Here is a 230,686-nt window from a genome sequence, read left to right as displayed (position 1 = left end):
CGGGCCCACGCTCACCGCCGTCGTCTACGCCTGCCTGCGCATCGGAGCGGTCGTCGTCGTGGCCGACGCGGGCCTGGGCGTCGCCGGCCTCACCCGGGCCGTGCGCGGGGCGAGCCCCGACGTGCTGATCGGCGAGACGGTCGCGCTCGCCGCGGCCCGCACCCTCGGGTGGCCGGGTACGAAGATCTCCGTGGATCGTCTGCCGTCCCTGACCGCGAGGGCGCTCGGCGTCGCCCGGAGCCTCGCGGAGGTGGCCGAGCTCGGCTCCGACGGCGATGCTCTGCCGGAACCCGGCCCCGACGACGTGGCAGCGGTGCTGTTCACGTCGGGATCGACCGGTCCGGCCAAGGGGGTCGTCTACACCCACGGTCAGCTCGCCGCCCTGCGAGACGTGCTCGGTGCGCACTTCGACGTGACCGATCAGGCGGGCCTGGTCACCGGCTTCGCGCCGTTCGCCCTGCTGGGGCCCGCCCTCGGAACCCGTTCGGTGACACCCGATATGGATGTCTCCGCCCCGCGAACCCTCACCGCACGAGCCGTGGCCGCCGCCGTCGAAGCCGCGCACGCGAGCATCGTCTTCCTGTCGCCCGCGGCGATCCTCAATGTCGTCGCCACCGCCGGTGACCTCACCGCCGACGACCGGGCGGCGCTCGCCGGAGTCGAGACCTTCCTGTCCACCGGCGCACCGATCGGCGCCGAGCTGCTCTGGGCGGCCCAGCGGGTCTTCCCGAACGCGCAGCCGCACACCCCATACGGCATGACCGAGTGCCTGCTGGTCACCGACATCACGCTCGCCGGCATCCGAGAAGCCGCCGAGGCCCCGGACGACGGGGTGTGTGTCGGAACGCCGATCGACGGTGTGCGCGTGCGCGTGAGCGCGCTCGACGCCGCCGGTCGCGCGAGTGGTGCGCCCGGGCACACCCCGGGTCTGCTCGGCGAGATCATCGTCGCCGCGCCGCACCTGAAGTCCCGCTACGACCGTCTCGCGCTGACCGACGCCGACGCGGTGCGCGACACCGCCGACGACGACGAGCAGGGCCTGCGGTGGCACCGGACCGGCGATGTCGGGCACCTCGATGAGCGGGGGAGGCTGTGGGTCGAGGGACGGCTCCCGCACGTGCTGACCACAGAGCACGGGCCGCTCGCCCCGGTCGGCGGTGAACAGCAGGTCGAACGGGTCGCCGGTGTGCGCCGCGCGGCGGTCGTGGGGGTCGGTCCCTCGGGTCTGCAGCGCCCGGTCGCCGTCGTGGAGACGACCGACCCGGCGACGCGCGCCGGGCTCGCCGATCCGGAGCTGACGGCACGCGTCCGCGCGGGCGTCGATCTGCCGCTCGCGGCGGTGCTCGTCGTTCCGGAGCTGCCCACCGACATCCGGCACAACTCCAAGATCGATCGCTCTCGGCTGTCGGTGTGGGCGGATGCGGTGTGCGCCGGGCGGAAGCCGGTGGCGCCGTGAGCGTGCTCGTCACGGGAGCATCCGGATACCTCGGCGGCGCCGTCGCGACGGCTCTGGTCGCGCGCGGTGACGAGGTGCGGACGCTGCAGCGGCGCCCCTCGCGTGTTCCCGGAGCCCAGGATCACCTCGGGTCGATCGAGGATCCCGCGCTCGTCTCGCGTGCCCTCGAGGGCGTGGACACGGTGGTGCACCTGGCGGCGAAGGTGTCGCTGGCGGGGCAGACCCGCGACTTCGCCCGCGTGAACGTCGACGGCACGCGCGCGCTGCTCGCCGCGGCGAAGAGTTCCGGCGTGAACCGGTTCGTGCAGGTGTCCTCGCCGTCGGTGGCGCACGCGGGCGCCGCGCTCACCGGAGTCGGCACCGAGCCGGCCTCACCCGACCACGCTCGCGGCGACTATGCCCGCACGAAGGCGCGGGGGGAACTCCTCGCACTGGCAGCCGACGACGACCGTCTGCGTGTGGTCGCCATCCGACCTCACCTCGTGTGGGGGCCGGGCGACCCTCAGCTGGTCGCTCGGATCGTCGCCCGCGCCCGGGCGGGACGGCTGCCGCTCATCGACGGCGGGACGGCGCTGATCGACTCGACCTACATCGACAACGCCGTCACCTCGATCATCGCCGGTGCCGATCGTGCCGATGTCGCTCACGGACGTGCCTTCGTCGTGACCAACGGCGAGCCGCGGCCGGTCGGCGAGCTCATCGCGGGGATGTGCCGTGCGGCGGGGGTCGCCCCGCCGTCGTGGAGCGTGCCGGGGTGGCTCGCCCGCGGAGCGGGGAGCGTGGTGGAGCGCGTCTGGGCGGTGCGACCCGGTGCCGACGAACCGCCCATGACCCGTTTCCTGGCCGAGCAGCTCTCCACCGCGCACTGGTTCGACCTGCGTGAGACGCGCGCCGCGCTGGACTGGTCTCCCGCGGTCTCGCTCGACGAGGGATTCGCGCGCCTCGCGGCCTCATTCGCGTGAGATCGCGCAATCGACCCCCGGGGGTGCCCGGTGCGGTGAGGATGAGGTCATGGCCAGATTCCTCCTCATCGCCGCATCCAGCGCCATCGGCGCCGCGACCGTCGACGTCCTGACCGAGGCCGGTCACGAGGTCGTCACCACGGCGCGCTCGCCCGGCGCGGACATCGCCCTCGACGCGACGGACTTCGACGCCGTCGACCGGGCGGTCGAGCAGGCTGGTCCCCTCGATGGCGTCGCGTGCTTCGCCGGGTCGATGCTGCTGAAGCCCGCGCACCTCACGTCGCGCGAGCAGTACGACGGGGTGGTCGCGGCGTCGCTGACGACGGCCTTCGCGACGGTGCGCGCCGCCGGGCGCCACTTGCGGAACGGCGGGTCGGTCCTGCTGGTCTCATCGGCCGCCGCGATGGCGGGCCTGTCCCACCACGAGGCCATCGCCGCGGCGAAGGCCGGGGTGATGGGACTGACGCTGTCGGCTGCGGCGACCTACGCGTCGTCGGGCCTGCGGGTGAACGCGGTCGCGCCGGGACTGACCCAGACGCCGCTGACGGCATCCCTCACCGCCAACGAGGGGTCGCGCAAGGTCTCCGAGGCGATGCACGCGCTCGGCCGTCTCGGGGAGCCGGCCGATGTCGCCCGCGCCGTCGCGTTCCTCCTCGATCCGGCGAACTCGTGGATCACCGGGCAGGTGCTCGGCGTCGACGGCGGCCTCGGCTCGCTCCGCCCTCGCCCGCGCGCCTGAGCCGCAGCAGAGGAGATTCCGCCCCAGGAGGACGGCCACCGAGGTGAGTTCAGGGGGTCAGTGCAACACCTCGAGTGAGAGGGGTTGTCGGGTGGTGGTGTTGCGGGTGGTGAGGCGGCGGTTCTGGTGTGGGATCGCGGCGGGGTTGTCGACGAAGGATGCGGCGGTTGCTGCGGGTGCGTCGCGGCAGGGTGCGGAGAGGTGGTTCCGGGATGCTGGCGGGATGGCGCCGCTGTCTCTTTCTGAACCATCGGGTCGATTCCTCTCGATCCTTGATCGTGAGCGGATTGCGGTAGGGGTAGCGCGTGGGGAGTCGATACGGGAGATCGCTCGCGTGATCGGCCGTGCCCCATCGACGGTGATGCGGGAGCTGAACCGGAACCGGGGCAAGACGCCCCGCTATCGACCTCGCTGGACCACACGTCCCGCGTTGCGGGCGCCGTCGTATTCACCGTCGACCGCGCAGTTCCGAGCGGACAAGCGGATGGTGCGCCCGAAGCCCTCCAAACTCGCGCTGGATGACCGGTTGCGGGTCGAGGTGGAGCGGCGCCTGAGGCTGGGGTGTTCACCGGAGCAGGTCAGTCACCGGCTGAGGGTGGACTTCCCCGATGATGAAGGCATGCGCATTTCGCATGAGGCGATCTACCGGTCTCTGTTCGTGCAGGGCCGGGGCGAGCTCCGCAACGAACTGACCCGCCACCTGCGTTCCGGACGCACGACCCGCAAGCCCCGCGCCCGCACGCAACGGCAGGCTGCTGCAGCTTCGGGGAAAAAGATCCCCGGGATGGTGATGATCAGCGACCGGCCAGCAGAAGTCGATGACCGTGCCGTTCCCGGCCACTGGGAAGGCGACCTGATCATCGGGAAGGACGGTCTATCCCAGATCGGCACCCTGGTCGAACGCGCCACCCGGTTCGTAATCCTGCTGCACCTGCCCCACCGTCGTGACGCTGAGACAGTCGCCGACCAGATGATCACCCAGATGACACTGCTCCCCGAGCATCTGCGCCGCTCGATCACCTGGGACCAAGGAAGCGAAATGGCCGCCCATGAACGCGTAACAGCCAGCCTGGACTTGCGCGACGGGGTGTTCTTCTGCGACCCCCACTCACCCTGGCAACGCGGCAGCAACGAGAACACCAACGGCCTCCTCAGACAGTACTTCCCCAAGGGCACCGACCTCGCTGGCTACACCGCCGACTACCTCGACTACGTCGCCGCGCAACTCAACGCCAGACCCCGAAAGACCCTGAACTGGGCCACACCCGCCGAAGCCCTCCAGAAGCTACTCTCGAACCCAACAAGCAACGGTGTTGCACTGACCGGCTGAATCCGCCCGATAGTGCCGTCCTCCTGGACGAGGAACTCCTCTCGAAGGGTGCAAACGACCGTGCGCCCGTCCGGTGAAGACGGGCGCACGGAACGAGAGATCAGGCGCGGGCGGCCTCGGAGACGCGGCGGGCGGCCGCGAGAGCCTGGTCGAGGTCGGCCTTGAGGTCCGCGACGTTCTCGATCCCGACCGAGAGCCGCACCAGACCCGGGGTGACACCCGCGGTGAGCTGCTGCTCCGGGGAGAGCTGGGAGTGCGTGGTCGAGGCCGGGTGGATGACGAGCGAGCGCACGTCGCCGATGTTGGCGAGGTGGCTGAACAGCTCCAGCGAGTTGACGAACTCGCGTCCCGCATCGACGCCGCCCTTGAGCTCGAAGGACAGCACCGCGCCGACGCCCTTCGGGGCGTAGCGGTTCGCGGCGGCGTACCACGGCGAGCTCGGCAGACCCGAGTAGTTCACCGAGGCGACGTCGTCGTGGGCATCCAGCCACTCCGCGATCTCCTGGGCGTTCTGCACGTGACGCTCGATGCGCAGCGACAGGGTCTCGATCCCCTGGATGAGCTGCCACGCGCTCTGCGGCGAGATCGACGCTCCGAGGTCGCGCAGCAGCTGCACCCGCGCCTTGATGATGTAGGCGAGGCCGTCGCCCACCGCCTGCGTGAAGACCGCGCCGTGGTAGGACGGGTCGGGCGTTGTCAGCCCCGGGAACTTCTCGGCGTGGTCGGTCCAGGAGAAGCTGCCCCCGTCGACGATCGTGCCGCCGATGACGGTGCCGTGGCCGCCGAGGAACTTCGTGGCCGAGTGCACGACGATGTCGGCGCCGTGCTCGAGCGGACGGATGAGATAGGGCGTCGCGATCGTGTTGTCGACGATCAGCGGCACCCCGGCCTCGTGGGCGGCGTCGGCGACGCCGCGGATGTCCAGCACGTTGATCTGGGGGTTGCCGATGGTCTCGGCGAAGAAGAGCTTCGTGTTCGGGCGCACCGCGCGGCGCCACTCCTCGATGTCGTCCTGGTTCTCGACGAAGGTGACCTCGATGCCGAGCTTGGCGAGGCTGTACTTGAAGAGGTTGTAGGTGCCGCCGTAGATCGAGCTGGAGGCGACGAAGTGATCCCCGGCCTGGGCGATGTTGAGCACGGCGAAGGTCGACGCGGCCTGACCCGAGGCGAGCAGAAGCCCGCCGGTGCCGCCCTCGAGAGCGGCGATGCGCTGCTCGACGACGTCCTGCGTCGGGTTCATGATGCGCGTGTAGATGTTGCCGAACTCGGCCAGCGAGAAGAGGTTCGCCGCGTGATCGGTGTTATCGAACACGTACGACGTGGTCTGGTAGATCGGGGTCGCGCGCGCCTTCGTCGTGGGGTCGGGCTGTGCTCCGGAGTGGACCTGCTTGGTCTCGAAGCGCCAATTCTCGGGTGCGGACATCACTCGCTCCTGTGGTCGTGAGGGGCTCGCCGCGGGCGTCGCGGGCCGATTGCGAGACTACGGACAGCCGTGCCCCGTGACAACGGTCGGGAAATGTGACGTAACCTTCCGGCTGGCCGCGGGCGCCCTCCCGGCGGCGATACGGTGGGGACATGACCAGGCGTGCAGTGGTGACCGGTGCCAGCTCGGGGATCGGGGAGGCGACAGCCCGGGCGCTGCGCTCGGCGGGCTGGGACGTCGTCGCCGTGGCCCGCCGCGCCGAGCGGCTGGAGGCGCTCGAGGCGGAGATCGGCGCCACGGCGTTCGCGGCCGACCTCACCCGCGAGACCGACGTCGCGGCGCTCGCGTCGTTCCTGGCCACCTCCGGGCACGTGCACGCCCTCGTGCACGTGGCGGGTGGCGCGCGCGGCACCGACCGCGTCGAAGACGGCTCACCCGACGACTGGCGATGGATGTTCGAGGCGAACGTCATGTCGGCGCAGCGTCTGATCGCGCGGCTGCTTCCCCTCCTGCGGGAGGCTGCCGACACCTCCGGTCACGCGGACACCCTGTTCGTCACGTCGACCGCCGCGCAGACCGCGTATGCGGGCGGTGGCGGGTACAACGCCGCGAAGGCAGGAGAGTCGATGCTCGTGCACGCCCTCCGGCTGGAGCTGAACGGAGAGCCGATCCGCGTCGTGGAGGTCGCACCCGGCATGGTCTACACCGAGGAGTTCACGCTGAACCGGCTCGGCGGCGACCAGCTGGCGACCGACCGCGTCTACGAGGGTGTCGAAGCCCCGCTGGTGGCCGATGACGTCGCCGACGTCATCGCCTACGCGCTCGGCACGCCCGGGAACGTGAACCTGGACCTGATCACCATGCGACCGGTGGCGCAGTCCGCGCAGCACCTGCTGGCGCGCGGCCCGCTCCGGGTGCGTCCGCCCGCCGACGCCTGATCAGATGATCTGCGACTCGCCCGCGACCGCGTCGGCGGACTCGGGCACTTCGTCGGCGAAGGCGACCTTGGGCACGAAGAACAGCAGCACCGCGGCCAGGAGGCCGCCACCGGCGCAGATCCCCCACACCGTCATGTAACCGCCGAGCGAGGCCGCGGTGGAGCTCGCAGCCGCCCCGACCCCCGCGGCGAGCACGACGCCGAAGACGGCCGAGGCGAAGGTGCCGCCGATGGTCTTGGTGGTGTTGGTCAGGGCGGATGCGACGCCGGTCTGACCTCGGGGAGCTGCCGCGGCGGCTGCGGCGGGCATCGCGGCGACGAGGGCGCCCGATCCGATGCCGGCGATCACCATGTTCATCAGCACCTGCCACAGCTCGACGTGGAGCGGGATGAACAGCAGGTACCCGACGCCCACGAGCGCGGATGCGCCGATGAGGACGATCCGGGGGCTCGCACGCCGGGAGGTGACAGCGAAGAGCACTGCGCCGACGATCAGCGAGACGAGATACACCCCGATGAGGTTCGAGCGCGCGGTGGCGTCGAGTCCGAGTCCGTACCCGAGCGCGCTGTCCGTGCCGGCGTACGTTGAGAGCGGACCCTGGGCGCCGAGCAGACTGATGCCGATCAGGAAGGCCGTGACCTGCACGGGCCACATCTCCGGGCGGCGGAAGACGCGGATGTCGATGGCGGGATCGCTCTGGCGCAGTTCGAAGCGCACGAAGAGCACGAGTGCGGCGACGCCCGCGGCCAGCAGCACCCAGGTCCAGACGAAGGACGGGCCGCTGAGGCGGAGGAACGTGAGCGAACCGGTGACGAGCAGCAGTCCGATGGTGAGGATGACGAAGCCGAGCGTGTCGAGTCGGCGTCCGGGAAGCGGCTCGGACTCGGGTACGCCGAACAGGATCACGAAGAAGCATGCGGTGACCGCCACGGCCGGGATCATGAGGGTGACGGTGAGGTTCTCGGCGGTGGCGGCGAAGATGCGCCCGGCGGCCAGGGCACCGAGGATCGCGCCGGCCTGCAGGCCCACGACGAGCAGGCCGGCGGCGCGGCGGGTCGCGGAGACGCCGTGTCGCGCGCGGCGGCCGCGTTCGAAGATCAGGGCCACTTCCAGGGGCAGCCAGACCACATAGAAGCCCTGGAGGGCCCAGGCGATCAGGAAGACCCAGAAGTTGTCGGCGAAGGCGACCCACCACGTCGCGCCCGCGGTGAGCACGGTCGCGATCAGGAGCACCTTCTTGTGCCCGTACATGTCGCCGAGCTTGGCGAGCACGGGCACGACGATCGACGACAGCAGCAGCTGGGCCGCCTCGAACCAGTTGACGTCGGCGTCGGTGATGCCCAGGTGCAGGACGATGTCGCTGAAGAGGGGCACGTAGTACCCCTGCAGGATGCCGCTGGTGATCTCGACGAGGATCAACCAGCCGATGAGGCCGGCCGTGATGCCGAGCGCTGATCGGCGGAGCACGGGAGTCGGGTCGGGCACGGGGCGAGACTACACCTCGCTCCAGCCGCGCGACGGCGGGCCATAGGCTGGAGACTCCAGGAAGGGAGAACCGTTGGAGATCGAGCGCGAGACGTTGTCGTGGGACGGATTCGGAGAGGCGTGCCGGGACCTCAGTCGTCGCATCGTCGCGGACGGCTTCGTGCCGGAGGTCGTCGTCGCCATCGCACGCGGCGGGCTGCTGCCCGCCGGGGCGATCGCCTATGGGCTCGGGGTGAAGAACTGCGGGGCGATCAACGTCGAGTTCTACACCGGCATCGGCACCGTTCTGGATGCACCCGAGGTGCTGCCTCCGGAACTGGACATGGCCTATCTCGCGGAACGCCGCGTGCTGCTGGTCGACGACGTCGCCGACAGCGGCCGCACGCTCGCGCTCGCGGTCGACCTGCTCGCGACGCAGGGTGCCGACGTGCGGTCGGTGACGATCTACACCAAGCCCTCCACCGTCATCCAGCCCGACTATGCGTGGAAGGACACCGCGCTGTGGATCGACTTCCCGTGGTCGGCCCAGGGTTCGGTGATCGAGGAAGACGCGGCTTGACGTGCCACGGACGCTCGACGAACTCGCCGCCGACGGCCTGATCGACGAGGGTTGGGCGCAGGCCCTGGCTCCCGTCGCCGCCGACATCGCCCGACTCGGCGACCGGCTGCGCGCCGAGACCGCGGCGGGGCGCTCGTACCTGCCGGCCGGGGATCACGTGCTCCGCGCGTTCTCCCGGCCGCTCCAGGACGTGAAGGTGCTGATCGTCGGGCAGGACCCGTACCCGACGCCGGGTCACCCGATCGGACTGTCGTTCGCCGTGGACGCGCACGTGCGCCCGCTGCCGCGAAGCCTCGCCAACATCTACCGCGAGCGGCACGACGACCTCGGCATCCCGCCCAGCGAGCACGGTGATCTCACGGCGTGGAGCGACCAGGGCGTGATACTGCTGAATCGCGTGCTGACCGTCGCGCCCGGGGCGCCGGGTTCCCACCGCGGCTGGGGATGGGAGAAGGTCACCGAGCATGCCATCCGCGCCCTCGTCGACCGGCATGCGCCGCTGGTGGCGATCCTGTGGGGGCGCGATGCGGCCACCGTGCGGCCGCTGCTCGGCGACACACCCGTGGTGGCCTCTGCGCATCCCTCTCCGCTGTCGGCCAGCCGGGGATTCTTCGGATCGCGACCGTTCTCCCGCACGAACGAGCTCCTGCGGGAGGTCGGTGCCGATCCAATCGACTGGCGCCTGGCCGAACGCGCGTAGGCTGGCCGCATGCTGGAGGAGGAATACGACAAGAGCCGTCGTTCGCTGCCGCGCCACCTGCGGCGCCGCGCCGACCGCGAGCGTCCCTTCAGCTTCGAGATCCGGCCCGCGCGCGAGGCCGACATCCCCGACATCCGCGAGATCTACAACTACTACGTCACGAACTCCGTGGTCACCTTCGACGAGAAGCGGTGGACGCTCGGCCAGTGGCGGGAGAAGTACGACCACCTGACCAAACTCGGTCTTCCGTTCCTCGTGGCCGAGTCGCCGTCGGGGCAGGTGCTCGGATACGCGCTGGTCGCGCCCTGGTCGGGCAAGTCCTCCTTCCGCTACACCGTCGAGAACTCCATCTACCTCGGCCAGGCCGCAGCCGGGAAGGGTCTCGGACGCGCGCTGCTGGAAGCCCTGATCGCCGCGTGCGAGGAGCAGGGCATCCGAGAGATCGTCGCCGTCATCAGCGACAAGGGGGCGGAGGCCTCGATCGCGCTGCACGAGAAGCTCGGCTTCGAAGAGGTGGGGCGCATGGGGCGCGTCGGTTTCAAGTTCGGCCGCTGGCTCGGCACGGTCTACCTGCAGAAATCGCTCAAGCCCCGCAAGAAGGCCAAGCGCGGCCTGTTCTCACGCTGACCGCGCTCACGCGCTGCCGCCGGCGTTCCTCACGGCCTCGATGAGGTCGCGCCACGGTCCGAGGACCGCTCGGTCGGGCAGCGCGGCATGCCGCTCGTCGTCGGTATCCCACCGAACGGTGACCTGCCAGGCGAAGCGATCGGCACCCGACGGCTCCTCGGGGGGAACCTCGTGCCACGGACACCGGGCGACGAGATCGGTCAGGCGTCCGTCGTCGGGTGCGGGATGCGCGGCCCACTGGCGCGGAACGCCCGCGATTCCGCCGGTTCGTCGCACCACGACGGCGACGAGATGCGGCGCGGTCGCATCGCTTGCCGTTTCGGGCTCATCCGGTGCTGCCATCGATCACACCGACGCCGGACCAGGCCGAACGCACGGCATCGGTTTCCTCCGAGACCTCACCGTACACCGCGGCGGCGGTGGCGATCGTGGCGCGTGCGAAGGTGACGAAATCGCACGTTCGGGGGAGGACGCGGGAGACGAGGGTGTCGTACCAGATGCGGCCCGCGCGCTCCCACGCCCATCCGCCGAGTGCGGTCGCGACGAGGTGGAACGCCTTGTTGGGGATGCCGGAGTTGATGTGCACGCCGCCGTTGTCGTCGGCGGTGACGACGAAGTCGCGCATGTGCGCGGGCTGGGGATCGCGACCGAGCACATCGTCGTCGTAGGCGGTGCCGGGCTGCGCGAGCGAGCGCAGCGCCATCCCCTGCACCTGCTCGGTGAAGATCTCGGCGCCGATGAGCCAGCTCGCCTCCCGCGCGGTCTGGCCGCGGGCGTGCTGCTCGGTGAGCACCCCGAACACGTCGGAGAGGGACTCGTTGAGAGCACCCGACTGACCGACGTAGTCCAGCCCGCCCTCGTCTTCGGTGACGCCGTGCGCGAGTTCGTGGGCGATGACGGACAGGGAGCCCGTGAAGCCTCGGAACACCTCGCCGTCGCCGTCACCGAAGACCATGCGCTCGCCGTTCCAGAACGCGTTGTCGTAGGCACGGCCGTAGTGCACGCTCGCCAGGAGCCTGCCGCCCCCGGCATCGATGCCGGCTCGGCCGTAGACGTCGCGGAAGAACGACGCCGTGGCGCCCAGCCCGTCGTAGGCCTCGTCGACGACGGCGTCGGCCGTCGGCGGTTCGCCCTCCCGTCGCACCACGACGCCGGGGAGCTCCTCGCGGTGCTGCGCGTCGGCGATCTCGCGTGCGGCCGCCGGAGTCGACGAGACAGCTGAGCGGATGTGCGGGTCAGCCGCGGGAGCCGGCCGGTACTCCCGGTGCACCTCGAGGGTCACGCGTGCGGCGTGGGCTGCCCGCTCCCATCGCGTCTCGGGCACGGCGGCGATGCGGGCGAGGAGATACGGCGGGACGATCCCCGGCGCGGACGGGACACGGCGATCTGCGGGCATGTCCCGAGGTTAGGGCGATGCTCCGACACGCGGAAGCGATCAGGATCGCGGTGGCTCGATCGTGGGGATGGAAGCCAGCAGCCGCCGTGTGTACGCCACCTGCGGTTGAAGAAGCACCTTCTCGGTGGGTCCCTCTTCGACGACCCGGCCGTCCTTCATCACGATCACGTCGGTGCAGAGGTTCTGCACGACGCCGATGTCGTGGGAGACCATCACGAGGGTGAATCCCTCGTCGCGACGGAGGTCGTCGATCAGGCGCAGGATCTGCGCGCGTACCGTGACGTCGAGGGCGCTCATCGGCTCGTCGCCCACGAGCACGCGGGGTCGGTGCACGATCGCACGCGCCAGCGCGATCCGCTGGCGCTGTCCGCCGGAGAACTCGTGGGGATATCGCGCGGCCATGGCCGGGTCGAGCCCCACCCGTTCCAGCGTCTGGCGCACCCGCGCACGCCGGTCGCCGTCGATCCCGAGAGCGAACAGCGGTTCGGCGACGATCCGCCCGACGCTCATCCGCGGGTCGAGGGAGCCATAGGGATCCTGGAACACGATGCCGGTCTGCCGGCGCAGCCAATGCAGCTGCCGCGCGCGCTCTCGGGCGTCGACCCGGCGGCCGTCGAACTCGACGGTTCCCGCGGTGGGGGCGTCGAGGCCGAGAAGCACGCGCACCAGGGTGGATTTCCCCGAGCCCGACTCGCCGATGATGCCCACGCGAGCTCCGGCGTCGATGTCGATGTCGACGTCGTCGAGGGCGGTCGTCCAGGTGGGCGCGGCGAAGGGTGCCGGGCGCGGTCCGCGAAAGCGGCGCACGAGCCCGCGGGCACGGAAGGTCGGAGCGGTCATGCGCCCGCTCCCGGGCGCCACAGGGTGGCGGTGGCATCGCGCAGCAGGCCCTGCGTGACCGCCGAGACCGGGCGGGAGAGCAGGTCGGCCACCGGTGCCGATTCGACGACGCGCCCGCGCTCGAGAACGACGCCGTAGCTCGCGATCTGCGCGAGGACAGCGAGGTCGTGGGTGATGAACACGAGCGACATGCCGTCGTGATCCACGAGAGAGAGCAGCAGGTCGAGGATCTCGGCCTGGATGGTGACATCCAGCGCCGTCGTGGGTTCGTCGGCGATGAGCAGTGCGGGACGGCCGGCGAGGGCCATGGCGATCGCGGCGCGCTGCCGCTGGCCGCCGGACAGCTGGTGCGGGTACCGGGAGACGATGCCCTCCGGATCCGCCAACGACACGCGTCGTGCTTCGTCCACCGCGCGCGCGGCCGCGGCGCGTCGAGAGAGGCCTTCATGGATGCGCGCGGGCTCGCCGATCTGTCGCCCGATCGTGCGGATCGGATTCAGCGCCGTGCGCGGCTCCTGGAACACGATGCCGATCTCGTCGCCCCGCAGGCGCGCGAGCTCGCGATCGGGCATCCCGAGGATCTCTTCGCCCTTCCACCGCACGCTGCCGCTCGCGACGGCCCCCTCCGGCAGCAGCCCGAGGATCGCCAGTGCCGTGAGGGACTTGCCGGACCCGGACTCGCCGATCAGCCCCAGCCGCGCCCCGGCGGGCACGTCGAAGCTCACGTCGTCGACGACGCGGTGCCCGTCGATCTCGATCTGCAGGCCGGTGACCTCGAGGCTCATGCGACCACCTCCGGCACATGGGAGCGCGCTTCGCGCGCAGCGCCGCCGCGTCGGGCGAGCGTCGGGTCGGTGGCCTCGCGCAGGGCGTCGCCGAGCAGATTGAGCCCGAGCACCGTGATCGTGATCGCCAGCCCCGGCCACACGACCGAGAGCGGATACACCGTGATGTAGCTCTGCAGCTCGGCCAGGAGCAGGCCCCAACTGGGTTCGGTGACCGGCGCACCGAACCCGAGGTACGACAGGCCCGCCTCGGCGAGCACCGCCACCGCCATCGCCCACGACAGCTGCACGATGAACACGGGGGCGACGTTGGGGAGCAGATGGATGCCGAGGTTCTGCAGCGGTGTGAGCCCTGCGGCACGGCCGGCGAGCACGAAGTCGCTGTGCAGCACGCGACGCAGTTCCGGACGGGTGACCCGGGCGACGTTGACGCCGAATCCGATCCCGACAGACCACACGACCACCGCGAGCGACCCGCCCCAGACCGAGGAGATCATCATCGCGATCAGCAGCACCGGGAAGGCGATCATGACGTCGACGAGAACCGCGGTGGACTCGCGGATCCACCGGGCGGTGAGGGCCCCGAGCGCCGCGAGGGCGATGCCGATCACGGTCGCGATCACGCCCGCCCCGACCGCGACGACGACGGTGGTGCGTGCTCCGGCCATGATGAGGCTCAGGATGTCGCGGCCGGAAGCGTCGGTGCCGAGCACGTGGGGCCATCCCGGAGCTGCCCAACGCCCGGGGATGTCGACCTGCTGCGGATCGAACGGGGTCCAGAACAGCGATACCGCGGCCGTCGCGACGACCGCGGCCGCCACGACCAGCCCGAAGCGTCCGGTCGACAGTGCCCACAGGCGGGCGAGCGCGCCGCGTCGGGTCGGGGAGGTCACGCCGCCTCCCGCTGTCGCGGGTCGATCGACCGATGCAGCAGGTCGACGAGGAACCCGACGATGAGCACGAACCCGGTGAGGGCGAGCAGCTCGCCCTGCACCATCGGCAGATTGCGATTCTGCACGTCGTCGACGAGCATCCGGCCGATGCCCGGCAGCGAGAACAGCTCCTCGATGACGACCGCGCCGACGATGATGCCGGCGACCTGGAGGCCGAGGACCGAGATCACCGACAGGCCCACGTTGGGCAGACCGTGCCGGAGGAGAGCGTGCGTGCGGGTGAGCCCTTTCGCCGCGGCGGTGCGGACGTAGTCCTGTCCGACCGCCTGCAGCGTCGCCGAGCGCACGAATCGCATCAGCATGGCGCCCTCGACGGCGCCGATCGTCAGTGCCGGCAGCAGGAGCGCGCGCAGCGCGGCGGCCGGGTCGGCCCACCCCGCGCGAGGGAAGCCCTGGGCCGGCAGCCATCCGAGCCAGACGGCGAAGACGACGACCAGCATCATTCCCGCCCACACGACGGGGACCGCAGCGATGGTCTGGGCGCCCACGGTCAGGCCCGTGCCGAGGGCGCGACCGCGCTGCAGCGCCGACAGCACGCCCAGGGGAGCGCTGATGAGCAGGGCGAAGGCCATGGCCAGGATCCCGAGCGGGACCGTGACGCGCGCCTTCTCCGCCAGTTCCGTGACGACCGGCGTGCCGGTCAGCAGCGACGAGCCGAGGTCGCCGCGGAACACGCCGCCGATCCAGTCCAGGTACTGGGCGGGAAGCGGGGCATCCAGGCCGAGGCTCGCGCGGATGGCGGTGACCTGTTCGGGGGTCGCGTTCTGCCCGGCGATCACCTGCGCGATGTCACCGGGCAGCACGCGCAGCGTGAGGAAGATCACCACGCTGGCCACGAACAGCCCGAGCAGCAGCAGGGCCAGCCGTGTCAGCGCGTAGCGGATCACCCGTCGCTCTTGGTGATCTCTGCGAGTCCCAGGCGCTCGTTGACGTTCGTCGAGGGCATGTTCGAGATGTTAGTCCCCACCGCGAGCACCGAGGCGCCGTTGTACAGCCAGTCCGCCGCCGCATCCTCCGACACGATGCGCGCCGCCTCGGCGAGCAGCGCCTCGGCTTCGGCGGGGTCCGTTGCTGCGACCGACTGCGCGTACAGGTCCTGCACCTCGGGGTTGTCGTAGGTGAAGTAGTAGTCGGGGTTCGCCCAGTTCTCGAAGTCGTGCGCCTCGGTGTGCAGCACGAAGCTGAGCTCGTAGTCCTTGTTCGTGTACACGTCGTTGAGCCAGGTCGGGAAATCGACCGACTCGACCTCGAGCGTGATGCCGACCTCGTTGAGGTTCGACACGAGGATCTGCGGGATCGTCGTCGGGTAGAAGTTCGGAATGGTGAGGGTCAGTTCGAGATCCTCCGCGTCGGCCTCGGCGAGCAGCTCCCGAGCCGCCTCGGGGTCGTACGGCGCCACGTCGGACAGGTCTTCGTGGCCGGGGTCGAGCGGCGGGATGGGACCGTACAGCGTCTGGCCGGACTGGGCCGCCTCGATGAACGCCTCGTGGTCGATCGCCTGGCGGATCGCCTGGCGCACGCGCTGGTCGGCCAAGGGGCTGCCCTCGGTCTGGTTGAACGCGAGCGTGCCCTTGTCGGTCGACTCGCCGAGCACCAGCTCGAAGTCGCCTCCCTCTTCGACCTGATCGCCGAGGGTGGCGTCGAACCCGGTGAGCACGTCGACCTCGCCGGCGAGAGCGGCGTTGAGCGCGGCCTGATTGTCGGGGATGTAGTCGAACACGACCTCTGCGACGCCCGCGGGTTCTCCCCAGTAGGTCTCGTTGCGCACGAAGGTGATGCTGTCGCCCTGCAGCCAGTCGTCGAGGACGAACGGGCCGGTGCCGTTGGCGTCGGTCTGGTAGTCGACCTCGTCGCCCTCCTTCAGCACGATCCCGGCGCGTCCGGTGAGATTCCACAGCAGCGTCGAGTCCGGCTCGGACAGTGTGAGGGTGATCGTCTGGCCGTCGGCAGTGATGGATTCGACGTTCGCCAGGCGCGATGAGTCGCGCCACTCCGGGGTGTCGCGACGGGTCTCGAGAGACCAGACGACGTCGTCGGGCGTCAGCTCCTGTCCATCGTGGAAGGTGACACCCTCCCGCAGCTCGAACGTGTACGTCAGACCGTCCTCGGAGACCTCGTAGTCGCTGGCGAGGGACGGCACGATCTCCTGGTCGGCGGTTCGGGCGACCAGGCCCTGGTAGACGTTGTCGATCAGGATCTGGTCGAGAGCGGCCCCCGCGGTCTGGCGGATGTCGAGATTCCCCGGCTCCAGCACGAGGCGGATGACGACGGAGGCGTCGGGGTCGGCAGCGGCCGAGCTCGTCGGAGCCGGCTCATCGGAGCCGCCGGTGCAGGCGGTGAGCACGAGGGCGCCGGCGACGAGCAGCGCACCGGCAGCGCGCAGGGGACGACGGGGCATGGTGGTCCTTTCGGGGGCATCCGCGGCGAGGTCGCCGGTTGCGAGCGACCGCGGTGGACACGAGGATCCTCGTGCGACACAACAGCCTAGGCAACCGTCGCGCCCGGTGCACACTCGTCGCCTCGCACCGCAACAGAGTTGTTAGACGCGGTGTTGTTATGCGAGTCGCTGTGGGGCGGCGCGTCGTCCGAAGCCGCGGTTCATTCTTTGAGGTGCGCGCGCACGAGTGCGGCCAGGTCCAGCGGCGCGTCCTCCTGCACATTGTGGCCGGCGTTCAGCCGGATGACCTCCGCCGCGGGCAGCCGGGTGCGGAAGAGGTCGGCGTCGGCGTCCGTGACGAATCCTCGGCTCGCCTGGATGAGCGTGATCGGGGCGGTCACCGCGCCGAGATCCTCCCATCCCGACGCGCCCAGCACCGCGCTCAGGGCATCCTGGCGGGCGGCGATCTCCCGCGCAGCCTCGGGATCTGAGGCGGCGGCGGACGCGAGGTGCGCGAAGTGGTGCTTCCACTCCACACGCCCGTCCTCACGCACCCGGGAATTGAAGAACACGCCCCGCGCGACCTTCTCACGGGATCCGCCCCCGAGGCCGAACGACAGCGCGCGGTCGACGAGCTCGTCCCGGGAGGCCCAGTCGGTCGGCCCGGCGAAGAACGCGCGCAGCTCCGACGGGCCGCCGTCCGGATCCACACCCGGCGTGATGTCGACGATGAGCAGGTCGCGCACCAGGTCGGGGTGCGAGGCCGCCAGCGCCGCGGCGGTCAGACCGCCGAGCGAATGGCCCACCACCAGCTGCGGCCGGTCGGTCCAGCGCTCGAGAGCCGTCGCCACGTCGGGGGCGAGTACGCGGGCGACATACGCGGCGTCATCTCGCCAGGATGAGTCGCCGTGCCCGGGCAGGTCGATCGCCAGCGCCGGGATGCCGGCCGCGAGCACCACCGTGTCCCACGTGTGGGCGTTCAGGCCCGCGCCGTGCAGGAAGGTCACGGCCGGCCCCGGCTCGGCGTCCTCCCATCCGAAGGCCAGCGCCGACAGCGTCCGGCCGTCGGCGAGGTCAAGCCGCACGCGCTCACCGTGGGGAAGCGGGCCGGAGATCCCGGCTTCGGCGGACTGGGCGGGCAGGAACGAGAACTCGTCGGCGGGGTCGCTCACGCGCTCCATCATGCACCCCGGGATACCCTGGGCGCATGAGCGAAGAGCGCCGCGTGCACCTGTCCCGATCGGCGCCGCAGGCGTATCAGAAGCTCGCGGCGTTCTCGAAGTCGGTGGGCGAGCTCACGCGCGAGTCGGGGGTCGACGCGCGCCTGGCCGAGATCGTGCAGATCCATGTGTCGCAGCGCAACGGATGCGCCTACTGCGTGCGTGTCCACGTGGACAGGGCGCTGGGGGTCGGGATCGATGCGGACACGATCGCTCAGATCGCCACGTGGCGGGAGTCGGGGGTGTTCTCGGAGCGGGAGCGGGCGGCGCTCGAGCTCGCCGAGTCGCACGTGTACATCCACGACGGCGGCGTCTCCGACGCGGTGTACGACCGCGTGGGCGGGGTGCTCTCCGAAGAGGAGTACGTCGCGCTCAGCTGGCTGCTGGTGTCGATCAACGCTTTCAACCGCGTCGCCATCGCCGGGCGCTACCCGGTGCCGCCGCGAGGTGACGAGGGGTGAGCGGCGCATCCGCCGGCCCCGGTGCATCCGGGGTCCCCGCACTGCCGGATGTTCCCGGCGCCGTCAACCTGCGCGATGTCGGCGGCCTGCGCGCCGGCGACGGGGTGACGCGATCCGGCGTGCTCTTCCGCTCGGGCAACCTGGCCCGAATCGACGGTGCCGGGGTGACGGCGTTCGGAGCCCTCGGCATTCGACGGATCATCGACCTGCGCGATGACGACGAGGTCGCCCAGGCGCCGAGTCCCGTCGGCTCGCCGGACGTTCACACGCTGCGCGTGCCGCTGTTCCTCGGCTCGGTCGAGTCCTTCTTCGCCCGCGACGTCTCGCTCGCCGAGCTGTACCGACTGCTGGTCGAGGACTCGGCGGACCGGGTCGTCGAGGTCGTGCGCGGCATCGTCACGCAGCAGCCCGTTCTCGTCCACTGCACCGTGGGCAAGGACCGCACCGGCGTGACGGTCGCGCTCGCGCTCGCCGCCGCGGATGTCGAGCGCGACGACGTCGTCGCCGACTACGCGCGCACCGAGGCGCTGCTGCCGGAGTGGCGCAGCACGTCGGTGGTCGCGCACCTGCGGCGGCTGCATCCGCACGCGCGCCACCTCGAGGATCTCGCCGCGAAGTCGCCGGCGTCGGTCATGGCGGACCTCCTCGCCGACATCGACCGCCGCTACGGATCGGCGGGGGACTACCTGCGTGCTCACGGCATGACCGATGACGAGGTGCGCGAGGTGAAGCGCGTCCTGGTCACGGCGCGATGAAGACGATCTCCGTCGAACCGGTTAGGCAAGCCTTGCCTCGGGGTATACTGGTGTCACCATGACCGCCCGCATCGCCTCCACCGAGCACGGCGCCGCCGCGTGCCGTACGCCCCGGCACTCCCGCGTGCAGCACCTCATCGCCGCCGATGAGGCGTCGCTGACCGAACTCGAGGTCGTCCTGGCCGGGCTTCCGATCTGTTCGACGGGTCGCGTGTTCATCGAGGTTCCGGACGAATCGTGGATCGGCACGGTGAGCGCCCCCGCCCGCATGACGGTCACGTGGCTGGCGCGGGCGCGCAGATCCGGGGAACCCGGCACCGGGCGTTCCTGCGCTCCCGGCGCCGCAGTGCACCGCGCCGTGGTCGCGTGGGCCGACGAGATGCTCTGCGCCGACGCCGACGACACCCGCATCATCCTTCTGGGCGGTTACCTCGGCACCGCCGACATCGTGGACCACCTCACCGAGGTGCGCGGCATCCCGGCCGCGTCCATCCGCACCCCCGAGCGCTTCGGCCTCGCCACCGCTCGCTGAGTCGTCACCGACGGCGGCGCCGCACGTATCGTCCGTCGGCGAGGCCGGCATCGATCTCGAATCGATTGCGGAGCGGGTCGCGACCTTCGAGGATGTACAGCACGGGCATCAGGAAGCCGAATCGACGCCACTGCCTCGCGTGCACGCTCTCGTGCCGCACGATGCCGGCATCCACCGGCAGGGACCCGGTCAGGTAGCAGGCGCCCATGCACACTCCACCGCGCGGAAACGTCCACGTGGGCATCCCCCGGAAGACCCACAGCTCGCCCCGACGCTCGATCGGGCCGGTGCTCCAGAGGAAGCCCCACAGCATCCCGACGGCGGTGCCGTACGCGTACCCGACCGCGCTCACGGGCGAATCGAGCAGGAACGACGGCAGACGCCGCTCGATGCGGCGCGAGATCTGCTCGCTCACGCGAGGGCTCCGATGATGCGCAGGATCGCCCCGAGATCGTCCACGGCGGCCTCCGGCGACACCGGCGAGAATCCGGTGAGCGTCGCCCCCGCGCAGGGGAGCACCTCCCGCACCGCACGAATGGCGGCCACGACCTCCGCGACCGACGGTCCGAACGGCACGGGCTGTGAGACACCGCTCATCGCCGCGGGGTCCAGCACGTCGAGGTCGACGTGGATGTGCACGCGCGTCGCGCCCGTCGCCGCGACGGCCTCGCCGAAGCGGGCGGGCTCGGCGAACGCGTCCGGAGCCAGTGTGCGGATGGCCGAGCCCGCGAGGAAGTCGACCTCGGCGGGGTCGAGATCGCGCGAGCCGGCGAGGACGACGCGATCGGTCGTGATCGTGCCTGTCGGGAGGGCCAGCCGCGAGGGAGCGTCGCCCAGGAGGGCGCGCAGCACCATGCCGCCGAAGGCGCCGCTCGGCGACGACTCGGGCGTGTTGAGGTCAGCGTGGGCGTCGAACCAGACCAGCGCGAGGTCGGGGGAGGCGATGGCCGAGACGGCGCCGAGGGCGACGCCGCAGTCGCCGCCGACCACGATCGCCGGCTCGGAGCCGTCGGCGAGTTCGCGTTCGAGCGCTTCGCGCACGCGGACCAGCGAGCTGAGTCGGCGTACGCCGCTTCCGAGCGATTCGCCGGCCTCCAGCGGCACCTCCAGCGGTGTGCAGGAGGCCCGCGGCAGGTCACCGGCGATCGCCGCGGCCCCATCGACCAGCTGCATCGCGCGCGACGAACCAGACCCCTGCCACTGCGGCACCACCACGAAACGGCTCATCGCCACATCCTCTCGCACGTGAGATCGTCGCCGCATCCACCGCCGCAGCCGGGTCCCCGCGTGCACCGCCTCCCGATCGAACGCCACGGCCGTGCCCGAACTCTGTCGCCGTGCCGCACTCAGGCTGTGCCCGAACTCAGGCTGAGCGGGCGCGGGTGGCGGGATTCCGGCGTCTCCGGCGGGGTGGATGGACAGCCAGCCTGAGTTGGTGTCCAGCGCGGCGGCGGCACCTGCCGGCGCGGCGTCGGGGCGGCGGCGCGGCGTCGGGGCGGTGGGCGCGATTGAGTACCCGGTGTGCCCGAACTCAGGCTGAGCGTGCGCGGGTGGCGGGATTCCGGCGTCCCCGGCAGGGTGGATGGGCGGCCAGCCTGAGTTGGTGTCCAGCTCGGCGGCGGCACCTGCCGGTGTGCCGCGGTGCAGGAACCTGCCGGCGGGGCGGCGGTCCCGCCGGCATACCGAAGGCGCCCGGCCGCAGCCGAGCGCCTTCGAATGCTCAGGAGCCGATCGCGCCTTGTGACGAGCCGCCGGTCTTCAGCGCGGCCAGGCGCGCCTCGACCTCGGTGAGCTGCCCGACGTCTTCGAGCGCTTCGAACTGCGCGTCGATGCTCGAGGCGGCCAGTTCCTGCTTGCCGGCGGCGAGGGCCTCCTGGCGGCGCACCTTGTCCTCGAAGCGTCCCAGCTCGCTCGTCGGATCCAGCACATCGATGGACCGGACCGCGTCGTGGACCTTCACCTGCGCCTCGGCCGTCTTCGCGCGGGCGAGCAGCTCGCTGCGCTTGGCCTTCAGCTGCTCGAGCTTCTGCTTCATGCCGTTCAGACCGTCTTTGAGCTTGTCGACGACCTCGGTCTGCGTGGCGATGGTCGGCGCGATCGCCTTCGCCTCGTTCTCCTCGCTGATCTGGCGCTGCAGCGCGATCTTGGCGAGGTTGTCGAACTTGTCGGCATCCGCCGTGTGGCCGGACTGGCGCAGCTCGTCGGCCTTCTTGCTCGCCGCGAGGGCCTTGTTGCCCCACTCCGCGGCCGCCTGCACGTCCTCCTGGTGGTCGCGCTCCAGCAGGCGCAGGTTGCCGATGGTCTCGGCGATGGCCGACTCGGCGTCGGCGATGCTGTTCGTGTAGTCGCGCACGAGCTGGTCGAGCATCTTCTGCGGGTCTTCGGCCGAGTCGATCAGGGCGTTGACGTTCGCCTTGATGAGGGTGGAGATGCGGCCGAAGATGGACTGCTTTGCCATCACGAGGTTCCTTCCTGTCGATGGTTCTGGTCGGGATGCGGAGGGGACGGGAGTCGAGGGGCGGCGTCGGGGTCGGATCAGAAGCGGCCTCCGCCCCGTCGGCCGCGCGTGCCTCCACCGCCGAAGCTGGCGGGGCGGAAGCCGCCGCGTGAGGACCGCCCGCGTGAGCCGCCGCCGCGCGGGAAGCCGAAGCCGCCGCCGCGGCGACCGCCTGAGCCACCGCCGAGGAGCGAGTTGATGACGATACCGCCGAGCACGGCGCCCATCATGTCACCGCCACCCGAACGTGTGCTCTGCATCGAGCCGGAGAACGATCCGACGTCGGCCTGCGCGGAGCGAATCGCCTGGGCGGCCAGCTGATCCGCCCGCTGCGTGTGCGTGAGGGCCTGCGCCGGATCACTCGCCCGAAGCTGCTGCGCGCGAACGAGGGATGCGCCGGCCTCGGCGACCCGCGTGCGCGCCTGCGCGCCGACCGCGCCGCGCCGCGCCGTGATGAAATCCTCAGCGGCGGACATCTGCGCCTGCGCCTGCAGGATCTGCTGATCGAGCAGCTGTGCGGCGCGTCGCGCCCGCTCCTGCTCGTCGCGAACGGCCCGCACGGTGTCGTCGATCTGCGTGTTCGCGGCTTCGAGCGCCTGCAGCGTCATCAGCGGGCGCCTGTCGGTGCCGGTGAGCATGCCTCTGCCTCGGTCGATCTCGCCGCGCGTGGCGGCGATCACCGCGGCGATCCGGCCGTCGGGATCCGGGAGCGCGCTCGCGGTGGCGATGTCGTTCTCGAGGTCGGCGATCAGGTGGGATGCGCCGCGCTCGGCCTCGGCGAAATCGGCGGTGAGCTTGTGCACCGCCTGTTCGAGCAGCTCGGCCTGCCCGACGGCGTCTTCGGCCGCGCGGATCGACACCGCGGCGTCACCGCGCTCGCCGTCGGCGATGGCGGCGTCGGCGGCGGTGAGCTGCTCGTCGGCGAAGCTCAGCCGCTCGCGGGCCTGTGCGGGGTTGTCTGCGATCGTCGCGAGGGCGTCGGGGGCGTAGGAGGCCGTGAGCGATGTCAGCCGTGCGTCGGCCTCCTCGAGGGCGTCGGCGGCGCGCCGATGCGCATCGCGCGCTCGGGCGAGCGCCTCCGGCGCATCCTGCTCCAGGCGCCGCAGTTCGTCGAAGGCCTCGGCCTTGTCGTCGAGGCCGGCATCGGCCTGCGCGCACAGCTGGATGATCTGCTGGTTCCAGGCGCGCTTCTGCTCGTCGGAATCCGGCGTCTCGTCGTCGAGGCGCTGCCGGAGGGTGAAGGCCTTCTCGAGCAGGCGCCGGGCGGTCGAGAGCGCCTCGACGAATTCCGTGGTCGCCTTGTCACCGAACTGGGCACGCGCGAACCCGAGCTCCTGTTCGCTCGTCTTCAGGGCGTCGTCGGTCTGCACGAGGGCCGACGACGCCTCCCGCTCGAGATCGGCGAGGGGCACCACCGGGGGAGTCTTCGGGCGCCCGGCGGCGCTGTTCGCACGACGGTTCCGCACCACGAGCCAGATGAGCACCACGATCGACACCGCTGTGGCGACCAGGAGCACGATGACCCAGGGCGATATGCCGGAGTCCAGCTCCTCCTGCATGCCGTCGGCGGCGGTGACGACCGCGCCGGCGTAGTCGCCGTCGCGGAGGTCGGGAACGATGGACTCCTCGATGGCCGCGACCTGTTCGTCGGTGAGGGGGCCGGTGGTGTCGGCGGAGATGTAGTACTGCCGGCCGTCGACCGCGACGGCCAGCAGGTACTGCTGTGGTCCCAGGCCGTTGCCGGAAGCGACCTCGTCCGCCCAGGACTGCGCGTCGGCGGGATTGGTGAACTCGTCGACGAAGACGGCGTACAGGTCCACGCCGGTCGTGTCGTACAGCTCGCTCAGGCGGTCGAACAGGGCGGCTTCCTCGTCGTCGGAGAGCACGTCGACGGCGTCGACGATGTATCCCGAACCGAGCTCGACGGGGTCGGTGGCCGACGCGACCGAGGCGGTGCCGCCCAGAGCGAGGGCGGCGGCGAGCGCGAGCGCCCACGCTGATCGAGCACGCATCCGGCTTCCCCTCTCGGCCAGTCCCGGACCGAGTCTATGCAGGCGGCGACATGCGGCGGTAGATCGTGGGAGCCATCGGCCGCGCCGAGCGTGCCGCTGACCGGCGGGCGCGCATCGCGACGGTATTCTGACGCGCTGGTGAGGAGGACCGATGAACGGGGACGCCATCGACGATCGGTACGGGTCGGATGTGCTCGCTGACGGCTGGCGGGCGCGCACAGCGCCGAAGATCGCGCAGGTCGCGGCGGAGCTCGGCGTCGTCGTCGAAGTCGCCGGCGACGGCTTCTGCGGCGCGGTGACCGACGTCGCGCGGGGTCTCGTCGAACTCGAGGACCGCCACGGCCGACGTCGGCTGTTCCCACTCGGGGCGGGATTCCTCCTCGACGGCGTCGACGTGGTGCTCACCGTTCCGGCGCCGTCGCCCGAGCGGTCTCGCGCCCGCACCGCGTCCGGATCCTTCGCGGCGGCCGATCAGCGCGCCCGGGTGGCGCGCGCGAGTCGGATCCTCGTCGAGGGGCGACACGACGCCGAACTGGTCGAGAAGGTGTGGGGCGACGATCTTCGAGCCGAGGGCGTCGTGGTCGAGTACCTGCAGGGGGTGGATGTGCTGGCCGACGTCCTCGACGAGGAGCCGCCGTCGGACGGTCGCCGCTACGGCGTGCTGGTGGACCATCTCGTTCCCGGGTCGAAGGAGTCCCGTATCGCCGAGGCGGTCTCGCGCGGCTCGCACGGTGCGAACGTGCTGATCGTCGGGCATCCCTACGTCGATGTCTGGGAGTGCGTCACGCCGAAGGCGATGGGCATCCAGCAGTGGCCCCGGATCCCGCGCGGCGTCGACTACAAGGTGGGGATCTGCCGCGCGTTCGGCTGGCCGGCGCGTGATCAGGCCGATCTCGCCCGGGCGTGGCAGCGGATCCTCGGCCGCGTGCACACCTATCGCGACCTCGAACCGTCGCTGCTCGGCCGCGTCGAGGAGCTCATCGACTTCGTCACCGCCGATCGCGCCTCGTAGGCTGAGGGGATGACGGAACCCTCCCGCGGCTTCCGCGAACGTCCGGTGTCGTTCGTGCGGCGCAGCGGCCGCATGTCCGAGGCGCAGGAGCGCGCGTGGCGCGAGCTCTCCCCGCGCTTCGTGATCCCCGTCGCGCGCGACGTCGCGGCGACGAGCATCCTGCCCGGTTCGGCGATCGACCCCGGCGCCACGTTCGGCCGTTCGGCACGGCTCGTGGTCGAGATCGGTTCGGGTCAGGGTCACGCGATCGTCCACGCCGCCGCATCCGACCCCGCCACCGACTTTCTCGCCGTGGAGGTGTTCCGCGCGGGCCTGGCCCGCACCATGCTCGATGCCGACCGTGCCGGCATCGGCAACCTGCGTCTCGTCGAGGCGAACGCCCCCGAGGTCCTGCAGCACCTGCTTCCCGCCGGCTCGGTCGATGAGATCTGGATCTTCTTCCCCGACCCGTGGCACAAGAAGCGGCACACCAAGCGGCGCCTGCTCGCACCGGAGTTCCCGCCGGTGCTGGCAGCGGCGCTGCGTCCGGGCGGGGTGGTGCGGCTGGCGACCGACTGGGAGGACTACGCGCGGCAGATGCGCGAGGTGATGGATGCGGCGTCCGGTTTCGTCCGCGACTTCCCGGGGGAGTGGGCGGAGCGCTACGACGGTCGCGTGCTCACCGCCTTCGAGCGCAAGGGCACGCGCGTGGGTCGTGAGATCCGCGATCTCGCCTACCGTCGCGACGGCATCGGCGGCTGAGACGGCCATGCCGAACGCCGCCAGGTCCGCGATCGTGCGGGACCACCCGACCTCCACGTGGCATCTCGTCCCCGCACTGCTGGTGTGCCTGGCGGCCCCGGCGTTCTTCGTTCTCCTGCTGCCGTGGCTCGGCTGGGCGCTCCTGGCCGCCGGGCTCGCGTCCGGCTGGATGCTCACTCGGAAGACCGCCCGCCTCACGGAGCCGGATCGCCGCATCCCGTCGCTGGTGCGCGACCTCTCGCTCATCGCCGTCGGACTGCTGATCGTCAGCGCCATCCCGCTGAAGGCCGAACTCGACAACGCCGGCATGCTGCGTTTCACCGTCGCGCTCGGCGGCGCGGTGGTCGTGCCGTACCTCGTGTCGCGCTTCGTCTACCGCGACCGCGCGATCCGCTTCCCCTGGCGCGGCGGCGGCCGGTGGACGTGGTTCCAGTGGTCCTGGCTCGTGCTGGTGCTCGCGCTGGGCTGGCTCATCCTGCCCTTCTACTTCATCACCTCCGGTGTCTATCTCAACTGGCCGGTCGTCGACACCCCCGACCTCATCGCCCGTCTGTTCGTCGGCGTCGGCGCGGTCGGCATCTGGGACGAGCTGTTCTTCATCTGCACGTGCTTCGCGCTGCTGCTGCGTCACTTCCCGTTCTGGCAGGCGAACATGCTTCAGACGATCGTGTTCGTGTCGTTCCTGTGGGAGCTCGGCTATCAGGCATGGGGCCCCGTACTGACGATCCCGTTCGCGCTGCTGCAGGGATTCATCTTCGTCAAGACACGGTCGCTCGCCTACGTGGTCACCGTGCACCTGCTCTTCGACGCGGTGGTGTTCGGCGTGCTCGTGCACGCGCACAATCCGGGCCTGCTCGACGGGGTCTTCCTGGTCTGAGTCGGTCGGCTATCTTCTCAACAGAACTGACGCGAGACTGGGGAGCGCGATGTCGACGGTGCAGGATGTGACGCGACGCGAGATGATCGCGTCCTACGGCGTGGTCGGTGCACCGCCCGAGCCCGATCTCGAGGGGCTCGTGCAGCTCGCCGCGACCGTGTGCGGTGTCTCGACGGCTGTCATCAACATCATCGACGACCGCTTCCAGCATCAGATCGCGGCCGTCGGGTTCACCCCCGCCGTGTGCGCGCGAGAGGACTCCATGTGCGCGGTGGTGTTCCAGCATCCCGGTCATGTCGTGGTCCCCGACGCTCGCGAAGACGATCGCTTCCGCGACAATCCCTTCGTCACCGGCGAAATCGCCGACGTGCGCTTCTACGCCTCGAGCCCGCTCATCACCCCGCAGGGGATTCCGATCGGCACCCTGTGCGTTTTCGACGAGGAGGTGGGAGAGCTCGCGCCGGAGGACAGTCGGGCGCTGGCCCTTCTCGCCCACCAGGTGGTGGATGTGCTCGAGCTTCGTCGACTCACGCACGAACTCGGTCAGTCCAACGAACAGCTCGAGCGATTCGCCGGTCAGATCAGCCACGATCTGCGCAACCCGCTGATGGCGCTCGCCGGCTTCATCGAGCTCGCCGCCGACAGTCCCGAACTCGCCGGAGCCCCGCAGGCCGCGCGCGCCCTCTCGCGCGCGGAGTCCGCTGCCGAGCGCATGGGAGCGATGATCGGCGACCTGTACGCCTACGCTCGCCTGGGCGGTTCCCGACCGCGCCGCGAGCCGGTCGGTCTGGGCGACCTCATCGCCTCGGTCGGGGACGACCTCGACACGGCCCTCGCCGAGACGGGCGCACGTATCGAGGCGCACGTCGACGCATCACTGCACGGCGACCCGACGCTGCTCCGGGCGCTCCTGCAGAACCTCATCGCCAACGCGGTGAAATTCACCGCCGCGACCGGGATCACGCCGCGGGTGGTCATCCGCTCGCATCGGCTCACGGGCGGGTGGCGGCTCACCGTCGACGACAACGGTCCCGGTGTTCCCGCCGAGCGTCGCGAGGCGGTCTTCGAGCTCATGGACCGCGGCGGCGTCGACGACGTGCCGGGGCTCGGGATCGGGCTGTCGACGTGTCGTCGGATCGTCGAGGCCCACGGGGGCCGGATCGGGATCGACGAGGCCGAGACCGGCGGCGCGAGTGTCTGGATCGTGATCCCCGACACTGCGGAGTGATCCCGGCGTGGATCATCGCCGTGGGTGGAAGTGGTGCCCCCGACAGGAATCGAACCTGCGACCTTTGGTACCGGAAACCAACGCTCTATCCCCTGAGCTACGGAGGCGTGCCGATCGAGACTACCACCCTCCGAGGGGCGCCTCCGCCGACACCTCCGGCAGGGTGGACAGCGCCGCGAGGGAGGCGGCGAGCCGTTCGGCGAGGTAGGCGTGACCGGCGGTGGAAGGATGGTCGTTGCCCGCACCGGTGTCGATGACATCGAAGTAGTTCGCCGGCTGGATCCAGCCCTCCGCGATCGGGGAGACGTACCACCAGCCGCGCACGGATGCGAGGTCGGCCAGGTCGGCGTCGATCGCGGCCGTGGCCTCTTCGACGGGAAGCACCTGCGGGGCCGGCCCGAGCACGACCACGGAAGCCGCCGGGTAGGTGCTCGCCAGCGTCTCCCATGCCGCCGTGACCGCATCGCGGTATCCGTCAGGGTAGAGGCGGCGATCGTTGATCGACCCCTCGACGATGATCAGATCGGGGTCGAGAGCAGGATCCAGGTCCGCGATGCGCGTGCCGTAGTCAGGCCCGTCGATCCCCGCCTTGAGGTAGCCGCTGCCGCGCACGCCGTCGACGGTCGCCTGCCAGCCGAGGGCGTCGGAGACGACGTAGGCGAAGCCGAGCGTCGGCACCTCGGCGGCGGAGCCGTAGACCCACGAATCGCCGAAGATCAGCACGGTGGGGGAGTCCGGGATCGTCAGGGGCGCGACCGCGGTGGCGGCGCCGACGGCCCCTTCCTCCGACGCCTCGACCGAGGAGGCGGTGCCCCACGGGCGCCACGCGGCGACGAGCGAGACGAGCATCACCGCCAGCGCGACCGCGAGCACCGTCAGGGGAAGACGGCGCTGGGGCGTCGGGTCGCTCGCGCGCATACATAGAGGGTAAACGGGTCCGCGTCCAATCCGCTTCTTCAGCCGAAAACGCGCTCCGATCTCGCTAACGTGGCTGGCACACAGCGTCGATGCGGCCGCCGGGTCGCGTGCGCACGACCCGGGAGACCGATCGATATGACCAGTCCGACGAACAACGGCAGCCACGACGATCCGCCCGCACGCGGCACGTCGAAAGGGGGCAGGGTCGACGGCGTGAAGCGCGTCATCGACGAGGTGACGACCCCCGGCCTCGTGCACCCCGCCCTCATTCCGGGCATCGGCGTCGAGAAGACGGGGCGCGTGTTCCCCATGAACTGGGGCGTCTTCATCTTCGCCGCTGTCGTCGCCGTCGGCGTGATCACCTGGGCCTTCGCCGCGCCCGACAGCATCAGCACGGTCGGCGGCGCCGCGCTCGGCTGGGTGAGCACCAACTTCGGATGGCTCTTCTCCGCCCTGGCGATCGTCGTCATCCTCTACATGCTCGTCGTGGGCTACGGCCGCAGCGGCGGCGTGCGACTCGGATCCGACGACGAGCAGCCGGAGTTCTCCACGACCTCGTGGATCGCGATGCTCTTCTCCGCCGGCATCGGGATCGGGCTGCTGTTCTACGGGCCGTACGAGCCGCTCCTGTTCTTCCTCGACCCGCCCAGCGGGTTCGACGTGGCCCCCGAGTCGGCTGCGGCGATGAAGACGGCGATGGCGCAGGCGATGCTCCATTGGGGTCCGATCGCGTGGGCGTTCTACGCCCTCGTCGGCGGCGCGATCGCCTACAGCGCCTACCGGCGTGGCCGCGCGCCCCTCATCTCCGCGATCTTCGAGCCCATCTTCGGCAAGCGCACGGCGGGCCCCCTCGGGGCGACCATCGACGTCTTCGCGATCATCGTGACGCTGTTCGGCACGGCCATCTCCCTCGGCATCGGGGTGCTCCAGATCGGCCGCGGATTCGAGGTCGTCACCGGCATCGGCCCGGTGGGAAACACGTTCCTCATCAGCGCCATCGCGATCCTCGCGGCACTGTTCATCATCTCTGCCGTCTCGGGCATCAAGCGCGGCATCCGGCTGCTGTCGAACATCAACATGGTGCTTGCCGGCCTGCTCGCGGTGTTCGTCTTCATCGTGGGGCCAACGGTGTTCCTGTTGAACTTCCTGCCGGCCGCCGCCGTCGAGTTCTTCGACGAACTCGGCGTGATGCTCTCGCGCAGCGCCAATGACGGCGAGGACGCCGCCGCCTTCATGTCGAGCTGGACCACTTACTACTGGGCGTGGTGGGTCTCGTGGACGCCCTTCGTCGGGATGTTCATCGCGAAGATCTCCCGCGGCCGCACCCTTCGTGAGTTCGTGACCGTCGTGATCATCGTGCCGTCGGCGGTCTGCCTCACGTGGTTCGTCATCTTCGGCGGCACGTCGATGTTCCAGCAAGCCTCGGGCGTGCCGCTCGGCGACGCCGCCGGTGGCGAAGAGGTGCTCTTCGGCGTGCTGAACGAACTGCCGTTCGGCCTGATCACCAGCGTTCTCGCGATGGTCTCGATCGTGATCTTCTTCGTGACCTCCGCCGACTCCGCCTCGATCGTCATGGGGTCGATGTCGCAGCACGGCCGTCCCGAGCCGTCGTCGTGGGTCACCATCCTGTGGGGTTCCCTTCTCGCGCTCGTGGCGGCGTCGCTGCTGCTCGCGGGCGGTCAGGATGCCCTGTCGGGCCTGCAGTCGATCATGGTCGTCTCGGCGCTCCCGTTCTCGTTCGTCGTGATCGGCATCATGATCGCGTGGGCGAAGGACCTGCGCACCGATCCCTACGTCCTGCGAGGGAAGTACGCGCGGGCGGCGATCCAGGAGGGTGTGCGGAAGGGCATCGCCGACCACGGCGACGACTTCGTGTTCGGCACCAGCGAGGTGCCCGCCGGAGACGGCGCGGGCGCGTGGCTCGACTCCGAGGATCCGGCGCTGACGGAGTGGTACGTCGAGGCGGCGACCGGTCCGATCGGCACCGTGACCGCTGAGGACGTCCGGCGCACGCTCGATCCCGGCCACATCCAGCACAAGGGCCCCGACCGGCCCGATCACGCCGCGTCGGGGGACAACGCGCTGACGGTGAATGAGGATCGCCGTGCGCACCGCCGTGCGCGCGAGGAGGCGTCCGAGGACTGAGTCGCCCGGATCGCACCGGGGTGTCTTCGCGACGTGCGAGGATACTCCGGTGCAACGCCAGGTGACCGCCGAACTCGACCTCGAACTCGGGTCCTCCGTCGACCTGATCCTGCAGATCACCGCCGCTCAGGGCGTGCCCGTGATCAGCGAGGATCTGACCTTCACGCAGGGCGATCGGGTGTACACGCCGACCGAGATCGTCGACCACGTCGGCAGCCGACTGCATCGGCTCACCGGCGAGGCGGGACGCCTCGAGGTGCGCTACGACGCGACGATCGATGCGGGTGTCTCGTCGCGCTCGACGAGCGACATCGAGACCATCAGCTACCTGCGTCCGAGCCGCTACTGCCAGTCTGACGAGGTCTTCTCCCAGGCACGACGGCAGTTCCGCGGGCTGGCGGGGCTCGAGCTCATCGGCGCCGTCGCCGATTTCGTCGCCGCCAGCACCACCTACACGCCGGGACTCAGCCAGGGCACCGACTCCGCCGTCACGACCCTCATGACCGGCCAGGGCGTCTGCCGCGACTACGCGCACGTCGTCATCGCCCTCCTGCGCGCGATGGACATGCCCGCCCGCTATGCGGCCTGCTTCGCGCCGGGGCTGGAGCCGATGGATTTCCACGCCGTCGCCGAGGCGTACCACGACGGTCTCTGGTACGTCGTCGACGCGACTCGCCTCGCGGACCGGCGCTCCCTGGTGCGCATCGCCACCGGGCGGGATGCCGCCGACTGCGCATTCCTCAGCTTCCACGGCGGCAACGTCGGGCTCTCGCGCCTTCACGTCGACGCCTGGAACCTCGACCCGGTCCCCGCGCTGGGTGCGCCGGACGACTTCCTGACGCCGGTGCATCTGGGCTGACACCGGTCTCGCGACGGCGGAATCGTAGGATGGAGACCCTATGGATCCCGAAGCCCTCTCCGCCGCACTGCTGTCCGTCGTCGTTCCCCTCGCGCAGGAGCGACGGGGCGGCGATGTCGAGGGCCTGGACCTCGCCGACTTTCCGCTCGAGCGCCCGCGCAACCGCGACCACGGCGACTGGGCGTCCAACGCCGCGCTGAAGCTCGCGAAGAGATTCGGGATGCCGCCGCGCGACCTCGCCGCGGCGATCGCGGAGCGGCTGCGCGAGGTCGACGGGATCGCGAGCGTCGACGTGGCCGGCCCCGGCTTCATCAACATCCGGCTGGACGCCGCGGCCGCGGGCGCCCTCGCCAAGACGATCGTCGATGCGGGTGCCGCGTTCGGGTCGAACGACACCCAGCGCGGCAACACCATCAACCTCGAGTTCGTCAGTGCGAACCCCACGGGCCCGATGCACATCGGGCACACGCGATGGGCGGCACTCGGTGACGCGATCGCCCGCCTGCTGCTGGCCAGCGGCGCCACCCTCGCCCGCGAGTTCTACATCAACGACGCCGGCGCCCAGATGGACCGCTTCGGGCGGTCGGTGCTGGCCGCGGCGAAGGGCGAACCGACACCCGAAGACGGATACGCCGGGGCGTACATCGCGGAACTGGCACGTCGCGTGCTCGTTGAGCATCCCGACCTGCTCGAAGCCGACGACGCCGAGCGCATCGCCCGCGACACCGCGTACCGCTTCCAGCTGGGCGAGCTGCAGTCGTCGCTGGAGAAGTTCAACGTGCACTTCGACGTGTGGTTCTCCGAGCGCGTCCTGCACGCCCGCGGCGTCGACGGGGCGCCGAGCCTCGTCGACGAAGCCGTCGACCGGCTGCGCGAACAGGGCCACGTGTTCGACGAGGATGACGCCGTCTGGGTGCGCACCACGGACTTCGGTGACGACAAGGACCGCGTCATCCGGCGATCCAACGGCGAGTACACCTACTTCGCGGCCGACGCGGCCTACTACCTGAACAAGGGCGACCGCGGCTTCGCGCACAAGATCTATCTGCTCGGAGCAGATCACCACGGCTACGTCCATCGCCTCAAGGCGCTCGCGGGCGCGGCGGGCGACGATCCGGAGACGGACATCGAGGTGCTGATCGGACAGCTGGTGTCGGTCAACGGTGCCAAGCTCAGCAAGCGCGCGGGCAACATCATCGAGCTCGACGACCTGCGCGACTGGCTCGGCACCGACGCCCTGCGGTACTCGCTGGCCAGATACCCCGCCGACTCGCCGCTGACGCTCGATCCCGAGATCCTGCAGCGGCGCACCAACGACAACCCGGTCTTCTACGTGCAGTATGCGCACGCCCGCACCCACAACGTCTCCCGGAATGCGCACGCGTCGGGCGTGGACCGGTCCGCGTTCGCGCCGGAGCTTCTCGGCCACGAGACCGAGAGCGCGCTCCTGGGGGCCCTGCAGGAGTTCCCGCGCCTGGTCGCGTTCGCCGCCGAGGTGCGCGAGCCGCACCGCATCGCCCGATACCTCGAAGAGCTCGCCGGCCTGTACCACCGGTGGTACGACACGTGCCGCGTGATCCCGCTCGGCGACGATCCCGTCGGCGACCTGCACCGCACCCGACTGTGGCTGAACGACGCGACCGGCCAGGTGCTGCGAAACGGCCTCGACCTCCTCGGCGTGAGCGCGCCGGAACGGATGTGACGACATGGCCTCCGGCGACACCCAGCCCACCGAGCCGCTGCCGGAGGGGATGATCACGGGCGAGCCGCCCGTCCGCCGCCGTCGCCGGGTCTGGCCGTGGATCGTCGCGCTCGCCGTGGTCCTCGTGCTCGCGGTCGCCGCCGCCATCGCGGGGGAGTGGATCGCTCGCGAGGCGGTGACCCGCACCGTTCGCGCTCAGGTCGCCGAGGCGCTGGATGTGCCCGCCGATCAGGCGATCGAGGTCGGGGTCGCGGGCCTCGTGCTGCCGCAGCTGATCTCCGGCACGCTCGATGAGCTCACGATCTCCGGCGACGACCTCCCCTTGGGGCCGCTGTCGGGGGATGTCGTGGTGGTCGCTGAAGACGTGCCCGTGCGCGGCGACGATCCGGCCGGAGCGATCGACGCGGAGCTGGTGCTCGACGGGGCGCAGGTCGCCGGTCTGCTGAGCGGTCTCGAAGGCTTCCCGGATGCGGAGGTGACCCTCGACGAGCCGAACGTGCGCCTGGACACCGTGTTCGACGTGTTCGGTCTCGAGATCCCCGTCGCGGTCAGCCTGACGCCCTCCGCGGAGCAGGGTGCGATCGTGCTCGCGCCGGCGGGGATCGAGGTCGCCGGGGCCGAGCTCACCGCCGACCAGGTGCGGAACCAGTTCGGCCTCATCGCCTCGGCGGTGCTGCAGGACTGGACGATCTGCGTCGCCGAGTACCTGCCGGCGGGCGTCGCACTCGAGGAGATCGCCGTCGTCGGAGACCGGATCGTCGCCGACGCCGCTGTCGACGGCGCCATCATCTCCGACGCGACGCTGCAGGAGCCGGGTACCTGCAGCTGAGCGCCCTCACGCGGCGCGTCTGACGGCCAGGTACAGATCGACCATGTCGTCACCGTGCGCAGCGCGCATCGTCGCACTCGCGTCGAGCAGATCCAGCGCTCCGGCCAACGTCTTCGGCAGGGTGTCGAGTCCGATGGCGTCACGGTCCCCTTGCGTGAGCGTCGACGAGCGCACCCGGGGAGGGCGCGTCGTCCGGCCATCGGACGTCGGCGGGCATCCACACCCACCCGTCACCGATGTCGGCGGCGCCGGCCGCGTCGGGGCGTAGCCGCACATCGCCCACCACCGGATCCCGGCCCACGGCGGCCATTGCCCCGTCGCGACGCGATCGCGTCCACCGTGCTGAGCATCCGAGAAACACCTTTCGCCCCGACAAACACCGCAATGCGTGCTTTCTCGCGCCGTCACGTGTTTCTCGCTGCATTGGGCACGCGAGCGGGTGGGCGCGCGGCGGATCGTCACACGACGGGGCGAGGCCGGGCCGTGCCCTAAACTGCAAGCATCGACGTCGCCCTGGCCGCCCGATCCGGCGCCGGCGCATTCCCCGAACCACCGATTGGCTCTTCACCCGTGTCCGCCACGCCTGACCCGACCACCGCACCCGTCGTCCCGGCCGACGTGAACGCGCTGTCCGAGAAGGTGTGGCCGCCGGACGCCCGGCGAGCCGAAGACGGCTCCCTCACCCTCGGTGGCGTTCCGGTCGCCGATCTTCGACACCGCTTCGGCACGCCGCTGTACGTGATCGACGAGATCGCCGTGCGCAACCGCGCCCGCGAGGTGCGGGAGGCGTTCGATGCGGCCGCCGTGCGCCACGGCACGCGCGCCACGGTGTACTACGCGGGCAAGGCCTTCCTGTGCACCGAGGCGGTGCGCTGGGTGACGGCCGAGGGGCTGAACGTCGACGTCGCCACCGGCGGAGAGCTCGCCGTCGCGCTGGCGGCCGGCACCGACCCGGCACGGCTGGGACTGCACGGCAACAACAAGTCCGAGATCGAACTCACCCGCGCCGTGACCGCGGGCGTCGGAACCGTCGTCGTCGACAGCGGAATCGAGATCGAGCGCCTCGCGTCGATCGCGGCGGGGCATGGCGTCGTGCAGAACGTGGCCGTGCGCGTCAACAGCGGCGTTCACGCCGAGACGCATGACTTCCTCGCCACCGCGCACGAGGACCAGAAGTTCGGTTTCACCCTGTCCGCCGCCGAAGCCGCCGTCGGGCGCATCCGTGAGCTGCCGTCCCTTCGCTTCACGGGGCTTCACTGCCATATCGGCTCGCAGATCTTCGGAGCCGCCGGTTTCGCAGAGTCCGCCTCCCGCGTCATCGGCCTGCACGCACGACTGCTGCGCGACGGCGAGGAGCTCACCGTGAACCTCGGCGGCGGATTCGGCATCGCCTACACCGACGCCGACGAGCCCACGCCCATCGCGGATCTCGCGGACGAGATCATCGCGGCCGTCGCCGAGCAGTGCGCCGACCGGGGCATCCCCGTCCCGCCCCTCGCCTTCGAACCGGGCCGCGCGATCGTCGGCCGCGCCGGCGTCACCCTGTACGAGGTGGGAACCGTCAAGCCGGTGGCGGTCGGTGACGACCTGGAGCGGGTCTACGTGAGCGTCGACGGCGGCATGAGCGACAACGCCCGTCCGGCCCTGTACGGCGCCGCCTACTCCGCACGCCTCGCCTCGCGTCGCAGCGACGCCGCCCCGGCGCTCGCGCGTGTGGTCGGCAAGCACTGCGAAGCGGGCGACATCGTCGTCGACGCCGAGTGGCTGCCCGGGGACGTGACCGCCGGAGACCTGCTCGCCGTGCCCGCCACCGGCGCCTACTGCTTCTCGCTGTCGAGCACCTACAACTACGTTCCGCGCCCTCCCGTGATCGCCGTCGGCGACGGCGCTGCGCGAGTGATCGTGCGCGGCGAGACCATCGACGACCTCCTCGCCCGAGACGCCGGCATGCCGGTGGCCACTACGGAAGGGAACGAATGACCGATTACCGCCGATTGAGGGTGGCGCTGCTGGGCGCCGGAGCCGTCGGATCGCAGGTCGCCGCGCTGCTGCGTCAGCACGGCGACGAGCTCGCCGACCGCGCCGGTGCACGCATCGAGCTGGTCGGGATCGCCGTGCGCGACCCCGACGCCCCGCGCGACACCGAGCTGCCCCGTGAGCTGCTGACGACCGATCCGGAGCCCCTGCTGGTCGGATCCGACATCGTCATCGAGCTGATGGGCGGCATCGAGCCGGCGCGCACGCAGCTGCTGGCCGCGATCAATGCCGGCGCAGACGTCGTCACGGCGAACAAGGCGCTGCTGGCCACCCACGGTCCCGAGCTGTTCGACGCAGCCGATCAGGTGGGAGCCTCGGTCTACTACGAAGCCGCCGCGGCGGGGGCGATCCCCATCATCCGGCCGCTGCGCGACTCCCTCGCCGGTGACCGCGTGCAGCGCATCATGGGCATCGTCAACGGCACGACGAACTACATCCTCGACCGGATGGACCGCGAGGGCGCCGACTTCGCCGATGTGCTCGCCGACGCTCAGCGGCTGGGCTACGCCGAGGCGGATCCGACCGCCGACGTCGAGGGCTACGACGCCGCACAGAAGGCCGCGATCCTCGCGAGCCTGGCCTTCCACACCGCCGTCCCGCTGGACGCTGTGCACCGCGAGGGCATCACCCACATCGACAAGCAGATGATGGATGCCGCGCGCAGCGCCGGCTTCGTGATCAAGCTGCTGGCGGTGTGCGAGCGGCTCGTCGGCGGCGCCGAGGACGGCGGCGACGCCATCTCGGTGCGCGTGTATCCGGCCCTCGTCGACCGGGAGCACCCGCTGGCGAGCGTGCACGGAGCCAACAACGCTGTCTTCGTGCAGGCCGAAGCCGCCGGGAACCTCATGTTCTACGGCGCCGGGGCCGGCGGCGTGCAGACCGCGTCCGCGGTGCTCGGCGACGTCGTCTCCGCGGCGCGGCGCCACATCGCCGGGGGCGTCGGCGTCGGCGAGTCCACCCGTGCGAACCTGCCGGTGGTGCCCATCGGCCAGATGACCACCCGCTACCAGATCACCCTCGAGGTGAACGACCAGCCCGGCGTGCTCGCCACGGTCGCGGGCCTGCTCAGCGACGGGCGCGTGTCGATCGCGACGGTCGAGCAGACGCCGGCCGGCGACGGCGACACCGCCGTGGTCCCCACCGGTGAGGCGGCGTACCGCGAGACCGGCACGGCGCGGCTGGTCATCGGCACGCACACGGCACGAGAACAAGACCTCAGCGAGACCGTCGAGCGTCTCGCCTCGAGCGGGGTCGTCGAACGCGTGGTCTCGGTGCTGCGCGTGGAAGGAGACTGAGATGGCACACGTCTGGCGCGGAGTCCTCCGCGAGTATGCCGACCGGCTCGGCGTCACCGACGCCTCGACCGTGGTCACCCTCGGCGAGGGCGGAACGCCGCTGCTGCCCGCCCCGGCGCTGTCGCGCCGCACCGGCACCGACGTCTGGGTGAAGTACGAGGGCATGAACCCGACCGGCTCCTTCAAGGACCGCGGGATGACCGTCGCGCTCTCGCGCGCCGTCGAGCACGGCGCGAAGGCCGTCATCTGCGCGTCCACCGGCAACACGTCGGCGTCCGCGGCCGCGTACGCCGCGCACGCCGGCATCACCGCGGCGGTGCTGGTGCCCGAGGGCAAGATCGCCATGGGCAAGCTCAGCCAGGCCGTCGCGCACAACGGCCGCCTCATCCAGATCCGCGGCAACTTCGACGACTGCCTCGAGATCGCGCGGGAGCTCGCCGACCACTACCCGGTGCACCTGGTCAACAGCGTCAATCCCGATCGCATCGAGGGTCAGAAGACCGCGGCCTACGAGATCGTCGAGACGCTCGGCGACGCGCCCGACTTCCACTTCATCCCCGTCGGCAACGCCGGCAACTACACCGCCTACTCCCGCGGCTACCGCGAAGAGGCCGAGCGCGGCGCCGCCACACGCGTGCCGCGCATGTTCGGCTTCCAGGCGGCCGGCAGCGCGCCCCTCGTCCGCGGCGAGGTCGTGAAGAACCCCGATACGATCGCCAGCGCCATCCGCATCGGCAACCCCGCGTCGTGGGATCTCGCCCTCGAGGCGCGGGAGGCGACCGACGGCTGGTTCGGCGCGATCGACGACGACCGCATCCTCGCCGCACAGAAGCTGCTGGCGGGCGAGGTGGGCATCTTCGTCGAGCCGGCCTCGGCGATCAGCGTGGCCGGGCTGCTGGACCGTGTCGACCAGGGTGTCGTACCCGCGGGGTCGCGCGTCGTGCTCACGGTCACCGGCCACGGCCTGAAGGACCCGCAGTGGGCCCTCCGCAACGCCGACGGCACGCAGGTGGAGCCCACCGTCGTCGACGCGACCACGTCCGAGGTCGCCTCGGTGCTGGATCTCGTGCCGGAGGCCTCGGCGTGACCACACCCGACGGGTCGCGCTCCGTCGTGGTGCGCGTGCCGGCGACCAGTGCCAACCTGGGTCCCGGCTTCGACACGCTCGGCCTCGCGCTGAGCGTGTACGACGAACTCGTGGTGGACCAGCTCGACACCGACGCGATCGAGATCGAGGTCGAGGGCGAGGGTGGAGCCGAAGTGCCCCGCGACGAGTCCCACCTCGTCATCCGCTCGATGCGCTACGCGTACGAGGCCATGGGGCGACGGATGCCCGGCGTGCGCCTGCGGGCCCGGAACGTCATCCCGCACGGCCGGGGGATGGGATCCTCCGGTGCCGCCGTCGTCGCGGGGCTGCTGGCGGCGAAGGGCCTTCTCACCGGAGACGTCGAGATCGGCGAGAACACGCTGCTGCGCCTCGCGACCGAGCTGGAGGGGCACCCCGACAACGTCGCCCCCGCGCTCTTCGGCGGCCTCACCATCGCGTGGATGGACGAGGGGGTCCCCGAGCACAAGAAGCTCCTCGTGCACCGCGGGGTCGCACCTCTCGTGCTCGTGCCGGAATTCACGATGTCCACGAGCGTGGCCAGGAGTCTGCAGCCCCTGCAGGTGCCGCGCGAGGACGCCGTCTTCAACGTCTCGCGCTCCGCCCTCCTCATCGCCGCGCTCACGCAGAGCCCCGAACTGCTGCTGGCGGCCACCGAGGACAAGCTGCACCAGAACTACCGTGCCCAGGCGATGCCCGAGACCGATCGACTGGTGCGCGCGCTCCGCGCGGACGGCTTCGCCGCCGTCGTGTCGGGAGCCGGGCCCAGCGTGCTCGTGCTCGCCGACGGTCCGGGCCGGCGGCTCGAGGCGGCGGCCCTGGCAGCCGACGCGGTCGACACCCCGTGGGATGCGCGGATGCTCGCCGTGGATTTCAAGGGTGGTACAGTGAGGAACAACGCGGAGGGTTCCACGTCATCGTGAATCTGGCCTCCGTCGCATTTCTGCGAAATCACCGCACAGCCCCCGGTACGTTGCCGGCTCTCTGAATCGGCACGCGGCACCCGATCCTTCGGGGGAAGCCGGGGAACTTCTCTGCGCGCGTGCGGTCGCGCATTCCAATCGTTCACAAGGGAGAACTCGTGGAGTCCATCTCCGAGATCCACACCGACGCCGCAGCGGCGTCAGCCGACACCTCGTCGGCATCCACCGCGTCGGCTCCGGCCGATACTGCTCCGGCTGCGGCCGAGAAGGCTGCGGCGTCAGAGACCGCGGGGGAGCAGGCCGGCGACGCGCCGGCCGAGAAGCCCGTCCGGGCACCGCGCAAGCGCACTCCGCGTCGCGCGAAGAGCACCGACGCTCCGGCCTCCGACGACTCCGCGGCTGCCGAGGCCGCCCCGGACGCAGCACCGACGCCGTCCGACGATGCGGCTCCGGCCTCGACGGAGGGCTCGCCTGCCACCGGAGACGCGGATGCCTCGTCCGACACCACGGAGAAGCCGGCCAAGAAGCCGGCACGCGCCCGCAAGGGACGCGGCAAGGCGGCGGCCTCGGCCGACGCCGAAGCGTCCGGGTCGTCCGAGGGCTCCGAGTCAACAGGCTCGCAGCCGAAGGGCGACGACGCGCAGGCCGATGACGCGGGGAAGGGCGGCTCAGCGCCCACCGAGGCAGCCCAGAAGTCCGCCGCCGCCGAGAGCGATGGCGACACGGGCGGCAAGAGCGACGCGACGACGAACGACGACGCCGGCGCCGGTCAGGGCAAGAGCGACAACGAGGGCGGGAACGGGCAGGACGGCTCGGACGGCGAGTCCTCGGGCCGCGGTCGCAGCCGGAGCCGCAACCGCAACCGGAACCGGAACGCGAACCAGGGACAGAATCAGAACTCCGGCTCGCAGAACAACGGCCAGAACGCGCAGAACGACGGCGACGACGACGGCCAGGGCTCCGGTCGTGGCCGGCAGCGCAACAAGCGCCGAGGCCAGAACGGCGGCGACGAGTTCGAGACCGAGATCAGCGAGGACGACGTCCTCATCCCGGTCGCGGGCATCCTCGATGTGCTCGACAACTACGCGTTCGTCCGCACCACCGGCTACCTCCCCGGCTCGAGCGACGTCTACGTCTCGCTCGGCCAGGTCAAGAAGTACAACCTGCGCAAGGGCGACGCCGTCGTGGGCGCCATCAAGCAGCCGCGCGAGGGCGAGCAGTCGAGCCGGCAGAAGTACAACGCGCTGGTGAAGGTCGACGCGGTCAACGGTCTGTCGGTCGACGACGCCGCCGACCGGGTCGAGTTCGGCAAGCTCACGCCGCTCTACCCGCAGGAGCGTCTGCGCCTGGAGACGGCCCCGGAGAAGCTGACCCAGCGCATCATCGACCTCGTCGCGCCCATCGGCAAGGGGCAGCGCGGCCTCATCGTCGCGCCGCCCAAGGCCGGCAAGACGATCGTGCTGCAGCAGATCGCGAACGCGATCGCGCACAACAACCCCGAGGTCCACCTCATGGTCGTGCTGGTCGACGAGCGCCCCGAAGAGGTCACCGACATGCAGCGCACGGTCAAGGGCGAGGTCATCGCCTCGACCTTCGACCGTCCCGCCGAGGACCACACCACCGTGGCCGAGCTCGCCATCGAGCGCGCGAAGCGCCTTGTCGAGCTGGGGCGCGACGTCGTCGTGCTGCTGGACTCGATCACGCGTCTCGGCCGCGCGTACAACATCTCGGCGCCGACGTCGGGCCGGGTGCTCACCGGCGGAGTGGACGCCTCGGCGCTCTACCCGCCCAAGCGCTTCTTCGGCGCGGCGCGCAACATCGAGAACGGCGGATCGCTCACGATCCTCGCGACGGCCCTCGTCGAGACCGGCTCCAAGATGGACGACGTCATCTTCGAGGAGTTCAAGGGAACCGGAAACAGCGAGCTGCGCCTGAACCGTCAGCTCGCCGACAAGCGGATCTTCCCCGCCGTCGACGTCAACGCGTCGAGCACGCGCCGCGAGGAGATGCTCCTGTCGAACGACGAGGTCAAGATCACCTGGAAGCTGCGGCGGGCCCTCGCGGGCCTGGAGCCGCAGCAGGCGCTCGAGGTCGTCCTGGGCAAGCTCAAGGAGACCCAGTCCAACGTCGAGTTCCTCGTGCAGATGCAGAAGTCGATCCCCGCACCCGCCCACGGGGGCAACGGCGCGCACGGATCCGACAACAGCATCCGCTGACCCGCGGAGGTCGGCGTGTTCGAGTCCGTCCAGGGGCTGATCGAGGAGTACCGCGACGTCGAGCGAGAGCTGTCGGATCCGGCGGTGCACGCGGATGCGGCGCGCGCGAAGCGCGTGAACCGTCGGTATGCCGAGTTGTCGCGCATCGTGCGCGCCTACGAGGCGTGGACGGCCTCGGGCGACGACCTCGAAGCCGCGCGCGAACTCGCGAGGGAGGACGATGCCTTCGCCGCGGAGGTGCCGGCCCTCGAGGAGGAGCGCGCCCGGCTGCAGGAGAAGCTGCGGCGCCTGCTGATCCCTCGCGACCCCGACGATGCCCGTGACGTGATCATGGAGATCAAGGCGGGGGAGGGCGGCGCCGAGAGTGCCCTGTTCGCCGCGGACCTGCTGCGCATGTACCTGCAGTACGCCGCATCGAAGGGCTGGAAGACCGAGCTGCTGGAGCGGGACGAATCCGACCTCGGTGGCTACAAGAACGTGCAGGTCGCGATCAAGGGGGCGTCTTCCGACCCGGCGCAGGGTGTGTGGGCGCACCTGAAGTACGAGGGCGGAGTGCACCGCGTGCAGCGTGTCCCGGCGACGGAGTCGCAGGGGCGCATCCACACCTCGACGACCGGCGTGCTGGTGTTCCCCGAAGTCGACGAGCCCGACGAGGTCGAGATCAACCCGAACGATCTCAAGATCGACGTCTACCGGTCGTCGGGTCCGGGCGGACAGTCGGTGAACACGACGGACTCCGCCGTGCGGATCACGCACGTGCCGACCGGGATCGTCGTGTCGATGCAGAACGAGAAGTCGCAGCTGCAGAACCGCGAGGCGGGGATGCGCGTGCTGCGGGCACGGCTGCTCGCCCGTCAGCAGGAGGAGCGCGATGCTCAGGCGGCCGACGCGCGCAAGTCGCAGATCCGCGGGATGGACCGTTCCGAGCGCATCCGCACCTACAACTTCCCCGAGAACCGCATCGCCGACCACCGCACGGGGTACAAGGCCTACAACCTCGACCACGTCATGGACGGTGCCCTCGAGCCGGTGATCGAATCCGCGATCACGGCCGACGAGGAGGCGCGTCTGGCGTCACTCGCCGGCGACTCCTGAGACACGCCTGACGGCCGGACCTGCCGGCCGGGAGCCGGTCCACAACTCCTCAGGGCCCGGACCTGCCGCCCGGATGCGGTTCACAACTCCTCGAATCCGGGCGTGACGGCGCCGTGCGGCGTCGCGCGCCCGGCGTGTCGGCCCGGAAGTGAGGAGTTGTGAACGCCGGGGAGACGGCACCGGAAGCGACGGAGGCTCAGATCACGTATTCGGGAGCGGCGAGGAGAGCGCGGGTGTCGACGTCGGCCGTCCTCGGGCGGGGCTTGGCGGGCACGCCCACGAGGATGCTGTCGGCCGGTGCGCTCTTGGTGACCACCGCGTTGGCTCCGACGACGCTTCCCGCGCCGATGGTGATGGGGCCGAGGATCTTCGCGCCGGCACCGACGGCGACGCCGTCTTCCAGGGTCGGATGGCGCTTGCCGCCGTTGCGCTGACGTCCACCCAGCGTGACGCCGTGGTAGAGCATGACGTCATCGCCGACCTCGGCCGTCTCGCCCACCACGACCCCCATGCCGTGGTCGATGAAGAACCGGCGTCCGATGTTCGCGCCGGGGTGGATCTCGATGCCGGTGAGCCACCGGGTCAGCTGCGATCCCGCGCGCGCGACGAAGCGGAAACGTCGCTCCCACAGGGCATGCCAGACCCGGTGGCCCCACACGGCGTGGAGTCCGGGGTACAGCAGCGCGATCTCGACCGCCGAGCGCGCGGCCGGGTCGCGCAGCTTCGCGGCGGCGAGGTCGTCGCGAACGTCGGACCACAGGCCCATCCGCTCAGTCCTCCACGAGATCGGCGTACAGCGGGGTCGACAGGTACCGCTCGCCGAACGAGGGGATGATCACGACGATGTTCTTGCCCGCCGCCTCAGGGCGTGCGGCGACCTGCAGGGCTGCCCAGATCGCGGCGCCGCTGGACATGCCCACGAGGATGCCGTCCTTCGCCGCGGTCTCGCGCGCCAGTCGCAGCGCGTCGTCGAGCTCGACGTCGATGACCTCGTCGATGACGTCGCGGTCGAGGATGGCCGGAACGAAGTTCGGGCCGATGCCCTGGATCTTGTGCGGTCCCGGGTGACCCTCGGTCAGCAGCGGCGAGTCCTTGGGCTCGACGGCGATGACCTTCGCGCCGGGAACCTTCTCCTTGAGCACCTGGCCGACGCCGGTGATGGTGCCGCCGGTGCCGATGCCTGCGACGAAGTAGTCCACCGCGCCGTCGGTGTCGCGCAGGATCTCCTCCGCCGTGGTCTTGCGGTGGATCGCCGGGTTCGCCTCGTTGGCGAACTGCTTGGCGAGGATGGCGCCGGGGGTCTTCGCCGCGACCGCCTCGGCCTCCTCGACAGCGCCCTTCATGCCCTTGGCCGGGTCGGTGAGCACGAGCTCGGCGCCGAAGGCCTTCAGCAGCATGCGGCGCTCCTTGGACATCGAGGCGGGCATCGTGAGCACCACCTTGTAGCCGCGCGCCGCGCCGACCATCGCCAGGGCGATCCCGGTGTTGCCGCTGGTGGCCTCGACGATCGTGCCGCCGGCGGTCAGGTCGCCCGAGGCCTCGGCGGCGTCGACGATGGCGACACCGAGGCGGTCCTTGACGCTGGAGGCGGGGTTGTAGAACTCGAGCTTGGCCAGGATGTTGGCCTCGGTGCCCTCGGCCACCCGGTTCAGCCGGACGAGAGGGGTGTCACCGAAGGCGGAGGTGATGTCGGAGTGGATGCCGGGCATTGCGTGCCTTTCGCTGTCGACGGGTTCGAGGGGAACAGTCCGAGCCTAGGCGAGGCGAAACCCGACGGCGCGATTATGTCGCAACCGCGCCCGCCGACGCCGCGCCTGCATCGCGGGCCCGCCTAAGCTGTACAGGTCATGCCCTCCTCCGACGCATCCGCCCCGGTGTCCGAGGCGCTCCGCCTCGCCTCCTCGCGACTGGAGCGCGCCGGTATCGTCGACGCGATCGTCGACGCTGAGCTGCTCCTCGGTCACGTGCTCGCGCTCTCTCGCGGGGGAGTGCAGGCGGCCGCGTTCCGCGGTGACGGGCTCACGAGCGCGCAGGCGGACGACTTCGCGGACCTCGTCGAACGGCGCGCGACCCGCGTTCCCCTGCAGCATCTCACCGGCATCGCCCCGTTCCGCTCCCTCGAGCTGAGCGTCGGACCCGGGGTCTTCGTGCCGCGGCCCGAGACGGAGATCGTCGCGCAGCTCGCCATCGACGCCCTCCGGGCGGCCGCCGCCCCCGAGCCCGTCGCGGTCGATCTCGGCACCGGCAGCGGCGCCCTCGCGCTCGCCATGGCGACGGAGGTGCCGCACGCCCGGGTGCACGCCGCGGAGAACTCCGTCGACGCGTTCGTGTGGGCGAAGGAGAACTTCGCGCGGTGGGGAGGCGACAACGCGCGCGTGGCGTTCATCGATCTCGCCGACGCCTTCCTTGAGCTCGACGGCACCGTGTCCGTGGTCGCCTCCAACCCGCCGTACGTGCCCGACGACGCGATCCCGCGAGACCCGGAGGTGCGCCATCACGATCCCGCCGCGGCGCTGTACGGAGGTCCCGACGGACTCGACGTCATCCGGGTGATCAGCCGGGTCGGCCTGCGGCTGGCGCACCCGGGCGGCACGATCGTCCTCGAGCACGGTGAATGGCAGGGGGAGGCGATCCGCGCCGTCTTGGAAAACGATGGCTGGCGTGCGGCCGCGACCCACCCGGACCTGACCATGCGCGACCGCGCCACCACTGCCGTCCGACCCTGATCGGTGGATGCCCCCGGCCGTGGGGAGTGCGCAGGAGTTGCGCCTAGAATCATGTCGTCATGTCCTCCCTCTTCGACTGCCGGAACGAGTCCGAGCTCCTGGCCGGCATGCGCCGGGCGCGCCAGGCCATCGGCCGAGGCGATCTGATCGTCGTCCCCACCGACACCGTGTACGGCATCGCCGCCGACGCGTTCTCGGCGTCCGCCGTGCAGCGTCTGCTGGAGGCGAAGGGCCGCGGGCGGCAGTCGCCGCCGCCGGTGCTGGTCGGGGGAGTGGACACGCTCCGCGCGCTCGTGTCGGAGGTCCCGGAGGCCGTCGAACGGCTCGTGGCGGAGTTCTGGCCGGGCGGGCTGACCATCGTGCTTCCCGCGCAGCCGTCGCTGTCGTGGGACCTCGGCGACACCCACGGCACCGTGGCGGTCCGGATGCCCGATCATCGGCTCACCCTCGAGCTGCTCGAGGAGACGGGACCGCTGGCGGTCTCCAGCGCCAACCTCACCGGCAGGCCGGCCGCGGTGGCGGTGCTCGACGCCATGGCGATGCTCGGCGACAGCGTCTCGACGTACCTCGACGACGGCCCGAGCGCGACCGGGGTCGCCTCCACGATCGTCGACGCGACCTCGCTGGTCGTCGGTCCCGAGCCCGTGGTGCGCGTGCTGCGGGAGGGGGCGATCTCCCGGGAGCGTCTGCGCGACGTGCTCGGCGACCTCCTCGAGCCCGACGAGTCTCAGGTCGAGGAGGCGCCCGGACCCGTTTCCGGCGGCGACTCGTGAAGCAGTACCTGTTCACGGTCCTGCTCACCGCCGCCGTCACCCTCGCCCTGTCGTGGGCGGTGTGGCGACTCAGCCTCCGCTTCAAGCTGTACCCCGGCATCCGCGAGCGCGACGTCCACAAGACTCCCACGCCGCGCCTCGGGGGCATCGCGATGTTCCTCGGTGTCGTCACGGCGTTCCTCGTGTCGTCGCAGCATCCGTTCTTCCAGATCTTCTGGGCCGATCCGCGCCCGGTCTACGCGATCCTGGCCGCGACCGCCCTCATCGTGCTCGTGGGCGTCGCCGACGACCTGTGGGATCTCGACTGGATGATCAAGCTCGGCGCGCAGTTCGTCGCCGCCGGAATCATCGCGTGGTTCGGCGAGCTGCAGATCTATGCGCTCCCCATCGGCGGGATCTCCCTCTGGTCGGGGTGGGTGAGCTTCACCATCACCGTGTTCGCGATCGTCGTCGTCATGAACGCCGTGAACTTCATCGACGGGCTCGACGGGCTCGTGGCCGGAGTGTGCCTCATCGCCAACGGCGTGTTCTTCGCGTACTCCTACCTGCTCGTGCGCGACACCGGCGCCAGCAGCTACTTCAACCTCGCCTCGTTCATCGCGGCCGTCCTGGTGGGCGCCTGCATCGGCTTCCTCCCCCTGAATTGGAATCCCGCGAAGATGTTCATGGGCGATTCCGGCGCGCTCATGCTCGGTCTGCTGATGGCGACCTCGGCGATCGCGATCACGGGACAGCTGGATCCGGCGATCATCGGCGACAACGACGTGTTCGGCCGCTCGCAGCTGCTCGGTGCATTCATCCCGATCCTGCTGCCGATCGTCGTGGTGATCCTGCCTCTGCTCGATTTCGGCCTGGCGGTGATCCGCCGCATGGGGGCGGGCAAGAGCCCGTTCTCTCCCGATCGCAAGCACCTCCATCACCGCATGCTCGACATGGGTCACAGCGATCGCGACGCCGTCCTGATCTTCTACGCGTGGACGGCGGTCGTGAGCCTCGCCTTCCTCCTGATGTACATCGGCACCGCGCAGGAGTGGCCGGGAGACTACCTGCTCGGCGTCGTGTTCGGCGCCGTCGGCGTCGTCGCGTGCCTCGTCGTCACCCTCCTGCCCTCCCGTCGCTCCGCCATCAGCCCGAAGGAAGCCGTATGAGCCCTCATCCCGTCTCGAGCACTCCGATCCTGCGCACGGCGCTGGTGTGGTCCGGAGCCGTCACCGCCGTTCTGGCGATCGCAGCCGCCGTGATCGGCTTCCTGGTGGCCGGAACCGAAGGCCTCTGGAGCGGGCTGGCCGGTGTGCTGATCGCCGCGGTCTTCCTCGGCATCACCGCCGCGAGCATCCTCATCGCCAACCGGTGGTACGGCGACCCGCTCTACGTGCCGGTCTTCTTCGGCATCGTGCTCGGCGGATGGCTCCTCAAGCTCGTCCTGTTCATCGTGGCGCTGCTCGTGCTGCGCGATCAGGCATGGGTCGCGCCCGCGGTGTTCTTCGTCGCTCTCGTCGTGAGCGTCATGGCCTCTCTCGCCGTCGACGTCGTGGTTCTCCTGAAGATGCGCATCCCGCACGTGAGCGACGTGTCGTTGCCGGGTGCGGACGACCGCGGCGGGCCCGATTCGGACGCGGACTCGGGGGCGCCCCGAGTTTGATAGTGTTGTTCCGCGCCCGCGCTCTCTTCGTGAGTAGCTCGCGGATGACTCTCACCGACCATCGTCGCTACGGTACCCACCGTCGCCCCGAAGCTGGAGCCAGCGCTGATCACTCAAGCTGCGACACTGATCGCCACCGCCACGTCCACTGACGACGAATTCCACCCGCCGTCGATCGCGGACTTCTTCCCTCCGGCGATCTTCTTCGAGGGCACCGCCTTCGAGATCACCCGCATCAACCTGGCGCAGTTCCTCGCGACCGCCGTCCTGGTGATCCTGTTCCTCGTCGGAACCCGGCGGCTGAAGCTCGTCCCCGGCCGCTTCCAGAGCGTCATCGAGATGGCGCTGGACTTCGTCCGCGTCAACATCGCCGAGGACCTACTGGGCAAGAAGGACGGCCAGCGCTTCCTGCCGATCCTCACGACGATGTTCTTCATGATCCTGTTCATGAACCTGACGGGCATCATCCCCGGCATCAACATCGCCGGCACGAGCGTCATCGCCGTTCCGCTCCTGCTCGCCGTCATCGCCTACGTGACCTTCATCTACGCCGGCATCCGCAAGAGCCCGGGCAACTTCTTCAAGAACTCCCTCATGCCCTCCGGCGTGCCGTGGCCGCTGTACATCATCATCATCCCGCTCGAGTTCCTCTCGACGTTCATCATCCGCCCGGTCACGCTCACCCTGCGTCTGCTGATGAACATGATCGTCGGGCACCTGATGCTGGTGCTGTTCTTCTCCGCCACGCAGTACTTCGTCTTCACCCTCGGAGGCCTGTGGACCGTGCTCGGCGCGGGCACGCTCGCCTTCGGCTTCGTCTTCACCCTGTTCGAACTCCTGGTGGCTTTCCTCCAGGCGTACGTCTTCACCATCCTCACCGCGGTCTACATCCAGCTCGCGGTTGCGGAAGAGCACTGAGCGGGCCGGCACACGCCGTCCCACCCAACCGAAAGGAAACACCCCCGTGGACGCAACTACGGTTCTCGCCCAGGTGACGGGCTCCATCGCGAGCGTCGGTTACGGCCTGGCCGCCATCGGTCCCGCCATTGGCGTGGGCATCGTCGTCGGCAAGACCATCGAGGGCGTGGCTCGTCAGCCCGAGCTCGCCGGTCGCCTGCAGGTCCTGATGTTCATCGGTATCGCCTTCACCGAGGCGCTCGCCTTCATCGGTATCGCCACCGGCTTCATCTTCGGCTTCTAAGCAGACCCCGCACACGTAAGGAGACAGGATGCAAGAGCTTCTTGTCACACTCGCCGCGGAAGAAGGCGAGACGCCGAGCCCGCTGATCCCCGCGATCTACGACATCACCTGGTCGGCGGTGTGCTTCGTCGTCATCCTCTTCATCTTCTGGCGCGTCGTGCTGCCGCGGATGAACAAGCTGCTCGACGAGCGCTCGACCGCGATCGAGGGCAACATCGCCAAGGCCGACGAGGCGCAGCGCAAGGCCGAGGCCGCGCTGCAGGAGTACACCGCTGCACTCGCCGACGCCCGCAAGGAAGCCGGTGAGATCCGCGACGCCGCCCGTGAGGACGGCAAGAAGATCGTCGCCGAGGCGAAGGACTCCGCAGCGAGCGAGGCGGCGCGCATCACCGCGTCGGCGCACTCGCAGATCGAGGCGGAGCGCCAGGCGGCGCTCGTGTCGCTGCGCGGAGAGGTCGGCACGCTCGCGCTCGATCTCGCCGGTGGCGTGATCGGAGAGACGCTGTCCGACGACGCGAAGGCTCAGGCCGTCGTCGACCGCTTCCTCGCCGACCTCGAGGCCGAGAAGGCGGCGCAGTAATGGGCAGCGCGACCACTCAGGCGCTCGCGGGCACCACCGCGGCGCTCGGCTCCGCGTCCGGCGTCGACATCGACGTCGCGCGCGAGCTGTTCGCCGCGGCTCGGTCGGTCGGTGACACCTCCGCACTGAGCGGCGCGCTGGCCGACTCTGCAGCGGCACCGGCCGCGCGGGCGAAGGTCGTCGCCGACGTGTTCGGCGCGGCTCTCCGCCCGGTCTCGGTGTCGCTGCTGACCGCAGCGGTCTCCGAGCGCTGGTCGTCGGCCTCCGACATGGTCGACGGGCTCGAAGAGCTCGCAATCCGTGCCGCAGCCGTCGCAGAGCCGGCCGCGCCGGTCGAAGACGAGCTCTTCCGCTTCACGCGGACGGTGGCGGAGAACCCGGAGCTCGAACTGGCGCTCGGCAGCCGACTCGGCGACGCATCGGCCAAGGGTGCCCTCGTCGACACGCTGCTGACCGGACGCTCGAGCGAGGCAGCACGGCTGATCGTCTCCTCGCTCGTGCAGCAGCCGCGGGAGCGCCGCGTGCGACAGATCGTGGCCAACGCGATGCGCGTGGTCGCCGACCAGCGCGGCCGCACGGTCGCGACGGTCTCCTCGGCCGCGCCGCTCAGCGACGCCCAGGTCCAGCGCCTGTCGGCGACGCTGTCGAAGCGGTACGGCACCGAGGTCGCGATCAACACCGTCGTGGACCCCGCGGTCATCGGCGGCGTGCGGGTGCAGATCGCGAACGACGTCATCGACGCCAGCGTGTCCACGCGCCTGGCCGAACTCCGGCAGCGACTGGCCGGCTAACAGACTTCCCGCCGCAAGGCGGAGGCTTCGGGCCACGGCCCCACACAGAAGTAGTGAGTACAAAGGGAAGACAATGGCAGAACTCTCTATCAGCCCCGACGTCATCCGTGACGCGCTGAAGGACTTCGTCGCCGCCTACGAGCCCACCGGGGCCGCGGCGACGGAGGTCGGCACCGTCGTGGACGCCGCGGACGGCATCGCCCACGTCGAGGGCCTGCCCGGCGTCATGGCCAACGAACTGGTCGTGTTCGAGGACGGCACGCAGGGTCTCGCCCTGAACCTCGACGAGCACGAGATCGGTGTCGTCGTGCTCGGCGACTTCGCCGGCATCGAAGCCGGCCAGCAGGTCACGCGCACCGGCGAGGTGCTCTCGGTGCCCGTCGGCGACGGCTACCTCGGCCGCGTGGTCGACCCGCTCGGCAACGCGATCGACGGACTCGGCGACATCGCCTCGATCGGGCGCCGCGCGCTCGAGCTGCAGGCTCCCGGCGTCATGCAGCGCAAGAGCGTGCACGAGCCGATGCAGACCGGCATCAAGGCGATCGACGCGATGATCCCGATCGGCCGCGGCCAGCGCCAGCTGATCATCGGCGACCGCCAGACCGGCAAGACGGCCATCGCGATCGACACGATCATCAACCAGAAGGCCAACTGGGAGTCGGGCGACCCGACCAAGCAGGTGCGCTGCATCTACGTCGCCATCGGCCAGAAGGGCTCGACCATCGCTTCGGTGAAGGGCGCTCTCGAAGACGCCGGTGCGATGGAGTACACCACCATCGTCGCCGCACCCGCGTCGGACCCCGCCGGCTTCAAGTACCTCGCTCCGTACACCGGCTCGGCCATCGGTCAGCACTGGATGTACGACGGCAAGCACGTCCTCATCATCTTCGACGACCTGTCGAAGCAGGCCGAGGCGTACCGCGCCGTGTCGCTGCTGCTGCGGCGTCCGCCGGGTCGTGAGGCCTACCCGGGTGACGTGTTCTACCTGCACTCGCGTCTGCTGGAGCGCTGCGCGAAGCTGTCGGACGAGCTCGGCGCCGGTTCGATGACCGGTCTGCCGATCATCGAGACGAAGGCCAACGACGTCTCGGCCTACATCCCGACGAACGTCATCTCGATCACCGACGGTCAGATCTTCCTGCAGTCCGACCTGTTCAACGCGAACCAGCGCCCCGCCGTCGACGTCGGCATCTCGGTGTCGCGCGTCGGTGGCGATGCCCAGGTGAAGTCGATCAAGAAGGTCTCGGGAACGCTCAAGCTCGAGCTCGCCCAGTACCGTTCGCTCGAAGCGTTCGCGATGTTCGCGAGCGACCTCGACGCCGCGTCGCGCCGCCAGCTGGCTCGCGGTGCCCGCCTCACCGAGCTGCTGAAGCAGCCCCAGTACTCGCCGTACCCGGTGGAGGAGCAGGTCGTGTCGATCTGGGCCGGCACCAACGGCAAGCTCGACACCATCGAAGTCGAGGACGTGCTGTCCTTCGAGCGCGAGCTGCTGGACTACCTGCGTCGCAACACCTCGGTGCTCGACGACCTGCGCGAGAAGAACGTGCTCACCGACGAGATCCTCAGCGAGCTCGAGGCGAAGACCGACGCGTTCGTGCTGGAGTTCCAGGCCGGCAAGGGCCAGGCCATCAACCAGCCCGGCCACGAAGAGGTCTCCGCCGCCGCGGCCGAGGACGTCAACCAGGAGAAGATCGTCAAGGGTCGCCGCTAAGGCGCTCCGGGACAGGAACCATGGGCGCACAACTGCGGGTCTACAAGCAGAAGATCAACTCTGCTCAGACCACCAAGAAGATCACGAAGGCGATGGAACTCATCGCGGCATCGCGCATCCAGAAGGCGATGGGGCGTGTGCGCGCCTCCTCGCCCTTCGCGCGGGCCGTGACGCGGGCCGTCTCCGCCGTGGCCACGCACTCGAACGTCGATCACCCGCTGACCGTGGAGCGCGACGTCATCCGCCGCTCCGCCGTGGTGATCTTCGCCTCGGACCGGGGACTGGCGGGCGCGTTCAACTCGCAGATCCTCCGCGAGGGTCTGCGGCTGGCCGAGCTCCTGCGTTCGGAAGGACGCGAGCCGGTGTTCTATCTCATCGGCCGCAAGGCCGTGGGGTACTTCCAGTTCCGTCGCATGGACAGCGCGGCGCAGTGGACGGGTGACACCGACACGCCGCACTTCCACACCGCCGAGGAGATCGCGGCGACGCTTCTGGATGCATACGACCGCGGCGGCGAAGACGGCGGAGTGGACGAGATCCACCTCGTGTACAACCGTTTCGTCAGCATGATGACGCAGTCGCCCGAGACCGTGCGCCTGCTGCCACTCGAGGTCGTCGAGGCCGAGGAGAGCACCGACTCGCAGGTATATCCGCTCTACGAGTTCGAGCCCGACGCCGAGACGGTTCTCGACGCTCTGCTGCCGGTGTACATCCAGAGCCGCGTGTTCAACGCCCTCCTGCAGTCGTCTGCGGCCAAGCACGCTGCGACGCAGAAGGCGATGAAGTCCGCGAGCGACAACGCCGACAAGCTGATCACCGATTACACGCGACTGCGCAACAACGCACGCCAGGCCGAGATCACCCAGCAGATCGCCGAGATCGTCGGCGGCGCCGACGCCCTCGCGTCGGGCAAGTGACCGGCACGGCGCAACAGACCATCACGAAAGAGAAGAAGCCATGAGCCTCACCGCTGAGAAGACGGACGTGCAGGTCGTCGGGCGTGTCGCCCGGGTGACCGGACCCGTCGTCGACATCGAGTTCCCGCACGACGCGATCCCCGACATCTACAACGCGCTGAAGACGACGATCACCATCGGCGAGGAGTCGACCGAGATCACTCTCGAGGTCGCGCAGCACCTCGGCGACGACCTGGTGCGTGCGATCGCCCTGAAGCCGACGGACGGCATCGTCCGCGGCCAGGAGGTGCGCGACACCGGAGACCAGATCACCGTGCCCGTCGGCGACGTGACCAAGGGTCGCGTGTTCGACGTCACGGGAGAGATCCTCAACGCCGAGCCGGGCGAGCAGGTCGAGATCACGGAGCGCTGGGGCATCCACCGCCAGGCGCCCAGCTTCGACCAGCTCGAGTCGAAGACCACGATGTTCGAGACGGGCATCAAGGTCATCGACCTGCTGACCCCGTACGTGCAGGGTGGAAAGATCGGCCTCTTCGGCGGTGCGGGCGTCGGCAAGACCGTCCTCATCCAGGAGATGATCCAGCGCGTCGCTCAGGACCACGGTGGTGTGTCGGTGTTCGCCGGTGTCGGCGAGCGCACGCGTGAGGGCAACGACCTCATCGGCGAGATGGACGAGGCCGGCGTCTTCGACAAGACCGCCCTTGTCTTCGGTCAGATGGACGAGCCGCCGGGGACGCGACTTCGCGTCGCGCTGTCTGCCCTGACGATGGCGGAGTACTTCCGCGACGTGCAGAAGCAGGACGTGCTGCTGTTCATCGACAACATCTTCCGCTTCACGCAGGCGGGTTCCGAGGTGTCGACGCTGCTGGGTCGCATGCCCTCGGCCGTGGGCTACCAGCCGAACCTCGCCGACGAGATGGGTGTGCTCCAGGAGCGCATCACGTCCACGCGCGGCCACTCGATCACCTCGCTGCAGGCGATCTACGTTCCCGCCGACGACTACACCGACCCGGCGCCGGCGACGACCTTCGCGCACCTCGACGCGACGACCGAGCTCTCGCGTGAGATCGCGTCGAAGGGTCTGTACCCCGCGGTCGACCCGCTGACCTCGAGCAGCCGGATCCTCGACCCGCGCTACATCGGCGAGGACCACTACCGCGTGGCCACGGCGGTGAAGCAGATCCTGCAGAAGAACAAGGAACTGCAGGAGATCATCGCCATCCTCGGTGTCGACGAGCTCTCCGAAGAGGACAAGATCGTCGTGTCGCGTGCGCGTCGCATCCAGCAGTTCCTGTCGCAGAACACCTACATGGCGAAGAAGTTCACCGGCGTGGAGGGTTCGACCGTTCCGATCAAGGAGACGATCGAGTCGTTCGACGCGATCGTGAAGGGCGACTTCGACCACGTGGCCGAGCAGGCGTTCTTCAACGTCGGCGGCATCTCCGACGTCGAAGAGAACTGGGCCCGCATCCAGAAGGAGAACGGCTGATCATGCTCGTACTGAGCGACTGGAGGGAGTCGACGTGCCGCTGAAAGTGAGTCTCGTCTCCGCCGACGCCGAGGTCTGGACGGGGGAGGCCTCGCTCGTTGTCGCCAAGACCGTCGAGGGCGAGATCGGCTTCATGCCCGGTCACGAGCCGGTGCTGGCGATCCTCGCGGAAGGCCAGGTGCGCATCACCGAGACCTCCGGCCAGAAGGTCGTCGCCAACGCGCAAGACGGTTTCCTGTCGATGGCCGGCGACGAGCTCACGATCGTGGCCGGCAACGCCGCCGTCGTGGCCTGACGACACACACGCAGTCCGAGAGGGCGCGAGCATCCGGGGTATCCGGAGCTCGTGCCCTCTCGCCTTCCCCGGAGAGATACGTGCTCGTTCTGCTGCCCCCGTCCGAGACCAAACGACGCGGGGGAGAAGGCCCGCCGCTCGCCCTGGATCGCCTCGCCCATCCGACCCTCACCACCCTCCGGTCCCGCGTGGTCGATGCGCTCGTCGACCTCAGCGGCGACGAGGAGGAGAGCGCTCGCACGCTCAGGCTCGGGAAGACGCAGCTCGCCGACATCGGGCTGAACGCCGTCGCGCGCGTCTCTCCGACGATGGCGGCCGTCGACCGCTACACCGGGGTGCTCTTCGACGCGCTCGACGCACGTGGCCTGGACGATGACTCACGCGCATGGCTGGCCGCGCACGTGCAGATCCACTCCGCACCGTTCGGTCCGGTCGGCGCCATGGATGGCATTCCGGCGTACCGCATGTCGGCGGCGGTCACGCTGCCGACGCTCGGATCGTCGAAGCGGCTGTGGTCTGGCGCGGTGTCGGATGCGCTGGCCGAAGCGGCGCCGGACTTCGTCCTGGATCTGCGCTCCGAAGCCTATGTGGCGCTCGGCCCCGTTCCGGGAAACCTGCCCTCGTCGTACGTGCGGGTGGTCGCATCGGGGCCGGACGGCACTGTGCGGGCGCTGAACCACTTCAACAAGCACGCCAAGGGTGAGCTCGTCCGCCGCTTGGCGACGTCGGCGGCGACCATAGCCGGGTCCGACGACCTGCTCTCGTGGGCGGCCGCCAGCGACGTCGATCTCCGCCGCGGCGAGGGCGGTGACCTGCTGCTGTTCTCCGATTGAGCGTCAGGTGACCAAGCCCCCGGCAACGAACGTTCACGAGAAAGTCTGGGAGGTTCCTGACAGAACGCGTCCGCTCTCGCTACCATGTCTCACGACCCGCCGCACGGCGGGCCGAATCTGGGAGAGGTACCCGTGGAAACGTTCAGTAGCGTCGACTACTCCTACAGCGGCAGCGATGTCGCGTTCTTCTTCATCTTCGCCGTGTTCTGGTTCATCTTCGCCATCGCCGGCTACGTCCTGACCGCGTTCTTCTTCATGAAGATCTTCGACAAGGCGGGCGTGCAGGGCAAGTGGCGGGCGTGGGTGCCGATCTACAACACGCTGATCTTCGTCAAGCTCGGCGACCTGAATCCCTGGTGGCTCCTCGGCCTGTGGGGCGCGAGCATCGTGCTGGGCTGGATCCCGGTGATCGGATGGCTCTTCCCGCTCGCCGCGGGCGTCTACACCGTGCTCGCCGCATGGCGGGTGGGGCTCAAGCTCCAGAAGGAAGTCGTCTGGATCATCCTCTACATCTTCCTGGCCATCGTCTGGCTGGGCATCAACGGCTTCGACCGGTCGCGCTGGAACACCGCGATCCCTGCGGCCCCGTGGGCTGGGAACTTCCTCGCCGACAAGACGACCTGGTCCGGCATTCCGTCGCAGGTTCCCGCGGCGGGCTACCCGGCCAACCCGGTCACCCAGCCGGGGTACCCCGCGGGCTACCAGCCCCCGGCCGGGTACCAGCCGCCGCCCGCACCCGGCGCTCAGCCGCCGGCCCCGCCGGCCTCCACGCAGCCGCCGGCGCCGACCCAGCCGCCGGCTCCGACCCAGCCGCCGGCCCCGCCGACCCAGCCGCCGTCGACCGAGCCGCCGGCAGCACCGGAGCCGCCGAAGCAGTCCTGACGCGAGCGACGTGCCCCTCACCACCGAGTGGGGGGCACGTCGTCGCGTGGCGCCGGGACCTGCGAGCGACGCTAGCGTGGAGGCCATGAGTTCATCGGTTCCCCTCCGTCGCGTCGGCACGTCCGGCCTCCTCGTCTCCGCCGTCGGCCTCGGGTGCAACAACTTCGGTCGCCCGGGCACGAAGACGGAGACCATCGAGGGCACACGGGCGGTGATCGACGCGGCGGTCGACGCCGGGGTGACCTTCCTCGACACGGCCGACATGTACGGCGGCGAGCCGGGCTTGTCGGAATCGCTCATGGGCGAGGCCCTCCGCGGCCGACGCGACGAGGTGATCATCGCCACCAAGTTTGGGCACTTCGGTCGCGACATGGGATATCCGCCCGCGGGTGCGAAGGCCTCGCGCTCCTACATCCGCAGGGCCGTCGAGGGGTCCCTCTCGCGCCTGCAGACCGATCACATCGACCTGTATCAGCTGCACACCCCCGATCCCCACACGCCCATCGAAGAGACCCTGGATGTGCTGACGGACCTCGTGCGCGAGGGGAAGGTGCGCTACCTCGGGCATTCGAACCTCGCGGGCTGGCAGATCGCGGAAGCCGATTTCATCGCCGCGACCTCCCATCGCGTGCCTTTCGTGTCGGCTCAGAACCACTACAGCCTGCTCGCGCGAGCGGCCGAGCGCGAGGTCCTTCCGGCCGTTCGCCGATTCGGGCTCGGATTCCTTCCGTACTTCCCCCTGCACAACGGACTCCTCACCGGGAAGTTCACGCGCTCCCACGCCCCGGAGGACACGCGGATCTCTCGCCAGCGCTCCCACGTGTGGGAGCAGGCCCCGTGGGATGCGCTGGAGCAGTTCTCCGCCTTCTGCGGCGATCGCGGCATCACGATGCTGCAGGCGACGATCGGATGGCTGCTCTCGCACGACGAGCTCTCCAGCGTGATCGCCGGCGCCACCAGCGGTGACCAGGTGCGGGCGAACGCCGACGCGGCCACCGCCTGGACGCCCGACGCCCACGAGGTCGCGGAGATCGACGCCCTGTTCCCGCTGCCCGAGGATCCCGGCGCCAAGGTCTGACGCGCCGAGCCGAGCCGGGAGGCGGCCGGGGCCACGTCCATTAGGCTGTGAGCACGCGGCAGCACCTCGGTGCTGCCGACAAGACCGTTCGAGGGAGAGTCAGGGCGTGCCCGACGTATCGACCCACACGCGTTCCGTCGCAACGGCGGCGGGAACGTGGTCGTTGGCGTGGGCGGCGACCACCCACACGGGCCGCCGACGAGAGATCAATCAGGATGCGGTGCTCGCCTCGTATCCGCTCTTCGTCGTCGCCGACGGAATGGGTGGCCACATCGGCGGCGAGATCGCCAGCTCCCGCACCGTGGAGCGGCTCTCCGGCACGGTGGAGGGCGGCTCGGTCACTCCTCGCACGATCGAGAAGGCGCTGGCCAAGGCGGTCCGCGACATCGCATCGCATCCGAAGGCCACCGACGAGGGCACCGGGACGACGGTGACGGGAGTCTATCTGGATGTCTCCGGCGACGAACCGCACTGGGTGACGCTCAACATCGGCGACAGCCGCGTGTACCTCCTGCGCGACGGTGCACTCGCGCAGATCACGACGGATCACTCCGTCGTGCAGGAGCTGATCTCCTCCGGTCGCCTGAGCCCCGAGGAAGCGGAGAATCATCCCTACGGGAACGTGATCACCCGCGCCGTGGGCCCGAGCGACGGCGTGACACCGGACTACGTGCGGCTCGAGCTCGTCGACGGCGATCGATTCGTGATCTGTTCCGACGGGCTCACCAAGGAGCTCACCGACTACGGCATCCAGCACTTCCTGGGGGAGAACGCCGACCCGGCTGCCGCCGTCGACGCGATGCTCGACGCGGCGCTCGAGAACGGCGGACGCGACAACATCACGATCATCGTGCTCGATGTCGCGGCCGAAGATCCCTCCCCGGCGCAGCACTGACCCCCTCCCGTCCACAGGCCGGCCGCTGCGACGCCCGCCCGTCCGCCTCGGCGGATGGAATGAGGGTGTGCGAAATCCCCCACCCGCCGTCGACAACCCGCCCGCTCCGGATCTCCGGTACGACGCGGGTGAGCTTGTCCTCCCCGCACCCCCGGCCCCGGCGCGCCGCAGCGGCATCCCGGTTCTCGCTGCGCTGGCGCCGATAGCCGGGGCGGTGATGATCTGGGTCGTCACCGGTCACGTGCTGGCGCTGTGGCTCGCCGCGCTCGGCCCGGTGATCGCGGTCGCGTCACTGCTCGATTCCCGGCGTGCGGCCCGTCGCGAGCACCGTCGGGCCGCGGCGACGTCGGCCGCGGCTCGCCGCGCGGTACGAGAACGCCTTCGTGAGCGTCACGACGCCGAGCGGCGCGCGATGCGGCAGCGACATCCCGATGCACGCGCGCTCCTCGACGACGACGCCGAGATCTGGCGGCGCTCGGTCGTCCGCGACAACTCCCTGGTGGTCGGCCGTGGTGAGCGGGAGAGCGGTCAGCGGGTCACCGGCGGCGGCGACGATCCCGAAGACGCGGCATTGCGCGCTGACGCGGGTCGCCTCACGGACGCGCCGGTCGTCGTTCCGCTCGAGGGCGGCGTCGCGGTCTCGGGTCCGCGAATGCTCGCGGCCGCTGCGATTCGCGCCCTCGCCCTGCAGCTCGTCCTCGGTATCGAACCGGGGCGGCTGCGTGTCGTGTCCGGTCCCGGGGCCGAACACGTGTGGGCGCAGCAGCTGCCGCATGTGCGGGACGCTCCGACGGTGATGTGTCTGCTCGAACCGGGTGACGTGGCCCACCCGTCGGCGACGTTCGTGCTCGCGCGGGTGGACGAGTCGGCGCCGCCGCCCCCGGAGTGCACCGTGCGCATGACCGTGACCTCACCAACGGGTGCGATCGTCGACGACGGCATCTCGCGTCGCGACGTCGCGCCGGAGATGTTCGATCCCCGCCAGTGCGCCGCGGCGGCATCGATCCTCGCCGCGCGGGCGGCTCGGATGCGCGGCGACGACGAGGAGACGGTTGTGTCGCTCGGCGACCTTCTCGCCTCGCAGCCCGCGGGCGATGCTGGCCCGCTCACCGCCCGGTTCGCCGCGGCGGCCGGCGTCGTCGTGCCGATCGACCTCGTCGACGACGGTCCGCACGCCGTCGTGGCGGGCATGACCGGATCCGGCAAGAGCGAGTTGCTGGTGTCGTGGGTGCTGGCGCTGTGTGCGAGCCACTCCACGGAACAGGTCGTCTTCCTGCTGGCGGACTTCAAGGGCGGAACCGCGTTCGACGCGCTCGCTCGGATCCCCCACGTGACGGGGGTGATCACCGATCTCGACGGTGACGGTGCGGAGCGGGCCATTCAGAGTCTGCGTGCGGAGATCCGGATGCGCGAGCGCGCACTGACGGCGATCGGCGCACGGGACGTCGCCGACCCGAGAGTCCGCCTGCCTCGCCTGGTCATCGTGGTCGACGAGTTCGCGGCGCTGCTGGGCGAGCATCCCGAGCTGCACACGGTGTTCACCGACGTCGCAGCGCGCGGTCGTGCGCTCGGCATGCACCTCGTCCTCGGCACGCAACGCATCGCCGGGGTGGTGAGAGACGCCCTGCTGGCGAACTGTCCGCTGCGCGTGAGCCTGCGTGTCGCCGATCGGGGTGACAGCAGGGCCGTCGTCGGCACCGAAGACGCCGCCCTGCTGCCCGGCGGGCGCGACGGCGCGGGCGTGGCGATCGTGCGACGTGCGTCAGACGCGGAGCCCCAGCGCGTGCGCATCGGTCTGAGCGACGAAGGGCTGCTCGATCGGGTCTGCGCTCGAGGCGCCGAGACCGGTCCCGCCCCGCGCCCGATATGGCATCCGACGCTGCCGGAGCGCATCGACATCTCCGACCCGCGGCTGAGTGCGGGCGAAGCCGGTCGGCCCGCGTCCGACCTCACGCTGGGTCTCGCCGACCTTCCCGCCGAGCAGGACCAGCGCCGCGTCGGCGTTCTCGTGGCCGATCGCTCCCTGCTCGTGGTCGGCCGTGCGGGCTCGGGTCGCTCCTGCGCCGCAGCGCTGATCGCCGCGCAGGCACCGGGCGGCTCGGTGTGGATCCCGGCGGATCTCGAGCACGGGTGGGATCAGCTCGTCGGCTGCGCCGAGCGACCGCCGGCCGCTGGGACGGCGATCGTGCTCGACGACGTCGACACCCTGCTCGCGCGCCTTCCCGCCGACCATGCCGCGGCGGCGCTCTCGCTGCTCGAAGCGATCGTGAGAGACGCGGGACACGGGGGATACCTCGTCGTTCTCACCGCGCGTCGGCTCTCCGGGCCGCTCGCACGGGTGGCCGAGACGGTCTCGCGGCGATTGGTGCTCGCCACCCCGGGGCGCGCGGAGCATATCGCCGTCGGCGGCGCTGCATCGGGATTCGACCCCAGCGCACCTCCCGGCCGCGGCACCCTCGACGGAGTCCTCGTCCAGACCGCGATCGTGCCCCCTCCCGGGGAGCCCGCCCGGGTGGAGCCCGACCTCTGGCGACCGCCGCGAGGTCTGACGGGGGTGGTGATCGCGCCGGGGCCCCGCGCACGGTCGCTCGTCTCGGCGTGGCAGGCGGGCGGCGCCACGGTGCGGATGGTCGACGAGGCCGACGACGTGGGCGGCGACGGCTCGCGCACGGTGCTGGTGGGAGACCCCGAGCTGTGGCAGCGGAACTGGCGGACGCTCACGCGCATCCGCCTCGAGCACGACCTGCTGATCGACGCCGCGTGCGGTGCGGCCTACCGCATGCTGACCGGTGATCGCGATCTTCCGCCCCCGTGCGACTCGCGAGGAGCGCGCGCCTGGCTCGTCCGCGGTGGCGCAGCCCCCCGGCGAGTGAGTCTCGCGGCGGAGCAGTCCGACCGTGACTGATCCTCAGAAGACGGGACGGATCCGGCCCACCTCGACGCCACCACCGGTCACCCGCAGCGGCAGCTCCGCCAGCAGCGCGGAGACGTCCGCCTCCGCCAGGGCTCCGGCGCGCTCGAGCAGACGCGCCGCGACCGCGGTCGCCGCACGTCCGCTGCCGTCGAGGATCTTCGCGGCGACGGTGGTGCCGTCGGGGGCGACCATGACCATCACGCCTTCGGCGCCGCCCTTGGCGAACACCCCCAGGCGGGAGATGGCCAGCGTGTCCGGTCGCGAGGGGCCGTCGATCGTCCACGGGTTGTCCTTCACGGCGCGCACCAGCGCCCCCGCGCTGCGATGGAGCGCGAAGGGCGAGCGCTCGGACGACGTGCCGATGCGGTGGATCGCCTTCGCGAGCGCCGCGAGGCTCATCGCGAACACCGGCGCACCGCATCCGTCGGTCGCCGTCGTCGTCACCCGTTGCCCGGTCAGGCGTTCGGTCACCTCGCGGATCTGCACCTGGAGCGGATGCTCGGGGTGCAGATACGTCTCGATCGGCCAGCCGTTCGTGGTGCACGCCAGGAGCATGGCGGCGTGCTTGCCGGAGCAGTTCATCCGCACGCGTGCCGGCGCGGCCCCGGCGCGGACCATCGCGTCCCGCGCCGGGCCGTCTCCCGGCCACGCGGGCGGGCACCGCAAGGCGGAGTCATCGAGGCCGGCGGCGTCGAGGATGTCCCGCACGACGGCGACATGCCGATCGGTGCCGGAGTGGCTGGCCGTGGCCATGCCGAGTCGCTCGCCCTCGAGGGGAGTGCCGGCGGCGAGCATCGCCAGCGCCTGCACCGGCTTGAGCGACGAACGAGGAAGGATCGGCGCTTCGGTGTCGCCCAGCGTCGTCGACGCGCCGCCGTCGGGGGACAGCACGATCGCGGACCCGACGTGGCGGGACTCGATGAACCCGCTGCGTTCGACGACGGCGAGGGGGACGGCGCTGCTGGCGGCGAAGGTCTCCGGCACGGGACCAGCCTAACGTCCGGCCGTGCGCGAGGCCGGTCGTGTCAGACTGGCCCCATGCCTGGCGAACACTCCTACGCGATGCGCGCGACCTGGACCGGCGATCGCGGAAGCGGCACGAGCGGATACCGCGACTACGACCGCTCCGTGACCCTCGAGGTCGAGGGCAAGCCGGCGCTGCTCGGCTCGGCCGATGCCCCGTTCCGCGGCGACCCGGCACGGTGGAACCCCGAGGACATGCTCCTGGCATCCCTCGTGCAGTGCCACCTCCTGTCCTACCTCCATGCGTGCGTGACCACGGGTGTGGTCGTCACCGGATACCACGACGACGCGACCGCGACCCTCGTGCTCGACGGCACGGGCGGCGGCGCCTTGCGTGAGGTCGTGCTCCACCCCGTCGTCACGGTCGCCGAGGAGGAGATGGTGGATGCCGCGCACGCGGCGCACCGTCAGGCGAACGCGTGGTGCTTCATCGCGAACTCCGTCAACTTCCCGGTGCGTCACGAGGCGACCGTGCGCGTGGCGGCCTGAGCTGCCGCGCGCTCACACGCGCTCGTGCGGCAGCGCCTGCCTGATCTTCTCGATCGGCCCGTGGGCGGGCAGCTCGTTGTACGCGCCTGCGAGCTCCTGCTCTGAAAGGGCCTGGATGGCGCTCATGATGTCGTCCGTGGCCCCGCGGCGAGCGCGACCCGATGACGCGGCACCGTGATGCGAGAGATCGATCGGCTCACCGAATCGCACGGTGACACGTTCGCGCAGCGACGGCATCTTCGCGCCCACGGGCATGACGCGGTCTGTGCCGATGAGGCCGACCGGCACCACCGGGGCGCCCGTCTGGAGAGCGAGGAAGGCGACGCCGGTGCGTCCCTTGTAGAGGCGCCCGTCGAGGGATCGAGTCCCCTCGGGGTACAGTGCGACGGCGCTGCCCTGATCCAGCAGAAGTCGCTGCTGGTCGAGGGCGTCCAGCGCCGCCTGCCCGGCACCCCGCGTGACGGGGATCGCGCCGATCGAGAGGAAGAACTGCTTCGACAGCCACCCCTTCATCCCGGGCCCGTCGAAGTAGCTCGCCTTGGCGAGGAAGTGCACCGGCCGCGGAGCGGCGACGGGGATCGCGATGCTGTCGATGAAGGACAGGTGGTTGCTGGCGAAGATCACCGGACCCTGCCGGGGGACGTGATGCCGGCCCTCGACCCGCGGACGGTACAGCAGCCGACCGAGCGGGGTCACCACCATGCGGCCGAACGCATAGGTCGCGCCCATGCGGCGCACGCCCTCCGGCGTGCGCTCGTCGTCGTTGCCGGTGCTCTCGGAATCGGGGGTTTCCGCAGACATCACCCGACGAGGCTATCGCGGATCGCATGCCCGGCACGTTATGTTTCCGGGCGCGTGGAGCCGGGCGGGTCTCGGCCCGCCGGTCGACCGATCCCGGCCCGGGCGACGGGGCTCTCAGCCCGATCAAAGAGATCGTGGGGCAGGATGGGGGCGACCGTGTCTGTCCACCGTCTCGAGGTCTTCGTGCGCAATCGCTCCCTGTTCGCCGTCTCCGCCGTCGCCGCTACGGCGATCCTGCTCGCCGGATGCGGCTCATCCGACCCCGAACCGGACGCCTCCGCCGATGCGCTCTGCGCCGCGGCGGCCCCCTCAGGGTCGGCTTCCGAAGCCGTCACCGTCGAGGGCGAGACGGGCGAGGAGTCCACCGCGACGTTCGAGTTCCCGCTCGAGGTCGGCGAGCTTCAGAGCTCCGTGGTGACCGAGGGCGAGGGAGACCCCGTGGAATCCGGCGACCTCGTGTCCTATGCGCTCACCGCGTACAGCGCCGAGACCGGCGAGGAGCTCGGATCGCTCGGGTACGAGGGCGCGGAGATCCTTCCCGCACAGATCTCCGCCGACAACCCGATCGGTCAGATCGTCGGGTGCGCGACCCCCGGCACGCGCGTGGTCGCCGCCTTCCCCGCGAGCGACACCAACGGTGCCGAGGTCTACGTCTTCGATCTGCTGAGCGTCGTTCCCGACGCCGCGTGGGGCGAGGAGCAGGAGCCCGTCGAAGGCATGCCGGACGTGACCCTCGACGACGACGGCGCCCCCACGGTGACCATCCCCGACGCTGAGGCGCCGACGGAGGTCGAGATCGCCGAGTTGAAGGTCGGTGACGGTGCGACGGTCGAGTCCGGTGACACGGTGCTCGTGCACTATGCAGGTGTGAAGTGGTCCGACGGCGAGGTCTTCGATTCCAGCTGGGATCGCGACACCCCCGCCACCTTCACCACCACCGGTGTCGTGGCCGGCTTCCAGCAGGCGCTGGAAGGGCAGACCGTCGGGTCGCAAGTGCTCGTGGTCATCCCGCCGGAGTTTGGCTACGGGGACAGCGAGGGAAACGAGCTGCAGGACGAGACGCTCGTGTTCGTCGTGGACATCCTGGGCACGCAGCACGCCGTCGCGGCCGAGTGACCCCACGCGTGCGGCGTCGGTAGTCTGACCGCATGCGGCGCGTCATCGTTCTCGGTTCCACCGGCTCCATCGGCACGCAGGCGCTCGAGGTCATCCGCGCGAACCCGCGTCGTTTCGACGTCGTCGGTCTGTCCGCTCACTCCTCACGCGACGCGCTCTCCGCCCAGGCGGAGGCGTTCGGCGTGGAGCACACGGCGCTCGGGGCGGAGGAGGCCGCCCAGCTGGTGCACGACGTCGAGGCCGACGTCGTGCTCAACGGCATCACCGGTTCGGTGGGGCTGGGGCCCACACTCGCGACCCTGGCCACCGGCACGACGCTGGCCTTGGCGAACAAGGAGTCGCTGATCGTCGGCGGGGATCTGGTGCGTCGTGCGGCGCGCCCCGGACAGATCGTCCCGGTCGACTCGGAGCACTCGGCCATCGCGCAGGCCCTGCGAAGCGGTGAGAGGGCCGAGGTGCGCAGGCTCGTCCTCACCGCGTCGGGAGGTCCCTTCCGCGGGCGCTCGCGCAGCGACATGGCGACCGTCACTCCGCGTGAGGCGCTCGCGCATCCGACCTGGGACATGGGCAGGGTCGTGACGACCAATTCCGCCACGCTGGTGAACAAGGGCCTGGAGGTCATCGAGGCGCACCTGCTGTTCGATGTGCCGTTCGAGCACATCGACGTGGTCGTGCACCCGCAATCGATCGTGCACTCGATGGTCGAGTTCGTCGACGGATCGACGATCGCTCAGGCGTCGCCCCCCGACATGCGGCTGCCGATCTCTCTCGGCCTGGACTGGCCGCATCGCGTCGGCGGGGTGGGTGCACCCCTCGACTGGTCGAGCGCCACCTCGTGGACGTTCGAACCGCTCGACGACGAGGCGTTTCCGGCCGTTGCGCTGGCCAAGCAGGTCGGTCGTGCGGGATCGACCTTCCCCGCCGTGTTCAACGCGGCGAACGAGCAGGCCGTCGACGCGTTCCACGACGGCGCGATCGCTTTCACCGACATCGTCGAGACGATCGCCGCCGTGGTCGATGCGCACGAGCCTCCGACGGAGCTCACGCTCGAGACCCTCGCCGAGGCCGAGCGCTGGTCGCGTGAGGCGGCGGATCGCGCCGTCGCCGCGGCCTGAGTCAGCGCGACGGGCGCAGCGGGTCGGAGTCCGGCGTCTGGTCGTCGGGGTACGGCACGGGCCAGCGCGGTTCGGGCACCGGCCATCCCCTGTCGCGCAGAGCGCGGCGGGCGAGCTCGCGAGCCGAATACGGTGTGCGCACGCCGCGGATGTCGCGGTAGTCCTGGTGGCCGGGCCCGGCCCACAGGATCGCATCGCCGTCGCCGACGAGCTCGACGGCCTCGCGGATGGCGCGCTCCGGTGGTGAGAATTCGCGGATGTCCGCGTCGGGCCGCGCCCGGCGCGCGCCCTCGACGAGGCTCGCACGGATCGCGTCCGGCTCCTCATGGCGGGGGTGATGGTCGGTGACGATCAGGATGTCGCTGCCGTCGACGGCGGTGCGGCCCATGTCGTGTCGCTTCGTGGTGTCGCGGTCGCCGTCCGCGCCGAAGAGCATGAGGACCGTGCCCGGCGTGACGCGCCGGACGGCGGCGAGGGTCTTCTCGAAGGCGTCGGGGGAGTGCCCGAAGTCGACGTAGACGGCCGGGCCGGTGTCGCCGGAGACCAGTTCCGTGCGACCGGGCAGGTACGCCTCGATGCGGCCGCCCTCGAGCGCCGCGGTCAGCCGCTCCCACGGGTAGCCGGCCTCCAGGATCATGACGATCGCGAGACCCGCGTTGGCGGCCATGTGACGACCGATGACCGGCACGGTCGTCTCCAGCCGGCGGCCATCGCGAGCGGCGAGCGCGAAGCGCGTGCCGATCTGCTGCTCGTCGATGATCTCCACGAGCCAATCGGCGCCCGCGGCAGCGTCGCGATCATCGGCGATGTCGGGAGTGCCGATCGTGACGCACGGCACCTCGCACGCCGCGACGACATCGGCCCCCGATGCGGAGTCGAGGCTGATGACGGCGCGTCGCGAACGGTCCGGGCGGAACAGCGGGAGCTTGGCCTCGAAGTACTCGGCCATGTCGGCATAGTCGTCGAGATGGTCGTGGGAGAGGTTCGTGAACCCGGCGACGTCGAACATCATCCCGTCGACGCGTCGCCGCGACAGCGCCTGCGCGCTCACCTCGACGGCCACGGCCTCGACGCCGCGTTCCCGCATCAGCGCCAGCAGCGCGTGCATCTCGTAGGCCTCGGGCGTGGTGAGTCGCGACACGATGATCTGTCCGGCGATGTGGCGCTCGGCGGTGGACGAGAGTCCCGTCACCGCGCCTATCTGGGACAGGATGCCTTCGAGGAGGTGCGACACGCTCGTCTTGCCGTTGGTGCCGGTCGTGCCGAGCAGGAGGGGCAGGTCGTCGTCGGCGCCGGTCGCGTAGACACGCGCCGACATGTCGCCGAGAGCCGCTCGCGGGTCGTCGACGACGAGCACCGGGATGCCGGCCGTGCGCGCGATCGCCTCTCCGGCGGCGTCGGTGACCACCGCGACCGCTCCGGCGGCGGCGGCATCGGCCGCGAACTCCGCGCCGTGCCGGTTCACCCCGCGCACCGCGACGAAGACGTCGCCCGGTCGCAGGTCCGCGGTGGCGAGCGTGATGCCCGACAGCGTGACGCCGGCGAGGTCGTCCGAAGAGCGCGCGCCGACCTCGCGCGCGAAGTCGGCGAGGCCGTGCGTCGGCGGATTCTCGGGCCGGAGCACGGGTGGCAGATGGGAGGCGGTGTCGGTCGGCATGGCGGCATCCATCCTCTCACCTCGCGGCCTCTTCATAGGCAGGCGCGAGTACCGTGGGGTCGTGATCGCATTCGTCATCGGCTTCGCCCTGCTCTTCGTGGGCCTCGCCGTGTCGATCGCCCTGCACGAGATCGGTCACCTGGTGCCCGCCAAGCGCTTCGGGGTCCGTGTCGGGCAGTACATGATCGGCTTCGGGCCGACGCTGTGGTCCCGCCGTTTCGGTGAGACCGAGTACGGCGTGAAGGCCCTTCCGATCGGCGGCTACATCTCCATGGCGGGAATGTATCCGCCCACTCCCGCCGAGCGTGCCGGCGAGGGACGCGCCGGCGGCGGATTCTTCGCCACGATGGTTCAGGACGCCCGTGCCGCGAACGATGAGACCGTCCACGGCGACGGCGACGATCGCGTCTTCTACCGGCTGCCGGTGTTCAAGCGCGTGATCATCATGCTCGGCGGACCGGTCATGAACCTGTTGCTGGCGATCGTCCTGTTCGCCCTGCTGGCCTCCGGCATCGGATTGTCCACGGCGACGACGACGGTCGCCGCCGTGTCGGAGTGCGTGGTGCCGGCATCGTCCGCGGGTGCGGAGTGCACATCGGCCGACCCCGTCGCACCCGCGGCGGAGGCGGGGATGCTGCCCGGCGACGAGATCGTCTCGATCGACGGTACGCCCGTGGCGAGCTTCGACGAGGCCTCGGCGATCATCCGCGACGCCCCGGGCGAGACGCTCGAGGTGGTGGTGCTCCGCGACGGTGCCGAGACGACGCTCGCCGTGACCCCGCTGCTGACCGAACGCCCCGTGACCGATGAGGCCGGGCGAGCCGTCACCGACGAGAACGACGTCGCCGTGACCGAGGAGGTCGGATTCATCGGCATCTCGCCGGTCAGCGAACTGCAGCCGCAACCGATCTGGGCGGGTCCCCAGATGGCCTTCGAGAACGTCGGTGCCGTGGCGGGCATCATGTGGCAGCTGCCGGTGAAGGTCTGGAAGACCGGCGTCGACCTCGTCACCGGGGGAGAGCGTGATCCCGACGGACCGCTGAGCATCGTCGGTGCCGGCGTCATCGCCGGTGAGGTCGCCTCCGCGGAGGCCCCGATCCTGAACCGGGTCGCCGGCATCCTGTCGGTCCTGGCCTCGCTGAACATCGCCCTGTTCGTGTTCAACCTCATCCCGCTGCTGCCGCTGGACGGCGGTCACGTCGTCGTGGCGCTGTGGGAGGGGGTCAAGCGGGCGTGGGCGAAGCTGCTGCGTCGTCCGCCTCCGGCTCCGGTGGATGCGACCAAGCTCGTCCCCGTGACCTTCGTCGTGGTCGTGTGCCTGATCGCGATGGGCGCCGTGCTGATCCTCGCCGACATCGTCAATCCGATCTCGATCTTCGGCTCCTGAGCTGCGCCGTCCCGCCGATCGCGGGTCTTCGCAGCGCTCAGGCGGGGGTGTCGGCGAAAGCCTCTGCGACCAGCCGCTCGAGGGTGCGCAGCCCGTCGCGCGACAGGATCGACTCGAGGTGTCCCTGCACCGAGGCGAATCCCGGCCCGCGCAGCGCATACACCGCGCCGGATTCGGGGTCGGCGGAGACCTCGGCCTCGCCGATGCGGCTCGTTCCGGCGGGCACCGTCGCGGTGAAGGTGTTGTAGAACCCGATCGAAGCGGGCTCGCCGAAGATGTCGACGCGCAGCTGCACACCCTGGTGCGGGCGCGCCAGCGGAGCCAGCTCGATGCCGAGGCTGTCGGCGAGGATCTGATGGCTGAGGCACACGGCCAGCAGGGGCCGGCCGCTCGCGCGCCGCATCGCCACGACCTCGCGCATCCGAGCGATGCGCGGGTTCTCGAGTCCGCGGGGGTCGCCGGGGCCGGGACCGCACACGAGCAGCTCGGCGCCGACGATCTCTTCATCGGTGGCGGCGTGCCACGGGGTGATGGTGACGTCGAGGCCCAGGTGGCGCAGCTGGTGCGCGAGCATCGTCGTGAACCGGTCCTCGGCATCCACCATCACTGCGCGGTGTCCGGCGAAGGGGCCGTCGGTGCCGCCGGATTGCGGATTGAGCCAGAAGTCGGCGAGGCGGGAGTTGCGCGAGGCGAGCAGGCTCGCGACATCCGGGTCTTCCGCGAGCCGCGCGGGAGGTCCGGTGGGAGCGTCGTCGTCGCCGGCGGATGCGGACGTGTCACGCGCGACGGCGCCGATCGCGCCGAGCACCCCGGCGGCTTTTCCGTGCGTCTCGCCGACCTCTCCGTACGGGTCGGAATGCCGCACGAGCGTCGCGCCGACCGGCACCCGCAGCGCCCCGTCGACGAGGTAGGCGGTGCGGATGAGGATCGGCGCGTCGAGATCGTGCGTGGGCTCATCCGGAACCTGCGTCGGGCGCGGCGTGAACAGGGCGGCGACGCCCGAATAGTATCCGCGCGGGGAGGTCTCGTGCCGGGCGATGACGGTGCAGGCGTTCTGCATCGGGGATCCGGTGACGGTGGGTGCGAACATCGTCTCGCGGAGGATGTCGCGCGGGTCGAGGCGGCTGCGTCCGCGCAGCATGTACTCGGTGTGCGTCAGCCGCGACATCTCCTTCAGGCGCGGTCCGGTGATGCGGCCGCCGTCGGAGCACACGGCGCTCATCATCTTCAGCTCCTCGTCGACGACCATGAAGAGCTCTTCGGTCTCCTTGGTCGATTCGAGGAACTCGCTCAGCGTCGCCACGGTGGCGCCGCCCTGCGGGTGGCGGAACGTGCCCGAGATCGGGTTCATGGTGACCACGCCCCCGGTCGCGCTCACGTGCGCCTCAGGGCTCGCGCCGACCGCCACGTGACCGTCGGTGACGATGGCGAAGGTCCAGTACGCGCCCTGCTCGTGCTCGGCGAGCGCGCGGAACCACGTGAGCGCGGCGACGCGCGGGTCGGCGTCGACCGAGGCCGTGAAATCACGTCGGATGACGAAGTTCGCTCCTTCGCCGCGGCCGATCTCATCGGCGATCACTCGGCGCACGATGTCGGCGTAGTCGTCGTCGGCGATGTCGAAGCCGGCATCGGAGAGGGTGACCGGCGCTCCGGGGAGCTCGGCGAGCACGTCTGCTCGCGGGAGGGAGGTGTGCTCGTCGACGAGCAGGCATCGCAGCGGTGCGCCGTCGTCGTGGCAGACGAAGCCCCGCTCGCGCACCTGCCGGAACGGCACGAGAGCCAGCACCTCCCGAGGCGTGCCGTCGCTTGCGACCAGCGGGATGTCGCCGAGCAGGTCGACGTCCACGACCTCGCCGGTGAGCACCTCGACCGTGTCGGCATCGCGGGCGATGAGAGCGAAGGGAGCGTCGCAGGCGGCCAGGGCAGCGAGGGAGGGGGCAGGCGTGCTCATCGGGTTCTCTCGTCGGATGGGCGGTCGGCCCTTGCAGAGAAGAGGACCGCCCGTGTCAGTCAGGGGCGGTCTGTCGTTCGCGCGACAACCCACCGCCTATGCGGTGAGCCACCAGTGACGTCGCGGGAACATGCGCCGAACCTACCACAGGCCCGTGAGGCCGCCTGCGGCCGTGCCGGGTGCTCCACGGCGTACCCTGAAGAGGTGCCCGCAGTGAACATCGGTATGCCGAGTGTCCCCGACGTGCTCGCGCCCCGGCGCCGGAGCCGGCAGATCCGCGTGGGGAAGGTGCTGGTGGGCGGCGACGCGCCGGTCAGCGTGCAGTCGATGACGACGACGCCGACGACCGACATCAACGCGACCCTCCAGCAGATCGCCGAGCTGACCGCATCCGGATGCGAGATCGTGCGCGTCGCGGTGCCGAGTCAGGACGATGCGGACGTGCTGCACATCATCGCGAAGAAGAGCCAGATCCCGGTCATCGCCGACATCCACTTCCAGCCCAAGTACGTCTTCCAGGCCATCGACGCGGGGTGCGCGGCCGTTCGCGTGAATCCCGGCAACATCCGCAAGTTCGACGACCAGGTCGGCGCGATCGCCCGTGCGGCGCAGGCCGCCGGCGTGTCGCTGCGCATCGGCGTCAACGCCGGCTCCCTCGACAAGCGGCTGCTGGAGAAGTACGGCAAGGCGACGCCGGAGGCCCTCGTGGAGTCGGCGGTGTGGGAGGCGTCGCTGTTCGAGGAGCACGACTTCCACGACTTCAAGATCTCGGTCAAGCACAACGACCCGATCGTGATGGTGAAGGCCTACCGGCAGCTCGCCGAGCGCGGCGACTGGCCGCTCCACCTCGGGGTGACCGAGGCCGGGCCCGCCTTCCAGGGGACCATCAAGAGTGCGACGGCGTTCGGCATCCTGCTCTCCGAGGGCATCGGCGACACCATCCGCGTCTCGCTGTCGGCCCCTCCCGCCGAGGAGGTCAAGGTCGGCCACCAGATCCTGCAGTCCCTGAACCTGCGCGAGCGCAAGCTCGAGATCGTCTCGTGCCCGTCGTGCGGGCGCGCGCAGGTGGACGTGTACACCCTCGCCGACTCGGTGACCGAGGGCCTCAAGGACATGACGGTGCCGCTGCGGGTGGCCGTGATGGGATGCGTCGTGAACGGCCCGGGCGAGGCCCGCGACGCCGACCTGGGGGTCGCCAGCGGCAACGGCAAAGGCCAGATCTTCGTCAAGGGCGAGGTCATCAAGACCGTTCCGGAAGCGGACATCGTCGCCACCCTCATCGCCGAGGCGAACCGGCTCGCCGATGACATGGGTCCGGATGCGCCCGTCGGCACGGCGCAGGTCCTCACCTCCTGACCCAGCCCCGCGCCCGCCCGCCCGCCCGCGCCGCGCCCGCCGATGTCGGAGAATCACGCCGATGTCGGAAGATTCGGGCCGATTCCTCCGACGTCGGGCGGATTCTCCGACCAAGCCGCCGGCGCAGGGGTGGGTCAATGGATGCTGCCGGCCGGCGCCGAGAGGTCGTGCGGGGTCGCGAGCGTGGTGGCGATCGCGACGTGCAGGGCCGCGGCGATGTCCGCGAGCGGCACCGCGGGCTGGCCCTCCGGGGCGTGCGCGGTGTCCCACGGCACGTGGATGAAGCCGGCGCGCGTTCCGGGGCGCGACGCGGCGCCCTGCGCGGCGACGTAGAAGACGTGGTTGCACACGTAGGAGCCCGCCGACAGGGAGACCCGCGCCGGGATGCCGCCGGCCGAGACGTCTCGTGCGATCGCCTTCACCGGGAGTGACGAGAACAGGGCCGCGGGGCCGCCCGGCACGCACGGCAGATCCACCGGCTGCGCGCCGTCGTTGTCGGGAATCCGCGCATCCTGCAGGTTGATGGCCACCCGCTCGGGGGTCACCGCGTCTCGCCCGCCGGCGAGTCCGGTGGAGATCACGATGTCGGGACAGTGGCGCTCGATGAGTTCCTCGAGCCGCACGGCGGCACCGGCGAAGGTCACCGGCAGCACGTCGGTGACCAGATGCGCGGCGCCGTCCCATCCGCCCGCCACCAGGCGCACCGCGTCGCCCGACGGGTTGGTCGGATCGGCGGCGAACGGCTCGAAACCGGTCAGGAGCACGGTGGTCACCCGATCCACCCTAGATCGCCGGTCGCGCGCCGTCGGGCGAGGTCACTCCCACAGCGCGTGATAGGCGTTGATCGCCGGCTGACCGCCGAGATGGGCGTACAGCACGTTCGAGTCGGCGGGGATGTCGCGGTCGCGAACGAGGTCGATGAGCCCCGCGAGCGACTTCCCCTCGTACACGGGGTCGGTGATCATCGCCTCCAGCTGCGCGCCGAGGGCCATGGCCGCCATCGTCGACTCGACGGGAATGCCGTACAGGTCCCCGGCCCAGCCCTCGAGCACCTGGATCTCGTCGTCGCGCAGGTCGCGGCCCAGCTCGATGAGATCGGCGGTGTGGCGCGCGATACGTGCGACCTGGTCCCGCGTCTTCTCGAGCGTCGCCGAGGCGTCGATGCCGATCACGCGACGCTTCACGCCGGTGACGTCCTCGAGGGCGGCGAAGCCGGCGATCATGCCCGCGTGCGTGGAGCCGGTCACCGTGCACACGACGATCGTGTCGAACGTGATCCCGAGCTGCCTCTCCTGCTCGGCGAGCTCGAACGCCCAGTTGGCGAAGCCGAGGCCTCCCAGCGGATGCTCGGAGGCGCCCGCCGGGATCGGGTAGGGCGTGCCGCCGGCCTCCTCGACCTCACGCAGCGCGTCCTTCCAGGAATCGCGGATGCCGATGTCGAAGCCGTGATCGTCGAGTCGCGAGTCGGCGCCCATCATGCGCGAGAGCAGGATGTTGCCGACGCGATCGTTGGTGGGGTCGTCCCACGGCACCCACTTCTCCTGCACGAGGCGCGCCTTGAGCCCGAGATGCGCGGCCACCGCGGCCACCTGACGCGTGTGATTCGACTGGTAGCCGCCGATCGAGACCAGGGTGTCGGCGCCGGAGGCCAGCACATCCGGCACGATGTACTCGAGCTTGCGCACCTTGTTCCCGCCGAAGGCGAGGCCGCTGGAAACGTCTTCGCGCTTGGCCCAGATCTGCGCTCCACCGAGGTGCTGGGTCAGTCGCTGCAAGTGCTGCAGCGGGCTCGGCCCGAAGGTGAGCGGATGACGGGGGAACTGGTCGAGCTTCACGGGGTCTCCTCGTGTCGGGGGTCGGTGGGGGAGGCGTCGATGACGAGGCTCTGCCAGGTCTCCTCGGCGAGCGCCGCCGCGGCCTCGGCATCGCCGGCAGCGCACAGCTCGATGAACCGGTCGTGACGGGCTGCGGAATCCCGGCCCTCCTCGACCGATGCGAACCGCAGTCGCTCCGCGCGGTGGAGGATCGGCTCGTACTGCGCGATCACCGCCCGGGCGGCCGAGTTGCCGCACACGTCGACCGCGACGGCGTGGAAGGCGGTGTCGGCGACCAGGGCGCTGTCGGCGTCGCCGGCCGCGTGGGCGGCCGTGAAGCGGGCGTTGGCCGCACGCATCCGATCGAGGTCGACGGCGGTCATGCGGGGCACCGCCGTGAGGACGGCGAGTCGGTGCATGGCGGCGACGACCCGTTGCGCGTCGCGCACGCCCTCGCGCTCGAGGGGCGAGATCACGGTCGATCGTCCCGGCGAGGAGCGCACGAGTCCGGCGCGCCCCAATTCGAGGAGGGCTTCGCGCACCGGGGTTCTGCTGACGCCCAGCCACGTCGCGAGATCGGCGTCGCGCACCTGCTCACCCGGGGTGAGGGTTCCGTCGACGATCGCATCGCGGATGCGTTCGAGAACATCGTCGCGCAGGAGGGGGCGCGGAGGTCGGACCTCCGTAGGGATGGGCATGCAATATATTGCATGCCCATCCAGCGTCATCTGTCAAGCGCGATGCCGCGTCGTCGCGGTCCGTACACTTGTCGATCGTGGTCACCCGTCTGTCGCACCTGTTCCTCCGCACACTCCGAGAAGATCCCGCGGATGCCGAGGTCACCAGTCACCGGCTGCTCGTCCGCGCCGGGTACATCCGCCGGCAGGCTCCGGGCATCTTCGCCTGGTTGCCGCTCGGGCTCCGGGTGAAGAACCGCCTCGAGCGCATCATCCGCGAGGAGATGACCGCGGCGGGGGCCCAGGAGGTGCACTTCCCGGCGCTCATGCCGAGGGAGCCGTACGAGGCGACCGGTCGATGGGAGGAGTACGGCGACGGGATCTTCCGGCTGAAGGATCGCAAGGACGCCGACTACCTGCTGGCGCCGACGCACGAAGAGGCCTTCACCCTCCTGGTGAAGGACCTGTACTCGTCGTACAAGGACCTCCCCCTGACGATCTACCAGATCCAGGACAAATACCGCGACGAGGCGCGTCCGCGCGCCGGTCTGCTGCGCGGCCGTGAGTTCACGATGAAGGACGCCTATTCGTTCGATGCGTCCGACGAGGGCCTCGATGCGTCCTACATGGCGCAGCGCGATGCCTACGAGCGCATCTTCCAGCGGCTCGGTCTCGACTACGTGATCGTGCAGGCCGACGCCGGTGCGATGGGAGGCTCGCGGTCCGAGGAATTCCTGCACCCGACGCCGGTCGGTGAGGACACGTTCGTGCGCAGCGCGGGCGGCTACGCGGCCAACGTGGAGGCCTTCGCGACCATTGCGCCGGAACCGGTCGCCATCGAGGGACAGTCGGCGCCGGTGATCTTCGACTCGCCGAACACGCCGACCATCGCCACCCTCGTCGACCACTGCAACGCCCACCTGGACGGCCGGTTCACCGCCGCGGACACCCTCAAGAATGTCGTGCTCGCCCTCAGGCACCTCGACGGTACCCGCGAGCTCGTCATCGTGGGAGTGCCCGGCGACCGCGACGTCGACGACAAGCGGGTCGAGGTCGCGTTCGCGCCCGCCGAGGTCGAGCCCGCAACCGACGAGGACTTCACCCGCCATCCGGGCCTGGTCAAGGGGTACATCGGGCCGTGGTCTTCCGGAGGTGCGGTGCTCGGTGAGGGATCGACGACCGGCATCCGCTACCTGGTCGATCCGCGCGTCGTGGACGGCTCGCGCTGGATCACCGGCGCGAACATCGATCAGAAGCACGTGCACTCACTCGTCGCCGGCCGCGACTTCGTCGCCGACGGCGTGGTCGACGTCGCGAGCGTGCGAGAGGGCGACCCCGCTCCGGACGGCTCCGGGCCGGTGTCACTGGCTCGCGGGATGGAGATCGGGCACGTCTTCCAGCTCGGCCGCAAGTACGCCGAGGCGCTGGGGCTGAAGGTGCTCGACGAGAACGGCAAGCTCGTCACGGTCACCATGGGCTCCTACGGCATCGGTGTCACCCGCATCCTGGCCATCATCGCGGAGCTCAACAACGACGAGCGCGGTCTCATCTGGCCCGCCTCGGTGGCGCCGTTCGATGTGCACGTGGTCGCAACCGGCAAGGACCCGGTGGCCTTCGAGCTCGCCGAGACGCTCGCCGCACAGCTGGAGCACGGGGGGCTGGATGTCGTCTACGACGACCGCCCGAAGGTGTCTCCCGGGGTGAAGTTCGGCGACGCGGAGCTGGTCGGCGTGCCGCGCATCCTGATCGTCGGCCGCGGTGCGGCCGACGGCAACGTCGAACTGTGGGACCGTCGCACCGGCGAGCGCGTGACGCTCCCGGCCGCCGACGCGGTCGCCGCCCTGACCTGACGCCCCTCTTGCCGTCGCGACGGTGACGTCGTGACGGCGGCTCGTCGACCTAGTCGTCGAGGCGTGCGTACTTTCCGCGCAGAATCGAGAAGACGCCATAGGCGATGAACCCGAACCCGACGCCGACGACGAGCGCCGGGCCGTAGGGGAGACCGACCAGCGTCTGGATGGCGCCGTCGAGGCCGCCTGCGGCATCCGCGTCCACGCGGACGGCGGCGACGAGCACCAGGACGCCCACCGTCACCAGCGAGATCCCCTTGGCGATGTAGCCGATGACGCCGATCACCACCACGGTCCTCCCCATCGCGCCGGCGGGGAGATCGACCTTCTTGCGGAATCCGCGGCGGATGCCGATGACGACGAATCCGACGCCGATCCCGCCGATCACGAGTGCCCCGGCGCCCAGGAGGAACGGACCGCCGGGGAGGGAGAGGACTCCGCGGCTGACGTCTTCGGTGCTCTGCTCGCCGTTCGGACGCGCGCCCAGGGCGACGGATGCGGCGATGCCGCCGAGGGCGAGGTAGACGACCGCGCGCGCCCACAGCGAGCCCCGCCGGCCCCACTTCTTCGCCGTCCCCTTGTTGCCGGGGCGATCGCGTTGCAGGGATCCGTCGAGCACGTACCAGGCGCCGAGCGCCCAGAGGCCGGCGGCGAGGGCCCACAGCGCCAAAAAGCCCATCGGGGCGGCGGCGAGCGCCTTGAACGCGCCTGACTGGTCGCTGTCGGCGTTGGCTCCGAAGGCGATGGAGACGATGATCGCGCCGAGGATCAGATGCAGAACGCCGTTGGCGACGTAGCCGAGGCGAGCGGCGATGCGCACCGCCGGCGTGGAGCTCGCGTCGCGCGCGGCGGCACTCGCGGATGTACCCATGCGGCAAGGTTAGCCGCGGCCCCGGGCGTGCCTGCGGGGTTGCCCGTCGCTCGCGGATATGTCAGTCGCGCGCGGACCTCTCGTGCAGGTGGTCGCGGTGCTTCTCCGCCTGGCGACCGCGGGTCGTGAGATCGATCGGCCCGGTGACCGACAGCTCGTCCTCCCACACCTCGATGTTCCTCACGCCGGGCAGCCGGTCACGGGTGAAGACGGGGTCCTTGCCTTCGCGCCGCTGCTGCGTGTAGTCGCGAAGGAGCGCGAAGGCGATGCCCGAGAGCAGGCCGATCGCCACGAGGTTCACGAGGGCCATGAAGCCCATCGCGCCGTCGGCGAAGGTCCAGACCACGTCGGCGGACAGCAGCGCTCCGATCAGGACGGCGGCGATCGCGGCGATCCGGTAGCCGAGCAGCGCTCCGCGACTGCGGGTGATGAACTCGATGTTGCTCTCGCCGTAGTAGTAGTTGCCGAGGATCGAGCTGAAGGCGAGCAGGAAGATGATGACGCTCAGCAGGATGTTCGACCACTCGCCCAGGGTGCCGATGACGGCACCCTGGGTCAGGTCGATGCCCCGCTCGGCGTTCGCCAGATCCGGAACCGACACCAGGATGATGAACGCGGTGATCGAGCACACCAGGAACGTGTCGAAGTACACCCCGAGTGTCTGCACGAGGCCCTGTTTGACCGGATGCGTCACGGCCGCCGAGGCGCCGGCGTTCGGCGCCGAGCCGAGACCCGCCTCGTTGGAGAACATGCCGCGCTTGACGCCCGTGAGGATGATGTATCCGAGCGTCGCGCCCACGACCTCGTTCGGCCCGAACGCCTGGGTGAAGATCGTCGCGACCGCAGCGGGCAGCCGGTCGATGTTCAGCGCGACGATCACCAGCCCGATGAGCAGGTACAGCAGCGCCATGAGCGGCACCAGGAGCTGGGTGACCGAGGCGATGCGGCGCACGCCGCCGAAGATCACCAGCGCCATCAGCGTGCTCAGGACGATTCCGATCACCCACGGCAGCCAGGCGGAGGCGGAGTCGTCGAGGCCTCCGGCGATCGTGGCCTGGATGGTGTTGGCCTGCAGCGAAGAGAAGGCGACGGGGAAGCAGATGATGAGGATGACGGCGAACACCACGCCCATCCAGCGGGCTCGCAGTCCGCGCTGCATGTAGTAGGCAGGGCCGCCGCGGAAGCCGTCAGCATCGCGCGTCTTGTACAGCTGCGCAAGGGACGATTCGATGAACGCCGACGCACCGCCGATGAAGGCCATCAGCCACATCCAGAACACCGCCCCCGGACCGCCGATGGCGATCGCCGTGCCGACGCCGGCGATGTTCCCCACTCCGACGCGGGAGGCGGCGGAGATCGTGAACGCCTGGAACGCCGAGACCGACTGGGGCTTTCCCTCGGCGGTGCGCGGCGTCTTGTCGGTGAGGGTGCGGAACATCTCCGGGATCAGTCGGAACTGGACCACCCCGGATCGCACGGTGAAGTACAGCCCGAGCAGCACCACGATGGGCAGCACCAGCCACGTCCAGAGATTGTCGCCCCATGTGGCCAGCCACGCGCTCACATCCGCCATCCGGTCAGTATGGCGGTGATCGGGCGGCCGCGTCGATGCCGCGCCCGTTCCGGCGTGCCTATGCTGACGAGGTGAATCGGGTGGATGCGTGGCGACGGGGGCTGAACGCCCTGCCGCGCCTGATCGCCGGCGCTCCGCCGATCGTGGTGATCCTGGTCGGGGGTCTCGCGCTGCTGCTGGGCGCTCTGATCGTCACGAGGCCGCTGACCTCGCTCCTGCTGCTCACGGTCTACGTCGGACTGAGCGCGCTCGTCTTCGGACTCGTCCAATTCGCCGCACCCCACCAGGAGCGCGGATGGGCCGCCCGGATCTTCGCGGCGCTGTGGGTTGTGCTCGGCCTCGCGATGCTGCTGGGACTGGGACGCACCCTCGAACTCCTTCCGGTCGCCCTGGCGCTCCTTCTCCTCGTCGGCGGTGCGCAGGCCGTCGTCGATGCTCTGGTCGGCGGCACCCTCAGCCAGCGCGTGCTGTGGGCTGCCTCCGGCGCCGCGCAGATCGTCTTCGCGGTGCTCTCCCTCACCTGGCCCGACGTCACGGTGCTGGTGGTGGCCGTCGTGTTCGGCGTGCGCACCCTCGCATTCGGCGTGTCGACCGTCGTTCGCGGATCGGTCGCCTTCACGCGGGCCCCCCACGAGCGCGATGCCGCACTGTTCGCCCGATCGGCGCTCAGCATCGAGGAGGTTCATGACCGACGCGGGCGCGTGTGGGCGGCCACCGGCCGCTATGCGCTGGCCGTCCTCCTCGTGGCCGTTTCCGCCGGCGGCTGGTGGCTCAACGACTGGCTCCAGGATGGCGCGCCCGTCGTCGACGCCTTCTACGATCCGCCTGCCGTCGTCCCCTACGACCACGGGCAGCTGATCCGCGTGGGTGACTTCTCGGGTCAGCAGCCCGACGGTGCCGAGGTTCAGCGCATCCTCTACACCACGCGTGACGCACTCGGGCAGCCTGCCGTCGGCAGTGCGCTCGTCATCTCGCCGACCGCCCCCACACGTGGTCTGCGCCCCGTGGTGCTGTGGAATCACGGCACCACCGGGGTCGCCCAGGGGTGTGCGCCGAGTCTGCGCGACGCCGCCGCGACGACGTGGTCCGTGCCGAGCCTCGACGAGGTGATCGACAACGGGTGGATCGTCGTCGCTCCGGACTACTCGGGGCAGGGGGCGCCCGGCACCTTCCCCTACCTCATCGGACTCGGCGAGGCGCGCTCGTCCCTCGACGCGGCCGTCGCGGCGCGGCAGATGGACGACCTCTACGCATCCACCCGCACCGTCGTGTGGGGCCACTCCCAGGGCGGGCACGCCGCGCTGTGGGCGTCGCAGATCGCCGACAGCTACACGCCCTCGCTGCAGGTGCTCGGGACGGCTGCCATCGCGCCGGCGGCCGATCCCCACGCCCTCGCCACCGAGCTGCTGCGCGAGGGTGCGTCCGTGGAACTGTCCATCCTGATCTCGTGGGTGCTCGTGCCCTATGCGGACACCTACGACGACGTCGAGCTCGCCCGGTACGTCGCCCCCGGCGGCGAGGCGATCGTGCGCGAGATGACACAGCGGTGTCCGTCCGAACCGGGTGTCGTCATCTCGGTCGCCACGGCGCTCGGCGTCTCGGAGGATCGTCCGCTGTACGTCGAGAACCTCGCGGCCGGACCCCTCGGGCAGCGCCTGCGCGAGAACACGCCGCAGGGTCCGTGGGAAACGCCGTTGCTGATCGCGTGGGGCGGGGACGACGAGGTCATCCCGCCGGTGCTGCAGGAGCGTTTCGTCGCCGACCTCTGCGAGCAGGGGGAGCACGTGCGCTTCCTCGAGTACGAGGGGTACGAGCACCTGAACGTGATGCAGCCGCGGTCCGCGCTGCTGCCGGTGCTCGTGCGCTGGACGAAGGACCGGTTCGAGCTGCGCGAACCCGCGCGTGACGACTGCGTGGCCGGAGCGCTCCCCGGCTGAGCGGATCGCCTCCGGGGTGATCGGGTAACGTATACGGGATGCCGTCGGCCACGCCGCGACGGCGTGAGAGCTGAATAGGGAGGTCGACGTGGACATCGATCTGGGTCTGCTGCGGACGGTCGAGCGCGAGAAGGAGATCCCCTTCGACGAGCTGGTGCGCATTATCGAACAGGCGATCCTCACCGCGTACGCGAAGCACAGTTCGCCGTCCGGAGAGGTCCCTGACGGAGCTCGTGCGCAGCTGGACCGAAAGACCGGGCACGTGGCCATCTTCGTGCCCCTGCAGGATGACTCCGGCGCCGTGATCGGCGAGGAGGAGACCACTCCCGACAACTTCGGGCGCATCGCCGCCTTCGCCGCCAAGCAGGTGATCAGTCAGCGCCTGCGCGACATCGCGGATGACGCCGTGCTCGGAGAATTCCGCGGCAAGGAGGGCGACATCGTCGCCGGCGTGATCCAGCAGGGTCCGAATCCGCGCATGATCCACGTCGATCTCGGAACCGTCGAGGCGATCCTGCCGCCGGAGGAGCAGGTGCCGGGCGAGGAGTACACGCACGGCTCTCGCATCCGGGTCTACGTCACCAGCGTCTCCAAGGGGACGAAGGGGCCTTCGATCACCGTCTCCCGCACGCACCCGGGCCTCGTGCGCAAGCTCTTCGCGATGGAGGTGCCCGAGATCCCCGCCGGTCTGGTCGAGATCGTCTCGCTGGCCCGGGAGGCCGGACACCGGTCGAAGATCGCCGTCAAGGCGAACGATCCGGCGATCAACGCCAAGGGCGCCTGCATCGGGGAGCTCGGCCGTCGCGTGCGCGCGGTGACCGAGGAGCTCGCCGGCGAGAAGATCGACATCGTCGACTACCACGCCGACCTGCCGACGTTCGTGGCCAACGCCCTGTCGCCGGCCAAGGTCACCTCGAGCTTCGTCCTGGACGCGAGCAACAAGGCCGTGCGGGCCCTCGTGCCCGACTATCAGCTGTCGCTCGCGATCGGCAAGGAAGGGCAGAACGCTCGACTGGCCGCCAAGCTCACGGGTGCGAAGATCGACATCCAACCCGATTCGATCCTCGAGTAGCGGGCGGAGCGGGCGTATCGAAATCTCCGTGCGAACCCCGGCGCTCGCCGTCGTGGGAAACGTCTCGGGCGCCGAGGTGTAGGATGGAACCCGTACGAACGTGCGTCGGTTGTCGCACGCGTGCTTCCCGGTCCACTCTCCTTCGGGTGGTCGCCATCGATGACCGGCTCGTCCCCGACGACCGCGCCTCGATGCCGGGAAGAGGCGCGTGGGTCCATCCGACACCCGAGTGCATGACAGCCGCTCTGCGGCGACGTGCTTTCGTGCGTGCATTGCGTGTGTCAGGACCACTTGACGCGCAGACCATCGAGAAACGGCTGAACGGCTATGGAAACAAAGTGAACGGCTCGAAATGAGACCCGTCCGCGACTAACGGTCTGCCCTGCCTGGGTGGACCCCAGACAGGAGAATTGTGGCAAAACCACGCGTACACGAGATCGCTTCCGAGCTCGGCGTCGACAGCAAGGTGGCCCTCGCCAAGCTCAAGGAGCTCGGCGAGTTCGTCAAGAGCCCCTCATCGACGATCGAGCCCCCGGTCGCCCGGAAGCTTCGCGCAGCCCTCGCCTCTGAGGGCGGGTCGGCTGACGCCAAGCCCGCCGCCGGCGCGCCGAAGCCCGGGTCCGCGCGACCCGGCGCGACCGCCCCGAAGCCGGGTGCGGCACCCAAGCCCGGTGCGGCCCCGAAGCCGGGAGCCGCGACGCCGGCAGCCGCAGCGGCGCCCGCCGCGAGCACTCCGAAGCCGGGTGCACCGGCGCCGAAGCCCTCCGCGGACGCACCCGCTTCGCGCCCCGGACCCAAGCCCGCCCCCGGCGGTTCGACGCCGCAGGCTCCCCGTCCCGGCGGCACCCAGCGTCCCGGCGGCAATCAGCGTTCCGGTGGCTCTCCCCGTCCGGGCAACAACCCGTTCGCGTCGTCGCAGGGCATGGGCCAGCGTCCCGCGGGCCCGCGTCCCGGAAACAACCCGTTCGCGTCGTCGCAGGGCATGGGGCAGCGCCCCAACCCCGGCAACATCCCGCGTCCGCAGGCCCCGCGTCCCGGTTCGCCGCGTCCCGGCGCCCCGCGTCCGGGCGGCGCCGGTCGTCCCGGTGGCGGCCGCGGCGGTGCCCCCTTCCAGCAGCGTCCCGGCGGCGCCGGTCGGCCCGGTGGCGGCGGCGGTGCCGGTGGCGGTTTCGCCGGTCGGCCCGGCGGCGGTTTCGCCGGTCGGCCCGGCGGTGGCGGCCGTGGCCGCGGCGGCGGCACAGCCGGTGCCTTCGGCAAGGGCGGCGGCAAGTCGAAGCAGCGCAAGTCGCGTCGGGCGAAGCGTCAAGAATTCGAGATGAGGGATGCGCCGCAGGTCGGCGGCGTCAACGTCCGCAAGGGCAACGGCGAGATCATCCGCATGCGCCGCGGCGCATCGATCTCCGACTTCGCGGACAAGATCGAGCAGCTCGCCGGCTACTCGGTGCAGCCGTCGACCCTGGTGACCATCCTGTTCAACCTGGGCGAGATGGCCACCGCGACGGAGTCGCTCGACGAGGCCACCTTCGAGGTGCTCGGCGATGAGCTCGGCTACAAGATCCAGATGGTCTCGCCCGAGGACGAGGACAAGGAGCTCCTCGAGGGCTTCGGCCTCGACCTCGAGCAGGAGCTCGCGGAAGAGGACGACGACCAGCTCGAGATCCGTCCGCCCGTCGTGACCGTCATGGGCCACGTCGACCACGGTAAGACGCGCCTTCTCGACGCGATCCGTGAGACGAACGTCACCGAGGGCGAGGCCGGCGGCATCACGCAGCACATCGGCGCCTATCAGGTGTGGACCGAGCACGAAGAGATCGAGCGCGCGATCACCTTCATCGACACCCCGGGTCACGAGGCCTTCACCGCCATGCGTGCCCGTGGTGCGCAGGTGACCGACCTCGCGATCCTCGTGGTCGCCGCCGACGACGGCATCATGCCCCAGACGGTGGAGGCGCTCAACCACGCCCAGGCCGCCGAGGTTCCGATCGTCGTGGCCGTCAACAAGGTCGACAAGCCCGACGCGAACCCGGGCCGGGTGCGCCAGCAGCTCACCGAGTACGGTCTCGTCGCGGAGGAGTACGGCGGCGACGTGATGTTCGTCGACGTCTCGGCCCGGCAGGGCACGGGCATCCAGGACCTTCTGGATGCGGTGCTGCTCACCGCCGACGCGGGTCTCGACCTGCGTGCGAACCCGAACAAGGACGCCCGCGGTGTCGCGATCGAGGCCAAGCTCGACAAGGGTCGCGGTTCGGTCGCGACGGTGCTGATCCAGTCCGGAACCCTCCGGGTCGGAGACGCCATCGTCGCCGGCACCGCCTACGGCCGCGTGCGCGCCATGATCGACGAGAACGGCGAGCAGGTCGCGGAGGCCGCTCCGTCGCGGCCGGTCCAGGTGCAGGGTCTGAACTCGGTGCCCCGTGCGGGCGACGTGTTCATCGTGACCGAAGAGGACCGCACCGCGCGCCAGATCGCTGAGAAGCGCGAAGCCGCCGAGCGCAACGCCCAGCTGGCCAAGGCCCGCAAGCGCATCTCGCTCGAGGACTTCACCCGCGCTCTCGAGGAGGGCAAGGTCACCTCGCTCAACCTCATCATCAAGGGCGACGTCTCCGGTGCCGTGGAGGCGCTCGAGGAGTCGCTGCTGAAGATCGAGGTCGACGAGTCGGTGCAGCTGCGGATCATCCACCGCGGTGTGGGTGCCGTCACCGAGTCCGACGTGAACCTGGCCACGATCGACAACGCGATCGTGATCGGCTTCAACGTGCGCCCCGATGCCAAGGCTCGTGAGCGCGCCGCGCGCGAGGGTGTGGACATCCGCTTCTACTCGGTCATCTACAACGCGATCGACGACGTCGAGCAGTCGCTCAAGGGCCTGCTCAAGCCGGAGTTCGAAGAGGTGCAGTCGGGTGTCGCGGAGATCCGCGAGGTGTTCCGCTCGTCGAAGTTCGGCAACATCGCCGGAGCGATCGTGCGAAGCGGCACCATCACGCGCAACGCCAAGGCCCGCATCATCCGCGAAGGCGTCGTCATCGCCGATGGCCTGGCCATCGAGTCGCTGCGCCGCTTCAAGGACGATGTCACCGAGGTCCGCACCGACTACGAATGCGGTATCGGCCTCGGCAAGTACAACGACATCCAGATCGGCGACGAGATCGAGACGACCGAAATGGTGGAGAAGCCGCGCGGCTGACCATTTGCTGCTCCGGAGGCTGCCTTCCCTTCGCTCGCAGAGCGGGGACCCCGCCCGCTTCGCGGGCACCCCGATGCTCGCTCTCGGGAAGGCAGCCTCCTCGCGGCCGCGAAGACAGCCGTCGGCGATGAGGAGAAAGAGTGACTATGGGAAACGAACGACAGGCGCGACTGGCGGACCGGATCCGCGTCCTCATCGCCGAACGTCTCGAGAAGGGGCTGCGCGACCCGCGGCTCGGCTTCGTCACCATCACCGATGTGCGGGTGACCGGAGATCTCCAGCACGCGTCGGTGTTCTACACGGTGCTCGGAGACGAGAAGGAGCAGGCGTCGTCGGCTGAAGCACTGCGCGCAGCCACCGGGATGCTCCGCAGTGAGGTGGGACGCAAGCTCAGCGCCCGCCTCGTGCCGACCCTGGAGTTCATCCCGGACGGGATTCCCGAGAACGCCGGCCACATCGAGGAGCTTCTGCGCGAGGCGCGTGAGCGGGATGAGGCCGTGGCCGGGATCGCTGGAACGGCGAGCTTCGCCGGCGAGGCGGACCCCTACAAGAAGGTCCGCGACGACGACGAGGAATGAGCGCGTCGCGTTTCAGCGCGGCAGTCGGAGCATCCCGTCGACCGCCTCGATGAGCCCATCGGCCACGAGGGAGTCGATCGCGCGATCGCGCTGGACCGGGTCCGGCCACGCGGGGATGACCTCCTCGGCGGAGACCTGATGCACCTCGATCTCCCGCAGCGCGGCGAGGATCGCGCCGCGCGCCTGTCGGTCGCTTCCTTCGTACTTCGCCTGCTTCTTGCGGGTGTCGCCGGTGTCGGGGTATCCGGCCGCCCGCCAGGCGCACTCGGCGGAGACGGGGCACGACCCGCATCGCGGTGATCGCGCGGTGCACACCAGCGCACCCAGCTCCATCGCGGCGGCGTTGAAGCATGCGGCGGCGCCGTCGTCTGACGGCATGAGCGCCTCCATCGCCGCGAGGTCGCGACGATGCGGCGCGCCAGGGTGAGCCTGACCGTCGATGATCCGCGCGATCACCCGCCGGGTGTTCGTGTCGACGACCGGATGGCGGTCGCCGTAGGCGAACACGGCGACGGCGCGGGCCGTGTAGTCCCCGATTCCGGTGAGTGCGAGGAGATCCTCGACCGAACGGGGAACGATGCCGCCGTGGCGCTCCGTGATCTCCACGGCGGCGCGATGCAGCCACAGGGCGCGGCGCGGGTAGCCGAGGTTGGCCCACTGCCGGACGGCGTCGGCCGGGGGAGAAGCGGCCAGAGCCGCGGGCGTGGGCCAGCGTCGCAGCCACGCCTCGAGCAGCGGGATCACCCGGTTCACGGGTGTCTGCTGCAGCATGAATTCGCTCACGAGCACGCCCCAGGCGCCGAAGCCCGGGTGTCGCCAGGGGAGATCGCGCGCGTTGTCGGCGAACCAGGCGTTCAGCGGCGTGGCGATCTCGGCGCTGCGGGGCATCCCTCCAGCGTACGATCCGATGCCGCGCACGGGGCGGGCGGGCCGGGCCACGTAGGCTGGGAGGATGCGTCCCGCCCCCGGCATCCTGCTCGTCGACAAGCCGGGCGGCCCCACGAGCCACGACGTCGTCGCGCGTGCGCGGCGCGCACTCGGAACGCGGAAGATCGGCCATGCGGGGACCCTCGATCCCATGGCGACGGGCCTCCTCGTGCTGGGGGTGGAGGCGGCCACCCGCCTGCTCACCTTCGTCGTCGGCCAGGACAAGACGTATCGCGCGACCATCCGGCTCGGAGTGGCGACCGACACCGACGACGCGGACGGCCAGGTGACGGGCCGGATCGACGCCGGCGGCGTCTCACCCGACGCCGTGACGAGCGCCATCGCGCACCTTCGCGGAGACATCTCGCAGATCCCCAGTCGCGTGTCGGCGATCAAGGTCGACGGGCGCCGCGCGTATGACCTTGCGCGGGCGGGCGAGGATGTCGAGCTCGCCGCTCGAGAGGTCACGGTGTCGCGCTTCGACGTGATCGCCGAGCGCCGCGAAGGCGACATCCTCGACCTCGACGTGGTCGTGGACTGCTCCAGCGGGACCTATATCCGGGCGCTCGCACGCGATCTCGGCGCCGCGCTGGGCGTGGGCGGTCATCTGACGGCGCTGCGGCGCACGCGCGTCGGATCGTTCGACGTCGCCGATGCCTCGGCGCTCGATGACCTCGATGCGGCGCGGATGATGCCGGTCGCCGCGGCGGCGTGCGCGGTGCTGCCGCGGCTCGAGGTCACCGCCGACCAGGCCCGTGACTTGCGACACGGCAAGCGGCTGCACGGACTTGCCGCGACGATCGACGCCCCGCGCGCCGCGGCGATCGCGCCGGACGGGACCTTCGTGGGGGTCGTGCGTCCGCGCGGCGACGATCTGCGGAGCGAGATGAACATGCCCGAGGAGGCCGGGGCGTGATCGAGTGGTTCACCTACGTCCAGGTCGCTGTAGCCGTCGTCGCGGGTGCCCTGTGCATCGTGCTCGGCCTCGCCGGACGCCGCCCGAGCGACCTCACCGTGGGCTCGCTCGCGCTGGTCGAGCTGCTGCTTCTCGCCCAGGTCGTGATCGCGATCATCGCCCCGTTCGCCGGCAACCCGCCGACCGGGAGCCTGCTCGAGTTCTGGGTCTATCTCGTCAGCGCGGCGCTCGTTCCGCCGGCGGCGGTGCTGTGGGCACTGCTGGAGCGGAGCCGGTGGAGCACGGTCGTCCTCGGCGTCGCCGCGCTCGCGGCGGCGATCATGGTCTACCGCATGCAGGTGATCTGGGCCGTCCAGATCGCGTGACGCGGCCCGCTCGCGCGAGGCCTAGAATCGAGGTGCGATGTCCACACCCCCGTCCCGCCCCCGTATGACCGGCATCGGTCGGGTGCTCGTGATCGTGTACGCGATCATGGCCCTCGCCGCGACCGGCCGCAGTTTCGTCCAGATCGTCCAGCGCTTCGACGAGGCACCGCTGGCGTATTCTCTGTCGGCTCTGGCCGCCGTCGTCTACATCCTCGCGACACTGGCCCTGGTGTTCTCGGCCTCCGCGATCTGGTACCGCATCGCCTGGGTGGCCATCGGCTTCGAGCTCGCCGGCGTCCTGATCGTCGGAACGCTGAGCTTCGTGCTCCCCGACCTCTTCGCCCACCCGACGGTGTGGTCCTGGTTCGGCGGGGGATACCTCCTCGTGCCGCTCGTGCTGCCGTTCCTCGGACTCTGGTGGCTGTGGACGCACCGCGCCCGCGTCACCGCGGAGCCGCATCCCGCTTCGGTGGCCCCGTGACGGTGTGGCGTCATCCCGACGAGGTTCCGGAGGGCTACGGACCGTCGGTCGTCGCCATCGGCAAGTTCGACGGCGTGCACTCCGGTCATCGCGCGGTGATCGATCGCGCGCGCGTCGATGCTGCCGCGACCGGTGCCCGTGTGGTCGCGGTCACCTTCGACCGCAATCCGCTCGCGGTCCTGCGACCCGAATCGTGCCCGGACGCGCTGGCGAGCACGACCCAGAAAGTGCGGCTCCTCGCCGACGCGGGTGTGGACGCGACCCTCGTGCTCACGTTCGACGAGCAGCTCGCCGCCCTGGATCCCCGCGACTTCGTCGAGCACGTTCTCGTCGACGCCCTGGCCGTGCGCACGGTTCTCGTCGGGCAGGACTTCCGCTTCGGCCGCGCCGGTGCCGGCGACCCGGAGACGCTGCGCGCACTCGGAACCGAGCTCGGGTTCGACGTGCATGTCGTCGAGGACGTCTGCGCGGTCGACGGCCGCCGCGTGTCGTCGACCTGGGTGCGCGACCTGCTCGCCGAGGGGGATGTGGCCACGGCCGCGCGGCTCCTCGGTCGGCCTCACGCGGTGCGCGGCGAGGTCGTGCACGGGCTGAAGCGGGGGCGCGATCTCGGGTACCCCACCGCGAACCTCTCCGCCGATGGCGACGGCCTCGTTCCCGCCGAGGGGGTCTACGCCGGATGGCTCGTCGATGAGGGCGAGCCGACCGGTTCGGGTGCGGCGCCTCACGCCCGCACCCGCTATCCCGCCGCCATCAGCATCGGCACGAATCCGACGTTCGGCGATGTCCTCGTCCGCCAGGTGGAGGCCTATGTGCTCGATGAGACCGATCTCGATCTGTACGGACACACCGTGGAGATCCGCTTCGTGGAGCGGCTGCGCGGGATGGTGGCCTTCAGCGGCATCGAGCCGCTGATGGCGCAGATGGCCGATGACGTCGCCCGCACGCGGGCGACGCTCCTCACGCGCGGCACCTGACGCCCGAGCGCCTCGCGCGTCAGTAGGAGGACTCGTCGACTCCGCCGGCAGGCGTCTCGCCGGCATCGTGCGCGCGGGCGGCGCCGAGGATGGTCGCCGCCGCGGAGGTGCCCAGGCGCGTGGCGCCGGCGTCGAGCATCGCGACGGCCGCGTCGAGGCCGCGCACTCCGCCGGAGGCCTTCACCTGCACGCTGTCCCCGACGCTGTCGCGCATGAGCCGGATGTGCGCGACCGTGGCGCCTCCGCCGGCGAATCCGGAGGACGTCTTCACGAAGTCGGCTCCCGCGGCCTCGCTGAGGCGGCACGCGCGGATGATCTGCTCGTCGTCGAGGTAGGAGGTCTCGAAGATCACCTTGACGACGTGGCCCTCAGCTGCCTCGACCACCGCACGGATGTCGGCCTGCACGTCGGCGTCCATGCCGGAACGCAGCCATCCGATGTTGAGCACCATGTCGAGCTCGACCGCTCCGTCGGCGAGAGCCCGGGTCACCTCGGCGACCTTCGTCGCGGTCGAGGTGGTGCCGTGGGGGAAGCCGATCACCGTGCCGACGGCGACCCCGGTCCCCGTCAGGCGCGCGACGGCGTGGGGGATGTCCGAGGGACGCACGCAGACGCTGAAGACCTTCCATTCGGCGGCGATGTCGAGTTCGGCGTCGACCTCGGCCCGCGTCAGTTCGGGCTTGAGGATGGCGTGGTCGATGGTCGCGGCGAGCTGACGCTCGGTGTAGGTGGTCATGTGCTCAGCCTACGTCGGAGCGGGCCGGGAGCCGGTTGCGGATGCCGGCGAACGAGACCGCGCCGCCGACCGCGAGCAGGGCGGCCGTCACGACGGCAGCGCGGTGGAAGCCGTCGAGGTCGAGGGCGCCGCCGACGATGGTGGCGAGCATCGCGATCACGATGAGCCCCGCGACCCGTGAGATGGCGTTGTTCACCGCCGATGCGATACCCGATCTCGACGTGTCGATCGCGCCGAGGATCGCCGAGGTGAGCGGCGACACCGTGAGGGTGAGACCCAGACCGAAGGCGATCACCCCGGGGAGCACCTGGGTCCAGTAGTCGAACGCTTCGCCGACGGACAGCAGCAGCAGGGCGCCCGCGGCCATCACGATCGGCCCGACGGTCATGAACAGGCGCGGGCCGAACCGGCCGGCGAGGTCACCGACGCGCGAGCTGAAGAGGATCATGAGGATCGTGATGGGGAGGGTCGCGAGTCCAGCCAGGGTCGCCGACAGCCCGGCTCCCTGCTGCAGGTAGACGCCGACGACGAAGCCGTTGAGCGAGAGCGCGGCATAGACGAACGCCGTCGCGAGGTTGCCGGCCCAGAAGTTGCGCGCACGGAAGAGGTCCAGGGGCATCATCGGATCCTCTGCCGCCGCCTGCCGCACGAGGAAACCGGCGAACGACGCCACGCCGACGGCGGCGCTGCCCCAGATGGCGGGGGATCCCCACCCCAGGCTCGGCTGCTCGATGAGCGCGAAGACCATGCCGCCGAGACCCAGCGTGCACAGCACGGCGCCCCACACGTCGACGGTGCGACCCGGCGCGCGCACATCGGGGCGTCTGAGCACCGCGAGCAGCCACAGGGTGACGCCGATCGGCACCACGTTGATGAGGAACACCAGTCGCCACGAGAGCAGGTCGACGCTCAGCCCGCCGATGACGGGGCCGACCACCATCGCGCCGGTCGTGGCTGCCGTCCAGATCCCGATGGCGCGCGCCTGCGCGGCATCGCGGAAGGTCGCCGTGATGAGGGCCAGTGAACTGGGCACGAGGAGGGCTCCGGCGACCCCCTGAAGGGCGCGCGCGACGATCAGGAACTCGGGCGTGGGGGCCGCGGCGATCGCGATCGAGGTGATGCCGAAGAGCACGAGTCCCCAGCGCAGCACGCGGATGCGGCCGTAGACGTCGCTGAGGGATCCCGCCACGAGGATCAGGGCGCCCAGAGTGATCAGGTAGGCGTCGACCACCCACTGCTGCGTGGCGAGGCCACCGCCGAGGTCATCGCGGATCGCCGGGAGGGCGACGGTCACCACCGTGCCGTCGAGGAAGGACACGAACGACGCGAGGATCGCGATCGTCAGGACGAGCCGCTGGTCCCGCGGCATCCGTAGCCGCTGGTCCCGCGGCATCCGTTCCGGCATGTTTTCAGGGTACGTCCGCCGCGCCGCCGCGGGGCCGGCCTCGTGGGTCGGTAGAGTCGGTGCCCGTGCCGCCCCTCTGCGGTGCAGCGCCCCTCCAGGAGGTACCGTGACTCGTCAGCACCGGACACCCCGTCTGCTCGCCGCGGGGGCCGCTGCGGCTGTGGCATTCGCTCTCGCCGCATGCCAGCCCGAGCCGGTGCCGTCCGGCAGCACAGAGCCCGACGGTGCGACGGCCGAACCGACTTCAACCGTCGAGAGCACTCCGACCCCGACGCCCACCGAGACCGACGCCTTCGTCCTTCCGAGCTCGTGCGAGGAGATCTACTCCGCGGACATGCGCGCGACCCTCGAGGCGGACAACCCCCCGCTGAACGGCCCCGGTGTGACGATGTATTCCAGCGAGAACGCCGTCGTGCTCGAACTGATCGACTCGGGTGCCCCGACTCTGCGCTGCACGTGGGGCACTCCGTCCGACTACGGCCTGGCCACGAACATCACCCTCATCGACGACGCGCAGGGCGAGGAGATCGCCGCTGAGCTCAGCGCGGCCGGGTTCAGCTCCGAGGACGTCGCCGTCGGCAGCATCCATCGCATCGAGCAGCGGGGGATCACGCTCGACGACGAGCCGTACACGCTGGGTGAGACCCACGTCATCGGCGACGGCGCGATCGTGACGACCCGGTGGATCAACTTCGCTCCCGAGGGCTACAGCGAAGACATCATCGCCACCCTCTGGGGAGCAGATTCTGCGGATTCGGCCGGGTAGCCGCTAGAATGCTGTGCGGGGATCCCGACCGCCCTGTCGCTGCTCGCTGAAGCGGGTGCTCGCGACCGACGGTGCCGGCATCTCCGCCCCGTGTTCGTGACGGCGTCGTGGCGCCGCCCACGGGAATCACGTTCTCTCGCCGGATCACCGGATCGACCGGTATCCGATCCCTAGGCTCAGGAGGAGCATGCCGACCTCGGCACCCGCCGCACAGACTTCCGCCGCGCGTCGTCGCAAGTCGTCGTCTTCCCGACGCGACGATGAGGCGCCGCTGATCCCGATCCTCGCCCGCAAGGTGCGCGAGGTCGAAGCCAAGGCCCAGCGCGGAAAGCTCGGCCCCACCAACCGTGTCAAGTTCCAGGTGATCGCCTTTCTCGTCCGCGAGGAGCGCGCGCGGGTGAAGGCCGACACTGCCGTCGCCGACTCCGCGCGGGCGGAGCTGCTCAAGCGCCTCGACGGCGTCGCGACGATCCTCGCGAAGACCGCCGCGCGCGACACGTCGCTCATCCAGCTGCTCGAGGTCGATCAGGCCACGTCGCCGGTCGCCAAGCGCATGCGACGGGACTGGCTGCTGGAGTCGGGCGCCGAGCTTCCGCCGGACGAGCTCATCATCACCGACGTCGCTCCTGTCGCCCCGACGGTGGTGCCGCCCGCGCTCGCCGACCGGCAGGTCGTGCCGGCCGGCATCGAGTCGCGCCAGATGGCGAATCCGTTCCTCCCACCCGACCTCACCATGCGCGCGCCCGTGCCGAGCCCGCGTCGTCGGCTCGACGGCTGGGAGCTCATGGGACCGCTGTACAAGGCGTTCGAGACCGGTGCCGGTGGGGCCAGCGCATCCATGGAGCTGCCTCCCGTGCCGGAGTTCGACCGCGTCTCGCCGCGGGGCCTCGAGGTGATGCCGCACCAGTCGCGTTTCCTCGAGGCGGTGCGCGACGGACACCGCAGCTTCCTGCTGGCCGACGAACCGGGTCTCGGGAAGACCGCCGAGTCGGTGCTGGCGGCCTCCGTCGCCGACACCTATCCGCTGCTGGCGGTCGTTCCCAACGTCGTGAAGATGAACTGGGCCCGAGAGGTCAAGCGCTGGACGCCCCACCGTCGCGCGACCGTGATCCAGGGCGACGGCGAAGACATCGATGCGTTCGCCGACGTCTTCATCGTCAACTACGAGATCCTCGACCGCCATCTGTCATGGCTCGGCTCGATCGGTCTGAAGGGCATGGTCGTCGACGAGGCGCACTTCATCAAGAACCTCACCTCGCAGCGCTCGCGCAACGTGCTCGCGCTCGCCGGGCGCATCCGCGAGCAGGTGCGCGACCCGCTCATGATGGCCCTCACCGGAACGCCGCTCATCAACGACGTCGAGGACTTCGATGCCATCTGGCGCTTCCTCGGCTGGACCAACGGCGAGAAGCCGGGCCCCGATCTGATGGCGAAGCTCGACGCGACCGGATTCACCCCTGCCGACAAGGCGTTCTACCCCGAGGCGCGCGACGCGGTGATCTCGATGGGCATCGTTCGCCGCAAGAAGAAGGACGTCGCGGCGGACCTGCCCGACAAGCTCGTCGCCGATCTGCCGGTGGAGCTCGACGACGAGTTCGGTCGCTCCATCCGCGAGGCCGAGCGCGAGCTCGGCGCGCGCCTGGCCGATCGCTACCGCCGTATCGTCGATGCCCGTGAGAACGCGCGCTCCGCGGCGGCCCTGGCTCCGGGCGAGGTCGACGACGACATCGTGCGGCTGGTCGCGCAGAACGAGCTCGACGAGTCGAAGGCGGCGGGTTCGGGGAGCGAGAACGTCTTCACGATGGTCCGTCGCATCGGACAGGCCAAGGCTCAGCTGGCGGCGGACTACGCGCTGCAGCTGCAGCGCTCGGTGGGCAAGGTGGTCTTCTTCGCCAAGCACATCGACGTGATGGATGCCGCCGAGGCGCACTTCGCCGCATCCGGCCTGCGAAGCGTGTCGCTCCGGGGCGACCAGACCTCCACGGCGCGCCAGGAGGCCATCGACGCGTTCAACAACGACCCCGAGGTCGGTGTCGCGGTCTGTTCGCTGACCGCCGCGGGCGTCGGCGTGAACATGCAGGCCGCGTCGAACGTCGTGCTGGCCGAGCTGTCGTGGACCGCCGCCGAGCAGACGCAGGCGATCGACCGCGTGCACCGCATCGGACAAGACGAGCCGGTGACCGCGTGGCGCATCATCGCCGCCCACACGATCGACACGAAGATCGCCGAACTGATCGATTCAAAGGAGGGATTGGCGCAGCGTGCCCTGGACGGACAGGCCGTCGATCCCGGTTCGAGCGACTCCGTGCAGCTGTCGGCCCTGATGCACCTGCTGCGGCAGGCGCTCGGCGCCGCCTGAGTCCTCCGCATCCGACCGACCGTGTGGCAGCGGGAGTCCGCGGCCACTAATGTCGGGTGAGGCAGCGTCGCCCAGCATCATCCCGACGATTGAGGACCACAGCATGAAGATCGGAATCCTGACCAGCGGCGGCGACTGCCCGGGCCTGAACGCCGTCATCCGCGGCGTCGTGCTCAAGGGCACCACCACGTACGATCTCGAGTTCGTCGGCATCCGCGACGGCTGGCGGGGCGTCGTGGACGCCGACTTCTTCCCGCTCACGCGTCACGAGGTCAAGGGCCTGTCCAAGGTCGGGGGCACGATCCTCGGCACCAGTCGCACCAACCCCTACGAGGGTCCGCGCGGCGGCGCCGAGAACATCGCCAAGACGATGTACGGCCACCGCCTCGACGGCATCATCGCCATCGGCGGCGAGGGAACCCTCGCCGCCGCGGACAGGCTGTCCAAGGACGGCATCAACGTGCTCGGCGTGCCGAAGACGATCGACAACGATCTGCGCGCCACCGACTACTCCTTCGGCTTCGACACCGCGGTGAACATCGCCACGGACGCGATGGACCGCCTGCGCACCACCGGCGATTCGCACCAGCGGTGCATGGTCGCCGAGGTCATGGGTCGTCATGTCGGATGGATCGCCCTGCACGCCGGGATGGCCGCCGGGGCCCATGTCATCTGCATCCCCGAGGTGCCGATGTCGATCGACGAGATCTGCGAGCAGGTCACGAGCGCCCACGCCCGCGGCCGAGCGCCCCTCGTGGTCGTGTCGGAGGGGTTCAAGCTCAAGGACATGGACGAGGCCTACAGCGACAAGGGTCTCGACGCCTTCAACCGGCCGCGCCTCGGCGGCATCAGCGAGCTCCTCGCGCCCGAGATCGAGCGGATCACCGGTGTCGAGACGCGCGCGACGGTGCTCGGCCACATCCAGCGCGGCGGATCGCCTTCGGGCTTCGACCGTGTGCTCGCGACGCGTCTCGGCCTGCACGCCGCCGACGCCGTCATGGACGAGGCATGGGGTCAGATGGTCGCGATGCGCGGCACGGAGATCGTCCGGGTTCCCTTCGCCGACGCGCTCGGTGAGCTCAACACCGTTCCCCTCTCGCGCTACGAGGAAGCCGCCGCCCTCTTCGGCTGACCCCTTCCCGCACCCGACATCGGCGCACGACCCCTTCCCGCGCCCGAAGCATGTAGGCGTGTGCCGCCGGCGTGTGCCGCCGGCGTGTGCGCCGGCACATGCCCGCTCGCCCACCCCAAGCATGTCCCCATTTCTGTTCTTCTCAGGCCTGAGAGCGACACTTTCTGGGACATGACCGCCCCTGCACAGGTGGCGGTGCCCCTTCGACTCTCCACAGGGGGATGCTGACGCCGCCGAGTCTCCCGAGCGGCGAGCGAGCCTCGGATCATGAAGCGGCCCTCCGAGCTCCCTGCCGCGCTTGCCACGGCGTTCAGCGTGGCGAGCGCATCCGAGATCGGACTCGGTGACGGTCGGCTGCGAGGTCGCGACCTCGGGCGCCCGTTTCACGGCGTTCGCACTCGGCACCCCGTGCTGCCCGATACACAGGTGCGCGAGCTCTGCCGCGCCTACGCGCCGCGAATGGCTGAGCACCAGTTCTTCAGCCACGAGACCGCGCTCGCGCTCTATGGACACTCGATGCCGGGATGGCCGTACCGGCCCGGCATCCACGTCTCGACCCACCGTCCCCGTCGCGAACCCCGGACCAGCGGCGTCGTCGGGCACCGACTTCAGACCCGTGAGCCTGCGGTCCGCACGACCCCGGACGGCCTGCGCGTCGAGGACCCTGCGCGCGCGTGGCGTCAGTGCGGGTCGCTGTGGTTCCTCGACGATCTGATCGCGGCGGCCGACTCGCTCGCGTTCGATACAGCGGAGGGGGCGTCGCTGATGCAGCTCCGGGACGAGATCGAGATCATGGGCGACGTCCGAAACGGACTGCTGCGGCGTGCGCTCGCGGAGGCGCGCGACGGCGTCCGATCGCCGCGAGAGACACGGTTGAGGCTCCTGCTCGTGCGAGCCGGACTGCCGGAACCCGAGATCAATTGGAACCTGCGTGATCACCGCGGCATCTTCGTCGCTGAGCTGGACCTCGCCTATCCACAGTGGAAGGTCACGCCCGAGTACGACGGGCGCGTGCATGCCGAGGATGCCGCGCAGTTCGCGCGCGACGCCGATCGGTGGGAGGCGATTCGCCGCGCGGGCTGGCGTCATGTCCGCTGCCTCGATCATCACGTGCGGGGTCGAGGAGTCCCCGCCGTGCGGCTCGTCGTCGCGGCCCTCATGGACGCCGGCTGGACACCACCTCGAACCATGTCCCGATATCTGCTGCCCTGAGACCGTTTAGGCGCAGAAAGTGGGACACGCATCGTCTCGCCGCCGAGGCGTGTCCCACTTTCGGTTCTCATAGCGGCTCATAAGGACGGAAATTGGGACATGCCGGGGTGGGGGATGCGCGGCGGCTGGGGGTGTGGGACATGCCGGGGTGGGATGCGGGTGGAATCAGGTGGGATCGGCGACGCCGAGGGTGTCGAAGATCCAGGCGAGCTCGTAGGCGCGCTCCTGCCACGAGTTGTAACGGCCGCTGACACCACCGTGGCCGGCGACCATCTCGCACTTGAGCAGCGCGTCGGCTCCGACGTCGCGCAGCCGTGCAACCCACTTCGCCGGCTCGACATAGAGCACGCGGGTGTCGTTGAGCGAGGTGACGGCGAGGATGCGCGGATACGTGACGCCCTCGCGCACGTTCTCATAGGGGCTGTAGGACTTCATGTAGGCGTACACCTCGGCATCGTGCAGCGGGTCGCCCCACTCGTCCCATTCGATCACCGTCAGCGGCAGCGTCGGATCGAGGATCGTCGTCAGCGCGTCGACGAAGGGGACCGCGGCCAGGATGCCGGCGAACAGCTCGGGGGCGAGGTTGGTCACGGCGCCCATCAGGAGCCCGCCGGCCGATCCGCCCTCGGCGACCATGCGCTCGGGCGTGGTGTATCCGCTGTCGACGAGGTGACGCGCGCACGCGACGAAGTCGGTGAACGTGTTGCGCTTGGCCAGGAGCTTCCCGTCCTCGTACCACTGCCGGCCCATCTCACCGCCGCCGCGCACGTGCGCCACCGCGAACACCACACCGCGGTCGAGTTCGCTCAGCCGTGCGATCGAGAACCCCGGTTCGATCGAGTGCTCGTATGAGCCGTAACCGTAGAGGTGAACGGGGCGAGGGGTCGCGCCGGCCTCGCCGAACGAACGCTTCCAGACGAGTGAGATCGGGATGCGCGTGCCGTCTTCGGCGTCGGCCCACACCCGCGCCTGCGCGTAGTCGCCGGGCTCGTATCCGCCGAGGACCGGCTGGCGCTTTCGCAGGAGGAGCGATCCGGTGGCGACGTCGTAGTCGTAGACGGTCCCCGGCGTCACGAACGAGCCGTAGCCGATCCGCAGCACGGGCGGCGCCCACTCGGCGTTCCCGCTCGTGCCGGCCGAGTAGAGCGGCTCGTCGAACGCGATCTCCGAAACGGACCCGGAGACGTAGTCGAGCATCCCGAGTCGCGCGAGGCCTTCGCGACGGTAGCCGATGACCGCCCAGTCGCGGAACGTCGACAGCCCGAGCAGTCGCGTGCCCGGCGCATGCGGCAGCACGATCTGCCGCTCTCCGGTCGGGTCGTCGGCGGCCACGCGCACGAGCTCGAAGTCGAGCGCATCGCTGTTGTGGAGGATGTACAGCACGTCGTGACCGTCTACGACGGCGTGCGAGACGTCGTATTCGACGCCCTCGGTGCGGGGCCACACCACCTGCGGCTCGGCGCCGAGGTCGTCGGCGGGCACGAGCCACTGCTCGGAGGTGACGGAGGACCCGGCCTCGATCACGAGGAAGCGCTCGCTGCGGGTGAATCCCGCCCCCACCCAGTAGCGCTCGTCGGGTTCGTGGTGGAGTCTGCGGTCGGCCGAGACCGGCGTGCCGATCTCGTGGAGCCAGACGGTGTCCGGCCGCCAGGCGTCGTCGACCGTGGTGTAGACGATGAACCGGCCGTCGGGGGAGAACTCCGCGCCGGCGAACGTCTCGGGGATCACGTCCGGCAGGTGACGGCCGGTGGCGAGCTCGCGCACGCGGATGGTGTACCGCTCGTCGCCGGCGACATCGACGCCGTAGAGCAGGAGGGACCCTTCCGCGGAGACCTCGAAGCTGCCGAGGGAGAAGAACTCGTGGCCCTCGGCCTCGACGTTGCCGTCGAGCAGAACCTCCTCGCCGGGCACGGGCTCGTCGGGGTGGAGTTCCGGCGGGGTCCAGTCGTCGGGAGAAGTGAGCGGTGCGCGGCACTGGATGCCGTACTGCTGGCCTTCGCGGGTGCGGCCGTAGTACCACCAGTCGCCCCGGCGGATCGGTACAGAGAGGTCGGTCTCCAGCGTGCGCGCCTTGATCTCCTCGAAGATGCGTGTGCGCTGGGCCTCCAGATGGGCCGTGCGCGCATCCGCGTAGGCGTTCTCGCGCTCCAGGTGCGCGATCACCTCGGTGTCGTCCTTGTCGCGCAGCCACTCGTAGCGGTCCTCGACGTCGTCGCCGTGATGGCTGCGGATGACGGGACGGGCGGCGGCGCGGGGGAGGGGCGGCTCGAGGGTGTCGGTCACCCCTCCACGGTAGCCCGTCGGTGCCCTGGCCTAGGCTTGGGCGCATGGTCGCCGCATCCGTGACGTTCGGTCAGCACTCCCCCGCCCAGCGCACGATCCTGCACCTCAGCGACACCCACTTCCTCGCGGGGAACGCACCGCTGGTCGGGGTCTACGACACCGCGGCGAACCTCGAGGCCACGCTTCGCCGGGTCGAGCGCCTGGGCACCCAGCCCGACGCGCTGGTGTTCACCGGCGACCTCACCGATCTCGGCGAGCCCGACGCGTACCGAGCCCTGCGAGCCGCGGTGGAGCCGATCGCCGAGGCGCTCGAGGCACCGCTCATCTGGGTCGCGGGAAACCACGACGAGCGGGGGCCGATGCGGCAGCATCTGCTCGACCTCGACCCCACCGAAGAGCCCGTCACGTCGGTCACCGACCTGGGCGGCCTGCGGATCATCGCCCTGGATTCGAGTGTCCCCGGTTGGCACCACGGTGAGCTGGATGCCGGGCAGCTCGCGTGGTTGGCCGAGATCCTCGCCGAGCCCGCCCCGCTGGGCACCCTGCTCGCGCTTCATCACCCGCCGCTGCCGTGCCACCTGCCCGTCTTCGACATCCTGGAGCTGCGCGACCAGCCGGCGCTCGCCGCCGTCATCGCCGGCACGGATGTGCGGGGAATCCTCGCCGGGCACCTCCACTACTCCACGTCGGGAACGTTCGCCGGCGTGCCGGTGAGCGTCGCCGCGGCGACCTGCTACACCATGGACATCTCGCGTCCCGCCGTCGAGGTCAACGGGATGGATGCCGGTCAGTCCTTCCATCTCACGCACGTGTACGCCGACACCGTCACCCACTCCGTGGTCCCGGTCGTCGAAGCCCCTTCCGGCGACTTCTTCTCGCAGCAGTGGGTCGACCGCATGGCCGCGCTCAGCCCGCACGAGCGCCTGGAGGCGTTCTCCCGGAAGCGCTGACCGTCCGCGGCGTACAGCGGCCATGGTCGGTCCCGCCGCGATGTCCATCCGGGTCGCTACGGGGGCCGAGTAGGCTCGGCATCGTTCCACCTTGCCGTGCCGACCCACGAGGATGACCCATGGCCCAGGACGCGACGACGCGCACCCGTATCGAGACCGATTCGCTGGGATCCCTCGAGATCCCGATCGATGCCTACTGGGGGATCCACACCGCCCGGGCGATGGAGAACTTCCCGATCTCGAAGCGTCCCATCTCGGTCTACAAGGATCTGGTGATCGCGCTCGCGATGGTCAAGCAGGCGTCAGCGCGGGCGAACCGTGAGATCGGCGTGCTGAACGCCGAGCGCGCCGACCTGATCGATCGTGCCGCCCAGCGGGTCATCGACGGCGACTTCCACGACCAGTTCGTGGTCGGCGTCGTGCAGGGCGGCGCGGGCACGTCGACGAACATGAACGCCAACGAGGTCATCACCAACATCGCCCTCGAGATGGCGGGACGAGAGAAGGGGGACTACGCGTTCCTCTCGCCGATCGACCACACCAACCGGTCGCAGTCCACGAACGACGTCTACCCGACGGCGGTGAAGATCGGGCTGAGTCTGGACCTGCGGAGCCTGCTGGAAGAACTCGACCTGCTGCGCCGGTCGTTCCTCGACAAGGCCGCCGAGTTCCACGACATCCTCAAGGTGGGGCGAACGCAGCTGCAGGACGCGGTTCCCATGACCCTCGGGCAGGAGTTCCACGGGTTCGCCACGACCCTGGGGGAGGACCACAAGCGGCTCACCGAGAACGCGTACCTGATGTTCGAGATCAACATGGGGGCCACGGCGATCGGCACCGGGATCACGACCCACCCGGGGTATTCCCCGGCCGTCCTGCGCCATCTGCGCGCGATCACCGGACTGGATCTCGAGCTCGCCACCGACCTCGTCGAATCGACCAGCGACACCGGCTCGTTCATGTCCTTCTCGGCGTCGCTCAAACGCAACGCGATCAAGCTGTCGAAGATCTGCAACGACCTGCGTCTGCTGTCGTCGGGTCCGCAGGCCGGCCTGGGAGAGATCAACCTGCCTCCGCGACAGGCCGGCTCGAGCATCATGCCGGGCAAGGTGAACCCCGTGATCCCGGAGGTCGTGAACCAGATCGCCTTCGCCGTCGCCGGCGCGGACACCACGGTCACGATGGCGGTGGAGGGCGGCCAGCTGCAGCTGAACGCCTTCGAGCCGATCATCGCGCACTCGATCTTCCAGTCGATCACCTGGATGCGACGCGGCATGCACACCCTGAGGGTCAACTGCATCGACGGCATCACGGCGAACACCGACCGTCTCGGTGCGATGGTGGGCGCCTCGGTCGGGGTGGTGACGGCCCTCACACCGTTCATCGGCTATGCGGCGTCGGCGGCGCTGGCGAAGACGGCTCTGCTGACGGGGCGCAACATCGCCGATCTGGTGGTCGAAGCGGAGCTCATGACCCGCGAGGAGGTGGCCAAGCAGCTCTCGCCGGCGCGTCTGTCGGGCCTCGAGGCGGTGACGTCGGCGATCCCGATCGCGCAGCCGGCCGAGAACCTCGTCTCCCCGGCGGATTCGCGCGGCCGCGACGTCAGCGCCGAGGGGAGTGTCGCGGCTGATCCGTTGCCGCCGGTCACACGGGACCGATAGCGTTCCGAGGAACGACGCCGCACCGCGCGGCCGCGAGGGAGGAAGACCGTGTCCGATCCGCAGAACCCCGTACCCCCGTCATCCCGTGGCGACGACGCCGCGACGCCGCGTGAGCCGTCGAGTGCGTATCCTCCGCCTGCCCAGCCCGGCGGTTATCCTCCGGCGCCTCCGGCGGAGGACGGGGCGCACGACGCGCCCGCCCCGTCCTCCGCCCCGACGCCCGGGAAGACCCTCGGCATCGTCGCGCTGGTGCTCTCGTTCTTCGTGCAGCTCGTCGCCCTCATCCTCGGCATCGTCGCGCTCGTGCAGAGCCGCAAGGCCGGTGCGAAGAACGGCTTCGCCGTCGCCGCCATCATCATCAGCTCCGTTCTGATGGTGATCGGGATCATCATCGCCGTCGTGCTGATCGCCGCCCTCGGCCCGCTCCTCGCCGCCTGCGGAGAGCTCGGCCCTGGCGTGTGGGAGCTCACGGACGGCACCGTCATCACGTGCGGCTGACCCATCGTCAGTCGAGGATGCGGCAGTGGGTCGTCAGCTCGCCGATCCCGTCGATCCCGACGGTGACGGTGGAGCGATCGCGCAGGAAGACCTGCGGGTCGCGTGAATAGCCGGCGCCTCCCGGGCTTCCGGTCGAGATGAGCGTGCCGGGCAGGAGGGTGGCGGCGCGGGACAGGTGCGAGACGAGCGTCGCGACGGGGCGCACCATCTGCCCCGTCGAGCCGTCCTGCAGGAGGTGACCGTCGAGCCGGGTCCAGATGTGCAGGTTCTGCGGATCGGGCACTTCGTCGGCGGTGACGGCGAACGGACCGACCGGCGTGAAGCCGTCGAACGACTTGCACCGCGACCACTGGGCCTCGGAGTACTGGATGTCGCGCGCGGTGATGTCGTTGACGACGGTGTAGCCCCAGACGTGCGAGAGGGCGTCTTCGGGTGAGACATCCTTCGCGGGGGTGCCGATGATGACACCGAGCTCGGCTTCGTAGTCCACGGACTCGCTGAGTGCCCGTGGCCAGCTGGTGGTGCCCTCATGACCGGCCAGCGAGTTCGGCCAGAGCACGAACACCGTCGGCGTCGAATCGGTCTTCAGCCCCAGTTCGCTCGAGTGGGCGGCGTAGTTGAGGCCGATCGCGAGGATCACCGGCGGCGTCAGCACAGCGGGCGCGAAGGAGAGGCCCGCGATCGGGTGCCGCGTTCCGCTCGGCGAGGCCGTGGCGGTGCGGATGCGCCCCAGGAGCTCGTCGCCGCCGGCGATGAGCTCCTCGAGGGTGCGCGGCGCGCCCTCGAACAGCTCCGCCACCTCGATCACGGCGTCGGCGTCGGCGACGACCAGGCGGGGCTCCGATGACCCGGGACGGACGACGTGGGCGAAGCGCATGATCTCAAGGCTATCGCCGAGGGTGCGGTCACGGTCGCCCGTAGGCTGTGTCCATGACGCATTCCGCGCCGTCGTCCGATCCGTCGCGCCCGTCGCTGACGCCCCCTCCCTTCCACTCGCCGTTCGAGCAGCCCGACGTGGCATCGGGCGCGCCGATCCCGCGCGCCGACGCCCCCGCCGCTCCGATGCCGCAGGGGCGTGCCGTGTCGCCGCGCTCCGGTCGCTCGGCGCCGTTGTGGGTGCTCGGCGTGGTCGTGCTGGTGGCGGTCGCCGTCGTGGGCTATTTCCTCAACGCCCTCGGCCCCGTCGCCTCGGTCATCGGCATGATCCTGGCGTTCGTCCCTCTCGCCGTCGTCTTCTTCGCGGTGCGGATCATCGATCGCTGGGAGCCCGAGCCGAAGGGTCTGGTCGCCGCCGCGATCGCGTGGGGCGCCTTCGTCGCGATCGGCATCACGCTCGGGTTCGATCTCGCTCTGCTCTTCGCCTTCGGGCCGGACTCGTCCTTCGTCGCCGACGTCGTCGCCCCCGTGGTCCAGGCGCCGATCGTCGAGGAGGTTGCCAAGGGGCTCGGGGTGTACGTGATCTTCCTGAGCGCGCGGCGGGCCTTCGACGGTCCCGTCGACGGCATCGTGTACGGCGCGCTGGTCGGCGCGGGATTCGCCTTCACCGAGAACATCCAGTACTTCGCCGTGAGCTTCATCGAGGGCGGAGCCGCCGACACCACCGCGACGTTCTTCGTGCGAGGCATCCTGTCACCGTTCGCGCACGTGATGTTCACGAGTGTCACCGGCTTCGCGCTGGGCCTGGCCGCGCGCCGGGGTGCCCGCGCGGGAGCGGCCTTCGGCCCGTGGCTGCTCGGGCTCGGCGGAGCCGTGCTGCTGCACGCGTTCTGGAACGGCTCTGCCGTGTTCGGCGACTTCTTCGCTCTCTATCTGACCCTTCAGGTCCCGCTGTTCATCGTGTTCATCCTCGGTCTGGTGGCGCTGCGGCGCGAGGAGGCGCGGCTGACCCGCACCCGGTTGGCCGACTACGCGGCGGCAGGGTGGTTCACCGAGCAGGAGGTCGACATGGTCGCAACCGGACGCGGACGCAAGGCGGCCCTCCAGTGGGCCGGCACCCTGCGGGGCGATCGCACCGAGATGATGAAGGGGTTCATTCGCGACGCGACGGCGCTCGCCGCCGCGCGCCAGCGTGCCATCAGCGGCCGCGACCCCCACGCCGCACAGGATGAGCAGGTGCTGCTGCATCGCACCACGGCCGCGCGAGCGGCGATGTTCGCGCCCTGACGCGAAAGACTCAGCGCCCGGTGCCGCGGCGATGCCTGCGTGTCTCCCGAGCGCTGAGTTGGTCTGATCTCAGGATGCCCTTGTGCTTTCGGGGTGTCAAGAGCCGTCGTTCCGGCACCCGGCGCCGCGCGCGACGTGTTTGGATGGACACATGACTGCAGACCTCACCAAGCCCGAGATCGACGCTCCCCAGGGGCCGGCTCCTGCGGAGCTCGTCGTCCGCGACATCGTCGTCGGAGACGGCGCCGAGGCCAAGCCTGGTGACACCGTCACCGTTCACTACGTCGGCGTCGAGTACGACAGCGGGGCGGAGTTCGACTCGTCCTGGAACCGCGGTGAGACGATCCAGTTCCCGCTGCGCGGTCTCATCCAGGGCTGGCAGGATGGCATTCCGGGCATGAAGGCCGGCGGGCGTCGCGAGCTCGTCATTCCGCCGCACCTCGCCTACGGCCCCGCCGGCGGCCACTTCCTCGGCGGCAAGACCCTCATCTTCGTGATCGACCTCATGCAGGTCGGCTGACAGACCTGAGAAAGAAGCGGATGCGGTTGCATCCGCTTCTTTTTTCATTCACGGGAATAGATGGCGCGAAGCGGCGTTGAGTCCCCCTGAGCCGTCGCGGCGGCGGCTGGACAACGACACGAAGGATGACGATGACCGAAACGACCACGATCGAGGTTCCCGGCTACAAGGCGGGGACCTGGGTCCTCGACCCGTCCCACAGCGAGGTGACCTTCTCGGTCCGCCACATGATGATCTCGAAGGTGCGCGGCACCTTCGGCGTGAAGAGCGCGACGATCACCGCGCCGGAGAACCCGCTGGCGGCGTCCCTGACCGCGACCGTCGACGTCGCCTCGATCAACACCGGCGACGAGGGACGCGACACGCACCTGCGCTCGGGAGACTTCTTCGACGTCGAGACCTACCCGACGATCGACTTCGCCTCCACGGGTGTGCGCTACGACGGCGGTGACTTCCTCGTCGACGGTGACCTCACCGTGCGCGGCGTCACCAAGCCGGTGACCTTCGAGGTCGAGTTCGGCGGCTTCGGAACCGACCCGTGGGGCAACTACAAGGCCGGCGCGACCGCCAAGACGGTCATCGACCGCGAAGAGTTCGGCCTCACGTGGAATGCCGCCCTCGAGACCGGCGGGGTCCTCGTCGGCAAGGACGTGACGATCACCCTCGATCTGCAGGGTTCGCTGCAGCAGGACTGAGCCGCTCTCACGGCATGGCGACGGGGCGGGGGAGCGCATCTCCTCCGCCCCGTCGTCGCGTCGACGGCGGCGGCACAACGCTGGTAGACTGTTGCGGTTGCCGTTGGATCGGCCGCGGATAAAGAGAGCTCACGCAACAGGCGTCGGGCACCGCGCAACAAGCAGAGAGGGGATCACTTTATGGCACTGGAAGCAGACGTCAAGAAGGCGATCATCGAAGAGTACGCGACGCACCCCGGTGACACCGGATCCCCCGAGGTGCAGGTGGCGCTCATGACGCGGCGCATCACCGACCTGACCGAGCACCTCAAGGGACACAAGCACGACCACCACTCGCGTCGTGGTCTGTTCCTGCTCGTGGGTCAGCGCCGTCGCCTGCTCGGCTACCTCCAGGACGTCGACATCGAGCGCTACCGCGCGCTGATCGGTCGTCTGGGGCTTCGCCGATAAGAGCCACCGCGTTCAATCGTCTTCTCGAAGGGCCGTCCACGGTGTGGGCGGCCCTTCGTCGTGCGCTCCGCCCGGTCAGCCGCTGCGAGCACGGCGTGACCCGGTCGGGTCATCGCGACGGCCCACGTCGGCGAGGGTCGCATCCGTGAACAGCCACGACGGGCGCGGCTCGACGAGGGGGCGGAACACCTTTCGTACGGGAGAGGTCGCCAAGCCCAGGGAGATGAGCACCGATGCGACGATGACGATGGGGAGCCACAGCCATGTCGGGTCGAGGCCTCGCAGGACGCCCGATTCCCGGAACGGGTAGAGCACGAAGGAGTGCAGGAGGTACACGTACATCGTGTACTGGCCGAAGTGCGTCCACCAGTGGCCGTCGCGCGGGATGAGCGCGAAGAAGGCGAGGCTGAGGATGAGCGCGACGACCATCAGCAGGAGGCGCACGCCGCCCGCCCACCACCCGGTTTCGCCGATGGAGGCGTAATCGTCGTCGTAGAACAGCCACTGGCGCAGCTCCATCGCCTGCCAGATGTCCAAGAAGTACCAGGCCGCCCATCCCGCGACGGCGAAGGCGGCCACCGAAGCGGCGGTGACCCACCACCGCACGCGCAGCAGTGCGAAGCGCTCGACCAGACCCCGTTCGTGCACCCACCATCCGAGGGTGAAGAAGGGGAGCAGGCCGAGAGTGCGTGACAGCGAGAAGGTCGAGTCGATGTTCGGCACATATCCCACGCCGATGCTGATGACCATCGTCCACAGCAGCGGCCAGCGCAGGAGGGCGAGGTAGGGAAGCACGAGCCGGAAGATCGCGAGTGCCAGGAGGAACCAGAGCGTCCACGACGGCTGCGTGATGTTGGGGTTCGCCTGCCCTTCGACGAGCAGCTTGGTGATCGTCCACAGGCCCTCGAAGACGAGATACGGCAGCACGATGTCGGTGAGGACACGCACCATCTGGCGCCTGCCGGGAGGGTCGGACTTCGAGAAGTATCCCGAGATGAGCGCGAACGCCGGCATGTGGAAGGCGTAGACGAGCAGATACAGGCCCAGCGCGATGTCGGAGTCGTAGGTGAGGCGCTGGATCGCGTGGCCGAGCACGACCAGCACGATGCATGCGAACCGCGCGTTGTCCCAGAAGGGGACGCGGCGTTTGCCCGAGGACGTTCGGACGGATCCGGTCGCGGGTGGCGGGGGAGTGGTGGCAGCGCTCATGTCGAGAAGGACACCCTATCGCCGGGAATACCCTGGAGCGTACGGCGTTCCACAAGGTACATTCACTTGCATAAATCGGATGCCACCCGCATCCGGAGGATCGGAGAGATCGTGGACGACACCACGTGGCCTGGAATGCAGTTCGGCATCTTCACGGTGAGCGACATCACCGAGGACCCGACGACCGGTCGGACCCCCAGCGAGGCGGAGCGGATCCGCGCGACACTGACGATCGCCCGTCACGCCGAAGACGTCGGGCTCGACGTCTTCGCGCTGGGCGAGCATCACAACCCGCCGTTCTGGTCGTCGTCGCCGACGACGGCCCTCGCCTACATCGCGGCGCAGACCGAGCGCCTCGTGCTCTCGACCGCGACGACCCTCATCACGACGAACGACCCGGTCAAGATCGCCGAGGACTTCGCCATGCTGCAGCATGTCTCGGGCGGCCGCGCCGACGTGATGCTCGGCCGCGGGAACACCGGGCCGGTCTATCCATGGTTCGGCAAGGACATCCGCCAGGGACTTCCGCTCGCGATCGAGAACTACGCGCTGCTGCACAAGCTCTGGCGCGAAGACGTCGTGGACTGGGAAGGTCAGTTCCGCACGCCGCTGCAGGGCTTCACCTCCACCCCCCGACCGCTGGACGGCGTCGCGCCGTTCGTGTGGCACGGGTCGATCCGCACGCCGGAGATCGCCGAACAGGCCGCCTACTACGGTGACGGGTTCTTCGCCAACAACATCTTCTGGCCGAAGGAGCACTATCAGCGGCTCATCGCGCTCTACCGCCAGCGGTACGCCCACTACGGCCATGGGAGCCCCGAGCAGGCCATCGTCGGGCTCGGCGGCCAGGTGTTCATGCGCAGCAACTCCCAGGATGCCGTGCGCGAGTTCCGCCCGTACTTCGACAACGCCCCCGTCTACGGGCACGGTCCCTCGCTCGAGGACTTCAGCCAGATGACGCCGCTGACCGTCGGGTCGCCGCAGCAGGTCATCGACCGGTACGCGGGCATGCGCGAACACTACGGCGACTACCAGCGCCAGCTGTTCCTCATGGATCACGCGGGTCTGCCCCTGAAGACGGTGCTCGAGCAGCTCGACATCCTCGGCGGCGAGGTCGTGCCCGTCCTGCGCCGGGAACTCGCCGAGAACCGACCCGCCGCCGTGCCCGACGCTCCCACGCACGCGGCACGCGTCGCCGCGGCCGGGGGAGCCCGCGAGGCCCGGCCTCGCGCGAACCGGGGCGACAACCTCTCGGGCCCGAGCCCCTACCGGGACGTCCCCGCGGCGGCGGGCTCGTCCTTCGGCGCCGCTGCGGCACGACAGGGGGCGTGAGATGACCGACACCCTCCCGCGCCGCATCGCCGTCGTCTCGGCCGGCCTGTCCAACCCGTCCTCGACCCGCATGCTCGCCGATCGCCTGGCACGCGCAACGGTGGATCAGCTGCGCTCGCGGGAGATCCCCGCCGACGTCGACACGTTCGAGCTGCGAGACCATGCCCACGAGATCACGGACAACCTGCTGACCGGCTTCGCGCCTCCGAAGCTCGAGGCGATGATCAACGCGGTCGTGTCGGCCGATGCGCTCATCGCCGTGACCCCGATCTTCTCCACCAGCTACTCGGGCCTGTTCAAGTCGTTCATCGATGTGCTCGACCCGGACTCGCTCACGGGCAAGCCCGTGCTGATCGGAGCCAATGCCGGCACGCCGCGCCATTCCCTCGCGATCGACTACGCCATCCGACCCGTGTTCGCGTACCTGCACACCCAGCCCGTGTCGACCGGCGTGTTCGCCGCATCGGGGGACTGGGGCGGCGCAGACGGGAACGCGGCGTCCCTGTCGAGTCGGATCACCCGAGGGGCCACGGAGTTCGCCGAGGCCATCGCGTCGCGACCGGTCGCTCGCTCGGCCGATCCGTTCGACCCGGCGACCTACCTCGGAGAAGGACGCTCCTTCGGTCACCTCCTGGGAGGTCTTGCCGGCGAGTGAGGTTCATCGCGGCGCCGCTCGCCGCCGCGCCGCGAGGATGACATCGACGGCGACGCCGAGGGCGAGCGCGATCGCGATGGACACGACGACCGCGACCACGGGTCCCCCCGGCACCAGCAGCGCCACCACGGCGCCGACGAACGCCTGGTACGAGGCCCAGCCGGTGGCGGCGATCGCCGCCACCGTGAGAAACCGCGGCGCGGACACGCGGGTGGCGCCCGCGGTCAGGTTCACCGCGAGGCGAGCGAAGGGGATGAATCGTGCGGTGAAGACGATCACCGCCATGCTGCGGTCGAGGCGTGCGTGAGCCCACGACATCGCCGAGCGCACGCGCGGCGTCTGCATCCACCGGTGACGCTCGATGCCGGAGAAGCGGCCGACCGCATACAGGATGGCGTCGCCGGCGAATGCCGCAGCCGCGGCGACGAGCACGACGGCGAACACCGGCGGCTGCCCGGTCGAGACTCCCAGCGCTCCGAACGCGGTCACCGACGCCTCACCGGGGACGATCACGAGGAACGCGTCGCCGATGACCAGCGCGAACAGCAGCGGCAGGGCCCACGGGCTCGCGGCGAGGGACGCCAGCATGTCGTCGAGCATGCGCGAAGAACTACCAGGCGCCGGTGAACGGCGACGGAACGCCGACGGTCGGGTGACGTGCCGAGGTGCATCGGGTGAACAGTCGGCGACGACGGCGGGGAACGTCTCACGTCGCGGGCTGCGAGCCTCACCCTGGAGTCGTGAGAGTCGCGATCCTTGCGGAATCCTTCCTCCCGCACATGAGCGGTGTGACCGGGTCTGTCCTCCACGTCCTGCGCCATCTGTCCGACCACGGACATGAGACGCTGGTCATCGCTCCGAAGGCCGGCGAGGTCGACGCCGACCTGCACGGCGCCCGCACGGCGCTCATGCGATCGGTCCCCCTGCCCTCCTATCCCGACGTGCGTGTGGTCTTCGCCCGAGCAGCGACACTCGCCGCGCTGCTGCGCGATTTCGACCCCGATGTCGTCCACCTCGCCTCCCCGTTCGTCCTCGGCTGGCAGGGCATCGCTGCGGCCGACGCCTTGAAGATCCCGACGGTCGCCGTGTACCAGACCGACGTGATCGCCTACGCACAGCGGTACGGTCTTCCCCACGCGACGTCCCTCGTGGCCGCGCACATCACGCGCCTGCACCGGCGGGCCACGCTCAACCTCGCGCCGTCGACGTCGTCGATGACGCAGCTGGCCGGCCTCGGGGTCGACAGGGTTCGACGGTGGGGGCGCGGCGTGGACACGGATCGCTTCACCCCCGCCCGGCGAAGCGATCCGTGGCGGGAGCGCGTCGCACCCGGCGAGACGATCGTCGGTTACGTCGGGCGTCTCGCGCCCGAGAAGCAGGTCGAGGACCTGCGAGTCCTCGCCGACCTCCCCGGTGTGCGTCTCGTCATCGTCGGCGACGGACCCTCGCGACCCGCTCTCGAGCGGGCGCTCCCGGGAGCGGTGTTCACCGGGCATCTCACCGGTGACGCGCTCGGTGAGGCGCTCGCGAGCTTCGACGTCTTCGTGCACCCGGGCGAGAGCGAGACCTTCGGGCAGACCATCCAGGAGGCACTCGCCAGCGGCGTCCCGGTCGTCGCGACCGGCGTGGGAGGACCCGTGGACCTCGTCCGCTCGAGCATCGACGGCTGGCTGTATCGACCCGGTGATCTCGACGACCTGCGCACGCGCGTGTCGGACCTCACCGGTGACGAGTCCAAGCGTCAGGCCTTCGCCGCTGCCGCCCACGAGTCGGTGCGCGAGCGGTCGTGGGAGGCGATGGTCGGACGCCTCGAAGCACACTACGAGGATGCGCGGCGCCTTCGTCGCATCGACGACGCGTTGCTCGCGCGAGCGGCTACGCGGCCGTGGGCCCCGCTCGAGACCCGTGCCGCGCCGAGGTGGCAGCGCTTCGTCGCGCTCGGCGACTCGCTCACCGAGGGCCTGTGCGACTCCTCGCGCATGGCCGCCGGCGAGTACCGCGGGTGGGCCGATCGCCTCGCCGAGCTGCTGGCCTACGCGGGGGGAGGGGCGAGTCCCTTCCACTACGCCAACCTCGCTGTCCGAAGCCGTCGGGTGCGTCATCTGACCGAGGAGCAGCTGCCGCAGGCGCTCGCGATGAAGCCGGATCTCGTGTCGATCCTGATGGGGTCCAACGACCTGGTCGCGCGGAAGGGCCACCCCGTCGACCTCGCCCGTGAGGTGGAGGTGGCGGTGCGCGCTCTTCGCGCGGCCGGGGCCGACGTCCTGCTGGTCACGCCGTTCCTTCCTCGCCGTCGCGCCGCGCTGCTCTTCGCCAAGCGCTTCGCCGCCTTCAACTCGGAGCTCCGGCGCATCGCCGAGGAGACCGGCGCGATCCTGCTCGACCTCGAAGCGCTCCCCGCGATCGGCGACCTGGGGATGTGGGCCGCCGACAAAGTCCACCTGCGCAGCCGGGGGCACCGCTTCGTCGCATATCGTGCCGCCGACGCACTCGGGGTTCCCGACGCCGAGACCCTCGGCGGTCTGGATGCGGCCCTGCACGCCGACAACGACCCGGTGCTCACCGGCACCTGGTTCCGACGCGACGCGCTGCCCTGGATCTGGCGTCGGCTGCGCGGCCGCACGGCCGGCGACGGCCTGCTGGCCAAGCACTCTGGCCTCGTGGACATCGGCCGCGGCGGCACCGGCGCGCGCGACCGCCAGCCCGCCACCTGACCCGGCTGACAGCGGCGGCCTCTCGCCGGAGCGGCTGTGATTGCATGGTCGGATGCGAGAGGTCGTCAAGGAGAAGGCGGATGCGCCGGCGCGGTTCTTCGAGGCCGAGGCGGCGGGGCTCCGCTGGCTGGGCGAGGCAGAGGAACGTGGCGGAGCACGCGTCGCCAGGGTGATCGAGGTCGCCGCAGGGCGCATCCGTCTCGAGCGCGTCGCCACCGCGCCTGCCGACCGTGATGCGGCCCGGGCCTTCGGCAGAGCTCTCGCCCGCACGCACGACGCCGGAGCTGCCGCCTTCGGCGCGCCGCCGAACGGGTGGGACGGTCCGCTCTACATCGGCCGGCTCGCCCAGCCCGCGTCCGCCGAGCGCAGCTGGGGTGCGTTCTACGCCCGAGACCGCGTCGAGGTGTTCCTCCGCCCCGCCGTCGACGCGGGCAACCTCGCCGCGGACGACGTGCCGCTCGTCGAGCGGGCGTGCGCGGTGATCGCCGACGGTGTGTTCGACGACGACGATCCGCCGTCTCGTCTGCACGGCGACCTCTGGAACGGCAACGTGCTGTTCTCGCCCGACGGGGTCGTGCTCATCGATCCGGCCGCTCACGGGGGCCATCGTGAGACCGATCTGGCGATGCTCGAGCTCTTCGGCTGCTCCCACCTTCAGGAGGTGATCGAGGGCTACCGGCTCACCCACCCGCTCCGGGAGGGATGGGTCCAGCGCATCCCGGTTCACCAGCTTCATCCGCTGGCCGTGCACGCAGTGGGCCACGGGCCGGCGTACGGCGCCGCGCTGGTCGACGCGGCTCGCCGAACGCTGGCGCTGTCCGGGCGCTCCTAGGTCGCACGCCGGCGCGCTGGTAGGCTCGTCGAGGTTGCCCCCGTGGCAGCCGCTCAATTCCATATGAGCTCACGGAGCAGGCCGGCAGGAAGCTGGTCCCCTGTGGTGGGTTCCCGATCAGGCGATCGGTGATCTTCGACTGGTGACCAGTGCTGGCGCGAACGCGGCGTCGCCGCGCGCTGAGATCTGCCTGTTCCTGCTCCTTCGCACGATCTCGCCGGCGAAACGCGCCCGCGAGTCTAAACAAAGAAGGAGAGACCTCTTGGAAGGTCCTGAAATCACCGCCGCCGAAGCCGTTCTCGACAACGGCCGCTTCGGCACCCGCACCGTCCGGTTCGAGACCGGGCGCCTCGCCCAGCAGGCGCAGGGTTCCGTCGCCGCCTACCTGGACGACGAGACCATGCTCCTGTCGGCCACCAGCGCGGGCAAGCACCCGCGCGAAGGCTTCGACTTCTTCCCGCTGACCGTCGACGTCGAAGAGCGCTCCTACGCGGCCGGCAAGATCCCCGGCTCGTTCTTCCGTCGTGAGGGACGCCCCTCGACCGAGGCGATCCTCGTGTGCCGCCTCATCGACCGGCCGCTTCGCCCGTCGTTCGTGTCGGGCCTGCGCAACGAGGTCCAGATCGTGGTGACCGTGCTCTCGATCGCACCGGGGGAGTTCTACGACGCCCTCGCGATCAACGCCGCATCGCTGTCCACTCAGATCTCGGGTCTGCCGTTCTCCGGGCCGATCGCGGGTGTGCGCCTGGCGCTCATCCCGGGCCAGGGCGACAACGCCGACCAGTGGGTCGCCTTCCCGAAGGCAGAGCAGCTCGACGAGGCCGTGTTCGACCTCATCGTCGCCGGCCGGGTGCTGCCCGACGGCGAAGTGGCCATCATGATGGTCGAGGCCGAGGCCACCGAGCACAGCTGGAACCTCATCCGCGGCGGCGCAACCAAGCCGTCGGAGGAGGTCGTCGCAGCCGGGCTCGAGGCGGCGAAGCCGTTCATCACCCAGCTGGTCCAGGCGCAGAGCCAGGTCGCCGCCACCGCGGCCAAGGAGATCCAGGAGTACCCGGTCTTCCCGGCATACGCCCAGGAGACCTACGACTTCGTCGCTGCCCGTGCGTACGACGAGCTCGTCGGGGTCTACCAGATCGCCGACAAGCAGGAGCGCCAGAACGCCGACGACGCCATCAAGGACCGCGTCAAGGCCGAGCTGATCGCCGCGACCGAGTCGGGCGAGCTTCCGGCCACCGCGCCGCAGGAGTTCTCCGCCGCGTACAAGTCGGTCACCAAGCTGATCGTCCGCAGCCGGATCCTGACCGAGGGTGTGCGCATCGACGGTCGCGGACTGGCCGATATCCGCCCGCTCGACGCCGAGGTGCAGGTCATCCCGCGCGTGCACGGTTCGGCGATCTTCCAGCGCGGCGAGACCCAGATCCTGGGCGTCACCACGCTGAACATGCTGAAGATGGAGCAGCAGATCGACTCGCTGTCGCCCACGACCAGCAAGCGCTACATGCACCACTACAACTTCCCGCCGTATTCGACGGGCGAGACCGGCCGTGTCGGCAGCCCGAAGCGTCGCGAGATCGGCCATGGCTTCTTGGCCGAGCGCGCACTCGTGCCCGTGCTGCCCAGCCGGGAGGACTTCCCCTATGCGATCCGTCAGGTGTCCGAGGCGCTCGGCTCGAACGGCTCGACGTCGATGGGTTCGGTCTGCGCCTCGACGCTGTCGCTGCTGAACGCGGGCGTACCGCTGCGCGCGCCCGTCGCCGGCATTGCGATGGGTCTCGTCTCCGACGAGGTCGACGGCCAGACGCGCTACGCCGCGCTGACCGACATCCTCGGTGCCGAAGACGCTCTCGGTGACATGGACTTCAAGGTCGCCGGAACGAGCGAGTTCGTCACGGCCATCCAGCTCGACACGAAGCTCGACGGCATCCCGTCGTCGGTGCTCTCGGCGGCGCTCACCCAGGCGAAGGATGCGCGTCTGACGATCCTGAACGTGCTGAACAGCGCGATCGACGCTCCCGACGAGATGGCGCCGACGGCGCCGCGCGTCATCAGCGTGCAGATCCCGGTCGACAAGATCGGTGAACTGATCGGCCCCAAGGGCAAGACGATCAACTCGATCCAGGACGAGACCGGTGCGCAGATCTCGATCGAGGAGGACGGCACCGTCTACATCGGCGCGACCGACGGTCCTTCGGCCGAAGCCGCGCGTGCACAGGTGAACGCGATCGCCAACCCGACCAACCCCGAGGTGGGCGACCAGTTCCTGGGTACGGTCGTGAAGATCGCGACCTTCGGTGCGTTCATCTCGCTTCTGCCCGGCAAGGACGGCCTGCTGCACGTCAGCGAGGTCCGCAAGCTCGCCGGGGGCAAGCGCGTGGAGAACGTCGAGGATGTCGTGTCGGTGGGGCAGAAGCTCCTCGTGCGCATCACCAAGGTCGACGACCGCGGCAAGCTGTCGCTCGAGCCGGTTCTCGAGGACGCCGACCAGGAAGGCCGCGCTGCGGCAAACCCCGGCCCGGAGGCTCCTGCCGAAGGCTGATCCGCTTCCCGCAGCGAATGCCCGTCCCCGTCCGGGGGGCGGGCATTCGCCATTGACCGTGATGAAAGCGTTATGTATAGTTCACCGCCACGTCGCCTGGGAGCAACGATTCTGCGCGCCGCTGCCGTACCCTCGAATCACGTGCCGGGGGGCGCGAGGGGCGGGTGCCCGCCTCGAGATTCGCGAGGGGGTGTGGGATGTCGGTGATCGGAGCGAACGCGGGTTTCGGGGGAAACGCTGCGGCGATGGCCGCCGGCTCCCACACATCCCGCGGACACCACCCGTCCGCGCCGATCCCGGTGCAGGGACCGGGGGTCGCGACCGGGGTCCGGGAGAGGCTCGGTGAGACCGGTCTCGAGATCTTCCCGCTCATTCTCGGCGGATCCGAGTTCGGGTGGAACGTCGATCTCGAGTCGAGCCACGACATCCTCGATGCGTACGCGGAGCTCGGCGGGAACGCCGTGCACACGGCCGACAGTTTCTCCGGAGGACGCAGCGAGCACATCATCGGCCAGTGGATGCACTCCCGCGGCCTGCGTGACGACATGGTGCTGGCGGTCCGCATCGGCGGCCATCCCGACAACCCCGGGCTCGGGCCGGTCGACCTCGTCCGCGCGGTGGAGTCCTCGCTCGGCCGACTGCGCACCGACCGCATCGATCTGATCTACCTCGACGCGACCGCCGACTCGGCCACCGCGCTCGAAGACACGCTGGCGACCGCCGAGTGGCTCGTCGACACCGGCAAGGCGCGAGCGCTCGGCGCGATCGGCTACACCGCGACGCAGCTCATCGAGGCGCGCATCCTCGCGTCCGCCGGCTTCCCACGGCTGAACGTGCTCGACGTGCCCTTCAACATCCTCCGCCGCCACGAGTTCGACGAGGACCTGCGGCTGATCGCCGGGGCGCAGCAATTGGCGGTCACGCCGTCTCACGCGCTCGAGCACGGATTCCTCGCCGGTCGTCACCGCACCCGGTCCAAGGGGGCGCTCTCGGTGCGCGGTGCGCAGCTGGCGGCGAGTCTGAACCGTCGTGGAACGCGCACGCTCCGCGCGCTCGACGTGGTGGGGGCGGAGCTGGGCGTTCCGGATGCCGCCGTGGCCGTCGCGTGGCTGCTCGCGCAGAAGCTGGTGAGCGCGCCGATCGTCAACGCGTATGCGGCGCAGCACGTCGAGGAGCTCATGCAGGGCGTCGGCGTGCATCTCAGCCGGGCCCAGTTGGCAGAGATCGCCCGCGCCGCCGATTGAGGATCGGCATCGCCGACGCGCCGCCCGGCGGGCGAGGGCGAAGAGGCCGTGACATAGGGTGGAAGGGCGCCCGGAGCGGCGCCCGATGACATCCCGATGGAGCGAGTGACGTGACGCACTACATCTACCTCGTGCGACATGGCGAGCACCAGGATGCCGAGCACGGACTGGTCGACGGACCGCTGTCACCGCGCGGTCGTCGACAGGCAGCGGCCCTCGCGGACCGGCTCTCGGGAGTGCCGTTCGACAGCGTGTGGCATTCGCCCCTCGAGCGTGCGAGTGAGACCGCGCGTGCGTTCGCCGAGCGCATGCCTTCACTGTCGCCTCAGCCCTCGGCCCTGCTGTTCGACTGCGTACCGACGGGCATGACGCCCGACACGCCCGCGGTCTTCGAACCCTTCTTCGGCGGCGTGACCGACGCGGAGATCGACGCCGGGCGAGCCCAGATGGCGGACGCCGTGAGTGAATTCCTTCGCCGTCGAAGCGGCGACGTCCACGAGCTGATCATCACGCACAACACCGTCATCGCGTGGTTCGTGCGCGAGATCCTGCAGGCTCCGGAGTGGAAGTGGATGACCCTCAATCAGGCCCATTGCGGTCTGACGGTGATCGCTCAGAAGCAGGGCCGCCCGTGGATGCTGCTGACCCACAACGACCTCGCCCACCTTCCGGTCGAGCTGCGCACCGGCCTCCCCGAGACCCATCCCGTCTGACCGGCGCGGGGCGGCTCGCCGTCAGGACAACGCCTTGCCGTACCAGCGCGTCGCGTTCGGGTTGTCGTTGTAGGCCGGGATGGCGGAGAACCCGGTGGCGGCGTAGAGCCCGGCGGCGGCATCCAGGGTGTGATGGGTATCGAGGACCAGCTCGTCCGCGCCGAAGGCACGTGCGCGACGCTCGAGATCGTCCATCAGCGCCCGGCCCCACCCTCGGCCCCGGGTCTCGGGACGGAGGTAGAGATGCTTGACCTCGTATCGCATCGCGTCGCCCCGCGCTTCGAGCCGGCGGATGCCGCCGCAGCCGACCGGGTGATCCTCGTCCGCAGCCACGACGAAGACACCCGCCGGCGCCGTGAACGTCGCGGCGTCCGGCGACGAGCGGGTGTAGGTGCGAGACGGGAAGGATGCCGCGCGCGCGTCGAAGTATTCCGAGAGCAGCATGCGCGACACCTCGGAATCGACCGGTTCAGCGGTGATGCGGAGCATCCCTGAAGAGTAGTCGGTGCGCGTGCGCGCCCGGGAGGCGCGGGCGGGCTACGGTGGAGACATGACGACGCGCGTGGCCATCGTGGGCGGGACCGGCAAGCTGGGCGGCATCATCCGCGACATCGTGAACGCCGACGACGCGTACGTCGAGCACGCCGTGCTCACCTCCCGCTCCGAGATCGACGAGATCGACGGCGCCGACCTCGTGGTCGATGCGTCCACCCCGGCGGTGTCGATCGACGTGGTGCGCGGGGCCGTCGAGCGCGGGATCAACGTGCTCGTGGGCACGTCGGGGTGGTCAGCCGAGCGCATCGCCCTCGTGCGGCCCCTGGTGGATGCGGCCGGCACCGGCGCCGTGTTCATTCCCAACTTCTCGCTCGGCTCCGTCATCGGGTCGGCTATCGCCAGCGCCGCGGCACCCTTCTTCCCCTCGATCGAGATCGTCGAGGCGCACCGGGAGTCCAAGGTCGACTCTCCGAGCGGCACCGCCGTGCGCACGGCCGAGCTCGTCGCAGCGGCGCGGAGTGCGGTGGGCCCGGTCGAGTCCCCGCACGTCGATCAGCGCGCTCGCGGGCAGCGGGTGGCGAGCGTCCCGATCCACTCGCTGCGTCGCCCGGGTGTGGTGGCCAAGCAGGACGTCGTGCTCTCGGGCCCGGGGGAGTCGCTGACGATCACCCACGACACGATCGAGCCGGCACGCGCCTACGCCCCCGGCATCCGCCTGGCCCTTCAGAACGCGATCGTGAGCCGGGGCGTCGTGATCGGCCTCGACAGCTTCCTCGACATCGGCATCCGCACCCCGCATTCCGGTGGCAGGCCCCCGGTCGACGAGGGTGGAGTGCCCGGCCAGGTGGCGCGCACAACCGGAGCATGAGCGTCAAGATCGGGGTCGCCGTCATGGCGGTCCTGCTGGCGCTCTACATCGCGCTCGTCGGATGGCGCGCGGTGCTGCTGCTCGGCACCGGCGATCCCGTCGGCATCACGATGGGCGTGGCGCTGATCGTCCTGCCCGTGGTGGCGGTGTGGGCGCTCGGACGCGAACTGTGGTTCGGATGGCGTGCCCAGCAGCTCGGTCTGCGGCTCGAAGCCGAACACGACCTCCCCGAGGATGCGGTGGGGGTGCGACCGAGCGGTCGTGTGCTGCGCGAGGATGCCGATGCCGTCTTCCCGCGATATCGGGACGAGGTGACGGCCAGCCCGGACGATTGGCGCGCGTGGTACCGCCTCGGGCTGGCTTATGACGCGTCGGGGGACCGGCGGCGCGCCCGGGAGGCTGTGCGACGGGCCATCACGCTCGAGGCGGACAGCCGGCGCTAGTCAGCCTCCGCCAGGGCGGCTGCGACAGCGGCTTCGACCGTCGAATGGGTGAAGGAGAAGCCGGATGCCTCCAGAGCGGCCGGAACGACGTTCGCATCGGTTGTGAGCAGCGCCTCCACAGCATCGCGGCCGAATGCGGCGCGCAGCGCCCAGGCGGGTGCCCGGAGCAGATACGGGCGATTCATGCGCACCGCCAGGGCGAAGCCCAGATCGTTCGCGGTCGCTCGGGTCGGCCCCGTGAGGTTGACCGGGCCGAGAATCCCGGTGTCGAGGATGTGGCGGATGGCGCGCACCTCGTCCTGCAGTGATATCCACGGCCACACCTGCGTCCCGCGACCGATCGGACCGGAAAGACCGAGGCGGGTCAGGAGCATGAGCGGCTTCAGGACGCCCTCCGGGTGCACGACCGGCGCCGTGCGCAGCAGCGACACGCGCGCGCGGTCACCGGCCCCGAGTGCGGCGTGCTCCCACTCGCCGCATACATCCGCGAGGAAACCCTCGCCGCGCTGCGTCGTCTCGTCGACGTCGCCCGGCGGAAACGCCCCGTAATACCCCACGGCGGAGGCCGACAGGAACGCGGGGGCGTCGTCGCCGAGCTCTCGCACGGCACGGGCCAGGGCGCGGGTCGGGGTGATCCGCGACCAGAGCAGAGTGCTGCGGTACGACCGCGTCCACGGAAAGCGTCCGATGCTCGCGCCGCCGAGGCCGACCACGGCGCGAGCGCCGGCGAGCACCTCGGGATCGAGCGGGCGCGTGTCCGTGAGCCATTCCACCTCGTCGGGAGCCGTGGCGGTGCGACGCACGAGGCGGACGACTTCATGGCCGTCGGCGCGCAGGTCGTCGACGAGCGCTCGCCCGATCAGTCCGCTCGCGCCCCCGATGACGATGCGACCCGGTGAAGAATCAGGCAAGCGTCGCCTCGAGCGTGATGTCGATCCCGGCGAGGGCCTGTGACACGGGGCATCCGGTCTTCGCCTCCTCGGCGATGCGGGCGAACGCATCCGCATCCAGTCCCGGCACGACCGCGTTGACGTTGAGGTGGCTGCCGGTGATGCCGGTGCCGGGCTGGAACGTGACCGATGCGGTCGTGTCGACCGATTCCGGAGGGGTGCCGTTCCCGGCGAGTGCGTGGGAGAGCGCCATGCTGAAGCACGAAGCGTGCGCGGCCGCGATGAGCTCCTCCGGCGTGGTGGTCGACGTGGATCCCTCGCTGCGCGCCTTCCAGTTCACCGGAAGGGAAGCAGCCCCCGAAGACACCAGCGAGACGGTGCCTTCGCCGTCGGTGAGGGAGCCTTTCCAGGCGGTGGTCGCTTCGCTCGTGACGGTCATGATGCCCCTGTTCCTCGTGGCGGTGACGGATGATCCGCCGGTGGCGGACGCCGTCAGCCTAACGGGGCGCTTAGCCGTCCGCGATGGCTTGACAGCTGACGTGCGGCGGGTCGGTCAGACCGCGGGGCGCTCGCGCCCCACGACGCCCGCCCGCTGGAGCACGAGGTAGAGCTGGCAGCCGAGGCACAGCCCGAAGACGGCGTTGAGGAAAGCGGCCGCGAACGCGAGCGATGCGGCAACGGGCAGTGCCCACGGCACACCGGCGAGGTGCAGCGCGAGACCGATGACCGAGACGAAGAGGCCGACGCCCTGGGCGAAGCGCGGCGGGCGCGGGTCCTCGCGTTCGGTGGGCTTCGACAGGCGCGGCGCGATCACGCGGCGGAACAGCACGCTCCACGGCGCGGTGCGCGGCGCGATCACGCCCCACAGGAAGAGAAGGGCGATCACGATCAGCAGGAGGAACGCCGGGTCCAGAGCGCGCTGCGCGAGGCTCGCCTCCTGAATCGCCCACCCTGCGCCGGGCGTGAAAGCCGCCGCGGCCAGGGGCTGATCGGCGAACCATTCGCCGGCTCGCTGCGTCGCGAGTCCCGTCAACGCGAGGAAGACGTCGATCAGCAGCAGAAGCGAGGTGATGGCGGCGGCGAAACGAGGGCCGCGCGGGTCGATGCCGGTGTCAGACATGGGCGCTGCTCCCCGTCAGGCGCGCCAGCTCCAGCTCGAGCATGTGACGGTTCGGCACGCCGCCCACGCGCGACTGCACGGCGCCGCGGGCGTCCAGGATGAGCGTCGTCGGCGTCTGCAGCACGTGGAAGTGCTTGGCGATGTCCGGACGGTGAGTGAGGTCGATGTCGAGGTGGCGGACGCCGTCGCGTGATTCGGCGATCTGCGAGAGCGTGCGGTGCACGCCGGGGCACTTGGCGCACAGTTCGGTGCTGAACTGCAGCAGCGTCGCGCGCTCGCCGAGGCTGTCGGCCCCCAGGCGCCGCGGCTGGATCACCTCGTGTGCGACGCCGCGACGGAGGCGACCTTGGCGGGCGCGCACGAGCATTCCGATGCCGGCGGTGACGGCGATCAGCACAGCGACGCCGAGGAGGGAGGCCAGGATGTCCACAACCCACAAGGCTAGACGTTCGCGCGCCGCGGGAGGCCGAATCCGGTGCGAACGCGGCCACCGTCGTAACACCGCGACCCGGCGCGGCGCGGGTAGGGTGGCACCGTGACCGACGCCGACATCCAGTTCCGCAGTGACATGACCGTCGATCTCGTCAGATCGAGCGCCTCGGATTCCGACGTTCTGTTCGCGGCACGCGTGTCGACGCAGGGTGAGCAGACGCTCGAGTCCGCGCAGAGCGGCGAGGAGGCCTCGGGTCGTGACCGGGGTCTCGTGAACTTCCTGATGAGGGATCGCCACGGCTCGCCGTTCGAGCACAATTCCATGACCTTCTACGTGCAGGCGCCCATCTTCGTCTTCCGCGAGTTCATGCGGCATCGCATCGCGTCGTACAACGAGGAGTCCGGACGCTACCGCGAGCTTCGGCCGGTGTTCTACGTGCCTGCTCGCGAGCGCAACCTGGTGCAGGTCGGCCGGCCGGGAGCGTATGAGTTCCTTCCCGGCGACGACGAGCAGTTCGCCCTGGTCGACGAGGCCACGCGTGCTGCGAGTGTGCAGGCGTTCGAGGCGTATCAGCGCATGCTGGAGGCCGGGGTCGCCCGCGAGGTGGCGCGCATCGTGCTCCCGCTGAACATCTACTCGTCGATGTACGTGACGATGAACGCCCGTGCGCTGATGAATTTCCTCTCGTTGCGCACCAAGGTCGAGGGCACGCACTTCCCGTCGTTCCCCCAGCGGGAGATCGAGATGTGCGCCGAGCAGATGGAGGCGCAGTGGCGTGAACTCATGCCGCTGACCCACGCGTCGTTCAACGCCAACGGACGCGTGGCGCCGTAACCATGGTCACGGCGCTGATCACCGGAGCAAGCTCGGGACTCGGCGCGGAATACGCGCGCCAGCTCGCGGCGCGCGGCGCCGACCTCGTGCTCGTCGCGCGGGACCTCGAGGCGCTCGACGCGGTCGCCGGAGCCATCCGTGCCTGCCACCGCGTAAAGGTGGAGGTGATCAGCGCCGACCTCGCCGTCTCCGACGAGGTGGATCGCGTCGCCGCGCGGCTCACGGCCGCCGATGCGCCGGTCGAGCTCCTGGTCAACAACGCCGGTTTCGGTCTCCCTCTCGACTTCGCGGCGAACGACGTCGCACGCGAGGTCGATCATCTGCGCGTCCACGTCGAAGCGCCGCTCCGCCTGTCCCACGCCGCTCTTGAGGGCATGCTCGCGCGCGGTCACGGCCGCATCGTCAACGTCGCATCCGTCGCCGCCTATCTGCCGCGGTCGACCTACGGGGCGTGCAAGCGCTGGCTGGTGGACTTCAGTCGCTGGGCGAACGCCGCCTACGCGGCGCGTGGCGTGACGGTGACCGCGGTGTGCCCGGGCTTCACGCACACCGGCTTCCACGAGCGGATGGGGCTGGCTCCCGGGCGCGAGGGCGTGCCCGGGTGGATGTGGCTGGACGCGCGCGAGGTCGTGACCGCGTCACTGCGCGCCGCCGCGAAGGGACGCGGGGTCTTGATCCCGTCGTTCCGCTACCAGGCGCTCGCGCGCGTGGCTGCTCTCCTGCCGGCATCGCTCGGCGCGAGCGTCGGCACGCGCGGTCGCTGAGCGGACGCCGCGAGACGATAGCCTGGAGGCATGACGCTCGACGCCAATCCCTTCGGCCAGGTGCTCGTAGCCCTCATCACCCCGATGACGGCCGACGGAGAGGTCGACTGGCCGGCGACGGAGAAGCACATCGATGACGTCGTGTCCGCCGGTGCGGACGGGGTCGTCGTGACCGGCACCACGGGGGAGACCTCGACCCTCACCGACGCGGAGAAGCTGCGTCTGGTGGAGGTCGGCAAAGACGTCGCGGCCGGTCGAGCCAAGATCATCACCGGCGGAGGCTCCAACGAGACTGCGCACGCGATCGAGCTGTACAAGGCCAGTGAGAAGGCCGGTGCCGACGGCATCATGATCGTCACGCCGTACTACAACAAGCCCACCCAGGCCGGCATCCTGACCCACTTCCGGCTCGTTGCCGACGCCACCGATCTGCCGGTCATCCTCTACGACATCCCGGGCCGCACCGGCGTGCCGATCGCCTACGAGACGCTCCTCCGCGTGGCCAAGCACCCGAACATCCTCGCCGTGAAGGACGCCAAGGGAGACTTCAGCGAGGTCAGTCGAGTGCTCAATCAGACCGACCTGATGTACTTCTCGGGCGACGACGCCAATGTCCTGCCGCACCTGTCGATCGGCGCCAGCGGACTCATCGGGGTCACCGCCAACATCGCTCCGGCGCCCTACCGCGCAATCGTCGATGCCGTCAACGCCGGCGACCTCGCCACCGCGACGGCGCAGCATCAGACCCTCGAGCCTCTCGTGCGAGCGGTGATGACGCATGTTCCCGGGACGGTCGCGGCGAAGTACATCCTGCACGGCCTGGGACGCATCTCCAGCCCTCGCGTGCGCCTGCCGCTGGTCGGTCCGGAGGAATGGGAGGCGGCCATGATCGAAGACGAGCTCGCGCTGGTGAGCGGAGTCGACGGTGCGGAGTTCCGCAACTTCCGCCCCGACCGCAACGCCGCCGCCGGCGGAGCGCTCCCGAAGGTCTCGGGGACCACCCGATGACCCCTCCCACGTCGGTCGCCATGCCGCCCGCACTCGAGAAGGGCACGCTCCGCGTCATCCCGCTCGGGGGTCTCGGGGAGGTCGGTCGCAACATGACCGTCTTCGAGATCGACGGCAAGCTGCTCGTCGTCGACTGCGGTGTGCTGTTCCCCGAGGAGCATCAGCCGGGTGTCGACCTCATCCTGCCCGATTTCGAGCCGATCAAGTCGCGCCTGAACGACATCGTCGGGGTGGTGCTCACCCACGGCCACGAAGACCACATCGGCGCCGTGCCCTACCTCCTGAAGCTCAAGGGAGACATCCCGATCATCGGATCCGGGCTCACCCTCGCGCTGACCGAGGCGAAGCTCAAAGAGCACCGCATCAAGCCCTACACCCTCACGGTAGCCGAGGGTCAGCGCGAGCAGGTGGGTCCGTTCGACCTCGAGTTCATCGCCGTCAACCACTCCATCCCGGATGCGCTCGCCGTGGCCATCCGCACGGTCGCCGGCACCGTTCTGGCCACGGGCGACTTCAAGATGGACCAGCTCCCGCTCGACGGGCGCCTGACCGACCTGCGCTCCTTCGCACGCATCGGCGAGGAGGGGATCGATCTGTTCATGGTCGACTCCACGAATGCCGACGTGCCCGGGTTCACCCCGCTGGAGCGGGAGATCGGGCCGGTCCTCGACCAGGTCATCGGCAAGGCGCCGCGCCGCGTGATCGTGGCGAGCTTCTCCAGCCACGTGCACCGCGTGCAGCAGGTGCTGGATGCCGCCCACGCCCACGGCCGGCGCGTCGCCCTCCTCGGACGCAGCATGGTGCGCAACATGACCATCGCCGAGAAGCTGGGCTATCTCACGGTGCCCTCCGGTGTGCTCATCGACTACAAGAAGGCGCGCGATCTCCCCGACGACCGGATCGTCTACATGTCGACCGGTTCCCAGGGTGAGCCGATGGCCGTGCTCAGCCGCATGGCCAACCTCGATCACGAGATCGAGCCCGGCCCCGGCGACACCGTCATCCTCGCCTCCAGCCTCATCCCGGGCAACGAGAACGCCGTGTACCGCGTGATCGACGGTCTCACCAAGCTCGGCACCAACGTCGTGCACAAGGGCAATGCCAAGGTGCACGTGTCCGGCCACGCAGCGGCAGGCGAGCTGCTCTACTGTTACAACATCCTGCGCCCGCGCAACGTCCTGCCGATCCACGGCGAATACCGCCACCTGATGGCCAACGCCAAACTCGCCCAGGACACGGGCGTTCCCGCCGAGCGCACGCTGCTCGCCGAGAACGGCACGGTCATCGATCTTCGCGACGGCGAGGCGCTCGCGGTGGGTCAGCTCGATCTCGGCTTCGTCTACGTCGACGGCTCGTCGGTCGGCGAGATCACCGACGCCGACCTGAAGGACCGTCGCATCCTGGGCGAGGAGGGCTTCATCTCCGTGATCGTCGTCGTCGATGCCGCGACGGGCAAGATCATCAGCGGTCCGGAGATCCACGCGCGCGGTTTCGCCGAGGACGACAAGGTCTTCGAAGACGTCAAGCCGAAGATCGCCGCCGCGCTGGCCGAAGCGGCGCAGTCGGGAGTGCGAGACCAGCACGCGCTGTCGCAGGTGGTGCGGCGGACGATCGGACGCTGGGTCAATCAGCGTCTGCGGCGTCGTCCGATGATCGTTCCGCTGGTCATCGAGGCGTGATCGCCCCGGTGTAGGACCGCTCCAGCCCCGGGCGCAGGCGCACGAGGAGCTCCTCGCCGACCGTGTCGATCGATTCCGCGACGGTCGTAGCGCTGTGCTCGCCGTGCGCTCCCGGCCCGAAGATGTACACGCGGTCTTCGACGCGCGCGCCCGGATACCCGGCGACGGTCGAGGTCGCGCCGTCGACCGTCAGCAGGCGGCGCGCGCCGGCGTCGGTGCCGACGGTCACGCGGCCGCCGAGGGCCGACGGGACGCCGTCGAGCGATCCGATGTCGATCACCACCCGGTCCCCGGCCACGTCGATCACGTCGGCGACGAGCGTCGCGGCCGGCGAGATGCCCGGCAGATCCGGTCCGCCCGCGGAGCGGATGCCGTATCCGAAGGCGCCGACACGCACCAGATCATCGCGGAACTCCGGACGGGCGAACGCGGCCGCGCTCGCCGCAAGGTGCCGCACGTCCGGGGTGAGGCCGGCCGCGCGAGCGATCGCGACCGCATCGAGGAACAGGGCACGCGAGGCGTCGTCGTCGGCGTCACTGGTCTCGGCGATGTGGGTCCACAGGCCCACGACGCGGATGCGTCCGTCGGCTTCCGCCCGTGCGGCGCGTGCGACGACATCCGACCACTCCTCCGGGCGCACGCCGTTGCGATGCAGGCCGGTGTCGACCTTCAGATGCACACGCAGGTGCCGATCCGCGGCGATGATCCGTTCCAGGTAGGCGGCGTCGCCGACGCCGAGATCCAGGTCGGCGTCGGCGGCACCCTGCAGCGAGTCGGCGTCGAGGATCGTCGTCCACGCGAAGATGCGCGAACCGCCGCCGACCACGCGGCGCACGCGCAGTCCACTGTCGATGTCGAAGGATCCGAACCAGTCGATCCCGGCCGCCGAGGCCGCTTCCGCGACGGGCTCGAGACCGTGCCCGTAGGCATCGTTCTTGACCACGAAGAGCGTCTCGGCGGGGGAGACGGTGCGGCGCACCGTGGCCAGATTCTCGCGGAGGCGGTCGAGATCGACCGCGAGGCGCGCGGGCATCAGGCCACGCTCCGTCGCGGCACGCACGCGCCGATCACCCCGGCCAGCTCCGCCCGCGTCCACCCCGTCGCCTCGGCCCAGCTGTCGAGGCTGCGCCGAGCCGGGCCGTCGCCTCCGAACAGCGAGACGGGCGCTCCGGGGACGACGGACGAGCCGTCGGGCCCGAGGTCGACCACGCATACGTCCATGGCGATGCGACCGACGACCGGGCACATCCGGCCCTCGACGCAGACCGAGATGCGGTTTCCGAGCGCTCGGGCCACGCCCTGCCCGTAGCCGCCGGCGACGAGCCCGATCCAGGTGTCGGCGGCTGCACGGTGGGTGTACCCGTACGAGACGCCTTCGCCCGCCCGGAGCGGTTTCGTCGAGAGGATGCACGATGAAGCGTGCATCGCGGGGTCGGCGCCCGCGGAGAGTCCATAGAAGACCGCGGAATCCCCGTGCGGCGCGACCCCGTGGAGCCCGGCCGCTCGCAGGCGGGGGGCGTCGGGGGGCTCCACACACGCCCGGTCGACTCCCGCGGCCAGCAGGGCCCGCACTCCGGCGTCGATGCCATGGCCCCAGGCGTCGCGACGGAGGTCGACGACGATGCCGGCGGCGGCCGCGGCTCGGGCGCCGGTGACGAGGGCCCCCTCGGAGACCTCGACCGAGAGCCCGGCCGGCGTCAAAAGCCGATCACCTCACGGTAGCGCGGGCGGTGACCGGTGCGGCGGCCGAGGACCGAGGGCTTGATCTCGTAGACACCCGTGCCCCAGTTGCCCTCGATGAGCACGGGACCCTTCTCGGTGATCGCGACATCCCATCCGACGTACTGCACCTGCGGCACGACGCGCGCGGCGCGATCGATGAGGTCGAGCGCCTCCTCGAGCATCGGCAGGCGGAACTCGGCGATCGGGAATCCGGTGTCGGGGTGTCGTTCCCACACGTGGCCGTGCGAGTCGTATCCGTCGCCCATCGCCTTGCCGTGCTCGTCGAGCATCGTGTAGAAGCCGCCGAAGTCCATCTGGTCGGCGGCCTGTCCGCGCCCGAACTTCTGCGCCATGGCGAGGATGTGGGTCTTCTCACCGTCGAAGAAGGCCGCGATGCGCGTCGAGTTGACGGTGCCGGGACAGACGGCGGCCAGGTCGGGGTGCTGCACGATGTTCTCCTCGATGAGCAGCTCACCGCGCTCGAGGAGTCCGCGGTGGAAGGCCGCAGCGTCGTCGACGTCGTCGATCGTGTAGCGGGTGATGGCCGAGCCCGCCTGGCCGGTCTGCCGCTTGGTGATGATCGTGGGGTGCGTCGCCATGAACGCCGCGAGCTCGTCCGCGTTGCCGGCGTCGAGCATCATCCAGTCGCGGCCGAGAAGATCGGAGAACTCGCGCACGAACGCGAACTTGTCGTGGAAGAGGTGCCGGTAGTCCGGGTGGTCGTACTTCTGGGAGATCGCGTTCGAGATCGGATGCGTCATGAACGTCTTGCGCTCGGCGCGGGTGAGCATGGCGAAGTCGTAGTCGACGTAGTCCTGGAAGCCGACCTTGTGGAACGCCGCCTGCCAGTACATGTCCGCGACCACCATCGCGACGGGCTTGCCGAACTGTCGAGAGACCTCGCGCGCACGCTCGACGACGGACCCGGCGTTGAGGTTGCGGACGCGGTAGACGAGGTAGTTCACATGCGACCGGAGGCCGAGACTGCGCGATGCCATTCGTTCTCTCTCGATGGGCGGGACGGGAAACTCTCCCCGCAGAGCCTAATCGCCCGCGCGGCGCGGTGCCTGTGCACCGCCGAGTCGCTCCCGGGGAACGTCGGCGCCCTCGCCTACCGTGGATCGCATGGCCAAGAGCTCCACCTCCACCTCGCGCGGGCGGGCGCCCGGGAAGGGATCCTCGACGCGCGCCCGCAAGCCCGACCCGACGCCCACGCGCTACGTGGGAGACGAGGACAAGCCGGCTCTGACCGTGCGCGCGTGGATGGGACTCGCCCACGGGGTCGGAGGCCTGTTCCGGGCGTTCGGTCCGGAGACGCTCGAGAAGGACCAGCGCCGTGACGGCCTGCCGCTCCTGCTCGTCCTCCTTGCGGTGATCGGTGCGGTCGTGGAGTGGTTCTTCATCGGCACCGAGGCGGGCGCCGCCATCAGCGCCTTCTCCGTCGGCGGCCTCGTCGGGCGCGTCGCGTTCGTCATGCCGGTGCTCCTGGTGTTCCTCGCGGGGTGGATGTTCCGCCACCCGTCCTCGGTGCACGACAACGGCCGTATCGGCATCGGCTTCGGCCTCTTCGTGGTCACCATCGCCGGTTTCTGCCATATCGCCGGCGGGCGGCCGCAGCCGCGTGAGGGGCTCCCGGCCCTGAGCGGCGCCGGCGGCGTCTTCGGGTGGATGATCGGCGAGCCGCTCGCGATGCTGCTCACCGACGTCGGCGGATGCATCGTGCTCGGCGTTCTGACGCTGCTGAGCGTGCTCATCCTGACCAAGACCCCGCCGAACCGCATCGGCCGACGTCTCGGCGACCTCTATGCGTGGATGTTCGGCGCCGAGCGCACCGAGGCGGCATCGCCGCGGTTCACAGACGACGGCGACGGCTCCGACGGCGACGGCTCCGACGATGGTGTGCCCTGGTGGCGGCGGAACAAGAGCGGCCGTGAGAAGGACGCCGACGGAGAGCTCGGATCCCAGGACCTCACCGAGCTGCTCGCGCCGGGCGCGCCCGAGGGCGGCTTCGAGAAGGCGATCCAGCCGCCGGCACCGGAGCCGACGACGATGCCCCTCCCCGCCGACGACGCGGTCACCGAGGTCATCGATCCGGTGTCGCTGGCCGGACTGTCCGCGTCGGGCTCGCAGACGTCGCTGCGCGACGACGCCGACAGCGAGTCGAATGATGATCTGCCCGGCCTGTCCGGCATCGGCGGCGACGCGCCGCGGGACCAGCCGAGCGCGCCGTATCGCCTGCCGTCCGTCACCGCACTCGCCCAGGGGACGCCCCACAAGTCGCGTTCCGAGGCGAACGATGCGGTCGTCGCCGCCATCACGGGCGTTTTCGAACAGTTCAAGGTCGACGCGACCGTCACCGGCTTCTCGCGCGGCCCGACCGTCACGCAGTACGAGATCGAGCTCGGCCCGGGCGTGAAGGTCGAGCGCATCACCGCGCTCACCAACAACATCGCCTATGCCGTCGCCTCGAACGAGGTGCGCATCCTGGCGCCGATCCCGGGCAAGAGCGCGATCGGTGTCGAGATCCCGAACACCGACCGGGAGATCGTCACCCTCGGTGACGTGCTGCGTTCGCAGACAGCCGTCCAGTCGACGCATCCGATGACCATCGGCGTCGGCAAGGACGTCGGGGGCGGCTTCGTGGTGGCCAACCTCGCGAAGATGCCTCACCTGCTGGTGGCCGGATCCACCGGGTCGGGCAAGTCGAGCTTCGTGAACTCCATGATCACGAGCCTGCTGATGCGTGCGAAGCCCAGCGATGTGCGCATGGTGCTGATCGACCCGAAACGGGTCGAGCTGACCTCCTACACCGGGGTTCCTCACCTGATCACGCCCATCATCACGAATCCCAAGAAGGCGGCCGAGGCGCTGCAGTGGGTCGTGAAGGAGATGGACATGCGTTACGACGACCTCGCCTCCTTCGGCTTCCGCCACATCGACGATTTCAACAAGGCCGTCGTCGCCGGCGAGGTGAAACTGCCCGAGGGCAGCGAGCGCGTGCTGAAGCCCTATCCCTATCTGCTGGTCGTCGTCGATGAGCTCGCCGATCTCATGATGGTCGCGCCGCGCGACGTCGAGGACTCGATCGTCCGCATCACGCAGCTGGCCCGCGCGAGCGGCATCCACCTCGTGCTCGCAACGCAGCGACCGAGCGTCGACGTCGTGACGGGCCTCATCAAGGCCAACGTGCCGTCGCGTCTTGCCTTCGCCGTCACGAGCGTGACCGATTCGCGCGTCATCCTCGACCAGCCGGGTGCCGATCGGCTCATCGGCCAGGGCGACGGGCTCTTCCTGCCGATGGGAGCCTCGAAGTCCCTCCGTGTGCAGGGCGCGTGGGTCAGCGAGAGCGAGATCGAGAAGGTCGTCTCGCACGTGACCAATCAGGCTCGCCCCGAGTACCGCTCGGACGTCGAAGCGGCCGTGGAGAAGAAGGAGGTCGATGCCGACATCGGCGACGACCTCGAGCTCCTCCTGGCGGCAGCCGAGCTGGTCGTGTCGACCCAGTTCGGTTCGACCTCGATGCTCCAGCGCAAGCTGCGTGTCGGCTTCGCCAAGGCCGGCAGGCTGATGGACCTGCTCGAGTCACGGGAGATCGTCGGGCCCTCCGAGGGCTCGAAGGCCCGCGATGTTCTCGTCACCAACGAACAGCTCCCGGGGGTGCTCGCGCGCCTGCGGGGCGAGGACGGACCCGCGGAGACACCCAAGCCCTCCGCGGCGCCGGCCGACCCCTACGAGGCCGATCCGCTGGAGGCTCAGTACGAGGGCAAGCCGGTGGTCCAGGTGGATGAGGATGAGGATGCCTGGGGCCTGACCGGGCGAGAATGATGACCATGGCCGTTCCCCGTCAGCTCCCCAATGCCATCACGATCGTGCGCATCCTCTGCGCGCCGGTCTTCCTGTGGATGCTCCTCGCCGACGACGGCGCCGACGGTGGTCTGCGCTGGGCTGCCGCGGTCCTCTTCGTCGTCGCGATCGCGACCGACGGTCTGGACGGACACATCGCGCGGGCGAACGACATCGTGACCGATCTCGGCAAGCTGCTCGACCCCATCGCCGACAAGGTGCTGACCGGCTTCGCCTTCGTGGGGCTCTCGATTCTCGGTGAGCTTCCGTGGTGGGTGACGATCGTCATCCTGGTCCGCGAGATCGGCATCACGATCTATCGCTTCGTCGTCGTGAGCGACCATGTTCTCGCCGCCGCCTGGATGGGCAAGCTCAAGACGGTGGCACAGGGCGTCGCGCTGGCCCTCGCTCTGCTGCCGCTGTGGACCGTGCTCGGCGACGGGATCTTCTGGGTCAACGGCGTCGCGCTGGCGATCGCGTTCGTCCTCACGATCGCCAGCGGCGTCGACTACGTGGTGTCCGAGGTGCGCGGAGCGCGCCGACCCCGCCGATGAACGACGCGCCGACGAACGACGCGGCGACGCTCGTCGAGGCGCTGCGGCGGAGAGGATGGTCCCTCGCCACCGCTGAATCGCTCACCGGCGGACTGGTGTGCGCGGAGCTGACCGCCGTGCCGGGAGCATCAGACGTCGTGCGCGGTGGCGTCGTGGCCTATGCGACGGAACTCAAGGCAGAACTCCTCGATGTCGCCGGCGATCTCCTTGCCGCGCACGGTCCGGTTCATCCGGACGTGGCGGCCGCGATGGCCGAGGGCGTGCGGCGACGGCTCGGTGCCGACGTGGGCCTGGCGACGACGGGCGTCGCCGGTCCTACTCCGCAGGGCGAATCTCCCGTGGGCCGGGTCTACGTCGCCGTGGCGACGCCGAACGGCCGCCGTGTCGAAGAGCTCTCGCTGCAGGGTGGGCGCGACCAGATCCGTCAGCGAAGCGTCGACCGCGCGCTCGCGCTCGCGACATCGATCGTCTGAGCGAGTCGGATGCCCGCCGAGGGCGTTCGGGAATGCCTGGTGTTTCCCTTCGGTTACATTCGGCGATTCCCACCCCATGCAAAGGGGCCGGGATTAGATTGGATATCACGGTGTTGTACTGTGGTGCACCCGGCGATCGGAATCACGAGTGAGGAGGGGCCCGACATGATCCTTGTGCGTCAGGAGATCGGGGAAGTCCTGCGGGACTTCCGTCAGCAGAAGGGGCAGACCCTCCGCCAGGTCGCCAGCCGCGCGAGCGTCGCGCTCGGCTACCTCAGTGAGGTGGAGCGCGGCCAGAAGGAGGCCTCGAGCGAGATCCTCGCCTCACTGGCCGAGGCTCTCGACGTGCCGATCTCCACGATCATGCGCGAGGTGGGCGACCGCCTGTCCGTGCTCGAGGGTCTGCAGACGTTCCCCGACGTGGTTCCCGACGACCTCGTCGCTTCCGTCGACGCCGAGTTGACGCTCCGGTGACCGTCCTCCCTCACGGGGGAGATCATGCGGCGCAGTGAATTCCGTCGCGCCGTCGACGATGAGTTCGGTCCCCGTGGCGGGGCGCTCCTCGACGATCTGATCATCCCGGGGATCGGCGACCGCACGGCGACGGCCGCGTTGGATGCCGGCGTGCCGCCGCGCGAGGTGTGGATAGCGCTCTGCATCGAGATGAATGTTCCGCCGGAGCGACGGCACGGTGTCGGGCGACTCGAACCGCGTCGCTGACGACACGCCGCACGCCTCGAAGATGTGTTCGAATCGTGGCGTAGTGTGCTGCACACGGGCCGTTTCGACCCGGTGATCCCCGGCCGGTTCCGGAGCTCCGACGCGATGTCGGAGCCCCCTCCTACCGTGGACCACGTCATCGAGACGACCCACGCCTTGTCGCAGCATCCGATCCGCCGGAGAGGAGCGCGACAGCCTACAGGCGACGGATTGCGAGCATAAGGAGCACGCCATGCCATCACCCGCTGACCGCGAGAAGGCCCTCGAATCGGCTCTCGCCCAGATCGACCGCCAGTTCGGCAAGGGGTCGGTCATGCGCCTGGGCAGCGACGAACGCGCCCCGGTCGAGATCATCCCGACCGGATCGATCGCGCTCGACGTGGCGCTCGGCGTCGGCGGGCTTCCCCGCGGGCGCATCATCGAGATCTACGGACCGGAGTCGTCGGGTAAGACGACGCTGACCCTGCACGCCATCGCGAACTGCCAGCGCGTCGGCGGGATCGCCGCGTTCATCGACGCGGAGCACGCCCTCGACCCCGACTACGCGCAGAAGCTCGGCGTCGACATCGATGCGCTCCTCGTGTCGCAGCCCGACACAGGAGAGCAGGCGCTCGAGATCGCCGACATGCTGATCCGTTCCGGTGCCATCGACCTCGTCGTCATCGACTCCGTTGCGGCTCTCGTGCCGAAGGCCGAGATCGAAGGAGAGATGGGCGATTCCCACGTGGGTCTGCAGGCGCGTCTGATGTCGCAGGCGCTGCGCAAACTGACCGGTGGGCTCAACACCACCAAGACCACCGCGATCTTCATCAACCAGCTGCGTGAGAAGATCGGCGTCTTCTTCGGCTCGCCCGAGACCACCGCGGGCGGAAAGGCGCTGAAGTTCTACGCCTCCGTGCGCCTGGACATCCGTCGCATCGAGACGCTGAAGGACGGCTCCGACGCGGTCGGAAACCGCACGAGGGTGAAGATCGTCAAGAACAAGATGGCCCCGCCGTTCAAGCAGGCCGAGTTCGACATTCTCTACGGTGTCGGTATCTCTCGAGAGGGAAGCCTGATCGATTTCGGCGTGGAGCACGGCATCGTCAAGAAATCGGGAGCCTGGTACACCTACGACGGTGAGCAGCTCGGCCAGGGCAAAGAGAACGCCCGGAACTTCCTGATCAAGAACGCCGATATCGCGGCAGACATCGAGACGAAGATCAAAGAGAAGCTCGGGATCGGCCAGCCCCGCGTCGAAGCGTCGGCCGATGAGTTGGCCGCGCGTCGCCCGGCCTGATGGTCCGGTTCGCCGATGACGGGGGCGAGGAGGCCGATGGACACCTCGCTCCCGTTACACCCCTCTTCGGGTCGCATGAGAGTGGCGCTGACCCGACGCGCAAGGTCGGGTCGGCGGCCGCGGGTGGGCATCCGCCCGACAGGGCCGGTGGATGGGATCGCACCTGGACGTCGGATCCGGGTCTTTCTCGAGATGCCGACGAAACCGAGGCCGTCGGTCACGCTGCCGGCGTCACCGACGATGCCCGCGACGCCGCCGAGAAGCAGCTTCTCCGCAAGCTTCGGAGCAAGCCCTTGTCGATCGCGGAGGCTCGCGCGTTTCTCTCGACGCACGAACTCGATGACGGTCTCGCGGCGTCGATCATCGACGATGCCTGTCGCCGTGGCTACCTCGACGATTCGTCGCTCGCCGAGCATCTGATCCATATCGCCGTCGATCGCAAGGGTCAGGGGCGTACCGCGATCGCGATGGCGTTGCAGAAGCGTCGCATCCCCCGTGACATCGTCGACGCGGCGCTCGCGGGTTTGCCTGACGACGACGCCGATCGCGCGCTCGAGTTCGCGCGCACCAAGGTTCGGCAGCTTGACCGCGTCGAGCAAGACGTCGCTCTGCGGCGCCTCGTCGGGCAGCTCTCGCGCCGGGGATACGGCGGTGCGGTCGCGATGGAGGCCGCGCGGCGTGCGCTCGACGAGCACCGTGGCGCACGAGGCGTCAGGTTCTCCTGAACGTCGCCGCCGCAGGCGCGTGCTGTCGTCATGGCCGCATGATGGTGCCCAGGTGGGTACGGGAACGCGCACCGAGCTTGGCGCGCGCCTGATAGACATGCGACTCCACGGTGCGGATGGAGAGAAAGAGCTGTTCGGCTATCGCTCGGTTGCTGAGCCCGTCGGAGACGAGTTCCGCAATCTCGCGCTCGCGCGGCGTCAACGCCGCCGTGACCGGTTCGCGTGCAACGTCCGACGCCAGAGGCGTCCAGACCGGGAACAGAGACGAGCCGGCGGCATGACTCGTCCGCTTCGGAGTCGCCTGGTGTGCACGCAGCAGGGCGATCACATCGCGGTCGTTCAAGGAGAGCTCACCTAGGGCGAGCGCGTGGGCTCGATCGCTCAGGGCGGTCGCGATCGGTGCGTCGGTCGTCTCGGCGGTCTCCCGCAGGAGTCGCAGAACCTCACTGTCCGCACCACCCAACACCGCGCGCTGAAAGCCGTCCGCCGCGACCAGCAGCGCCGCGCCGGAACTCACCGCGATCTCGAGGGCTTGCTCGGTCTCGTCGATCGCCGTGACGATGTCGCCTTCGGCAGCCGCGATGCACGATGTCGTCATCAGCTCGGTGTGACGCACAAGCAGTGGCAAGACGTCTGTCGAGCCGGTCGCCCACTCGACAAGCGTGCGAGCTGCGTCGGGGTGGTCGGTGAGCGCTGCCTCCCGGGCGACGGTGAGGGTCACGAGCGCGGCCCACGGCGGTCGAGGCAGGTGCGCGGAGCGGCGATGGGCGGTCGCGATCTCGCGAAGGGCGCGCTCGATTTCTCCCGACAGGGCGTAGATGAGAGCAGCGCCCCAACCGGTCCACACCGGACCGCTCGGAGCGTTTTCCCGCGATGCCCGGATCGCTTCCTTCTCGAAACGGCCGCGGACCGGCTCGATGCTCTCTCCCGCGACGGCGCGTGACATGACCTCCGCGCACAGGGCGACGAGACGATCGCTCGTCTCGACGGTGGATGCCATCGTTGACCACCCGTGTGCGTCGACGAGGTCTGTCAACACCAGGGCGGCCTCCCTGCCGCATCCGCGCATGGACAGGCTCATCGCATGTGTCAGGGCGGAGCCCAGTCGCACCCGCGCGTTCGGTGACGCGCGTGCGGCTCGGGCGGCCCGTGCCTCGGCTCGGTGCCACTGCATCGACATCAGGGCGCGCTGCGCGGCCGTCACATCGAGCGTCGCGCGCGCAGAGACCGCGGTCTCCGATTCATCGGGACGAGGACAGGCGTCGATCGCCGCCTGCGGCTGCAAGGTGAGGAATCGCAGGATGACGTCGGCCGAAGCGATTCCGTGAGCGCCGGGGGAGAAGTCGATGGGCCTGCGCTCGAGCATCGCCTCCGCGTGGCGATTCTCCAGGATGACCTCCTCCGTCGATGTGTCCGAGGCCATCGCGAGGTAGGCCTTCGCCAGGACGGGATCGCCGGCGTCGTTCGCGGCGCGTGCGGCATCCAGCACAACACGATCGCGACGCTCGTCGGGGACCGTGTGCGGGGGAGTCCCCCCGGAATGGAGCCATCGAGCGGCGACGTGAGCGGCGGCGGGTCTGCTCCACCAATCCCCCTCGGGTGCGAGCAGGTGATCGGACACCGCACGGAGGATGGCGTCGACGGAGTCGGGATCGACCTGTCGCCCGGCCTCACGCGCCAGCACGGTGTTGGCCGTGAGGCCGTGCGAGAGCCTCCCGTCGTCGTGGATCAGTCCTGCCGCCACGAGCTCCTGCACGGCCGTGGGCGGCAGGAATCGGGCGGCGTCCGTGGCGGACAGGCCCGGAAGGTGCCCGAGCACCGCCAAGCAGATCCGATGCACGGGGGCGAGGTCGGTGACATGCATGCGGATGGTATCGCCGAGTCGGCCATGCGCGGGGATGTCGCGCAGCCCGTCGAGGGGGTCCGCGTCGTTGCGAAGGACGTCCACGGCCCGATCGAGCATCTCGCGGAGGAGAGCACGGGATCCGTCCGCAAGGGCGACGCACCGCGCGAGCGCAGCGGCGTCGAGCTCCCCTGCAGTCGGGTGGGCGCGCACCATCTCGCGGGCGTCCGCGTCGGTCAGCTCATGAAGATCGACACGCTCAGCCAGGTCGTTGTTCCACATGTCCTCGAAGAGGGCCATCCGCTGGTCGCATGCGGCGATGTGTCCTGCGGCTCTCGCCCGCGGCACGGTCACCGTGAGAACGAGCTTCGCCGTCCCGCGATAGGCGGCACGCACCAGCATCTGCGCCGTCTGCTCGTCGAGCAGGTGAGCGTCGTCGACGACGATCAGGACCGGCTGGCCCGGCTCATCGCCTGTCCCGCGGAGGGCCTCGAGGCGCTTATCCCCGCAGGCGTCCGCCGCCCCGAAGGGCACCGTGCACAAGACCGCTCCCGTTCGCAACACCAGCGGATCCCACCCCGCATCCTCCGCGAGGGTGGCGAGCGCGCGAGCCAGATAGCTCTTGCCGCTGCCCCGGGAGCCGAAGACGAGGAGACTCCGTCCCTCGTGCAGGTGCCGGAGGAGACGATCCGGTTGCCGGTCGTCCCCGATGATCGTTCGTTCGCCCTCTGCCCGCACGTGTCCCCCTTCGTTCGAGCGCCTCGGCATGTCAGCTGTGACATCCAGCGAAATCACAGACTACTGAGCTCCCTGCGTCCGTGCGGTCCCCTCGCTGCGTCGTTCCTACTGGTTTCCTGTCACAGTAGTGCGGGACGGGAACGTATGGCAGAGGCATGTCGTCGCGCGTCATCCGCGATGTGCACAGGCAGCGCGCGGTGGGCGATCGTAGACTGAGCAGATCATGTCCATGCCCTCCTCCGCGCCGACGCTGATCGCACCCTCTCCTGCCGCCACGACCGCCGACGGTCGAGTTCGCACCTATGAGGTGCGAACGTTCGGCTGCCAGATGAACGTGCACGATTCCGAGCGTCTCTCCGGGTCCCTCGAGAGCGCCGGGTACATCAGAGCGGAACTCGGCGACGAGGCCGACGTGATCGTCATCAACACCTGCGCGGTGCGTGACAACGCCGCCGGCAAGCTCTACGGCACGCTCGGGCATCTGAAGTCACGCAAGGACCGCCACGAGGGCATGCAGATCGCTGTGGGCGGCTGCATGGCGCAGATGGACAAGCAGGCGGTGATCGACAAGGCGCCGTGGGTGGATGTCGTCTTCGGAACCCACAACATGGGCTCGCTTCCGAATCTCCTCGAGCGCGCCCGTCACAACGGCGAGGCCGAGCTCGAGATCCTCGAGTCCCTCGACGTCTTCCCGTCGACGCTCCCGACCAAGCGCGACGCCGTTCACAGCGGATGGGTGTCCATCTCCGTCGGATGCAACAACACCTGCACCTTCTGCATCGTGCCGAGCCTGCGGGGCAAGGAGAAGGATCGACGCCCCGGCGACATCCTGAACGAGATCCGGATGCTCGTCGACGACGGGGCCATCGAAGTCACCCTGCTCGGACAGAATGTCAATTCCTACGGGGTCGAGTTCGGGGATCGCCAGGCATTCGGCAAGCTGCTTCGCGCCGCGGGGGAGATCGACGGCCTCGAGCGGATCCGTTTCACCAGCCCGCACCCGGCGGCCTTCACCGACGACGTCATCGACGCGATGGCCGAGACGCCCCAGGTCATGCCGCAGCTCCACATGCCACTGCAGTCAGGAAGCGATCGGATCCTCAAGGCGATGCGACGCTCGTATCGCAGTTCGAAGTTCCTCGGCATCCTCGACCGTGTGCGCGAGCGCATCCCGCACGCGGCCATCTCCACCGACATCATCGTCGGCTTCCCGGGGGAGAGCGACGACGACTTCGAGGACACGATGCGCGTCGTCGAGCAGTCCCGGTTCGCATCGGCCTTCACCTTTCAGTACTCGATCCGTGAGGGCACGCCCGCGGCGACCATGCCCGACCAGCTGCCGAAGGCCGTCGTGCAGGAGCGCTACGAGCGTCTCGTCGCCCTGCAGGAACGCATCAGTCTGGAGGAGAACCACGCCCAGCTCGGTCGCGAACTCGAGGTCCTCGTCTCCACCGGTGAGGGCAAGAAGGACGCGGAGACGCACCGCCTCACCGGCCGCGCCGAAGACAACCGCCTCGTGCACTTCGAGGTTCCGCGCGGGTCCGAGGCTCCGCGGCCCGGCGATGTCGTGTCGGTGACGGTGACGCATGCCGCGCCGTTCCACCTGCTGGCGGACGCTCCGGACGGGCAGCCGCTGCGCATCCGCCGAACGCGCGCAGGGGATGCCTGGGATCGTTCGCAGGCCGAATCGTGCGGTGTGCCGGCGACGTCCGCCGGCGACGGTCCCCGGGCGGTCTCCCTCGGGCTCCCGAGCCTGCGCATCGGCGGGTGAGCGCCGCGCGGCTGTGGGTGATCGCCGGCGCGACGGGCACCGGCAAGACGTCGCTCTCGCTCGATCTCGCCGAGGAGCTGATCGGACGGGGCCGCCCGGCGGAGATCGTCAACGCCGACGCCATGCAGCTCTACCGCGGCATGGACATCGGGACGGCGAAGCTTCCCGAGTCGGCGCGTCGCGGCATCCCGCACCATCTCTTCGACGTGCTGGATGTCACCGAGGAGGCTGCGGTCGCCTGGTATCAGCCGACCGCGCGTGAGACCATCTCCGACATCTTCGCGCGTGGTGCGGATGCGGTGCTGGTCGGCGGATCGGGACTGTACGTCTCGAGCGTCGTCTTCGACTTCCGTTTTCCGCCCCACGACGACGCCGTGCGTGCGGAGTTGGAGGCCGACCTCGACCGGTATGGAGCCGGCATCCTCTTCGCGCGGCTGCGTGAGCTCGACCCCGCCACCGCGGCGCGCATCGATCCCCGTAACGGTCGTCGGGTCGTCCGGGCGCTGGAGATCGTCATGCAGGGCGAGAGCACCCACGGTGCCGCGCTGCCGGAGACGCCGTCCCTGTGGCATCCGGAGACGACGCTCCTCGGCGTGCACGTCGACCGTGCCGAACTCGTCGAACGGCTCGATCGCCGCGTCGAGGCGATGTGGGCGGAGGGGCTGGTGGCGGAGGCGGAGCGGCTGCGGGCGCGTGGCCTCGACGACGGGGTGACGGCACGTCGCGCGATCGGCTACGCCCAGGCGCTCGCGCAGCTGGACGGCCGCGTCGGCGAGAGCGACGCGATCGCGCAGACCCAGGCCCTCACGCGGCGCTACGCCCGTCGCCAGGTCTCGTGGTTCCGGCGCTATGACGCGCTGACGTGGATAGAGCCGGCGCCCGATGCCGCCCGCGACGCCGTCGCGCGCGTGCGGGGCGCAGCGCCCGTAGACTGACAGGATGCCGCAGACCGTCGCGTTCACCAAGGGCCACGGCACGGGGAACGACTTCGTCGTGATCGCCGACCCCGACGGTGCGCTCGATCTCACCGACGACCATGTCGCCATCCTGTGCGATCGCCGCTTCGGCATCGGAGGAGACGGCCTGCTGCGCGTCATCCGCTCGACGTCGATCGACGAGGGCGCCGCCGCCGCCGCCTCCGGAGCGGAATGGTTCATGGACTATCGCAACGCCGACGGCTCGGTGGCCGAGATGTGCGGCAACGGCACGCGGGTGTTCGCGAAGTACCTCGTCGACACCGGCCTGGCGTCCCTGGAAGAGCCCCTGCGCATCGGCACGCGCGCGGGCGTGAAGACCCTGACGCGCAGCACCCTCGGATTCGAGGTCGACCTCGGCCGGTGGGATGTCGACGACGACGACGTGCTCGTGCGCGCCCGCGGGCTGAGCGTCCCGCGACCGGGTCAGCACGCCGACCTCGGCAACCCCCATGTGGTCGTCGCGCTGTCGTCGGTGGAGGAGCTGCAGGACCTGGACCTCACCGTGGCCCCGATCCTCGATCCCGCGCCGCCGGCGGGAGCGAACGTCGAGTTCGTCGTGCCCGAAGACCCTCTCGTCCACGACGGTGTCGGCCGCATCCGGATGCGCGTGTTCGAACGGGGCGTGGGGGAGACCCTCAGCTGCGGAACGGGTGTCGCCGCCGCCGCGCTCGCCGTTCGTCACTGGGCCGGAGCCGGCGCGCCCGAGCAGTGGAGCGTGGATGTCCCCGGCGGTCGTCTCGGCCTGCGCCTCGTGCCGCACGCCGACGGCTCGCACGTGCTGCTCTCAGGTCCGGCCGCCCTCGTCTACACCGGCGAGATCACCCTCGCCTGATACGCCGCGTGCCGTGCCGCCACTCAGGCTGCTCGCCGTGCCCTGATCCGCCGCTCGCCGTGCCCTGACTCAGGCTGCGAGGGGCGTGCCCCGCACGTTGCCGCCGAATCAGGGCGGCCAGGCGACGCTCAGCCTGAGTTCGTGCCCACGCGTGCCCACGCTGCCCACCGGTGTTCGGACGTCAGGGCAGGGGGATGACGCCGGTCGCCGCCGCGCCGCGCCGCCGTACCTTGATCACCCGGAACCCGCGGCCGGTGGCGACCCGGTGCACGCTGTAGCCCCGTTCGAACGTCGCCGCGAGCCAGCGCTGGAGCGAGTCCGACCCGAGGTTGCGGGAGACCACGAGATGCGCGTCGGAGCGCTCGTCGAGGCGGGGGATCCACGTCTCGAGCAGCCCGTGGAGCTGATCCTTGCCGACCCTGATCGGCGGGTTCGATCGGATCGCCCGGAACGCGATATCGGCGGGAACATCCTCGGGTGTCACGGCGTTGACGTTCTCCAGGCCCAGGGATGCGGCGTTCCGGCGTGTCAGATCGAGCGCGCGCTCGTTGACGTCGACGGCCCAGACCGTCGCGTGCGGGGCCTCCAGGGCCATGCTGAGGGAGATCGGCCCCCACCCGCAGCCGATGTCCAGCAGATGGCCGCCCTGAGGCGGCATCGGCGTGTTGGCGAGGAGAACCGCCGTTCCGGCGTCGATGTGGTCTGGGCTGAACACCCCGCCGGCGGTCACGACATCCACATCGCGGCCCGCCAGGGTCACGCGGATCGTGCGGAGGTTCTCGGGACTTGCGGGAGTCGCGGTGAAGTAGTGATCGCTCCCCATGGAGCACGAGCGTAGCGGAGCGGACAGCCGCAGGGGGAGCTAGAATTCACCGATGCCCGCTCGGCGCGCGAAAGCGCTCCCCGGGTGTGACGAGAGGCCGCTGCGATGCCGCCGGCCACGATGACGAAAGGCGAGGATGACCGATACCACCACGACGCACGGGGCCGACGACGCACCGCTCGACCCCGTCGAACGCGTGCTGTCGCGGGCGAACGGGCGGTCGGGTGTCACGGTGTTCTCGGGGGCGCAGGCGCTGCAGGATGTGCGCACCGCCGGCCGCGGCGACGACGATGGCGACCAATGGGATCGCGAAGACCGCGCCGCGCTGCGACGCGTCCCGGGGCTGTCGACCGAACTCGAAGACGTCACCGAGGTCGAGTACCGCCAGTTGCGCCTGGAGAACGTCGTCCTCGCCGGGGTGCACCCCCAGGGGGAGCAGGAAGACGCCGAGAACTCGCTGCGCGAGCTGGCGGCGCTCGCCGAGACCGCCGGGGCGGTCGTCCTCGACGGCGTGCTCCAGCGGCGGCCGCATCCCGACCCCGCGACCTACCTGGGTCGAGGCAAGGCCGAGGAGCTCCGCGACCTCGTCGCCGCTGTCGGCGCCGACACGGTGATCGCCGACACGGAGCTGGCCCCCAGCCAGCGGCGCGCGCTCGAAGACGTCGTGAAGGTGAAGGTCATCGACCGCACGACGGTGATCCTCGACATCTTCAGCCAGCACGCCAAGAGCCGCGAGGGAAAGGCGCAGGTCGAGCTCGCGCAGCTCGAATACCTGCTTCCGCGCCTTCGTGGATGGGGTGACTCGATGAGCCGCCAGGCCGGAGGCCAGGTCGGAGCCGCGGGCGCCGGGATGGGCTCCCGCGGACCGGGGGAGACCAAGATCGAGCTCGATCGCCGCCGCATCCGCACCCGCATGGCGCAATTGCGGCGCCAGATCGCCTCGTTCGCGCCCGCCCGGGCCGCCAAGCGCGCCGAGCGCGATCGTCACACCGTGCCGTCGGTGGCGATCGCCGGATACACCAACGCCGGAAAGTCGAGCCTGCTCAACCGCCTGACGAGCGCGGGCGTGCTGGTCGAGAACGCCCTCTTCGCCACCCTCGACGCGACGGTGCGGCGCACCCAGACCTCCGACGGGCGCATCTACACGTTCACCGACACGGTCGGCTTCGTGCGCAATCTGCCGCATCAGCTCGTCGAGGCGTTCCGCTCGACGCTCGAAGAGGTCGGTGAGGCCGACGTCGTGCTGCACGTGGTCGACGGCGCTCATCCGGACCCCGCCGCGCAGCTCGCGACGGTGCGGGATGTGATCGGTGACGTCGGTGCGCGTGAGCTGCCCGAGCTGGTCGTGTTCAACAAGGCCGACCTCATCGATGACGACACGCGGCTGGTGCTGCGCGGACTCGAGCCCGATGCGGTGTTCGCCTCGTCGCGGACCGGCGAGGGCGTGGACGAGATCCGTGCCCGGATCGAGCGGATGCTGCCGCTTCCTCCGGTCGAGGTTCGCGTGCTCGTGCCGTACGACCGCGGCGACCTCGTCTCGGCCGTGCACGAGACGGGCATCATCCTGACGCAGGAGCACGTCGCGGACGGCACCGCCATCCATGCTCATGTGCCGGCGATCCTGGGTGCGCGACTCGCACCGTTCCTCACCGCCTGACCGGCCGATCGCCGAACCGTCGGCAGGCGGCGCTGCTCACCGCTGCAGTTCGATCGGGGCGACCCCCGGGGTGTCGAACCCGAAGACGGCGCCGAGGAAGGCGTACTCCGACTCCAGCGCGTGGACGATGGTCTCCGCACGCCGGAATCCATGTCCCTCGCCCTCGTACAGCACGTATGCGTGCGGCACGCCGCGCGCCGACAGCGCGTCGCGAATGGCTTCGGACTGGGCGGGAGGCACGACCGCGTCCTCGCTGCCCTGCAGAAGGAGCAGGGGCGCCGAGAAGCGCTCCGCGTGGGTCAGCGGGGATCGCTGGATGTAGAGCTGTTCGGCCTCCGGCAGCGGTCCGATCAGACCGTCGAGGTAGCGGGCTTCGAAGTCATGCGTGTCTTCGGCGAGGGCGCGGGCATCGCCGACGCCATAGCGGGAGATGCCGGCGCTGAAGACGTCTCCCGCCACCAGGGCGCCGAGCACCGTCCACCCGCCGGCCGAACCGCCGGCTATCGCGACGCGGTCCGGGTCCGCGAGTCCGCCGTCGATGAGTCCCCGTGCAGCGGCCACCACGTCGGCCACGTCGACGACGCCCCACTGCCCGCGCAGGCGCTCGCGGTAGGCACGCCCGTATCCGGTCGATCCGCCGTAGTTCACATCCAGGACGCCGATGCCGCGGCTGGTGAGATAAGTGGCCCGCGAGGAGGCGACCGGACCGACATGCGAGGTGGGGCCACCGTGGACGAAGACGACGTACGGGGGCCGTTCACCGTCGGCGGCGGTGACGTCCGGGTTGGTGGGCGGGTACGCGAACGCGTGTACGGGACCCGACGGACCGTCCACCGTGACAGCCGTGGCCCGCGGCGTCCATTCGTCCGCCCACGGCGCGGATGATTCGCGCACCGCGGTGATCGTCCCGTCCGACGCGTCGACGCTCCAGACGCCTGTCCCACCTCCGGGCACCGCGCCGGAGACGAGCGCCCGCGTCCCCCGAGCGTCCTCGATCACGACCCCCGAGACGACAGGGACCGGCAGCGGCGCGGTCGCCCCGGTCTCGGGATCGACCGCCACCACGTGATCTGCGCCGTCCGTGCGAACCGCCACGACGTGATCACCCGCAACGGTGTACCAGGACAGGCCGAGCACCCACAGTCCGCCTCCGGTGTCGGCGTCGGCGGGGGCGAACGAAGCGACCGGGGCCTCGTCCCCGAGCCGCCACCGCATGAGATTCCACCGACCGGACGCGTCGTCGAGGTACAGCAGGGTCTGCTCGTCCAGCCAGCGCGGCTGAAGGACGGAGCGGTCGCCGGTGACGGGAGCCGTCCATTCGCCTACAGTGCCGTCCTCGATGCGTCCGACGCGCACCTCGGCGCGTTCCCAGGGCATGTTCGGATGGTTCCAGGCCACCCAGGCGAGGTGGGTTCCGTCGGGGGAGAGCGCGGGCTGTGCGACGAAGTCGCTCCCTCTCACCAGCACGACGATCGCGGCGTCGTCGTCCGCGGCTGATCCGTCCACCGGAATGCGGACGATCGCGCGGCGGGGGACGGTCAGCCCGGGATCGTGCTCCTCGCGGACGGCGAGCAGAACGCCGTCGCGCCACTCCAGGCCGCCGTGGCGCGCGTGGCCTGCCACGGGAGTGAGAGGACGCACGGTCCCGTCGACGACGGAGTACACGCGCTGATCCGTCTTCTCGACGAAGAACAGCGTTCCGGCTTCGTCGGCGGTCCACGCGCCGCCGCCGTACTCGTGCACGGTGCTTCGCGCGTTCCAGGGGGTGGGCAACACATCCTCAACGTCGCCGTCGTCGCCGCGGTGGCGTACGGCGACGCGACCGGCTTCGGCCGGAACGGGCTCGCCCCACCACACGTCCTCCCCGACGAAACGAGCTCCGTCGATCCGGGGCGACGCCGCGGAGGCCGCCTCGGCGGTGATGGGAGAGGGCCAGGAGCCGTAGGGGAGTTCGGAGGTCACCGTCCCACCGTACGACGCGGTGACCTCCCTGCGGGCTCAGCGCAACGGCTGTGTGGGTGCGTTGCCGGGAAGGACCGCCGTGTCGCTTTCCACATCGGCCGCCGTGTCCACGTCGGCCGTCGGTTCCGCCTCGAGGACGTCGTCGGCGTCGATGGCCGCCTGGCCATCAGACGGTGATCTCTCGAGCAGGGCGGTGACGAGCCACACGGCGAGGGCGAGGACGATGACCAGGGCGATGTCGCCGAAAGTCAGGGGCCGCAGCGCGAACAGCACGAGCACGGCGAGCACGAGGATGACGACGCGCACGAGCACGCGCTGGCGATGCATCGCGTCCCCGAAGGCGCCCGTGTCGAGCCCTCGACTGCGCAGTCCCGATCGCGCCGACGCGGTGAGCGAGCCGGCCACGGAGCGGATGCGCCGCGCCGGCGCCCAACGGCCGCTCAGCCACGCCGCCACGGCGACGACGATGCCGAGGAAGGTCAGGACGACCGCCGTATCGCGGACGGCGCCGATCACCGTGTCGTAGATCGACTCCAGAGTGCGAGCGGGGATGCCCAGACCGGGTGCGTTGAGGCTGAGGACGGCTCCCGCGCTCGCGAGGGCTACCGCGAGCAGACCTGCGCCGATCGTGATGGCGACGCCGACCCCGAGCACGGCCGTCGACCGTCGGCGCGCGATCAGCACCCCGACGGCGGCGAGGCCGAGGGCTACGAAGGGGATCCAGTAGCCCGCTGTGACGGCGAGGTTGTAGACGGTGCCCACCAGAAGCAGGCCATCGGCCTGGACGATGACGATGGTCTGATCGATCGCCGGGATGGAGGTGACGAAGCCGAAACCCTGCGCGGCCAGTCGTGACTTCAGCTCCTCGATGATGGGGCCGAGCTGGATGCCGAGGGCGCCGGTGTCGTCGATCGCGATCGCGGTGGAGTCGTCGCCCGTCGCTGCGGCGACGAGCGCACGATGGCTGGCGACGAGAGCCGTTCGCCACACCTCGGGAAAGGCGTCGGACTGGACCACTCCGGTGATCGCCGAGTCGATGAGGCCCTGCACGCCCTGGACGGCGGGCTGCCGGAGGAGGTCGAGCGCCGACGACGCGGCGGGCGGAAGATCGAGGCTCTGCACGCCGTCGATGACGTCGTTCGTGATGCCCTCGACGTCGACGGCCGCGTTCACGGCGGTGGACGCCTGGTCGATCACCAGCTGCTGCACATCGGGATCGTCCGCGAGGGGACCGAAGGTCTGCACGAACGCGTCCTCGCTCACGAGTTCCGCGCGCGCCCACGTGCCGAGGACGGAGACGGGCACGAGGATGCCGGCGAGCACGATGCAGACGGCCGAGATGAGGGCACGCCACCATCCGGTGTGACCAGCGCGGTCTGAGACAGGTCTTTCTCCGCTGAGATCCGAGGACGCCTGGGAACGAAGATCGGCGTTCTCCGCTTTCAGCCGTTCGATCTCCGCGCGGAGATCGGTGATGTCTGTCGTGGCCATGGCGAGGGCTCCCTCTTGTCGGGTCAGCCCCATTGTGGCGGGAACGCCGCCCCGTTCGCACGTGTGCCCCAGATCAGGTTCTCCGACGCCCTCAAGCGGTCGGACACCTTCGTCCCCGAATTCTGGCGCCCGTTCTCTGGATCCTGGCCTCGTGCGAGGTGAGGCGTCGGCGTGCGAGTTCCGTCCTACTCGGCCTCCTGCGGACCCGACTCAGGCTGAGACACCATCGGGATGCCGCCACGGCACCAGAATCGCCAGCACAGCCTGAGTTGTTGCACGCGCGGTGCGCTGGCCGGCTGAGGAGACGGCCGTCAGACGGCGCGCATCACCGCCACGACTTTGCCGAGCACGACGGCCTCGTCCCCGAGGATCGGCTCGAACGCGGAGTTCCGCGGCAGCAGCCACACGTGACCGTCGCGCTGGCGGAAGGTCTTGACGGTCGCCTCCCCGTCGAGCATCGCGGCGACGATGTCGCCGTTCTCGGCCGTCGGCTGCGAGCGCACTACGACCCAGTCGCCGTCGCAGATGGCCGCGTCGATCATCGACTCGCCGGACACCTTGAGCATGAACAGGTCGCCCTTGCCGACCAGCTGCCTCGGCAGCGGGAAGACCTCGTCGATCTGCTGATCGGCGGTGATCGGCACCCCGGCGGCGATGCGCCCGACGAGGGGGACCATCGCGGCATCGCCCACGGGGGGCGCCGCGTCGGCGGGGCTTTCCGTGCTCGCGCCGGGGAGGTCGATGAGGACCTCCATCGCGCGAGTCTTGCCGGCATCGCGGCGCAGGTAGCCGCTCAGCTCCAGCTGATTCAGCTGATGCGTCACGCTCGACAACGACTTCAGCCCGACCGCGTCGCCGATCTCACGCATGCTCGGCGGGTACCCGTGCCGTGCGATCGATCGCTGGATCACTTCGAGGATCGCGAGCTGCTTGTCGCTGAGGCTGCGGCGCCGCCGTGTCTGGGGTCGCGCGCGGCTCGTCGGCTCGGTCATCTCGTGCTCCTGTCTCCTCACCCCTCGTCGTCCGAGGGGCACCGGCCTTCGAATGTCGGAGGTCGGTGATGGGCTCTGCTCATCGAAACGGTATCCGCCCTCGTCCGACACGGTCTGCAAGCGCTCCGCGTGTCGTGTTCGAGAGAAGTCCACCGGTCGGCCCGCTTGACAGCTTACGAGATCGAAGATAGCTTCGGAAGAGAGGTTCGCATCGCCGGCTCCCGGCCGAGTTCAGCGATGCGAACCTCTCGCCGAGAAGGAGGAGAGATGACCGCGATCAGCATCACGCCGCACCACCGCACCCGCCTGCGCATGACCGTGCGCGGCCGTCGCGTTCTTGCCGCCGCGGCGGCACTGCCCGCCGCCGCATGCGTGGCGGTCGCGGTCATCAGTGGCGGCAGCGCGCTCGCGTCGCGCGATGACGCCGGCGACGCTGCCTCGTTCTCCACGGTCGTCGTGAGTGCAGGTGAATCGCTCTGGGCGATCGCGGAGCGCGTGGCACCGGAGAGCGATCCTCGAGACGTCGTTGACGACATCGCGCGCCTGAATGCTCTCGACGGTGTCGATGTCTCGGCTGGTCAGGAGCTGGCCATCCCTGCGCGCTACGACACGGCACCGTAGACCGCCGGGCGAAGCGCGCCCGTACCATGGGAGGGGTGACCGCTCGCCTCGACGACCTTCCTCTCCGTGACGATCTGCGCGGAATGACTCCGTACGGTGCGCCTCAGGCACCGCTTCCGGTTGCGCTGAACGTGAACGAGAACACCCATCCCGTGCCGGATGAGATCGCCGCCGACATCCTCGATGCGATCGCATTGGCGCTTCGGGACGTCAACCGATACCCCGATCGCGAGTTCCTGCCGCTTCGCGAGGCGTTCGCGGATTACCTGGGTGAAGGGCTGCTTCCTGAGCAGATGTGGGCCGCCAACGGTTCCAACGAGGTGCTTCAGCACGTGCTCCAGGCCTTCGCTGGACCGGGGAGGACGGCGTTCGGCTTCGCGCCCACCTACTCGATGTACCCGCTGCTGACGCGAGCGACCGGTGCTGCCTGGGTCGCGGGAACGCGCGAAGACGACTTCTCGGTGACCGCCGATTCGGCGGCCGACCAGGTCGCAGCAGCCGATCCGGATGTGGTGTTCCTGTGCGCCCCGAACAACCCGACGGGCACGCCGCTGCCACTTGACGTGATCGCAGCGGTCTACGACGCGAGCCGGGCGATGGTCGTGGTCGACGAGGCGTACCAGGAGTTCGCGCCTCACGACGAGCCATCAGCGATCACCCTGCTCCCCGGGCGCGAGCGACTGATCGTGTCGCGCACGATGTCGAAGGCATTCGCCTTCGCCGGAGCTCGCGTGGGTTACCTCGCTGCCGACCCCGCGGTCGTGGACGCTCTGCGTCTGGTGCGCCTGCCGTACCACCTGAGTGCCATCACGCAGGCCGCCGCGCTCGCGGCGCTGCGTCACGCGCCGGTCATGCTCGGCATGGTCGACGAGATCGTCGCGCAGCGCGACCGCATCTCCGCCACCCTCGAGGCGCTCGGCTACCAGCCGCACCCGTCGTGGACGAACTTCGTCCTGTTCGGGGGAGTCGAGGACCCGGCGGCGACGTTCGGTGCCCTCTACGACCGCGGCATCCTCATCAGGGACGTGGGCATCCCGCACCACCTCCGCGTCACGGCAGGAACAGAGGCGGAGACGACCGCGTTCCTGGATGCGCTGGCGTCGTTAGGATCGACGTCATGACCCGCACCGCCTCGCTCACCCGATCGACCAGCGAGTCGACGGTCGAGCTCCAGCTCGACCTCGACGGCACGGGGCGCAGCAGCATCGACACGTCGGTGCCGTTCTACGACCACATGCTGACCGCGTTCGCGAAGCACTCGCTCACCGACCTCACGGTTCGCGCGTCGGGCGACACCGACATCGACGCACACCACACGGTCGAAGACGTCGCGATCGTGCTCGGGCAGGCGATCCGGCAGGCTCTCGGCGACAAGGCCGGCATCAGCCGCTACGGGGATGCGCTCGTCCCGCTCGACGAAGCCCTCGCCCAGGCAGTGGTCGACATCAGTGGGCGGCCCTACCTCGTGCACACGGGCGAGCCGGCCGGTTTCGAACACCACCTCATCGGCGGCCACTTCACGGGGTCGTTGGTGCGCCACACCTTCGAGGCGCTGTCCTTCCAGGCGGCGCTGACCGTCCACGTAAGGGTGCTGGGCGGCCGGGACCCTCACCACATCGCCGAGGCGGAATACAAGGCATTCGCGCGTGCCTTCCGCCAGGCGAAAGCGCTCGATCCACTCGTCGACGGCGTGCCGAGCACGAAGGGCGCCCTGTGACCGACCGGCCCCTCGTCGCCGTTCTCGACTACGGATCCGGGAACGTCCATTCCGCGGTCAAGGCTCTCGTCGCTGCCGGAGCCGACGCGCGGCTGACGGCCGACCGCGGGCTGATCCAAGACGCGGACGGACTCGTGGTGCCCGGCGTCGGCGCCTTCGAGGCGGTCGTCGCCGCACTGCGCTCGCGCTGCGGCGACGAGCTCATCGGACGACGTCTGGCCGGCGGTAGGCCCGTGCTGGGGATCTGCGTGGGGATGCAGGTCCTCTTCGAACACGGTGTGGAGCGGGGCGCGGACACTCCGGGACTGGGCGAGTGGCCGGGCGCGGTCACCGAGTTGGATGCTCCTGTCCTTCCGCACATGGGATGGAACACCGTCGCGTCGGGGGCCGGCAGTCGCCTGTTCCGCGGAATCGAGAACGAGCGGTTCTACTTCGTGCACTCGTTCGCCGCCCAGCACTGGACGATGCAGACGCAGCGCCCCCTCGCTGAACCGGTCTTGACCTGGAGCGAACACGGCGTGCCCTTCCTTGCCGCCGTGGAGAACGGGCCGCTCTCGGCGACGCAGTTCCACCCCGAGAAGTCGGGGGAGGCCGGCATCCGGCTGCTCGCCAATTGGATCGACGGGCTGGCGCCGACTAACCTCTGAATCCGTGCCTGCGCCCGGCCGCCCGGATCCGGTGCCGAGACGCACGAGGAGCTATGAACGATTTCGCATCAACGCCCCAGCTTGTTCTGCTTCCCGCGGTGGACGTCGCCGGGGGAAAGGCCGTTCGACTCACGCAGGGTGAGGCCGGTTCGGAGACGAACTACGGCGACCCCGTCGACGCCGCGACCGACTGGGCGCGCCAGGGGGCGCAGTGGATCCATCTCGTCGACCTGGATGCGGCCTTCGGCCGGGGCAGCAATGCCGGCATCATGCGCAAGGTGATCAAGTCGGTGCGCGGTGTTCAGGTCGAGCTGTCCGGCGGCATCCGCGACGATGCCTCGCTGGAGGCGGCTCTCGAAAGCGGCGCCTCGCGCGTGAACCTCGGGACCGCCGCGCTGGAGAACCCCGAGTGGGCGGCTGACGTGATCGGCCGCTACGGCGACCTCATCGCCGTCGGCCTGGATGTGCGTGGTACGACGCTCGCCGCGCGGGGCTGGACCCGCGAAGGCGGTGACCTGTGGACGGTGCTCGATCGCCTCGAGTCAGCCGGATGCAGTCGCTACGTCGTGACGGACGTCACGAAGGACGGCACCCTGCAGGGCCCGAACACCGAGCTGCTTCGCGAAATGGTGACGCGCACCCCGAAGCCCGTCGTGGCGTCGGGAGGCATCTCGAGCCTCGACGACATCGCCGCTCTCCGAGAGCTCGTGCCCCTCGGCGTCGAGGGTGCGATCGTCGGCAAGGCCCTCTATGCGGGGAACTTCACCCTCGCTGAGGCGCTGGATGTCGCCGGGCGCTGATCCCGCGCAGCCCGACGGCGGCTCGGACTCGGCGGGAGTCCCGTGGGAGGGACGCCGCTTCTCCGACAATCCCCACGCCGCTGACGACGGCCGTGCTGATCCTGCTCTCGAGCGGGCGCTGCGGGACTTCCGGGCGGGCGAAGGCTCCGAGGTGCAGGTCGTCGACGCGTACCGGAGAGCCCGTCTGCTGATCCCCCTCATCGCGCAGAAGGGCGACGGTGACGGCGACGCGGTCGGTGCACACGGACTCGCGGTCGACAAGACGCAGGAGCTGTCGATCGTCACGGTCGCCGCACCGGACGGGCGACACGTGCTTCCGGTCTTCACGTCGGTCGACACCATGCGGGTGTGGGATGCGCAGGCGCGTCCGGTGCCCGCGGAGGGCATCAGGACCGCACTGGCGGCATCGGCGGACGACACCGACCTCATCGTCATCGATCCCGGCTCGGAGACCGAGTTCGTCATCCGTCGTCCGGCGGTCTGGGCGATCGCCCAGTCGCAGCAGTGGGAGCCGAGTCATCGCTCGCCCGAGGTGGCGGCCGGACTCAACGAGAGCGTCGGCGGGGAGCTGGCCATCATCGACCTCGCACTCGAACCCGGCGACCCCGAGGCACGTGGACGGGGGCCCGAGCTGATCGTGCGCCTGCACGTGGCTGCCGGACTCGATCAGTCGCAGCTCGATGCCGTCCTCGCACGCCTGGCGAGACGATGGGCCGCGGATGACCGCGTCGCCGTGCTGGTGGACTCGCTCGCCGTGAAGCTCGTGCGCTCGGAGCCGCTCAGCTGACCGGTCCGGTCCATTTCTCGCCCGGCCCCTTGCCGATGGGGTCGGGAATCGTCGATGCCTCGCGGAAGGCGAGTTGCACCGAGCGCAGTCCGTCGCGGAGGGACCGCGCGTGCATGTCGCTGATCTCGGGGGCGCCGGCGGTGATGAGCCCGGCGAGGGCGTTGATGAGCTTGCGGGCCTCGTCCAGATCCTTCTGCGTGTCGGGGTCGTCGGCGAGTCCGACCTTCACGGCGGCCGCGCTCATCAGATGCACCGCGGCGGTGGTGATCACCTCGACCGCGGGGACATCCGCGATGTCGCGGGTCGCCGACTCGGCGGCGGCTTCCTGAGAGGCCCACCGAGCGTGACGTTCGTCTTCTGCGTGGCCGTGGTCGGGGGGAATCGTGGACACGTGGTGCTTTCTGGTAGACTTCAGCGGGCTTCAGAGCACTGTGCTCTGGAACGAAAGAGGATCACATCCCACCCGCGCTTGCCGCTCCAGGCTACCGGGTCCACGCACTCCGCTCCGGCGACACCATGTCGGAGTCGACCCGGAGACATGCATGTCGGCCGAGGTACGGGTGCGCGATGTCGGCGTTCGGACGCCGCGTCGGGTGGAATGGGGACTCTTCCGCCCGCGACATACCGTGTCGCGGTGGCCACCACCCGCACGAAGAGGAGTTCCGCATCAGCGATCCCCGCACCAACGAGCGCATCCGCGTGCCTGAGGTCCGTCTCGTCGGCCCCAACGGCGAGCAGGTCGGCGTCGTCCGCATCGAGGTTGCGCAGCGTCTGGCTCAGGAGGCGGATCTCGACCTGGTCGAGGTCGCGCCCAACTCCAAGCCGCCCGTGGTCAAGATCATGGACTACGGCAAGTTCAAGTACGAGGCTGCGCAGAAGGCCAAGGAGGCGCGTCGCAATCAGGCGAACACGGTCCTCAAGGAGGTCCGGTTCCGACTGAAGATCGAGGCGCACGACTACATCACCAAGCTCAAGCGCGCCGAGGGCTTCCTCCAGGCCGGTGACAAGGTGAAGGCCATGATCCTGTTCCGCGGGCGCGAGCAGTCGCGTCCGGAGCAGGGCGTGCGACTGCTCCGCAAGTTCGCCGAAGACGTCGCCGAGTTCGGCACCGTCGAGGTCAACCCGACGCAGGACGGCCGCAACATGACGATGGTGATCGCCCCGCACAAGAACAAGTCCGAGGCGAAGGCGGAGCAGAACGCTCAGCGCGCCGCGAACAAGGAAGCCTCGCGCGCATCGCGCACCAGCGCCGACGGCGACACCGCCCCGGCGCAGTAACGCTGCCCAGACTCCCGCTCCGTCGGGACCCCGTTCCCGCCCGAGCGGGAAGAGACACGAAGGAAGAAACATGCCGAAGCAGAAGACCCACTCGGGTGCCAAGAAGCGCTTCAAGATCACCGGCAGCGGCAAGCTCAAGAAGCAGCAGGCCGGAATGCGCCACAACCTCGAGGGAAAGTCGAGCCGTCGCACCCGCCGTCTGAACCAGGACCAGGTGCTGTCGACGGCCGACACCAAGCAGGCCAAGAAGCTTCTCGGTCGCTGACGCGGCCCGTGCACGAATAGGAACGAAACGAAATGGCTAGAGTCAAGCGGGCCGTCAACGCCCACAAGAAGCGTCGCGTCATCCTCGAGCGCGCCTCCGGTTACCGGGGTCAGCGCTCGCGTCTGTACCGCAAGGCGAAGGAGCAGGTCACCCACTCGCTCGTCTACGCGTACCGCGACCGTCGCAAGCGCAAGGGCGACTTCCGTCGTCTGTGGATCCAGCGCATCAACGCAGCCAGCCGTCAGCACGGCATGACCTACAACCGCTTCATCCAGGGTCTCGGCCTCGCGGGTGTGCAGGTCGACCGTCGCATGCTGGCCGAGCTCGCCGTGAACGAGCCGACCGCGTTCGCGTCGCTCGTCGAGACCGCCAAGAAGGCGCTGCCCGAGAACGTCAACGCCAAGAAGACGGCGTAAGGCTCTCTATCTCGAAAGGGCGTCCTCCCCCGGGAGGGCGCCCTTTCGGCATCCCGTGCCCCGCCCCGCGCGGCCGCATCGTCGGAGATTCAGCCCGATGTCGGATGATCGCGTCGGAATCCTCCGACATCGACACGATTCTCCGACATCGGGCGGGCAGGTGGATGCGGGGCGCCGCGGGGCGCCGCCCCTAGACTGGTCGCGTGCTCGAGAACCCCCGGTCGCCGCGCGTGCGCGCCGTGGCGAAGCTCACCAAGCGCAGCGCACGCAAAGAGACGGGGCTCTATCTCCTCGAGGGTCCGCAGGCCGCACGGGAGGCGCTCGCCTTCCAACCCGGAACGGTCGTCGAACTGTTCGCGACACCGGCCGCATTGGAGAAGCACACCGACATCCGCGATGCGGCCGCGTCCGCCGGAATCGAGCCGGTCTACACGACCGAGCCCGTGCTCGACGCGATGGCCGACACGGTGACACCCCAGGGGATCGTCGCGGTCGCGCGGCAGGCTCCCACGCCGGTCCGTGAGATCTTCGCCGGCTCGCCTCGGCTGGTGGCGGTGTGCGAAGAGGTGCGCGACCCTGGCAATCTCGGCACGATCATCCGTGCCGCCGACGCGGTCGGCGCCGACGCCGTCATCCTCACCGGCAACACCGTCGATCCTTACCACCCGAAGGTGGTGCGTTCGACGACCGGTTCGCTGTTCCACCTCCCGATCGCCATCGGCACCGACCTCGAGACCGTCGTCGGGCTCGCTCACGCCGCCGGCGTGCGGGTGGTCGCCGCCGACGTCGGAGGAGAGGACTTCCTCGCTCGACGTGAGATCCTCGCCGAACCGACCGCCTGGGTCTTCGGCAACGAGGCGCGGGGCCTTCATGACGAGGCCGTCTCGCTGGTCGACATGTCGATGCGGCTGCCGATCTACGGACGCGCCGAGTCGCTCAATCTGGCTACCGCTGCCAGCGTCTGCCTCTACGAAACGGCGTTCGCGCAGCGCGCCGATTGAGCCATCTGACCAGCGCGGGTCGATTACAGCTCGGTTAAGGTCGCGCGTCACCCCTGGAGCGGGGGTGCGCCCGGGGCTATGTTCAGGCCATGACGACATCCGATGCCTCACCGGCGGCCCGAACGTCGAACATCACCGTGCGACGCGGTGAGCCGCTCGTCGTCATCGACCACGTCGACAAGCACTTCGGCGACCTCCATGTGCTGCGCGACATCAACACCGTGGTCAACCGCGGCGAGGTCGTGGTCGTGATCGGGCCCAGCGGGTCCGGGAAGTCAACGCTGTGTCGCGCCGTCAACCGTCTCGAGACGATCGATTCGGGCACCATCACCATCGACGGCGTACCGCTGCCCGAAGAGGGGCGCGCGCTCGCGAAGCTGCGTGCCGACGTCGGCATGGTGTTCCAGTCGTTCAATCTCTTCGCCCACAAGACGGTGCTCGAGAACGTCACTCTCGGTCCGATGCGCGTGCGGGGCCTCAAGAAGAAGGATGCCGAGAAGAAGGCGATGGAGCTCCTGGATCGCGTGGGTGTCGCCAATCAGGCGGCCAAGATGCCCAGTCAGCTCTCGGGTGGCCAGCAGCAGCGTGTCGCCATCGCCCGTTCGCTGGCGATGAATCCCAAGCTCATCCTCCTCGACGAACCCACCAGCGCACTCGACCCTGAGATGATCAACGAGGTCCTCGACGTCATGGTCGGTCTCGCCCAGGAGGGCATGACCATGATCGTCGTCACACACGAGATGGGATTCGCACGCAAGGCCGCAGACCGCGTGCTGTTCATGGCCGATGGAGCCATCGTCGAAGAAGCCGCACCCGAGCAGTTCTTCACGAACCCGCAGAGCGAGAGGGCCAAGGACTTCCTGTCCAAGATCCTCGAGCACTGAAAGGACCGCTCCGCGACGCGGGGCGGGAATCGAGAAGAGGTCGCTTCGGCGACCGCACACAGCAAAGGACGAGACATGAAGCGAGCGAGACTCCCGCTCATCGCGCTGGCCGCCGCCGGCGCCTTGGCGCTGACGGCCTGCGGTGGCGGGGACACCGCCGGTGACGATGCCGCTCCCGAGCCGGCCGAAGACGTCACCTTCGACGAGGGCACGACGATGGCGGCGCTCAACGAGGCCGGCACCATCACGATCGGCACGAAGTTCGACCAGCCGCTGTTCGGCCTGGTCGGTCCCAGCGGCGAACCCGAGGGCTTCGACGTCGAGATCGGCAAGATCATCGCCGCCCAGCTGGGCATCGCCGAAGAAGACATCGAGTGGGTCGAGACCGTGTCGGCAAACCGTGAGCCGTTCATCGAGAACGGCCAGGTCGACATCGTGGTCGCGACGTACACGATCAACGACGCCCGCAAGGAGGTCGTCTCTTTCGCCGGGCCCTACTACATGGCCGGGCAGTCCATCCTCGTTCTCGCCGACAACGAGGACATCACCAGCGAAGAGGACCTCGTCGGGCAGCCGGTGTGCTCGGTGACGGGGTCGACTCCGGCGGCCATGCTGGAGGAGATCGGTGCGGAGCCGGTCCTCACGGACACCTACTCGAACTGCCTGGAGCCCCTGCGGAACGGTCAGGTCGTCGCGGTGTCGACCGACAACGTCATCCTGGCCGGCCTCGCCGCGCAGAACGAGGGCGAGTTCAAGGTCGTGGGCGAGCCGTTCACCGACGAGCCCTACGGCATCGGCCTGGCGCTGGATGACACGGACTTCCGCATGTGGATCAACGACGTGCTGGAGGAGTCGTACGCCGACGGCAGCTACGAGCAGGCGTGGAACGACACCGCCGGTGCCGTGCTGCCCTACGTCGAGCCGCCGACACCGGACCGCTACTGACCCGATGAGGGTGTCCCGCACTCGCCTGCGGGACACCCTCATCCCACCGATCGAGAGGAGGGCCGATGGAGCAGCTCTGGTCGCTCATGCCCGAGTTCTGGGAGGGATTCCGCGTCACCCTGCTGCTGCTGGTCGTCTCGGGTGTGCTGGCCCTCGTGCTCGGCACCGCGATCGCGGCGATGCGCATCTCGCCGGTTCCGGTGCTGCGCGGATTCGCCGCGGCGTGGACCGAGATCGCGCGAAACACCCCGCTGACGCTGGTGTTCTTCTTCACGGCCTTCGTCATGCCGATGCTCGGCGTGCGTGCCCCCTACGTGCTGCTCGCCTTCGTCGCGCTCACCTACTACACGTCGCCCTTCGTGGCTGAAGCCCTTCGCTCGGGCATCAACGGCGTGCCCGTCGGTCAGGCCGAGGCGGCGCGCAGCATCGGGCTCGGATTCCGGCAGACGGTCTCGCTCGTGGTGCTTCCGCAGGCGTTCCGGATGACGGTGCCGCCGCTGATCAACGTCTTCATCGCCCTCACCAAGAACACCTCGGTGGCGGGCGGATTCTTCGTGGTGGAACTGTTCGCCACGACCCGGCAGCTCGCGAACGACAACGGCAACATCGTCATCCCGATCCTGCTGGTGGCCGCGGCCCTGTACCTCGTCATCACGGTGCCGCTCGGCTTCGCGGCCGGCCAGCTCGAGAAGCGATGGGTGGTGTCACGATGAGCGGATCGAGCGTCCTCTTCGACGCGCCGGGCCCGAAGGCTCGTCGCAACTCGCTGATCGCCTCCGTCGTCGCGGGGGCGGTGCTGATCGCGCTCGCCGTCTGGGTCTTCCTGATCCTCGCCGCGCCCCGTCAATCCGGCGGCATCACCCTTCCGGGCATGTTCGACGGGAGTCGATGGGACATCTTCACCGATCCCGAGGTGTGGCAGTTCATCGGGCGAGGGGTGCTGGCGACGCTGCAAGCCGCGGCGGTGGCGGCTGTCGGTGCCGTGGCCCTCGGAGTCGTCTTCTCGCTCCTGCGGAGCTCGGAGCACGCGTGGATCCGCGTGCCGACCGCGTGGCTGCTGGAGTTCTTCCGCGGCATGCCGGTGCTGCTGATGATGCTGTTCATCCTCCTCGTCGCATCCACCGGTGCGTTCTGGGCGGTCGTGATCGCCCTGATCATCTACAACGGCACCCTCATCGGCGAGGCGCTGCGAGCGGGACTCGCCGCGCTGCCACGCGGTCAGCGTGAGGCGGCGCTCTCCGTCGGCATGCGCTACTTCCAATCGAAGATGCTCGTGGAGTTCCCGCAGGCGTTCCGGCAGATGCTCCCGATCATCGTGGCGCAACTGGTCGTGCTGCTGAAGGACACGTCTCTCGGATACATCGTGGGATACAACGAGCTCATCCGCACCACGATGAACAATCTGGGCAGCTTCTACGGCAATCGGTACATGTTCTCGCTGTTCGTGGTGACCCTCGTGCTCTACCTGGCCATCAACCTGAGCCTGTCGTGGTTCGCGCGATGGCTGTCGCGGCGCACGGCGTCCGGGGGCGGCAGGGCGCGGAAGGGAGCATCCACGCCGGAGGATCCCGATCAGGCACTCCTGGTCGCCGAGGCCAACGCCAAGGCGCGGTTGTCGGAGTCGCAGACGCCGAAGTGAATGCGTCGCGTATGCGAAGGGTCCTGCGGGTCGGGGGTGAGGCGCCACGTCGGTAGACTCGTCTCTCGTGTCCGACGAGGTTGCCCCCGAGATCACCCCCGAGGCGGTGGAGGCCGCGGTGACCGCCGCGCTGTCCGCCATCGCCGAGGCTCCCGACTCCGCAGAGCTGAAGGCGGTGCGCGCCGCGCACGCGGGCGAAGGCTCGCCCCTGGCGCGGCTGAACGCACGAATGCGCGATGTGCCCAAGGACAAGAAGGCGGAGTTCGGCAAGCTCGTCGGTCAGGCTCGCGGACAGGTCTCGCAGGCGCTCGCCGCACGAGAGACCGAGATCGTCGAAGCCGAGACCGCGGCGCGCCTGGAGGCCGAGCGCGTCGACATCACGGCCCTCGCGCATCGCGCGCGCATCGGCGCGCGCCATCCGCTGACCCTGCTCCAGGAGGAGATCTCCGACATCTTCGTGGGCATGGGGTGGGAGATCGCCGAAGGACCCGAGCTCGAGCACGAGTGGTTCAACTTCGACGCGCTGAACATCGCACCGGATCACCCGTCGCGGCAGATGCAGGACTCCTTCTACGTCGACCCCCTCGAGCGGCACCTCGTGATGCGAACCCACACCAGCCCGGTGCAGATGCGGTCGATGCTCGAACGCGACATCCCGATCTACGTGCTCTCCCCGGGGCGCGTCTACCGTGCCGACGAGTTCGATGCCACGCACCTTCCCGTCTTCTCGCAGTTCGAGGGACTGGTCATCGACCGCGGCATCACGATGGCGCACCTCAAGGGAACGCTCGACCACATCGCACGCGTGCTGTTCGGCAGTGAGGCCAAGACGCGCATGCGCGCCAACTACTTCCCGTTCACCGAACCGTCCGCCGAGTTCGACCTCTGGCACCCGACCTTCACCGGCGGCGCCCGATGGATCGAATGGGGGGGATGCGGAATGGTCAACCCGAACGTGCTGCGTGCGGCCGGGATCGACCCGGAGGAGTACTCGGGCTTCGCCTTCGGCATGGGCTTCGAGCGGACCCTCATGTTCCGCAGCGACGTGAAGGACATGCGCGACATGGCCGAGGGCGATGTGCGCTTCAGCGAGCAGTTCGGAATGGTGGTCTGATGCGCGTCCCCCTGTCATGGCTGCGTGAGTACGTCGACGTCGCCGCCGAGTCCACGCCCGAGGACGTTCTCGCGGCTCTGGTCGCCGTCGGGTTCGAGGAGGAGGACGTGCATCGGTTCGAGCTCTCCGGACCCATCGTCGTCGGCGAGGTGCTGGAGTTCGTCGAGGAGCCGCAGAAGAACGGCAAGACCATCCGCTGGTGCCAGGTCGACGTCGGCGACGGCGTGCGCGGGATCGTGTGCGGTGCGGGCAACTTCTTCGCCGGTGACAAGGTCGTCGTGACCCTCCCCGGATCCGTCCTGCCTGGCCCCTTCCCGATCGCCGCGCGCAAGACCTACGGTCACGTGTCGGACGGCATGATCGCGTCGGCGAAGGAGCTCGGCCTCGGCGAGGAGAGCGACGGCATCCTGCGCCTGGTCGAGATCGGCATCGACGCGCCCGCAGGCACCGACGCGATCGGTCTGCTCGGCCTCGACGACGTCGCCGTGGAGATCAACGTCACCCCCGACCGCGGCTACGCGCTGTCCCTTCGCGGCGTGGCGCGGGAGTATTCGCACGCGACCGGCGCGGTGTTCCGCGACCCGGCGGCACGCGATGCCGCCGACGTGCGCATCGATCGACACGAGTTCTCCGTGGCCGTCGACGACCGCGCACCGGTTCGGGGGCGCGTGGGAGCGACGGAATTCGTCGCTCGCGTCGTGCGCGACCTCGACCCCACCAAGCCCACCCCGTCGTGGATGATCGCCCGGCTCACGCTTGCGGGCGTGCGTTCGCTCGGCATCCTCATCGACATCACCAACTACGTGATGCTGGAGCTCGGCACGCCGATCCACGGCTACGACCTCGATGCGCTCACCGGCGGCATCACCGTGCGCCGTGCGACTGCGGGGGAGAAGCTGCAGACCCTCGACGGCAAGCTGCGTGACCTCGATGTCGAGGATCTCCTCATCACCGATGAGTCCGGACCCATCGGCCTCGCCGGCGTCATGGGCGGCGGAACCACGGAGATGGGCGCCTCGACGCGCAATGTGCTCGTCGAGGCCGCCGTGTTCGAGCCGATCACGATCGCGCGCACGGCGCGACGGCACAAGCTTCCCAGCGAGGCGTCGCGGCGCTTCGAGCGCGGCGTCGACCCCGGCCTGCCCTATGTGGCAGCCCAGCGGGTGGTGGACCTCATGGTCGAACTCGCGGGCGGCACCGACGAGCGCGTCGGCGGGGCCGTGGGCTCGGACCTGGTCCGCACCTCCATCGACCTGCCGACCGGCTTCGTCGCGGGGCTCATCGGGGTCGAGTACTCGGACGACGAGATCGTCGCCTCGCTCGAGATGATCGGATGCGCCGTCGCCGCCACCGAGCAGGGGTGGACCGTCGTCGCGCCCACATGGCGTCCCGACCTCACCGACACCTGGACGCTCGCCGAGGAGGTCGCCCGGATCACCGGATACGACCGGATTCCGTCGGAAGTGCCGGTGCCGCCGTCCGGCCGGGGCCTCACGGCGGCGCAGCGCGGTCGTCGCCGCGTGTCGAACGCGCTCGCCGCGGCCGGCTACGTCGAGACGCCCTCGTTCCCGTTCACCACCGAGGAGCAGAACGACCTGCACGGCTCGGCGAGCGGTGAGCACCTGCCCAGCATCCGCCTGGCGAATCCGCTGGACGGTCAGGCGCCGTTCCTGCGACGTTCGCTCGTTCCGGGCCTCGTGCAGGTCGCGCACCGGAACGTGTCGCGCGGACTCACCGACCTCGCGCTCTACGAGTCCGGGACCGTCTTCCTCCCTCGTTCCGGGGTGGTCTACGGCACGCCGCACGTTCCGCCTCCCGCGGTGCGTCCGTCGGCGGCGACCCTCGCGGAACTCGATGACGCGATCCCGCCGCAGCGCCGTCACGTCGCGGTGCTGCTCACCGGCTCTCTGATCGCCAAGCAGCCGGGGGAGCCGGCACGTGCCGCTGACCTCGCCGACGCCCTCGACGCCGTGCGAACGGTAGGGCTGGCGGCCGGTGTCGACATCCGCGTGACGCAGGGAACGCGCGCGGCGTTGCATCCCGGACGCACCGGAACGCTCGACGTGCGAGGGGAGACCGTCGGCTATGTCGGCGAGCTGCTGCCGGACGTCGCCGCAGCCGCGGATCTGCCCGGCCGTGTGGTGGTCGCCGAGGTCGACCTCGACCTCGTGCTCGAACTCGCGGGCGATCGTGTGGTCGTCGGGTCGCTGTCGACGTATCCCGCTGCCACGCAGGATGTCTCCCTCGTCGTCTCCGCCGATGTGCCGGCGGCGGATGTGGCCTCGGCGCTGAGGGAAGGGGCAGGGGAGCTTCTCGAGCACCTCCACCTCGTCGACGACTACCGGGGCGCGGGAATCGAGCACGGACGCAAGAGCCTGACCTTCGCGATGCGCTTCCGGGCGGCCGACCGCACCCTGACGGCGGCGGAGGCGACCGAGGCGAAGCTCGCCGGAGTGACGATGGCAGGCCGCCGTCACGGCGCCGTCATCCGCGACTGAGTCCGCATGCCGCCGCGGCGACACGATTTGCGGGTCGCGCGAGGCTGCGACTATCGTCAGCCCCATGCTTCCGGCAGCCTCGGTCCCGACGGCGCCCCTCACGGGCCCGGTGCTCGTCGCGGGCACCGCGTCGCACCGACGCCACCTCGGTTCGCTCCGTCGCGGCCGCCGACTCTAGGCGACCCCGCACGCGGTCCGGTTGGGCCGGCGGGTGTCGCCGCCTTCAGGCTCCGACTCCTTCGAAACTAAGGTGGAACGCATGACCTATTCGGTCGCCGTCTCCGGCGCATCCGGCTATGCCGGCGGTGAGATCCTCCGGCTCCTGGCCGCCCATCCCGACGTGGAGATCCGCACCGTGACGGCGCATTCGACCGCGGGGCAGCCTCTGGTCCAGCACCAGCCGCACCTGCGCTCGCTGGCGCATCTGACGATCCAGCAGACGACCCCCGAGGTGCTCGCCGGGCATGACGTCGTCGTCCTGGCATTGCCCCATGGGCAGTCGGGACAGTACACGGATGCGCTCGCGGAGACGCCGCTGGTGATCGACGCGGGCGCTGACCATCGACTCGCCTCGAGGGATGCGTGGAACGCCTTCTACGGGGGCGATTTCCATGAGCCGTGGACCTATGGCGTGCCGGAGCTGATCGTCGACGGCGGAAAGCAGCGCGACCGGCTCGTCGACGCGACCCGCATCGCCGCACCCGGCTGCAACGCGTCGACCGTGAGCCTGAGCCTCGCGCCGGGTGTCGCGGCCGGGGTCATCGATCCGTCCGACATCGTGAGCGTGCTCGCCGTCGGACCGTCGGGAGCGGGCAAGGCGATGAAGACGAATCTGCTGGCGGCGGAGATCCTGGGCACGGCGAACCCGTATGCCGTCGGCGGCACGCACCGCCACATCCCGGAGATCCGGCAGGCGCTGACCGCGGCGATGTCGGAGAATCGCGCTGATGTCGGAGGGATCGCGCCGAATTCTCCGACATCGGGCTCGATCTCCGACGATCGCGCCGTCGGCATCTCCTTCACGCCCGTCCTCGTGCCGATGGCGCGCGGGATCCTCGCCACCTCGACGGCGCCGATCGCGCCGGGCGTGACGGATGCGCGGATCCGCGACGCGTGGGAAGAGGCCTACGCGGACGAGACCTTCGTCCAGCTGCTGCCCGCCGGCTCCTTCCCCCGCACGGCCGATGTCATCGGCGCGAACACGGCGCTGATCGGCCTCGCGGTCGATCGCGCGGCCAACCGCGTGGTGGTCATCACCGCGGTGGACAACCTCGTCAAGGGCACCGCCGGTGCCGCTGTCCAGTCCATGAACATCGCGCTCGGACTCCCCGAGGACCGAGCCCTCACCGTGAACGGAGTGGCACCGTGAGCGTCACCGCCCCCCAGGGATTCGAAGCGGCCGGCGTCGCGGTCGGTCTGAAGTCCACCGGCAAGCCGGACGTCGCGGTGGTCGTCAATCGTGGCCCGCTCACCGCGGGCGCGGCCGTCTTCACGTCCAATCGCGCGAAGGCCAACCCGATCCTGTGGTCCGAGCAGGTCGTGAAGGACGGGGCGATCGCGGCGATCGTTCTCAACTCCGGCGGGGCGAACTGCTTCACCGGCAGCTTCGGGTTCCAGACCACGCATCAGACCGCCGAGAAGGCCGCGGAACTGCTCGAGATCGGCGCCGGCGACGTGGTGGTGTGCTCGACCGGGCTCATCGGCACCGGCGACGCCGTCTTCCGCGGCAAAGTGCTCGAAGGGACCGAGAAGGCGATCGCCGCGCTGTCCACAGACGGCGGAGAAGACGCCGCGCTTGCGATCATGACGACGGACTCGCGGGCGAAGCGGTCGGTCCGCTCCGTCGACGGCTGGACGATCGGTGCCATGGCGAAAGGGGCGGGGATGCTCGCACCGGGCCTGGCGACGATGCTCGTCGTCGTGACGACCGACGCCATCGTGACCCCGGCCGAGGCGGATGCGCACCTGCGCGCGGCCACCCGAGTGAGCTTCGATCGGCTCGATTCCGACGGCTGCATGTCCACCAACGACCAGGTGACCCTCATGGCGAGCGGCGCATCCGGGATCACGCCGGAGCCCGATGCGTTCCGCGCCGCGCTCATCGACGTGTGCACCGACCTCGCGATCCAGCTGCAGTCCGATGCGGAGGGGGCGAGCCACGACATCACGATCGAGGTCGTCGGTGCCGTCTCCGAAGACGACGCCGTCGAGGTGGGTCGCTCGGTCGCTCGCAACAACCTGTTCAAGGCCGCCGTCTTCGGCAAGGACCCGAACTGGGGGCGCGTGCTCGCCGCGATCGGCACCACCGATGCCGCGTTCGACCCCTACGACGTGGACGTGTCGATGAACGGTGTGCGCGTATGCACCTCCGGCGGCCCCGACCGGCCGCGTGAAGACGTCGACCTGTCGCCGCGCGCCACCCATGTCCTGATCGATCTGAAGGTCGGCGACGCCTTCGCGACGATCTACACCAACGACCTCACCCACGATTACGTCCACGAGAACAGCGCGTACTCCTCATGACCGACATCCAGGACACCGACCCGACCGCTGCCAGCGCGCGCGTGGAGGCGATGATCGAGTCGCTGCCGTGGCTGCAGCGCTTCCGCGACCAGACGGTGGTCATCAAGTACGGCGGGAATGCCATGGTCTCCGACGAGTTGCAGGAGGCCTTCGCCGCCGACGTCGCCTATCTGCGCTACGTCGGCGTGAAGCCGGTGATCGTGCACGGCGGAGGCCCGCAGATCTCCTCGATGCTCGACCGCCTCGCGATCCCGAGCGAGTTCAAGGGCGGCTATCGCGTCACGACGACCGAAGCGATCTCGGTGGTGCGGATGGTGCTGACCGGCCAGATCAACCCTCAGCTGGTGGCCAAGATCAACGCCCACGGGCCCCTCGCCACCGGCCTGTCCGGAGAGGACGCGGGCCTGTTCACCGGGCGACGTCGCGGCGTGATGCTCGACGGGGTGGAACACGACCTCGGGCGCGTCGGCGACGTGGTGAGCGTGGACCCGCAGCCGGTGCTCGACCAGCTCGAGGCCGGCCGGATCCCGGTGGTCTCGAGCATCGCCCCGGACAGCGACAACCCCGGGCATTCGCTCAACGTCAATGCGGATGCGGCAGCGTCCGCCCTCGCCGTGGCGCTCGGGGCGGCGAAGCTGGTCGTGCTCACCGATGTCGCCGGGCTCTACGCCGACTGGCCGAACCGCGACTCCCTCGTGTCGCACCTGACCTCGACCGAGCTCACCGAACTGCTGCCCACCCTCGAGTCGGGGATGATCCCGAAGATGACGGCGTGTCTGCACGCAGTGCAGGGCGGCGTCGAGACGGCGGCGATCATCGACGGCCGGGTGCCGCATTCGGTGCTGGTGGAGATCTTCACGAACAAGGGAATCGGAACCGAGGTGGTGGACGGATGACCGGGACGGCGACGTGGCGGGATGACGCGGGACGCGATCTGATCCGGAACGCGGGAGATCGCTTCGCGCTCTTCGTCCGAGGGGAGGGGGCGTACGTCTGGGACGAGCACGGTACGCGATATCTCGACTTCCTGGCGGGGATCGCCGTCAACTCCCTCGGGCACGCGCATCCCGTCTTCGTGGATGCCGTCGCCACTCAGGCGGCGACGCTCGCTCATGTGTCGAATTACTTCGCCACGCCGCCTCAGCTCGCCCTGGCCGCCAAGCTCAAGGATCTCGCGGGGACCGGGCCGAGCGGACGCGTCTACTTCGCCAATTCCGGTGCGGAGGCGAACGAGGCCGCCTTCAAGCTGGCGCGGCTCCACGGTGCGGCGCGAGATGGACGTCCCGCACGGCTGCGCATCCTCACCCTGGAGAACGCCTTCCACGGGCGCACGATGGGAACGCTCGCGCTCACCGGGAAGCCCGCGATGCAGGAGCCGTTCCTGCCCATGGTGGCGGGCGTCGAGCACATCGCCCCGACGATCGAAGCGCTCGAGCATGCGATGGGTGACGACGTCGCGGCGCTCGTGGTGGAGCCGATCCAGGGCGAGGCGGGTGTCGTCGACCTGCCGGAGGGATATCTGGCGGCCGCACGCGAGCTTACGGCTCGCCACGGTGCTCTTCTCATCGTCGATGAGATCCAGACCGGTGCCGGCCGCACGGGGGAGTGGTTCGGCTACCAGCATGCCGGGATCACCCCCGACGCGATCACCGTCGCGAAGGGGATCGGAGGCGGCTTCCCGATCGGCGCTCTGGTGACCTTCGGCGACAGCAGCGAGCTCTTCTACCCGGGAACCCACGGGTCGACCTTCGGTGGCAACGCCCTCGGGACCGCGGTCTCCCTCGCGGTGCTGTGCGAGATCGAGCGGGCCGACCTGGTCGAGAACGCCGCGACGCGCGGCACGCAGCTGCGCGAGCGGATCTCCGCCATCGGCTCGCCCCTCGTCGCGGGAACGCGTGGCCGCGGACTCCTGATCGGGGTCGCCCTGAAGCATCCGGTCGCCGGTGCCGTCGTCGCCGCGGCGCAGGAGCACGGCCTGATCGTGAACGCGGCGAACCCGTCGACCGTTCGCGTCGCACCGCCGCTGAACATCGGCGACGTCGAGATCGATGACTTCATCGGACTGTTCGCCCGCGCCCTCGCCACGGTGGAGACGTCCGTTCTGCTGGACGCCGATGAATCGGCCACGACGGAGGTACCCGCATGACCCGCCACCTGCTGCGCGACGACGACCTGACCACGGACGAGCAGACCGAGATCCTCGACCTCGCCGTCGCGTTGAAGAAGGACCGCTGGAAGCTCAAGCCCCTCGAAGGTCCGCAGACGGTCGCGGTCATCTTCGACAAGTCGTCCACGCGCACCAGGGTCTCGTTCGCGGTGGGAATCGCCGACCTCGGCGGCTCGCCCCTGATCATCTCGACCGCAAGCAGCCAGCTCGGCGGCAAGGAGACTCCCGCCGACACGGCCCGGGTGCTCGAGCGACAGGTGGCCGCCATCGTCTGGCGCACGTACGCCCAGGCGGGACTTGAGCAGATGGCCGCGGGAACCCGGGTGCCGGTCGTCAATGCGCTCAGCGACGACTTCCACCCGTGTCAGCTGCTCGCCGATCTGCTGACGATCCGCGAGCACAAGGGAGATCTCGACGGTCTCACGCTCGCCTTCTTCGGAGACGGTCGCAGCAACATGGCGCACTCGTATGTGCTCGCGGGCGTCACCGCCGGCATGCACGTGCGCGTCGCATCCCCGGAGCACTACGCCCCGCGCGACGATGTGATCGCCGACGCCGATCGTCGCGCCGCGGAGACCGGTGGTTCGGTGACGCTGTACACCGACGCGAACGAGGCCGCGGCCGGTGCCGACGTCGTCGTGACCGACACCTGGGTGTCGATGGGCAAGGAGGAGGAGAAGCTCGCGCGTCTGCGCGATCTGGGCGAGTACAAGGTCACCACCGAACTCATGCGCCTCGCGAAGGACGATGCGATCTTCATCCACTGTCTTCCCGCCGATCGCGGATACGAGGTCGACGCCGAGGTGATCGACGGCCCCCAGAGCGTCGTATGGGACGAGGCGGAGAATCGCCTGCACGCGCAGAAGGCCCTGCTGGTCTGGCTTCTGCGTCAGGGCTGACGGGGCGGGATGGAGGATAGGTGACCGATCCGGCATCGGATGCGACCGGAGCGGTTCGTCCGCGCCTGTCGCGCAACGGGATCCAGCTGAACGGTGCGGGCCGCATCGCCGGCCTCGACTTCGCCCGCGGGCTGGCGATCATCGGGATGCTGGCGGCGCACCTGCTCTGGCTGGGGGACGACGTGGTCCTCGCCGATCCGTCGACCTGGTCGAACATCGCAGCCGGACGGTCATCGATTCTCTTCGCGACGCTTGCCGGCGTGTCGCTCGGCCTCATGACGGGAGGGCGTCATCCGGCCCGCGGCGCAGCCATGGGTGTTGCACGACGCCGGATCGCGCTGCGTGCAGCGCTGCTGTGGGTGCTCGGGGTTCTCCTGATCGGAACCGGCGTGCCCGTCTACGTCATCCTCCCGGCATATGCGGTGCTGTTCCTGCTCGCGCTGCCCGCTCTCACCCTGTCCGCCCGCGTCGTGCTCGTCCTGGCAGCCGTGCTCGCCGTGGTGATGCCGTTCGCACAGGTCCTGCTGGATGCCCTCCCCTTCTGGGGCACGCCGATCGGCGAATCCGCCGCGCTCATGATCGGATGGCAGTATCCGTTCCCCGTGTGGATGGCCTTCGTGCTGGCTGGCCTCGGCATCGCGCGCGCGGGTCTGCAGCGCAGGAGCGTCCAGGTCGGCGCTGTGCTCGCCGGCGGAGCTCTCGCTGCCCTCGGCTACGGGCTGAATGCTGCGAGCGGGCTCGCCGCGGCCGACGAGTGGACCTCCTTCGGCGGCGCGGTGTGGACTGCTCGACCGCATTCGAGCGGGCTGCTGGAGGTCATCGGTTCCGGAGGTTTCGCGCTCGCCGTCATCGGCGGGTGCGTGCTGGTGTGCGGTCCCTGGTGGCGGGGGAGCGTGATGAGCCCGGCGGGGTGGATCGTCCTGCCCGTGCGCGCCGTCGGAGCGATGCCGCTGAGTGCGTACACCGCGCAGCTCGTGATCTGGGCGATCGCAGCGGCGGTGATCCTGGGGGATCCGTCCGACCTTCAGGGCTTCCGCGACCTCGACCCGTTCTGGCCGATCACGGCGGTCCTGATCGTCGCCGCGACCGTCTGGGCGCTGACGATCGGACGCGGACCGCTGGAGGCGGCGACCGACCGGGTCACGCGAGTGCTCGTGCCCGGTCGTGCGGACACGGCGGCGGAGACCCGTCTCGGACCTCGCTAGGCTGACACGGTGAGTGAGAGCAAGACCGAAGGCACGAACGAGGGCGCCCTCTGGGGAGCACGCTTCGCGACGGGTCCGTCGCCCGAGCTGGAGGCCTTGAGCCGTTCCACCCACTTCGACTGGGCGATGGCGCCGTATGACCTCGCCGGTTCCCATGCCCACGCCAAGGCGCTCGCCGCTGCGGGGTATCTCACGGCGGACGAGGAAGTTGCGATGCACGCGGGGTTGGATGCTCTCGCTCGACGTGTGGCCGACGGCACGTTGCTTCCGGCTCCGCACGACGAAGATGTGCACGGCGCCCTCGAAGCGGCGCTGATCGCGGAGGTCGGTGCTCACCTCGGCGGGAAGCTCCGTGCCGGTCGCAGTCGCAACGACCAGATCGCCACCCTCGTGCGGCTTTACCTGCTGGATCACTCACGCACGATCGCGCGCGACATCCTCCGTGTCATCGATGCGCTCACTTCGCAGGCCGAGGCGCACCCGGATGCCATCATGCCCGGGCGAACACACCTTCAGCACGCGCAGCCGGTCCTGCTGGCGCATCACCTCCAGGCGCACGCCTGGCCTCTCGTGCGCGATCTCGAGCGCCTGCGCGACTGGTCCGTCCGCGCCTCCGTCTCGCCGTACGGGGGCGGCGCGCTCGCCGGATCGACGCTCGGGCTCGACCCGCAGCTCGTCGCCGACGAACTCGGCCTGGCGCGCCCGGCGGAGAACTCCCTCGACGGCACGTCGTCCCGTGACGTCGTGGCGGAATTCGCTTTCATCGCGGCGATGATCGGCGTCGATCTGTCGAGGCTGTCGGAGGAGATCATCCTCTGGAACACCCGCGAGTTCGGATTCGTGACGCTCGACGACGGATACTCGACCGGGTCGAGCATCATGCCCCAGAAGAAGAACCCCGACATCGCCGAGTTGGCCCGCGGCAAGTCTGGGCGCCTGATCGGCAATCTGACCGGCCTGCTCGCGACCCTCAAGGGGCTGCCGATCGCGTACAACCGCGACCTTCAGGAAGACAAGGAGCCCGTCTTCGACTCGGTCGCCACCCTCGAGCTCGTCCTGCCGGCTTTCGCGGGCATGGTCGCCACGCTGCGCTTCGATACGTCGCGGATGGCCGAACTGGCCCCTGCCGGCTTCTCGCTGGCCACCGACGTCGCGGAATGGCTCGTCAAGCAGGGGGTGCCCTTCCGCGAGGCGCATGAGATCTCGGGCAGCCTCGTGCGTGCGTGCGAGGATCGTGAGATCGAGCTGCACGAGGCCTCGGACGAGGTGCTGGCCGCCGTCTCGCCCCATCTGACGCCGGAGGTTCGCGACGTGCTGACGGTCGAGGGTTCGGTCGGCAGCCGCCTCGGGGTCGGCGGCACGGCGCCGGTGCGGGTCGCTGAGCAGCGCGTGGAACTCATCGAGCGTTCGCAGACCGCGGCTCACGCCCTGGGAATCTGACCCGCGCGGCGCGGCCTACCAGATCGCGAGGCGCACGGTGGCCGCGACGGCGCTCGCCCACACGAGGCTCGCGAGCGTTCCGATGATGAACCGTTCCCGCGCCTCCGCAGACGCGAGTTCCGAGAAGCGTCCGATGCCCTTGAGGGCGACGACGACGGCGAGACCTTCCGGAAAGCCGACGAGAATCGTGAGTGTCGTCGCGACGCGCTCCAGATACCCGATCGTCGTCCCCCCGAGGAGCACCTCGCGGACCGCGGCGGCGTCATCCTCCCGTGCGGAACGCAGAAGGATTCCGCCGTGCTCGCCGTCGCGGACGGTGCCCTTGGTGGCGAGACGGAGCACCTCGCGAGTCAGCGGATTTCCTCCGACGACGGCGACCGACGCGCCGAGGAGAGCGAGGGGCAGCGCGATCGGGAGCGGCACGTCGGTCGGGACGACGACGACGGTGATGAGCATCGCCGCGACGATGGCCGCGGCGATCATGACGAACACCGCCGACGAGCGACGCGTCGTCACGATCACGGAGACGAGCGCCATCGCCATGCCGAGCAGGAGGCCCGCCGATACGGTAGCGGTCGCAAGCGACTCCGGCAGCATCATGGCGTCAGTCTGTCATGCGGGCTCGTCCTCGGCGCTGCTGTCGGCGCGTTCCAACACGTGGACGAGTGCGGGGACAGCGGCTTCTTCGAGGCGGAGCGCAGCGGCCTTCGCCCGCAGGCTCACTGCTCCGGCGCTGATGCCCAGCCGCTCGGCGGCCTCGCGCTGGGTGAGTCCCTCGGCGAGCAGGTCGTAGACCTCCCATCCCTCGTCGCTGCGCCGGTCCCGCACGTCGACGAGGAGGTGCACGAGGGCCTCGCCGTCCTGGGCAGCGGCGCCGCCGGAGACCGCACACCGCAGGGCCGTGGTCTTGGCGCGGTCGACCGCGTCACGAGCGGCGATGAACGCCGCTCCCCGGCCGGCACGCACGCTGCGGGGGAGCGGCGCCTCCACCGCGCCGACGCCGACGCCGACGCTCCAGGCTCCGCTCCTCGTGCTCGTCAGGAGAACACGGAGCGCCAGCGCCGCGTCGGTCGTCGCCATCTGCATCTCGTCACCCGCGGTACGTTCGGGTCTCGCCGCCCAGCCGTCGCCCCCGAGTTCGGTGAGGCCGTCGAGGGCGGCGGGCACGAGATCAGCGCCGCGGCGGCTGTCTCGCTGGTCGATCGTCAGGACGAACATGCGAAGCAGTTTAGCTAAAAAGCATAATCAAGGTCATATATAGTCTATAAGCTAAAGAGTCTCGGACGTGAGTCTGGAGCCGATACGCTCGCTGATAGCCTTTCACGGTGTCTGAAACCGTTGTGAAAGCGGTGACCCCCACGAACGACCCGACGTTCGAGAACGTCTGGGACGAACTGGTGTGGCGGGGTCTCGTGCAGGTGTCCACCGATCAGGATGCGCTTCGCGCGCTGCTCGCCGGGGATCCGATCACGTACTACTGCGGCTTCGACCCGACTGCTCCGAGCCTCCATCTCGGTCATCTCGTGCAGCTGCTGACCATGCGCCGTCTTCAGTTGGCCGGCCACCGTCCCCTCGGCCTCGTCGGTGGCTCGACCGGGCTCATCGGAGACCCTCGTCCCACCGCGGAGCGCACGCTCAACACGCGCGAGACCGTCGCGGAGTGGGTCGAGAGGCTTCGGGCACAGGTCGAGCGCTACCTGAGCTTCGAGGGTGCGAATGCCGCGCGCATGGTGAACAATCTCGACTGGACGGCCCCGCTGTCAGCCATCGACTTCCTGCGCGAGATCGGCAAGCACTACCGCGTCGGCACGATGATCAAGAAGGATGCGGTGAGCGCGCGTCTGAACTCTGACGCCGGCATCAGCTACACCGAGTTCAGCTACCAGATCCTGCAGGGGCTGGACTTCCTCGAGCTCTACCGCCAGTACGGCTGCCTGCTGCAGACCGGGGGCAGTGACCAGTGGGGCAATCTCACCAGCGGCACCGACCTGGTCCATCGCGTCGAGGGCGTCTCCGTGCACGCGATCGGAACGCCGTTGATCACGAACAGCGACGGGACGAAGTTCGGCAAGAGCGAGGGCAACGCGATCTGGATCGACGCAGAACTCACGAGCCCGTACGCCTTCTACCAGTTCTGGCTCAATACCGATGACCGTGATGTGATCGAACGTCTGAAGGTCTTCACGTTCCTCACCCGCGCAGAGATCGCACAGTACGAGGAGCTCGTCGAGAAGGAGCCGTTCCGCCGTGCCGCACAGCGCCGACTCGCACTCGAGGTTTCTGCGCTCGTGCACGGTGTCGAGACCACGGATGCGGTGGTCGCTGCGTCGGACGCGCTCTTCGGCAAGGGGGATCTGACGGCACTCGACCCCGTAGCCCTGCGTCAGGCTCTTCGGGAGTTGCCGCACGCGTCGGTCGAGCCCGGTAGCTCCGTCGTCGACGCGCTGGTCGCGACCGGACTGGTCTCCAGCCTGTCGGAGGCGCGTCGCGCCATCGCCCAGGGCGGTGTTGCGATGAACGGCGTCAAGGTGGCCGACGATTCAGCCGGTGTCTCCGGCGATCTGCCGGGCGGGCTGGCGGTGCTGCGTCGCGGCAAGAAGACGCTCGCGGGTCTCTTCATCGAGGCCTGAACGCTCACGACACGCCCGGGGTGTGGTGTGGTTTTGCGTGGGGGTGGGTGGGGACGTAATGTTCTTGTTGTTCGCCCCAAAGGGGAGAGCGGAGCGGCCGGAAGGCCCCGCCCCCTCAAGCAGCGAACCGCCCCAACTCCTCACGGTTGAAGCACTTCGGTATGAAGCGTTAGGATTGGGTCTCGCCCTTCGGGCACTGAATCCACCTGGATCCTTCGGATCTGTTGTGTGGTTCGGGTGCTGGTGTGGGTGGGGTATGATTGTGAAGTTGCCCTTCTGGGCCTGCTTGGTTGCGGGTTGGTTGGTGCGTCCGATCTTTGAGAACTCAACAGCGTGCACTTGTCATATGCCAAATAACCTCGGCCACTTTTTTGTGGTTTGAGATTCCTTTGGATCAATTTTGGATTGTCAGTGATGGCATCCGTTTGGTCATGATTGAACTCGTCGCATGTGTGGTCTTATTCCGACCTGCGTGTGGCTTTCGTTTTTTACGGAGAGTTTGATCCTGGCTCAGGATGAACGCTGGCGGCGTGCTTAACACATGCAAGTCGAACGGTGAAGCCAAGCTTGCTTGGTGGATCAGTGGCGAACGGGTGAGTAACACGTGAGCAACCTGCCCTGGACTCTGGGATAAGCGCTGGAAACGGCGTCTAATACTGGATATGAGCTCTCATCGCATGGTGGGGGTTGGAAAGATTTTTTCGGTTTGGGATGGGCTCGCGGCCTATCAGCTTGTTGGTGAGGTAATGGCTCACCAAGGCGTCGACGGGTAGCCGGCCTGAGAGGGTGACCGGCCACACTGGGACTGAGACACGGCCCAGACTCCTACGGGAGGCAGCAGTGGGGAATATTGCACAATGGGCGCAAGCCTGATGCAGCAACGCCGCGTGAGGGATGACGGCCTTCGGGTTGTAAACCTCTTTTGGTAGGGAAGAAGCCTTCGGGTGACGGTACCTGCAGAAAAAGCGCCGGCTAACTACGTGCCAGCAGCCGCGGTAATACGTAGGGCGCAAGCGTTATCCGGAATTATTGGGCGTAAAGAGCTCGTAGGCGGTCTGTCGCGTCTGCTGTGAAATTCCGAGGCTCAACCTCGGGCTTGCAGTGGGTACGGGCAGACTAGAGTGCGGTAGGGGAGATTGGAATTCCTGGTGTAGCGGTGGAATGCGCAGATATCAGGAGGAACACCGATGGCGAAGGCAGATCTCTGGGCCGTTACTGACGCTGAGGAGCGAAAGGGTGGGGAGCAAACAGGCTTAGATACCCTGGTAGTCCACCCCGTAAACGTTGGGAACTAGTTGTGGGGTCCTTTCCACGGATTCCGTGACGTAGCTAACGCATTAAGTTCCCCGCCTGGGGAGTACGGCCGCAAGGCTAAAACTCAAAGGAATTGACGGGGACCCGCACAAGCGGCGGAGCATGCGGATTAATTCGATGCAACGCGAAGAACCTTACCAAGGCTTGACATACACCAGAACGGGCCAGAAATGGTCAACTCTTTGGACACTGGTGAACAGGTGGTGCATGGTTGTCGTCAGCTCGTGTCGTGAGATGTTGGGTTAAGTCCCGCAACGAGCGCAACCCTCGTTCTATGTTGCCAGCACGTATGGTGGGAACTCATGGGATACTGCCGGGGTCAACTCGGAGGAAGGTGGGGATGACGTCAAATCATCATGCCCCTTATGTCTTGGGCTTCACGCATGCTACAATGGCCGGTACAATGGGCTGCGATACCGCGAGGTGGAGCGAATCCCAAAAAGCCGGTCCCAGTTCGGATTGAGGTCTGCAACTCGACCTCATGAAGTCGGAGTCGCTAGTAATCGCAGATCAGCAACGCTGCGGTGAATACGTTCCCGGGTCTTGTACACACCGCCCGTCAAGTCATGAAAGTCGGTAACACCTGAAGCCGGTGGCCTAACCCTTGTGGAGGGAGCCGTCGAAGGTGGGATCGGTAATTAGGACTAAGTCGTAACAAGGTAGCCGTACCGGAAGGTGCGGCTGGATCACCTCCTTTCTAAGGAGCTTCTGGCACTCTTCGGGGTGTCCAGGCGCCGGGTCAACACCGAATGTGTGTTGCCGGTTAGCTCATGGGTGGAACATATGATGGGGCATCCTGTTCGGGTGCTCGGGTTTAGTACGTCGCTTCGGTGGCTGGAACGGTCTGGGTGTTCGGTGGGGTGCATGCACGCTGTTGGGTCCTGAGGGACCGGGTGCTGCTTCTGCTCTTCGGGGTGGGGGTGGTGGCTGACTCTCTGGGCCCCTTTTTGGTGTCTCCTGTGTGGGGATGTCGGAGGGGGTACCGCCCGTACTTTGAGAACTACACAGTGGACGCGAGCATCTTAAAGACACATGTTTGTGTGTTTTTGAAATAGCGATTTTTTGATCGATAGATCAGCTCATGTGATTTCAAGTCTTTAAGAGCAAACGGTGGATGCCTTGGCATCTGGAGCCGAAGAAGGACGTAGCAATCTGCGATAAGCCTCGGGGAACTGATAAGCGAGTTTTGATCCGAGGGTGTCCGAATGGGGAAACCCCGCCAGGCGGCGTGCTGACCTGGTGACTCCCGCCTGAATGTATAGGGCGGGTAGAGGGAACGTGGGGAAGTGAAACATCTCAGTACCCACAGGAAGAGAAAACAACCGTGATTCCGTGAGTAGTGGCGAGCGAAATCGGATGAGGCTAAACCTTATGCGTGTGATAGCCGGCAGGCGTTGCGTGTGAGGGGTTGTGGGACGTGCTTGGTCATCCTGCCGGGTGGCCGACGTGATGGAAGCGTGTAGACGAACGGTCTTGAAAGGCCGGCCAGAGTGGGTGCCAGCCCCGTAGTCGAAATGCGTGTTTCAGCGTGGCGTGTATCCCAAGTAGCACGGGGCCCGAGAAATCCCGTGTGAATCTGTCAGGACCACCTGATAAGCCTAAATACTCCCAGATGACCGATAGCGGACAAGTACCGTGAGGGAAAGGTGAAAAGTACCCCGGGAGGGGAGTGAAATAGTACCTGAAACCGTTTGCTTACAAACCGTTGGAGCCTCCTTAGCAGGGGTGACAGCGTGCCTTTTGAAGAATGAGCCTGCGAGTTAGCGATACGTGGCGAGGTTAACCCGTGTGGGGTAGCCGTAGCGAAAGCGAGTCTGAACAGGGCGTTTCAGTCGCGTGTCCTAGACCCGAAGCGAAGTGATCTATCCATGGCCAGGTTGAAGCGACGGTAAGACGTCGTGGAGGACCGAACCCACTTAGGTTGAAAACTGAGGGGATGAGCTGTGGATAGGGGTGAAAGGCCAATCAAACTTCGTGATAGCTGGTTCTCTCCGAAATGCATTTAGGTGCAGCGTTGCGTGTTTCTTGCCGGAGGTAGAGCTACTGGATGGCCGATGGGCCCTACAAGGTTACTGACGTCAGCCAAACTCCGAATGCCGGTAAGTGAGAGCGCAGCAGTGAGACTGTGGGGGATAAGCTTCATAGTCGAGAGGGAAACAACCCAGACCACCAACTAAGGTCCCTAAGCGCGTGCTAAGTGGGAAAGGATGTGGAGTTGCTCAGACAACCAGGAGGTTGGCTTAGAAGCAGCCACCCTTGAAAGAGTGCGTAATAGCTCACTGGTCAAGTGATTCCGCGCCGACAATGTAACGGGGCTCAAGCACGCCACCGAAGTTGTGGCATTGACATTATTGGTAGGCCTTCGTGGTCCAGCCGTGTTGATGGGTAGGAGAGCGTCGTGTGGGCAGTGAAGCGGCGGGGTGACCCAGCCGTGGAGGCCACACGAGTGAGAATGCAGGCATGAGTAGCGAAAGACGTGTGAGAAACACGTCCTCCGAAAGACCAAGGGTTCCAGGGTCAAGCTAATCTTCCCTGGGTAAGTCGGGACCTAAGGCGAGGCCGACAGGCGTAGTCGATGGACAACGGGTTGATATTCCCGTACCGGCGAAGAACCGCCCCAGCTAATCCAGTGGTGCTAAGAGTCCTAACCAGGAATGTGTGGATCCCTTCGGGGTGAAGCCGTCCTGGCGAACGCTCGACCCCATGCTGGTGCGGCTAGCGTATTAACAGGTGTGACGCAGGAAGGTAGCCCAAGCCAGGCGATGGTTGTCCTGGTGCAAGTGCGTAGGCCGAGTGGTAGGTAAATCCGTCACTCATTGAGGCTGAGACACGATGCGGATGAAAAGTGGGTGATCCTATGCTGCCGAGAAAAGCATCGACGCGAGGTTCTAGCTGCCCGTACCCCAAACCGACTCAGGTGGTCAGGTAGAGAATACTAAGGAGATCGAGAGAATCGTGGTTAAGGAACTCGGCAAAATGCCCCCGTAACTTCGGGAGAAGGGGGGCCATCCACTTATTAGGATTTACTCCGAAAGGGTGTGGTGGCCGCAGAGACCAGTGGGTAGCGACTGTTTACTAAAAACACAGGTCCGTGCCAAGTCGCAAGACGATGTATACGGACTGACGCCTGCCCGGTGCTGGAAGGTTAAGAGGACGGGTTAGCCGTAAGGCGAAGCTCAGAATTTAAGCCCCAGTAAACGGCGGTGGTAACTATAACCATCCTAAGGTAGCGAAATTCCTTGTCGGGTAAGTTCCGACCTGCACGAATGGCGTAACGACTTCCCAACTGTCTCAACCACGAACTCGGCGAAATTGCATTACGAGTAAAGATGCTCGTTACGCGCAGCAGGACGGAAAGACCCCGTGACCTTTACTACAGCTTGGTATTGGTGTTCGGTGTGGCTTGTGTAGGATAGGTGGGAGACTGTGAAGCAGACACGCCAGTGTTTGTGGAGTCGTTGTTGAAATACCACTCTGGTCACTCTGGATGTCTAACTTCGAACCGTAATCCGGTTCAGGGACAGTGCCTGGTGGGTAGTTTAACTGGGGCGGTTGCCTCCCAAAATGTAACGGAGGCGCCCAAAGGTTCCCTCAACCTGGTTGGCAATCAGGTGGCGAGTGTAAGTGCACAAGGGAGCTTGACTGTGAGACTGACAGGTCGAGCAGGGACGAAAGTCGGGACTAGTGATCCGGCAGTGGCTTGTGGAAGCGCTGTCGCTCAACGGATAAAAGGTACCTCGGGGATAACAGGCTGATCTTGCCCAAGAGTCCATATCGACGGCATGGTTTGGCACCTCGATGTCGGCTCGTCGCATCCTGGGGCTGGAGTAGGTCCCAAGGGTTGGGCTGTTCGCCCATTAAAGCGGTACGCGAGCTGGGTTTAGAACGTCGTGAGACAGTTCGGTCCCTATCCGCTGCGCGCGTAGGAAGTTTGAGAGGATCTGACCCTAGTACGAGAGGACCGGGTTGGACGAACCTCTGGTGTGTCAGTTGTTCCGCCAGGAGCACCGCTGATTAGCTACGTTCGGGATGGATAACCGCTGAAAGCATCTAAGCGGGAAGCCGGCCTCAAGATGAGACTTCCATACCCTTCGGGGTGAGAGGCTCCCAGCCAGACTACTGGGTTGATAGGCCGGATGTGGAAGCGCAGTAATGCGTGCAGCTGACCGGTACTAATAAGCCGATGACTTGATAACACTTTGCGCTATTTCTTTAGCGTGACTCGCGTCCACCGTGTGGTTCCCGATGTACGGTCGGAAACCCACAACAACATCTTTTGTTGTGACACACTGAAACATCGATAGTGTTTCGGCGGCCATAGCGAGAGGGAAACGCCCGGTCCCATTCCGAACCCGGAAGCTAAGCCTCTCAGCGCCGATGGTACTGCAGGGGCCACCCTGTGGGAGAGTAGGACACCGCCGGACTTCTTTTCACGGTAATGGCCACCCAAAGCAGGGTGGCCATTACTCGTTAAGAGCCGTTCTCGAGGGCATCTCGGAAGGACACGCATGGCATTGTTCGGGCGCTCCGCCGGTCGTACTCCGCTTGAGGGTGTCGACACTGTTCTGGCGGACCTCGATGGCGTCGTGTACGCGGGGTCCGGCGCGATTCCGCACGCTGTCGACAGTCTCATCCGCGCGGCGTCTGATCGCCGTCTCGGTTACATCACCAACAATGCGTCGCGAACCGACGCGTCGGTGGCGGCGCATCTGCGCGACCTCGGTCTGCCGACGGAGCCCGCGGACGTAGTCACCAGTCCGCAGGCGGCGGTTCGGCTGCTCGCCACACGTGTGCCGGCCGGCTCGACGATCCTGGTCGTGGGCGGGGACGGCCTCGTGTCCGAGATCGAGAAGCATGGCTTCGTCGTCACGCGAAGTGCACAGGACCGACCCGCGGCTGTCGTGCAGGGCTTCGCGCCCGAGGTGGGGTGGACCCAGCTCGCCGAAGCGGCATTTGCGCTCGCGACCCCCGAAGACGACGGCGGCATCCCGTGGATCGCGACGAACACCGACTGGACGATTCCGCAGGCCCGGGGGATCGCGCCCGGGAACGGCACGCTCGTCTCCGCCGTCCACACGGCCGTCGGTCGTCTCGCAACGGTCGCCGGCAAGCCCGAGGTACCGATCTTCGAGGAGGCTGTTGCGCGGTTCTCCTCTCGCGCACCTCTGTTCCTCGGTGACCGGCTCGACACGGACATCCTCGGTGCCAATCGCGCGGGCATCGCTTCGGCTCTCGTCCTGACGGGAATCGACCGTCCCAAGCATGTGCTCGCCGCTCCGTCCGGGTCGCAGCCGACCTACGTGCTCTCGGACCTTCGAGAGCTGCATGAGCCGTATCCGGAGGTCATCCGGAAGGACGGCGTCGTACGCGTTCGCGATGCGCGCGTGCGGATCGACGGCGCGGACGTGAGCATCCTGGCGGCGGGTGGATCGCAGATCGATCTTCTCCGCGCGGGAGCGCATGCCATCTGGGATACCGGACGGCAGATCTTCGGCTTCCGGGTTCCGGACAGGCTGTTTGCCGATCCGTTCCATCGCCCCTGAGACACGTAGCATGTGGGGATGGAGAGCCTGCCGAACCCTGCACCGCCGACGGGCGTCGACACCTCTTCTCGCGAGGCTGATCCGGTTTCGGACGGGATGGATCTCGTCTCCCGCCTCGAGGTGATCGAGGCTCAGCCTCTTTCTGTGCGCGCCGACGCCTATGGCTCCATCCACGATGAATTCTCAGCGCGCCTGGATGCCGATGTGACCGGGCGCGCCTCGCGCTCATGACGTCGCGCCTCGACGCGGCTCTGGCTGCGCGCGGTCTCGCGCGCTCCCGTACTCACGCCGCCACACTGATCGGTGCGGGTCTGGTCACCGTCGACGGGGCGACCGTGGTCAAGTCATCCACGCGCGTCGCTGACGACGCGCGCATCTCGGTCGCCGCCTCCGACCACTACGTCAGCCGTGCCGCTCACAAGCTGATCGCGGGCCTCGATGCATTCGACGTAGCAGTCTCGGACCGCTGCGCTCTCGATATGGGAGCGTCGACGGGTGGTTTCACCCAGGTTCTGTGCGAACGCGGTGCCGCACCGGTGATCGCCGTCGACGTCGGTCACGGCCAGCTCGATCCGGTGATCGCAGGGGACCCTGGCGTGACGAGCCTCGAAGGCTACAACGTTCGGCACATGGATGCGGAGGGGCTGCGAGCGGCCAGTGGCGTCGCCGCACCGCCGTCGGTGGTCACGGGAGACCTGTCGTTCATCTCGCTGGCGCTCGTGCTTCCCGCCGTCGCCGCGACGATGGCGGCAGGCGGCGACGCGGTGCTGCTGGTCAAGCCCCAGTTCGAAGTGGGACGCACTGCCGTGCGCGGCGGCCTGGTCACCGATCCGGCGCTTCGCGCCGAGGCTGTCGCGGATGTGCTGTGGAGCGCCTGGGACGCCGGGTTGGGCACCCGCGGGGTCATCGCCTCGCCACTGACCGGCACGCACGGCAACGCGGAGTATCTCGTGCATCTCGCCGCGGGCACCGGCGCGAATCCGACAGAATGGCTGGACACGATCTCCGAACTGACAGGAGCCCGATGACCGACTCCGAGCGGTACATTCTCGTCGTCGTGCGCGGCGGTGATGACACCCGCGACGCCGCGGAGAGCGTCATCACGGCGCTGCGCGTCGCGGGCGCCGTGCCCGTTCTCGACGAGGTCGACGCGGCCGAGATGTGCGCGGCTCGCCCTGACGTCGACGGTCTGGCAGTGCTCGGACGAGACGTGCACGTGTCACAGATCGAACTGGCGATCGTGCTCGGCGGCGATGGCAGCATCCTGCGGGCGGCGGAACTGGTGCGTGGCGGAACGGCGCCGGTGCTCGGCATCAACCTCGGGCACGTCGGATTCCTCGCCGAGAGCGAGCGGGACGACATGGACGAGGCGGTCCGTCGCGTCATCTCACGCGAGTACGAGGTCGAGGAGAGACTCGCCCTCCAGGTGCGCATCAAGGATGACACCGACACCGTCGTGTACGAGACGTGGGCGCTGAACGAGGCGACGGTGGAGAAGGCCGCGCGGGAACGGATGCTCGAGGTCGCGATCGAGGTGGACGGGAGGCCGCTGTCGGCGTTCGGCTGCGACGGGGTGGTCGTCTCGACCCCGACCGGGTCCACCGCCTACAACTTCTCGGCCGGTGGTCCCGTCATCTGGCCGACCGTGCAGGCGATCGCCGTCGTGCCGCTGTCGGCGCACGCGCTGTTCGCCAAGCCGCTCGTGGTCGGCCCCGACCACGCGGTCGCGATCGAGCTCATCGAGGGAACCGGGGGCAGCGGGGTGCTCTGGTGCGACGGACGTCGCTCGCACGAGCTCCCGCCGGGAGCGCGCGTGGTCGTGCGGCGGGCGACCGATCCCGTTCGGCTCGCGCGGCTCCACCAGGCCGCGTTCACGGACAGACTGGTGCGCAAGTTCCGACTGCCCGTGGAGGGATGGCGCGGACCGGGCACCTCGCCGACAACGGCGACGCTGCGCACGTCGCCCCCCGAGGGGGAGGGGCACCCGTGATCGAGGAGATGCGTCTTCGCGATCTGGGGGTGATCGCCGAGGCGACCCTTCCCATCGGTCCCGGGTTCACCGCGATCACCGGAGAGACCGGCGCGGGCAAGACGATGGTCGTGACCGGGCTGGGGCTGCTGCTCGGGCAGCGGGCGGATTCCGGCGCTGTGCGAGCGGGCGCCGGGCGGGCCTCGGTCGACGGCGTGTGGATCGTCCCGAAGGCGGGCGCGGTCGTCGACCGCGTACGAGACGCCGGCGGTGACGTCGAGGAACTGGGCGACGGACGCGCGGAGCTGTTCGTCGGTCGCTCGGTGTCGCGCGAGGGTCGTGGCCGAGCGTCGGTCGGCGGACGGGCCGCGCCCGCCGGGGTGCTGGCGGATCTCGCCGAAGAGCTCGTCGTCGTGCACGGGCAGTCCGATCAGCTCCGCCTGCGCTCCGCCGTCGCACAGCGCGACGCCCTCGACCGCTTCGGCGGCGCCGAGATCGCGGCTCCGCTCGCGGCGTATCGAGACGCGTACGACCGCTGGCGTGCCCTCGACGCGGAACTCACCTCGCTGACCTCCGACCGCGACGATCGCCGGGCGGAGGCCGAACGTCTCCGGGCCGAGATCGCAGAGATCGAACAGGCGGCGCCGCAGCCGGGCGAAGATGCCGAGCTCACGGCGCGCGCCGAGCGGCTGGCCAACATCGAGGAGCTCCGCATGGCCGCGGCCACCGCCCACGAGGCGCTCTCCGGCGAGTCCGGGGGGCCCGACGCCACCGCGCTCCTGGCCGATGCGCGCCGTGCCGTGGAGAGGGCGTCCGATCGCGACGCCGAGCTGGCGGCGTTCGGCGAGCAGCTCGCCGAGATCGGGTATCGGGTCACCGACCTCGCGACCGAGATCGCCGCGTACCTCGCCGATCTCGATGAGTCCGGACCACACGAGCTGGCCGCCGTCGAAGATCGGCGTGCGGTGCTCGGATCGCTCGTCCGCGCGCACGGCAGCCTCGAGGCCGCGATCGATCTTCTGGACACGGGTTCGGCACGCCTGGCGGAGCTCGACGACGACGGCGATCGCCTCGACCGCCTGGCCGCGGAACGGGATGCGGTTGCGACAGAGCTCGACGCGGCAGCCGACGCACTGACCGCCGCCCGCACCGCGGCCGCGAGCCGACTGGCCGATGCGGTCTCGGCGGAACTGCGCGACCTGGCCATGCCGGATGCGGCCGTGACGGTCGAGGTCTCTCCGGCGGGCCCGTCGACGGCCGGGCGGGATGACGTGCAGATCCTGTTGGCCCCGCATCCCGGGGCTCAGCCGCGGCCCGTCTCGCGTGGCGCATCGGGGGGAGAGCTCAGCCGAGTCATGCTCGCCATCGAGGTCGTGATCGCCGCGACCGACCCCGTTCCCACCTTCGTGTTCGACGAGGTCGACGCCGGCATCGGGGGAGCGGCGGCGATCGAGGTCGGTCGGCGTCTCGCCCGACTTGCACGGTCGTCTCAGGTGATCGCCGTCACGCATCTCGCGCAGGTGGCGGCCTTCGCCTCCAATCACCTCTCGGTCGTCAAAGCGAGCGACGGATCCGTGACGGCCTCGAGCGTGCGCCGCCTCGAGGGTGCCGAACGAGAAGCCGAGATGGCCCGGCTGCTGTCGGGCATGCCCGACAGCGATGCCGCTCTCACCCACGCGCGCGAGTTGCTCGACCTCGGCGCGGAACGCGACTGATAGGATCGAAGCCCGTGACGCAGACTCCCGGTGACGGACTTTCCCCCCACGACACCACGAAGCACATCTTCGTGACAGGCGGTGTCGTCTCCTCCCTCGGCAAGGGTCTCACGGCGGCCAGCCTCGGCAACCTGCTCACGGCGCGAGGTCTTCGCGTCGTGATGCAGAAGCTCGACCCCTACCTGAACGTCGACCCGGGAACGATGAACCCGTTCCAGCACGGCGAGGTCTTCGTGACCGACGACGGTGCCGAGACCGATCTCGACATCGGTCATTACGAGCGCTTCCTCGACATCGAGCTCAGCCAGGCCGCCAACGTCACGACCGGTCAGGTCTACTCGCAGGTGATCGCGCGCGAGCGGCGAGGCGAGTACCTCGGCGACACGGTGCAGGTGATCCCGCACATCAGCGACGAGATCAAACGCCGGATGCGTCTGCAGGCCGACGAGACGCCGAAGCCCGACGTGATCATCACCGAGATCGGCGGCACCGTCGGCGACATCGAGTCGCAGCCGTTCATCGAGTCTGCCCGGCAGATCCGTCATGAGCTCGGACGCGGCAACGTGTTCTTCGTCCACGTCTCCCTCGTGCCGTTCATGGGTGCGTCGGGGGAGCAGAAGACGAAGCCGACGCAGCACTCGGTCGCCGCGCTCCGGTCGATCGGCATCCAGCCCGATGCGCTCGTGCTGCGCAGCGACCGGCCCGTCACCGAGTCCAATAAGCGCAAGATCGCCCTCATGTGCGACGTCGACGAGGACGCGGTGGTCAACGCCGTCGACGTGCCGAGCATCTACGACATCCCGTCGATGCTCCACGACCAGCACCTCGACTCCTACATCGTGCGCGCGCTCGGTCTCGAGCGCGCCACCGACGTGGACTGGTCTCGATGGGCACGAGTGCTCCAGGCGGTGCACAATCCGAAGCACGAGGTGACGATCGGCCTCGTCGGCAAGTACATCGATCTGCCCGACGCCTACCTGTCGGTCACGGAGGCGGTCAAGGCCGGCGGGTTCGCGCACGAGACGCACGTGAACATCACCTGGATCCCGTCCGATCTGTGCGAGACGCCCGACGGCGCTGCGAAGGCGCTCGGCGGCCTCGACGGCATCATCGTCCCCGGGGGCTTCGGCATCCGCGGCATCGAGGGGAAGCTCGGCGCGCTGAGATTCGCCCGCGAGCAGGGGATCCCCACGCTGGGCATCTGCCTCGGCCTGCAGTGCATGGTCATCGAGTACGCGCGGAACGTCGCCGGCATCGACGGGGCCTCGTCGAGCGAATTCGATCCCGGCACGCCGGCTCCGGTCATCGCGACCATGGCCGAGCAGGTCGACATCATCGATCGCGGCGATCTCGGCGGCACCATGCGCCTGGGGCTGTATCCCGCCGACCTCGGCGAGGGGTCTCTGGCCGCGGAGGTCTACGGCGCCGCACGGATCGAAGAGCGGCACCGTCACCGGTACGAGGTCAACAACGCCTACCGCGACGCAATCGCCACCGCCGGGCTGCGGTTCTCGGGTCTGTCGCCCGATCGCAATCTCGTCGAGTTCGTGGAGCTGCCACGGGACGTGCATCCGTACTACATCGCCACGCAGGCGCATCCGGAGCTCCGCTCGCGCCCGACCGACCCGCATCCGCTGTTCCGTGGGCTCATCGGAGCAGCCCTGGAGCGCCACCGTTCGAGCGAGCTTTTCGATGTCGACGATGAGTGAGTCATTGAGCGACGAGCCCGTCGAGGTCGAGATCGTCGACACCGAGCTCGTGTACGAGGGTCGTGTGTGGGATGTGCGCAGCGACACCTTCCGCTACGGCGAGGGCGAGATCGTGCGTCAGTACGTCGATCACCCCGGCGCCGCCGCGGTCGTCGCGGTCGACGACGAGGGCCGGGTGCTGCTCATCCAGCAGTACCGCCATCCGATCCGTCGACGCGACTGGGAGATCCCGGCGGGGCTGCTCGATGTCGAGGGCGAGGAGCCGCTCGAGACGGCGCGACGCGAACTCGCCGAAGAGGTCGACCTCGAGGCGGAGCGCTGGGAGAGTCTCGTCAGCATCTTCACCACCCCGGGAGGCAACGACGAGGTCGTGCACCTCTTCCTCGCGCGGGGCCTGCGCTCCGTCGGAACGCCGCACGACCGTGAGGACGAGGAGGCCGACATCCGTCAGGAGTGGATGCCTCTCGGTCAGGCCGTCGAGGGCGTGCTCGCCGGCCGATTCCGCAACGGGATCCTGGCTGTCGGCGTGCTCGCGGCGTCTCACCGGCTGCACGAGGCCGTGGCGAAGGGCTGACGTGCACGTCGATCGTGCCGTCGACGCGTATCTGCGCCACGTCACGGTGGAACGGGGGCTGTCGGAGCACACCCTTGGTGCCTATCGGCGCGACCTGGCGGTGTACGCCGCGTGGCTGAACGACCAGGGGATCACCGATACGTCCGGCATCGTCTCCGAGACGGTCTCGGCGTTCATCGCCGAGCGGGCCGCCCAGGATCCGCCACCGGCATCGAGTTCGCTCGCACGCCTGCAGTCCTCCGTACGGGGCTGGCATCGATTCCTGGTGCGCGAAGAGATCGAGCGTTCCGACCCCGCGGCCCGGCTGCGCCCGCCCCGAATGCCTCGACGCCTTCCGAAAGCCCTCCGGATCGATCAGGTCGAGGCTCTCCTGGATGCCTCCGGTCCCTCGCCGGCGGCCGCAGCCCCCGGCGATGAGGTCGGCCTGCGCGACCGTGCGCTCCTGGAGCTGCTGTACGCGACGGGTGCGCGCGTGTCGGAGATCGTGCAGCTCGACGTCGACGACATGGCGCACGGAGACATCGTCCGGGTGCGAGGCAAGGGCGCGAAGGAGCGCATCGTCCCGGTCGGGTCTTACGCGCAGGCAGCCGTCGAGGCCTATCTGACCCGGGCACGTCCGGAGCTGTCGCGGCGCGGTCGTGCGACGCCTCGTCTGTTCCTCGGCGCACGCGGCGCACCCCTGTCGCGGCAGAGCGCGTGGCTGGTGCTGCAGCAGGCGGCCGAGCGCGCATCGCTCACCGCCCATGTGTCCCCCCACACGCTTCGCCACTCGTTCGCCACCCACCTGCTTCAGGGCGGGGCGGACGTCCGCGTCGTGCAGGAGCTGCTCGGACATGCGTCGGTGGCGACGACCCAGATCTACACGCACGTGAGCGTCGACGCGCTGCGCGACGTGTACGTCACGTCGCATCCTCGCGCGCGCTGACCCGCGGGTCAGCCGGGCCTGGCGCCGGGGGATGACTAGAATCGGTGCACGTTATGGCGAAGGCAGGAGAGTCGGTGGCGGCAACCAAACGCGGCGAGACGAAGGCGTCCGGTGACGAGACGGTCCTCGGTCCGACCGGACGGCCCTATCGCGGATTCGCCACTCCGCCCGCGCTCGACGGGCACGGGCCCGCGCGCATCGTGTCGCTCTGCAACCAGAAGGGCGGCGTCGGCAAGACCACGACGACCATCAACCTCGCCGCGGCGCTGGCCGGATACGGCCGCAAGGTGCTCGCCGTCGACTTCGATCCGCAGGGCGCCCTGTCGGCCGGCCTCGGCATCCAGACGCACGACATCCCGACGATCTACGACCTGCTGTTGAACACCAAGCGCGACCCGCACGAGGTGATCGTGCCGAGCCGCGTCGACGGGCTCGACATCATCCCGGCCAACATCGATCTCTCGGCCGCGGAAGTCCACCTCGTCAACGAAGTGGCGCGCGAGCAGATCCTCGCCCAGGTGCTGCGAAAGGTCTCGAAGGACTACGACGTCATCCTCGTCGACTGCCAGCCCTCCCTCGGCCTGCTCACCGTGAACGCGCTCACCGCGAGCCACGGCGTGATCATCCCGCTGGAGTGCGAGTTCTTCGCGCTGCGCGGTGTCGCGCTGCTCATCGAGACGATCGACAAGGTGCGCGACCGCCTGAATCCCACCATCACCCTCGACGGCGTCCTGGCGACGATGTACGACCCGCGCACCCTGCACTCGCGCGAGGTGCTGGAGCGCGTCGTCGAGGCCTTCGGCGACGATGTGCTCGAGACGGTGATCGGCCGCACGGTGAAGTTCCCGGACGCCTCGGTCTCGGGCATGCCGATCACGGAATTCGCGCCCGAGCACTCGGCCGCCCAGGCGTACCTGCGCCTGGCTCGAGAGCTGGTCGACCGTGGCGCCGTCGCCTGAGGATCCCGAGGACACCGCCGCGGAATCGGACGATTCCCCGCTCGTCGCGGCGGAGGATGCCGGTGACGGCTTCCGGGTATCGCTGGGCGTGTTCGACGGTCCCTTCGACCTGCTGCTGCAGCTCATCTCGAAGCACGAACTCGACATCACCGAGGTCTCCCTGAGCCGAGTGACCGACGAGTTCATCGCATATCTGAGAGACCTCGGACCCGACGAGCTCGACGAGGCTTCGGAGTTCCTCGTCGTCGCGGCCACCCTCCTGGACATGAAGGTCGCGGGACTCCTGCCGCAGGGCGAACTGGTCGACGCCGAGGCTGTCGCGCTGCTCGAGGCGCGAGACCTGCTCTTCGCACGCCTGCTGCAGTACCGGGCCTTCAAGGAGGTGTCCGCCTGGTTCGAGCGGTCCCTGCGCCGCGAGGACCGGCGTCACACCCGCTCGGTGAAACTCGAGGACAAGCACCGTTCGGCCGTGCCCGAGCTGGTGTGGACGCTCAGTGCCGACGACTTCGCGGCGATCGCGATGATGGCGTTCGCGCCCAAGGAGATTCCGCTGGTCGGCCTGGACCACCTGCACGCGCCGCTCGTCAGCATCCGGGAACAGGCGGCCGTCGTGGTCACGCTGCTTCGGGATGCCGGAACCCTCAGCTTCCGTGATCTCGTGTCGGGTATCACCCAGACGGGCATCATCGTCGCTCGATTCCTGTCGGTGCTCGAGCTGCACCGTCACGCGGCACTCTCCTTCGAGCAGCTCGAGCCGCTCGGGGAGCTCACCCTGCGCTGGACGGCACCGCGCTGGTCCGACGAGAACCTCGCCACTCTGGGAGCCGACTATGACCGATGACACGAACACGATCGAGCCGCCGACCCGCCCGCAGGACACCGGCTCGGTCGTCCGGCGGCTGGAGGCCATCCTGCTGGTCGTCGACGAGCCGCAGAGCCTCGTGAGCCTGGCGACGGCCGTGGGGAGCCCCGTCCCTGCCGTGCGTCAAGCGGTCGAGGCTCTCGTCGCCGACTACGACGGCGAGTCCGGCGGTCCCCGCCGCGGCTTCGAGCTGCGCGAGGTGGGTGGCGGGTGGCGACTGTACGTGCGTGAAGAGCATGATGACCTCGTGCAGGAGTTCGTCAGCGGACAGGCGCCGTCCCGGCTGTCGCAGGCGGCGCTGGAGACGCTCGCTGTCATCGCCTACAAGCAGCCGATCACGCGCGGGCAGATCGCGTCCATCCGAGCGGTGAACGTCGACTCCGTCGTGCGCACCCTCCTCGCCCGCGGCCTCATCACCGAGCTGTTCGCCGACCCGGATACCGGCGCCGTGAACTACGGCACGACCGATGCGCTGCTGGTGAACCTGGGCATCAATTCCCTCGACGAGCTCCCGCCGATCTCGCCGCTGCTCGACGACGGCTCGACCGGATTCGACGCGGAGGTGATCCGATGAGCGCCGCGGGACCCGAAGGTGTGCGGCTGCAGAAGGTGCTCGCGCAGGCGGGTGTGGCGTCGCGCCGCGTGGCCGAAGAGATGATCGTCGCCGGCCGGGTGCGCGTGAACGGGGCCGTCGTCACCGAACTCGGCACCCGCATCGCCCCCGAGACCGATCTCGTCGATGTCGACGGCACGGCCGTGCAGTTGGATGCCACGAAGCGCTATGTGATGCTCAACAAACCGCGAGGAGTCGTCAGTTCCCTGCGCGACGACCGCGGGCGCCCCGATCTGCGCCGCTACACCGACCGCTTCGAGGAGCGCCTGTTCAATGTCGGCCGCCTCGACGCCGATACGAGTGGCCTGCTCGTGCTCACCAACGACGGTGAGCTGTCCCACGTGCTCGCGCACCCGTCCTTCGGCGTCACCAAGGTCTACATCGCCAAGGTGGCCGGGCGGGTGAGCGCGCAGACGGTCGCCGCCCTGCTTCGCGGCATCGACCTGGACGACGGCCCGATCGCGGCCGACAAGGCGCGCATCCTCTCGACGAGTGCCGCGGGCGACGGATCCCTCGTGCAGCTCACCCTGCACTCCGGTCGCAACCGCATCGTGCGTCGGATGATGGACGCCGTCGGGCACCCCGTCGAGGATCTGGTGCGTCGCCAGTTCGGACCGCTCCACCTGGGCACGCTCCCAGCCGGCAAGACCCGGGAATTGACTACAGTGGAGCGCGGCGCGCTGCTGACTCTCTCTCGCGGCGGCCCATCCACCCCCTCTCCGGAGAATCCGTGACCGACGCCTTCGATCAGCCACGCGCCGGCGGCAGCGACCGCCTGTCGGCGCGCTCGTCGGGGACCGTGCGCGTCGTCGGGGCGGGACTGCTCGGCGCGAGCATCGGGCACGCGCTCGTCGCCCTCGGCGTCGACGTCGTGCTCGCCGACACGTCGCCGGCGCAGCTTCGTCTGGCGATCGACTACGGCGCCGGCCGTGCCGCCCGCAAGACCGACGATCCGTCGCTGGTGGTCGTCTCCGTGCCGCCGGATGTCACCGCCGACGTCGTCGCCGCCGAGCTCGCCCGTTTCCCGGACGCCGTGGTCACCGACGTCGCCAGCGTGAAGCTCGAGCCGCTCAGGGCGCTGCGCGAGCGCGGCGTCGACCTCACGCGCTACATCGGGTCGCATCCGCTGGCGGGCCGTGAGCGCGGGGGAGCGATCTCCGCACGTGCGGACATCTTCATCGGCCGTCCCTGGGTCGTCTGCCGTGATCGCGAGACCCGCGCAGCCGACCTCGCGGTCGTCGAGGGCCTCATCCTCGACCTCGGAGCCACGCCCATCGAGATGTCGCCCGAGGAGCACGACCACTCCGTCGCCCTGGTCTCCCACGTGCCGCAGCTGGTCGCCAGCCTGCTCGCGGGCCGGTTCGTCGAGGCCCCGGAGGGGTCGCTGCGCCTGGCCGGGCAGGGCGTGCGCGACACCACCCGAATCGCGGCGTCCGCCCCCGAACTGTGGGTCCAGATCCTCGGCGCCAATGCGGCGCCGGTCGTCGACGTTCTCGACGAGCTCGCCGCGGACCTCACGCAGGTGGCGGATGCGCTCCGCGACCCCGAAGCCACCGGCGCCCGCCGCGCCGTGGCCGATGCCATCCGGCGCGGCAACGACGGCGTCGAGCGCCTCCCCGGAAAACATGGCCAGAACCGTCGTTTCGAGAGCGTCGTCGTCATGGTCGACGACCGTGCCGGGCAGCTCGGCCGGCTGTTCGGCGACCTCGGCGACCTCGACGTGAACGTCGAGGACCTGCGCCTGGAACACTCCCCGGGCGCGCAGTTCGGTCTCGCCGAGATCAGCGTCGCCCCGGGCGTCGTGCATCGCTGCGTCGACGGACTGCAGGCGCGCGGCTGGAAGATAGCGAGTACAACCCATGACTGATCTGTCCACGCCCGCGGGGGCCACACCACCCGCACCCACGCCGCCGTCTGCCGAGACCTCACCCGTGACCATCGTCGCGGTCGACGGTCCCGCCGGCAGCGGCAAGTCGAGCGTGTCGAAGGAGGTCGCCCGCCGGCTCGGCTTCGGCTACCTCGACACCGGAGCGGCATATCGTGCGCTCGCATGGCACGCCGTCGAGCGCGGCGTCGACACCTCCGATTCCGCCGCCGTCCTCGATGCGACCGGCGACTTCGAGTACGCCATCTCGCTCGACCCCGACCGGTACTGGGTGCGTGTCGGCGACGTCGACGTGACCGATGCGATCAGACAGACCCGGGTGACGGAGGCCGTCAGCGGCGTTGCCCGCGTGCCGGCCGTGCGCCAGTCCGTCAACGCCATGTTCCGCGCCATGGTCGCCGGATCCGGCCGCGCTGGCGTCGTCGTCGAAGGGCGTGACATCACCACGGTCGTGGCCCCGGATGCGCCGGTGCGCATCCTGCTGACCGCCGCCCCCGAGGTGCGCGCCGCGCGCCGCAGCGCCGAGCTCACCGGCGACGACACCACGGCTGTCGCAGACGCGCTGCGTCGTCGCGACTCCGCCGATTCGAAGGTCGTCGACTTCCTCACCGCCGCAGAAGGCGTGACGGTTGTCGACTCGACCGAGCTCGACTTCGAGCAGACCGTCGACGCCGTGCTCGGCGTCATCGCCGAGGGAGGGGTGCGCTGATGGCCGCCGACGAGGAATACACCGCCGGCCCCGACGATCTCGAGGCCACGCTCGCCGACATGGACGATGAGCTCGCCGACCAGCGGGCGACCGCGCTGCGCGCGTCGTTGCAGGACTACGATCTCGACGACGAGGACGCCGCGCTGCTGGATGGTGCCGTGGTGGGCGAGGACGGCATCGAGTATCTGCCGGCGCTGCCCGTCGTGGCGATCGTCGGGCGCCCGAACGTCGGCAAGTCGGCGCTCGTGAACCGCATCCTCGGCCGTCGTGAGGCCGTGGTCGAGGACACCCCCGGTGTCACGCGCGACCGAGTCACGTACAAGGCCGAGTGGCTCGACCGTCGCTTCTCCCTCGTGGACACCGGCGGGTGGGAGCCGGATGCCCGTGGCATCGACGCGTCCGTCGCCGCGCAGGCCGAGGTGGCGATCGATCTGTCCGACGTGGTGCTGTTCGTCGTCGACGCGATGGTGGGGGCGACCTCCACCGACGAGCACGTCGTCAAGCTCCTCCGCAAGAGCGGCAAGCCGGTGTTCCTCGTCGCCAACAAGATCGACGACGCCCGGCAGGAGCCCGAGGCGGCAGCGCTGTGGAACCTGGGTCTCGGTCAGCCGCACCCGGTCTCGGCGATCCACGGTCGCGGGGTCGCCGACCTCCTCGACGAGATCATGAAGGTGCTCCCGACCGTCTCGGCCGTGGCATCCGCCGAGATCGGCGGACCGCGCCGGGTCGCGATCCTCGGCCGCCCGAACGTCGGAAAGTCATCGCTGCTGAACAAGGCGGCCGGTGAAGAGCGGGTCGTCGTGAACGAGCTCGCGGGCACCACCCGCGACCCGGTGGACGAGATCGTCGAGCTGGGCGGCAAGATGTGGCGCCTGGTCGACACGGCCGGCATCCGCAGGCGTGTGCACCTGTCGCAGGGCGCCGACTTCTACGCATCGCTGCGCACGTCGGCGGCGCTCGAGAAGGCGGAGGTTGCGGTCGTCGTGATCGACGTGACCCAGCCGATCAGCGTGCAGGACCTGAACATCATCGACCTCGTGCTCGAATCGGGCCGGGCGCTCGTGATCGCCTACAACAAGTGGGATCGCCTGAACGACGACGACATGGACGCGCAGGACCGGCGGCGGTTCCTCGAACGGGAGATCGAGCGCGACCTCGCGCACGTCGCCTGGGCGCCTCGCGTGAACATCTCCGCGAAGACCGGCCGTCACCTCGACAAGCTCGTGCCCGCGCTGGAGACCGCCCTCACGTCGTGGGATCAGCGCATCCCGACCGGCAAGTTCAACGCGTTCCTCTCGGAGCTCGTGGCCGAGCATCCCCACCCGCTGCGTGGCGGCAAGCAGCCCCGCATTCTCTTCGGCACGCAGGCAGCGAGCCGACCGCCCACATTCGTGCTGTTCACCACGGGCTTCCTCGACCCGGGCTATCGCCGGTTCATCCAGCGGCGCCTGCGCGAGATCTACGGCTTCGAGGGTTCGCCGATCGTGCTGAACATGCGCATCCGGGAACGCCGCCAGCGGTCCTGACCCCTCCCCGCCTGAGGCGAGGCGCTTCTCCCCAGCCATGTCCCACTTTCTGTCGGTGTGGGCCGGCAGAACAGCAGATATTGGGACATACCTTCCGGCGGGCGGCATCCATGTCCCACTTTCTGTCGGTGTGGGCCGGCAGAACAGCAGATATTGGGACATGCCTTCCTGCGGGTGGTGGCGCCCATGTCCCACTTTCTGTCGTTGTGAGGGCTGATAGCGACGGAAAAGGGGACATGCCGCAAGGGGAGAGGCGCAGAGTGGATGCTGAGGGTTGCGTTTCTGACGACCTCGACCGACATCGGGGTGTGCCAGTCTTGACGTGGTGACGATCCTCCCTCCCGAACCCGGTGAGCCGCGCCGGCCACACGGCCCGCGCGACCCGGGTGACGCCTGGGTGGAAGCGCCGGACGGCCAGCGCTACTGGGGGCGCTTCGGCGCCGCGGGACTTCTGGCTCTGGATGCCGATCGCGGCGTGCTGCTGCAGCACCGCGTGGGCTGGAGTCACTTCGGTGGCACGTGGGCTCTGCCCGGTGGTGCCCGCCATCAGGGTGAAGATGCGGCGACCGGCGCGATCCGCGAGGCGCAGGAGGAGGCCGGCGTCCCCGACGGAGCGGTGCGGGCGCGGCTGGAGAGCGTGCTCGACGTCGGTGTCTGGACGTACACGACGCTTGTCGCCGACGTCGTCGAGCCGTTCACGCCGGTGATCTCCGACCCCGAGTCGCTCGAGCTCGCGTGGGTTCCGATCGACGACGTCGACGCGCTGCCGCTGCACCCCGGTTTCGCCGCATCGTGGCCGCTGTTGCGCAGCCTGTTGCCGCGGCATCCGGTTGTGGTCGTCGACGTGGCGAACGTGGTCGGATCGGTGCCCGACGGGTGGTGGCGCGACCGTGCCGGCGCCGCGTCACGACTGCTCGACCGGGTTTCGCGGCGCGCGTCGCGCGGTGTGCCGGCCGATGCCCTGTGGCTGGAGGGCGACGTGTGGTTCCCGCGCTGGACCGCCGTCGTCGAGGGGCAGGCGCGCGCGGTGTCGACCGAGATCGCCGGCGTCGAGGTCGTGGCGGCGCCGGGCGAGGGCGACGACACGATCGTGTCGGTCGCGGCGGAGTTTCGCGGCCGGGGTCACGACGTGATCGTGGTGACGAGCGATCGCGGCCTGTCGGAACGGATCGTCGAGGTGGGCGGCCGGGTTCGGGGCGCGCGTTGGCTGCGCGATCTGCTCGACGTGGACTGATCACCGCAACGCGTGGGGCCGCGTCGTCAGCGGTCGTCGCCGTCGCGGCCGCGCAGGCGGTCGATCTCGCGCCGCTCGCGCTTGGTCGGGCGCCCGGCCCCACGATCGCGGACGGGCACGAACGGCACCTCGGTGCGTGGGGGAGGCGGCGGAGTGCGGTCCTCCACGGCTGCGGCGGCAGCGGGCGCACCGACGCGCTTGGTGATGGCCTGACGGACCACGAGGTGACGGTCGAATCCGTTGATGCGCACGCGCAGTTCGTCGCCGGGGCGAACGGGCTGGGCGGCCTTGGCGCGGTCGCCGTTGACGCGCACGTGTCCGGCACGGCACGCCGTGGTCGCGGCGGACCGCGTCTTGTAGACGCGCACCGCCCACAGCCACGCGTCCACCCGTGCGCTCTCGCTCATCCCGTCGAGCGTACTCGCGAGCGGCTGCGCGGAAGCCCGATCGTGGCGACGGCGACAGCGGCGCTGAGAGCCGCGATGATCCCGAACGCTGCGTCGAATCGGGTGCCGGTCGCGGACACGGCCAGGACGGCGCCGGCGGTCCCGGCCCCGAGTGCGCCGCCGAGCTGACGAGCGACGATGTTCGGGGCGGATGCGGTGGCCACGTCGTCGGCCGAGGCGAGTTCGATCGAGACGGTCAGCGCCGCGGCGAAGGTGACGGCCACTCCGGCACCCAGCAGCGCGGAGCCGGCGAGCAGGACGGGGATCTCGTGCGGGGCCATCCATTGCAGCGTCGCCCCGGTCGTCGCCGCGGCCGCGCCGACCAGGGCGGTACCGCGCCTTCCGAGACGTCGGCGCAAGAGGCCTGCGAGGGGTCCGACGGCGGCGATGGCCGCTGTTGCCGGGAGAAGGAGTGCCCCGCCGATCGCGACCGACCGCCCGAGACCGTCGTCCGACTCGACGAACGCGGGAAGGGCGACGAACGTGGCGAACAGTGCCGCGCCGCCGAGGAGCGCCATGAGGTGTGCCGCGACGAGTGAGCGACGACGCCGCCAGGCGGTGCGATCCCACAGGGGCGTGTCGCCGCGGTACTGGGTACGCGCCCAGCCGGCGAGGGCCGCGAGCCCCGCCGCCAGCAGCAGCGGAACGGTCACGAAGGGGGAGGGGAGCTTCGGGGCCTCCGTGATCGCGAGGAGCAGGGCAACGCCCCCTGCTCCGAGCGCGAGGGATGCGCGCACGTGCAGGCGTCGGCTGCCAGACGCGGGCGTGGCGGGGAGGAAGGCGAGGAGCGCGATCTCGGCGATGACGACGATCGCGAGCGGCAGCCATGCCAGGGCGGGAGTGCCCCAGGCGTTGACGAGCACACCGGCCAGCACCGCACCGAGGGCGGTTCCCGAGGCGAACGTGCTGGCGAGGATCCCGACCCACAGCGCGCGGCGGCGTGGTGGCACGATCCGCTGTGTCAGCGACAGTGCGAGGGGAAGCACGCCGCCGGCGAGACCCTGCAGGGCGCGGGCGAGGATCAGCTGGGTGAGGGTCGCCGCGCTTCCGGCGAGGAAGAGTCCGAGCGCGATGATCGGGAGGACGAAGAGCAGGATGCGCCGCGGCGAGTGATTGTCGCCGAGGCGGCCGATGACCGGTGCGGAGACCGTCGCGACGATGAGCGTCGTGGTGAGCACCCACGTGGTGTCCGCGGTCGTCGTGCCGTAGAGCTCGGCGGTGGTGGAGAGCGTGGGTGCCGCCATCGACAAGGGGAGGGCCGTGCCGACCGTGGCGAGCACGAGACCCGCGACGGCGCCGACGGACCGCGGCGCGAGCCGTGCCGTCCCGGTGTCGTCAGCCATCCCGTCGAGGCTACTCGCGGGCAAGGTGGGCGGTGCAACGCCCGGGCGTCGGCGTGGTTCGCAGCGGGGTGCCGTTGCGGCTAGGATAGGGGAGTTGTTCGGATTGCGGTCCGAACTCCGGGATGTGGCGCAGCTTGGTAGCGCACTTGACTGGGGGTCAAGGGGTCGCAGGTTCAAATCCTGTCATCCCGACCGGAGGGCTGTTGGCAAAACTGTTAGCAGAACAGCCCGCGGAGGTCGGAAAACAAGAAGACCCCCTGCGCATCGCAGGGGGTCTTCTTGTTTGTGGTGGATTTCGCGCGGGTTCGAGGGGTACTTCGGTTCTCAGTCTGCGGTTTCGCACGTTCGCGAAGCGGTATCGGGTGTTTTCGGGGTCGACAAACACCCCCTGTCGTGCGGTCTGCTTGCCGGCTTGATAGCGGCGGATGTTAGGCGAGCGGTTCTCGCTGTCACGTGCGCAGAGGCTGCGGCTCCGTGGATCGCTTGAGGTCCTTCGTGTTGCGGACGCGGATGTCGCCGTCGCCGTTGGTCTTGGTGTACTTGTTCAACCAGGCACGGTCGCGGCGGCGAGTTGGCGACGGTTCGGCGGGGCTGTTCTTGCGGTCACGTCGCTGCTCGTCGTCGAGGAACGAAGCAATCTTGCGAATGTTGTGGTTGACCAACAGCAGAGTGATGATGATCTGTGCGGCGCTGATGCCGCGGACGCGGCGTCGGCCGGCAGTTTCGATGTCCTCGTCGCCCGATGCTTTGAGCTGCTGGTTCTCTGACTCCACCGTGTTGCGGGCGTGCTCGTGAAACTCTTCCCACTCGTCGGTGCCGTAGTCGAACGCCTGCGCCGGCTGCTGCATGGCGGTGAGGTCGAATGAGGCGGAATGCTTCTTGCAGATCGTGTCGAGAAACTCTTCTTCGAGCGTCTCGGGCTCCACGTGCGGCCGCGCCTTTCTGGTAGCGGACTTCATCATCTCGCGGAGCGGGCAGGTGACGCTGGGGCTCGGCCCAAGCGCGGGGCAGCGCAACAGCGCGTTTGCGCTGGAGGACTTCGCTTTGTCTTTGACGTGTAGGGCGAATGCTTTGCGGCTCTTGATGCGCGCCTTGTATGTCGCGATGTCGATGACGCCGTCGTGAGCGTCTTTGGTTGCATTGAGGAGTGGTGCCGGTGTCGAGGGGCAGTACATGTCACCTTCGACTGCGAGCGCTCCGTGCTGTCCACCTCGCACTCCGAGTCGGTCGACGCGGTACTCCGTGGACGGAGTGAATCCGGTCTCGAGGGCGGGTTTGAGTAGTCGGCCGGGCACGCTGTTGGCCCAGTACTGCTTGTCCGCGTCGGCGACCCCGGGCTCCATCCCAAGTGTCGTTGCTGACCGGAGCAGGTCGACGGCTTCCTCTGCCACTTCGCGATTCGGGATGCTCAGGCTTGCTGCGACGACGAGGGTGGGGAATCGTTTGGTGCCGGGCGCCTCGGAGTCCACGCGTACGGCTAGATTGGCGACCCAGCCCCAGTCGAAGACCTTGCCCGAGTTCTTCTTGTCCTTCGGGTTCGTTTGGTCGACCTCGTGACGCTGGTAGTCAGTGCGCTCACCGTTGCCGACGTGCCAGCCAGCGAATGCGTCTACGGGGCCGGGAGCAATCTTGCCGAAGTCTGCGGTGCTGCGTTCGACCGCGATCTTGTTCTTGATGGTGTTGTGAGAGAACCCGCGGGTGGTGGGGGTTCCGACGTATGTCTGGTCAAACGACAGGTCAAGCTTCTTGTACCGGCGGCGGATGGCTCGAGGCTGTTCCATGATGGTCATGCGGAGGAACAGGCGCGTGAATTCGTTCAGACGCGCCTTGTACCTCTCGGATCGAACTGGGTCGTGCGCGTCTAGAATCGCTTGAATCATCTCGTGTGTTTTCGCCGTGTAGCGTTCCTGCGGGTACGGGTCCATGCGCGAGTTCATCCGTTGGAACGCGCGCATCGTGTTGTTGTACCAGCGGTCTTTCGAAGCGCTCGGGAGAACGAGCTCACTGTCGCTTTCTGGAAGTCCGAGCAGCTTCTGCGACGCGGGTGTGAGCCTGACCTGAAGCAGGAGAGCCGCTCGTCGTACGTGCATCGGCGAACTCTCGCGCGCGAGGAGAAGGAATGCGGTGAGTACGGCACGCGACGAGATCATCGCAGGTCGACCGCCCGTGCCATCGGTGTTCCGGTCCTCCGCAGCCCACTGGTCGAGCTTCTCCAGAACGCCGGACTTGCGAACGCGCGCTTCGGCGAGCGCGACAGTGGCGTCCTCGATGAGGTCGGTGTTGCGGCCCCGACCCAGAACCTCGGCGGGGCTGATTCCTCCGGTACCGAGGTCGTATCCGGGAATCAGGTAGTCGATGTCGGCGGCGGTCATCGGGGGACCTCGTCGCCGATGAGGAGACCGGTGTAATCGGACGGATCGACGGGGCGGGTGAAGTCGACGTAGCGGGTGAGCGTGTCATACGTGCGGAAACCTCCAAGTTCCTTCAGTACCTGGAGGGGCACACCGTTATCGAGGTGGTGTACGAGCCAGCTTGCACGGAGGCGGCACGGCGTTGGGCGGACAGGCGCAGGGTGGTCGGTGAGGAAGGTTTGGATGATGCGGGGGCGGTACTCCTCGATGTGCGGGCCGCGGAAGACTCGCTCGCCAGCGTTGCGTCCTTCGATGCTTCGGAGGAGGACGCGCGCCCAGGAATGACGGACAGGCACGCGGCGCGCTCTCGTTCCTTCGACGTTGACGAACACGCGGCCGTTCTGGGCGTCGATGTGCTCGACATTGACGCCGACGATCTCTTCCGCGCGGAGTCCGGCGCCGCCGGCCAAGCCGAGCAGTGCCCAGGCGTTCTGACGTTTCTTCACCGTGGTGAGGCGGGTTGCCCAGCTGTGCATGGTCGCGATCTGGGCGGGCGCGAACGGGGCACGGAGCTTCATGTCCGGGGCGGGAAGCCCGTGGAGCTCGGCGTTCGTGAGCTCGCGGCCGTTCGCGACCAGCTGTCGAGCCACACCCCACTTGTGCTCGGGGGAGCGGTGTCCCAGCTGGTTCTGCAGGTAGAGATCGATGTTGGTCTGCGTGTAGACGCGGCCGACCGTCAGCTCCAGTCCCGTCGATGCCCAGAGCCAGGCGTGAAACCGTGCCGACATCGACATCAGACGTCGTGTGCTGTCGAACGTCGTGGGCCGAAGAGCAACGGCAGTCGCGAGGGTGAACTCTCGGACGGCGTCCCACTGTGCGTGGTTGACGTGCGGGCGGTAGCCGAGCATGACGTGCCAGACGAAGTCAGGCATGTCGGGGTTGATGTCGCGGAGGTGAGCGTACGTTTGCTTGTCGCGGAGGATGTCGTTGAGTCGGTGTTTCGCGGTCATGCCGAGCATGTACGCGGCGGCTCGGAAAACTTGTGATGTGAGCTGGCCGGTAGCTCGCATGACCATTCACCGGCTCTCGAAGCGCTTGACCGATGTCAGTGCATGGGAGCTATGGGCTGCGGAATGAAGCGTGTGATTCGGTCGAGTGCGGCGAGATTCTCCAGCCCGGCAATGCAGAGAAGCTCGCGCGGGGCTGTGCCTGCGATCAAGTGGGTCAGTAGCCAGGTTGTTCGCATGCGGGCAGGGCGGACATCGAGGTCCGTCCGCTGACCGCGGTGGAGGAAATCGGTGACTTGGGCGCCCCGGACGCCCTGCCGTCCGGGGCGGAACACCCAACGGTCGCGATCCTCGTCGTCGAGAAAGTCGAGCAGTGGTGCGGTCCAGTGCGGCAACACGGGCACGAGCCGAGTGCGTGGCTCCCACACCGTGACGTGAAGGATGCCGTCGTGCCATTCCAGGTCCGTGCCACGGACCGTAAGGAGCTCCCGGGTGGCGAGCCCGGCGCCGAGGCCGAGCGCAAGCAGGACCAGTGCATCGCGCCGCCGGCTGGGACGCCCTTGCCGTACCGCCCAGCTTCTGAGGGCGGCCACCTCGGATGCCGAATAGGGGGCCGTCGGTTCGGAGCGCGGGATCGGCAGGGTCTTCTCGTACGTCGGCGTGACGACCTCAGCTATGGCAAGAAGCGTCGAGCGGTACGTGGCCCGGCTACTGCGGGAGAATTCCGGCATCCCGAGATGAACGAACTCGTCAACGAGTCGTTGACGAAAGATCCGCGTCGTCTCGGCGGGCACACCCCGTGTCTGCCATGCCCAGAGAGCGAATGCGGTGGCTGGGGGGTACAGGCTGCCGGGGTCACGGTTCAACGTCTGGGCAGCGATGGTCACGGCGCGCGTGACCGCTGGTTCGAGCTCCGCCCAGTACGGGCGAGCGTTTATGGGCGTATACGTCGGGAGCGCTGGGTCTGAGGATCCGAGCGTCTCGCTCGGGTCCATTGGGGGCCGCGTCACCTTGCGCGTTCCAATCTCGTGCGGGACGTCGTTGGCAGGATTCGCGCCACGGGCTCGGTCGTGCGTCGGGTGAACCAGACCCCGGGGATGTCGAGATCGAGGAGGAGCACCATCGGCTCGCCGACGCGACAGGTCGCGAGCAGTACCAGGTCGACCTGTTCGCGGGTTCGGCGCCGCAGGGGGCTTGGGGGCGTCGCGAAGGTCGTGACGGTGCGGGCGTCGAGATCGACACAGAGGTCGGTTCCGTCTGCGGTCTCGACGACGTGGGTCCCGTGCATGTCATCCGTGAGGAAGGGCTCATCGTGGGTGGCGCTGGACATTGGGTTCCCTTCGGCGGCGCGTTGCATCGACATCGACACGCTACGAATCGCGGATGCGTGAGTCCGCCGACTCAGCGACAACGACGACGCCACGCCGCGTGGTCGACCTGCGGATCCGCACTGCGCATAGGTCCATGTGGGCGCACCACTTGCGCCCCGAAAGGACCCCGTGCTCACGCCGACACGCGACGAACTCCATGCCCAAGCCGACGCCCTGTGGCGGTCCGCAAGACCCGACGACATCGACGCGAACCGGTATTCAATGACGGCGTCGTGGATTCTTCAGGAAATTTCTGCCACGTCGAGGCGGGCGGCCAAATGGATCGAAACGCTCCATCGATACGAGGATCACTGGCGCATGCTCGGTCGGGCACCACGCGAGAACACGCGAGCGCGCACCACTCTCGGCGACGAGGAACGACGGCTCGGCGAATGGGCGCGATATCAGCGGCGTTTCGAGGATCAGCTCAACGCGTATCAGCGGGCTCGGCTCGACGTGTCGCCCGCCTTCGACTGGGATCCCCTGGAGAGCGTGTGGCGCACGAACCTGGCAGCTTGCGTCACCTTCGTCAAAGACATGGGTGACCTGCCGCGCTTGAACGGTGAAGATGCTCGGGAGTTCGCTCTCGCGTGTTTAGACGACGCTTCGGAAAGCGCGTGTGTAAAGATCGGAAAGCGCGCGTGTAAGCATCGGGTAGCGCGCGTGGCTGCTCAATGATGACTCTCACCCCTGTCGACGAGTGTTCGTCGGGGTGAGAGGAATGATTCCTGATGACCGACTACCGCCAGTTGATGCGGCTCGTGCTGGACAAGGTCCCGTATCGCGAGATCGCTGCCCGGGAGGGATGCTCGCAGCGCACGATCGCGAAGGTCCGCCGGGTGCTCGACGAACACGAGCTGACGGCTGTCAGCCAGGTCGACGCGCTCTCACGCGAAGACGTTGACGGGCTGTTCTCCGACGGGCGCAAGAGCGTCACCGGGGAGTTCGTGCCGGTCGATATCGACAGAGTCGTCGCTGCCAGGCTGGGGCGGAACAAGCCCCCGCTGAAGGTGTTGTGGGCGCAGTATCTGCAGGTCGACGCTCCCGATGGCCGCAGCCACTATGGGTATGAACGGTTCTGTCAGATCGTCGCCGAGCACGTGCGAGTCAACGACCTCACCGCCCCGATCCAGCACGTCCCCGGGCATACGATGCAGGTCGACTGGGCGGGCACCCGGATGCAGATCGTCGACCCGATCTCTGGGCAGGTCACCTCGGTGTCGGTGTTCGTGGCGTCGCTGCCGTACTCCGGGCTCGTGTTCGCTTACGGGTGTCTGGACGAGAAGTTCCCCGCCTGGGCGGACGCGCACCGGCGAGCATTCGAATACATAGACGGCGTCACGTTGCTGGTCGTGCCGGACAACGCGTCGACGGCGTCGAACCAGATCAGCAAGAGCGAACGCGCCCGCGACGTGAACTCCTCCTACGCGCAGTTCCTCGAGCACTACCGAACCGCTGCGGTCCCGACCAGATCCGCGGCACCCAGAGACAAGGGTCATGTCGAATCCGGGGTGAAGGTGGTCACGAACTGGGTCATCCATTACCTCGCCGACCAGGTGTTCGCCTCCCTCGACGACCTGAACGACGCGATCGCCGAGCGGGTGGAATGGATCAACCACCGGACCCCGTTCCGCGGAGAGGCACGATCGCGGTGGGATTGGTTCACCGAGCACGAGAAGCCGGCGCTGCTCGAGTTGCCCGAACAGCGATGGGAGCCGGTGACGTGGCGGAAAGCGAAGGTGCATCGCGACTGGCATATCCAGATCGACACGATCAAGTACTCCGTCCCGTACGGGTTCGCCGGCCGCGGGGTGGACGTGCGGATCGTCGGCGACACGCTCGACGTCCTCGCTGACGGGGAAGTGATCGCCACCCACCAGCTCGGCAGGCACCGCAACCGCTACGTCACCGACCCGGAGCACGCACCCGCCCACCTGGAAGATCAGGCCGGGCTCTGGACCCGCGCCTACTTCCTCCGCCAGGCCGCGAAAGCAGGCCCCGGGACCGTGACCGCCCTGACCCGCCTGCTGGATTCGAAGACGATCGAGGCGCAAGGATTCCGCTCCTGCATGAACATCCTCGACCTCGGAAAGCGCGGGAACCGGCAACTCCTGGAGCAGGCCTGCCGACGCCTCACGGACGGTGACGAGCGCCGGCAGGTCAGCTACACCTCCGTGAAGCACGCCATCGCCGCGGTCCGCGCCGAGCAGGACGCCAGACCCAGCGCCGATCCAGAGGCCTGGGCCAGAGCGGACACTCCGCCGTCGTCGCGTCCACCCGCCGGGCGGGACACCAGCCGGGCCCACCTGGCCGGCATCAGCGCGTTCAGCCTCGACAACCTCATCGGCACCGGTCAGGGAATCGAGGGCGATGATGCGTGACCAGCACCTCACCATCGACGACATGCCCCTGTTCACCCGGTTGCGAATGACCGCGTTCGGCGAAGCCGTCATCGACATCGCCAACGACCCCACCTTCGATGAATGGACCTTCTCACAGAAGATCCGCCATGCCCTCGAGCAGGAAACCGCCGCCCGAGGCGAGCGGCGCATGATGAAACTGCTCAAAGCGTCCCGCACCCCGAACCCGGCCGCTTGCGTCGAAGACATCCGCTACCTCGAAGGCCGCAGCTTGAACCGCGAGGTCGTCGCCCGCCTCGCAGCATGCCACTGGATCGACCGCACCACGAACCTCGTCGTCCTGGGATCGTCGAGCGTCGGCAAGTCCTACCTCGCGCAAGCGCTCGTGCACGCCGCCTGCCGACGCGACTACACCGCCCGGTACTACCGGCTCGACGACCTCGCCAACCAGCTCGCCGTCCACCACCACACCGACCCCGCCCGGCTACGGTTCCTCAGCGAGCTGCACTCCTGCGACCTGCTCGTGCTCGACGACTTCTTAACAACGCCGATCACGAGCGAGACCGCGGCCGAGCTGCTCAACATCCTCGCCGCACGCGAAGGCAGAGGCTCAACCGCAGTGACCAGTCAGTTCGACCCCGAGGACTGGTACAAATCTCTCCACGATGCAGTGATCGCCGAGTCGATCCTGAACCGGATCATCTCCAACGCCGAGATCGTGCAACTCGCCGGCCCCAACATGCGCCGCCACACCGCTGCCATCACCGAAGAAGAGGTACACGCCGGATAGCCCACCGCTGGGCGCGGCGCGCTTTCCGACCGCCGCGCCCACGCTTTCCGATCCCCACACACGCGCTTTCCGAAGCGCCGTCTAAACACTCGCGCGCTGGCTGGGGCGTCAGCTTCAAAGGCTGCAGACGGGGACTCTCGGTGAGAAGCGCGCCCAAGCGTTGCACCGGTTGCTGGCGCTTCGACGACGGGAGTGATCCCGCGTCGAGATCTTCAAAGTACGGCGAATCGGGTGCCACTGTCGCGGGCAGTCGGCCGTCACCCCTCGCAATGGCCGCGCGGTCGAGCCGGCTCACGACGAGGTTGGCAGGGCTGTCGCGCCTCATCCCTTTCGTGGCCAACGCGCAGACGGCCTGTGGAACCGCGCGAGCCCCGCCGTATCCGCTCAGCGGCGCGAAGTGTGTGGTGATGCGAGGTGAATGTGTCGCTATGCCTGTCTTGCAGCTTCTAGGACTTGGCGGAGGGTGGGAATCTCGAGCGTGAGCGTTCGAAGGTCGAGGACGGCGAGATTGCCTTGCTGGCCGTCGCAGCCGAGACTCACGACGCGGCGACCGTCATCGGTGATGCCCTGGCCCGGGGCATGCATGTGGCCGTGCATGAGCAGAGACGGTCGCACGATGTCCCACACCTGGCTGATTCGTGCCCGGGATGCGGCCGACTCGATAAGCGCGTCCTTCGGATACCCCATCGGGTTCGTCCGCAGGAGCCCCCGAACCGGACCTACGGGAGATTGCGCTGGCGACTCATGAGTGAGCATGATGTCCACCGCTCCGCCGACGGTCGCGGCAGCAACGTGCTCGTCAGTGATGGACTCGTCCGGCCACCATTCCCTTCCCTCGCTCCGCCATCGCCGGTCGACGGACGATGCGCCACCTAGCGACAGAATCTTCCGTCCGCCGATCTCAAGTCGCGCAGGCCGAGGCAGGATCCACGTCACCTCCGAGACCCGAACAGCTCCGCCCGGGCGCCCGTCAAGAAGAGGCGAGATGGTGTTCCACGGCTCGTGGTTCCCAAGGGTGACACACACGCGTCGGATACCGGCGTCAAGGAAAACGGCGTCACTTCTCACCGGGTCCATCCACCAGTCGCCAAGCTGCAGAATCGTGGTGATGTCTGGCGCGAGTACCGAGATCGCCGGCGCGAGAGTACGTAGCCAACCAATGCTGCCGTGCCAGTCACCGCAGACCGCGACCCGCTCGTCCGGAAGGCGAGGAGGCTCAGCTGTCTCAAGCGCTTGCATCAACACAGCGTCTCAGGCAGGACCGACCTTCCACACGGCCGATTCCTGATGCGTCGAAGAGTCGGTGAAACGCGATTCGGTGCGCTCTCGGCTTTATCGCTCAGGCTCGTACCGGTTGTCGGCCGCCGCCGCTCCAAACCAGGGCCTGGTCGTCATCGTTCACGCGGGACCTCCCTCAGGTGTGCCAGGCGTTGGCGGCGTGCGTAGCGGAGAGCAGCACGACGTCGATGTCGCCGTCTCGCAGTGCGTCGATGTGTCGCCGGGCATCGTTGCCTTCGAAAGGAACCGCGGCAAGGAACTGAGCCCAGGTCCACGGATCGTCGACTCCCGAACTCAGCACCGCAAGAACCTCGGGCAGTCCGTCAACGACTCGATCACCGAGCATTTGCCAGGCTGGGTAGAGAACGACGTTGTCGGAAGTGGGCAGAGCGACCAGCCGAAGCTCGCACGCGGCCTGCTCCACTTCGCTCCGGGTGACGCCGAGAACCCGCTGAACCGACTCCTGCGTGTAACAGGGACCGACAACATCGGCCCAAGCATTCCCTGCTTCCTCGCTCACCATCTGGCTACCTCTCGGTCGGCACGCTAAGCGTTTCACTGCCGGTGGAGACCGCGGGAGCCCTCGCGTCAAACTGTCGCTGAATCGGGGATTCGATACCGACGACGTTGCTTCTCGCTCGCTGCACAGGTTGTACAGGCACGTCCAGCGACTCCTGGCGCAAACCCCTGGATCCCGATACCCTCTCCATCCTTCGGCCGACCCGGTCTCGGAAGTGGTGCTGGCGGTGAACGATCTAACCTCCACTGACGAGGGCGAGACGAAGATCGTCGACTTCCAGGACGCTGGCGGGAGCCGCCCGTCTCCAGGGCAACTCACCGACGCGATTCGTCGAGGAGGAGTACTCGGCGGCGCTACACCGACTGTTGGGGTCCTAAGTTACGAGAGCGGCCGCGGAGAGCGAACGCCGTCGCGACGGACGAACGCCGACCGCGGATGCATTTGCCGGGCGACTCAGGCCGGCCCACCGGCCCCGGCCTTCCCCTTGAAGTACTCGTACAGCATGGCGGGAAGCTGTTTTGCCAGGTCCGCGTAGAGACCGCCATCGTCCAACAGGTCGTCGATGAACGCGGGCGTTTCCTCCCGCACCTCCACCACCGCTTTCGTGAACGCCTTCGGCAGAGCCGGCGACTCGGAGAACTGCTGCGGTGTGTTGACCTCCGCCTGCTGGGCGAGGTCGACGTCGAGGGCAAGCTTGCCGACGATGTGATTCATCGTGATGTCGATGACGCCCAGGCCATACTTGTCGCCCAGTCGTTCGTTGAGCCTCTCCACGATTTCCTCCAACGCTGACCGGTGCATCTCATGAATGGCGCCCGATCCGATGGCAGTGATCGGATCCAACCCCGCCCCCTGCTCGAGCGCGAGTGCAACCGACTCGCCCGCCGTGATCTTGTACCCGGCGAGCTGCACCTCGGAGATGTCCACCGGCTCCACGTAGGTCGCCGTGGACAGCTGCGGAAGGATGCGGCGGAAGAAGTAATGCCGGCGCGGAAGATCGGGATCCTCAAGGTTGCGCGCTTGGGAGATGAAGTCGTAGAACTTCACGAACTGGCTCGCGTCAGCCTTGAACAGCCGCAACTCGTCTTGCTCGGTCTTGTCGCCATCAAGCACCGCCGCCACCCACCGCTTCGAGAACCGGTCCACCGCGGGCGCCGTCGCCGCGGACACCCGGGAGTTCGCGTTCACGCCGCCCGTCAGTGCCGCGTCGAAAGCCTGCTCGACTTCGGCCATTTCGTAGATCCCGGACGAATCTAGCTTCGTGACGAGATCGAAGATCAAGTTCGGGTCCGTCATCGCCGTCAGCACAGCCCTCCCGTAGTACGGCAAGAACGCATCCCGGATCTCTTCAGGATCGTTGACGAAGTCGAGGACGAACGTCTTGTCCTTCTCCGGATAAATGCGATTCAACCGGGAGAGCGTCTGTACCGCCTGGACACCGCCCAGCTTCCTGTCGACATACATCGCGACAAGCCTCGGCTGGTCAAACCCGGTCTGGAACTTCTCGGCCACGATCATCACGTTGTACGTGGCCGGTTTGAACGCCTCCGCGAGATCCGACTGAACTCCCGGATTCTGCGTCCGCTCCGTCAACCCCTCGCCCACCAACTCAGGGTCATCAACCGTCCCGGAGAACGCGACCAGGGATCGAACATCCTCCGCACCGGTCTCCCGAATGTAGGTGTCGAGGTACTTCTTCCATCGGACTGCTTCGATCCGAGAGCCGGTCACGACCATCGCTTTGGCCTTGCCGTGGAGGAGGGGCTGTACGAATGTACGGAAATGGTCGACGACGATCTTCGCCTTCTGGCTGATGTTCGTCGAGTGCAGCCGGACGTACTGAACCAACGCCTTCACCGCCGTCGACTCGTCAACCTCACCCTCACCGTCATACTCCGCGCCCGGATGCTGCAACTTCCACGCCACTTTGTACGGCGTGTAGTTCTGCAGCACATCCAAGATGAATCCTTCCTCGATGGCCTGCTGCATCGAGTACAGGTCGAACGGCTCCGGTAGCTCCCCGCCCCCGGGAATACGCCCGAAGAGTTCCAGAGTCTTGGCCTTGGGTGTCGCAGTGAACGCGAAGTACGAGATGTTCGGGGCCGCGGCAGTAACCTCCATCGCCCACCGCAAGTAGGCCTCGGAATCGATGGGGGCCCCCTCAGTCACAGCGGCCTGTTCGTCAGGGGAGAGCACCTTGGTCAACGCACCCGCGGTCGACCCTGTCTGGGATGAGTGCGCCTCGTCAGCGATCACGGCGAACCGACGGCCCTGGAGGGCTGGAACCGTTTGGATCGCGGTGATCAGGGCCTCGAACGACTGAATCGTCACGATCACGATGTTCTTGCCACCGGCCAACGCTTCAGCAAGCTGCTTCGACTTCGACTCGCCCGCGTCCCTGGTGATGGACTGCACCACGCCGGCATGCTTCTCGAACTGGCTGATCGCATCCTGCAGCTGCTTGTCCAGCACGGTCCGGTCAGTGACCACCACAACCGTGTCGAACACCCGCGTGTTCTGGTCGTCATGCAGTTGCGACAGCCTGTGGGCGAGCCACGAAATCGAGTTCGTCTTCCCTGAGCCCGCCGAATGCTGCACCAAGTACCGGTTGCCTGCACCTTCGGCCCGCGCCGCCTCCACCAACCGTGTGACGGCGCGCCACTGGTGGTAACGCGGAAACAGCACCTTCTGCGACCGGGTCTTCTTGCCCGTGTCAGGATCCACCTCTGTCTCCACCTGCAGGTGCACGAACGACCCGAACATCTGCAACCACGTGTCGCGCTGCAGAATCTCTTCCCAGAAATACGACGACGCCGACCCGTCCGGATTCACCGGATTGCCCGCACCCTCATCGGCACCCTTGTTGAACGGCAGAAAACGCGTGCGCGCACCGGCAAGCTTCGTCGTCATCCGCACCTCGGAGTTCGACACCACAAAGTGCACGAGCGACCGTTTCGCGAACGCGAACAACGGCTCGCCGGCCGGATCACGGTCAAACCGATACTGATCCACCGCGTTCGAGATCGCCTGCGTGAAGTCGGTCTTCAACTCCACCGTCGCCACCGGAATGCCGTTGATGAACAACACCAGGTCCAACGCTCGGTGCGGGTGCTTGACCGAATAATGCACCTGACGCATCACCCGCATCCGCATCTTGCCGTGCGCCTCAACCGTGTCAGGGTTGTTCGTCGTCGCCGGTCGGAACTGCGCCATCCGCAACTTCACCGCACCACCGTGCAGCGGCACCATGGAGAAACCGTCATGAAGAAGGCGAATGGTTCCGCCGTTCTTCAACGGATCAAGATCCAAAGACTTCGCCAAACGACTCAGGATGCCGCGGCCCGCGGCCGCACGCTGAGCCTTGGTATCGCCGGGGCGGACGACCTTCGCGAACTCGGTCGGCTGCGAATCCTCTAGCCAGCCGAGCACATCCTCGGGGAACAGTGCGAGTTCACGGTCGTAGCCGGCGTCGGTCGGTGAGTACAGCCAGCCGTTCGCGGCAAGATGCTCTGCGATCTCGGACTCCAGCACCGACTCCAAATGAGCACCAGTAACACCACTCACGCGGACACCCCCACATCAATCTTCCCCGTCACCGCCGACGAAATCAGCGCAGCACGGCGCTCACGCGCCAGCGTGACGGATTGTTCGGCAACGGCGATAGTCTCGTCGATCTTCTTGAGCCGCGAGTCGAGAACCTCCACAAGGGTCAACTGCGCCTCCACTGGGCACGAAGGCATCGGCAGATTCCCGACGAGCGTCTTGTTCGTCGACGCGAGATTCGTTGTCTGCACGGCGGTGGTTTCGAAGTACTCGCGCGAAGGGCTGGCGTCTAACCACCGCATCAAGAATCGAGCGTTCAGGTTGGGCGCAACCTTGACAGCGAACACGTGGTTCTGATGGAGCATCGGCGTGACATCGCCCGACCACAGTGCCCCACGGCCGAGCTTGTCGCGGTCCCCACCCTCTGTCATCAGGACATCACCGACGCTTAGCATCGATTGACGAGCTCTAGCCTCGGGCACTCGGATGGTCTTGACGTCTTCCAGGACCACCCGGCCGACTTGAACGTTCGCTACACGCAGGTAGGGCCACTCGGGATCCGCAGGGTCTCCGTCGCCTCCCAGCGTCACGCCCGTCTGGATCGCGGCGCAGTACTTCAACCTCGTATGCTCCGCATCCAGCCGCATGAATGCGTCATCGATTGAAGCCGCGCGGCGTTCGGTGAGGAGGGTGATGAGTTCCTCGTTCTTCGCGATGAACGCGTCGATCTGCGCCGTCTCCCGATCCAGATAGTCCGCAATTGACCGCTGCTCCGCCGGCGGAGGGACAAGGAGAGGTGTCACGGCGAACTGTGCGGGGTCGAGATCCCACTGGTTCGGCCTGATACCGGAGGAGATGGCGGCCATATGATCCGCATACTCCTTGCTACGGAGAAGGTAGTGAGCGAATCGCCGCTCGAAGGTCCCGATTGCCTTGTAGACGAAGTACGCAGGGCTCACGATGCCATCGTGATTCGAGATCCCGAGTGACCCCTGCCAGGCCTTCATCTTGTTGACGACGAGGTCCCCCACCGAAACCCGCTGGTACTTCGACAGGTCCTCTGAGGGCTTGTTGAAGTTGTCGTCGCGGCTGAATTTCGGGATGACTCCGTAGTCGCGATAGACCGAGAGAAGCTCTTCCGATCCATCGCCCAGTGTCTTTCCCCGCCGAAACTCGCTCCACAGCGGACGAATCTGCCAGCCGCTGGGTACGCCGTCCGACCAAGGTCCCTGCATCACTGTTCGACCTCGACGAGCATTGCGCGGAGTTGGTCCATGACGGCGTCGAGGTCGCGGTCGATCTCTTCTAGGGCGCGTGCCGGGATGTACTGGTAGAAGTGGCGGGTGAAGGGGATCTCCGCGCCTTCCTTGGTCTTGGAGTGGTCGAACCAGGCATCGGGCGCGTATGGGAGGACTTCGCGGGCGACGTAGGCGTCGACGTCCTCGTCCCAGGGCACGTTCTCGGTGTCACGGAGTGAGGAATCCGCCTCCGGGTTCCCCTTCGTGTCGGCGCAGGTGTCGGCGGTATCGTCCTGCTCACCGAGCTCGTTGGTCACGGCCTTGAGCAGCGGTGCGGGGAGGGTGAGGCCTTCGGCTTTCGCGGCAGCCTTCAACATCTTCTGGAACTCGGCCCGGTTTTTCCACACCGTGTCGGCACCGAGTCGGTCGAGCGCGGCGTGGAGGGCTGCGGCATCCGTCTCGTTCAGCTTCTGAATGGTCTTGGCTTCGAAGACCGCGTCGATGCGTTCGGGGGTGGCGTGCCAGTTGAGTTTGAGGGGGCGTTCGACGGTGATGGTGCGGTAGAGGAAGTCCTCGTTGCGGAAGATCTTCGAGTGCTCGCCGTCTTCGAATCCGGCGTACAGGCCGACGATGGTGTCGATGTTCTTCGGGGAGAGTTCGTTGCGCTTGGAGCCGAGACCCTTGCGCAGCTTGGTGAACATCTCGCGGCCGTCGATGAGCTGCACCCGGCCCTTGCGTGCCTCGTCTTTGCGGTTGGTGAGTACCCAGATGTAGGTGGCGATGCCGGTGTTGTAGAACATGTCCTTCGGCAGTCCGATGATCGCCTCGACGAGGTCGTTGTCGAGCAGCCACTTTCGGATGTTCGACTCGCCGCCGCCGGCGCCGCCCGAGAACAGCGGGGACCCGTTGAGGACGATGGCCATGCGGGATCCGCCGTCTTCGGGCTTGCGCATCTTCGACACGAGGTGCAGGAGGAACAGCATGGCCCCGTCGCTGACGGCGGGGGTGCCGGGGCCGAAGCGTCCGTTGAAGCCGAGCTTGGTGTGCTCGTCGTCGACGACCGTGCGCTGGTCCTTCCAGTCGACCCCGAAGGGCGGGTTGGACAGGCCGTAGTCGAACTTCTTGTCGTTGAAGGCGTCTTCGGTGAGGGTGTCGCCGAGGGCGATGTTGTTGACGTCCTGGCCCTTGATGACCATGTCTGCTTTGCAGATCGCGTACGAGGCGTCGTTGTAGTCCTGCCCATACAGGCTGAGCTGGATGTGCGGGTTCATCTTCCGGAGGTACTCGTCCGCGACGGACAGCATCCCGCCCGTCCCGGCGGTGGGGTCGTAGATGGAGCGGACCACCCCCGGCTTGGAGAGAGCGTCGTCGTCGAGCGCGAACAGAAGCTGCACCATGAGAGCGATGACTTCACGGGGGGTGTAGTGGTCGCCGGCAGTTTCGTTTGAGCGTTCGTTCGCCCACCGGATAAGTTCCTCGAAGACCAGCCCCATCTGAATGTTGCTCACGGTTCGCGGGTGGAAGTCGGCCTGCGCGAACTTCTCGGTCACCGCGAACAGCTTGTTCTTCTCGGCCAGCTTGTTTAGCGACTTGTCGAATTCGAACCGGTCGAAGATGTCCCGCACGTTCGCCGAGAACCCGGCTAGGTACGACGACAGGTTGGCGCGGAGGTCTGCCGGGTCGGCGACAAGCTTGGCGAAGTCGAAAGGCGAGGTGTTGTAGAACTGGCGCCTGGACGAGGCGGTCAGTTTGATCTCCTGCAGCTTCTCGGGCTGTCCCTGGACGCTCTTCGCGACCTCGAGTACCTCGGCTTTCGTGTCGGCGAGGTCAGCGTCGAGGCGGCGGAGCACTGTGAAGGGGAGGACGACCGACCCGTACTCCGAGGGCTTGAATGGCCCGCGAAGGGACTCGGCAATGTTCCAGATGAAGCTGACGTGGTTCACCACAGGTGGGCACTCCTGGTGTTGCGCGACGAAGAACACGGCTGCGATGCCGCTGTCCGTCCATCCTGGCCCATCCCGCCGACAAGTGTTTCGCCTGCGTGGGTGATCAGGTCGCGTTAGCCCGAGAGCGCAGCGAATCTGGGGGACCAGGCCGTGTGGACATCTGCCGGCGCCCTCGCGGCGACGGCAGACCCGAACTCGGCCCATAGGGAGGTGTAGCCCGGGCCATCAGCCGTCGTTGTCATCGTGGCGAGCTCCCACGCAGCTTCTAAGACGAGGTCGAGGTCCCGCTCCGGTGCGATCCAGATGCAGCGCGCGAGATGTTCCGCGGCCTCGGTCCACAGCTCGTCGACGTCCGCATATGCGTCGGCCTCAGCCACGCGCGCGGCCCGCTCCTTGTAGATTCGTCCGCGCTCGAGCGCTTCGAGCATCGGCACCCACGCTGGCGCCTCTTTGAAACCGGAGAAAGCGGCGTGGAGCTCCTTCTCGGCCTCGTCGAGCTTTCCCTGCGCTGCCAGTGCGCGCACGAGCAGTGCTTGGAGCGCAACTTTGTCCAACGCGCCCAGTGACGAGGAGTGCTCTCCCCGCCGCAGAGCGGTCAAGGCTTCAAGCTCACTCAGCCGCGGGTCTCGCGGACTCCAAATCTCGTCTGTGCGGTAGCGGATCAAGCCGCGACGTTCATCGCTTTCGGTGGGGAATCTTGTCCAGTCGTCGAGTGCGCCGAACCATTGCTCCCAGAACACGTCGGCGTCGTGAACGTCCTTCCAGTCCGCACGTTCCGTCACCTCGATGCTTGTCGTGTCGTCAGACTCTTCAAGTCGCAGCTGGACGGTTCCGGTGCTTCCCTCCCACGACAGCAGCCATGTCCACTCCAAGTGGTGCGCGCCAACGGTCGTGACACGCCCGCGGCGGCCGTCGGGGGCATGCACGTCACTGCCAGCCACCGCGCCGCCTAGGTCGATCCCGTGAATGTCGTCGCCGCGGTGCATTCCCCAGAGATGGCCCTCGTGAACGATAGCCGTCCAGATATCCGCCCGAGATCTCGCGAACAAACGCCGGATAGTGATCACGCTCGTGTGCTCAGACTGGCTCACTCGTCGCCGCCCTCCCCTTTGACGTCCGAACGAAGAACGCGGCTGCGATGCCGCTGTCCGTCCATACTGGCCCATCCCCCCGACAAGGCACGCCGACTGCGGTTGGTGCGGCGCACTCGGCGGCACGGGTTCCCGTGTGCCGCGTCGGGTCCGGCTGCTTAAATGTCGAGGAGCGGGAAAACCACGCCGACCGGTGGTTCGAAGGTCCACCCCTCCTCGCGAATTCACGCGACGACCTGTGGGTTGAGCTCACCGGGCCTGGTCGACGGCATAGGTCGCGAGCGGTGTTTGGCGCCCGGACGGGACTCCACGACATCTTCAAGCCGGGTTTCTATCTGATCAGCTCTTCTCGGCGACTGCGTTCGGTAGCGAAGCCGTGTCGCCGGCGCGCGCGTTCGAGCAGGCCGCGCACCCAGGTCGCGTCGCCCTTCGCTGTTAGCCTCCATGCATGAATGAGCGTGCGCCCGCTGGCTGGTTTCCCGATCCGTTCGGTCGGTACGAACACCGGTACTGGAACGGCGTGCAGTGGACGGAGCACGTCGGGTCGCGGGGGCAGCAGCTTGTCGATGCACCGGTCGTCGCGCCGCCCGCTCCGCCGACAGGGCAGCCCGCCACGACGCAGGTTGCAACCCAGGCTCCCGTCGCCAACAAAAAGGTGCAGCGCCAACTCAGGAAGCTCGGCGTTGGCGACTCATCTCGCATCGGCGGCGGGACGCTATTCACCGAGCAAGTGCTCGTGGTCAACCAGAGGGCGAAGCTGTTCGAGAAGAAGGCCGAGTACCAAGTCTTCAATCAGCACGGCCACAAAGTAGGCGGCGTGCGCGAGTACGGATCAAGCATGTCCCGGGTCGTGGTCGGACGCGAGAACTCGACCAAACGCCTACAGATCGTCGACGCGGACGGTCGTCCCGTGCTGACGTTGACTCGGCCGGCAACGATGCTGAAGTCCAAGGTGATCGTCATGCGAGAGGACGGCAGTCATGTCGGCCAGATCGCGCAGGAGAACTTCGGTGTCATGGCCCAGGTACTCGGCGGCAAGTTCAACGTCCGCTTCAGGATGGAGTCAGACGATAAGGTGCTCGGCACGATCAACGCGGAGGACTGGCGAGCGTGGGACTTCAGCATCCAGGACCCCCGAGGCACCGAGATCGCAAGGATCACGAAGACCTGGGCAGGGCTCGGGAAAGAGAACTTCACCAAGGCGGACAACTACGTGCTTGAGATGTACCGGCCGCTAGAAGATCCACTGCTGTCGCTCGTCGTGTCGGCGGCGCTTGTGGTCGATACAGTGCTCAAGCAGTTCGGCGACAGCAAACGTAACCGTTGACCTGCTACTAAACCGATTCAGTCCGCAGCTCGGGCGGAGCGGGCGCGACGACTAGGTGCAAGCTCTCGCCCGGGGCGAGACTTTCTTTGTCCATGTCGCAACGCTAGTCGTGGTGCGCAATGGTGAACTCATCCGCGTCACGTTCTGTAGTTGCTCAGTGGGCGCGCCGCTCGGGCGAGGATGGAATGTGGACATCGCGCGATAACTTATCGAAGTGAAGCTAACTGGGGTGCGGGTAAAGAACTTTCGGACGGTCGGGGCGCAGGAGCAGTTCCTGGACCTGCGGGAGAGTCTGACTGTCATCGGACCGAACAACAGTGGCAAGACGAATCTGTTGCAAGCCGTCCAGATGTTTTTTACTGGCCATGACAACATGCACGCATACACAGTCGAGCACGATTCCCCCAGGGGTAAGGGCGCACGAACCTCAATCGTCGGTTACTTCGAAGGAGATCAGACCGGCGCTGACTCAGGCTTCTACGAGGATCTAGACAAGCTCTACGCCATGTACGGGCTGGACCGGCCAGGGGGAGCAGTTGCGCTTTATCTCACCTTCTCGCCATCGAACACTCCCGTGTACAACTTCTTCCCGAACCAGAAGCGACCGAAGGACGGCACGGCGCAGTCTGCTATCAGCCGTCTTCAGAAGCAACTCGTCATTGACCTTCTGAAGCAGTTCGAATGCCATTTCATCCCGTCGGAAAAAAGCATGCGTGAACTCATCGACGACGTCCTGACCCCTTTCATCCGGGGTGTCGTTGTGGGGGTACTGGAACCGTTGCTGGGCGAGATTGAGAGGGAACTCGCCGCGGTCTCCCACAACATCACGACGGCCCTCGTCTCCAGTGGCGTTGCCAACGTTTCCGCGTCGTTCGGGTTCAAGGGTGGATCGCTCGAGAACATGCTCAGCGACTTCGATTTCTATCTCAGCGATCCCTACAAGACCTCACTAGACCGGAAGGGGCAAGGCATTCAGAGCCTCGCTTTCATGGCCGCACTGCAATGGGTAACGGACATGGAGACTGCGCGAGGGCGCAGATCTATTTGGCTCGTGGAGGAGCCCGAATCGTTCTTGCACCCGAAGCTGTCGCACAGCGCGACCAGACTGCTCGAAAAGCTGGGGGAGTCGTCGACTCTCGTCATGACGAGTCATTCCATGGCCTTCGTTCCGCACGACCCCCGTCGAGTCATCGGCACGAGCCTTGATCCCGATGCTTGCACCTCCATCGAGACATTCAAGTCGCACGAAAAGGCGACTATGGCCCTTCGGCGCGGCCTCGGACTGCGATTCGCAGACTACTTTTCTTTGGGGACTGTAACGGTCCTGACAGAGGGACAGAGCGACTCCGAGTTCCTGCGCTGGTTCCTGCGCTTGAGCGAGGGGTGGGCTGGGGCGGCTTGGCCGCAGCTCCGCAACGCGACCATCAGCGACCGGGGTGGCGCATCCCAGCTCGCGGGGTTTGTTCGCGCAAACTATGAGATCCTTCGCAAAGAGCAGCCCACGGTGAGTCTCTTCGACGGCGATGAGGCGGGACAGAAGGCTGTCAGTGATCTCGCGAGCTACTTCGGCAATGTCGGGGTTCCATTCATCTCAAACCGTGAGTATGTCTATGTTCGAAATGGCTTTGCAGTTGAAGGCCTCTTTCCAGATGAATGGATGAGTGAACTGAACGAGGACAACGATAAGCAGTTCTCAGACTTTCAGGTGGACGCCGCGAAGGATGTCGTCCGGTACCGAATCAAGGACGGGGCCAAGAGCTCGGTCGGAAACAAGCTGCGCATCCGAGCCGAGGCGTCGGCAGACACCAACTGGGCAACTCGCTGGGTGACCGTCTGCACAGCCCTCGATACTGCGCTTGCAAAGCAGGCTGAGTTGATCCAGAGCCCGGACGACCAGAAGCAAGCGTCGGCAGCGTGAGGTTCTCTGGGCAAGGATGTAGCAGCCAGGGCTGGGCGAGGAGTGTTCTGAGAGCGCGGATTCGATGACTACCGTCCAAGAGGCGTTTCGGCGCGCACGAATCGTGTCTGCTAGGCACATGGCGGTCTGCGAAGCCGCGGAGCTCGCTTGGGGAGAGACCGCGATGACCGAGATGGTCCTCGCTCACGCCGCGCCCGCAGTCACCGTGGTTCCGTTTACCCAGCGCGCAGAAGCGTTGAGCGGTGCGGACTGGGTCTGGTGGTGGATCGACAGCTTCGGGGCATACGGGATGCTGGTGCAGGCGAAGCGCCTGACGGTAACGAAACATCGCTGGAGCTTCAAGTTCGACTACCACACCAAGGGTTCAACAAGACTGCAACGCGAGAGCCTCGTCGAAGCTGCTGCCACTCTCCGCGTGCTCCCTGTTCACGCGCTCTACCTCGGCACGGGGGATTACAGGCATTGGGCGCCCTGCCCCGGCAAGCATTGGAAGTCCCGATGTCCTGAGTGCATGAGGAGGACGGTTTCGCTCATGCCGGCTCTGCTCGCTGACGACTCGATGGTGGACGATGCGGTCTCGACCTATGAGCGGTCAGTGGCGCTCGAGGACCTATGGAAGCCGCCTTCGACAGGGGCCTTTCTCATACCGGCGCTACAGCGAGCCATGTCACCTGATCTGGCGAGGTTCCTCAAGGCGAGGCCCGACGGCACGCGCGCCGTCGTCCGCTCTATGGTGGACCGGGTTCTCAAGGTCCGTGCCGGTCAGTTGTCCCCGGTGGCTACGAGCGTCGAGCGCTCAGCCGCGGCTGCCCACGATGACCTTGGACCTGTCTTCCAGGGCCTTCCGGCTGACACGATGCACGGCGGAGTCCGATATCTGGATCACGTGCTAAACCCGCTGACGTACTCTCCGCCTGACTACGTCCTTGAGGTGATTGCTAGAGACCGAGACCTTGAGTCGCTGCAGAACCAGATGCCCGACAATGTCGGCGGGATTGTCGTCATCCGTACGCCTCGACTCGGCGCTGAGGAGAACTGGATCCCATGATCACCCAGTCGGATTGCTCGCGCCTCCCCGACGACTGGGCAGTCGCAGTCGCTGACAATGGCTTCGACCTGATGCAGTTGTACGACGTCGTAGATGACATCTACGCCACTTCAAGTCCGGGTCAGGTCTCACCTCCCACTGGGCGGGACGTTTTTCGCGCGTTTCACTTGACACCGCTCGACGCTGTGCGCGCCGTCATTGTTGGAGAGGATCCATATCCGATCCCAGACCAGGCGCATGGGCTGGCATTCTCGACCCCAACTTCCTACACCGGCTCACGCCCTAAGTCGCTGGGGCGCATCTTCGGAGGGCTTCGACGAGACGTGGGTATCGCACCCACACAAGACGACCTGACGCCGTGGGCCCGCCGTGGCATCCTCTTACTCAACGTGGCACTCACTCACGGCGTTGGAGATACTGAGCCCGACCTAGCGACATGGGAGCAGTTCACCGTTGAAGTACTTCGGGCCATCAATTCGCAGCCGAAGAGGATCGCATGGTTGCTGTGGGGCGGTTTCGCGAACGATGTCGCTGACCTCGTTCCGCTAAACAACCCATTGCATCGCAGGTTCGCGAACGCTCATCCTCGAGCCGGTCGCGCAGATCGGCCAACTCTCGCCAAGTCGCCGCCGTTCGGAAAGGTCAGCGCATTCCTCGGGAGCAAGGCGCGCGTCGACTGGGACCTGTGAACGGCGAGTAGATGGGTGCAGGAAAAAGTGCCGCAGTCGGCAGGAAAGCGGGACGTGCGGCATCACGTTGCACCGCGTTACTACAGATTGTGCCAACAGCCCACCGGAAAGATGAAGGCCCGGCTCGAATGAGCCGGGCCTTCTGCATTCCCGCGAGCGGATTCCGAGGTGATTCGGCGCGCTCTGCGAAGATGGCCACATGCGGCTGATGAGGGGTCTTGTCGGGATCGTGCTCGTGACGGCGTGCGTGGCGGCGCTGAGCGGCTGCTCGAGGGCGAACGCCGGATCCGCGACAGAGGATGACTTCGCCCAGTTCATGGCCGACACAGACGGCGTCACCGGCACCGGCGGATTCGTGAGCAACAACCTGCCGTTCTTCGGTTCGGGCGATCTCGAGGTCGAGCTCGATGCGACGCGCGACGAGCAGGTGCTCGAACAGGCCGTGCAGCGTGCCACCGAATTCGACGTCCCTGCCGGCGTCACGCTGTACACGCTCGGTGTCCGCGTGACGTCGCCGGGCGACGGCGCCGAGGGCGAGCCTCGGCCGGGCATCCTCATCGAGAATCTGTGGGGAACCCCGCCGGGCGACCTCGCCGCCAGAGCCGCGGTGCTGTCCCGGCTCGACGGACTCATCGACTATTCCGAGACGTTGGACGACGCTCACGGCCACGACGCCGACGCGCGCACGATTCGTGCCCTGATCGACTCCGCGAGCGGCGACGTGTGCGAGCACCTCATTTCTATCGCCGAGGCAGCACACGTCTCGGAGGATGAGATCGTCGCGAGCGCGTCATCCGGCAGCCCGGTGAGATGCGGTTGACGAACGCCCGCGAGGGACGGGAGCGAAGGTGACAGCGGAGCCGGATTTCCTGTCCGAGGATGATGCGCGCATCCTCGCGCTCGAGTCGGCGGCCGTGGCCGGCCACACGCTGAAGCTGCTGATCCTCGAGCCGGGCGAGACCCTCGACCTCGACGGGCTCCGGCATCGCGTCACGGAGCGCCTGGATGCCCATCCACGGGCGCGCGAGCGGGTGGACACCGGAGGAGACCGGCCGCGCTGGGTGCCGGCGGAAGACTTCGACATCGCTCGTCACATCCGTCGTCACCCCGAGCCCGTGGCATCGGTCGAAGACCTGCGGCGCACGGTCGGGGATCTGATGGCCGTGCCCCTCGACCACCGCCAGCCGCTGTGGTCGATCGACGTGATCGGGCCGCTCGACGACGGTCGCGAAGCGCTCGCCGCTCGCCTGCACCACGCCATGGTCGACGGGATCGCGGGCATGCGGTTCCTGCAGGATACCGTCGCCGACCCGAGCGAACATCCGGCCTCCTCCGTCGGAATGCGCCCTGCTCCCGCTTCCGGAGCGCGTCGCGGGCTGTGGCAGCGGCTTCCGGCGGCGATCGGACGCGAGCTGGGCCGGCCGGGGTCGCGCTCGCCGTTCGACCGCCCCCTTACCGCACATCGAGAGCTGGCATTCACGACCGTGCCGCTCGGCGCACTCAAGGCAGTCGCCGCATCCCGCCCGCGTCGCACCACCGTCAACGACGTCCTGATGGCCATCGTCTCCGGGGGTCTGCGCTCATGGCTCGGTGCGTCGGCCCCGCGCCTGCGCGCGCAGATCCCGGTAAGTCTCCACCATCGAGACGACGGCCCGGCCGTGGGAAACCGCGACTCGTTCATGAACGTCGACCTCGAACTCCGCGCATCCGACCCGCTCATCCGGCTCGACCGCATCAGCGCTCAGACGCGCGCGGCGAAGCAGGCCGACGATGCCGAGCTGATGTACGACCTCATGCACGCGATCGGTCAGGTCCACCCGCTCGGCGGGCTGCCCTCGGTGTCGGCGATGCTCGAGCGCGTCGAATCCAGCTCGCGGGAATTCAGTGTCGCCATCTCCAACGTGCCCGGACCGCGAAGCGAATTGTCCGTGACGGGCCGGCGCGTCGCGCAGCTCGTCTCGGCCTCGGAACCGGGAATGCACCATGCCCTGCGGATCGCCGCGATTTCCCACGGCGATTCCCTCGGCATCGGATTCTGCACCGATCCCACCGCGGTTTCTGACATCGCGGGCCTGGCCGATGCCGTCGAGAAGGCTTACCGTGGGCTGCAGCAGGCGTCGCGCTGACGCCGGGCGGGAGCAGACATGACGGCGCGATTCGTCTACTGGATGAACGTCTCCCTCGATCTGCGCATCGAGGAGGCCGAGGGTGAGGACGGCGGCGGGGACTGGATGCGCATCGACGACATCCTGCACGAGGAGTTCAACACCCGTGCCCGCGCTTTCACTGCCATGGTGCAGGGTCGCCGCGTCTACGAGCTCATGGAGTCGTTCTGGCCGGCCGCGGCCGAGGACGCGTCTCAATCGCCCGTGATCCGCGAGTACGGCCGCATCTGGACAACGATGCCGAAGGTCTTGGTCTCTCGCACCCGCGCAAGCGCCCCTCACCGAACGCGCATCGTGGGCACCGGTGGCGACGCGATCGCGGAGCTCACCGCGCTCCGTGCCGAGTCCGACGGAGACATCGGCGTCGGGGGCGCGACGATCGCGACGGCGCTGCTGCATGCCGGCCTTCTCGATGAGGTGATGCTGTTCACCCATCCCACGGTGCTCGGCCGGGGAAGAGGCCTCTTCGACGGCGATCCACGCGTCGACCTCGATCTGATCGAGGCGCGCACGTACGGGCAGGGCGTCGTCCTGCAGCGCTACGACGTGCGCCTCGCGCGCTGAGGTCGGCAGGACGAGCATGCGTCTTCGCCGAGGGGCGACGGTTCCGTGCGTCGCTTGCGATGGCGCCGGCGGGCACCGACGATGGAGTCATGACCTCGGCGCGCGTGCTCACCCGGAAGAACGCGGGGTGGATGGCGCTCGCCGTCGCCGCCGTCATCGCGGTCACCGCGCTCATCGTCGCTTGGGTGCTGCAACCCGGTGAGTCGGAGCCGGCTGCAGCGACCCCCACGCCGACCCTGACTCCCACGAGCACTCCCGCACCTTCGCCCACCGCGACCCCGACACCCACGGGGCCCGCCGCGGACACGACGGACTACGACCTCACCGGCCTTCCCGAGGTGACGGTGTTCGCCGTCATCCCCGAGCTTCCGGTCGACGACGATCCCTACGGTGACGTCACGGGCGTGGCCGCGCGCGCGACCGATGCCGCGGCACCCGTGTTCGCCGAGCCGGGCTCCTCACCCGTTGCGACTCTTCCGCGGGACTACGTCTACGACGGCACCATCGTTCCCGTCATCGAACAGTACGACGCGTGGGTCAAGGTCATGCTCGTCGGTCGCCAGGCGTTCCCGTCGAACGGCGATCCGGCCCAGCTCACCGGGTGGCTGCGCACCCAGGATGTGGAGCTGAGCGCCCAGGACGCGGTCGTCGAGGTTTCCCTTGCCAACCGCACCGTCGACATCGTGCGCGGAGAAGACCGAGAGCGGATCGCCACCGACTTCGGGTCCGGCGTCGAGGCCACACCCACACCGCTCGGGCGCGCGTTCGTCATGACCGTGCGCACCGAGCCGAGCTTCGCCTACACGCGGGGCCACCCCCTGGTGTACCTGTCGGTGCAGAGCCCCACCCTCGACGGTTTCGGGGGTGCCGATGTCGCGATCACGGCCTTCCACTACCACGACGCACGGTCGGGGGCGGTCTCCAACGGGTGCCTCCGCATGGACGCCGACGCCACCGAGGCGCTCGCCTCCCTGCCGCTCGGAACGCCGGTGGTCATCACGGGCTGAACCTCCGGGCGGGGTGCGGCACCTGTCAAGGCTCGTGGTCGGGAGGTGCTCATCCGTAGGATCGATGCATGGAGCAGCGCAGCCTCGGCCGGACCGGCCGTCACGTATCAGCCATCGGACTCGGCACCTGGCAGCTCGGCGCCGATTGGGGCGTCGTCTCGGAAGACGACGCCCGCGCGGTGCTGGCCGCTTCCGTCGACCGGGGAGTCAACCTCTTCGACACCGCCGACGTGTATGGAGACGGGCGCAGCGAGAGCCTGATCGGCGAGTTCCTGGCTGAGCGGCACGAGCGCAAGGTCACGGTCGCGACGAAAATGGGACGCCGTGTCGCACAGGAGCCGGAGAACTACACGCCGGAAGCGTTCCGCTCCTGGGTGGACCGTTCGCGCGAGAACCTTCGCACCGACACGCTCGACCTCGTGCAGCTGCACTGCCCGCCCACGGAGGTGATCGAAGACGACGCGACCTATCAGGCGCTCGATGCGCTCGTCGCCGAGGGGCGGATGGCTGCATACGGCGTCTCCGTCGAGACGTGCGCGCAGGCGCTCGCCGCCATCTCGCATCCGCGGGTCACCAACATCCAGATCATCCTGAATCCGTTCCGCCTGAAGCCTCTCGACGAAGTGCTGCCCGCGGCCGAACGTGCGGGGGTCGCTGTCTTCGCGCGCGTTCCGCTCGCATCCGGCCTGCTGTCGGGGAAGTACACCGCGGGTACGACCTTCGCCCCCAACGACCATCGCACGTACAACCGCAACGGCGAAGCGTTCGACAAGGGGGAGACCTTCTCGGGCGTGGACTTCACCGTCGGAGTCGAGGCCGCGCGCGAATTGTCGGCCACCCTGCCCAAGTCGGTGCCGCTGGCAGCCGCCTGCCTGGCGTGGGCGGCGACCCGCCCCGGTGTGACGACGGTGATTCCCGGTGCGCGCAGTGTGACGCAGGCTTCGCGGAACGCCGATGCGGCTGAGCTCATCGACGGCGGGTTCGACGTCGATCAGTTCGACACCGCCGTGCGAGGCGTCTACGACCGGCACCTGCGGGCGAGTATCCATCCGCAGTGGTGACCATCGCCCCGTTGTCCACAGGTGACGACGGCTCGTCGATGGCGGGAGGGCGTCGACTCTAGGCTGTGTCGTCATGGACGTCGAGCTCGCCACAGCGTTTGCGTTCGGCGCCGTCGCCATCGCGTTCGTCGCCTTCGCCGTCGTGAGCGTCGTGCTGGCCGTCATCGACCTGCGCACGCATCGGCTGCCCAACCGCATCGTCGGTGCGGGCTACGTCATCGCCGTGTCGAGCCTGGGTGTCGCGGCGATCGCGGCTCATGACGGCGGCGCGGCCATGCGATCCTTCGGCGCCGGCGCCGTGCTCTTCGGCGCGCTGCTCGTCGTGCGGATCGTCGACCCGCGTGCCATCGGCGGCGGAGACGTCAAGCTCGCGGGTCTCATCGGGCTGCATCTCGGATGGCTCGGCTGGGACACCGTGGTGCTGGGATCGATGTTCGCGTTCGCCGGAGCGGGGCTGTTCGCCCTCGTGCTGGTCCTGATGCGCCGCCGCGGATTCGGCGTCAGGATCGCCTTCGGCCCCTGGCTGCTGGGCGGCGCGTGGGCGGCGATCGCCCTGACGGTCGCAGCGATGACTATCGGGTGATCCGCCGACACGTCAAGGCCGCGGAGGCTGCCGTCAACGGTCGGTAGCCTGGCGACATGAAGGCCTTCGTCGCGCGTGCCATCCGGTGGATGCTCACCCTCAAACTCGTGCGAGCGCTCCTGCTCTACTCGGAGCGGCGGGGCCCGCAGCTGGCCGACAGCATCACGTATCGCACGCTCTTCAGCGTCTTCGCCGGCGTCCTGCTCGGCTTCTCCTTCGCCGCCCTCTGGCTGTCCGGCAACCCCGACGCCTACCAGGCGCTCGTGGGCGCGGTGAATCAAGCCATTCCCGGCCTCATCGGAACCGATGGCGAGGGCCTCATCGACGCCGACGCCATCCAGGCGCCGGCGGGCCTCAGCATCACCGGAGCGATCGCGACCGTCGGTCTCGTCGGCGCGGCGATCGGGGCGATCGGCTCGCTGCGCTTGGCGATCCGCAGCATCGCCGATCGCACCACCGACGACCTCATGTTCGTCTGGGTGCTGTTGCGCAACCTGGGGCTTGCCATCGGCATCGGGGCGGGACTCGTCGCCTCGGCTGCCGCCACGATCCTGGGAACGGCAGGCGTCGGCATCGTCACCGATTGGCTCGGGCGGCCGGATGAGGGGCCGCTGGAGGTTCTGCTGACGCGAGCCGTGACGATCGTCGCCGTGTTCGCGCTCGACGCCCTCGTGGTGGCGGCCGCGTTCTTCCTGCTGTCGGGTGTGAAGCCTTCCGGCCGGGCCCTGTGGAGCGGTGCACTCCTGGGTGCGGTCGGGCTGACGGTGCTCCAACAGCTGTCGGGACTCTTCGTGGGCGGTGCTTCGTCGAACCCGCTGCTCGCGTCTTTCGCCTCGCTCATCGCGTTGCTGCTGTGGATCAACCTCTCTGCGCAGGTGATCCTCATCGCGAGCGCCTACATCGTCACGGGAGTCGAGGAGGATCGCGACCGCGTGCGCGCGAAGTACGGGGCCTCGACCTTCGCCCAGCGCCGGGTGCAGCGTGCCGAGAGGTCCGTGCAGACGGCCGTGGGTGAGCTCGAAGCCGCCCGCGAAGCCGAACGCGCCGAACGGGAGGAGAACGCATGACCGTCACCGTCTCCGCGTACACCGCCGAGCAGGTCCGTGCCGCCGAGAGGCCGCTTCTCGACGCCGGCGAGCCGCTGATGCTCCGCGCATCGGCGGCGCTCGCGACAGTGATCGCCGACGTGCTCGGTGATCGACCGCATCCGCGCGTCCTGGTGCTCGCCGGCCGCGGGGACAACGGCGGCGATGCCTTGTACGCCGCGGAGCGCCTCGCCGAGTCGGGCATGGACGTCGATGCGCTCCTCACCTCGGGCGATGCGCACGTGTCCGCACTTGCGGCCGCGATGTCGGCAGGGGTGCGACGGATCGAATCGGACGGGCTCGATGCCACCGAATACGACCTTATCGTCGACGGAATCCTCGGGATCGGCGCCCGCGGAGCGCTCCGCGGGGCGGCACGTGCGATCGTCGGTGCGATGCTCGCCGCCGAGATCCCTCCCGTCATCGCGGTGGATGTGCCGAGCGGCGTGAACCCGGACGACGGCACAGCGGACGAAGCTGTGCTCCCGGCAGCGCTCACGGTCACGTTCGGGGCGCCGAAGATCGGTCTCGGGAGGGCAGAGGGTCCCCGGCTCACCGGCGAGATCGTCGTCGTCGATCTGGGACTCGAGCTCCCGGAATCCGACGTGCGCCTGGACGTGGCCCGCGTCGTCGAGGGTGGATCCTCTCAGCGCGCGTAGCGTTCGACGAAGTTCCGGAGGATGCGCTGCGGGTGTTCGACCGGCGCGCGCTCGACGGAAGCAAGGGTGGCCCCCAGCTCGTCGGCGGCGAAGTATCCGTACCCGGCGTAGGCGTGGATCCGCACGATGATGCCCTCGAGATCCAGTTCGGGGTGGAACTGCGTGGCATAGACATGATCGCCGACACGGAACATCTGCACCGGGCAGGCCGGAGACGACGCGAGTCGCACCGCTCCCGCGGGGAGTGCGCGAATCGCCTCCTTGTGCCCGACGAACGCGCCGAATCTCCGGGGCACGCCCGCCAGCAGGGGGTCGGCCGCTCCGGCATCCGTCAGCGCGACATCCGCGACGCCGATCGCCTCGCCGTAGGTGCGATCGATGACGGCACCCTGGTGCGCGCCCAGAGTGCCGACGCCGTAGCAGGCGCCGAGGAAGGGGAAATCACGCGCCACGACCTCGTCGAGAAGCGTGCCGAATTCCGCTTCGACACGCTTCTGCACGGCGGACGTGAGATGAGCGGGGTCGGAGGCGTTGAACGGTCCGCCGCCGACGAAGACCCCGGAGAGATCATCGAGATCCAGCCGGGGCATCGGCGCGGCTTCGAGGCGAATCCGGATGAGGTCGCTTTCGGCGAGGCCTGTCGCGGTGAGAAAGAGCCGATACTCCTCGTCGGCGGGCACGTCTTCGGCGCGGGTCGCGAGGAGGACGAACGGCTTCACACCTCACGATAACCCGGTGGGACCGGCCCGCCATCGACGTTCCGGTCCCATCGGGGTGCTACCGCCAGCGGGTCGTGAACGTCTTCGACCAGGTGGATGTGGCTTCGAGCTCGAGCGAGACCCCCGCGACAGGCACGGCGGTGACCGTCACCTCCGCACCGCGGTCGACGCGGGTCACGCCGGTGCGCGTCGGCTCACCGTCGATGTAGTACTCGAAGTCGCGATCGCGGGGGACGATCACCAGGTCGAGAACCGAGCCCGGAAGGTCGATGAAGCGGGGCTTCTTCGGCGTGGCGGGTTCGGTGGCGACCGGAACCTGCGTGAAGTCCATGTCGCTCGCCATGTAGAAGCCCGGGTAAGAGGGCTGGTTGTAGGAGGTGTTCTGACGGGCCACTTCCACGCGGTACTGCGTGTCATCGAGCAGAGTCGGCAGCTTGTGCGCGGTGACTTCGGTGCTCACGTAGAACCGCAGCGCCGACGAATCCGTGGTGCGAACGATCAGCTCCTCCCGCCAGTCGCCGAGCACGTCGGCCACGAGGGACGGGTTCCCCTTGGTGTAGTTGTTCGTCCGGGTGCCCTCCGCCGTCAGAAGGGTCCCTCGGGTGACGTCGTCGATGGTCGGCGTCTGATCGATCGACCCGTTGACGATCTGCGTCGTGAGGTCGCCTGCCCACCGGATCGACTGGTTCGTGCCGGGGGTGGCGGTGTCGATCGTCTCGCCCGTCGCGCTCAGCAGACCCGACCCTTCGGACCCTCCCGGCATGCTCGCCCACACCTCGATGCCCGGCACGTCCGCTCGCACATCGCCGATCATCGCCCGGCCCGTGTCGCGGCCGGAGTACGAGCCGAAGAGCACCTCTCCGGTCGCGGCGTCCCTCAGAACCGAACCGTACGGTGCGTAGGTCGCGCCCTCGTGGGAGGTCCAGATCTCCAGACCGGGCCGTTCCGGGTCGACGTCCGTGACATGCATGGCGTCGCCGTGCCCGAGGCGCACGTTCGCACCGGGATCCGCGCTGCCCTCCGGCAGGACGTCGAAGGAGCTGTACAGCAGACTGCCGTCATCGTCGAGTGTCGCAGCGCCGTAGACGATCTCCTGCCGTCCGTCGTCGTCGACATCGGAGGCGCTCAGGGAATGGAAGCCCTGCGTCGTCAACGTGGCGTACTCCTCGTTCGACCCGTCGCGGCCGTGAGGGCCGTCGTTGAACGGGTTCGACATCGGGACATGTCCGCTGTCCGCCAGCCAACGCTGTGTCAGGCTCTGCCCGTCCCAGTCGTAGGCGGCGATCGCGGAACGCGTGTAATACCCGCGGGCGAAGATCGCGCTCGCCGTGGTCGTATCGTCATCGAGGTGCGCGACACCGGCGAGGAAGCGGTCGACGCGGTTGCCCGGCTCGATGCGGCTCATGGCGTAATCGCCCCACAGCAGACCGTCGTCATCGCGTCCCGGTTCGTAGCGCACGGTGTCGAGTTCGCGCCCGGTCGTCGCGTCGAACACCGTGAGGTACTCCGGTCCGTCGACGATGAACCCGTCGAAGGTCGTGAGATCGTTGCGAGCACTCCGCGAAGGAGCGTAGACGTCGATGAAGTAGTCGACGAGCTCCTCGGCGGACTCCCGCGTGAGGGGATACTCGTGTTCGACGGGAATGCCCCAGGCCTCTTCGAGGGTCGCAGGCCATGTGCCGGAGACGACCTCGGGATGCTCCGACCAGCCCTCGAAGACGCCCACCAGGTGCTCGCGGTACTCCGCTGCCGTCATCCGATAGTCATCGTCGGGGGAGTAGCCCGCGTCGAGATCCTCTTGCGGCATCGTCACAAGACCCTCGTCGGTCACCGCGCCATCGCCGCCGTACGTCTGCCACGAGGTGCCCGGTGCCGTCTTGAGGATGGTCTCGGCGCGCCCGTCGCCGTCGTAGTCGTAGACCATGAACTGCGTGTAGTGCGCCCCGGCGCGGATGTTCACCCCGAGGTCGAGCCGGTTGAGGAGCGTCCCGTCCATCTCGTAGGTATCGAGGTAGACGGTGCCCGTGAATCCCTTCTGCGAAACGTCCTTCGAGTTGGTCGGGTCCCACTTGACGACGAATTCCAGCGCGCCGTCGCCGTCGACATCGGCAGCGGATGCATCGTTCGCGGTGTATTCGAAGGCTTCGCCGGTCGGCGTGACACCGGCCTCGGGCTTCTGCAGCGGGAGGTCGTAGAAGCCCTCCGCCCAGGCGGCTACCTCGTCACTGGTCTCACCCGTCACGTCATGCCAGATGGGCGCGACGGTGTACCGCGCTTGGGCGGAGCCGTCGGGATCGACGTAGTTCGTGCTGTCATCGACGACGGCGATGCGCTCGCCGTCACGCTCCACCGCGAAGGAGGGACCACTTACGCCCGTGGCCGTCGCCGGGCCGGCCTCGGCGGCGAGGAGGCGCCAGCTGAGGAAGACCCCTTCGTCGGTTGCGACCGCGACCAGACCGCGGTCGAGCGATGCGGCACTCCGCTGCGGCGGCGCCGGTGACGCCGTCGCGGGGAGTGCGGTCGTGAGCACGAGTGCGCCCGCGATGCCGACGGCGGCGAGCGAGCGTGATCGTGAGGGATGCGGAGTCATCATCGATTCCTTCTCTCGTCCGGGAAGCGGACGTCATCGTCTGCGAGGAGGCAAGCGTTTTCCCGCGCGAACGGTAACCCTGCCGCGACCGGCAAATC

The 230,686-nt window shown here is 68.9% G+C and carries 211 protein-coding genes, 2 tRNA genes and 3 rRNA genes (1 of these 216 running past the window's edge); 151 read left to right on the top strand and 65 right to left on the bottom strand.

Translation table 11 applies throughout. From position 1 onward, the window contains the following. The 4 genes from IM777_RS11650 to IM777_RS11635 all read left to right on the top strand — a co-directional run. Window positions 1-1,456, top strand: partial view of an alpha/beta fold hydrolase gene (locus tag IM777_RS11650; RefSeq protein ID WP_194385539.1) — the 3' portion only. Its footprint begins 1,199 nt before the window's first position; only the last 1,456 of its 2,655 coding nucleotides appear in the window; its start codon lies off the left edge, out of view; the stop codon is at window positions 1,454-1,456. Continuing rightward, on the top strand, window positions 1,453-2,418 hold the full coding sequence (locus tag IM777_RS11645; RefSeq protein ID WP_194385537.1) for an NAD-dependent epimerase/dehydratase family protein: 966 nt from the start codon (window positions 1,453-1,455) through the stop codon (window positions 2,416-2,418). Before IM777_RS11650 ends, IM777_RS11645 begins: the two co-directional genes overlap by 4 nt. Before the next feature lie 49 nt (window positions 2,419-2,467). Further along, window positions 2,468-3,157, top strand: coding sequence for an SDR family NAD(P)-dependent oxidoreductase (locus IM777_RS11640; RefSeq protein ID WP_194383467.1), 690 nt, complete (start codon window positions 2,468-2,470; stop codon window positions 3,155-3,157). A 91-nt stretch (window positions 3,158-3,248) separates the two neighbouring features. Further along, window positions 3,249-4,487, top strand: coding sequence for an IS30 family transposase (locus tag IM777_RS11635; protein WP_473743248.1), 1,239 nt, complete (start codon window positions 3,249-3,251; stop codon window positions 4,485-4,487). 100 nt (window positions 4,488-4,587) lie between these two features. On the opposite strand, the gene IM777_RS11630 is transcribed toward IM777_RS11635, so the two are convergent. Beyond that, entirely contained in the window at window positions 4,588-5,910 is a 1,323-nt protein-coding gene (locus IM777_RS11630; protein ID WP_071045349.1) for a bifunctional o-acetylhomoserine/o-acetylserine sulfhydrylase, read from the bottom strand. A gap of 152 nt (window positions 5,911-6,062) precedes the next feature. Here IM777_RS11630 and IM777_RS11625 point away from each other — a divergent pair, with 152 nt between their 5' ends. Then, the gene (locus IM777_RS11625; RefSeq protein ID WP_194383465.1) at window positions 6,063-6,848 is read left to right on the top strand and encodes an SDR family oxidoreductase; all 786 of its coding nucleotides are present in this window, start codon (window positions 6,063-6,065) and stop codon (window positions 6,846-6,848) included. Here IM777_RS11625 and IM777_RS11620 read toward each other — a convergent pair whose 3' ends face one another. After that, complete coding sequence (locus IM777_RS11620; RefSeq protein WP_194383464.1) at window positions 6,849-8,333, bottom strand: MFS transporter; 1,485 nt, start codon at window positions 8,331-8,333, stop codon at window positions 6,849-6,851. It abuts the gene before it with no gap. A gap of 73 nt (window positions 8,334-8,406) precedes the next feature. Between IM777_RS11620 and IM777_RS11615 the strand changes: the two genes are divergently transcribed. Genes IM777_RS11615 through IM777_RS11605 form a run of 3 tightly spaced genes read left to right on the top strand, consistent with a single transcriptional unit; the run spans window position 8,407 to window position 10,219 of the window. Next, window positions 8,407-8,892, top strand: a complete 486-nt coding sequence (locus IM777_RS11615; protein WP_071045346.1) for a phosphoribosyltransferase — start codon at window positions 8,407-8,409, stop codon at window positions 8,890-8,892. Window position 8,893: 1 nt separating this feature from the next. Beyond that, window positions 8,894-9,592: a uracil-DNA glycosylase gene (locus IM777_RS11610; RefSeq protein ID WP_194383463.1), complete on the top strand. Its 699-nt coding sequence runs from the start codon at window positions 8,894-8,896 to the stop codon at window positions 9,590-9,592. 9 nt (window positions 9,593-9,601) lie between these two features. Next, window positions 9,602-10,219 (top strand): GNAT family N-acetyltransferase, encoded by a 618-nt coding sequence (locus tag IM777_RS11605; protein WP_071045344.1) that lies wholly within the window; start codon window positions 9,602-9,604, stop codon window positions 10,217-10,219. Window positions 10,220-10,225: 6 nt separating this feature from the next. Here the strand turns inward: IM777_RS11605 and IM777_RS11600 are convergent, their stop codons facing one another. The 8 genes from IM777_RS11600 to IM777_RS11565 all read right to left on the bottom strand — a co-directional run bounded on the left by IM777_RS11600 (window position 10,226) and on the right by IM777_RS11565 (window position 17,751). Further along, window positions 10,226-10,561, bottom strand: a complete 336-nt coding sequence (locus IM777_RS11600; RefSeq protein WP_194383462.1) for a protealysin inhibitor emfourin — start codon at window positions 10,559-10,561, stop codon at window positions 10,226-10,228. Beyond that, window positions 10,545-11,615 (bottom strand): M4 family metallopeptidase, encoded by a 1,071-nt coding sequence (locus IM777_RS11595; RefSeq protein WP_194383461.1) that lies wholly within the window; start codon window positions 11,613-11,615, stop codon window positions 10,545-10,547. Before IM777_RS11595 ends, IM777_RS11600 begins: the two co-directional genes overlap by 17 nt. A 39-nt stretch (window positions 11,616-11,654) precedes the next feature. Then, a complete protein-coding gene (locus IM777_RS11590) occupies window positions 11,655-12,455 on the bottom strand; it encodes an ABC transporter ATP-binding protein (RefSeq protein WP_194383460.1) in 801 nt (266 codons plus the stop codon). Next, a complete protein-coding gene (locus IM777_RS11585) occupies window positions 12,452-13,240 on the bottom strand; it encodes an ABC transporter ATP-binding protein (protein WP_194383459.1) in 789 nt (262 codons plus the stop codon). The genes IM777_RS11590 and IM777_RS11585 overlap by 4 nt, the downstream gene beginning before the upstream one ends. Beyond that, window positions 13,237-14,133, bottom strand: coding sequence for an ABC transporter permease (locus IM777_RS11580; protein ID WP_194383458.1), 897 nt, complete (start codon window positions 14,131-14,133; stop codon window positions 13,237-13,239). Before IM777_RS11580 ends, IM777_RS11585 begins: the two co-directional genes overlap by 4 nt. Next, window positions 14,130-15,080: an ABC transporter permease gene (locus tag IM777_RS11575; RefSeq protein WP_194383457.1), complete on the bottom strand. Its 951-nt coding sequence runs from the start codon at window positions 15,078-15,080 to the stop codon at window positions 14,130-14,132. Before IM777_RS11575 ends, IM777_RS11580 begins: the two co-directional genes overlap by 4 nt. Beyond that, on the bottom strand, window positions 15,077-16,591 hold the full coding sequence (locus tag IM777_RS11570) for an ABC transporter substrate-binding protein (protein WP_194383456.1): 1,515 nt from the start codon (window positions 16,589-16,591) through the stop codon (window positions 15,077-15,079). The genes IM777_RS11575 and IM777_RS11570 overlap by 4 nt, the downstream gene beginning before the upstream one ends. Window positions 16,592-16,791: 200 nt before the next feature. Continuing rightward, window positions 16,792-17,751, bottom strand: coding sequence for an alpha/beta fold hydrolase (locus IM777_RS11565; RefSeq protein ID WP_194385536.1), 960 nt, complete (start codon window positions 17,749-17,751; stop codon window positions 16,792-16,794). Between the two features lie 26 nt (window positions 17,752-17,777). Here IM777_RS11565 and IM777_RS11560 point away from each other — a divergent pair, with 26 nt between their 5' ends. From IM777_RS11560 to IM777_RS11550, 3 genes are read left to right on the top strand one after another with little or no spacing between them, the layout of a single operon-like run. Beyond that, window positions 17,778-18,251 (top strand): carboxymuconolactone decarboxylase family protein, encoded by a 474-nt coding sequence (locus IM777_RS11560; RefSeq protein WP_194383455.1) that lies wholly within the window; start codon window positions 17,778-17,780, stop codon window positions 18,249-18,251. Further along, window positions 18,248-19,006, top strand: a complete 759-nt coding sequence (locus IM777_RS11555) for a tyrosine-protein phosphatase (RefSeq protein WP_228480779.1) — start codon at window positions 18,248-18,250, stop codon at window positions 19,004-19,006. The genes IM777_RS11560 and IM777_RS11555 overlap by 4 nt, the downstream gene beginning before the upstream one ends. A 58-nt stretch (window positions 19,007-19,064) precedes the next feature. After that, window positions 19,065-19,538 carry an SIP domain-containing protein gene (locus IM777_RS11550; RefSeq protein WP_194383454.1) on the top strand — a complete coding sequence of 158 codons (474 nt, stop codon included), beginning with the start codon at window positions 19,065-19,067 and terminating at the stop codon, window positions 19,536-19,538. A gap of 4 nt (window positions 19,539-19,542) precedes the next feature. Here the strand turns inward: IM777_RS11550 and IM777_RS11545 are convergent, their stop codons facing one another. From IM777_RS11545 to IM777_RS11530, 4 genes are all read right to left on the bottom strand, one after another. Further along, window positions 19,543-19,953 carry a Fe-S oxidoreductase gene (locus IM777_RS11545; RefSeq protein ID WP_194383453.1) on the bottom strand — a complete coding sequence of 137 codons (411 nt, stop codon included), beginning with the start codon at window positions 19,951-19,953 and terminating at the stop codon, window positions 19,543-19,545. Beyond that, window positions 19,950-20,765 (bottom strand): arginase family protein, encoded by an 816-nt coding sequence (locus IM777_RS11540; RefSeq protein WP_194383452.1) that lies wholly within the window; start codon window positions 20,763-20,765, stop codon window positions 19,950-19,952. The genes IM777_RS11545 and IM777_RS11540 overlap by 4 nt, the downstream gene beginning before the upstream one ends. A 493-nt stretch (window positions 20,766-21,258) precedes the next feature. Further along, complete coding sequence (locus tag IM777_RS11535; protein ID WP_071045332.1) at window positions 21,259-21,996, bottom strand: PspA/IM30 family protein; 738 nt, start codon at window positions 21,994-21,996, stop codon at window positions 21,259-21,261. A 77-nt stretch (window positions 21,997-22,073) separates the two neighbouring features. Further along, window positions 22,074-24,047: a TPM domain-containing protein gene (locus IM777_RS11530; protein ID WP_194383451.1), complete on the bottom strand. Its 1,974-nt coding sequence runs from the start codon at window positions 24,045-24,047 to the stop codon at window positions 22,074-22,076. A 151-nt stretch (window positions 24,048-24,198) separates the two neighbouring features. On the opposite strand from IM777_RS11530, the gene IM777_RS11525 reads away from it, so the two are divergent. From IM777_RS11525 to IM777_RS11510, 4 genes are read left to right on the top strand one after another with little or no spacing between them, the layout of a single operon-like run. After that, window positions 24,199-25,059: a DUF3097 domain-containing protein gene (locus IM777_RS11525; RefSeq protein WP_194383450.1), complete on the top strand. Its 861-nt coding sequence runs from the start codon at window positions 24,199-24,201 to the stop codon at window positions 25,057-25,059. Between the two features lie 9 nt (window positions 25,060-25,068). Further along, window positions 25,069-25,800 (top strand): tRNA (guanosine(46)-N7)-methyltransferase TrmB, encoded by a 732-nt coding sequence (gene trmB / locus IM777_RS11520; RefSeq protein ID WP_194383449.1) that lies wholly within the window; start codon window positions 25,069-25,071, stop codon window positions 25,798-25,800. A gap of 7 nt (window positions 25,801-25,807) precedes the next feature. Next, window positions 25,808-26,677 (top strand): CPBP family intramembrane glutamic endopeptidase, encoded by an 870-nt coding sequence (locus IM777_RS11515; protein WP_194383448.1) that lies wholly within the window; start codon window positions 25,808-25,810, stop codon window positions 26,675-26,677. Between the two features lie 49 nt (window positions 26,678-26,726). Continuing rightward, a complete protein-coding gene (locus IM777_RS11510) occupies window positions 26,727-27,905 on the top strand; it encodes a sensor histidine kinase (protein WP_194383447.1) in 1,179 nt (392 codons plus the stop codon). Window positions 27,906-27,936: 31 nt separating this feature from the next. Here IM777_RS11510 and IM777_RS11505 read toward each other — a convergent pair. Next, window positions 27,937-28,012 (bottom strand) — tRNA-Arg (locus IM777_RS11505). Window positions 28,013-28,025: 13 nt separating this feature from the next. After that, window positions 28,026-28,823 (bottom strand): SGNH/GDSL hydrolase family protein, encoded by a 798-nt coding sequence (locus tag IM777_RS11500; protein ID WP_228480778.1) that lies wholly within the window; start codon window positions 28,821-28,823, stop codon window positions 28,026-28,028. A gap of 135 nt (window positions 28,824-28,958) precedes the next feature. Here IM777_RS11500 and IM777_RS11495 point away from each other — a divergent pair, with 135 nt between their 5' ends. The 4 genes from IM777_RS11495 to IM777_RS11480 are packed head-to-tail and all read left to right on the top strand — an operon-like array spanning window position 28,959 to window position 34,358. Further along, entirely contained in the window at window positions 28,959-30,968 is a 2,010-nt protein-coding gene (locus tag IM777_RS11495; RefSeq protein WP_194383446.1) for a BCCT family transporter, read from the top strand. 49 nt (window positions 30,969-31,017) lie between these two features. Further along, window positions 31,018-31,827, top strand: coding sequence for a transglutaminase-like domain-containing protein (locus IM777_RS11490; RefSeq protein WP_194383445.1), 810 nt, complete (start codon window positions 31,018-31,020; stop codon window positions 31,825-31,827). A 40-nt stretch (window positions 31,828-31,867) separates the two neighbouring features. Continuing rightward, complete coding sequence (locus tag IM777_RS11485) at window positions 31,868-33,529, top strand: arginine--tRNA ligase (protein ID WP_194383444.1); 1,662 nt, start codon at window positions 31,868-31,870, stop codon at window positions 33,527-33,529. A gap of 4 nt (window positions 33,530-33,533) precedes the next feature. After that, window positions 33,534-34,358 (top strand): LmeA family phospholipid-binding protein, encoded by an 825-nt coding sequence (locus IM777_RS11480; protein ID WP_083336589.1) that lies wholly within the window; start codon window positions 33,534-33,536, stop codon window positions 34,356-34,358. 6 nt (window positions 34,359-34,364) lie between these two features. Here IM777_RS11480 and IM777_RS11475 read toward each other — a convergent pair whose 3' ends face one another. Next, entirely contained in the window at window positions 34,365-34,532 is a 168-nt protein-coding gene (locus IM777_RS11475) for a hypothetical protein (RefSeq protein WP_194383443.1), read from the bottom strand. Window positions 34,533-34,928: 396 nt separating this feature from the next. On the opposite strand from IM777_RS11475, the gene lysA reads away from it, so the two are divergent. The 6 genes from lysA to prfA all read left to right on the top strand — a co-directional run bounded on the left by lysA (window position 34,929) and on the right by prfA (window position 43,029). Next, on the top strand, window positions 34,929-36,338 hold the full coding sequence (gene lysA / locus IM777_RS11470; RefSeq protein ID WP_194383442.1) for a diaminopimelate decarboxylase: 1,410 nt from the start codon (window positions 34,929-34,931) through the stop codon (window positions 36,336-36,338). Further along, window positions 36,335-37,690, top strand: coding sequence for a homoserine dehydrogenase (locus IM777_RS11465; RefSeq protein ID WP_194383441.1), 1,356 nt, complete (start codon window positions 36,335-36,337; stop codon window positions 37,688-37,690). The genes lysA and IM777_RS11465 overlap by 4 nt, the downstream gene beginning before the upstream one ends. Window position 37,691: 1 nt before the next feature. Then, entirely contained in the window at window positions 37,692-38,777 is a 1,086-nt protein-coding gene (gene thrC / locus IM777_RS11460; protein ID WP_194383440.1) for a threonine synthase, read from the top strand. Then, window positions 38,774-39,718, top strand: coding sequence for a homoserine kinase (thrB, locus tag IM777_RS11455; RefSeq protein WP_194383439.1), 945 nt, complete (start codon window positions 38,774-38,776; stop codon window positions 39,716-39,718). The genes thrC and thrB overlap by 4 nt, the downstream gene beginning before the upstream one ends. Before the next feature lie 158 nt (window positions 39,719-39,876). Continuing rightward, complete coding sequence (rho, locus tag IM777_RS11450) at window positions 39,877-41,934, top strand: transcription termination factor Rho (protein WP_228480777.1); 2,058 nt, start codon at window positions 39,877-39,879, stop codon at window positions 41,932-41,934. 15 nt (window positions 41,935-41,949) lie between these two features. Continuing rightward, window positions 41,950-43,029 carry a peptide chain release factor 1 gene (gene prfA, locus IM777_RS11445; protein ID WP_071045317.1) on the top strand — a complete coding sequence of 360 codons (1,080 nt, stop codon included), beginning with the start codon at window positions 41,950-41,952 and terminating at the stop codon, window positions 43,027-43,029. Between the two features lie 196 nt (window positions 43,030-43,225). Here the strand turns inward: prfA and epsC are convergent, their stop codons facing one another. Both epsC and cysK read right to left on the bottom strand, forming a co-directional pair. Further along, window positions 43,226-43,795, bottom strand: a complete 570-nt coding sequence (gene epsC, locus IM777_RS11440) for a serine O-acetyltransferase EpsC (protein WP_194383438.1) — start codon at window positions 43,793-43,795, stop codon at window positions 43,226-43,228. 4 nt (window positions 43,796-43,799) lie between these two features. Beyond that, window positions 43,800-44,738, bottom strand: a complete 939-nt coding sequence (gene cysK, locus IM777_RS11435) for a cysteine synthase A (protein ID WP_194383437.1) — start codon at window positions 44,736-44,738, stop codon at window positions 43,800-43,802. Window positions 44,739-44,876: 138 nt separating this feature from the next. Between cysK and prmC the strand changes: the two genes are divergently transcribed. From prmC to IM777_RS11350, 17 genes are all read left to right on the top strand, one after another. Beyond that, window positions 44,877-45,755 carry a peptide chain release factor N(5)-glutamine methyltransferase gene (gene prmC, locus IM777_RS11430; RefSeq protein WP_194383436.1) on the top strand — a complete coding sequence of 293 codons (879 nt, stop codon included), beginning with the start codon at window positions 44,877-44,879 and terminating at the stop codon, window positions 45,753-45,755. A 59-nt stretch (window positions 45,756-45,814) separates the two neighbouring features. Then, entirely contained in the window at window positions 45,815-46,528 is a 714-nt protein-coding gene (locus IM777_RS11425; RefSeq protein ID WP_194383435.1) for an L-threonylcarbamoyladenylate synthase, read from the top strand. Next, the gene (locus IM777_RS11420; RefSeq protein ID WP_194383434.1) at window positions 46,525-47,676 is read left to right on the top strand and encodes an MraY family glycosyltransferase; all 1,152 of its coding nucleotides are present in this window, start codon (window positions 46,525-46,527) and stop codon (window positions 47,674-47,676) included. Before IM777_RS11425 ends, IM777_RS11420 begins: the two co-directional genes overlap by 4 nt. Then, window positions 47,673-48,170, top strand: a complete 498-nt coding sequence (locus IM777_RS11415; RefSeq protein ID WP_194383433.1) for a Cg1360 family ATP-synthase-associated protein — start codon at window positions 47,673-47,675, stop codon at window positions 48,168-48,170. Before IM777_RS11420 ends, IM777_RS11415 begins: the two co-directional genes overlap by 4 nt. Window positions 48,171-48,275: 105 nt before the next feature. Then, on the top strand, window positions 48,276-49,088 hold the full coding sequence (atpB, locus tag IM777_RS11410) for a F0F1 ATP synthase subunit A (protein ID WP_228481101.1): 813 nt from the start codon (window positions 48,276-48,278) through the stop codon (window positions 49,086-49,088). A gap of 46 nt (window positions 49,089-49,134) precedes the next feature. Next, complete coding sequence (gene atpE / locus IM777_RS11405; protein WP_071045310.1) at window positions 49,135-49,371, top strand: F0F1 ATP synthase subunit C; 237 nt, start codon at window positions 49,135-49,137, stop codon at window positions 49,369-49,371. Window positions 49,372-49,399: 28 nt separating this feature from the next. Continuing rightward, the gene (locus IM777_RS11400) at window positions 49,400-49,951 is read left to right on the top strand and encodes a F0F1 ATP synthase subunit B (RefSeq protein ID WP_194383432.1); all 552 of its coding nucleotides are present in this window, start codon (window positions 49,400-49,402) and stop codon (window positions 49,949-49,951) included. Continuing rightward, window positions 49,951-50,742, top strand: a complete 792-nt coding sequence (locus tag IM777_RS11395) for a F0F1 ATP synthase subunit delta (protein WP_194383431.1) — start codon at window positions 49,951-49,953, stop codon at window positions 50,740-50,742. Before IM777_RS11400 ends, IM777_RS11395 begins: the two co-directional genes overlap by 1 nt. A gap of 73 nt (window positions 50,743-50,815) precedes the next feature. After that, window positions 50,816-52,453, top strand: a complete 1,638-nt coding sequence (atpA, locus tag IM777_RS11390) for a F0F1 ATP synthase subunit alpha (protein WP_071045307.1) — start codon at window positions 50,816-50,818, stop codon at window positions 52,451-52,453. 20 nt (window positions 52,454-52,473) lie between these two features. Further along, the gene (locus tag IM777_RS11385) at window positions 52,474-53,370 is read left to right on the top strand and encodes a F0F1 ATP synthase subunit gamma (protein ID WP_071045306.1); all 897 of its coding nucleotides are present in this window, start codon (window positions 52,474-52,476) and stop codon (window positions 53,368-53,370) included. Between the two features lie 40 nt (window positions 53,371-53,410). After that, window positions 53,411-54,859: a F0F1 ATP synthase subunit beta gene (gene atpD, locus IM777_RS11380; protein WP_071045305.1), complete on the top strand. Its 1,449-nt coding sequence runs from the start codon at window positions 53,411-53,413 to the stop codon at window positions 54,857-54,859. 34 nt (window positions 54,860-54,893) lie between these two features. Further along, window positions 54,894-55,154, top strand: a complete 261-nt coding sequence (locus tag IM777_RS11375) for a F0F1 ATP synthase subunit epsilon (RefSeq protein WP_071045304.1) — start codon at window positions 54,894-54,896, stop codon at window positions 55,152-55,154. An 80-nt stretch (window positions 55,155-55,234) separates the two neighbouring features. After that, window positions 55,235-55,987, top strand: coding sequence for a YaaA family protein (locus IM777_RS11370; RefSeq protein ID WP_194383430.1), 753 nt, complete (start codon window positions 55,235-55,237; stop codon window positions 55,985-55,987). Window positions 55,988-56,119: 132 nt separating this feature from the next. Further along, window positions 56,120-56,869: a DUF5684 domain-containing protein gene (locus IM777_RS11365; protein ID WP_228480776.1), complete on the top strand. Its 750-nt coding sequence runs from the start codon at window positions 56,120-56,122 to the stop codon at window positions 56,867-56,869. Between the two features lie 85 nt (window positions 56,870-56,954). Then, entirely contained in the window at window positions 56,955-57,947 is a 993-nt protein-coding gene (locus IM777_RS11360) for an aldo/keto reductase (protein ID WP_194383429.1), read from the top strand. A gap of 106 nt (window positions 57,948-58,053) precedes the next feature. Continuing rightward, window positions 58,054-58,842 carry a PP2C family protein-serine/threonine phosphatase gene (locus IM777_RS11355; RefSeq protein WP_071045300.1) on the top strand — a complete coding sequence of 263 codons (789 nt, stop codon included), beginning with the start codon at window positions 58,054-58,056 and terminating at the stop codon, window positions 58,840-58,842. 67 nt (window positions 58,843-58,909) lie between these two features. Beyond that, the gene (locus IM777_RS11350; RefSeq protein WP_194383428.1) at window positions 58,910-61,747 is read left to right on the top strand and encodes an FtsK/SpoIIIE domain-containing protein; all 2,838 of its coding nucleotides are present in this window, start codon (window positions 58,910-58,912) and stop codon (window positions 61,745-61,747) included. 3 nt (window positions 61,748-61,750) lie between these two features. Here the strand turns inward: IM777_RS11350 and IM777_RS11345 are convergent, their stop codons facing one another. Further along, a complete protein-coding gene (locus tag IM777_RS11345) occupies window positions 61,751-62,740 on the bottom strand; it encodes an asparaginase (RefSeq protein WP_194383427.1) in 990 nt (329 codons plus the stop codon). A 54-nt stretch (window positions 62,741-62,794) separates the two neighbouring features. Between IM777_RS11345 and IM777_RS11340 the strand changes: the two genes are divergently transcribed. Beyond that, complete coding sequence (locus tag IM777_RS11340; RefSeq protein WP_194383426.1) at window positions 62,795-63,268, top strand: OsmC family protein; 474 nt, start codon at window positions 62,795-62,797, stop codon at window positions 63,266-63,268. Window positions 63,269-63,280: 12 nt separating this feature from the next. Here IM777_RS11340 and IM777_RS11335 read toward each other — a convergent pair whose 3' ends face one another. Next, complete coding sequence (locus IM777_RS11335; RefSeq protein WP_194385530.1) at window positions 63,281-64,069, bottom strand: lysophospholipid acyltransferase family protein; 789 nt, start codon at window positions 64,067-64,069, stop codon at window positions 63,281-63,283. 156 nt (window positions 64,070-64,225) lie between these two features. Here IM777_RS11335 and IM777_RS11330 point away from each other — a divergent pair, with 156 nt between their 5' ends. Beyond that, on the top strand, window positions 64,226-65,185 hold the full coding sequence (locus IM777_RS11330; RefSeq protein WP_228480775.1) for an FKBP-type peptidyl-prolyl cis-trans isomerase: 960 nt from the start codon (window positions 64,226-64,228) through the stop codon (window positions 65,183-65,185). 32 nt (window positions 65,186-65,217) lie between these two features. Further along, window positions 65,218-66,300, top strand: a complete 1,083-nt coding sequence (gene dxr, locus IM777_RS11325; protein WP_194383425.1) for a 1-deoxy-D-xylulose-5-phosphate reductoisomerase — start codon at window positions 65,218-65,220, stop codon at window positions 66,298-66,300. Window position 66,301: 1 nt separating this feature from the next. Here the strand turns inward: dxr and IM777_RS11320 are convergent, their stop codons facing one another. Next, window positions 66,302-67,957 (bottom strand): Mur ligase family protein, encoded by a 1,656-nt coding sequence (locus IM777_RS11320; RefSeq protein WP_194383424.1) that lies wholly within the window; start codon window positions 67,955-67,957, stop codon window positions 66,302-66,304. 61 nt (window positions 67,958-68,018) lie between these two features. On the opposite strand from IM777_RS11320, the gene IM777_RS11315 reads away from it, so the two are divergent. After that, complete coding sequence (locus IM777_RS11315; RefSeq protein ID WP_228480774.1) at window positions 68,019-69,344, top strand: M50 family metallopeptidase; 1,326 nt, start codon at window positions 68,019-68,021, stop codon at window positions 69,342-69,344. 37 nt (window positions 69,345-69,381) lie between these two features. Here IM777_RS11315 and IM777_RS11310 read toward each other — a convergent pair whose 3' ends face one another. Continuing rightward, on the bottom strand, window positions 69,382-71,295 hold the full coding sequence (locus IM777_RS11310) for an anthranilate synthase family protein (protein WP_194383422.1): 1,914 nt from the start codon (window positions 71,293-71,295) through the stop codon (window positions 69,382-69,384). A gap of 225 nt (window positions 71,296-71,520) precedes the next feature. Here IM777_RS11310 and ispG point away from each other — a divergent pair, with 225 nt between their 5' ends. Continuing rightward, window positions 71,521-72,651, top strand: coding sequence for a flavodoxin-dependent (E)-4-hydroxy-3-methylbut-2-enyl-diphosphate synthase (gene ispG / locus IM777_RS11305; RefSeq protein WP_071045382.1), 1,131 nt, complete (start codon window positions 71,521-71,523; stop codon window positions 72,649-72,651). A 134-nt stretch (window positions 72,652-72,785) separates the two neighbouring features. On the opposite strand, the gene pcp is transcribed toward ispG, so the two are convergent. Genes pcp through IM777_RS11290 form a run of 3 tightly spaced genes read right to left on the bottom strand, consistent with a single transcriptional unit; the run spans window position 72,786 to window position 75,163 of the window. Beyond that, the gene (gene pcp, locus IM777_RS11300; RefSeq protein ID WP_176759457.1) at window positions 72,786-73,424 is read right to left on the bottom strand and encodes a pyroglutamyl-peptidase I; all 639 of its coding nucleotides are present in this window, start codon (window positions 73,422-73,424) and stop codon (window positions 72,786-72,788) included. A gap of 42 nt (window positions 73,425-73,466) precedes the next feature. Next, complete coding sequence (locus IM777_RS11295; protein ID WP_194383421.1) at window positions 73,467-74,486, bottom strand: 1-aminocyclopropane-1-carboxylate deaminase; 1,020 nt, start codon at window positions 74,484-74,486, stop codon at window positions 73,467-73,469. Then, window positions 74,483-75,163 carry a GntR family transcriptional regulator gene (locus tag IM777_RS11290; protein WP_194383420.1) on the bottom strand — a complete coding sequence of 227 codons (681 nt, stop codon included), beginning with the start codon at window positions 75,161-75,163 and terminating at the stop codon, window positions 74,483-74,485. The genes IM777_RS11295 and IM777_RS11290 overlap by 4 nt, the downstream gene beginning before the upstream one ends. A gap of 77 nt (window positions 75,164-75,240) precedes the next feature. Here IM777_RS11290 and IM777_RS11285 point away from each other — a divergent pair, with 77 nt between their 5' ends. Then, window positions 75,241-76,992 carry a proline--tRNA ligase gene (locus tag IM777_RS11285; RefSeq protein WP_194383419.1) on the top strand — a complete coding sequence of 584 codons (1,752 nt, stop codon included), beginning with the start codon at window positions 75,241-75,243 and terminating at the stop codon, window positions 76,990-76,992. A gap of 49 nt (window positions 76,993-77,041) precedes the next feature. Here IM777_RS11285 and IM777_RS11280 read toward each other — a convergent pair whose 3' ends face one another. After that, window positions 77,042-77,863, bottom strand: coding sequence for a DUF1206 domain-containing protein (locus IM777_RS11280; protein ID WP_194383418.1), 822 nt, complete (start codon window positions 77,861-77,863; stop codon window positions 77,042-77,044). Between the two features lie 61 nt (window positions 77,864-77,924). After that, entirely contained in the window at window positions 77,925-79,436 is a 1,512-nt protein-coding gene (locus IM777_RS11275) for an alanine/glycine:cation symporter family protein (RefSeq protein ID WP_194383417.1), read from the bottom strand. A 71-nt stretch (window positions 79,437-79,507) separates the two neighbouring features. Between IM777_RS11275 and IM777_RS11270 the strand changes: the two genes are divergently transcribed. The 5 genes from IM777_RS11270 to rbfA all read left to right on the top strand — a co-directional run bounded on the left by IM777_RS11270 (window position 79,508) and on the right by rbfA (window position 86,207). Continuing rightward, complete coding sequence (locus IM777_RS11270) at window positions 79,508-81,373, top strand: alpha/beta fold hydrolase (protein ID WP_228480773.1); 1,866 nt, start codon at window positions 79,508-79,510, stop codon at window positions 81,371-81,373. A gap of 88 nt (window positions 81,374-81,461) precedes the next feature. Continuing rightward, window positions 81,462-82,445 carry a transcription termination factor NusA gene (gene nusA / locus IM777_RS11265; protein ID WP_194383415.1) on the top strand — a complete coding sequence of 328 codons (984 nt, stop codon included), beginning with the start codon at window positions 81,462-81,464 and terminating at the stop codon, window positions 82,443-82,445. An 83-nt stretch (window positions 82,446-82,528) separates the two neighbouring features. Beyond that, window positions 82,529-82,801, top strand: a complete 273-nt coding sequence (locus IM777_RS11260; RefSeq protein WP_194383414.1) for a YlxR family protein — start codon at window positions 82,529-82,531, stop codon at window positions 82,799-82,801. 56 nt (window positions 82,802-82,857) lie between these two features. After that, complete coding sequence (gene infB / locus IM777_RS11255) at window positions 82,858-85,629, top strand: translation initiation factor IF-2 (RefSeq protein WP_194383413.1); 2,772 nt, start codon at window positions 82,858-82,860, stop codon at window positions 85,627-85,629. A gap of 146 nt (window positions 85,630-85,775) precedes the next feature. After that, window positions 85,776-86,207 (top strand): 30S ribosome-binding factor RbfA, encoded by a 432-nt coding sequence (rbfA, locus tag IM777_RS11250; RefSeq protein WP_194383412.1) that lies wholly within the window; start codon window positions 85,776-85,778, stop codon window positions 86,205-86,207. Between the two features lie 12 nt (window positions 86,208-86,219). On the opposite strand, the gene IM777_RS11245 is transcribed toward rbfA, so the two are convergent. Then, window positions 86,220-87,095 (bottom strand): HhH-GPD family protein, encoded by an 876-nt coding sequence (locus tag IM777_RS11245; protein WP_194383411.1) that lies wholly within the window; start codon window positions 87,093-87,095, stop codon window positions 86,220-86,222. Window positions 87,096-87,159: 64 nt separating this feature from the next. Between IM777_RS11245 and truB the strand changes: the two genes are divergently transcribed. From truB to IM777_RS11225, 4 genes are read left to right on the top strand one after another with little or no spacing between them, the layout of a single operon-like run. Next, complete coding sequence (gene truB / locus IM777_RS11240) at window positions 87,160-88,050, top strand: tRNA pseudouridine(55) synthase TruB (RefSeq protein ID WP_194383410.1); 891 nt, start codon at window positions 87,160-87,162, stop codon at window positions 88,048-88,050. Continuing rightward, window positions 88,047-88,415 (top strand): hypothetical protein, encoded by a 369-nt coding sequence (locus IM777_RS11235; protein WP_194383409.1) that lies wholly within the window; start codon window positions 88,047-88,049, stop codon window positions 88,413-88,415. The genes truB and IM777_RS11235 overlap by 4 nt, the downstream gene beginning before the upstream one ends. Window positions 88,416-88,452: 37 nt before the next feature. Continuing rightward, window positions 88,453-88,896, top strand: coding sequence for a hypothetical protein (locus tag IM777_RS11230; RefSeq protein ID WP_228480772.1), 444 nt, complete (start codon window positions 88,453-88,455; stop codon window positions 88,894-88,896). Further along, on the top strand, window positions 88,893-89,873 hold the full coding sequence (locus IM777_RS11225; protein WP_194385527.1) for a bifunctional riboflavin kinase/FAD synthetase: 981 nt from the start codon (window positions 88,893-88,895) through the stop codon (window positions 89,871-89,873). Before IM777_RS11230 ends, IM777_RS11225 begins: the two co-directional genes overlap by 4 nt. A gap of 19 nt (window positions 89,874-89,892) precedes the next feature. On the opposite strand, the gene deoC is transcribed toward IM777_RS11225, so the two are convergent. Together deoC and IM777_RS11215 are read right to left on the bottom strand one after the other, a co-directional pair. After that, window positions 89,893-90,609, bottom strand: coding sequence for a deoxyribose-phosphate aldolase (deoC, locus tag IM777_RS11220; RefSeq protein ID WP_194383408.1), 717 nt, complete (start codon window positions 90,607-90,609; stop codon window positions 89,893-89,895). Window positions 90,610-90,613: 4 nt separating this feature from the next. Further along, window positions 90,614-92,014: an MFS transporter gene (locus IM777_RS11215; protein WP_228480771.1), complete on the bottom strand. Its 1,401-nt coding sequence runs from the start codon at window positions 92,012-92,014 to the stop codon at window positions 90,614-90,616. Window positions 92,015-92,120: 106 nt separating this feature from the next. Here IM777_RS11215 and IM777_RS11210 point away from each other — a divergent pair, with 106 nt between their 5' ends. The 4 genes from IM777_RS11210 to IM777_RS11195 all read left to right on the top strand — a co-directional run bounded on the left by IM777_RS11210 (window position 92,121) and on the right by IM777_RS11195 (window position 97,483). Then, window positions 92,121-92,780 carry a hypothetical protein gene (locus IM777_RS11210; RefSeq protein ID WP_194383407.1) on the top strand — a complete coding sequence of 220 codons (660 nt, stop codon included), beginning with the start codon at window positions 92,121-92,123 and terminating at the stop codon, window positions 92,778-92,780. 187 nt (window positions 92,781-92,967) lie between these two features. Next, window positions 92,968-95,139: a DEAD/DEAH box helicase gene (locus IM777_RS11205; RefSeq protein WP_194383406.1), complete on the top strand. Its 2,172-nt coding sequence runs from the start codon at window positions 92,968-92,970 to the stop codon at window positions 95,137-95,139. A 103-nt stretch (window positions 95,140-95,242) separates the two neighbouring features. Continuing rightward, window positions 95,243-96,271, top strand: a complete 1,029-nt coding sequence (locus IM777_RS11200; protein ID WP_071045745.1) for a 6-phosphofructokinase — start codon at window positions 95,243-95,245, stop codon at window positions 96,269-96,271. 267 nt (window positions 96,272-96,538) lie between these two features. Further along, entirely contained in the window at window positions 96,539-97,483 is a 945-nt protein-coding gene (locus tag IM777_RS11195; RefSeq protein ID WP_194383405.1) for a hypothetical protein, read from the top strand. 165 nt (window positions 97,484-97,648) lie between these two features. Here the strand turns inward: IM777_RS11195 and IM777_RS11190 are convergent, their stop codons facing one another. Further along, window positions 97,649-99,766 (bottom strand): S9 family peptidase, encoded by a 2,118-nt coding sequence (locus tag IM777_RS11190; protein WP_194383404.1) that lies wholly within the window; start codon window positions 99,764-99,766, stop codon window positions 97,649-97,651. A gap of 44 nt (window positions 99,767-99,810) precedes the next feature. Between IM777_RS11190 and IM777_RS11185 the strand changes: the two genes are divergently transcribed. The 3 genes from IM777_RS11185 (at window position 99,811) to IM777_RS11175 (ending at window position 102,875) form a co-directional block, all read left to right on the top strand. Next, window positions 99,811-100,716, top strand: a complete 906-nt coding sequence (locus IM777_RS11185) for a phosphodiesterase (RefSeq protein WP_194383403.1) — start codon at window positions 99,811-99,813, stop codon at window positions 100,714-100,716. A gap of 119 nt (window positions 100,717-100,835) precedes the next feature. Next, complete coding sequence (locus IM777_RS11180) at window positions 100,836-102,377, top strand: aspartate ammonia-lyase (RefSeq protein WP_194383402.1); 1,542 nt, start codon at window positions 100,836-100,838, stop codon at window positions 102,375-102,377. A 48-nt stretch (window positions 102,378-102,425) separates the two neighbouring features. Next, complete coding sequence (locus IM777_RS11175; RefSeq protein WP_194383401.1) at window positions 102,426-102,875, top strand: DUF4190 domain-containing protein; 450 nt, start codon at window positions 102,426-102,428, stop codon at window positions 102,873-102,875. 7 nt (window positions 102,876-102,882) lie between these two features. Here IM777_RS11175 and IM777_RS11170 read toward each other — a convergent pair whose 3' ends face one another. Continuing rightward, complete coding sequence (locus tag IM777_RS11170; RefSeq protein WP_194383400.1) at window positions 102,883-103,752, bottom strand: fumarylacetoacetate hydrolase family protein; 870 nt, start codon at window positions 103,750-103,752, stop codon at window positions 102,883-102,885. A 53-nt stretch (window positions 103,753-103,805) separates the two neighbouring features. Here IM777_RS11170 and IM777_RS11165 point away from each other — a divergent pair, with 53 nt between their 5' ends. The 4 genes from IM777_RS11165 (at window position 103,806) to rpsO (ending at window position 106,703) form a co-directional block, all read left to right on the top strand. Beyond that, complete coding sequence (locus IM777_RS11165) at window positions 103,806-105,038, top strand: PrsW family intramembrane metalloprotease (RefSeq protein ID WP_194383399.1); 1,233 nt, start codon at window positions 103,806-103,808, stop codon at window positions 105,036-105,038. Window positions 105,039-105,189: 151 nt separating this feature from the next. Beyond that, window positions 105,190-105,558: an FKBP-type peptidyl-prolyl cis-trans isomerase gene (locus IM777_RS11160; RefSeq protein ID WP_194383398.1), complete on the top strand. Its 369-nt coding sequence runs from the start codon at window positions 105,190-105,192 to the stop codon at window positions 105,556-105,558. A 131-nt stretch (window positions 105,559-105,689) separates the two neighbouring features. Next, on the top strand, window positions 105,690-106,253 hold the full coding sequence (locus IM777_RS11155) for a YceI family protein (protein WP_194383397.1): 564 nt from the start codon (window positions 105,690-105,692) through the stop codon (window positions 106,251-106,253). A 180-nt stretch (window positions 106,254-106,433) separates the two neighbouring features. Further along, window positions 106,434-106,703 (top strand): 30S ribosomal protein S15, encoded by a 270-nt coding sequence (rpsO, locus tag IM777_RS11150; protein WP_071045685.1) that lies wholly within the window; start codon window positions 106,434-106,436, stop codon window positions 106,701-106,703. Between the two features lie 75 nt (window positions 106,704-106,778). Here rpsO and IM777_RS11145 read toward each other — a convergent pair whose 3' ends face one another. Further along, window positions 106,779-107,912 (bottom strand): acyltransferase family protein, encoded by a 1,134-nt coding sequence (locus IM777_RS11145; protein ID WP_194383396.1) that lies wholly within the window; start codon window positions 107,910-107,912, stop codon window positions 106,779-106,781. A 135-nt stretch (window positions 107,913-108,047) separates the two neighbouring features. Between IM777_RS11145 and IM777_RS11140 the strand changes: the two genes are divergently transcribed. Both IM777_RS11140 and IM777_RS11135 read left to right on the top strand, forming a co-directional pair. Then, window positions 108,048-109,244, top strand: coding sequence for an LLM class flavin-dependent oxidoreductase (locus IM777_RS11140; RefSeq protein ID WP_194385525.1), 1,197 nt, complete (start codon window positions 108,048-108,050; stop codon window positions 109,242-109,244). A 1-nt stretch (window position 109,245) separates the two neighbouring features. Beyond that, window positions 109,246-109,899 (top strand): FMN reductase, encoded by a 654-nt coding sequence (locus IM777_RS11135; RefSeq protein ID WP_194383395.1) that lies wholly within the window; start codon window positions 109,246-109,248, stop codon window positions 109,897-109,899. Window positions 109,900-109,902: 3 nt separating this feature from the next. Here IM777_RS11135 and IM777_RS11130 read toward each other — a convergent pair whose 3' ends face one another. Beyond that, window positions 109,903-110,487 carry a DedA family protein gene (locus IM777_RS11130; protein ID WP_228480770.1) on the bottom strand — a complete coding sequence of 195 codons (585 nt, stop codon included), beginning with the start codon at window positions 110,485-110,487 and terminating at the stop codon, window positions 109,903-109,905. Window positions 110,488-110,639: 152 nt separating this feature from the next. Here IM777_RS11130 and IM777_RS11125 point away from each other — a divergent pair, with 152 nt between their 5' ends. The 5 genes from IM777_RS11125 to IM777_RS11105 all read left to right on the top strand — a co-directional run bounded on the left by IM777_RS11125 (window position 110,640) and on the right by IM777_RS11105 (window position 117,941). Continuing rightward, window positions 110,640-112,613, top strand: coding sequence for a GDSL-type esterase/lipase family protein (locus IM777_RS11125; protein ID WP_194383393.1), 1,974 nt, complete (start codon window positions 110,640-110,642; stop codon window positions 112,611-112,613). A 52-nt stretch (window positions 112,614-112,665) separates the two neighbouring features. Continuing rightward, a complete protein-coding gene (locus IM777_RS11120) occupies window positions 112,666-113,445 on the top strand; it encodes a fructosamine kinase family protein (protein WP_194383392.1) in 780 nt (259 codons plus the stop codon). A gap of 262 nt (window positions 113,446-113,707) precedes the next feature. Then, a complete protein-coding gene (locus tag IM777_RS11115) occupies window positions 113,708-115,984 on the top strand; it encodes a polyribonucleotide nucleotidyltransferase (protein ID WP_071045691.1) in 2,277 nt (758 codons plus the stop codon). Window positions 115,985-116,229: 245 nt separating this feature from the next. Beyond that, window positions 116,230-117,228 (top strand): aldo/keto reductase, encoded by a 999-nt coding sequence (locus IM777_RS11110; RefSeq protein ID WP_194385524.1) that lies wholly within the window; start codon window positions 116,230-116,232, stop codon window positions 117,226-117,228. 110 nt (window positions 117,229-117,338) lie between these two features. Then, the gene (locus IM777_RS11105; RefSeq protein ID WP_071045692.1) at window positions 117,339-117,941 is read left to right on the top strand and encodes a histidine phosphatase family protein; all 603 of its coding nucleotides are present in this window, start codon (window positions 117,339-117,341) and stop codon (window positions 117,939-117,941) included. A 21-nt stretch (window positions 117,942-117,962) separates the two neighbouring features. Here the strand turns inward: IM777_RS11105 and IM777_RS11100 are convergent, their stop codons facing one another. Then, a complete protein-coding gene (locus tag IM777_RS11100) occupies window positions 117,963-118,430 on the bottom strand; it encodes a GNAT family N-acetyltransferase (RefSeq protein ID WP_194383391.1) in 468 nt (155 codons plus the stop codon). A gap of 61 nt (window positions 118,431-118,491) precedes the next feature. Between IM777_RS11100 and dapB the strand changes: the two genes are divergently transcribed. Together dapB and IM777_RS11090 are read left to right on the top strand one after the other, a co-directional pair. Next, window positions 118,492-119,304 (top strand): 4-hydroxy-tetrahydrodipicolinate reductase, encoded by an 813-nt coding sequence (gene dapB, locus IM777_RS11095; RefSeq protein WP_071045694.1) that lies wholly within the window; start codon window positions 118,492-118,494, stop codon window positions 119,302-119,304. Next, complete coding sequence (locus tag IM777_RS11090; RefSeq protein WP_194383390.1) at window positions 119,301-119,747, top strand: hypothetical protein; 447 nt, start codon at window positions 119,301-119,303, stop codon at window positions 119,745-119,747. The genes dapB and IM777_RS11090 overlap by 4 nt, the downstream gene beginning before the upstream one ends. On the opposite strand, the gene IM777_RS11085 is transcribed toward IM777_RS11090, so the two are convergent. The 4 genes from IM777_RS11085 to IM777_RS11070 form a co-directional block, all read right to left on the bottom strand. After that, the gene (locus IM777_RS11085) at window positions 119,744-120,658 is read right to left on the bottom strand and encodes a TIGR01777 family oxidoreductase (protein ID WP_228480768.1); all 915 of its coding nucleotides are present in this window, start codon (window positions 120,656-120,658) and stop codon (window positions 119,744-119,746) included. The genes IM777_RS11090 and IM777_RS11085 overlap by 4 nt on opposite strands. Continuing rightward, window positions 120,651-121,076 (bottom strand): OsmC family peroxiredoxin, encoded by a 426-nt coding sequence (locus tag IM777_RS11080; RefSeq protein ID WP_194383388.1) that lies wholly within the window; start codon window positions 121,074-121,076, stop codon window positions 120,651-120,653. The genes IM777_RS11085 and IM777_RS11080 overlap by 8 nt, the downstream gene beginning before the upstream one ends. Window positions 121,077-121,190: 114 nt before the next feature. Then, complete coding sequence (locus tag IM777_RS11075; RefSeq protein WP_194383387.1) at window positions 121,191-121,757, bottom strand: DUF4395 domain-containing protein; 567 nt, start codon at window positions 121,755-121,757, stop codon at window positions 121,191-121,193. Further along, window positions 121,750-122,187: a TlpA family protein disulfide reductase gene (locus tag IM777_RS11070; RefSeq protein ID WP_194383386.1), complete on the bottom strand. Its 438-nt coding sequence runs from the start codon at window positions 122,185-122,187 to the stop codon at window positions 121,750-121,752. The genes IM777_RS11075 and IM777_RS11070 overlap by 8 nt, the downstream gene beginning before the upstream one ends. A 138-nt stretch (window positions 122,188-122,325) precedes the next feature. On the opposite strand from IM777_RS11070, the gene thyX reads away from it, so the two are divergent. The 4 genes from thyX to IM777_RS11050 are packed head-to-tail and all read left to right on the top strand — an operon-like array spanning window position 122,326 to window position 126,475. Next, on the top strand, window positions 122,326-123,024 hold the full coding sequence (gene thyX / locus IM777_RS11065; RefSeq protein ID WP_071045750.1) for an FAD-dependent thymidylate synthase: 699 nt from the start codon (window positions 122,326-122,328) through the stop codon (window positions 123,022-123,024). Window positions 123,025-123,026: 2 nt separating this feature from the next. Continuing rightward, window positions 123,027-123,788: an SDR family NAD(P)-dependent oxidoreductase gene (locus IM777_RS11060; protein WP_194383385.1), complete on the top strand. Its 762-nt coding sequence runs from the start codon at window positions 123,027-123,029 to the stop codon at window positions 123,786-123,788. 30 nt (window positions 123,789-123,818) lie between these two features. Beyond that, entirely contained in the window at window positions 123,819-124,796 is a 978-nt protein-coding gene (gene dapA, locus IM777_RS11055; protein WP_071045701.1) for a 4-hydroxy-tetrahydrodipicolinate synthase, read from the top strand. Next, window positions 124,793-126,475 (top strand): ribonuclease J, encoded by a 1,683-nt coding sequence (locus tag IM777_RS11050; RefSeq protein ID WP_071045702.1) that lies wholly within the window; start codon window positions 124,793-124,795, stop codon window positions 126,473-126,475. The genes dapA and IM777_RS11050 overlap by 4 nt, the downstream gene beginning before the upstream one ends. On the opposite strand, the gene IM777_RS11045 is transcribed toward IM777_RS11050, so the two are convergent. The 3 genes from IM777_RS11045 to IM777_RS11035 are packed head-to-tail and all read right to left on the bottom strand — an operon-like array spanning window position 126,462 to window position 129,195. Further along, window positions 126,462-127,508 (bottom strand): alanine racemase, encoded by a 1,047-nt coding sequence (locus IM777_RS11045; protein ID WP_194383384.1) that lies wholly within the window; start codon window positions 127,506-127,508, stop codon window positions 126,462-126,464. The two genes, IM777_RS11050 and IM777_RS11045, sit on opposite strands and share 14 nt — an antisense overlap. After that, complete coding sequence (locus tag IM777_RS11040) at window positions 127,508-128,176, bottom strand: alanine racemase C-terminal domain-containing protein (RefSeq protein WP_228480767.1); 669 nt, start codon at window positions 128,174-128,176, stop codon at window positions 127,508-127,510. Before IM777_RS11040 ends, IM777_RS11045 begins: the two co-directional genes overlap by 1 nt. Then, entirely contained in the window at window positions 128,173-129,195 is a 1,023-nt protein-coding gene (locus tag IM777_RS11035; RefSeq protein WP_194383383.1) for a sugar-transfer associated ATP-grasp domain-containing protein, read from the bottom strand. Before IM777_RS11035 ends, IM777_RS11040 begins: the two co-directional genes overlap by 4 nt. 127 nt (window positions 129,196-129,322) lie before the next feature. Between IM777_RS11035 and IM777_RS11030 the strand changes: the two genes are divergently transcribed. The 7 genes from IM777_RS11030 to IM777_RS11000 all read left to right on the top strand — a co-directional run bounded on the left by IM777_RS11030 (window position 129,323) and on the right by IM777_RS11000 (window position 135,791). Further along, entirely contained in the window at window positions 129,323-132,022 is a 2,700-nt protein-coding gene (locus tag IM777_RS11030; protein ID WP_194383382.1) for an FtsK/SpoIIIE family DNA translocase, read from the top strand. 5 nt (window positions 132,023-132,027) lie between these two features. After that, window positions 132,028-132,594, top strand: a complete 567-nt coding sequence (pgsA, locus tag IM777_RS11025; protein WP_194383381.1) for a CDP-diacylglycerol--glycerol-3-phosphate 3-phosphatidyltransferase — start codon at window positions 132,028-132,030, stop codon at window positions 132,592-132,594. Continuing rightward, complete coding sequence (locus tag IM777_RS11020) at window positions 132,591-133,067, top strand: CinA family protein (RefSeq protein WP_194383380.1); 477 nt, start codon at window positions 132,591-132,593, stop codon at window positions 133,065-133,067. The genes pgsA and IM777_RS11020 overlap by 4 nt, the downstream gene beginning before the upstream one ends. Window positions 133,068-133,232: 165 nt before the next feature. Then, window positions 133,233-133,541 carry a helix-turn-helix domain-containing protein gene (locus IM777_RS11015; protein ID WP_071045706.1) on the top strand — a complete coding sequence of 103 codons (309 nt, stop codon included), beginning with the start codon at window positions 133,233-133,235 and terminating at the stop codon, window positions 133,539-133,541. A 24-nt stretch (window positions 133,542-133,565) separates the two neighbouring features. Next, on the top strand, window positions 133,566-133,787 hold the full coding sequence (locus IM777_RS11010) for a DUF3046 domain-containing protein (RefSeq protein ID WP_194383379.1): 222 nt from the start codon (window positions 133,566-133,568) through the stop codon (window positions 133,785-133,787). 232 nt (window positions 133,788-134,019) lie between these two features. Continuing rightward, window positions 134,020-135,066: a recombinase RecA gene (recA, locus tag IM777_RS11005; RefSeq protein ID WP_194383378.1), complete on the top strand. Its 1,047-nt coding sequence runs from the start codon at window positions 134,020-134,022 to the stop codon at window positions 135,064-135,066. Beyond that, the gene (locus IM777_RS11000) at window positions 135,066-135,791 is read left to right on the top strand and encodes a regulatory protein RecX (RefSeq protein ID WP_194383377.1); all 726 of its coding nucleotides are present in this window, start codon (window positions 135,066-135,068) and stop codon (window positions 135,789-135,791) included. The genes recA and IM777_RS11000 overlap by 1 nt, the downstream gene beginning before the upstream one ends. A gap of 28 nt (window positions 135,792-135,819) precedes the next feature. On the opposite strand, the gene IM777_RS10995 is transcribed toward IM777_RS11000, so the two are convergent. Continuing rightward, window positions 135,820-138,372, bottom strand: a complete 2,553-nt coding sequence (locus IM777_RS10995) for a LuxR C-terminal-related transcriptional regulator (protein WP_194383376.1) — start codon at window positions 138,370-138,372, stop codon at window positions 135,820-135,822. A 223-nt stretch (window positions 138,373-138,595) separates the two neighbouring features. On the opposite strand from IM777_RS10995, the gene miaB reads away from it, so the two are divergent. From miaB to dapF, 3 genes are read left to right on the top strand one after another with little or no spacing between them, the layout of a single operon-like run. Beyond that, window positions 138,596-140,143, top strand: a complete 1,548-nt coding sequence (gene miaB, locus IM777_RS10990; protein ID WP_194383375.1) for a tRNA (N6-isopentenyl adenosine(37)-C2)-methylthiotransferase MiaB — start codon at window positions 138,596-138,598, stop codon at window positions 140,141-140,143. Further along, a complete protein-coding gene (gene miaA, locus IM777_RS10985) occupies window positions 140,140-141,078 on the top strand; it encodes a tRNA (adenosine(37)-N6)-dimethylallyltransferase MiaA (protein WP_194383374.1) in 939 nt (312 codons plus the stop codon). The genes miaB and miaA overlap by 4 nt, the downstream gene beginning before the upstream one ends. 4 nt (window positions 141,079-141,082) lie before the next feature. Next, on the top strand, window positions 141,083-141,952 hold the full coding sequence (gene dapF / locus IM777_RS10980) for a diaminopimelate epimerase (protein WP_194383373.1): 870 nt from the start codon (window positions 141,083-141,085) through the stop codon (window positions 141,950-141,952). A gap of 181 nt (window positions 141,953-142,133) precedes the next feature. Here the strand turns inward: dapF and IM777_RS10975 are convergent, their stop codons facing one another. Then, entirely contained in the window at window positions 142,134-142,775 is a 642-nt protein-coding gene (locus IM777_RS10975) for a class I SAM-dependent methyltransferase (RefSeq protein WP_194383372.1), read from the bottom strand. A gap of 136 nt (window positions 142,776-142,911) precedes the next feature. Here IM777_RS10975 and hflX point away from each other — a divergent pair, with 136 nt between their 5' ends. Beyond that, window positions 142,912-144,432 carry a GTPase HflX gene (gene hflX, locus IM777_RS10970; RefSeq protein WP_194383371.1) on the top strand — a complete coding sequence of 507 codons (1,521 nt, stop codon included), beginning with the start codon at window positions 142,912-142,914 and terminating at the stop codon, window positions 144,430-144,432. 36 nt (window positions 144,433-144,468) lie between these two features. Here hflX and IM777_RS10965 read toward each other — a convergent pair whose 3' ends face one another. The 3 genes from IM777_RS10965 to lexA form a co-directional block, all read right to left on the bottom strand. Then, on the bottom strand, window positions 144,469-146,394 hold the full coding sequence (locus IM777_RS10965) for a S9 family peptidase (protein WP_194383370.1): 1,926 nt from the start codon (window positions 146,392-146,394) through the stop codon (window positions 144,469-144,471). 36 nt (window positions 146,395-146,430) lie between these two features. Then, window positions 146,431-147,885: a hypothetical protein gene (locus IM777_RS10960; RefSeq protein ID WP_194383369.1), complete on the bottom strand. Its 1,455-nt coding sequence runs from the start codon at window positions 147,883-147,885 to the stop codon at window positions 146,431-146,433. A 311-nt stretch (window positions 147,886-148,196) separates the two neighbouring features. Next, complete coding sequence (gene lexA / locus IM777_RS10955; RefSeq protein WP_071045718.1) at window positions 148,197-148,877, bottom strand: transcriptional repressor LexA; 681 nt, start codon at window positions 148,875-148,877, stop codon at window positions 148,197-148,199. A 267-nt stretch (window positions 148,878-149,144) separates the two neighbouring features. On the opposite strand from lexA, the gene IM777_RS10950 reads away from it, so the two are divergent. The 6 genes from IM777_RS10950 to IM777_RS10925 are packed head-to-tail and all read left to right on the top strand — an operon-like array spanning window position 149,145 to window position 153,449. Then, window positions 149,145-149,498 (top strand): LysM peptidoglycan-binding domain-containing protein, encoded by a 354-nt coding sequence (locus IM777_RS10950; RefSeq protein ID WP_194383368.1) that lies wholly within the window; start codon window positions 149,145-149,147, stop codon window positions 149,496-149,498. A 26-nt stretch (window positions 149,499-149,524) separates the two neighbouring features. Then, on the top strand, window positions 149,525-150,619 hold the full coding sequence (locus tag IM777_RS10945) for a histidinol-phosphate transaminase (RefSeq protein ID WP_194383367.1): 1,095 nt from the start codon (window positions 149,525-149,527) through the stop codon (window positions 150,617-150,619). Next, window positions 150,616-151,215, top strand: coding sequence for an imidazoleglycerol-phosphate dehydratase HisB (gene hisB, locus IM777_RS10940; RefSeq protein WP_071045723.1), 600 nt, complete (start codon window positions 150,616-150,618; stop codon window positions 151,213-151,215). Before IM777_RS10945 ends, hisB begins: the two co-directional genes overlap by 4 nt. Next, window positions 151,212-151,862, top strand: coding sequence for an imidazole glycerol phosphate synthase subunit HisH (gene hisH / locus IM777_RS10935; RefSeq protein WP_194383366.1), 651 nt, complete (start codon window positions 151,212-151,214; stop codon window positions 151,860-151,862). The genes hisB and hisH overlap by 4 nt, the downstream gene beginning before the upstream one ends. Before the next feature lie 53 nt (window positions 151,863-151,915). Beyond that, window positions 151,916-152,662, top strand: coding sequence for a bifunctional 1-(5-phosphoribosyl)-5-((5-phosphoribosylamino)methylideneamino)imidazole-4-carboxamide isomerase/phosphoribosylanthranilate isomerase PriA (priA, locus tag IM777_RS10930; protein WP_194383365.1), 747 nt, complete (start codon window positions 151,916-151,918; stop codon window positions 152,660-152,662). Further along, the gene (locus IM777_RS10925; protein WP_194383364.1) at window positions 152,646-153,449 is read left to right on the top strand and encodes an SseB family protein; all 804 of its coding nucleotides are present in this window, start codon (window positions 152,646-152,648) and stop codon (window positions 153,447-153,449) included. Before priA ends, IM777_RS10925 begins: the two co-directional genes overlap by 17 nt. On the opposite strand, the gene IM777_RS10920 is transcribed toward IM777_RS10925, so the two are convergent. Continuing rightward, complete coding sequence (locus IM777_RS10920; RefSeq protein ID WP_194383363.1) at window positions 153,442-153,840, bottom strand: DUF1844 domain-containing protein; 399 nt, start codon at window positions 153,838-153,840, stop codon at window positions 153,442-153,444. The genes IM777_RS10925 and IM777_RS10920 overlap by 8 nt on opposite strands. Before the next feature lie 308 nt (window positions 153,841-154,148). Here IM777_RS10920 and infC point away from each other — a divergent pair, with 308 nt between their 5' ends. From infC to argH, 17 genes are all read left to right on the top strand, one after another. After that, complete coding sequence (gene infC, locus IM777_RS10915; protein ID WP_237673305.1) at window positions 154,149-154,727, top strand: translation initiation factor IF-3; 579 nt, start codon at window positions 154,149-154,151, stop codon at window positions 154,725-154,727. A gap of 70 nt (window positions 154,728-154,797) precedes the next feature. After that, window positions 154,798-154,992, top strand: a complete 195-nt coding sequence (gene rpmI, locus IM777_RS10910) for a 50S ribosomal protein L35 (RefSeq protein ID WP_194383362.1) — start codon at window positions 154,798-154,800, stop codon at window positions 154,990-154,992. A 32-nt stretch (window positions 154,993-155,024) separates the two neighbouring features. Beyond that, window positions 155,025-155,408: a 50S ribosomal protein L20 gene (rplT, locus tag IM777_RS10905; RefSeq protein WP_071045733.1), complete on the top strand. Its 384-nt coding sequence runs from the start codon at window positions 155,025-155,027 to the stop codon at window positions 155,406-155,408. 203 nt (window positions 155,409-155,611) lie between these two features. Then, the gene (locus IM777_RS10900) at window positions 155,612-156,409 is read left to right on the top strand and encodes a TrmH family RNA methyltransferase (protein WP_194383361.1); all 798 of its coding nucleotides are present in this window, start codon (window positions 155,612-155,614) and stop codon (window positions 156,407-156,409) included. Window positions 156,410-156,498: 89 nt separating this feature from the next. Next, window positions 156,499-157,293: an amino acid ABC transporter ATP-binding protein gene (locus tag IM777_RS10895; protein ID WP_194383360.1), complete on the top strand. Its 795-nt coding sequence runs from the start codon at window positions 156,499-156,501 to the stop codon at window positions 157,291-157,293. 75 nt (window positions 157,294-157,368) lie between these two features. After that, window positions 157,369-158,238, top strand: coding sequence for a glutamate ABC transporter substrate-binding protein (locus IM777_RS10890; protein WP_194383359.1), 870 nt, complete (start codon window positions 157,369-157,371; stop codon window positions 158,236-158,238). A gap of 65 nt (window positions 158,239-158,303) precedes the next feature. Continuing rightward, a complete protein-coding gene (locus tag IM777_RS10885; RefSeq protein ID WP_071046073.1) occupies window positions 158,304-158,951 on the top strand; it encodes an amino acid ABC transporter permease in 648 nt (215 codons plus the stop codon). After that, window positions 158,948-159,877, top strand: coding sequence for an amino acid ABC transporter permease (locus IM777_RS10880; RefSeq protein WP_194383358.1), 930 nt, complete (start codon window positions 158,948-158,950; stop codon window positions 159,875-159,877). The genes IM777_RS10885 and IM777_RS10880 overlap by 4 nt, the downstream gene beginning before the upstream one ends. Window positions 159,878-159,944: 67 nt before the next feature. Further along, window positions 159,945-160,991 (top strand): phenylalanine--tRNA ligase subunit alpha, encoded by a 1,047-nt coding sequence (gene pheS, locus IM777_RS10875; protein ID WP_194383357.1) that lies wholly within the window; start codon window positions 159,945-159,947, stop codon window positions 160,989-160,991. Further along, window positions 160,991-163,489, top strand: coding sequence for a phenylalanine--tRNA ligase subunit beta (gene pheT / locus IM777_RS10870; RefSeq protein WP_194383356.1), 2,499 nt, complete (start codon window positions 160,991-160,993; stop codon window positions 163,487-163,489). Before pheS ends, pheT begins: the two co-directional genes overlap by 1 nt. A 259-nt stretch (window positions 163,490-163,748) precedes the next feature. Further along, a complete protein-coding gene (gene argC, locus IM777_RS10865) occupies window positions 163,749-164,858 on the top strand; it encodes an N-acetyl-gamma-glutamyl-phosphate reductase (protein ID WP_194383355.1) in 1,110 nt (369 codons plus the stop codon). After that, on the top strand, window positions 164,855-166,012 hold the full coding sequence (gene argJ / locus IM777_RS10860) for a bifunctional glutamate N-acetyltransferase/amino-acid acetyltransferase ArgJ (protein WP_194383354.1): 1,158 nt from the start codon (window positions 164,855-164,857) through the stop codon (window positions 166,010-166,012). Before argC ends, argJ begins: the two co-directional genes overlap by 4 nt. Further along, entirely contained in the window at window positions 166,009-166,908 is a 900-nt protein-coding gene (argB, locus tag IM777_RS10855) for an acetylglutamate kinase (RefSeq protein WP_071046088.1), read from the top strand. The genes argJ and argB overlap by 4 nt, the downstream gene beginning before the upstream one ends. Next, the gene (locus IM777_RS10850; protein ID WP_194383353.1) at window positions 166,905-168,158 is read left to right on the top strand and encodes an acetylornithine transaminase; all 1,254 of its coding nucleotides are present in this window, start codon (window positions 166,905-166,907) and stop codon (window positions 168,156-168,158) included. Before argB ends, IM777_RS10850 begins: the two co-directional genes overlap by 4 nt. Next, entirely contained in the window at window positions 168,155-169,078 is a 924-nt protein-coding gene (gene argF, locus IM777_RS10845) for an ornithine carbamoyltransferase (RefSeq protein ID WP_194383352.1), read from the top strand. Before IM777_RS10850 ends, argF begins: the two co-directional genes overlap by 4 nt. Window positions 169,079-169,098: 20 nt before the next feature. Then, window positions 169,099-170,283 carry a heparan-alpha-glucosaminide N-acetyltransferase domain-containing protein gene (locus IM777_RS10840; protein WP_194383351.1) on the top strand — a complete coding sequence of 395 codons (1,185 nt, stop codon included), beginning with the start codon at window positions 169,099-169,101 and terminating at the stop codon, window positions 170,281-170,283. Between the two features lie 9 nt (window positions 170,284-170,292). After that, window positions 170,293-171,723, top strand: coding sequence for an argininosuccinate lyase (gene argH / locus IM777_RS10835; protein WP_194383350.1), 1,431 nt, complete (start codon window positions 170,293-170,295; stop codon window positions 171,721-171,723). 15 nt (window positions 171,724-171,738) lie between these two features. On the opposite strand, the gene IM777_RS10830 is transcribed toward argH, so the two are convergent. Both IM777_RS10830 and IM777_RS10825 read right to left on the bottom strand, forming a co-directional pair. Continuing rightward, window positions 171,739-172,323 (bottom strand): hypothetical protein, encoded by a 585-nt coding sequence (locus tag IM777_RS10830; protein ID WP_228480766.1) that lies wholly within the window; start codon window positions 172,321-172,323, stop codon window positions 171,739-171,741. Between the two features lie 12 nt (window positions 172,324-172,335). Next, the gene (locus tag IM777_RS10825) at window positions 172,336-172,941 is read right to left on the bottom strand and encodes a DNA-binding protein (protein ID WP_194383349.1); all 606 of its coding nucleotides are present in this window, start codon (window positions 172,939-172,941) and stop codon (window positions 172,336-172,338) included. A gap of 107 nt (window positions 172,942-173,048) precedes the next feature. On the opposite strand from IM777_RS10825, the gene tyrS reads away from it, so the two are divergent. From tyrS to IM777_RS10725, 20 genes are all read left to right on the top strand, one after another. Then, the gene (tyrS, locus tag IM777_RS10820) at window positions 173,049-174,353 is read left to right on the top strand and encodes a tyrosine--tRNA ligase (protein ID WP_194383348.1); all 1,305 of its coding nucleotides are present in this window, start codon (window positions 173,049-173,051) and stop codon (window positions 174,351-174,353) included. Between the two features lie 487 nt (window positions 174,354-174,840). Next, a 16S ribosomal RNA gene (locus IM777_RS10815) occupies window positions 174,841-176,364 on the top strand. Between the two features lie 390 nt (window positions 176,365-176,754). After that, window positions 176,755-179,863: ribosomal RNA gene (locus tag IM777_RS10810) — 23S ribosomal RNA — on the top strand. A 111-nt stretch (window positions 179,864-179,974) separates the two neighbouring features. Continuing rightward, window positions 179,975-180,091 (top strand): 5S ribosomal RNA (gene rrf / locus IM777_RS10805). The 16S, 23S and 5S rRNA genes sit together here, the layout of an rRNA operon. A gap of 84 nt (window positions 180,092-180,175) precedes the next feature. Further along, complete coding sequence (locus tag IM777_RS10800; protein WP_194383347.1) at window positions 180,176-181,210, top strand: HAD-IIA family hydrolase; 1,035 nt, start codon at window positions 180,176-180,178, stop codon at window positions 181,208-181,210. 18 nt (window positions 181,211-181,228) lie between these two features. Then, window positions 181,229-181,441, top strand: a complete 213-nt coding sequence (locus IM777_RS10795) for a hypothetical protein (protein WP_194385617.1) — start codon at window positions 181,229-181,231, stop codon at window positions 181,439-181,441. After that, window positions 181,438-182,238 carry a TlyA family RNA methyltransferase gene (locus IM777_RS10790; protein WP_194383346.1) on the top strand — a complete coding sequence of 267 codons (801 nt, stop codon included), beginning with the start codon at window positions 181,438-181,440 and terminating at the stop codon, window positions 182,236-182,238. The genes IM777_RS10795 and IM777_RS10790 overlap by 4 nt, the downstream gene beginning before the upstream one ends. Then, window positions 182,235-183,200, top strand: coding sequence for an NAD kinase (locus IM777_RS10785; RefSeq protein ID WP_071043720.1), 966 nt, complete (start codon window positions 182,235-182,237; stop codon window positions 183,198-183,200). Before IM777_RS10790 ends, IM777_RS10785 begins: the two co-directional genes overlap by 4 nt. Next, complete coding sequence (gene recN / locus IM777_RS10780) at window positions 183,197-184,894, top strand: DNA repair protein RecN (RefSeq protein ID WP_194383345.1); 1,698 nt, start codon at window positions 183,197-183,199, stop codon at window positions 184,892-184,894. Before IM777_RS10785 ends, recN begins: the two co-directional genes overlap by 4 nt. 14 nt (window positions 184,895-184,908) lie before the next feature. Beyond that, window positions 184,909-186,603 carry a CTP synthase gene (locus IM777_RS10775; protein WP_071043719.1) on the top strand — a complete coding sequence of 565 codons (1,695 nt, stop codon included), beginning with the start codon at window positions 184,909-184,911 and terminating at the stop codon, window positions 186,601-186,603. Further along, the gene (locus tag IM777_RS10770; protein WP_228480765.1) at window positions 186,596-187,177 is read left to right on the top strand and encodes an NUDIX domain-containing protein; all 582 of its coding nucleotides are present in this window, start codon (window positions 186,596-186,598) and stop codon (window positions 187,175-187,177) included. Before IM777_RS10775 ends, IM777_RS10770 begins: the two co-directional genes overlap by 8 nt. Window position 187,178: 1 nt before the next feature. After that, the gene (xerD, locus tag IM777_RS10765; protein ID WP_071043717.1) at window positions 187,179-188,102 is read left to right on the top strand and encodes a site-specific tyrosine recombinase XerD; all 924 of its coding nucleotides are present in this window, start codon (window positions 187,179-187,181) and stop codon (window positions 188,100-188,102) included. A gap of 53 nt (window positions 188,103-188,155) precedes the next feature. Then, the gene (locus tag IM777_RS10760; RefSeq protein ID WP_228480764.1) at window positions 188,156-189,061 is read left to right on the top strand and encodes a ParA family protein; all 906 of its coding nucleotides are present in this window, start codon (window positions 188,156-188,158) and stop codon (window positions 189,059-189,061) included. Beyond that, complete coding sequence (locus IM777_RS10755; RefSeq protein ID WP_194383343.1) at window positions 189,045-189,902, top strand: segregation and condensation protein A; 858 nt, start codon at window positions 189,045-189,047, stop codon at window positions 189,900-189,902. Before IM777_RS10760 ends, IM777_RS10755 begins: the two co-directional genes overlap by 17 nt. Continuing rightward, window positions 189,892-190,497 carry an SMC-Scp complex subunit ScpB gene (gene scpB / locus IM777_RS10750; protein ID WP_194383342.1) on the top strand — a complete coding sequence of 202 codons (606 nt, stop codon included), beginning with the start codon at window positions 189,892-189,894 and terminating at the stop codon, window positions 190,495-190,497. Before IM777_RS10755 ends, scpB begins: the two co-directional genes overlap by 11 nt. After that, window positions 190,494-191,270, top strand: a complete 777-nt coding sequence (locus IM777_RS10745; RefSeq protein WP_194383341.1) for a pseudouridine synthase — start codon at window positions 190,494-190,496, stop codon at window positions 191,268-191,270. The genes scpB and IM777_RS10745 overlap by 4 nt, the downstream gene beginning before the upstream one ends. Next, window positions 191,267-192,403 carry a prephenate dehydrogenase gene (locus tag IM777_RS10740; RefSeq protein WP_194383340.1) on the top strand — a complete coding sequence of 379 codons (1,137 nt, stop codon included), beginning with the start codon at window positions 191,267-191,269 and terminating at the stop codon, window positions 192,401-192,403. The genes IM777_RS10745 and IM777_RS10740 overlap by 4 nt, the downstream gene beginning before the upstream one ends. Then, window positions 192,396-193,130, top strand: a complete 735-nt coding sequence (gene cmk, locus IM777_RS10735) for a (d)CMP kinase (protein WP_194383339.1) — start codon at window positions 192,396-192,398, stop codon at window positions 193,128-193,130. The genes IM777_RS10740 and cmk overlap by 8 nt, the downstream gene beginning before the upstream one ends. Continuing rightward, window positions 193,130-194,656 carry a ribosome biogenesis GTPase Der gene (gene der, locus IM777_RS10730; RefSeq protein WP_194383338.1) on the top strand — a complete coding sequence of 509 codons (1,527 nt, stop codon included), beginning with the start codon at window positions 193,130-193,132 and terminating at the stop codon, window positions 194,654-194,656. Before cmk ends, der begins: the two co-directional genes overlap by 1 nt. Before the next feature lie 325 nt (window positions 194,657-194,981). Next, window positions 194,982-195,890: an NUDIX domain-containing protein gene (locus IM777_RS10725; RefSeq protein WP_194383337.1), complete on the top strand. Its 909-nt coding sequence runs from the start codon at window positions 194,982-194,984 to the stop codon at window positions 195,888-195,890. A gap of 26 nt (window positions 195,891-195,916) precedes the next feature. Here the strand turns inward: IM777_RS10725 and IM777_RS10720 are convergent, their stop codons facing one another. Together IM777_RS10720 and IM777_RS10715 are read right to left on the bottom strand one after the other, a co-directional pair. Beyond that, window positions 195,917-196,297 (bottom strand): RNA-binding S4 domain-containing protein, encoded by a 381-nt coding sequence (locus IM777_RS10720; protein ID WP_194383336.1) that lies wholly within the window; start codon window positions 196,295-196,297, stop codon window positions 195,917-195,919. Continuing rightward, complete coding sequence (locus IM777_RS10715) at window positions 196,294-197,679, bottom strand: MFS transporter (RefSeq protein ID WP_194383335.1); 1,386 nt, start codon at window positions 197,677-197,679, stop codon at window positions 196,294-196,296. The genes IM777_RS10720 and IM777_RS10715 overlap by 4 nt, the downstream gene beginning before the upstream one ends. A 118-nt stretch (window positions 197,680-197,797) precedes the next feature. Here IM777_RS10715 and IM777_RS10710 point away from each other — a divergent pair. Next, window positions 197,798-197,871 (top strand) — tRNA-Pro (locus IM777_RS10710). A gap of 257 nt (window positions 197,872-198,128) precedes the next feature. On the opposite strand, the gene IM777_RS10705 is transcribed toward IM777_RS10710, so the two are convergent. The 4 genes from IM777_RS10705 to IM777_RS10690 form a co-directional block, all read right to left on the bottom strand. Next, window positions 198,129-200,051, bottom strand: a complete 1,923-nt coding sequence (locus IM777_RS10705) for a hypothetical protein (RefSeq protein ID WP_194383334.1) — start codon at window positions 200,049-200,051, stop codon at window positions 198,129-198,131. Next, window positions 200,048-201,040 (bottom strand): tyrosine-type recombinase/integrase, encoded by a 993-nt coding sequence (locus IM777_RS10700; protein WP_194383333.1) that lies wholly within the window; start codon window positions 201,038-201,040, stop codon window positions 200,048-200,050. The genes IM777_RS10705 and IM777_RS10700 overlap by 4 nt, the downstream gene beginning before the upstream one ends. A 95-nt stretch (window positions 201,041-201,135) precedes the next feature. Further along, window positions 201,136-201,831: a hypothetical protein gene (locus IM777_RS10695; protein WP_194383332.1), complete on the bottom strand. Its 696-nt coding sequence runs from the start codon at window positions 201,829-201,831 to the stop codon at window positions 201,136-201,138. 212 nt (window positions 201,832-202,043) lie between these two features. Next, complete coding sequence (locus IM777_RS10690) at window positions 202,044-202,367, bottom strand: hypothetical protein (protein WP_194383331.1); 324 nt, start codon at window positions 202,365-202,367, stop codon at window positions 202,044-202,046. 169 nt (window positions 202,368-202,536) lie between these two features. Between IM777_RS10690 and IM777_RS10685 the strand changes: the two genes are divergently transcribed. Genes IM777_RS10685 through IM777_RS10675 form a run of 3 tightly spaced genes read left to right on the top strand, consistent with a single transcriptional unit; the run spans window position 202,537 to window position 205,557 of the window. Continuing rightward, complete coding sequence (locus IM777_RS10685) at window positions 202,537-203,085, top strand: hypothetical protein (RefSeq protein WP_194383330.1); 549 nt, start codon at window positions 202,537-202,539, stop codon at window positions 203,083-203,085. Window positions 203,086-203,138: 53 nt separating this feature from the next. Then, the gene (gene istA / locus IM777_RS10680; protein WP_194383329.1) at window positions 203,139-204,788 is read left to right on the top strand and encodes an IS21 family transposase; all 1,650 of its coding nucleotides are present in this window, start codon (window positions 203,139-203,141) and stop codon (window positions 204,786-204,788) included. Continuing rightward, window positions 204,778-205,557 carry an ATP-binding protein gene (locus IM777_RS10675; RefSeq protein WP_228480763.1) on the top strand — a complete coding sequence of 260 codons (780 nt, stop codon included), beginning with the start codon at window positions 204,778-204,780 and terminating at the stop codon, window positions 205,555-205,557. The genes istA and IM777_RS10675 overlap by 11 nt, the downstream gene beginning before the upstream one ends. A 426-nt stretch (window positions 205,558-205,983) precedes the next feature. On the opposite strand, the gene IM777_RS10670 is transcribed toward IM777_RS10675, so the two are convergent. From IM777_RS10670 to IM777_RS10645, 6 genes are all read right to left on the bottom strand, one after another. Beyond that, complete coding sequence (locus tag IM777_RS10670; protein ID WP_194383328.1) at window positions 205,984-206,796, bottom strand: metallophosphoesterase family protein; 813 nt, start codon at window positions 206,794-206,796, stop codon at window positions 205,984-205,986. 175 nt (window positions 206,797-206,971) lie between these two features. Continuing rightward, window positions 206,972-207,358 (bottom strand): hypothetical protein, encoded by a 387-nt coding sequence (locus tag IM777_RS10665; protein WP_194383327.1) that lies wholly within the window; start codon window positions 207,356-207,358, stop codon window positions 206,972-206,974. 450 nt (window positions 207,359-207,808) lie between these two features. Next, window positions 207,809-210,886, bottom strand: coding sequence for a type I restriction endonuclease subunit R (locus IM777_RS10660; RefSeq protein ID WP_228480762.1), 3,078 nt, complete (start codon window positions 210,884-210,886; stop codon window positions 207,809-207,811). 29 nt (window positions 210,887-210,915) lie between these two features. Then, the gene (locus IM777_RS10655; protein ID WP_228481092.1) at window positions 210,916-212,133 is read right to left on the bottom strand and encodes a restriction endonuclease subunit S; all 1,218 of its coding nucleotides are present in this window, start codon (window positions 212,131-212,133) and stop codon (window positions 210,916-210,918) included. Beyond that, a complete protein-coding gene (locus IM777_RS10650; protein ID WP_228480761.1) occupies window positions 212,133-214,082 on the bottom strand; it encodes a type I restriction-modification system subunit M in 1,950 nt (649 codons plus the stop codon). Before IM777_RS10650 ends, IM777_RS10655 begins: the two co-directional genes overlap by 1 nt. A 113-nt stretch (window positions 214,083-214,195) precedes the next feature. Continuing rightward, on the bottom strand, window positions 214,196-215,173 hold the full coding sequence (locus tag IM777_RS10645) for an SRPBCC family protein (protein ID WP_194383323.1): 978 nt from the start codon (window positions 215,171-215,173) through the stop codon (window positions 214,196-214,198). 448 nt (window positions 215,174-215,621) lie between these two features. Between IM777_RS10645 and IM777_RS10640 the strand changes: the two genes are divergently transcribed. The 12 genes from IM777_RS10640 to IM777_RS10585 all read left to right on the top strand — a co-directional run bounded on the left by IM777_RS10640 (window position 215,622) and on the right by IM777_RS10585 (window position 227,279). Then, window positions 215,622-216,500 (top strand): LURP-one-related family protein, encoded by an 879-nt coding sequence (locus IM777_RS10640; protein WP_194383322.1) that lies wholly within the window; start codon window positions 215,622-215,624, stop codon window positions 216,498-216,500. Window positions 216,501-216,729: 229 nt separating this feature from the next. Further along, on the top strand, window positions 216,730-218,418 hold the full coding sequence (locus IM777_RS10635; protein ID WP_194383321.1) for an ATP-dependent nuclease: 1,689 nt from the start codon (window positions 216,730-216,732) through the stop codon (window positions 218,416-218,418). Between the two features lie 163 nt (window positions 218,419-218,581). Beyond that, window positions 218,582-219,466: a hypothetical protein gene (locus tag IM777_RS10630; RefSeq protein WP_228480759.1), complete on the top strand. Its 885-nt coding sequence runs from the start codon at window positions 218,582-218,584 to the stop codon at window positions 219,464-219,466. Then, window positions 219,463-220,155 (top strand): uracil-DNA glycosylase, encoded by a 693-nt coding sequence (locus IM777_RS10625; RefSeq protein ID WP_194383319.1) that lies wholly within the window; start codon window positions 219,463-219,465, stop codon window positions 220,153-220,155. Before IM777_RS10630 ends, IM777_RS10625 begins: the two co-directional genes overlap by 4 nt. 199 nt (window positions 220,156-220,354) lie before the next feature. Then, window positions 220,355-220,975 (top strand): hypothetical protein, encoded by a 621-nt coding sequence (locus tag IM777_RS10620; RefSeq protein ID WP_194383318.1) that lies wholly within the window; start codon window positions 220,355-220,357, stop codon window positions 220,973-220,975. Window positions 220,976-221,003: 28 nt separating this feature from the next. After that, on the top strand, window positions 221,004-222,281 hold the full coding sequence (locus IM777_RS10615; protein ID WP_194383317.1) for a wax ester/triacylglycerol synthase domain-containing protein: 1,278 nt from the start codon (window positions 221,004-221,006) through the stop codon (window positions 222,279-222,281). 18 nt (window positions 222,282-222,299) lie between these two features. Next, entirely contained in the window at window positions 222,300-222,884 is a 585-nt protein-coding gene (locus IM777_RS10610) for a dihydrofolate reductase family protein (protein WP_194383316.1), read from the top strand. Window positions 222,885-222,973: 89 nt separating this feature from the next. Continuing rightward, window positions 222,974-223,891: a L,D-transpeptidase gene (locus IM777_RS10605; RefSeq protein WP_194383315.1), complete on the top strand. Its 918-nt coding sequence runs from the start codon at window positions 222,974-222,976 to the stop codon at window positions 223,889-223,891. 68 nt (window positions 223,892-223,959) lie between these two features. Next, a complete protein-coding gene (locus IM777_RS10600) occupies window positions 223,960-224,952 on the top strand; it encodes an aldo/keto reductase (protein WP_194383314.1) in 993 nt (330 codons plus the stop codon). Window positions 224,953-225,025: 73 nt separating this feature from the next. Beyond that, on the top strand, window positions 225,026-225,535 hold the full coding sequence (locus IM777_RS10595; RefSeq protein WP_194383313.1) for a prepilin peptidase: 510 nt from the start codon (window positions 225,026-225,028) through the stop codon (window positions 225,533-225,535). Window positions 225,536-225,591: 56 nt separating this feature from the next. Beyond that, a complete protein-coding gene (locus IM777_RS10590; RefSeq protein ID WP_194383312.1) occupies window positions 225,592-226,602 on the top strand; it encodes a YihY/virulence factor BrkB family protein in 1,011 nt (336 codons plus the stop codon). Further along, complete coding sequence (locus tag IM777_RS10585) at window positions 226,599-227,279, top strand: NAD(P)H-hydrate epimerase (RefSeq protein WP_194383311.1); 681 nt, start codon at window positions 226,599-226,601, stop codon at window positions 227,277-227,279. The genes IM777_RS10590 and IM777_RS10585 overlap by 4 nt, the downstream gene beginning before the upstream one ends. Here the strand turns inward: IM777_RS10585 and IM777_RS10580 are convergent. Next, a complete protein-coding gene (locus IM777_RS10580) occupies window positions 227,267-227,998 on the bottom strand; it encodes a glutamine amidotransferase (RefSeq protein WP_194383310.1) in 732 nt (243 codons plus the stop codon). The two genes, IM777_RS10585 and IM777_RS10580, sit on opposite strands and share 13 nt — an antisense overlap. A 58-nt stretch (window positions 227,999-228,056) precedes the next feature. Then, a complete protein-coding gene (locus IM777_RS10575) occupies window positions 228,057-230,588 on the bottom strand; it encodes a rhamnogalacturonan lyase (protein WP_194385519.1) in 2,532 nt (843 codons plus the stop codon). Window positions 230,589-230,686: the final 98 nt, after the last annotated feature.

The organism is Microbacterium luteum, from assembly GCF_015277875.1.
Taxonomy (GTDB): Bacteria; Actinomycetota; Actinomycetes; order Actinomycetales; family Microbacteriaceae; genus Microbacterium; species Microbacterium luteum.
This window is presented reverse-complemented; position numbering and strand designations above follow the sequence as displayed.

Bases quoted from the DNA above. Each gene is read 5' to 3' on its own strand.
- IM777_RS11640 (WP_194383467.1), top strand. From the start codon at position 2,468: ATGGCCAGATTCCTCCTCATCGCCGCATCCAGCGCCATCGGCGCCGCG.
- IM777_RS11630 (WP_071045349.1), bottom strand. From the start codon at position 5,910: ATGTCCGCACCCGAGAATTGGCGCTTCGAGACCAAGCAGGTCCACTCC.
- IM777_RS11625 (WP_194383465.1), top strand. From the start codon at position 6,063: ATGACCAGGCGTGCAGTGGTGACCGGTGCCAGCTCGGGGATCGGGGAG.
- IM777_RS11605 (WP_071045344.1), top strand. From the start codon at position 9,602: ATGCTGGAGGAGGAATACGACAAGAGCCGTCGTTCGCTGCCGCGCCAC.
- IM777_RS11600 (WP_194383462.1), bottom strand. From the start codon at position 10,561: ATGGCAGCACCGGATGAGCCCGAAACGGCAAGCGATGCGACCGCGCCG.
- IM777_RS11595 (WP_194383461.1), bottom strand. From the start codon at position 11,615: ATGCCCGCAGATCGCCGTGTCCCGTCCGCGCCGGGGATCGTCCCGCCG.
- IM777_RS11590 (WP_194383460.1), bottom strand. From the start codon at position 12,455: ATGACCGCTCCGACCTTCCGTGCCCGCGGGCTCGTGCGCCGCTTTCGC.
- IM777_RS11585 (WP_194383459.1), bottom strand. From the start codon at position 13,240: ATGAGCCTCGAGGTCACCGGCCTGCAGATCGAGATCGACGGGCACCGC.
- IM777_RS11570 (WP_194383456.1), bottom strand. From the start codon at position 16,591: ATGCCCCGTCGTCCCCTGCGCGCTGCCGGTGCGCTGCTCGTCGCCGGC.
- IM777_RS11565 (WP_194385536.1), bottom strand. From the start codon at position 17,751: ATGGAGCGCGTGAGCGACCCCGCCGACGAGTTCTCGTTCCTGCCCGCC.
- IM777_RS11560 (WP_194383455.1), top strand. From the start codon at position 17,778: ATGAGCGAAGAGCGCCGCGTGCACCTGTCCCGATCGGCGCCGCAGGCG.
- IM777_RS11550 (WP_194383454.1), top strand. From the start codon at position 19,065: ATGACCGCCCGCATCGCCTCCACCGAGCACGGCGCCGCCGCGTGCCGT.
- IM777_RS11540 (WP_194383452.1), bottom strand. From the start codon at position 20,765: ATGAGCCGTTTCGTGGTGGTGCCGCAGTGGCAGGGGTCTGGTTCGTCG.
- IM777_RS11535 (WP_071045332.1), bottom strand. From the start codon at position 21,996: ATGGCAAAGCAGTCCATCTTCGGCCGCATCTCCACCCTCATCAAGGCG.
- IM777_RS11530 (WP_194383451.1), bottom strand. From the start codon at position 24,047: ATGCGTGCTCGATCAGCGTGGGCGCTCGCGCTCGCCGCCGCCCTCGCT.
- IM777_RS11525 (WP_194383450.1), top strand. From the start codon at position 24,199: ATGAACGGGGACGCCATCGACGATCGGTACGGGTCGGATGTGCTCGCT.
- trmB (WP_194383449.1), top strand. From the start codon at position 25,069: ATGACGGAACCCTCCCGCGGCTTCCGCGAACGTCCGGTGTCGTTCGTG.
- IM777_RS11515 (WP_194383448.1), top strand. From the start codon at position 25,808: ATGCCGAACGCCGCCAGGTCCGCGATCGTGCGGGACCACCCGACCTCC.
- IM777_RS11510 (WP_194383447.1), top strand. From the start codon at position 26,727: ATGTCGACGGTGCAGGATGTGACGCGACGCGAGATGATCGCGTCCTAC.
- IM777_RS11500 (WP_228480778.1), bottom strand. From the start codon at position 28,823: ATGCGCGCGAGCGACCCGACGCCCCAGCGCCGTCTTCCCCTGACGGTG.
- IM777_RS11495 (WP_194383446.1), top strand. From the start codon at position 28,959: ATGACCAGTCCGACGAACAACGGCAGCCACGACGATCCGCCCGCACGC.
- IM777_RS11485 (WP_194383444.1), top strand. From the start codon at position 31,868: ATGGATCCCGAAGCCCTCTCCGCCGCACTGCTGTCCGTCGTCGTTCCC.
- IM777_RS11480 (WP_083336589.1), top strand. From the start codon at position 33,534: ATGGCCTCCGGCGACACCCAGCCCACCGAGCCGCTGCCGGAGGGGATG.
- IM777_RS11465 (WP_194383441.1), top strand. From the start codon at position 36,335: ATGACCGATTACCGCCGATTGAGGGTGGCGCTGCTGGGCGCCGGAGCC.
- thrC (WP_194383440.1), top strand. From the start codon at position 37,692: ATGGCACACGTCTGGCGCGGAGTCCTCCGCGAGTATGCCGACCGGCTC.
- epsC (WP_194383438.1), bottom strand. From the start codon at position 43,795: ATGGGCCTGTGGTCCGACGTTCGCGACGACCTCGCCGCCGCGAAGCTG.
- cysK (WP_194383437.1), bottom strand. From the start codon at position 44,738: ATGCCCGGCATCCACTCCGACATCACCTCCGCCTTCGGTGACACCCCT.
- prmC (WP_194383436.1), top strand. From the start codon at position 44,877: ATGCCCTCCTCCGACGCATCCGCCCCGGTGTCCGAGGCGCTCCGCCTC.
- IM777_RS11425 (WP_194383435.1), top strand. From the start codon at position 45,815: ATGTCCTCCCTCTTCGACTGCCGGAACGAGTCCGAGCTCCTGGCCGGC.
- IM777_RS11415 (WP_194383433.1), top strand. From the start codon at position 47,673: ATGAGCCCTCATCCCGTCTCGAGCACTCCGATCCTGCGCACGGCGCTG.
- IM777_RS11400 (WP_194383432.1), top strand. From the start codon at position 49,400: ATGCAAGAGCTTCTTGTCACACTCGCCGCGGAAGAAGGCGAGACGCCG.
- IM777_RS11395 (WP_194383431.1), top strand. From the start codon at position 49,951: ATGGGCAGCGCGACCACTCAGGCGCTCGCGGGCACCACCGCGGCGCTC.
- atpA (WP_071045307.1), top strand. From the start codon at position 50,816: ATGGCAGAACTCTCTATCAGCCCCGACGTCATCCGTGACGCGCTGAAG.
- IM777_RS11385 (WP_071045306.1), top strand. From the start codon at position 52,474: ATGGGCGCACAACTGCGGGTCTACAAGCAGAAGATCAACTCTGCTCAG.
- atpD (WP_071045305.1), top strand. From the start codon at position 53,411: ATGAGCCTCACCGCTGAGAAGACGGACGTGCAGGTCGTCGGGCGTGTC.
- IM777_RS11360 (WP_194383429.1), top strand. From the start codon at position 56,955: ATGAGTTCATCGGTTCCCCTCCGTCGCGTCGGCACGTCCGGCCTCCTC.
- IM777_RS11340 (WP_194383426.1), top strand. From the start codon at position 62,795: ATGCCTGGCGAACACTCCTACGCGATGCGCGCGACCTGGACCGGCGAT.
- IM777_RS11335 (WP_194385530.1), bottom strand. From the start codon at position 64,069: ATGTCTGCGGAAACCCCCGATTCCGAGAGCACCGGCAACGACGACGAG.
- dxr (WP_194383425.1), top strand. From the start codon at position 65,218: ATGCGGCGCGTCATCGTTCTCGGTTCCACCGGCTCCATCGGCACGCAG.
- IM777_RS11320 (WP_194383424.1), bottom strand. From the start codon at position 67,957: ATGCCGACCGACACCGCCTCCCATCTGCCACCCGTGCTCCGGCCCGAG.
- IM777_RS11310 (WP_194383422.1), bottom strand. From the start codon at position 71,295: ATGAGCACGCCTGCCCCCTCCCTCGCTGCCCTGGCCGCCTGCGACGCT.
- ispG (WP_071045382.1), top strand. From the start codon at position 71,521: ATGCCGAGTGTCCCCGACGTGCTCGCGCCCCGGCGCCGGAGCCGGCAG.
- IM777_RS11290 (WP_194383420.1), bottom strand. From the start codon at position 75,163: ATGCCCATCCCTACGGAGGTCCGACCTCCGCGCCCCCTCCTGCGCGAC.
- IM777_RS11280 (WP_194383418.1), bottom strand. From the start codon at position 77,863: ATGGGTACATCCGCGAGTGCCGCCGCGCGCGACGCGAGCTCCACGCCG.
- IM777_RS11275 (WP_194383417.1), bottom strand. From the start codon at position 79,436: ATGGCGGATGTGAGCGCGTGGCTGGCCACATGGGGCGACAATCTCTGG.
- IM777_RS11260 (WP_194383414.1), top strand. From the start codon at position 82,529: ATGGAACCCGTACGAACGTGCGTCGGTTGTCGCACGCGTGCTTCCCGG.
- rbfA (WP_194383412.1), top strand. From the start codon at position 85,776: ATGGGAAACGAACGACAGGCGCGACTGGCGGACCGGATCCGCGTCCTC.
- IM777_RS11245 (WP_194383411.1), bottom strand. From the start codon at position 87,095: ATGCCCCGCAGCGCCGAGATCGCCACGCCGCTGAACGCCTGGTTCGCC.
- truB (WP_194383410.1), top strand. From the start codon at position 87,160: ATGCGTCCCGCCCCCGGCATCCTGCTCGTCGACAAGCCGGGCGGCCCC.
- IM777_RS11230 (WP_228480772.1), top strand. From the start codon at position 88,453: ATGTCCACACCCCCGTCCCGCCCCCGTATGACCGGCATCGGTCGGGTG.
- deoC (WP_194383408.1), bottom strand. From the start codon at position 90,609: ATGACCACCTACACCGAGCGTCAGCTCGCCGCGACCATCGACCACGCC.
- IM777_RS11215 (WP_228480771.1), bottom strand. From the start codon at position 92,014: ATGCCGGAACGGATGCCGCGGGACCAGCGGCTACGGATGCCGCGGGAC.
- IM777_RS11205 (WP_194383406.1), top strand. From the start codon at position 92,968: ATGCCGACCTCGGCACCCGCCGCACAGACTTCCGCCGCGCGTCGTCGC.
- IM777_RS11200 (WP_071045745.1), top strand. From the start codon at position 95,243: ATGAAGATCGGAATCCTGACCAGCGGCGGCGACTGCCCGGGCCTGAAC.
- IM777_RS11195 (WP_194383405.1), top strand. From the start codon at position 96,539: ATGAAGCGGCCCTCCGAGCTCCCTGCCGCGCTTGCCACGGCGTTCAGC.
- IM777_RS11185 (WP_194383403.1), top strand. From the start codon at position 99,811: ATGGTCGCCGCATCCGTGACGTTCGGTCAGCACTCCCCCGCCCAGCGC.
- IM777_RS11180 (WP_194383402.1), top strand. From the start codon at position 100,836: ATGGCCCAGGACGCGACGACGCGCACCCGTATCGAGACCGATTCGCTG.
- IM777_RS11170 (WP_194383400.1), bottom strand. From the start codon at position 103,752: ATGCGCTTCGCCCACGTCGTCCGTCCCGGGTCATCGGAGCCCCGCCTG.
- IM777_RS11165 (WP_194383399.1), top strand. From the start codon at position 103,806: ATGACGCATTCCGCGCCGTCGTCCGATCCGTCGCGCCCGTCGCTGACG.
- IM777_RS11160 (WP_194383398.1), top strand. From the start codon at position 105,190: ATGACTGCAGACCTCACCAAGCCCGAGATCGACGCTCCCCAGGGGCCG.
- IM777_RS11155 (WP_194383397.1), top strand. From the start codon at position 105,690: ATGACCGAAACGACCACGATCGAGGTTCCCGGCTACAAGGCGGGGACC.
- rpsO (WP_071045685.1), top strand. From the start codon at position 106,434: ATGGCACTGGAAGCAGACGTCAAGAAGGCGATCATCGAAGAGTACGCG.
- IM777_RS11145 (WP_194383396.1), bottom strand. From the start codon at position 107,912: ATGAGCGCTGCCACCACTCCCCCGCCACCCGCGACCGGATCCGTCCGA.
- IM777_RS11140 (WP_194385525.1), top strand. From the start codon at position 108,048: ATGCAGTTCGGCATCTTCACGGTGAGCGACATCACCGAGGACCCGACG.
- IM777_RS11135 (WP_194383395.1), top strand. From the start codon at position 109,246: ATGACCGACACCCTCCCGCGCCGCATCGCCGTCGTCTCGGCCGGCCTG.
- IM777_RS11130 (WP_228480770.1), bottom strand. From the start codon at position 110,487: ATGCTGGCGTCCCTCGCCGCGAGCCCGTGGGCCCTGCCGCTGCTGTTC.
- IM777_RS11120 (WP_194383392.1), top strand. From the start codon at position 112,666: ATGCGAGAGGTCGTCAAGGAGAAGGCGGATGCGCCGGCGCGGTTCTTC.
- IM777_RS11110 (WP_194385524.1), top strand. From the start codon at position 116,230: ATGGCCGCCGGCTCCCACACATCCCGCGGACACCACCCGTCCGCGCCG.
- IM777_RS11100 (WP_194383391.1), bottom strand. From the start codon at position 118,430: ATGCTCCGCATCACCGCTGAACCGGTCGATTCCGAGGTGTCGCGCATG.
- dapB (WP_071045694.1), top strand. From the start codon at position 118,492: ATGACGACGCGCGTGGCCATCGTGGGCGGGACCGGCAAGCTGGGCGGC.
- IM777_RS11090 (WP_194383390.1), top strand. From the start codon at position 119,301: ATGAGCGTCAAGATCGGGGTCGCCGTCATGGCGGTCCTGCTGGCGCTC.
- IM777_RS11080 (WP_194383388.1), bottom strand. From the start codon at position 121,076: ATGACCGTCACGAGCGAAGCGACCACCGCCTGGAAAGGCTCCCTCACC.
- IM777_RS11075 (WP_194383387.1), bottom strand. From the start codon at position 121,757: ATGTCTGACACCGGCATCGACCCGCGCGGCCCTCGTTTCGCCGCCGCC.
- thyX (WP_071045750.1), top strand. From the start codon at position 122,326: ATGACCGTCGATCTCGTCAGATCGAGCGCCTCGGATTCCGACGTTCTG.
- IM777_RS11060 (WP_194383385.1), top strand. From the start codon at position 123,027: ATGGTCACGGCGCTGATCACCGGAGCAAGCTCGGGACTCGGCGCGGAA.
- dapA (WP_071045701.1), top strand. From the start codon at position 123,819: ATGACGCTCGACGCCAATCCCTTCGGCCAGGTGCTCGTAGCCCTCATC.
- IM777_RS11050 (WP_071045702.1), top strand. From the start codon at position 124,793: ATGACCCCTCCCACGTCGGTCGCCATGCCGCCCGCACTCGAGAAGGGC.
- IM777_RS11045 (WP_194383384.1), bottom strand. From the start codon at position 127,508: ATGCCCGCGCGCCTCGCGGTCGATCTCGACCGCCTCCGCGAGAATCTG.
- IM777_RS11035 (WP_194383383.1), bottom strand. From the start codon at position 129,195: ATGGCATCGCGCAGTCTCGGCCTCCGGTCGCATGTGAACTACCTCGTC.
- IM777_RS11030 (WP_194383382.1), top strand. From the start codon at position 129,323: ATGGCCAAGAGCTCCACCTCCACCTCGCGCGGGCGGGCGCCCGGGAAG.
- pgsA (WP_194383381.1), top strand. From the start codon at position 132,028: ATGGCCGTTCCCCGTCAGCTCCCCAATGCCATCACGATCGTGCGCATC.
- IM777_RS11020 (WP_194383380.1), top strand. From the start codon at position 132,591: ATGAACGACGCGCCGACGAACGACGCGGCGACGCTCGTCGAGGCGCTG.
- IM777_RS11015 (WP_071045706.1), top strand. From the start codon at position 133,233: ATGATCCTTGTGCGTCAGGAGATCGGGGAAGTCCTGCGGGACTTCCGT.
- IM777_RS11010 (WP_194383379.1), top strand. From the start codon at position 133,566: ATGCGGCGCAGTGAATTCCGTCGCGCCGTCGACGATGAGTTCGGTCCC.
- recA (WP_194383378.1), top strand. From the start codon at position 134,020: ATGCCATCACCCGCTGACCGCGAGAAGGCCCTCGAATCGGCTCTCGCC.
- IM777_RS11000 (WP_194383377.1), top strand. From the start codon at position 135,066: ATGGTCCGGTTCGCCGATGACGGGGGCGAGGAGGCCGATGGACACCTC.
- miaB (WP_194383375.1), top strand. From the start codon at position 138,596: ATGTCCATGCCCTCCTCCGCGCCGACGCTGATCGCACCCTCTCCTGCC.
- dapF (WP_194383373.1), top strand. From the start codon at position 141,083: ATGCCGCAGACCGTCGCGTTCACCAAGGGCCACGGCACGGGGAACGAC.
- IM777_RS10975 (WP_194383372.1), bottom strand. From the start codon at position 142,775: ATGGGGAGCGATCACTACTTCACCGCGACTCCCGCAAGTCCCGAGAAC.
- hflX (WP_194383371.1), top strand. From the start codon at position 142,912: ATGACCGATACCACCACGACGCACGGGGCCGACGACGCACCGCTCGAC.
- IM777_RS10960 (WP_194383369.1), bottom strand. From the start codon at position 147,885: ATGGCCACGACAGACATCACCGATCTCCGCGCGGAGATCGAACGGCTG.
- lexA (WP_071045718.1), bottom strand. From the start codon at position 148,877: ATGACCGAGCCGACGAGCCGCGCGCGACCCCAGACACGGCGGCGCCGC.
- IM777_RS10950 (WP_194383368.1), top strand. From the start codon at position 149,145: ATGACCGCGATCAGCATCACGCCGCACCACCGCACCCGCCTGCGCATG.
- IM777_RS10945 (WP_194383367.1), top strand. From the start codon at position 149,525: ATGGGAGGGGTGACCGCTCGCCTCGACGACCTTCCTCTCCGTGACGAT.
- hisB (WP_071045723.1), top strand. From the start codon at position 150,616: ATGACCCGCACCGCCTCGCTCACCCGATCGACCAGCGAGTCGACGGTC.
- priA (WP_194383365.1), top strand. From the start codon at position 151,916: ATGAACGATTTCGCATCAACGCCCCAGCTTGTTCTGCTTCCCGCGGTG.
- IM777_RS10925 (WP_194383364.1), top strand. From the start codon at position 152,646: ATGTCGCCGGGCGCTGATCCCGCGCAGCCCGACGGCGGCTCGGACTCG.
- rpmI (WP_194383362.1), top strand. From the start codon at position 154,798: ATGCCGAAGCAGAAGACCCACTCGGGTGCCAAGAAGCGCTTCAAGATC.
- rplT (WP_071045733.1), top strand. From the start codon at position 155,025: ATGGCTAGAGTCAAGCGGGCCGTCAACGCCCACAAGAAGCGTCGCGTC.
- IM777_RS10895 (WP_194383360.1), top strand. From the start codon at position 156,499: ATGACGACATCCGATGCCTCACCGGCGGCCCGAACGTCGAACATCACC.
- IM777_RS10890 (WP_194383359.1), top strand. From the start codon at position 157,369: ATGAAGCGAGCGAGACTCCCGCTCATCGCGCTGGCCGCCGCCGGCGCC.
- IM777_RS10885 (WP_071046073.1), top strand. From the start codon at position 158,304: ATGGAGCAGCTCTGGTCGCTCATGCCCGAGTTCTGGGAGGGATTCCGC.
- IM777_RS10880 (WP_194383358.1), top strand. From the start codon at position 158,948: ATGAGCGGATCGAGCGTCCTCTTCGACGCGCCGGGCCCGAAGGCTCGT.
- pheT (WP_194383356.1), top strand. From the start codon at position 160,991: ATGCGCGTCCCCCTGTCATGGCTGCGTGAGTACGTCGACGTCGCCGCC.
- argC (WP_194383355.1), top strand. From the start codon at position 163,749: ATGACCTATTCGGTCGCCGTCTCCGGCGCATCCGGCTATGCCGGCGGT.
- argB (WP_071046088.1), top strand. From the start codon at position 166,009: ATGACCGACATCCAGGACACCGACCCGACCGCTGCCAGCGCGCGCGTG.
- IM777_RS10850 (WP_194383353.1), top strand. From the start codon at position 166,905: ATGACCGGGACGGCGACGTGGCGGGATGACGCGGGACGCGATCTGATC.
- argF (WP_194383352.1), top strand. From the start codon at position 168,155: ATGACCCGCCACCTGCTGCGCGACGACGACCTGACCACGGACGAGCAG.
- IM777_RS10830 (WP_228480766.1), bottom strand. From the start codon at position 172,323: ATGATGCTGCCGGAGTCGCTTGCGACCGCTACCGTATCGGCGGGCCTC.
- IM777_RS10825 (WP_194383349.1), bottom strand. From the start codon at position 172,941: ATGTTCGTCCTGACGATCGACCAGCGAGACAGCCGCCGCGGCGCTGAT.
- IM777_RS10800 (WP_194383347.1), top strand. From the start codon at position 180,176: ATGGCATTGTTCGGGCGCTCCGCCGGTCGTACTCCGCTTGAGGGTGTC.
- IM777_RS10795 (WP_194385617.1), top strand. From the start codon at position 181,229: ATGGAGAGCCTGCCGAACCCTGCACCGCCGACGGGCGTCGACACCTCT.
- IM777_RS10790 (WP_194383346.1), top strand. From the start codon at position 181,438: ATGACGTCGCGCCTCGACGCGGCTCTGGCTGCGCGCGGTCTCGCGCGC.
- IM777_RS10785 (WP_071043720.1), top strand. From the start codon at position 182,235: ATGACCGACTCCGAGCGGTACATTCTCGTCGTCGTGCGCGGCGGTGAT.
- IM777_RS10770 (WP_228480765.1), top strand. From the start codon at position 186,596: ATGAGTGAGTCATTGAGCGACGAGCCCGTCGAGGTCGAGATCGTCGAC.
- IM777_RS10760 (WP_228480764.1), top strand. From the start codon at position 188,156: ATGGCGAAGGCAGGAGAGTCGGTGGCGGCAACCAAACGCGGCGAGACG.
- scpB (WP_194383342.1), top strand. From the start codon at position 189,892: ATGACCGATGACACGAACACGATCGAGCCGCCGACCCGCCCGCAGGAC.
- IM777_RS10745 (WP_194383341.1), top strand. From the start codon at position 190,494: ATGAGCGCCGCGGGACCCGAAGGTGTGCGGCTGCAGAAGGTGCTCGCG.
- cmk (WP_194383339.1), top strand. From the start codon at position 192,396: ATGACTGATCTGTCCACGCCCGCGGGGGCCACACCACCCGCACCCACG.
- der (WP_194383338.1), top strand. From the start codon at position 193,130: ATGGCCGCCGACGAGGAATACACCGCCGGCCCCGACGATCTCGAGGCC.
- IM777_RS10720 (WP_194383336.1), bottom strand. From the start codon at position 196,297: ATGAGCGAGAGCGCACGGGTGGACGCGTGGCTGTGGGCGGTGCGCGTC.
- IM777_RS10715 (WP_194383335.1), bottom strand. From the start codon at position 197,679: ATGGCTGACGACACCGGGACGGCACGGCTCGCGCCGCGGTCCGTCGGC.
- IM777_RS10705 (WP_194383334.1), bottom strand. From the start codon at position 200,051: ATGACCGCCGCCGACATCGACTACCTGATTCCCGGATACGACCTCGGT.
- IM777_RS10700 (WP_194383333.1), bottom strand. From the start codon at position 201,040: ATGACCGCGAAACACCGACTCAACGACATCCTCCGCGACAAGCAAACG.
- IM777_RS10690 (WP_194383331.1), bottom strand. From the start codon at position 202,367: ATGTCCAGCGCCACCCACGATGAGCCCTTCCTCACGGATGACATGCAC.
- istA (WP_194383329.1), top strand. From the start codon at position 203,139: ATGACCGACTACCGCCAGTTGATGCGGCTCGTGCTGGACAAGGTCCCG.
- IM777_RS10675 (WP_228480763.1), top strand. From the start codon at position 204,778: ATGATGCGTGACCAGCACCTCACCATCGACGACATGCCCCTGTTCACC.
- IM777_RS10670 (WP_194383328.1), bottom strand. From the start codon at position 206,796: ATGCAAGCGCTTGAGACAGCTGAGCCTCCTCGCCTTCCGGACGAGCGG.
- IM777_RS10665 (WP_194383327.1), bottom strand. From the start codon at position 207,358: ATGGTGAGCGAGGAAGCAGGGAATGCTTGGGCCGATGTTGTCGGTCCC.
- IM777_RS10655 (WP_228481092.1), bottom strand. From the start codon at position 212,133: ATGCAGGGACCTTGGTCGGACGGCGTACCCAGCGGCTGGCAGATTCGT.
- IM777_RS10640 (WP_194383322.1), top strand. From the start codon at position 215,622: ATGAATGAGCGTGCGCCCGCTGGCTGGTTTCCCGATCCGTTCGGTCGG.
- IM777_RS10630 (WP_228480759.1), top strand. From the start codon at position 218,582: ATGACCGAGATGGTCCTCGCTCACGCCGCGCCCGCAGTCACCGTGGTT.
- IM777_RS10625 (WP_194383319.1), top strand. From the start codon at position 219,463: ATGATCACCCAGTCGGATTGCTCGCGCCTCCCCGACGACTGGGCAGTC.
- IM777_RS10620 (WP_194383318.1), top strand. From the start codon at position 220,355: ATGCGGCTGATGAGGGGTCTTGTCGGGATCGTGCTCGTGACGGCGTGC.
- IM777_RS10610 (WP_194383316.1), top strand. From the start codon at position 222,300: ATGACGGCGCGATTCGTCTACTGGATGAACGTCTCCCTCGATCTGCGC.
- IM777_RS10605 (WP_194383315.1), top strand. From the start codon at position 222,974: ATGACCTCGGCGCGCGTGCTCACCCGGAAGAACGCGGGGTGGATGGCG.
- IM777_RS10600 (WP_194383314.1), top strand. From the start codon at position 223,960: ATGGAGCAGCGCAGCCTCGGCCGGACCGGCCGTCACGTATCAGCCATC.
- IM777_RS10595 (WP_194383313.1), top strand. From the start codon at position 225,026: ATGGACGTCGAGCTCGCCACAGCGTTTGCGTTCGGCGCCGTCGCCATC.
- IM777_RS10590 (WP_194383312.1), top strand. From the start codon at position 225,592: ATGAAGGCCTTCGTCGCGCGTGCCATCCGGTGGATGCTCACCCTCAAA.
- IM777_RS10585 (WP_194383311.1), top strand. From the start codon at position 226,599: ATGACCGTCACCGTCTCCGCGTACACCGCCGAGCAGGTCCGTGCCGCC.
- IM777_RS10575 (WP_194385519.1), bottom strand. From the start codon at position 230,588: ATGACTCCGCATCCCTCACGATCACGCTCGCTCGCCGCCGTCGGCATC.